Below are 230,686 nucleotides of genomic sequence, written 5' to 3'. Positions count from 1 at the left end.
GGCTCTGAAGGAGGCTCTTTCGCTTAACCCTTCTATGAAAATCATGGCTACTCCGTGGAGCCCGCCAGGTTGGATGAAGACTTCCGATTCTATGATAGGAGGTACTCTTAAGGATGGGTACTATGATGAGCTCGCCAACTATTTTGTAAAGTACGTACAAGCTTACGAGAATACCGGTGTGCCAGTATCCTATGTTACGCCGCAAAATGAACCCATGGGCACTCCCACCTATCCCGGCATGTTTCTGTCCGCGTACCAGGAATCCGCGTTGATTAAGGAGATGGGCGAGGCGTTTGCGGCTAACCGTATTTCGACGAAGATTTTAGCTTGGGATCACAACTGGGATGTGCCTTCGTATCCCGAGAAGATATTTAGCGACTCTGAGGCCTCCAAGTACGCCGCCGGAACGGGATGGCACATCTATAGCGGCAACCCCATTTCACAAACTCTAGTCCACAACGACTATCCAGGAAAAGAAGTTTTTATCACGGAAGCAACGGGTGGTATTTGGCAAGCAAATGACCAGGAAGCGTTTTATGACTCGCTTCATACTTGGATTATCAATGGTATGCGTAATTGGGCGGACGGTGTGATTCTATGGAACATTGCACTTGACCCCGACAGGGGTCCGCTCAACAGCGATACGGATGGTGAAGCTTGGGTTCGCGGATTGCTTACCATTAATCCGGTTAACGGAGAAGTAACTAAGAATGTGGACTATTACGCACTCGCTCATGCCAGCAAGTTTGTAAAGACCGGAGCCTATCGCATTTACTCGAATACCTTCGGGGATGGAAGCGTAGAGAATGTTGCGTTCCAGAACCCGGATGGATCGAAGGTCCTGATTGCGTATAACTCGGGGATCGAGTCGAAGACCATCAGCGTTGCAGACGGAAAGCGATCATTCGAATACACCTTGAACGCCGGCGATGGCGTCACGTTTACGTGGTCGGGATCTAAGAAGAAAGGCAGTTCTCCTGCAGCGATTCATGTCTCGGATCCGACGCATGACTTTAGGTTTAAACCGAAGAAGAAATCCGCATCTGATTCGGCTATTATAACCTACGATCCGGCATTACTGGACTATCAGAATACCATCCCTGCCGAAAATAGCTTGATCACTTATTCCCTTCCGGTCGGAGCCTCTATCCAGACAGGAGGAAAATTGTTGGACCGAAGCGGGTGGACCGTCACGGCTTCGTCGAATTCGGTTGGGAATGGGTCCGGGGATGCGGCCGTGAACGCTATCGACGGCGATCTCGGCACAAGGTGGACCACCGGGCATGGGTTGAAGAACGGCGACTGGTATCAGGTCAATTTGGGAAGCCCTGCGAGCTTCGATCAAATCGTCCTTGAAAACGGCGTAAACAGTTCCTTCGACTACATGACTAAATATCAGGTTTATGTTTCAAATGACGGCGTCAATTGGAGCAGCGCGATTGCACAAGGCAGCGGGGTTATAGGAAAGATAACCATCACGGTGCCAACCCAGACGGCACAGTATATTCGCATCGTCAGTACCGGACAATCCGGTTTCTGGTGGTCCATCGGCGAGATCAATGTGTATGGGTCTTCGAGTGAAACCGGTTCGATCGCAGCTCCGACAAAGGTATCAAAAGGCCTCCAGCTGCAGAACTGGACCAGCACGGAAGGGGCGCAGGTTACCGTCGTATACAATGAGACCGGCAGCAGCCGGAATTTCCCGATAGGCTCATTTACCTATACGCTCCCTGACGGAACCTCGGCGATGTTCACAACGAAGGATTCGTCAAGCTTCCCGACACCGGCCTTCGGCAGTTTGACGCCGATCGAAGGCCTGGCGGGCTATAAGGTTACGATCGACGGCTCTAACTTCGGTAACGTACAGGGGCTGGGCACGGTGAATTTCGGATCGATCCCGGCTAATATTAGCAGCTGGTCAGATTCGAGCATCGTCGCTTACGTTCCGGACGGTCTTCAATCGGGAACGGTTGCGGTTTCTGTGTATGGAAGCAACGGATCGTACTCAGGCGGGTCTTCGTTCAATGTCAAAGGTCTACCCGCTGCGCTGTCGAAGACGGGTTGGACCGCAACGGCAACGGATATAAGTCCGTGGGGCGACGGTAATCCCGAAAACATGCTTGATGACAATGTAAACACTCGGTATAGCTCGGGAACTGGGCAGTACAATGGTCTTTCGTTTACAGTGGACATGGGGCAAACGCAGACTTTCAACAAGATTATGTTGGATTCCGGCAGCAGTATCGGTGACTATTCGCGAAGCGCAGACGTGTATGTATCTACGGATGGAACCGACTGGAACAAGGTTTCTTCCATAGTATCAGACGGCCAACAAGTCCAACTGGCAACCTTCAACACGCAGACGGCTCGTTACATCAAGGTCGTCAATACCGGCAGTGCGGGTACCTGGTGGTCAATCACAGAGTTTAACGTATACAACGCAGCTGCGGAAGATCCGACGGATGGGTAGTACCAGCTTCCGGTACAGGTCTGCGCTGCATCGAGACTGACAATATGTTTTGATTTCAGTGTAATAAAACCATCGTCCAACCCGGGCGATGGTTTTTTAGAACTTTATTTATCCTCAGATGAGTAGTGAGGTAAACCTCACTCGCTATGGGGCTGCCTTCTCGGGGAATGAGGTTTGCCTCATTAAATCCGCGCAGTTACTCGAATTATTCTAAATTAGTGAACTAAATCCCGACTTGTTCAATATTGGATTATCTATTCAAAAATAACTTGCAGGGCATGCTCGTTAATATCCAGCGACGGGTGCGAGGCATCCAAAACCGCTTCTCCGTTTACCCGCAGATTGCGGATCGTGACGCCGGCGACCGGCCGCTCGCCGCTGTAGCCGTATATACGCGACGGATTCGCGCCTTGGCCGTTGTATTCGATATTCCGGAGGACGATATTCTCGATCCGGTTGCCGGGTACGGGGTTGTAATCCTTGTTCCACACGACTCTGATATCGAAGAGGCGCCCAAGCTCGAAATGCTCCACGCGAATGTTGTCGTAGGTGACGTTGCGGACGGTGTTCAGGTCCCCCGCGTTGATCGCCATCGCTCCCTGATAATTTTCCTGCGGCTCGTGATGCTCGAGAATGTCGAGATTCTCGAAACGGATGTTCTCGATCGTATCGCCGCCGCGGCGATGGTCCCCATGCGTGCCGATCATAAGCGGATGCGCGACATCGGCCCAGAAGGTGGAATTGCGCACCGTGACGCCGCGCGTGTCGCCGTAGTAGTCCCACCGGCTGCCATAGATGGCGATACAGTCGTCCGAGGTGCGAAGGAACACGTCGTCGATATCGATGCCGCAGCTTGACATCATATCAATGCCGTCGCTCCAGCCCCGGCAGCTGAACGACTTGAAGTTGCGGATCCGGATATGCTCGGACTTGCCGATATAGATGCTGTAGTGCGGCGGGTTAAGCGTCGTGATGCCTTCAACCTCGATGTTGCTCGAGAATAAAATGCGAACGCCGCGGAATGCCGAGAAACGATGGAAGCCGGCAAGATACAGGATGCCGCGTCCGCGGATGGCAACGTTCTCTACATGGTCGCAGACCATCGAGCCGGCAACGGCCGCGCCTCCCGCAATATAGACTGTCTTGCCGGACGGAATGCGCAGAAGCGTCTCTTCGATATAATGCATCCCCGGCAGGAAGTACAAAATGCGCGGCTCCGAGCCTCCTTCAACCGGTGTCGTCAGCGGCCTCAGCAAATGCTCGGTGCGATGAATGCCGGGCTTAACGAGGAGGACATCCGGGTCATCGGGGCGGGGCGCGTCTTGTTCGATCGGATTGGCGAACAGGTGGAGATTGCCGAAGCGGTCGCCATTGACTTCAATCGACAGCTTGCAAGGCTTGTCCAGCAGGAAACGGAGCGTATTGTCCTTGTGCTCGAAGGATATGCCGCAGGATAACGGCCGAATAACAGCGGAATCGATGCTCCCTCCGTTCCAGGCAATTTCGATCTCGGCCGTGCCGTCCATATCGAACGCGGCCATCGAGGCTTTCCGGACTTGATGCATATCTACGAGAGCCTCGAACGTTTGTAAAGTATGCCACTGTCCGCCAAGTGTTCGGACGCGTACCGAATAATCGCTAAGCAGCGGAACTCCCTGCAGCTCCGGATAAGAGATAATTGTCATATGCAGCCTCCGAGAATGATAGATTTGGAATCGTATAGATCTACTTTAATACATTCCCAGGCATGCTGCGATACCGAAAGGCCATCTCGTTAAAAAACTGCTATAACTTCTTAAATTAACCCCCAGACGGAAAAAGCGCCTGCCTTCAAGTTAGTTTTATGCACGTATTCCTTAGTTTCATCCATCGCTATGCGATGAATACGCTTTTATAATCGGAGTAGCGGATACGCGCGGTCAGGTAAGGGAGGCAGCGCGGTATTCGGTTGGCGAGAAATTGGTTTCCTTGCGAAAAAATTTGGTGAAATGGTTCGTATCCTTAAAGCCGGTCCGGTCCGCGATCTCCTTAATGCTTAGTCCGGTCGTGGTCAGGAGCTGCCTCGCCCGGTCGGCCCGTTTGCGATTGACGTATTTTAACGGCGGCATGCCAAAGTGCTTTTTGAAATACGCGATGAAGTAATTGGGATGAAGATGAACGGCGTCCGCCATTTGGTCGATGCTAATGCTAGTATGGAGACGGCTGTCGATATATTGCTGGATCACGTTCAGGCGGTTCATCTCCTCCGTCCGGTGCTGAAGGACGCGGATCGGCACGCTGCTCAGGAAGTGGCATACGATTTCCAGAAGCAGCGACTTCTCCCGGAGCCGGGCGACGATGGAGCTCTGCCGATGCCATTCAATCAGCTCCTGGAACATGCTTAGCATGCGTGTCTTGTCAGCCGCTTCGATGCACAGAGGAACGCCGATCCACCGGAACAGGTCGAAGGGGCCGGCCGTTATGGTGAAATGGCACCAATATTTCAGATAAGGGCGGTTGTTCAGCGCAGAGAAGGAGACTTTCGCATGAGAAGGCGTAAGAAACAGCTGGCCGGGCTGCGGATAATAATCGTCGCCGCCGATCCGAATCCAGCCTTCCCCCTCGCATATGAAATACAGCTTATTGTATTCGGGGACGGAATCCGTCTCGCCCCAGCCGTTCGATACCTGCGTCTTTGAGGCGACGAGCAGCTCGATTTGCAGCGCTTGCAGCAAATCGGATAACGCATTTTGTTCGTATTCATTGATCACTTGCGCCACCTGCATCCGACAGAATTTAAACCCATAGTTTAATAGTAATGCTTTGCTCTATCAAATCCTAGCCTATCGATGAAATGGGGAGAAGAAAATGGCGGTTCAGCTTGAAAATCGCATTTGGTATAAACAGCCTGCCGAAGCTTGGGAAGAGGCGCTTCCGGTAGGAAACGGCAAGCTTGGCGGCATGGTATTCGGCAATCCGGTGAAGGAACGTATGGCGCTGAACGAGGACAGCGTCTGGTACGGAAGTCCGCGCGACCGGAATAATCCGGATGCCCTTCCGAACTTGGAGCGGATCCGCGGTCTGCTGAAAGAGGGCCGGCTGCAGGAAGCGCAGGAGCTGTCGGTGACGGCCCTGTCCGGCGTGCCGGAGACGCAGCGGCATTACATGCCGCTCGGTGATTTGCAGCTCTCCTTCCGCTACAAGGCAGCGGATGAGGTGCTCGGCTATTCGCGGGAGCTTGATCTCGCAAGCGGCATTGCAAGCGTAAGCTATTCGAAGGGTCCGGTGAATTACCGCAGGGAGACGTTCGCCAGCTTCCCGGACGAGGCGATCGTAACCCGGCTGACGGCGGACCAGGGCGGAAGCATCAGCTTTACGGCCCGTCTGCTTCGCGGACGTAACCGTTATTACGATGAGCTCGTGAAAGCGGATGACTGCACGATCGTCATGCGAGGCAATTGCGGCGGTGCCGGAGGCTCGGACTTTCGCGCCGCCTTGCGCGCGGTAGCCGAAGGCGGCACGGTGACGATCGTCGGCGAGCATCTTATCGTGGAGGGTGCGGACAGCGTCACGCTGCTGCTCACGGCGGCGACAACGTTCCGCCACTCGGAGCCCGAGTCGTATGTCATTCGAACGGGCACAGACGCGGCCAAATGGGACTATGAAACGCTCAAGCTCCGCCATACGCAGGATTTCACCGCGCTCTCGTCCCGTTCCGCGCTTCGCTTGGCGACTGGGGACGAGGCGAGTAAATTGCCGACGGATGAGCGGTTGAAACTTGTCCAAAGCGGCGCGCAGGATATCGGGCTAACGGCGCTTTATTATCATTACGGCCGTTACTTGCTGATCTCGAGCAGCCGGCCGGGCTCGCTGCCGGCCAATCTGCAGGGGATCTGGAATGAGCTGATGCTGCCGCCATGGGACAGCAAATATACGATCAATATCAATACGCAAATGAACTACTGGCCGGCAGAGCCGGGCAATCTGGCCGAATGCCATGAGCCCTTGTTCGAATTGATCGAGCGGATGCGGGAGCCGGGCAGGTTGACGGCCCGAACGATGTACGGCTGCGGCGGCTTCGTTGCCCATCACAATACCGATATTTGGGGCGATACAGCGCCGCAGGATCTTTATTTGCCGGCTACCTATTGGCCGATGGGAGCTGCTTGGCTCTGCCTTCACTTGTGGGAGCATTACGAGTTCGGGCTGGACCTTGGCTTCCTTGAACGGGCTTATCCCGCATTGAAGGAATCGGCGCAATTTTTCGCGGATTTCTTGACGGAGACGGCAGACGGCCAGCTGGTGACGAACCCGTCCGCGTCGCCGGAGAATACGTACATTTTGCCAAACGGCGAGTCAGGGACGTTATGCATCGGGCCGTCCATGGACAGCCAGATTTTGTTCGAGCTGTTCACGGCATGCATCGAGGCGGCATCGCAGCTCGGGATTGACGAACAGGAGCAGATGCTTTGGAAGCGGCTGAGAGAACAGCTGCCGCAGCCTGCCGTCGGCAAGCACGGCCAAATGCTGGAATGGATGGAGGATTACGAGGAGGCGGAGCCGGGCCATCGTCATATCTCTCATTTGTTTGCTCTTCATCCGGGCAAGCGCTTCTCGGTAAGAGGCACGCCGGAATGGGCGGCTGCTTCCCGGGTCACGCTTGAGCGGCGCCTGGCGAACGGAGGCGGCCATACCGGCTGGAGCCGTGCCTGGATTATTAACTTCTGGGCAAGGCTGGAGGACGGCGAGAAGGCCTTCGAGAATATGCAAGCGCTGCTTAGTCACTCCACGCTGCCGAACATGCTGGATAATCATCCGCCGTTCCAAATCGACGGCAACTTCGGCGGGGCGGCCGGCATCTCGGAGATGCTGCTGCAAAGCCATACCGGCGAAATTCATTTGCTGCCTGCCCTGCCTGCCGCATGGGCGGAAGGCGAAATCAAGGGCTTGCGGGCCAGAGGCGGCTTTGAGCTGGATATCCGCTGGTCGAAGGGGATGCTTGCGGAAGCGCGCGTTCGTGCCGGCGTGGATCGCAGCTGTACGATCCGAACGGGTATCCGCGTGTCCGTAATGGAGAACGGAATGGAGGTCGCTGCGGCCGGCGCCACGGATGAAACGGTATCGTGGGCAGCCCGCTCAGGCTGCGAGTATGTCCTTACCCCGCGTTAGGGATTAGTGAAATAGAGCGCTGACCGGCGAATGCCGGCGCGCTCTATTTGGTCTTGTTTATGTGGTTTACTTAAGCGGCGGCTTTACCGATGAACCCGGACAGGCAGACAAGTCAACGTTTGTCCGGCCGCGGACGGAGTCAGGTTCTCCTCCGGTTTAAAGCCGTGAACCGGTTCGATTCGGGAAAAATAATCCATAAACATGCCTATGCCCATGTTTGCCTCCAATCGGGCCAGCGGAGCGCCTAAACAGAAGTGGGGACCGTTACCAAACGTCAAATGTTTTTTATTGTTGGGACGATGGATATTCAAGGTAAAAGGGTCTTCAAATACCTCTTCGTCCATATTGGCCGCACTCATCCACGCGACCACGACATCGCCCTCTTTTATTTCAACGCCCAGCAGATTATTGTCTTTTTTCACGGTCCGATCCATTTTGGCTATGTTAAACCGATAACGAAGCATTTCTTCTACCGTATTCGGAAGAAGCTCCCGGTTAGCCTGAACCTCCGCGTAAATCTCGTTGTTATCGTATAAGAAGGAGTAGAACGTACTGGACAGCAGATGACTCGTCGTTTCAATGCCTGCTCCAAGAATAAACATGGTCGTTCTGACAATCTCGTCATCTGATAGTTTGTCCCCGTCAACCTCAACCCGAATCAGGTCTGAGATGATGTCGTCGGTCAAATTCGACCGTTTCTGAACGATATGAGGATACAGGTAGTTGTAATATTCCTTCGCGGCGTGCCGTTTCCGATCATTGACGTCCTCCGCATTATTTTTGGGCAGCGGAAGAAATAAATCGTCTACCCAACCTTTAAACAACAGCCGGTCCTGAGAAGGAACGCCTAGCAGGTCAGCTATGACAATCGTGGGCAGTGCGCCGGCAAAGTCCTTGACGACGTCGATGACTGAAGCATCCCCCATATCCTTTAGCAGCTGGTTTATAATTTCCTGAATGCGAGGTTCCCAAAGTTTTAAGCTGCGCGGAGTAAAAGCTGCGGAGATCAGGGTACGGCTTTTCAGGTGTTCCGGCGGATCGGATTCAAGATTGATTTTGCTCATATGTTGGCCTTCTTCGTTATCGGCGCCAACGCTGATAGTTGTACGCTTCCTTACGTTGGAGAAATGTTCATAATCGCTCAGCACTCTTTTGACATCATGATAACGAAATACATTCCAAGTATCGGTCGCTTTGTTGTAACTGACAGGCTCATTCCGCAATTTGTGCTTATACCAGTCATACGGGTTGAATTCTTCCATTGGCGATTGAAATTGAGTGATTTCCTCTAAAGAAATGATTTCATCTTTCATACTTTCCCCTCCAATTTGAATATGTTAAATTAACTTATGTTAATGTAACATATAATGAGGGGTTGGGGATACTTTCCAATGACCTATGACCAAAGATATAACCGCGGCATCATTCTTATCGAATTTTGGTTGAAGAGATAATCCGGAGTTGTTATGCTGGGATTCAGGAAAGAGCTAAAATAGACGACGAGAGGGCAGAGCGTTAATGTATATTGAACTACTTATTCTCCTTCAGATCGAAAAGGCCCCTAAACATGGCTATGAGATAAAAAAAGAAATACAAAAGGATCTCGGTTATATGATGGATGTCAATCACAACCTGTTATATCCCACGTTGCGCCGTTTTGCGGAAGAAGGGATTATAACTAAAAAATTGAATCAGCAGGAAGGTAAACTTAATCAGTACGTGTATGAAATTACAGAAGAAGGGAAACGGAAAATTGCTAATCTTATTAATGAGTTCACCGAGAAAGACGCAAAGCATCAAATCGATTTCATGATTCGAGTATTTCTATTTGATCATATCTCTCAAGATAACCGGCTTCGTATATTGAATATGAGAAAAATAGACCTTGAAGGCCTGTTAGCCGATATTGAGAAAAGGCAGGAAAACGACGCAAACGATTTATACCGGCAAGAAGTTATCCAATACTCGATAACCCAGGTGAGGGGAGAACTGATATGGATCGATGAGCTGATTCGCAAAACAGAAGGGTGGGTTTGATTTACAACCCGGCCTCTTCATGAGACCGGGTTGCTGATTGCGTGGACTTACTCCTTCTTCGCTCTTGGCGCGCTTTCGAATCCAATCGACTTGTGCGTGCCGTCGCAGAACGGCTTGTTGCCTGATCCTCCGCACCGGCACAGCGAGAACGATTCTTTGTGCTCGAACGGGTTGCCTTCTGCGTCTATCAGTTCGACCGGTCCCGTCACCCGAAGCGATCCGTTGTCATTCACTTTGATCGTCACTTTGTTTTCATCTGCCATGAGTTTGCCTCCTATGTATGATCGTTATTACAAGTATAACCAGCAATCGCGTGAAAATGCCGAGTTTGTTTACTTTTGGCAGATTAACGCAACAAAGCGTCCACAATTAGCTGTTTGTACTGAATTAACGTTCGCCATCAGCGTAACATAGCAATCCATAGGTAACGTAACTGGGCCGGATGGCCAGTGATTCCCGCCACTTGCTTATTAATTGGTATTTTCTAAAATATTTCGTATTTTGTCCGTATAAATTTCATCCAGACGCTCTGTACTGTATTTAAAATTCTCCATACTGGATACTTTGGGGATCTTCCTATTTACAAGCTGACTGTCAAGCTCTTCAATGATTAAATACTCATCGTCTGCTTCTTTTTTCATTCCGCCGAGATCCGTTAAATCAATTTTTGAACCGTCTTTTAATTCTATGATGTAATAAAAGTCGTCCTTTGAACGACTAAACGGTAAATATTGTTCCTTACCATACACGCCTGTGTTAATCATTACAACATCATTGTAGTTATACTGTCTTCCCCATGGTAAAAGGAATGAATAATCAATAATCTTATTATTGGTTACAACAGTCACCGCAGTGACAATGATGTAAAACAGGGCAATGTTGAGGATGATAAATAGAGGGAAAATTTGTTTTCTGTGTTTTTTAATAAAACTATCTTTAGAACTCCTGAATTCCTTATGAAATAGATAGAAGAATCCTGCGAATAGATATATCTCATAAATAAACACTAGCCTTGAAGCAGGATATTTGAAAATCCACATTAAATACTCTTCAGGCACAAATAATTTTTCTTGGACTTGTACAATCAATATATAAATCCCGATTGTTAATGCAACAATGGAGATTAGTGATAGTATATAAAGAAAAATCTTTTTTGTTTTTTTCAAAATAATAATCCGCCTCGCTTAATTCTTGACTTGAGAGTTAAAATTCCCACCTTACACCTGCACTTCCAGGCTTATCAGTTAACTTCCCTTAAGTTTGGAAAAATATTCATTTGCACCAGAGCGGAGGCGGATGCTGCCCTTTACCGCGTTGAAAGCGGATAATCGAGGCGGTGTTCCATTGTTTCGACCCCTTCATTTATGGGATAATGATGAGCGTAACGTCATTATGAATGGAGATCGTCAATGAATAGTAGCATTAAGAAAAAAGCGGATCTTGCGCTGATTTGCTCGGGGATCGGGATTTTGGCGGCATTTCCCTTTCATGACCATTTTATCGGCGGGCTGCTGTTCTCGCTGTTCAGCGCGGCTGCGATCGGCGGTTTAGCGGACTCGTTCGCGGTAAGCGCATTGTTCGGCAACCCGCTTCGCATCAAATGGCCGATATGGATGGGAACGAATATCATATCCCGCAACCGGGAGAGACTGATCGGCGAGCTCGTCGCCATGGTGCAGAACGAGCTGTTGACCATTCCTAATATTAAGGAGAGGCTCGACGAATACAATATTGCGGACGTCTTCGTGACCTATTTAAAGGAGCACGGAGGGGAGCAGGGAATTAATGAAATTTTGCAGCAGCTGGCCGACGACGTCATTACGACGATCGATCTGAAGGAGCTGGCGGGGACGGTTCAAACGTTTATTCTCGAGCATGCCGATACGATCGGGGTGTCTGATCTTGCGGCCGACATTGGCGAGTGGACGATCCGTAACCGGTACGATGACAGAATCATTGCGTTTATCATTCCGGAGCTCATCAAGATCGTCAAATCCGCCCCGTTCCGTACGGTCATCGGGCAAATCGTCGATTCCGCGATCCGCTCCTATGAAGGGGATCAATTCAGAAGAAAGCTGATTGATTATACGGCCGGGCTGGATACGGCGACTATCAGCGTGAAAATTCAGGATTGGCTTGTGCGGTTCTTTACCCAATTGGCATCCGAGGAGCATCCGCATCGGCAGCAGATGAAGCAGTATTTCGAACGGTTTGTCACTCGGCTGAGAACGGACGAGCCGCTTCGCTACCGGATCGAGGAAGGCAAGACGAAACTGCTTCAATCGGTGAAGCAGGAAATGAAATTGGACGACTATATTCAGTCGGGTCTCGAGAAGCTTCGGGCAGCCGCCGCGGCAAATGCGGAGTCCGAGCAGGAAAGATACCCATGGATTAAAGTCAGGGTTCGGCAGGGCGTCGCTTATTTGGCGGAGAATGAGCCGCTGCAGGCTCGTCTTGACCGTTATGTGAAGGCAACGCTTCTCAAATGGTTGGAAAATAAGCATTCGTATATCGGCAAGGCGGTTACGGATAAGCTGAACAGCTTCTCCGAGGAGCAGCTTATTCTGCTGGCGAAGGAAAAGGCGGGGCGCGATTTGCAATATATCCGGATTAACGGAATCGGAGTCGGTGCGCTGGTCGGCGCTATTCTGCACCTGGCGACCTTCTGGATAGGGGGCTAGCAAGACAATGGCAATGAGAAAAAAAGCAAACCTGAGCCTTCTTCTGCTTGCCCTGCTGTTCGTCTGCGCCGCATGCAGCGTATATGTTTTCCCGGATCAATGGTGGGCGCGCATGCTTCTCTATACGACGGAAGCCGGGCTTGTCGGCGCACTGGCCGATTTATTCGCCGTTACCGTCTTATTCCGGCATCCGTTCGGATGGAAATGGATTCCGCATACGGCGATTATTCCGAGAAACCGCGATAAACTGATCGAGGGCGTTGCCCAAATGGTGGAGCAGCAGCTGCTCAGCCAGGATTTGTTGAAGGAAAAGGTCAAGCAGATCTCCCTTGTCGAGGCGGCGATTGCCTGGATCGACCGGCGGCCGGCAGCGGCGGTAGCGGAACAGGGCTGGACGCTGCTGTCCAATCTGCTGGCGAAGCTGGATTTGAAGGGTTTATCGGTCCTTCTGGATGAGCAAGCCCGCAGAGGAATTAGCAATATCAATCTGTCTCCCTATGCCGGCAAAGCGCTCAAGTGGGTGATGGATAACGGCGATTTTCAAAGCTGGATGAGCCAGCTTGTGGAATACGCGTCGTCGCGCGTCTCCGGCGAAGAGACGAAGGCCGTTATCCGGGAAATGCTTGCGAGAGAGAAAGAGAAATACGTAAATCAAGGCGGCGTTTTCTCCAAATGGCTGAAGAAGATGGCCGTAGAAATTGCGGAATCGGCGAATGCGCTTAATTTGGACGATGCGGCGAACGCGCTGTATGACGATCTGCAGAAGCTGCTGCAAGATTTGCGCAACCCGCAGCATGAGCTTCGGGTGCTGGTGGAGAAGATGATGTACCAGCTGGCCGAGCATTTGCAAACTCGCGAGGACGTTGTTGAAGCGGTTAACGCCTGGCGCGACGAAGTGATCGGTCAAATCTCGCTGCTGCCGTCCATCGAGGCTATTCTCGGCAATTTCAGGCGGCTGTTGACGGAGGATACGGGCATGCAGCTTGCTGCAGCGGATCGGCATTCGGTAAACCAATCCGACCTGAAGCAATTAATTAACCGGTTCATTGCTTCCTATTGGGAATGGTTCAAATCGGATGAAGAGACGAAGGGCTGGCTGGAGCAGTATGCCCAGACCTTCGTTCGCAAAATCATAGAAACGGAGCATGCGATGATCGGGGTTATCGTCCGGACGACGCTGGACCGGTTCACCGAGCAGCGGCTCGTTCATTTCATCGAAAGCAAGGTGGAGACCGATCTGCAGCGGATCCGACTGAACGGAGCGTACATCGGTGCCGCTCTCGGCGCTGCATTCTATATTGTGCTGTACGGTATTTACGAGCCGCTGCTTCAATTGCTGTAGCGGACTGTCCTTTTAAAACGCCTTTCCAGGGGCGTTTTTTTGCTGTTCTCTTTTGTTCAAAAGTATATATCGCACCAGGTAGGAGAGAATTCGTAACAGAGATCTTTTCATAGGGGGAGAGGGAGCGATGAATGCTTTTCTGCAAGAGGTAAAAGACGCACTTGGTAGAAATGACGATTTCTTCGTGCAGCGGCAAACGCTCCTGGAGCAGCAGGTTACGATATTCGGTTTCGCGACGCTTGTCGACGTAACATCAACCTTATCGATATTCATAGAGCAGGAATTAAGCGCCCGTGCCTCCCTTATGGAGGCGGACGCCTTTTGGCATACGCTCGGGACTGTAGAGGAGACCAACGTCCGGACGGCAGTCAGCGCCATTCAGCAAGGGTGTGTCATCTTATATCTCGTTGACAGAAATCGGATGATCGTCGTCGACGCCGCACAGAAGGAGCTTACCCGGTCGATCGATCTTCCGTCGAATGAAAATATTCTTCAAGGACCGTCAAGCTCATTCATTGAAGATATCGATACGAACATCGGACTTATACGCAAGCAGCGAAGCGCAGCCAGCATGCGCGTAAGAACCTTCGCAACGGGCAGGGAGCAGCGGAAGAAGCTGACGCTCATTTATGATGAAGTCTATGCTGAACCGGCAATGATTCGCGAAATGATCGGTCAGATCGAGGACCATTCGGACATGGAGATTAACCATATCCAACATGTCTCGAAATTAATGGGCTTTCCGAAATGGCAGGCGATTCCCAAATGGAATACAACGGAGCTGCCGCAGGAGGCCGTCAGCGCATTGCTGAAGGGGAAGGTCGTCCTGTTCGTTGACAGGATTCCGTTTGCGCTGGTTCTTCCCAATCTGCTGTGGGATATGTTCGCGCTGGATAATGACCGGAATTATTCGCTTCCTATCATGGTCATTATTCGGTCGATTCGACTAGTCGGCGTATTATTGACCTTGCTCGCCCCTGGCTTCTACGTCGCTCTCGTGGCCGTCAATCCCGAAGTGCTGCGTATTGAAATGGCCTTAAGCGTAGCGCAAAGCAGGGAGGGGGTCCCGTATCCGGCCATCGTGGAAATGTTGATCATGCTTGTGATTTTGGAACTCATCATTGAAGCAAGCGCGAGATTGCCGAAGAGCATCGGACCAACCCTTACGATGGTGGGAGGCATTATTATCGGACAGGCGGTCGTGACGGCAAGACTCGTAAGCAATCTGCTCATCATAATCCTTGCGGCGACGACAATTGCCAATTCGACGGTGGTCGGGTTTCAGAATTCGCTGTCCATCCGGATGTTTAAGTATGTCATCGTCATTCTCGCGGCCCTTTATGGCGTTCTTGGCATTATGGCGGGCATGGTGCTGCTTAGCGCGTACATGGCCAGTCTTCGTACCTTCGGCGTTCCCTATCTCAACCTCAGCTGTAAAAAGGGTGAAATGAAGCATGGATAAAAGCCTGCATGTGGGATTAACGTTTTTTCTGACACAGCTGGGCATCATTTTTTTTATTTATCCCGAGCATATTATCGCAAGCTCGAGCGAAGGGCACTGGCTTCCCATTCTTGCGGGCGCGGCCGCGAATCTGATCGTCATGGCGGTCTATATGAAAGGCTTGGGTTATTTTTCAAATCAGGATATTATCAGCATTTATACGAACGTCGGCAAGAGCGCGGCCGTCTTGTTTCTGGTACCGGTTATTTTCTATTTGTACATGGTGAATGTCATTGCGGTTCGCGCTTTTGCGGAAATCATTACCATCGTTTTTCTGTCCAATACGCCGATATGGGCGGTTACGGGACTGCTGCTGTTCATTTCAACCTATATTGCAGCGAACGGCATTGCTTCAATTTTTCGAACGGGCGTGCTGCTGGCTATCCTGTTTCTGCCTTCGATCGGCTTTATTTTGACGATTTCGTTTCAAAACGTGGATTGGCACTATATCCTGCCGCTTATAGAAAAGCGATTCGAATTTCTGACCAGTATCTCTTATATGAAGAGCTTCTACGTGTTTGCAACCAGCTTTCTGTTCTTAGGTTTTGTACAGCCGGAGATCACGTATTCCAGCAAAAAGCTGCTCCTTGCCGCCTTGTCGCTTATTCCTTTTTTGTTGCTTGCCGTCTATATTCCGGTACTTACCTTCGGCCGATCGACCGCATCAACGTTCAAGTTTCCATTTGTGATGTTAGTCGGCACGATACATGTCAATTGGCTCATGTTTGACCGGGTCACTTTGTTTCTGTTGCTTAGCCTCATTACGTTCACGATGCTGTTTATCGCTTTGCTCATATGGCAGATGAGCCGCATGATCAGCCGCCCGCTTCCTAAGGTGAAACCGGTTTATTTGCTGCTGTTTATATCAGCCGTTACTTACATCGGCTGTATCATGATCCCGAATTGGCAGGATGTCGAGGAACTCTTTATATGCAATATGGTTTTGCGGATCTATGTGTGGCTGATCATTCCTTTCTCCATCTATTTCTTGGGGCTTCGGGAAAAGAGGAAAAGAAGCTATGAACCTACGTAAGCGGATCATCAAAGGACTGATCGTTCTCACCCTTGCCCTGCCGTTAAGCGGCTGCTGGGACAACATCGACATTAATCACCGCGTGCTTCCGGTTGTCTTGGGCATCTCGAAGTCGGAAGGCATCTTTCACGTGTTCCTGCAAATATCAGAACCCGTTACTGACAGGATTCGGATTAAAATCGTGTCGGGAAGCGGGAGAACCATTACGCATGCCATTGATAGGCTCAGCATGAACATGGAAGAGCATGTCGATCTGCTTCATGTGAAAATCGTTCTGCTGGACAAGCAGTTCGCCATGGAAGGGATGAGCGAAAGCATCGTCGATTTCATGCGGGCGAGGGATATTTCCCCTAAAGCTCTTGTCGCCATATGCGACGAGGATTTGCCCTCTTTTTTTGACAAGGTAAAAAAAGGGCTGGAGTCGCAAGGAACCATCCTATTCGATTTCTTTGAGAAAAACGCGGGCTGGAATCCGCAAATCTCCTTGACAAGGGTATGGCAGGTATATCGCAGCATTCATTCATTCACGCGGGATGTCGCCATTCCGATTGTCCGTTCCGGGAAGACAACGGCTATTGAGCATATCGGGTCGGCTGTTATCAAGAACGGGCGAATGGTCGCGCGGATTAGTCCGAGCGAGACGTTATTGTTCAATGCTTTCAACGGGGAGAGCACGCAGGGAAGCATCGAAGTGATGAACCATGCCAGCGTGCTGATCACCGCCAATACGATGCGTAACACAAGCAGCATGATTGGCGACACGCCTTATATGAAGAGTACGATTCGGTTAAAGGTCGTATTGCTCGAGACGAGGGGCCAACCGACGAACGAAATGATCAGGGAAGAACTGGACAAACTGCTTACGGAACGGTTTAACGCCATGTTCGGGAAAATCCAAGCCGTTAAAGCCGATATTCTCGGTCTCGGACAATTTTACAGGCATATCATTCCGCGGGAAAGCTTGGCCGATTGGCGGGAGGAATATTACCCCCGTCTGCAGCTAGAGATGCACATCGAGACGAATATTCAAAATACAGGGTTTTTAAATACGCCCTAGATTGTTCTTTATAAAGAATGGGTGGCATGCTATAGTAGAGGGGTTACTTGATGCAGAAACGGGAGGTTCAAGGAGATCATGTTGAAATTATGTTTGTCTGTGCTGCTTGTCTTGCAGCTCGCCGCGTTAGGCACAGCGAATCCGTCTAATTCAGCCGTCTCAAGCGGGGAAGCTTCAGCTGCGCAGGCGCGTTACGGGATCGAGCTGTCCCGCTGGGGAATACATAATAACGGTACGCATCCCGTTGAAACGACCAAGGGGATAAACAATGCCCTGAAGTGGGCGGCCAAAAACGGCAAGAAAGTAACCTTGCTTCCGTCCGGCACGTATCTGATCGACAAAAACAGCCGAATCAACATGGTAAGTGATATGACGTTCGAACTCCCGGAAGACGCTGTTCTGCAGAAGGAGACGAACGGAAAAGAAAGATACGAACTGATGTATATCGGCTACGGCGTCAATAACGTCACCCTTAAGGGGGGGACCTACAAAGGCGACCGGAACTCTCACGATTATACGAAAAAGGATAATCGGCATACGGCCGGCACGCATGAAAGCGGGTTCGGCATTCTGACGGAGGGCGCGTCGAACGTCACGATCGACGGCGTTAAATCGACCGATTTCACGGGCGACGGGCTGATGCTCGGCGGTCACGGCACGATGGTGAAGGATCTGTACGAGGACCATTTCGTCCAAGGCGATCTGAACGACAAAGGGATTAATTATTCCAACCCCAAAAAAATCCGCACGAGGGCGCCGCTTACCTTCGATAACGCCATCTTCAAGAACGAGCGGGTTTTCGAGCTGTCCAATGCCATTAAGCTTCCGGGTACATTCGATATTTATTTCTATAAAGCGAACGGAAGGTTTCTGCAGAAGCTGGCAGGCAAAAAAGTAAGGGACATCATTCCCATTCCGGTGGGCGCGGCGCAGTTCCACCTCGTTTTTAATCAATCCGGCAAGAAAGGCGCCTACATCGAATATTGGAACCGGGTTGTAACGAAAAACGCAGTCGTGAAAAACTCGGAATTCGCCTTTAACCGAAGGCAGGGCATTACGGTCGGCGGGGCCGATAACGTGCTTATCACGAACAATTCGCTCCATGATACGAAAGGAACCGCACCGCAGTCCGGCATCGACCTGGAGGGCGGCTTTGGAGAGAACGGATACCGGAACAGCAATGTCGTGATTAAAGGAAATAAATTTTATAATAACGCCGCTTACGATGTCATTCTCTATGACGGCCGGAATGCCGTTGTCGAAGACAATCATCTGGCATCGAAAGGCGTGATCGGTCTAGCCGTTTCCGAGCCGTTTACGGGAGCGACGGTCAGAAACAACCATTTTGACGGGACAAGAATCGTTGCAGCGCATGACGTTACCTTCCTAGGCAATAAAATGAATGATTCCTATACGACATTAGACGGTCCTAATATTAAAATCGACGGGATGACGTTCACGGACTCCATGTTCTCGATTAGCGCCAAGGTTCCATTCGGAGTCAGCGCATCGAACGTGACTATCCATAATACGAAGAAGAGCGACTCGGGATTGTCGATCTGGGGCAAGCCGGTCCATCTCAAAAACGTGACGATAACAGGCGAACCGACGCTGCGCGCCGTCTCCGGCGGCGCTGCGGAAGGCAGTATATTCGACAATCTGAAGGTGATCGGCTTTAACACGAACTACGGTCTGGCGCTGCCTCCCGGCACCTATAACAAATGCGTATTCGAGGGCGCCGAGGGCGGAGATTACGGGGCGATCAGCGCCGCGCAGGCCGGAAAATACGTATTCGACGGCTGCAGCTTCAAATCGGCGTCGACGTCGGCCATTAATCTGCTCGGCGACCATCCGAAGCTCGACCTCACCGTCAAAAATTCAACGTTCGAGCTGCTGGGCGATTCGCCGGCGATCAGCGTTCAAGCCGCCGGAAGCGTCGTGCTGGAGAACAATACGATCACGGCGAATAAGCTGACCAATACAGGCATTGAGCTGATTAAGCTCAATGACTATTGGAAGCGGAAGGAGAAGCATGACATCCTGAAGGCGGTCATTCGCGGCAATACGATCACCTCCAATCTGGCAGCGATCGGGATCTCTACCGTTAACGCCGGCACGGGGGCTCCGGCCTATACCGTCGAGAACAATACGCTCACGAAAGCCAAGCTGGCGTTGAAAGCGAATGACGCCGTTACGAATAACACGGTCAAATAAGCGAGCGCGAGGCTCAGAAACGTTCCATCAGACGCCGGTCTTCTTCTATTTGAAGAGGCCGGCGATTTTATTGGCCTTCAAGAGGATTAGAGATGAAGCAGGCTGATGGGTTATAATGACACTAGTAGGAAGAGCCGAGCAGGCAGCTTCCGCCTGAGTATTCAAATCGAAGAATAGGATGAGTCGTTATGCTTCAGTTGTTTGGAAGGAGTATCCGGGATTTTCGCCTGACCTATAAGAAACATCTGTTGTTCGAATATTTGTTTATGCTGCTGACCAGCTTTGCTATTATCCCGATTATGACGTTTATTTTCAACCGGATTATCCGGGTTGTGGGCTCCGGCTCGTTACTGAACGGCGAGGTGTACCGGATCGGTCTGACTTATACGGGCGTGCTCGGGCTGATCGCGATTTGCCTGGTGGCCGTGCTTGTCCTGTTTATCGAGTTCGGCGTCATCATCACGATCGCGCAGCAAAATTATTTCGGCAAAGAGGTGTTGATTGCAGACGCCTTCGTAACGACGCTGCGGCAGACGCCGAAGCTGTTCGGCTTCGGAACCATTCAACTGCTGTTCTTCCTGCTTTTTCTCCTGCCGTTTATCGATTCGCCGATGTCATCGTCCTTATTCGGATTTTTTAACTTATCGATTTTTGTCAACAGCCGCCTTCCGGATACGCCCGGCTTCGTTCTCGCCGTCTATGGGCTGATCTTTGCCGCATCGGTATATACGATTTTGCGCTGGATCTTCGTGCTGCATTTTATTATGATCGAGGGCAAGTCGGTCCGGTCGGCCATCCGAAGCAGCCTTCAGCTTACGAAGGGCAGGCGGTTAACGATATTCATCAGTCTCTTCCTGCTAAATGCCGTTATTTTCGCGCTGGGCTTCTTCCTGATCTCCTCCATATCTTATTTGCCTTCATGGCTGGATATCAACGTGCTTAAGGCGTTTACCGATCACTATTCGCTTACGTTATCGACCGTCTTCACGTATATGTTCACCCTGCTGCTTGTCCCGGTAAATATGATTTTTCTAACCCGGCTGTTCTACAATTACAGCAGACGGAGGGGGATTATGCCCAAGGATCAGCTTCGCTTGCATCGAAGCAGACTGCTCGGGCTTATGGAGCGCCGCATTCTCGCTTACTTAAAAAGCCGAACCCGCAAGCGGATTCTCTATTTATCCATTGCCGCGGTATATCTGTCCCTCGCGCTGCTAGTCAGCTATGCCGCGAACGATAATTTGGTCTATGCCAAATGGAGCGTGCTGTTATCCGCCCATCGAGGCGACACGCTCGAGGCGCCGGAAAATTCGCTGCTCGCCGTTCAAAGCGCCATCGACAAAGGCATACCCGCCGTTGAAATCGACGTTCAGCTGACGAAGGACGGCGTCGTCGTGCTCCATCACGACTATAATCTCATGAGGATGACGGGAACAGCGCAGCGGGTAAACGAGCTGACCTATGACGAGGTGTCAAAGCTTACTCTCGGCCATCCCTATGGAGAGCAGGCAGAACCGCAGCGAATTCCGATGCTGGCCGAGGTGCTCGCCGCCGCGGAAGGGAAAGCGAAGCTGATTATCGACCTGAAGCCATACGGTCCCGGCGAGGCGCTGTCGCGCGAGGTTGTGTCGCTCATTGAGCAGTTTGATCTGGTTCAGGACTGTTATATTCAATCCTTTGACCAGCTGTCATTGCAGCAGATCAGGCAATTGAATCCGGATATCAAAATCGGGCAAATCCTTTTTTTTGCCGTCGGCGACCTGTCGCTGCTCGATGTCGACTTCTATACGATCGAGATGGCGATGCTGACCGAGCAGTTCGTGGAGCGCGCGCACCAGAACGGACGCGAGGTGTGGGTATGGACGGTCAACAGCGAACGCATTCTGAAGGAGGTGCTGCAATTTGAAATCGACGGCATCATTACCGATTATCCCGCCCGGGCGCAAAGCATGGTTGAAATCGATCTGTAGCCCATCTATACGACAAGGAGCCGGGTAGAAGTGACGAGCATCGGTAAATATAAATCGTTTATTCAATCGCTGCCGCCGGGCAGGTTGACCAAAGAACAGCTGCACGTGAAGGAATTGCTGCTTGAATCGGACGGTGTGTTGTCCGTCTATTACGTACCCTATGAATACGTGAACGAACAGGCGAAGGTCATGATTATCGGCATCACGCCCGGATTTACCCAGATGGAGATCGCGATCCGCAGCGCGAGGGACGATCTGCGCAGCGGCGTGCCGGATTCGCAGATTGACGAGAACGCCAAGCGGCTCGCCAGCTTTGCAGGCCCGATGCGCGCCAATCTGATCGAGATGCTGGATCAAATCGATTTGCCCGGCGCGATCGGGATCGGCAGCAGCGCTTTGTTATTCGCAGACGAGGACGAGAAAGCGCTATTGCATACCACGTCCGTTATCCGTTATCCGGTCTTTAAGAACGGCAGGAACTATACCGGCCATAGTCCGGCGATTCTGAGGTCGGCGATGCTGTATAAGTATGCGGCAACGATACTTCTTCCGGAAGTGCTTGCGGTGAAGGAGGCCTTGATCATCCCGCTCGGCAAATCCGTCTCCGAGGTTATGCGGGCGTTCGTAGAGCAAGGCTTCATGGACGCGGACAGATGTCTGTTCGATATGCCGCATCCTTCGGGCGCAAACGGACATCGGGCAAAGCAGTTCGAGAACGGCAGGATCAGGATGAAGGAGCAGGTGCGGAGCTGGTTCGGCCGCTAGACGATTCAGTGAAAGGAGTGTTGTCGTTGCATAGTTTGAAGGTTCGTTTTATTGCCGTTTTTGCCGCCGTTGCCTGCCTGCTCTGGCTGCTTGGCTTAGGCTGGGCGGTGAAGGATTATTTGATCGGGGCAGACAGCGTGCCGGGACTGCCGGTCGCTGGGGACGAGCCTCAGCCTGTCCTGAAAGCCTATAAAATCGTCGCTTTGGGTGATTCGTTGACGAGAGGTACGGGCGACAGCGAGGGCAAAGGCTACGCCGGTTACGTGGGCGATCTGTTGAAGCAGGACGGAATGGACGTTTCGTTAGTCAATTTAGGAATTAAAGGGCTAACGAGCGCTCAAATGACGGAGCAGTTGAAGCAGAAGGAGGTACACCGTCAAATCGGACAAGCCGATATCGTTCTGATGACCATCGGCGGCAATGACTTATTTGACGGCGGCCAGACCCTGTCGAATTTGACGCCGGAGAACCTGGCATCGCTGGGTGACGGCTTCCTGGCCAATTTGAAATCGGTTCTCACAGCGGTCCGCGCGGCCAATGGCAGGGCTGTCGTATATGTACTAGGCTTATACGATCCTTTCCGCGACCTGGAGAGCGGGGATAGGACTTCCAGCGCCGTAAGGAGCTGGAATTACAAAATGACGGAAGTTTTATCCGGATATTCGAATACGGTTTTCGTTCCAACCTATGATTTGTTTCAACAAAACACGGCCGATTATTTGTTCACGGACCATTTTCACCCGAATGAAAAAGGGTACAGGCTTATGGCCGGGCGGCTGGCCGCATTGATTACCGGAGGGGGCGGACGGCCATGAGCGATATCACTTTATCCGTCAACGGACTGCGCAAGGTCATCGGGAAACGGGTCATTATAAAGGATTTAAGCTTCGAGCTGAAGCGCGGAGAGGTGTTCGGCTTTCTCGGGCCGAACGGCGCCGGCAAAACGACGACGATCCGGATGCTGGTCGGGCTCATTAAACCGACGGCAGGCTCGATCCGTATATGCGGCTTGGATATTTCAAAGCAGTTCACGAAGGCGATGAGCCACTTGGGCTGCATCGTCGAAAATCCGGAGCTGTATCCTTTCTTAAGCGGACTACACAATCTGCGGCATTTCGCCGTTATGCTAAGCGGCATTTCGCATGAACGAATCGATGAGGTCGTTCGGCTCGTCGGCATGCAGGACCGGATACAGGATAAAGTGAGCACTTATTCCCTCGGGATGCGGCAGCGGCTTGGCATTGCGCAAGCGCTGCTCGGCAAGCCTGACGTGCTCATTCTCGACGAGCCCACCAACGGGCTGGACCCGTCGGGCATTCGCGAAATGCGCGCGTTTATCCGTTTCCTGGCGGAGGAGGAAGGGTTGACCGTACTGGTCTCCAGCCATTTGCTGCATGAAATCCAATTGATGTGCGACCGGGTCGCGATTATTTCCAAAGGGGAAATCATTCGAATCGATACGGTCCACGAGCTGCTGTCCAGCGAGGAAAGGCTGGTCTGGCGCTTGCAGCCCGAAGCGTTAGGCAAGTCGGTATTAGGCGGACTGACGGAAATATTGAGCGAGGACGAGGGATCGGTAACGACGCCATATTCGGAGCGGCTTGCCGGAGAATGGAACCGGTTATTGGTCGAAGCGGGCGTTCGCGTGCTGGAGATGAACCGGAAGCTTCCGGCGCTTGAAGACTTATTCCTCGAGCTGACGGGAGGGGAAGCGATTGATTAGCCTGGTTCAGAACGAGCTGATGAAGCTGCTTGGCAAACGGCGGTTTATGATTATCGCGGCTATTATCGTCGTCCTTCTCTCTTTGTTCACTTATGCGCAGTCGCGCCAGTCCGAGGCGGTCAAAGAGCGGCTGGGCGATGTCGATTGGCGGACGGAACTGCAGCAGCGGATCGTCGATTGGCAGAACCGGTTGAGCAGCGCGGGACAGTGGAAGGATCAGCTTCAAATCCAAATTCAGCAATACCAATATTACTTGGATCATGACGTGAATCCGTCGGAGCCAGGAGCGCCGACCTTCATAAGAGGCTTCGTGGAAAATTCGGCGGAGCTGTTCCTGCCGCTGCTGGTCATGATCGTCGCCGTCGATCTGGTATCCTCGGAGAGGAGCATGGGCACGATCAAGCTGCTGCTGACGAGACCGGTAAGCCGATTTAAAGTTTTGCTAAGCAAATATATCGCACTGATCCTCTCGGTATCGCTTATTATTTTCCTGTTCGGGTTGCTGTCGTTTCTCATCTCCGCCGTGATGTTCGGCAATCAGGGCTGGTCGGCTCCGGTATTGACCGGATTCTCGGTTCAGGGCGGCGAGTTGAACATAGCCGGTGTCCGGCTTGTGTCGCAAAGCCGGTATATCCTGCAGCAGTTCGGACTCGCCTGGTTCATATCGCTGGTCGTCGGCACCTTGTCCTTCATGCTGTCCATTCTGATGAGAAGCAGCGCCGCCGGCATGGGCACGATGCTGGCCTGCCTGATCTCGGGAGCGATTCTAAGCAGCATGGTGTCCTCATGGGAGTCGGCCAAATACTTATTTATGGTCAATCTCGGCCTCATGGACTACATGAGCGGCTCGGCGCCGCCGGTGGAAGGCATGACGCTCGGCTTCTCGCTCGCCGTGCTTGCCGTCTGGATGCTTGGCGCGTTAGCGGTTTCGTTCACGGTGTTCATGCGCAAGGATATCTATTAAGTCCGGCTCGGCGTAACGGGTTTGTCTCGTCCTAAAACAGCATGCCTCGCATATGTATGAAAGAGAAGAGGAGGGTGATGTCTATGGACAAGACGATCCGAAGATATTATAAGCAGAAACAGAAGCAGAAGGAACTGGAGCGGGAGCTGGCGGAACTGCGCGATCAAATCGTGGGTTATTGCTCGGAGCAGGGCGTAAATGAGCTGGAAATAGGCGGTCATAAGGTGAAGATTGTCATCCAGGAGCGGAAGGAATACGATGACAACAAGCTGTATGAAGCGCTGCCCGATCCGGAGATCTGGCGGCTGCTGTCGCGGCCCGACTCCTCCAAAATTACGAGCTTGATCAAGCTGAACGTCATCTCGGAGGAGAATATAAAGGACACCTATGCGCTTAAGACGGTAAAGCTGCTTCAGGTGGAGAAGAAATGACGGCGCTTGTGGTTTGGAACTGAACTGCGCTTCATTTCGTATTGATTATCCTTATTTACGAAATCAAACAAACAAGCCGGCTTCTGTATGGCAGCCGGCTTGTTTGTGTTATTATATAGAATTTACTAAAAAACCATCGCGAAAGTCGCTTTTGCGGCAACGGTTCACGAAGGAGACCGGCGTTATGCGCCTTCGGGCGCGATCAATGTAATATCCGGCTTAAAAATAACCGCGTCCGCTCTTCCTTCGGATTCGACAACAAATCATCAGGCGTTCCAGTCTCAATGATTTGTCCCTTATCCATGAATATAATTCGATCCGCAACTTCACGCGCAAACCCCATTTCATGCGTAACGAGCGCCATCGACATCCCCTCTGCAGCCAACTGCTTAATAACCTGCAGCACTTCTCCCACAAGCTCGGGGTCCAGTGCCGACGTCGGTTCATCGAACAGCATAAGCTTCGGATGCATGGCCAGCGAGCGCGCTATCGCGACACGCTGCTGCTGTCCGCCCGACAGCTGGCTCGGATAGGAATTCAGCTTATCCCCCATTCCCACCTTCTCCAGCAAGCTGACGGCCAGCTCCCGGGCTTGCTCCTTCTTCATTTTCTTCACCCATAAAGGCGCTTCCATTACATTCTGGATGACCGTCAAATGGGGAAACAAATGGAACCTTTGAAAGACCATTCCGATTTCGGTACTCAGTTGACTCTGCTTCTGCTTCAGAATAGACTGCCCGTTAAACAGGATGTCGCCGGACTCTATCTTCTCCAACCGGTTAATGCAGCGCAATACCGTACTTTTACCCGATCCGCTCGGCCCGATAATAACGACCTTTTCGTTGTTCTTAATCGACAAATGAACGCCTTTCAAAATATGGTTACGCCCGAAAAACTTATCTACGCCTTTAAACTCGATCATGCGCGCTCAGCCCCTTCTCCAATCGGTGGGCTACGGCCATCAGCAGAGAATTAATGACTAAATAAATAACCCCGATAATCGTATATACCTCGAAGCTGCGGAAAGTCGTCGTAATGATGGTCTCTCCCGTGCGAAACAATTCCGCGATCGTAATCAAAGAAACCATCGAGGAATTTTTTATCGTCGTAATAAATTGGTTGACTAACGGCGGAATCATGATTTTGCTTGCTTGAGGACCAATAATTCGAATCATGCCGATAGACTTGCTCATCCCCAGAGAACGCGCGGCTTCCATCTGACCCTTGTCGATTGCTTGTATGCCGGAGCGAACAAGTTCCGTACAATAAGCTCCCGTATTTAAGGCTAATCCGAGTATACCCGCTTCGAACGGCTCTAACCGAATTCCCAGCTGTGGAAGGCCAAAGTATAAAATAAACAGCTGCACTAGCAACGGAGTACCCCTGAATATCCACGTATATACAAAGGCTATATTTCGCATCAGCTTCGACTCTGATACTTTACATAGTCCCCCCGCAATACCAAGCAGCAATCCGATGGCGAGAGACAAGATCGAGAGCTTTACCGTCATCCAGGCGCCGTCTATAAAAGCCGGCATAAAGGGCATGATGGTTGAATAATCCAGATTCATAACTGATCCTCCCGCAATTCTGTTAAGTTATTACTTCAGCCATTTATTAAACGTTTCTTCCGCAGCTCCGCTTTCCTTGAACTCTTGAATGACTTCATTGGCAACCGCCAGCAGACCGCTGTCTCCCTTTTGCACCCCGATACCCAAATCAGCGTGGACAAAAGGCTCTCCTACCAACACAAGCTTATTGTCCGGGTTTTGCTTATTATAGCCGAGCTGATTCAGATAATCGTTGAAACCGATGTCCAGGCGGCCAAGCGACAAGTCCAATAAATATTCAGGATTGTCCTTGTATGCCTTAACGGTCAATTTCGTGCCTTCCGCGACCAGATCATTCGCCACTTTCTCGCTCGTCCCGCCCGCTTTGACGCCGACCGTTTTCCCTTCAATGTCGTCCATACTATTGACTGTATCGTCATCCGCCCGCTTTACAAGGGATACGCCGGTCGCCAAATACGAATCGGACATATCAATGACCTTTTTCCGTTCATCGGTAATATACATGCCGGCGATGACCATGTCCGCCTGTTTGTTCTGCAAGGTCGGGATTAAAGCGGTAAACTGCATATCGACCCACTCGACAGGAACGCCCAGCTTCTCGCCGATTTTGTTGCCGAGGTCGATATCGTAGCCGATAAGCTTGTTATCCTGATCGCGAAATTCGAACGGATAGTAATTGCCCGTAGCGATAATAAGCTTTCCTCTCTTCTTAATATCGGCGATGCTGCCCGATTCCTCGGCACCCGCATCGACACTCTCCGTTTTATTATCTGCGCCGCATCCGGACAGCACCATCGTCAATAACAGAATAGCCGCCATGATGAAATGACTCCTCATTTTTGTTCTCATCAATATCCCACCCTTAAATTTAATTTAACTTAACTTTTGACCGGTTGATTCAAACTAGTAGTCGAGCCCTCTACTACATCTACTACCACCACTATAAATGTTATGTTTTATAACATTAACTGAAGGCGTATTCACATATTACAGCCTGATCCCTATTAAATCAACGTGTACTATAGCCAAATATTCGTTATATCTTTGTTTAGTGTAAACTAATATAACATATACATTTCATTTAAATATACCCTTTTCCACGCCATTAGCTGTCCAATTAAGAGAATTCGCTAAATAGAAGAGAAATTAGCTATAATAATAGGCAGACGTTACAAAGGACGAAAAGGAGAATAACCGATAGGATGAATATTGGAGTTACGGTTTCACAGAAGGAATTAACGGGGGTTCTGCTGAATGTCGCCGTCGTTAGGCCGGTGTTTATTTGGGGGCCTCCCGGAATCGGCAAATCATCGCTTGTTGAGCACTTTGCGGCAGAGTTAGGCCTTCCTTGCGTGTCGCTGCTCGGCAGTCAATTGGCGCCCGAGGATATTATCGGGGTTCCTCAGATCAGGGACGGCGTCAGCGTCTTTTGTCCGCCCAAAATGATTGCGAGAGAAGAGCCTTACTGTTTGTTTCTTGATGAGTTGAACGCTTGCTCGCAAGAGGTGCAAAAGGCGTTTTACAGTTTAATTCACGAGCGGCGAATCGGAGAGTACCATCTGCCGAAGGGTTCTATTGTTATCGGCGCCGGTAACCGCGCCCAAGACAGCGCGATCGTTAAACCGATGTCTTCGGCTCTCATTAACCGGATGTTTCATGTCCAGCTTAAAGTATCGCCGAAAGAGTGGTTTGAATGGGCGTATCAAGTCGGCATTCATCCCCATGTTATAGAATACCTTCAGGCGAGACCCGATCATTTATGGACGCAGCCCCCGAAGACGGAGGAGCCGTTCTCCACGCCCCGTTCCTGGCATATGCTTAGCGATGCGATGAAAGAATTTAATAAAGATCTTCCTATTGAAACCATCGAGGTGCTTGCAAGGGGCTGTTTGTCGCCCGATCATGCCCTGCAGTTCAAAGCGTTCCATAAAAACCTGAACGGAAAGTTCCAGCTCAACCGGATTATGAATGGCGACGCCAGATTTCCTGCGGAGGCAGCCGATCGCGATCTGCTCTATTTTCTTGCTCTATCCTTCCGCGCACAAATCATCAAGACGCTTCCTGATAATAAGGATTCATTGAAGGAAGATCATAAATCGTTTGCGCATCGGGCGAAAGCTCTCATTAAAGAGCTAAGCGAGATCAGCCTGGAAATGGCTCAGCTCGTCGTTGCCGACCATGGGGAAGGCCAATTGCTGCCCGGCTGGTTTACCGTTGAGGTTATCCGTGATTTACCCCGGTTAGCCGGCAAGGACAAGTAATGGGGAAAAAACAAAACCATAAACTGGATGTCGCGACGCAATGCTATATGGACGCTCTTCAGTTCATTCAGACCCATCCGATGTTCGCTCCGCTTGCAAGCCATGCTCATTTTCGCAGGAAAGAGGACGATTACGCCAGATGCCCGGAGGACGGTTGGGCAGTCGTCACGATGGATGGGGTCATCCATGCGCATCCAAAACGGCGGGGAGAGACATTGGAATGGATTTATGTGCTTGCGCACTGCTTGCTCCATCTTGGTTTCGGCCATTTTCAGAAAAAAGAAAATCAGGCAGCGTGGAATATCGCCTGCGACGTGTATATTTCTAAATTTTTGTCAGATATGAAGCTGGGCAAAAGTCCTGACGGTTTCGGCTTTCGATTGGATACTCCGGTTAGCAGCGAAGAGAGGCTTTACGAGCTCTTGCTTGAGAGAGGCATCCCGGAAGAACTGAAATATCATGGAACGGCAGGCGGGAAATCGGCGGATATGCTTTTTCAGGAAGACTTGCAATCCTATTATCGCGGCCGCAAGATCGATTGGGAAGGCTCCTTTGCCGCAGGCTTAAACATGGCGGTCTCGAAGGCGGTAAAGGTAGCGGCGGGCTATGATACGACCATTTTCGACCAAGAGGAGAGGCTTACGCCCGCCGCAAAGGCTAGAAGATGGTTCATTGACCATTATCCTCTGCTGGGAGCGCTGGCTTCCGGATTTAAATTGATTGAAGACGCAGCCGTCTGCCAGCGGCTCGATATTTCCGTTGCGGCGATCGACATGATCGATCAAGAAATCTATTTAAATCCTGCTGCCGGCTTAAATGAAGAGGAATGCAAATTCGTCATGGCGCACGAGCTGCTTCATGCAGGACTTCACCATCACGAACGCTGCCAAGGCCGCGATCATCACTTGTGGAACGTGGCCTGCGATTATGTCATTAATCATTGGCTGGTGGAGATGCGGATCGGGGAATTTCCGCAGGTTGGCATATTGCTCGATGATACGATGAAGGGCTTGTCCGCCGAGTCTATTTACGACCGCATCGTCACGGATATCCGGATGTACCGTAAGCTTTCGACGCTGCGCGGTATCGGGGGCGCGGATATGCTGGATAAAGGCAGATCGGGCTTCTGGGATCCAAGGGATGGAACAAGCATAGACGACTTTTGCAGGAACGCCTTGCAGCAGGGGCTTATTTACCATGAAGAGACGGGTCGGGGCGTCATTCCGGCGGGGCTTATCGAAGAGATAAAGGCGTTAGGCCAGCCTGCAATCAAATGGGATATCGAGTTGGCAAAATGGTTTGACGGGTATTTCTCTCCGATGGAAAAGTCCCGGACTTATGCCAGAGTTAGCCGCAGGCAATCTTCAACGCCCGATATACCCAGACCCCAATGGGTAGGTCAAAGCACGGATGATGACGGCAGAACCTTCGGCGTCGTTCTCGACACATCGGGCTCCATGGATAAAAAGCTGCTGGCAAAGTCTTTGGGCGCGATTGCAAGCTACAGTATGTCGCGTGACGTGTATGCGGCAAGAGTCGTTTTCTGCGACGCGGCTGCATATGATGCCGGATATATGAAACCGGAGGATATTGCGGAATCTGTGAAAATAAAAGGACGCGGCGGAACGGTTCTGCAACCGGGCATTGATTTGCTGCAGCGCGCGGAGGATTTTCCAAAGAACGGACCTATCCTTATAATTACCGACGGCATGTGCGATAAAGTAACTTTGAAACGGGACCACGCTTATATTTTGCCGAAAGGAAGGCATTTGCCGTTCATGCCGAGAGGGCCCGTATTTCGAATGGATTAATGGTCTCCGATTTAAAACCGTACATGCACTTCTAGGCTGCTACCCACATACACTAAAGAACAGACTTCAATGTTCGCCTGGACTAAGAGCACGCGACTCCTGTCCAAGGTAATACAACGTGGGGGTGTACGGTTCAATGCCTGGATTATTCTCTGCGATAGCACTGTTCATCAAGCAGCTGACTCTGCTCGTCTCGTATGTCAAAAACAACGCGTTTCCCCAGCCGCTTCAAGAGGAAGAGGAAACAAAGCATCTGCAGTTGATGGCCGAAGGTAATCAGCGTTCCCGTAACCTGTTGATTGAACATAACCTTCGTTTGGTTGCTCATATTGTCAAAAAGTTCGACAATACGGGGGAGGATCTGGAGGATTTAATTAGCATCGGAACAATCGGACTGATCAAAGCGATCGAAAGCTTCCAGACCGGCAAGGGCACGAAGCTCGCGACGTTCGCGGCTCGCTGCATCGAGAATGAGATACTTATGCACCTTAGGTCTTTGAAGAAGACTCGGAAGGACGTTTCGCTGCATGATCCGATCGGAACGGACAAGGAAGGCAATGAAATTACGCTGATCGATATCCTCGGCACGGAGGCCGACGATATTGTCGATAAGGTGCAGCTGAAGATTGAGAAGTCGAAGATCTACAAGAACCTCGATATCCTGGATGATCGCGAGAAAGAGGTCGTGATCGGCCGCTTCGGGCTGGAGCACGGCGGGGATGAAAGGACGCAGCGGGAGATTGCGAAGGAGCTTGGGATTTCGCGGAGTTATGTGTCGCGGATTGAGAAAAGGGCGTTGATGAAGCTTTATCATGAGTTTTATAAGGCGAAACGTTAGAAAGTGTGCAGTTAGATTTGTATAAGCACCTTACTGAGCAAGCGGATGGTAAGGTGCTACTTTGCATTTGAAATCGACGGGTACAACATGTATGATTTGAACTCTATCTGTCTATAACTATACTAGCAAAACTAGTAAAGTTAGGGAGGGAGTTTTTTTCATGAAAAGGAATGTCGAATCCATTGAGCTGAGACTTGCACGGTTTACCCAAGATGGGCTAATGTTAAATGATAAAATTTATACAAATGCTAGAATGTTGGAATGTAATTGGTTTGAATCGGCTAGGCTGCATGGGGAGCGGGAAGTACCGGTATTATATAATCCACTAAATCCAAACAAACTTGTGTTCTTTGACTTTAATGAATTGGAAATAGCATCAACTGTTGAAAATCAACAACAAGATAACATGAACGATCTTGAAGCGTATTATTTTGCTCTTAACGAATTGAAACAAAAATTCTTGCCAAAGAAAGATAAATAACATAGCTCAATTTGAGCAAACTAGGGCCTCAGGAATATAGAGAGTGTTCGAATGTGATATTTAAGAAGCAGGACTTCAATCTTTTGCAAATAACTTAACTTGAAATAAGTGATGATGTATGACTTCATCAAATTAGAGAAGTAGTAAATTATCAATAACTGAAAACGATCTTTATTCTCGCTCAATGTCTTTATCCTAGTTGCAGATATAGAACCAAATTAGAAGGTCGAACAGAAATATTAAGATCATACTAATTGTCGAATAATTAAACGTTTGTAACTTCCGTGTAGTGATGCTAGCCTTATGTTATGGTTCTCTTATAGATGACAGTTGGTTAAATTTAATCCATCCAACATGAGTAAAAATTGTGTTATCCTTTAGGTAGAATCATGTACTTTCTGGTTACAGTTGATAAGTTGGAGGGATTCGAGATGAATAGACGTCGGAGCTTGAAACATCCGCCAAATCTAAAAATCGCTGGAAATATCGTAATGGAAAGCTCCCTGTACAGCGTGTCCAGTTAAAGAATAAACTCGTCAATGGAAAACAAGCTCGTGTTAGAATTAATGCGGATGAAAATACGTTGGTATATGTTGGTCCAACTGTTGAAGGCCCGGATGCAGAATACATTAAAGTTGTCAGCGGCAAAGTTGACAATAGGAAACCATCCTTCGTTTAATACATTTTAGGAAATCTGTTTCTGCTTGCGCTTAAGCGGGTTTACTTTGTGTAACGGTCTAGCTACAAGAGCAGTCTCTTCCGTCATCGCCTTGTATGTAGGCTTCAGATCTGCCGTTACTTTCTTTAGATCCTTGTACGAAACGTATCGCGTTGAATTGCGGATTTGGTGGATGATACACTTCTGAATTTCGGTCTGCGGATAGCAGGCGGAGATGGCCTAAAAGAAGCCAACCAGGTTGTCTACACACGTGATAAGGATGTCTTGAACGACATGGTTCTTGAGATCGTTACTATTTAGCCCCTATTTAGACTTGGACAGTACACCCCTTACTTAGATACAATAAAATCAAGCGGAGGGGAACGAGAGATGAAGAAAAAACAATACGACTTAAACTTCAAGAAAATGGTTGTAGCCAAGGGGAAAGAGATTGGTAATATGACGGCGGTAGCGCGTCAACATGAGCTCGATCCTAAGATGGTTCTCAGATGGGCCAGAGAGTTGAACCGTAAGGATCTGGATCAGTTGGACGGGAACAGCATGAAGCAAAAGAAATTCATTCCTACTGCTGAAGATTATGCACAGCTGGAAAAAGAAAATGAAAAACTGAAGAAGCTCTTTGCAGAACAAGCCTTAGAGAGGGATATTCTCAAAGACCTACTAAAAAAAACGAACCCGCACTTGCGGATAAAATAGAGATTGCCCAGAAATACATTGGACAAAGGCATAACACCAGCTTTGTGCTGCGTGTATAGAGGTCGAACGATCTACGTATTATGCACATGTGAGTAGATTCCAGCAAGAAGCCAAATCGGTTCTCAGGGTCGGTCGTCCTGCGCCTGGTTACTCGTATACACAAGACGGCAAGCCCGTTAGCGATGAACAGATCTGTGAATGGATTACGGAGTTCTTGGCAGGAGAAGGCGCAGCGTACGGTTATCGTAAGCTTACGGTGCTTCTTCGAAGACGCTACAAGCTAAAGATCAACAAGAAGAAAGTATACCGCCTATGCAAACTCATGGATGTGCTTCGTCCACAGCGCAAAATCATCATCAAATATCCCAAGCGACTTGCGAACAATCGCGTGATAACCGCCTCCAATCAGTTGTGGGAAGTCGATATTAAGTATGGATGGATTCATGGTGAGCAACGATTTTTCTTCCTTATGAGCATCATAGACGTGTTTGATCGTGCCATTGTCGCCTATCATATCGGACTGACCTGTGAGGCCAAACATCTCGTTCAGATCACGCAAGAAGCGCTTATGAAGCGCCAGCTCTTTGATCAAGCGGATAAGCCTGTCATACGTTCCGATAATGGCCCGCAGTTTATCAGCCACCGATTTGCAGAAGCCTGTACGGAGTTTGTCGTGGTCCATGAGCGTATTCCGCCTAAAACGCCGAATAAAAACGCTCATATTGAATCCTATCATGCCATCATCGAACTAGAATGCTATCGTCGCAATGAATTCAATACCTATCCACAGGCCTACGAAATTGTTAGTCAGTTTATTTAAGATTACAACCGCATTCGCCTACTAAGGGTGTTTAACCGATATGTTCATTTACATGAGTGAAAATATGATGTATGTTGCCCGGAAGTCTGTTTGGATGGCAGAACCTTGGCATGTTAATCGATTAACCTAACGGGTACGATAGTGAAGAAGCGCTTCGCAGCAGCTCCTTTTTAGTTTTATTGAAGTAACGGGCAGGATAATGCAATGGTTGTTCCGAAATTATCGTTACTGATGGGAGGGGCAGGTTAGTTGGAAGATGGATTATTCGTGAAAATAGTTATTCCAGAGGAGGTTGTTACCCTCCAAAACATAAAACAATGGATTGATGAATTAGTTTTGTTTAACCCTGATAAGATGAGGACTAAGCAAACGGAACGTAAGTTCAAATTAATACAACTACATAGAGAGCTAGAGAAAATATTTTCAAATGACGATGTTTATTTTCAATTAGATTTAAAGAATGATACAAGCTACTTTACCTTAACCAAAGGCGTTCTTCAGCTTCCATCTATTCTTTGTATGTATAGTAAGTCTGTTTATGAAAAAATCTCGGTTAATGAAATTGCGGATAAATTTACTGTTTTTTTTCAAATGTACAACGGAATAGTCGGTTATGCGGTTTCTTGTGAAGATCAACAATGGCAAAATAAGACCGATATTGAGGCTTTTATAAAGTCTAATAAATCATTAGAACATGTTACATTTAAGCCGCATTTCATTCTAAAAGACAGAGAAATGATCGATATCGAATCCTTCCCAGGACATAATCACTTTTCACGGGAAGGGATATGGTTTGGATCTACATGGAGCATGTGGTTTGGTGAGAGATATTATTCATTTATTCCAAAAGATAAATTGCTATCCTTTTCTGATGGTTATAAAAACTCTGAGTTGAGCGATGGATCAATCAGTATTGTTTTGTATGAAAACGTATGGGAATATGACAAGCCATCAAACAGGGCCATTCAGTGGCAATTTCGTAAAGTAGTTGGTATTGACGAAGTTGCACATAAAGTAACAAAAAAAATTGATCGCAGGTAAAGATGTGCGATTAAGCTAAACATTCCTGTAAGGACTAAGATTTGGAATTTGTCAAAGAAGGAGTGCCTCGGTTGGTATACTCGGAGTATTTCTTGGCATAATTGCATATTACATTGCCAAAGTGTTGAAATCTAGAAGGTTAAGCAGTAAATAGAGGGGGATCTCATTTTGAACCGTTTACCGCGATATAAGCTCTGCTCAGTCCGTTACATGCATGCACTGGAGGACCGTATGAGATGAATCAAAGCATAATATTCAAAAGAATAAGATGTAACATGCCGCAGGATCGCGTAAGTACTTTTGAAAGAAAAGAAGACTGCCCCAAGTCCTTATGACCCTTGGGACAGCCCCGCCGACACGACTTACAATTTCAGACCCCAGCAATCCACCGATTTGACGGTCGTGTTCCCTCCGTGAGAGAAGAACACAATATTCTCGTTGCCGGGATCGGGGAAAAGCCAACCCGACATAACATATTCGCCTTTATTAATGAACATCTCCATCATGCTAGTATCCAAGAAGATGTGCAACTCCAATTCATCCGACAGCCGCTGCATCTCCAATACGCGCGTCCCCGAAACATAGTCCCCAGACTGATTACGATCCAGCGTGATCGTGTTATGTTCTTTGGAATAAGTGATCACCGTTTTCTGATCCCCGTTAAGAGAGCTTCGAATTTCAAGACCGAATTCGGCCGCGTCCGTGTTTGTCAGGTCGAACTTACACAATAACTCGATGCAAATTCCTTTTATACTTGGGAGCGTTGTTTTTACATCTTGTCTTAACCGAACGTCTGAAACCGTAGCTTGCTGCTGCCGTAGCAATGTTAATTCCTCTACCGGATGAATCGTCAGGCGGTCGCCGGTTACCCGCAGTTCCCTTGGCAAGGTCATAGAGCCGGCCCATTGCTTGTCCGCATTACGAGGCATTCTCATCCAGCCGAACAAGATTCTTCTTCCCTTCCCGTCCGTGAACGATTGAGGAGCGTAAAAATCAAACCCGTGATCCAATTTGTGAAATTCCCCGTGCGAGAAATCAAGCGTCTCGTTATTCAACCGTCCAAGATAATATCCCGAGATGTTCGGCTGATCTGGCCATCCGATGCCCTGGGGCGAAAAAGCAAGCATGTCTTTGCCGTTCATCGAGAAGAAATCGGGACATTCCCACATATACCCCATGTCGCCGCTGCTTTCGCCGAACACTTTCACATATTCCCACTGTAGAAGATCACGGGAGCGGTATAACAATATTTTCCCGTTGTCCCCCAGACGATTCCCGACCAGCATATACCAGGTTCCTTCGTGAAAAAAAACGTTCGGGTCACGGAAATGGTTGTCTTGCCCGATGCCGGCCGGGGGATGCTTGATTACCGGGTTCAATTCCGACTTGTCGAAATGTACCCCGTCAACGCTAACGGCGACGCACTGCTGCTGCAATAAATCGTCCGGAAGGCCCGGCGGTACGGTAAAGATGTTGGACGTATAGAACAAATACAGTTTTCCATCATGGATAACGGCACCGCCGGAGAAACAGCCGTCGCGGTCATAATCTTCGCTGGGTGCCAAAGCGATGGGGAGGTGTTCCCAATGCACCAAATCTTTGCTTTTCATATGGCCCCAATGGATCGTTCCCCTCTCCCACTGCTTTGGAACGAACGGATTGTGCTGGTAAAACAAGTGGTATTCGTCGTTATAGTAAACCAGCCCATTCGGGTCGTTCATCCAGTTCGCCGGCGCATGAGCATGGAATGCCGGCTTGTGCGGATCGAAGTGAAGCTGTGCTACCGCTTGTCTCAAGGCTTGGTTGGCTTCTTCCAACTTCTTCTGATGAGTGTTCATATGGATGCCTCCAGTGAAAAGTTAATACAATCACACATGTACTTCTTGTCCCGCACGGGGCCAAAAAACTTCTTTCGAAAAAAGCTGCCGCGCACGCTTAAGCGAATCATCAATATAAGCGGTTCTGGCGTGAACGAGACACAATTTATCGACTCCCGCTGCTTCAGCCACCCTTACAGCGTCCATGGCGCTGGAATGAGCATACGGATTATCCGGCGCCACTTCTTGCGTTCCCATACTGGCTTCATGGATAAGCAGCGAACTGCCCTTCACATGCTCGACGATTGGAGGATGCCACGCCGTATCGCCGGTAAACGAAATCTGCTTTCCGGACGGTTTGTGAGTATATTTGTAGCACAAAGCGGGGACGGTATGCTTGGACGCGCACGTGGAAAGTTTTACATCCCCATATTCATAAGTATCCCCGGCTTCGATCGGAATGACGATGGGCTCAGAAAGATGGGGAAAAAATCTTTCAAGCTGCAAAAAGTCCACCGTACGCTTCACAACTTGATGCACTTCTGCGGCAGGACCTAGAATTCGAAGGCCCTCGAGGTTTTTGCCATTCATCACCCAATAAAAGAGCAGCGAAGGCAGCGACAAGTAATGATCTTGATGAAAATGAGTGAACAGCAAATGGTCGATCTCCAGCGGATCGATGCCGTTTCTCCTTAAGTTATGAACCGCGCACCAGCCCGTATCGACGAGAGTACGGTCATTGATAACAAAACTGACGGTGTCGTTGTCGACATCAGGTACGGCATCGTTGGAACCTAGAAATTTTACTGTGATGTCCATTTCAAATACCTCTTTTCTTCGTTAATAAAGCACAAGATACATAAAACGTTTAACTAAACTTTGTGCTTTTGGCTCGATAGTATCACGATCGCAGTGAACACACAAGTAAATTTAATATAAACCAAATGTAAAATCGGAGAGAGTCGTGAAACAGGGATAAAATAAATAAAATGTTGGTACACAAGCGTTTTCCTCATTTATTTTTGCTCAAAAAGGTTTTTTTACAAACAGTTAACAAGATTCATGATTGACAAGGGAAATGGGTGTGGCGTACGATTTAAACGAGTTAAACGATTTATGTAAATTTGGAGGTGAACCTATAAGGAGGGGCGACGGCGGAAATACGTTATGGCATGAAGTGTTGAAAACAAGCTTGGTACAAAACAATTGAAAGGCGGGAGCTGTTTTGAAAAAAATATCTTTATTGTGTTGTGTACTTATCTTGACTTTGATAGCAGTTGCTTGCGCGTCGAAACAGGACAATCCAAACGTAGACAATACGAGCAATGCAAGCGAAACAACGAAGGAACCTGCTGCAGCAGGGGGTGAAAGCGCTGACAAGATTGTTTTGGAGCTGTGGAAGCATGCGGGAACCGAAGCGGAAAGCATATTTTACGACAAAATGATTGATAACTTCAACAAATCGCAAGACAAGATCGAGATCAAAGCGACAACGCTTCCGAATGAATCGTATCACGATCAAATGCGGGCTGCCGCGCTCACGGGCGGACTGCCTCACATTCTGGACATCGATTTTACGGAAATGCCTTACATGGCTTACCAAGGCTTCCTAAATCCGCTCGAAAATTACCTGACGCCAGAATTGAAGGATGATATGTTGCCGTCCGTTCTTGAAGAGGGCACCTATGACGGCAAACAGTACTTCATTGGCCAATTTGAAAGCGGAATGAGCTTCTGGGCCAATAAATCGTATTTGGAGAAAGCGGGCGTCCGCATTCCAACCAGTGTGAACGATGCGTGGAGCAAAGAGGAATTTGAAGACGCGCTGGCTAAGCTGCAAGAGCTGCCTGAAGTCGAATACGCGCTGGATGTTTCCGTTGCAAGGGGCGAAGGCTGGTGGATTTATTCCTATCTGCCTTGGGTCAAAGGCTTTGGCGGGGATTTTGAAAACAAGGAAACTCACCTGGCTGATGGAGTATTAAACAGTGAAGCAACCGTCAATGCGTTTAAGTACTTGCAGGATTTGATCAATCAAGGGTATGTGAACAAAGTACAAACCACCAAGGACGATTTCCACGGTTCGAAAATTTCTGCCTTAATGCTAGTCGGACACTGGATGGGACCTGCCCATGAAGAAAGCTTGGGTGACGATGCGATTCTCATTCCATTCCCGGATTTCGGCAATGGGGTATATACGACCGGCGGAAGCTGGGGCTGGACCATGACCTCCCGAGCGGAGGAAGAAGACGTGACGGAAGCGGCTTGGGAAGCGCTTGAATATTTTATGTCCGCAGAGAACGTCAAAGGCATCTCCGAGGCGAACGGGGCGATTCCTTCGCGGATTTCGGTTCTGGACAGTATGGACCAATATAAGCCGGGCGGGAAATATTACTTGTACCGCGAGCAGCTGGAGCTTGGACACGCATGGCCAAGACCGCTTACGCCGGCCTTCTCCACCTTCCAAAAAAGCATCGGTGCGGCAACGATGAATATGATCCTGGGAGCGGACGTCCAGAAAGAATTGGATGAAGCCGCGAAAAACATTGATCAAACCATTAAAGATGCAGGCTATTTCGAGTAATAGACAGGAGTACGATGAGGTGAAGCGAATTCTAATGGAATGGAATCCGCTTCACTTACTCCAGATTCGTAAAGGAGAAACCATGGATGAATGCGATCAAAACCAAAAAACGATGGAGGTACGCCTTTTCCGGAACGAATGAAGTATGGGTCGGCTGGCTGCTCAGCGCTCCCGCCTTGATCGTGCTTCTTGTTTTTTTGATCTTGCCCTTTCTGATGAGCGTGTTTTACTCGATGACCAATCGAATGCTGATCATGCCGCCGAACCGCGAGTTGTCTTTCGTCGGGTTGGATAACTATATTCGAATCTTTCAAAGTCAGGATTTTTTCATTGCGCTCATGAATACTGTGAAGTTTGTTCTGATCGCTGCTCCCGTGCAATCGGCCTTAGCGCTCGCGTTAGCCATGCTGATTAATAGCAAGAAGCCGTTCATTACATTATTCAGGACCGTTTACTTTAGTCCGGTCGTCATTAGCATGGTGGTCGTATCGATCGTCTGGTCGCTGCTGCTGCGCCCGGATCAGCACGGGTTTATCAATGCGCTGCTGCATTTTGTCACGTTCGGCGCCTTTGAGCCGAAGCAATGGTTGTTCGATCCGAACACCTCTTTAATTGCCATCATTATGTTGTCGGTATGGCAAGGGGCCGGATTTCAAATGGTCATCTTTCTGGCAGGCTTGCAGAATATCCCCGAAGAATTGTATGAAGCCGGCAAGATTGACGGGGCCGGCCAAGCGACAAGATTCCTTCATATTACATTGCCGCTGCTAAGAAATCAGTTGATTTTCATTATGATTTCAACAACGATCCTTAGCTTTAGACTGTTTACCCAGATTGTGTCGCTGACGGGAGGAGGACCTCACAAATCCACCTTGACGCTGGTATATCTGATCTACTCCGAAGGCTTTATCAATATGAAAGTCGGCTACGCTTCGGCGATGAGCGTGATTTTCCTAATCATTGTGCTTATCATTTCGCTGATCCAGATGAAACTGTCTAAGTCCAGTCAGGGGGACTCGTAAATGACCTCTAAGAAATATAAGGTGGCATCAAACATTTTACATTATAGTCTGTTGTCGCTTTTCTTGTTTATTTTTTTATTTCCGACCGTATTTATGATCGTGTCGTCCTTGAAGCTTAGTGAAATGCAGATTTTGAGTGACATGAGCAATATCAAAGCGTTCGTTCCTTACGGTCAGATCGGGCTCGATAACTACTTTAAAGTGCTGGAACGGATGAATTTTTCCCGATTTTTTCTCAATTCAGTCATCATTACCGGGTTAACCATCATTTTTGGTACAATCATTAACAGTATGTTCGCTTATGCCTTGGCGAAGCTGAACTTCGGCGGACAAAAGGTGTTCATTCCCATGATCGTGGCGCTCATAATCATTCCTGTGGAATCCGTTGCAATTCCGATGCTTCTGCTCGTGAATGAGATTCGTATTGTCGATACGTATATTGTCCAAATTGTGCCCTTTTTGGCGGAATCGTTATTCATCTTTTTGTTTTACCAGTTTTTCCGTCAGCTCCCGAACGAACTGCAGGAGGCGGCCATTATGGACGGAGCGGGCTATCTGACGATCTACCGCCGCATCATTTTGCCGTTATCCAGACCGGTGATTGCTACTGTCGTCATCTTTTACGCGCTGGGCCGATGGGGGGATTTGCTATGGCCGATCTTGGTCACCCGGGGTGAAGAGGTTCGGCCGTTGCCGCTGGCGATGCAAACCTTATTTATCACCCAATCGGATACGCAGTGGGGACAAATCTTTGCATTTGCCACCATGATGTCGCTGCCGCTTCTGATTTTGTTTGTCGCAGCTCAGAAACAATTCATACGTTCCGTTGCCTCTTCCGGGATTAAAGGATGAATCGTTTCATAATTTGAATGGATAGAAGGAGAACACGATGAAGGTTTCTATCAAAGAAGTGGCGAAGATGGCCGGATGCTCGACGGCAACGGTTTCCAACGTCATTAACAACCGAAACAAATTTGTTTCCGAGAGCGTACGGAAGAAAGTTCTGGAGGCTATGGAAACGCTGAACTATAAACCGAACAACTTCGCCCAGACGTTGCGGAAGGGCAAATCGAATATTGTGGGATTTGTCGTCCCCGATTTGACCAACTATTTCTTTACCGAGCTGGCCAGCGCAATCCAAAGCGTGCTCAGCGAGAACGGCCATCAATTAATCGTCATGAATTCGGAGTACAGCTTGGAGAAAGAGAAGCAGTATATTCGTCAATCCGTTGATCAATATGCATGCGGCATGATCATTGCTTCTCTGGCCGAGAAATATTCCCATCTGGAAGATTGCTTCCCGGACGATTTTCCTGCCGTATTCATTGACAGAAATCCGCTCGGCTGCAAGAAAGATTGCATCGCGATTAACAACTTTCAAGCGGCGTACGAAGCGACGCAAACGCTGATTAGCAAGGGCCATCAAAGAATCGGGCTCATTAACGGAACATACAATATCAGCACAAGCAAAGAACGGTTATCGGGTTACGTGGCCGCATTGGAGGAAGCGGAAATTGCTGTAGACGACCGGTTGATCAAGCACAGGTCAAAGGACAGGACAGGGCATGAAGGGCAGCGTTTGATCGAAGAACTGCTCGAAGCGGGAATTACCGCCGTATTTATCGTCAACAATCAAATGACGATCCGGGTGATGCAATATTTGATCGATCACCAAATTGAAATTCCCGGTCAAATAGCTGTCATCGGTTTTGACGACTACGAATGGTCTTCGATTACGAAACCGAGCTTATCAGTCATCAGGCAGCCAACTTATGAAATGGGCGTAAAAGCGGCAGAAATTTTGCTGAAGCGGATCAACTCGCCGTCTGCCGATTTTCAAGAGCATTATATGCTTCCTTCGAAGCTCATCCAGCGATCATCGATTTAAGGCGGCAGGGGGGAAGCAGGATGGAGGATATCTTCTCGGTTTCCGTTACGTATTTGATAAATCACGCGGTTATTTTCTTTCAGATATTATTAAGCGCTGTGTTAGGATTTCTGATCGGCTGGGACCGGGAAGCCAAGAGCAAGCCGGCGGGAATCAAAACTTATATGTACGTCTGCACAGCCTGCTGCTTGATCACATTAATTTCGATCCACAGCGTGGAGAAATATAACGAACTCGGAACGAATACGATGATGGACCCTATGCGGCTCGCGGCTCAGATTGTGTCCGGGCTCGGTTTCTTGGGCGCAGGGGTCATTTTGAAGAACGGTCTGCAAGTCAAGGGTTTGACATCTGCCGCTATGATCCTATACGTCGGGGGGATTGGCATCGGGATCGGAGCGGGTTTCTACGAACTGGTACTTTTTACGTATATCGTATCAATGGCGATGGCGAAATTAGGTAACCATCTGGAAAGCAAGCGAATGTCAGCTTCCAAAAGAGTAGAACAGGAGGCTGGCATCCAGTTGGAATAAGCAGTTGTTCATGGAGAGGATGGAAAGTCGTATGGAGCTTGAATTCAGCGCAACAAGTGACAGAGAAGTGTTCGAGTTGCAAGTATTTGAACAAGCGATTGATTGGGTAATGGATGCGGGAAATTTGATCAAGGGAATAATAAACACGGACCAACTCGCATTTCAAGCTAAAACCAGCCATTCGGATTTGGTAACCGAAGTGGATCGGAAAGTGGAAGGCTGGTTGGTGGAAAAGATAACGAAGAGTTTTCCCGATCACTCCATTATGGGTGAGGAAAACATAAATAACCGAACTTCTTCGAGCGAGTATTTGTGGATCATCGATCCCATCGACGGAACCTCGAATATGATCAACCGAAATCAGGAATTTGCAGTTTCCGTTGCGCTATGTACAGCGAATCGGGCTGTATTCGGGATTGTTTATGATGTGATGGGCGACAAATTGTTTCGTGCCTTTAAGGGCAAAGGCGCCTTTGTTAACAACCGCAGGCTGAGCCGGCTTCCAGACCGGCTTAAGCTGGAAAATGAACTGATCGCCATTACGCTGCCATGGCATAGAACGGAAGAATGGTCCGAGTTTAAAGCGCTCATTTCCAAGGCAAGGGGGATCCGGTTTTACGGAGCGACTACGATGGAATTATGCGACATTGCGTTGCGGAAGCTGGGCGCATATGTCCAGTACAATGTGAAGGCTTGGGATTACGCGGCTTCGCGAGTCATATTAGAGGAGCTTGGATGCAAGTTTTCCGATCTACAAGGCAGGGAAATCGGTTGGGTGTATCATGGGGGCGTTGTGGCTGCGCCGCCGGAGGTGCATGAGGAAATTATAGGTACTTTGGGTCTTGGATAACGTTCTTTTGGACGGGTTCAAAGGACAAGCATCATCATTAACAGCATTAATTCCGCTTTAAAATTAATGAATCAACAGTTATTACGCTAATGGGAACAAAACAATACTTAATTTGAACGGATCGCTGTACGGCGATCTGTTTGTCTTTATTGAAGTAACTGGCAGGATACCGGAGAAGTTCTTTGCTTAATCGAAAATTTTGTTAATATTAAATGGTATGCCACTTTACTAGAAAGGGATTATTTATGATTAGGACATTTGTGTTTGGGGAAGAAGAATATATCATTCAATCCCACTATTCTTACTACAATAAGGAACATAACTTTGACCTTAGCTTTAAAAAATTTATTAGAGAAGGTGTAGAACAATTTATTGAAAATTTCAATAAAGAAAAGGACAATTTATGGTTTGTTGAAGTGAATCAACGATTGAAAGGTTCAATTGCTATTAGCCATATGAATGACTCAGAAGCTCAATTAAGATGGTACTTAGTAGAACCCGAATTAACTGGTCAGGGTTATGGTAAAAAACTGCTGGAGAAAGCAATTAATTTTTGCATTGAAAAAAAATATGAAACTATTACTCTATGGACTAATAATAAACTTACTCGTGCAAGAGAACTATACTCAAAGTATGGATTCAATATCATTGATAATAAAGAGCAGTTTCTTTCGAATCAATTATTAGTAACTGAATGTTGGCATAAGGACTTGAAAACTTCATAATGGGATTGTAAGAAGTTCTTCTTTTAAACTAATAGTTGGTTTAAACGATAACGAACGTTACAAATTGACCAATTTGTTAGAAAGAAAAACACTGTTGTATAACTGATTTACACAACACCGACTATACAGGAATTGAATTGATTTTATCGAGAGCAACTGTACCACATAGAAAATATACGACGGATTTAATATAAGGTTTTCGTTTACGCTAAACCATTCCTGTTAAGGCTAAGAAATGGCCTTTGTCAAAAAAGGAGCGCCTCGGTATGATGGGTTTGTCCAAGGGTTAATTACCCAACACCATCAAGGAGGCGCTCTTATCATGAAGTTTAAACAATCAGAAGTACAAAATCAACGGATCGAACGAATGACGACCTCACATCTTGTTGTAGGGATCGACATGGCCAAGGAAACACATGTAGCACAGGTAACGAATTATCGTGGAATCATGCTGACGAATCGGCATCTATCGTTTAGCAACAACATTGAGGGCTTTGAAAAGTTTCAACGTTGGATGGCAGCCATCAAGCAAAAGCACCGTTTAACCAATATAATCATTGGCATGGAGCCGACAGGGCATTATTGGTGGAACTTGGCCAACTGGCTTACACATAAAGGATTGCAAGTCGTCTTAGTCAATCCAGCAACGACTAAGCGCAATAAAGAAAACCGTGACAATTGCCAATCGAAGAGTGACCCAAAAGATGCACTTGTCATTGCAGATGTAGTAAGCCGAGGCTACTACTATGAACATACGAAACAGCCCCACGTGTTTCAGCGGTTGCGAACCCTGATGAGTGATCGAGAATTTTGGGTTGCAAATAGTGTTCGGTTACAAAATCGCATCATTCGGTGGCTGGATATCCGCTTTCCGGAGTACAGTTCGGTTTTTAAGGATTGGACCTGCAAACGTTCGATGGCCACACTGAAGGAGTTACCTACGCCTCAGGATCTTGTAGGACGGTCAATACCGGAGATCATTGCGGTATGGAGAAAACATATGCAGCGGGCAGGCGGTTCTACAGGCACACAAAAGGCTGCTGAGCTCATTGCAAATGCTAAGCGGAGTATAGGAGACGTTACAGCTTTAACCGAAGCAAAGCAAGATTTTGTACGTCTAATCGCTGAGTTCGAACGAATTACGGATATGTTAGCAGACATCGAAAAGCAACTCCACGTAATGCTAGAGGAGATTCCGATGGCCGTTCAGCTACGTTCCATTAAGGGCCTTGGTCCGATCTTCGTCGCGGCCATCTTAGCAGGTGCAGGTGACCTTAGACAGTATGAACATGGGCGTCAGTTACTGCGCAAAGCCGGTCTGAATCTCGCAGAAAGTACATCGGGGAAAAGGAAAGGACAGATCATCATCTCCAAACGAGGAGATTCCAGTCTAAGGAAATATCTGTACTTAGCGACCATTCAACTCATCGGAATTAATCCGATCTTTCAAGAATTACATCAGCACAATGTTCAAGTAAAGCACATGAAAAAGCAACAATCTGTCTTCAAACTTGTATATCTCGTTTCACAAGCAGCTTAAGGTAATGCCTCATCACGTATATTGACTCATTCGCAGGATTTCGAACAAAGAAAGCACCGGAGGACCGAGTTCGTACCCGAAAAGGGCATAGACCCATCCGCTAAACGCTATCGGTCTCCACACCTTGGATAAGTATGACGATGGAATGTAAGGGCATAGACCCGTCGAGCCATGGGATGGTAAACACCAGGGCAAATGTGGAGTTTGCGTGCAGTAGAGTGAAACAAAAGGGAATGACTAACGCGATTCCTCTGTTCCCGCATGCCTTAATACTGGACTGACAGCGCTCGGCCCATGCTTCCCCCATTATCATTACTATTCCATGGTGATGAAATCCTGCGAATGAGTGAGTATATGTGAGATAAACCCTAAAACCGAGGGACGGGTACGATAGTTGAACAACGAAAGGGCTGCCGCGTGGCAGCCCTTCGTTACGCTAACTGGCAGGATAATTGAAACGTTAATTGACCAGAACTCAACTGAGTGAATGGTGGAGCTAAGCTAGTACGAGTACATATATGTAGAGACCTCATTAGGTGGATTCTTCTCATCCGCACACATCGAAACACAATAGATGAACATGCGAAAGACGGTTGGAGAATAGTGCAGGTTTTACCGACACATTGTATTGGTCATGGAAAACCTACAGATTATGAAATTATTTTTGAAAGTAAAAGGCAGCGCGATGGGGGGGGGACTATCCTGTTCGTTCATATTATGAAGTCACCAGAACTTACCGGTCGACCGTTTTTTTCGTAGTCGTAAGAAAAATAAGCAGCATTAGTCCGTTTAATTACTGAAAGCATCGTTAATTGTATTCGGCGTTAAGAAAAGAGTGAGTTGTACCCATACGCAGCGAAGTGCTAGGGTACAACTCTTTTGCGATTGTTTAGATCATTAATAATTCGTTAACAGCCAGTTTTCCTTAGACATGCTAAGCTTTCCGGCTCCCGATCCGTTAGAAGCTGTAAGTCTCGCTTTTAATGTGGAAGGATCGTCTGCTGTATAATTGTAAGGCAATGAGGAAAATCCATTCCATGAGAATGCTTTAACCGGAGCGGGAACAGGTGCCAGCGGACTATTTGCAGTATCGCTGTTTCCTCTAAACGTGCTGCCATTCAAGGAGTAGATCGTATCCAAAGCTTTAATTTTTCCTGTATAGCTTGCATCCGCAGGATCGGCTTGATTGTTGCGCATCGGGTACTGTACGCCGATGATCTGCGATTTCTCAACGAGTACGGCGCCGTCCTCCGTGGAAATGGCTCCATTGCTCGTTACTCCGAACTTATAACCCTTTGAAGACATTGCGTTTTCCATTTCTGATGTAATTTTCTTCTTAGCTGCCCATCCTCCAGCACTATCCATTACGATGTTATAGGCATGCACATTCCCTCCTCGGAGGCGAGGCATACGGTCTTGTATATCTTGATAGTAGTTGTGGTGCAGCGTGACTTCAAGATTGGGATTGTCGGAAGCGAACTCCGTTGACCCAACAAGATGTCCTTTCTTCTGTCCTGCGGCGATCGCGATGATATCGGATTTACTTAATCCGACGGCACTGCTTCTTAAATAGGCGTACATCGGATAAGCGGACAGGTTAGATTCCATGGCATTAACTTGCTGGGTTACCCAACTATTCGAGCTTTGGTCATCTGCTCTAAAAGCAGACCAGGAAACCGTGACACCGTTGCTTCCTTTTTTCACGTCGAGAACACCATCATAGGCTTTGTTAAAGGTACAGTGGTCGATCCAAACTTTGTTGCTGGCACCTTCAATGGTAATGAAATCCCAATCATTCTTGTCGTAATTGCCTTTAGTCGCTTCGTCCCACTCCCATAGTTCATCAAATTCCAAATTTCGGATGATCAAGTTGGAGCTATATTTGATGACAAATGCTGCGTGCTTAATCTTTGAGCCGTTGGCCGAGAAGATCGTCAAACCATTGAAGCTATCGATGTAAATTTTACTGACCCCCGTCGTCTTAAGTACAGGATGGGTAAGGGGGCTGTTGTGTGCAACGATGGACGTGATCTTAGCTGACTCCGGAATTTCATTCCAACCCAAATCGAGATCGTTCATAATCTCGATTACTTTTATCCCAGAGCCTTTCTTTACCGCTAGTGCAAGATCGGTTGCATTGTATACCTTTTTGTAGCGGGAATCCGTCTCCGCAATGCTGCCGCCACCCGTGTTCCCTTCGGCAAAACCCGTTAGCCTGTATTCGCTTAATGCGCCAGGAATGGGTGTTGGCGTCAGTGTCGGTTCTGGCGATGATGTTGGCGACGGATCTGGTGTTGGTGTCGGTTCTGGTGATGGAGTTGGCGTCGGATCTGGAGATAGTGTCGGACTTGGTGATGGTTCGCTGTCGGATACGACAACGTTATCAAATTTGGCGACGGTTTTGTAAGCAATCAGTCCGACTGCTCCCGAGGTTAAGCTGCTGTCAGCAGCTGTTAGCTCAAGGTTCCCGTTGACGTACATTTTAATAGTGGAACCGCTCATTTCCAATTTGACTGTGTACCAAGTTCCGGCTGCAAGGCCATAATTCGATTTGCTGGCCAGGGTCGTCGTAGAACCTCCTACTTTTTTGCGAAGCTCCAATGTTCCTCCGCTGCTGTTATACAGAGATGCCGCATAGAAATTGTTCCCGTCCTCGTATCTTCCAGTTATATATGTGCGGTTAGAGCCGTTGAAGTTCTCCACCTTTACGTCTGCTTCGACGCTATAGTCGGTCCATGATTGATTACCCGCGGATGTGCGGCCTTCGCTAGTACCCGATTGATAATACACATAATTGCCGTTGTCCTGTACGACAGACCAATTGCCGCTTGTAGGTGTCCACCCGGTGAACTGGCCGTTGTTAAAATTGCTGCTCATTAGAGTTGCAGCACTGGCTGGATACATCATGAATAGTGAAATGATGAGGGTTAAGCACAAGCTAACCGCCGTGTAGAGCTTAAACTTTTTTCCTAATTGGATAGTATTCATGAATTGCCTCCTAGTTAATGGTCTGTCGGAACGGAGTCGGTGCTGCTAGGCGAAAACATTAATGAAGAACCGCTTACTTTTATCGTGTTTTGAGTTCCTCCCTTCTCAATGGGAATATTGTACATTCTAAACAGCGTTATCTGTGACTTTGCCACACCTCCTTTTTTCCTCAGCGTGCAAGTTCCGTTATATCGTAATTTTGTGAGTACAGCAATAATCATTTTGTTATTCTTTAACTTTAGGATATAGGAGGCTATGTTTACAAGGTTTAATCACATCAGTAATCTTTTTTTATTACAATAATCATTAGAGGAGATTTTCATAGCACGAATGAAGAGGGTTCTGAGCAACAGGCAAATGAACAAATTAATGAAGAAACAAATGCTGAAACTGTTCCAAGCTCTGGGGTCAAAGAAACCGATGTTTATATTGATCAAACGAAATTTAGGGGTAATGAGTTGGAATTGTTAAATTTAGTGAATTTAACCACAGTCTTTGGTATGCATACCGCAAGATGCGGGAAGATCAGGAAGTGGCCTGCGACGCATTGGCCTTAACCCAGTTGGCGAGATCGACTACACTTAGCAGATAAACGCATGCACCCAAAAGCTCGTTATTTTCAAAGTAAACGGGAGGTATTTATATGAAAAAAATTTTTAATGATTTTTTTTGCGTTTTTATGTTTATTAATACCACTTACAAGTATTTCAGTAAGCTGAGTCCATATAATTGTGTAAAATGATAAACTTCATAAAAAGTAAGCCATGAAGTAAATACTCATCTAGAAGAGTTGCCTAGACCATTCCAGAGGAGAGTATTTATTCATGGCTCAATATCAGGTTACACTAGATCATCAATTTTTAAACCAACTTTTTATCGGAGAAAATCGTGATGCCGGTGTTGCCGCTCTGCTTGAGACGGTTTTGAATCAAGTGTTGAAGGCGCAGGCGTCTGAGCAATTAGCAGCTTCGGAATACGAGCGTACGCCAGAAAGACAAGGGTTACGGAATGGAAGCTATTCCCGAAACCTAACAACACGAGTGGGTAGCATTACCTTGCAAATTCCAAGGTTCAGGGACGGTAAGTTTTCGACGGAGCTCTTCAAACGTTACCAACGGAGCGAACAAGCGCTTGTACTTACCTTGATGGAACTAGTCATTAACGGGGTTTCTACACGCAAAGTAGCCCGTGTTACAGAAGAACTCTGCGGTAGAGAATTTTCAAAATCCACCGTAAACGATCTGTGCAAGCAACTTGATCCGATCGTTGAGAAGTGGAACACCCGCCCATTGCACGAAATGGCTTATCCTTTTATGACAGTAGATGCGATGTATGTGAAAGTGCGTGAAGACGGCCGAATACGCTCCCGAGGTGTCTTTATTGGCTACGGCATAAACAAGGACGGCAACCGTGAGATCCTTGGGCTTATGGTAGGCGATACGGAGTCCGAAGCAAGCTGGGGCTCTTTTTTCACCCAGTTGAAACAACGCGGCCTGCACGGCGTCGATTGTATCACGAGTGACACGCATGGTGGTCTGGTCAATGCGATTCGTCAACACTTTCAAGGTGTTACGTGGCAATGGTGCCAAACGCATTTCATGAAAAACATAATGGATGCTGCCCCTAAGTCCCTTCAGACAAGCATCAAGGGGATGGTTCGCTCCATCTTTGAAGCACCGAACGTAGACGTCGCCAGGAAATGCTTGCAGGAGACATTAGCTGCTTTTCAGGAAAAAGCACCGAAGGCGATGGATACACTCGAGAATGGCTTCGATGACGGCACAGCGGTCCTCGTTTACCCCGAAGAGTACCGGGTACGTTTACGGACATCTAACGGTATTGAGCGCTTAAACAGCGAGATTCGTCGACGTGAACGCGTCATTCGCATTTTTCCTAACCGTGATTCTGTTGTACGTTTGATCGGCTCCGTCCTGATCGAGATTGAAGAACATTGGGAGGCGAACCGCCGATACATGGATATGAGCACGTACCATGAGTGGTGTAAGACCCGTTAAGTTATTTAAGAAAACTGGATGAGATGATTTTACACACAAATATGGACTTGACCTTTCAGTAGAATCACTGCAAAATAATACCCTAAAATTAAAACTCAATGGTGCATTTCTTATCTATTCAAAAGGAACAATGCCTTATATTGATACTAATAATAGAACATTAGTTCCATTGCGAGTTTTCTCAGATGTTCTCGATGGAGAAATTAAATGGAATAACACTACAAAAATAGTTACTTTGAAATCACCAGAATTAACTGTCATAGCTACTCTACTCTTAACAAGAAGGAGGCTATTATTAACGGGAAAAATGTAAAATTAGATACGTCTATTACAAACAAAAGTGGAACTATAATGATACCGGCAAAATGGGTAGCAGATGGTTTAGGAATCTCTATAAATTGGGATAAAGAAAATAAAGTAGTATCAATGAATTATGAGAAATTTTTTCAAAAGGGACCATTAGCGAAAACGAATAATGAGCAACATGTAGATTCTCAATTTAATACAAATATTATCCCTTTGAATATTTCGTATGGTATAAAAGATGGGAATGAATTATTAAAAATAAAAATCTATAATAGTTCTGAATACGTGTATCAACAAGCAGAGCTTCAAGACCATTTATTAGTACTGGTCAATAACTCGAATGTAATTGAAGAGGGTACAAAAGGAGAAACGAATAGTGATAGATCTGACCTTAGGTTAATTACCAAAATTGATTCTAATAAAACTTACGAGTATTATCTTCCCGTGGGTAGATTGGATCAAAAACATAAGCTTTTCTGAGCCCATATTCTCCAATACTTCTGCCTCTGCGTTCGATGGCGAGGTAAAAACGTTTATTGATGTATCGGGAATGACAGTTGGAGATCCACGGTATGATGAAACTTTAGCAATTGGGATGCCTTTGGAATGGTTGATCCGAACCATGATATCGGCGTGCACGTGCTGCAGTTGTTCTCTTTTCCCCGGGAGATTCAGACCTCGTTGAAAAATGGCGTATGAAGTCGGCGAGACTTAAGTGCCGCCTCGGGAGATTTGGGGACATTTTGAAAAGGCAGGTCATCCATTCGCGTAAGATGGATCCATCATACAAGAAGCCTCCACAGCTTATTGACTCTACGCTTCATCTTTGTTCAAACGAACCAAGCTCTCGGTACTTACCGGGAGTTATTTTTGTATAGTTTCGAAATGCGCGGATAAAGCTGTTCTCATTCTGATAACCGACCATCAGGGCAATTTCAAACACTTTATAATCCGTAGTCTCAAGGAGGCACTTCGCTTTCTCCAAGCGCATTTTCGTGAGGTAGTCAAATACCGTTTGACTGCTTTCCTGTTTGAACCATTGATTGGCGGAGTATATGCTGGCTCCAACGGAATCGGCAATTTCTTTGACTCCAATATTGTCTTTATAGTGCCGCTCCATATAATCAACCATTTTGCTTACCATAACGGACGGTTTACTCGTTAATTTTTGTTCAATTCCCCGGTTAATATTATCCAGAAGGCAAAGGAAGTGTTGGCGAATATCATCCGCATGCATCGTTGACAGACCAGGATACATCGCATACCCGTCATCCCCATTTCTAATAGCAAGCTGCTCAAGTTTCAATTGGACATGTTCCAAGACGCCGAGTGATTCGGAAGGCGAATATTTGCGCGAAGAGATCATATTAAATAGCTCAGAAATCTCCGATTGTGCAGCATTGAGCTTACCGGCCCCAAGTTGAGCAAGGATTTCGTCGGACCAACGGTCATTCAAGCTGCCTGGTTCTTCATAAACATAGTCTGCAAAGAGATGAACTTGGCCGTAACCTGCAAAAAAACGGCATTGAACCGCGCTGAGCGATTGGCGGTATCCAACATGTAGCTTCGCATAATCGGAAATCGGATGACTTATGCCAATGGTTACGGATAGCTTCAATAACCGTTGAATCTCCGACCGTAATTTATTTAAATGTTCGATCGTTGTCTCCAAAGTCTCATGCTCTTCGTGCATTGGTTGCAGCAGTATTATAAATCCTTCTTCAACGTTTTCCATAATAACTAGATGATAAGTCTTGGACAGCATCTCCTCGGACATGTTTTGCATGGCAAATTTAAATAACCGGACATCGCTATCCCCAAGGTGCTTCGACCACTCACCATACTGGTCAATATTCATATTTGCCGCAATAAAAAAGTCTTTATTCCAATCCGGAAAATGGAGCTCCCATCGATGACGCATTTCAGAAAGGCTGATTTTCCTAAAGAAGATACTTTCAATTAACCGCTTTCTGGATTCAGGCACGCTTTCCCGAATTTGTCTGGTCATCAGGGAGTGATCCTCAATCATTTTGGAAGCAAACTTCTCAATGTCCAATAAATCGGCTTTCATATAATCTTTTTTATATTTACCAAGAAGCTGCTGCATACGTTTCAAAGGTTTAAATGCTTTATGGTTATAATAAACAATGGAAATGATACCGATTGCAACAAATAACAAAGATAACGTCCATACAATGGTACGGATGATGCCCATATTTTCGAGCAATTGATCGGAAGGAATATACGAAACATATTTCCATCCGGTATATGGAGATGTTAAGTGAAAAAACATCATCTTTTGGCCATCAATGTTTTTTTCGGCATACCCCTGTTGCCCGATTTGAGAAAGAATGGAATGAATAGAACCCGAATTTGTATGCGGAGCCGAAAACGCATAAACCAAATTTTGCTTATCATCCGTGATCACCAAGCTCTTCTGAACGGAATCGGACAACTGCGGGCGCAAGCCGGCAAACAAAACGTCGGGCTTCAGATCGATGATGACCATGCCTGCTTTTTTCCCATTGATGACAATGGACCTATATAAGGTTACGCGACTGGAACCGGAATCCGTTTGTCCGTTCACGATGGCCATATTATCGACTGTTTCCGTATCATGAAGCCAACTGGTATCGCTAAGATACGCAGGATCAGAGACGAACCCCCCATTGCTGCTTACAATTTTTTGGTTTGGAATATCGTAAACATAGATGGATTTATAATTTTCTGAAACCTTAAACGAACTCAAATATGCGATCAGGTTTGTCGTGTTGGAATAAGATACGTTCTCGCTTTTTAGAAAGTCATTTGTGAATTGGTTAAATAGAATTTCAATGGCAATGCGATCGGCTTTTTTAATCAAATTCTCGATTTGGTCTTGATTGATCATCAATGATTGCATCTCGGGCTGATTGATTTCGCTTTTCAAAACATTTTTGGAAACATTGTATGAGATCAGACCTGTGGCAGTGACCGTTACGAATATAGTAAGCGTTAAAAGAATGGCCAGCCGCGTGTGGGTATTGGCCAGGCTGTATTTTGTCCAAAACCGGATTCGGTTCATTCAATGGTTCACATCCATTTGTAAAGGTGTGTTTAGTATAGCAACCCCATCGCGAGCTATGCAATGAATAATCGGAAGGAGATTAAAAGCGGCTATATACTTAAAATGAAATGATCAACAAATTTGCAAAAACACGAGATTTACCGCTGTTTTTTTGATATATGCATGGAAATTGATAAATGGAAGATTGCTTGCGGGACAGATCCATCTTAGCATGAAGGAGCAGCAAACATTCAAACTTGTTCTGAAAGGGGTATGCACTTGAAAAGAATAGTTAGAAACGTTCAAAGTGTCGGTATGGCTATTGTTTTATTAACAGGATTGCTTATCGGTTGCGGCAAGACCAGCGAACCGCCAGTGAATGAGCCCGGAAATCAAACCGGGGAAGCGGCTGCGAACAAACAAGGGGAAAAGGTTGAATCGTTCCGGTTTTTGAAAGCGCCGATCTCGATTGAGCTCCCCAAGCAAGATCCCTACTATGATTATGTAATAAGTAAAACGGGAATTGACGCGAAGCTTGAGACATTCCCTTGGAATGATTATACGCAGCGTTTGCAAACCATTATTGCATCCGGCGATATTCCCGAATTGTTCAGACCAGCCGGAACGATCGATCAAACGCTAATCACGCAGGGTGGAGCTTTGGCGCTGGACGAGCTGCTTCAGGAATATGCCCCGAATCTGTGGAAGAAGTTTCCTGAAGAGGTATGGAACAAAGTTAGAGCCGCGTCAGATGACGGCAAAATTTATTACATTCCGAAGTATGACAGCGATATGCCGGGACGATCCATCATTATGAGAAAAGACTGGCTGGAAAACGTCGGAATGGAAGTACCAACGACATTGGAGGAGTATGTCGAGGTGCTAAAGGCTTTCCGGGATAAAGACCCGAATCAGAACGGCCAGAAAGACGAACTGCCGACAAGCGGACGGGAAGGCGCGCGTTGGATGGATTCGATGTTCGGCATGTATGGGATTGCCATGTTTGAAGGTTATCCGGAATGGCAGGTCGTGGACGGTCAAATGATGTATGCCGGAATTACGCCTAATATGAAAGAGGCACTGGCCTTCTTAAACATGCTCTATAAAGAGAAGCTGCTCGATAATGAAACTTTTCTGAACAAAAGCGATACCTGGAACGCAAAGATCCAGAGCGACAAGGTCGGCGTATGGTTCCACATTCCTTACCAGGCCAACACGGTAATAGATAATCTTAAAAAGGTGAATCCGAACGCCGAGCTCGTCGGAGCGCCGCTACCGAAGGTTGACGGCTATGATGGTTTCATTTCCCAGAAGCCGCTTGCTTTCATTGACTATATGATTCCGAAATCGGCTGCCGAACAAGCGCCAACGATCTTGAAATATTTGGATTGGTGGTATAGCGAAGAGGCGGAAACGTTTATGATCTACGGGCTGGAGAACGACACTTGGGTGAAGGAAGACGGCAAAATAAAATATTTGCCTGAGAAGGACACTCAGGAGAAGATGACGTTGCGCGGCAATGGCACGATGAGCGCATTGTCGTATTATGACACGGAGTTTTTCGTGAAAACGTCCGAGTTGCTTCATGGCGAGTTCACCCATGTCATTCAACAGATGTGGGATACGGCAAGACCGTTCTCCCAGTTTATTGCAAGCGACGGGATGCCAAATTCCGTTTACAATGGCTTCGGAGATATTGGTTCTCATAAGATTTACCAGGAATATGCCGCCAAATTCATAACCGGAGAGCTTCCGATCGAGAAGTTCGACGAGTATGTGGAAACATGGAAAAAATCCGGTGGCGATGAAGTTTCGAAAAAAGTAAACGAATGGTATCAAAAGTCTAATAAATAATGTTATAGGCATGACAATGAAAATCATTTATAAGCGGCTATATTAAACCAATTGGATAGCCGCTTTCTTTATTAAGGAGGTTGCGCATTGTCAACAAGTATAACTACTGTAACTGCGCGAGCCGAATCCGGGTTAAGTTGGACAATCAGACTGGGAAAAAATATGAGAAAGCATTGGATCCTCTATGCTATGGCTTTTCCAGGCCTGCTATGGTTTCTCCTGTTTCGTTATGTACCGGTTCTCGGCTCGGTTATTGCTTTTCAGGATTTTCAAATTTTCAACGGAATATGGGACAGTCCTTGGGTAGGATTCAAGCATTTCGAATATATCTTTACGTATTCCAATTTGGTCAATGTGCTTCGGAATACGCTGCTAATCAGTTTGTATCAGCTTATCTTTGGTTTTCCGGCTCCGGTCATATTGGCATTGATGTTAAATGAAGTACGAAAGAAATGGTTTAAACGATCACTGCAGACTTTGTTTTATTTGCCTCATTTTATCTCATGGGTCATCATTGGCGGAATTATTTTTGAATTGCTTTCTTTGGATGGAATAGTCAATGTTTTGTTACAACAATTTGGCGGCGAACCGATTTTATATATGCAGAAGCCGGAATATTTCAGATCGATCGTGGTGTTATCTTCCATCTGGAAGGAAGTAGGCTGGAGCGCGATTATATATCTTGCCGCGTTGACCGGCATTAATCCGAGCTTATATGAAGCAGCAACCGTTGACGGAGCCGGGAAATGGCGGCAATTAACTAGCATTACGCTGCCATCTTTGCTTCCTACGATTATGATTTTGTTATTGCTCAGGATCGGTAACTTCCTCGAGCTCGGATTCGAGCAAATCTACGTGTTTCTAACCCCGCTGACATTCTCTGTCGGCGATATTTTGGACACCTATGTGTTCCGGGCAGGCGTGTTAGAAGGAAATTACAGCGTAACGACTGCTGTCGGTTTGTTTAAATCGTTGGTCGGATTTGCGATGTTATGGGTTGGCAACTATATTTCCAGAAAATCGACGGGTGAGAGCCTGTTCTAACCCAATGCCACATGGGGTTCGATATAAGCTTGTCGCATGAAGGGAGTTCTAGATTTGACATGAAGAACCGATCAATTGGGGAAATCGCTGCCAGCTACTCAAACCATATTCTATTAACGTTGGCCGCATTTACGATGATTTTGCCTTTTATTAATGTAATAGCCATATCATTTAGCATGCCTTGGGCGGTCAGTGCCAATAAAGTAACGTTCTGGCCTGTAGATTTTACGATGGAGTCCTACAAATATTTGTTAAGCAAGTCTGACTTGTGGAGATCGATGGGTGTAAACGTCTTCGTTACGGTTGCCGGAACGGCATTCAGCATGTTGACAACAGTGATGCTCGCTTATTCTTTATCGAGGCCGGAGTTTATGATCCGCAAACCGGTTGTTCTAGGTATTATTTTCACGATGATTTTTCAACCGCCAATGATCCCTTATTTCTTGACGATCAAAAACTTGGGGCTGCTCGACACCGTGTGGGCAATGATCATTCCGTCCGGTATCAGTGCGTTTAATTTAATTATTTTGCGTACTTTCTTCATCCAATTGTCCAATGAAATTCAGGAGGCGGCAAAAATAGACGGCTGCAGCGATTTCAGGGCGATGTGGAATATCGTGCTGCCTTTGTCCAAGCCGGCGCTTGCAACCGTAGGGTTATTCTACGCGGTAACCTATTGGAACGTATTCTATCATGCCGTTCTCTTTATTCGCAGCAGTGATTTATATCCGCTGCAAGTCAAAATGAGAGAATATATTTCCGATACGGAAAACATAATTAGCGGGATTAACAAGACAGGACTGCCTTATAATCCGGATACGCTAAAAATGGCAGTCTTGGTATTTGCCACCATTCCGATTATTGCAGTGTATCCGTTCCTTCAAAAATATTTTGTTCACGGCATGACGCTAGGATCGGTAAAAGAGTAAAACGAAATATCGGAATAATCCAAAAATAACCGGAGTGTGAAGACATGTTGGATGCCGTAGCAATCGCCGCCAAACATCCGATAGAAAGGCGGAAGCCGTCACCGGATTTTTTCCAGGGCGCGCTATTAGGCAATGGAGGTTTAGGGGCCGTCGTTACCACAAGGCCTGATGCCGTTCTGATTCATTTCGGCCATAACAATGTATGGGATATCCGCTTGGCGGAGAACAACAGGGAATGTATGGGTACGTTTCAAGAGATATTCGAGAAAGTGAAAGCTATTCCGCATCATTACGAATCGTTGCAGGAAGACCCCTGGTTCCAAGATTACCTATTCAAGATGAGAGAAAATTACGGCAAGCCTTATCCAAGTCCGATGCCATGCGGTACGGTTTTACTCGGATTTGACCGGCGCCATGTTGAGGTTCTCGGTCATCGGGTGGATATTTCAACCGGCTGGTGTGAGGTGGATTTACTAGTAAATAGTGAAATAATGAAATTGCAAATCGTACTGGAGCAAGAGATTGACCGGTTATGGCTAAGAACGACTGATATCAACGGTGCATGGGTGCAATCTCCCTTTGATCGGATGAAACTGATTCCGGATCCGGAGAGCACCAGAGACATACCGATGCCCGAATTATTGCCGGCCGCTACTCATTCGTTATCCTATCGGCAGGTGCTGCCATATGGGGAGAATTGGGCGGAGAAGCGCAAGAAGGCGAAGGATAAAGCTTTTCGATTGACTGTCCGTTTGGCTAAGTCCGTACCGCTTGGGGAAATCATTTTTACAACCGCCGGCAATCTAAAAGGCATTAAAGATCCGATCAAGCTGGCGCATTCGCAGGAAACTTCGATCGAAGCCCGTATTCGGGAGCATGACAAATTTATGGCTTGCATTCAACTGGATGAAGGATTTGCCGATCGTTTGTTTCCAATCGTTCCTGAATTGCCGTTACCAATTGAAGCGGCGTATGAGGAAGCGGCCAACAAAACCGCTCAGCTGCTTGCCGACTATTGGAGCAAGTCGGGGGTATCGCTGGAAAATCCGCTGCTGGAGCGAACCTGGTACTGGAACTTGTATTTTCTGAATTGCTCTGTTAAGGCTGGCGCCTTATGTCCGGGCTTGTTCGCCAATTGGAGCTACAAATCGATCGGTACGGCATGGCACGGCGATTACCACATGAATTACAACACGCAGCAGCCGTTTTGGGTGACCTTTTCCAGCAATCATATCGATAAACATTTGCCTTACGTGGACATGATCGATCATCTTCTGCCTGTCAGCAAGCAATGGGCACAGGAGTATTACAAGCTTCGTGGCGCTTGTTTTCCCCATTCCGCTTATCCGGTCGAGATGTCGATGATGCCTTATCCGCTGCCGACATGGGGATGGGAAATTTGTGAGACTCCTTGGGCGGTGCAGAGCTTGTGGTGGCATTTTCTTTATACGATGGATGAACTGTTTTTGCGAAATCGGGCATTCCGTCCTATGAGAGAAGCCGTACTATTTTTGATTGACTATATGAATCGGCCGGAAGCGTCGGGAGACCGCTGGGGGGATGGAAAGCTCCACATCTTTCCGACGGTATCACCAGAGCTGTACGGTCTTCGGCCGGGCTTTGACAAGAACGAGGATTGCATCGTGGATCTTGCCTTGACCAAGTTTGTATTTCAGGCTTTTACGCGGGCATGTGAAATATTGCAATGTAAGGCGGAAAATGAACAATTGTTATCCGATATTCGGGATGTGCTTCTACGGTTTCCGGATTACCCCGTGACTGAATCGGGGCAAGGGAAGGTGTTCGTCTCAGTTCCGGGCGAGGATCCCGAAATTGTCTATAACACGCCTAACAGCTTGGCGACTGTCTTTCCCGGAGAAGAGCACGGACTGCATTCCAATGAAGAGATCTATGGTATAGCATGCGCGACGTTCCGTAATCTTCGGACAGAGGGCGGCAATGAATTGGTATTCCATAATTTGCAGGCAGCCAGGCTCGGTATTCTGGATCTTGAGCGGTTTAAGCGCCAAATCGAATATTGTTTGCTGCCTAATGGAACGTGTACCGACATGCTGCTCCAGACGGGAGGCCGTTATTATGATACGGGCCCTTTTGATTTTATGGCGCCGATGGGCATATGGTTTGAGAATTTCGCGCTTCCGGCAGTCATAAACGAGTGCTTGTTGCAAAGCTATAATGGCGTGATGAGACTGTTCTGCAATTGGCCTCAAGGAAAGCGGGCTTCTTTCCATACGCTGAGAGCAGTAGGCGGCTTCCTGGTAAGCGCAGCCTTTGACGGAGAGAGGGTAGAATGGATGGAAGTTATAAGCGAGGCGGGTTCGCGTCTGCAAATCTATAATCCGTGGGACGATAGCCTGTTGTGTATTAGAGAAAATAATGAGCTGCAGCGATTCAGCGGACCGCTCATTGATTTGGAGACTGGCAAAGGCGAGACGTTACGATTGGTTAGGGAGGAGACATATCATGACACTACATGTTGAAACAGGGACTCAAACGTGCTGGATGCTAGAATCACTGGATTCCCGGATTCGTTTCGAGGTTACTTTAAATAGAGAAGGTAAGCTTTTCTATGAAGTCAAAAGAAATGAAAAATCGTTTCTTAAACGGTCTCCTTTAGGGATAGAGACCGATTATGAAAGCTTTGTTGACGGCTTATCTTTCCGGAGTGCCATGACCGGCAAAGTGGATGAAACGTATACATTGCCGCATGGCAAACAATCATTGTACTTCAACCAAGCGAATGAATTGACGCTTGTTTTCGACAAAAACGGGCATGAGCTGCAGCTTGTTTGCCGCGTATATAATGAGGGAGTTGCGTTTCGCTACCGGTTACCCGCTGCGAGAGAGCACAAGGTGAACGCTGAACCGACAGGCTTTGTTCTTCCGCAAGACAAATTAGTGAATATATGGGCTTCGAAGTTTATGGAATGTTATGAGCGTACCTATGAACTATGCATGCCGGAAATGATGAATGAAGCGGCCTATGCGATGCCGATGCTCTTTCAGGTTGGAACAGACGGTTGGATGCTGTTAACGGAGGGAGCCGTTTACGGCGATTATTGCGCATCGCATTTAATAGTAAATAGAGCGCGCAAGCGTACGTTTGATTTGGCTTTCGCCTCCGACCAAGAAGGACCGAATTCGGCAAACGGCCCATTCGCAACACCTTGGAGAGCAGCCATCATCGGTGGAGAGCTTGCGTCGATTGTCGAGTCGACGATGATTTTTCATCTGAATCCTCCTACGGAAGTGGAGGACTTATCTTGGGTTAAGCCGGGCCGTTCTTGTTGGTCTTGGCATCCGGACAGCGATTCCCCGAAAGACCATGAGAAGCAGGTTGAATTTGTTGATTTCGCGTCGGATATGGGCTGGGAATATTCCATTGTGGACGGCGGTTGGGATTCGGAGGCTAGCACGGTCAACGCGCAGGAGCTCATTCGATACGCGGAAACGAAAGGAGTCGGGATCTGGTTATGGTCCCACTACAAAGCGCTGGCAGAAGAGGAAGAAGCCAGAAGGAAGATGGCTTTGTGGGCAGAGTGGGGTGCCCGCGGAATTAAGGTGGACTTCTTCGACAGCGATTCCCAGGAGAGAATCAAAGCCTATGACCGCATCGCCCGGATCGCCATGGAGTATAAACTGATGATTAATTATCACGGCGCCACCAAGCCGTCGGGCGAACAGCGGCGCTGGCCCCATGTGCTTACCCGTGAAGGTATTTTCGGAGCGGAATATTGGAAAAACCCGTTAGCCGAGGGACCGAATGCGGCCCATAACTGCACTGTACCGTTCACGCGAAACGTCGTTGGTTCAATGGACTATACGCCTGTTACGTTCTCTAGGCTGACTCGTACCGGACATGGCCATCAGTTGGCGTTGTCGGTAATATTCGAGTCAGGTATGCAGTGCTTTGCAGACTCAATCGAAGCCTATGAAGAAAGCGCTGGAAATCGGTTTTTGCGGCAAGTGCCGGCCGCCTGGGATCAGACAATCCTGCTGGAAGGCTATCCGGGGCGCTTCGTGACGATGGCCAGACGCAGCGGACAGGATTGGTATGTAGGTTCGATATGCGCAGCGGGGGGAAGGACAGCGCATGTCCCGCTGCATTTTCTAGATTCTGACGCCGTCTATGAGGCGGAAATTTACGAAGAGGTCATTACCGCTAACGATCATTACAGGTTCATGCATTCGACCGATATGAACATGCGTACGGAAAGCGTAACGAACCGTGATCGGCTTGACTTCCTTTTAAAAATTAATGGCGGATGCGTCATCCGACTTACGAAGAAAACAATTTAAATCCAAAAGACGGACTGCACATCATATCGATTTTCCACAAATCAAAATCGTATTTTGACATGTACATTCCAGCTCGACAAGCATATGATTAATCCATTGATGGGTAACGGGAGGAGAAGCATGAGCGGCAGAAATCTTATAGTAGGCGTTGTCGGGTTGACTGTAGGCGCAAGCCATACCAAAGACTACGCCAATAGCGATTCGGTTAAAGAAATTGTTTTGTGCGACGTGAACGAATCGAGATTGAGCGAAGTAAGCGATCAATATAAAATCTCCAAAACCTATACGGATTTCAACAAAATGCTGAAAGAGGAAGAGCTGGATGCAATCAGCCTTGCCGTTCCCAATCATATGCATATGCCGCTAGCCATTCGTGCTATCGAAACGGGGGTGCATGTGCTGTGCGAGAAGCCTATGGCTAGAAATACCGCAGAGGCGAGAGAAATGCTTGATGCTGCCCGGACGCATAACAAGAAATTGATGATCAACTTCAATCAGCGGTTTCAACCTGAATGCCAAGCGTTAAAATCGGTAATCGACGAAGGCATGCTCGGGGAAATCTATTATGTACGGACAATATGGCAACCAGACGAGGTGTGCCGTGGTGGTATCCGCTTTCAACCGGAAAAGAAACATGCGGTGGCGGAGCAATGATCGATTTAGGCGTTCATGTGCTGGACCGTGCGATGTGGTTTTGTGGATTTCCGGAGCCGGATTGGGTTTTGGGAACACGTTCTGCAAGTTTTCCAAGGACGAGGCCATGCGCAGAGGCATTCAGAATTTCGAGCTTGAAGACATGGGCGTAGCCATGTTTCTTATGAAAAACGGGCTTATGCTTGAATTGGAAGCCTCCTGGGCGGGCAACCGTGAGAACGAAGTCATTACAACGCGGATTATGGATCCAAAGGGTGGGCTGTCCTGCATAAAGTAATCGGCGTCGATAACGCTGCATCCCATAAAGTGTTTTTGGAAACCGACGGAGAGCTTCGCGAGATGCCTGTAGAGAAAATTGTAGATGTAAAGCAGCCGAACATTCGACAAGCCTTTCTGGATGCGATTCTTCGGGATGAGGAAGTACCTTGTACGCCGTAGCAAGGACTGAAGATTACTCAAATGCTGGAATTGGTTTACTTGAGCGCCGAAAAGGGCACTCCGATAAAAGTCTGATTCAATTGCGGAATTTTCTGGGAGAACATCCTGTTTTGGATTGGAAAAAACGAGAAAAGTTGTAAATATCAGAAAAGCCGCAATGGCTCGCGATATCCGTGATACTGAGGGTGGACATCCGCAAAAGTGTTTTGGCAGTCTCCAGTCTGCAGCGCTGCAGATAGGCGTAGGGCGTAACGCCGCGTTCCTGTTTAAAGATTCGGATAAAGTGATCCGGCGTAAGAGAGAAACTGTGGGCAAGTTCGCTGATGTCATATTGCTTTTGGGGATGTTGTTGAAACATGCGGCACAGCTCTTCAATTTTTGTCGAGTAAGCACTTGCGGGTGTTGGCGGTTTATTCTGATATTCCGCAATAAGGGCCTGCAGCCATATTTCCATTTGTGCCGAATGATTGCTTTCTTTCGCTAGTCGAAAGCGATTGAAGAGCTCAAGTACAAAATGATATTGGTCAAAATGCCGATGCTCAGGCAAGTCACGCAAAATTTCCGGATTTCGCAATGTAAAATCAATATAGCGAACATCAAGAATGGCAAGATCTTTTTGATAGGCATTGACCTCTTTCTTGTAATTAATAAGGAATACATCGCCTACACTTAATTTGTAACCGTTCTTGCCAAGCATGATATGACCGGTTCCGCCCCATACGCTCCATAAGGTAAACCCGGGATGACCCCCGGCGGGTACATTCCATCTCCATTCCGGAACGCGGTGCTGACCGAAATGCAAGGATGCGATATCCATAAGCTTCACCTCGTTACTTATTTGTCGATTTTTCATAAGTTGAATGATTGCATTTCTTTCGCGGTTTGTCAAGAATTTAAGCAATAACATGGGAGGGGTTTCTAATGAGAACTTATCGTTTCAATCAGATGGCAGATGTTACGGAAGGACATATTCTGAAAAATATTATGCCGGGGGAGTACCTCACCTACGGCGGACTTGCCTTCGAGAAGCCTGGCGCACGCGCTCATACGAACGACGGTCCGGGTGGCATCGACTATCACGTGCACGAAGATTGCGAAGCTTTCCTTATCCTTCAAGGCAAAGGCGAGGTTGAAATCAACAAGGTGCACAATTACCCCGTAAAGACGGGTGACGTCGTTATTATCGAGCCGGGAGAGGATCATCACCTAAAATCCAGCATGGATGATCCTATTGTTGTCGTCTGGTGCCATGCCGGGCCGTCCCGAAACAAAAATCAAATCTAACGGTTAGACAAAGAGGAGGTCCAACATGAAGGCGGTATTGGTCGGTTTAGGAAATTTCGGTTCAGGGTGGTACAAGAGACTGAGTGCTCATGCAGGCGTGAAGAGCGTATGCGTAGTTGAAGCGAACGTTCAGCTGCGGGAAACGATTGATCCGGAAACCCCGTTTTATACTTCTCTGGAAGATGCCATTAATCGTGAGAGTCCTAATTTCGTCATTAACGTTACGCCTCCTCACGTTCACACGGCGATTAACGAGATTGCGTTTAAGCACGGCCTCCCTGTGCTTTGCGAGAAGCCGATTTCGAACGATATTACGGATGCGCAATATATTGTTGAACAGGCTGAAAGGAGAAACATCCCGTTCATGATCTCTGAGAATTACCGTTTTTTCGCCCCAGTGCTGAAGGCGAAGGAGTTATTGGACAACGGCGCTATCGGATCATTGTCATCGGTGCATATCGAATTCGACCGCTATCATGTCGTACCCGTTCCTTATTTCGGACGAATGGCAAACGGACTGCTGGAAGATGTCACGATACATCATTTCGATATGATCCGTTATTTTACCGGTCAGGAAGCGGTGAAAGTGATCGCCATGAATAGCAACCCGCCCGGAAGCTGGTCGGAGACGACAACGATTCACCTATGCGCTTGGATGGAGCTTGAATGCGGAACCGTCGTAGATTATCACGGCAACATGATGGCCAAGGGGAAACAGACCGAATGGTATGGAGATTGGCGTTTCGAAGGTTCGGAAGGTGCGATTACGATAACAAGCAACCGCGTTACGCTTATGCGGGATGGGATATCCGATAAAGTGTATACTTTCGACGGAGTAGGAGACATGTTGTCGCTCGATGAATTTCTGGCTGCGTTGAAGGAACGGCGTGAGCCAAGACCAAGCGGAAGGGATTATCTGAAGTCGCAAAGCTTGGTGCATGCCGCAGCCGTTTCGTCGAGAAAAGGCATAATGCTTACCGTCGAAGAAGCGTTGAGAGTGACGTAACAACAACTTGAGTTCTAGCTTTGTCCATCTCTGAAATCAAGAATGAGAACAAAGCGAAAAATGAAGCGGGTACCAGGGAGGTCAACATGTTGACATTAGACGAACTAAAGAAACTCGGTTCATGTGTTAGACTTTCAGACTATACGACAGCTTCAGAAAATGAATTGGTTGTTGAAAAATCGTGGACGGATCATCTGCTACAAGCAAGAGTGGTGAACCGCTCCGACCGGCCGAAGCAATTGAAAGAGGTGGTGCTGTTCGCCGGTAATACACCATACAGTCCCGACACTCCCTTCTACGGAGAAGGCTATCAGATGCTAACCCAATATGGGGGAACGCTCACGTCTCCCTTTCCTATTGGGGCTTATGGAACCGATTGGGATTTCTTCCGTTTGCCAAGGACGCCGTTTCATAAGAACTTATGGACCGTATACAATTTGTTGCTTCTGTCACCCGAGCAGCTGGGGCATCAGCTTCTGGCTTTCATGTCTTGTCACCGGTTCTCCGGTGAGTTTCGGTTCAGAGGCTCTTACATGGAAGTGATTATGGACATGGAAGACTTGACGTTGGAAGCAGGCGGTTCGTGGGATTTGGAGGAATTCGTATTTTCCTCCGGTCCCGATCATAACCTTCTGCTGGAGGATTTGGCCGGGCATCTGAACCGGAATCATCCACGCCTTCATTATCCGGAAATTCCGACCGGCTGGTGCTCCTACTATTGTCTGCGTCCGATGACAGCGGAAGGGTTCTACGACAATGCGCGGGCGATGAAGCAGCGTATCCCTGAGCTGCGACGGATTCAAATTGACGGTGGATATGCTGCAGCCGACGGCGATTTCTTAATTCCAAATCCAACGCTCGGAACCGATGTCAAAACGATCAGCGACGGCATCCGCGCAAACGGGATGGAAGCCGCCGGTTATATTTCACCGTTCATCGTTGAACCCGGTTCTGTATTGCTTCAGGAGCACCCGGATTGGCTGGTCCAAGACGAAGAGGGAAAACCGAATAACGGAATCGGACAAAAAAAGAAATCGCCAGACAAACAATGGTATATGCTGGATACGACACATCCTGAAGCGCTGAACTATTTGCGTTCCTCCGTCAAGACGATGCACGACGATTGGGGCTGGCGTTATTTCAAAATGGATTTCTTGCAGTACGGCGGGCTGCCGGGGAAGCGTTATGATAAAAACGCAACCCGCATCGAGGCATTCCGTCGCGGTATAAAGGCCATTGTCGACGAAGTCGGGCATGACAGCTTTATTCTCGGCTGTAACGCGCCATTCTGGCCGCTGCTTGGTCTTGTTCACGGCAACCGGATTACTAATGATATAGCACGGGACTGGAAACATGTGAGCGGCAATGCGAAGGAGCAGTTCCGTCGCAACTGGCAAAACGACACCCTGTGGTACAACGACCCGGACGTCATCGTACTCGAGAGAGTGACCTTCAAATCCCGGACGATAAGCGGGGAAATTGCAGGTGCAACCTCGGTCATCTCTGACCAGGAGCTTGAATTCCATAAAGCGGTTATTTTAGCGTCCGGCGGTATGATTGTTAGCGGCGACTTGATCCCTTCCATGTCGGAGAACAATATTAATGTGTTAAGAAAGCTCCTTCCTCCGACGGGCAAAGCGGCCTGTTTCGACGATAATAACTACATCATCGGGCGAATCGATTTGGGGAACCGGCAGGCGATCTGTGTGTTTAACTTTGATAATGAACCGAAGGACTTCGAATTCGTGTTGGAGGGGAGTCATCTCCTTTATGATTTTTGGACGGATGAGGAAATCGGGGTATACACGGATAAGGTTCAACTGAGATGCCTGGATGCGCATTGCGCCAAAGTGCTTTACTTCAAAACCGAAGCGAATAAGTAAGATCGTAAGATCGTTATGTCAGTGAGAGAGTTAATTCATATGAGATCCTGCAAGCTATTGGAGGAATAAAAAACCGCTTAAAATAGCGGTTTTTTATGCTTTTCAGCCGGCCATTTTTCTTAGTTTTATTTCGAATGGAGGGATGATTATGAGAAGGAAAAGTTACTTCGTAAAACTGCTCTCCTTCAACACTGTTCTGGTCATCATTGCCGTTTCGTTTCTCGGTTATATTGCCTATTATAAGACCTCCCGCTTATTGGACGAGAAGATCGATAAAATAAACGCACAGCTGTTACAACAGACACAGCTGCAGCTGGAAAATTCATTGCAAACCGTTGAAAGCGCCATCATCCAATTCACTCGGCTGCCGAGCTTTACAGGCGTATTGGACGAAGACCTCACGATGATCAGCTATGACAATTACGTAAAAGTTAACAACATCGTGTCGGAGATCAGCTCATTATATTCGCATTCCTCGATCATTAACAGTCTGGAAATTGTTAATTTGGAAAAAGGATGGGTTTTACAAAACGGAGGAGCACTCTCGATAACCGAGGCATACACGGATGAAGAGATGGTTCAGCTTAGGCGAATCGCTTCAGGCTCTACATGGAGTAAAACAGCGGATTCCGAGTTTTTCCAATATACATTGAAGGTACCTTCATCAGCCTTTGACCGGTACCAGAGAATCGTGAGAATAAAAATTTCAAGCAGTGATATTTTTCGCGAGCTGATACCGAGTAAAGACTTGGGCCAAACGACGCTAATTGACGACCAGGGCAAAGCGATTCGGAACATCACGCAGTATGCCCTTCGCAATCAAGACGTGAACCGTATTGTCCGAACGTTACAATCGCAAGTGAAGCAATATCCGCAAGGCAATTTCTTAGCCAGAATCAATGGTTCCGAGTATTCGTTCATTTATCGGCATTCTGAGAAATACGAATGGACTTATTTGTCGATGGTATCGACCCTTGAAACCGCGCAAAGCTCCCGATTTATCGGTCTGTTTATTTTTTTTACAGGTTTAGTCGTGAGCGGCGTATTTTTCGTGCTTTCCTTATACGGGACCCGAAGACTGTACTCTCCTATCAAACAGTTGTACCATATGGTCTCAATGAATTCAGCAGACAAATGGAATGTCCGATCGCAAAGCAACGAAATGGATTATATTAATAACCGGATGCAGGTTTTTTTTCAGGACAGCCAGAAACTTAGGGGCCAATTGTATATTCAAACGAATCAGCTGAATGATTTTTTTGCTTATAAATTGTTTCAAGGTGAAGTGAAGCCTCAGGAAATCGTAAATAAATTCGGGCATGATGCGGGCTGGAACCAATTTTGCGTGCTCGCCTTGCAGATCGACACTTTAAAGGATAGCGGGTATATGGATAAGGACCGCGATCTTTTATTATTTGCCTTAAAAAATATGCTGGGCGAGACCGCCGCGGAATTGTTAGTGCTGAATCCCGTCATTATCAATCATATGCAGGTCGTCCTGCTCGGCACAGCGCATCAAAATGTTGACGCGTTTAAAGAGGAGCTATATTTACTTTCGCGTACGATCCAGGAGGATGTAAAGCAGTATCTGCGTCTTCATATAAGCATAGGGATCAGCTATCCGTTCAACCAGCCGGCAGAAGCTTCTACGGCTTATGGCGAGGCGACGGATGCGTTAAAATCAAGGTTTATTCACGGCAGGGAAGCCATCCTGTATGCTTCGGATTTTGATGCGAACGAATCGGGCAATACGGTGAAATACCCTGGATTTATGGTGAAAGCATTAATCGATGCGATCAAATTCGGTGATGTGGAGCAATCGAAGTGTATGCTTCATAACATCATTGCGGAAATGTGTTCGGGACACTATAGCTATCGGTATTGTTCCATGTTTGTTTTTCTGTTACTGATGGATTTGATCAAGATTTCCCATCAATCGGATGAAAGGTATACATCCTTGATCAAAGAAATACCGATTTTTCAGAAGCTGGATCAATTGCTGCAGACGTCCGTTCAAGAATTGGAGGCTTGGATTTACGAGCATGTCGTTGAACCGCTCTTGGAGGAAATGTTGGCTCGCAGTGAATCCCAGCGGAGGAGTATCATCAAAACACTAATTCAAATCATCCATGATGAATTCGATTCAGAGCTGACGCTGGAAGTCTGCGCTTCCCGTCTTCATTATAACCCGAACTACTTGGGGCAAATTTTCCGAAAAGAAAAGGGGATCAGCTTCAGCGATTATATATCACAAAATAGGCTGAATATGGCGAGAAAACTGCTGGCTGAGACCGAAGATCAAATTCAGGAGATCGCCGAAAAGTTGCGGTTCAGCAATTCTCAAAATTTCATTCGCTATTTTAAGAAGATGGAAGGGATCACGCCCAAGCAGTATCGAGATAATCTGATAAAGCATAACGATTGATGTACCTATGATAGCGCAGATTGCCGGCTCACGACAGAGTGTGCGCAGTCTGCGCATTCTTTTTACTAATCCGGATAATCATTTTGTTACTATGCTGGGGATTACCCGCTAAAACAGGGGAGACGGAATGATCAGAAGAGAACTGCTGGGCGGATTATTTACAGAAGTCACCCCACTCCAGTACCGTAACGTTAACAAATATGTGATGGGAGGTATCTTCTTGAAAGCATTGCCAGACCTAGCGCAAAATAATCACCATCTTAGCATCGCCCGGAAGTCTGAAGGGGTATGGGCCAAGCTCTTGAAGGAAGTTAAAAGGGACTACTGGTTATATCTGATGCTGGTGCCGGGTGTGCTATATTTTCTGATTTTCCGTTATGCTCCGATGTGGGGGCTGGTCATTGCGTTTCAGAATTATATGCCGTTTCTAGGAATCGCTAAAAGTGAGTGGGTAGGCTTCGCTCATTTTCATGCTTTGTTCACGAGTCCCGATTTCTGGATGCTGCTGCGAAATACCTTAATCCTGGCGGCTTACAACATTTTTCTTTTCTTTCCGTTGCCTATCATTATTGCGCTAATGCTGAATGAAGTCCGGCATGAAGTGTATAAGAAGGTCGTCGTTTCGTTGATTTACGTTCCGCATTTTCTTTCATGGGTTATCGTTGTGAGTTTTTTCTATTTTTTCTTTTCGATTCAGAATGGTATCGTCAATGAGATCTTGCAGTCGCTTGGTTTCCAGAAGGTGCATTTTCTGGACAGCGCACGCTGGTTTAGGCCGATGGTCACCTTGGAAATCATCTGGAAAGAAACGGGATGGGGAACGATTATCTTTATGGCGGCGCTGGCCGGCGTCAATCCCCAGCTTTATGAAGCGGCCCGAATGGACGGAGCGAACCGCTGGCGGCAGCTCTACCACATTACGCTGCCTTCGATACGAAGCACTATAATCATCCTGCTGATTCTGCGGCTGGGATCGTTTCTGGATTCCGGTTTCGAACAAATCTATCTGATGCTTAATACGCTGAACCGCGAAGTCGGGGAGGTGTTCGACACCTATGTGTACACGGTGGGGATCCTGGGCGGCCAATTCGGCTTCAGCACGGCGGTCGACATGTTTAAGTCGGTAGTCGGACTCGTTTTGGTTCTGATCACGAATCGGCTGGCCAAAAAATTCGGGGAAGAAGGCATTTACTAAAGAATGACGAGAAAAGAGGTGAAGACATGGATATGAACAGATCTTGGGGCAGCAAGGTATTCGACAGCGCCAATTATTTTCTATTATTTCTGATGGCCTTGATTACGATCGTTCCCTTTCTGCTCAACGTAACCGGCTCGTTCGAAGCTCCGGTGGAAGCTCTTCGGAAAAGCTTTGTAATCTTCCCGAAGACGTTTTCGCTCGCGGCTTACCGGTACATTTTCAGCACGAATACGATTCCGCACTCGTTATTGGTCACAATATTCATCACGGTTGCGGGAACGGCCATTAACATCGCGCTTACCTCACTGATGGCTTTTCCTTTGGCCAACAAACGGCTGCGGGTACGAAAGCCGGTCATGCTATTGGTCATTTTCTCCATGCTGTTCAGCGGAGGAATGATTCCGACCTATCTGGTCGTGAAAAATCTGGGGCTGCTCGACACATACGGCGCCCTGCTGCTTCCCGGGGCCATCAGCGCATTCTTTCTGATTATATTGAAAAACTTTTTCATCCAGCTGCCGGATGAATTGGAGGATTCGGCTCGGATCGACGGCTGCAACGATCTACAGATCTTGTTTCGGATCGTGATTCCGCTGTCGATGCCGGCGATTGCAACATTAACGCTGTTTTATGCGGTTGGGCACTGGAATCAATTTCTAAACGCCCTTCTCTATATCAATGATGCAAGCAAGTTTCCGATCCAGGTATGGTTGCGTCAAATCGTCCTTCTGTCGCAAACCGGCATAGGCGATTCCGCAAACAACTTCGAGGGGGTGATTCCGCCGGGAAAAACGATCCAAATGGGCGTGACGGTCGTATCCACTGTTCCCATCTTGCTCGTCTATCCTTTCTTGCAACGGCATTTTGCGAAAGGCGTGCTGCTCGGGTCCGTGAAAGAATAGGAAAAGCCCGAGACCGGAAAATCAATACAATAAAAATATGGAGGTCATGGGTTCATGGGAAAAGAGTTTAAGCGAATTGTACCAGTGGTATCGATGCTGCTTATCGCGGCATTGACCGGATGCTCCGGAGGCAGCAATAAACCGTCCGCAACGGTTAGTACGGATTCGGCAGCGCCGCTTCGAATCCAAATGATGAGCCAATTTGAATCTGCGGAACCCCCGACAGCGGACAACCCCATTGTGAAATACATCGAACAGCAGACGAATACGAAGCTCGATATCACATGGGTGCTTAACTCCAATTATACGGATAAATTGAACGTGACGATGGCATCCGGGGACCTGCCGCAAGTGATGCTAGTCGTTAATCCGCAGGATACGGTCATCGTGAGCGCCGCGCAGAGCGGGTTCTTCTGGGATGTCGAGCCCTATTTGAAGGATTATCCGAACCTGAGCAAATTAGATATAGATACGCTGAACAATACCCGGATCAACGGTAAAATATATGGTCTTTACCGGGGTCGTTATCCGGAAAGGGTCGTCATGTATTATCGGAAGGATTGGCTGGATAATGCCGGGATCAAAGAACCACCTAAAACCGTGGACGATTATTATAACGCGATAAAAGCGTTTACATTGAACGACCCGGATAAAAACGGGAAGCAGGATACATGGGGCATCACCGAAAATAAAGATTTAGGTACCTATACGTTTCCGCTCCTGTTTGGAGCGCCGAACGGATGGGGTTATATCAATAACCAGGTTATCCCCGATTTCATGACCAACGAATATATGGACTATTTGAAATTCATGAAAAAGCTGTACGACGAAAAGATTATCAATCAGGACTTTGCTACTGTGCCGGGCGCTAAAGTATCGGAGGATTGGACCAGTGGGAAAATCGGCATCAGAGGAAACATCGTTGAAGCGTACCGCGGCGAAACGTTCGTCGGCCTTGGGAAAACGCTGCCGGGCGCAGACGTTCACATCATTCCGGCGCTCGTATCGACGACCGGCCAGAAGCGGGTTGCCAAGGGCAGCGGGTTCCTGGGCATGTATATGTTCCCGAAGTCGAGCGTCAAGACAGAAGAGGATTTGAAGAAGATTCTAAGCTTCTTTGACAAGATGGCCGACGACAAGATGGTGAAAACGGTCATGCTTGGCATTGACGGGGTTCATTACAAGGAAGAGAACGGCGTTCAAAAGATATTGGACGAAACCAATTACAACAAGGAAGTCGTGCCGGTCCAACACCTTGCAATGCGCATGGACCTTGTCAACAACGGAACGCCGCTAGCGAAAGAGGCTGCGGATACGCTTGAGGAGATCAAGCAGTACGGCGTTGCGGACGTATCGCACGGACTCATCCTCAGCGTCGAAAGCAAGAAGAAGCTGTCAACGAACAAGAAAATCATCGACGACGCGAAAATCAAGTTCATCATGGGCGTAATCGACGAAGCGGGCTGGGGCAAAGAGATTGAGAATTGGAAGCAGTCGGGCGGCGCCGACGTTGTCAAGGAATATACCGAGCTGTACAACAAATACAAGAAATAACGGAGATTAAAAAAAGGGAGTTCTGGAGTGTGATTTCATTTATGAATTATCGAGAGCTTGTGTCTCGCGGTGATTTGCATTACGAGCACACGGTCAAAAGAAGCGAAGGAGGACTTCCGATCGGTAACGGGAGGATGGGAAGCCTTCTTTGGACATCGCCGTCGGCCGTGAAATTGCAGGTCAATCGCGTCGATGTGTATGCTAATGACCGATCCACGAACAGCTTCAATCAAAGGCATTTGGATTACGCATACGCCTGCGGTTTCGTCGACATCGATTTTGTGGATAACGGAGAAGACGCGTTTCAGGACGGAACTGTACGCCAGCATTTAAGCTTATACGATGCGATGGCTACCATTCGCGGCAACGGAGTCGGTCTCGAGGCATTTGCTTATGACCACAGCGATGTTTTTGCCTTCAAGGTCGAGGATGGAAGGAAGAACCCGCAAGGCATCAACATCAAGCTGAAGATGCTTCGGCCGGCAGAAGTCGCAACTAAGAATCATACGGCTGTCTCCAAGCTCGTCATGCACAAGGACGTCATGATCTTGAAGCAGGAATTCAGAGAGGGCAGTTATTACTGTTCTTCGGCGGTCGCGGTCGGTATATCCGGGCGCGGCGGTGTCATCCGGATGAACGATGAGCTTGGCGGAAGGGCGCCGGTCGCCGATTTTAGAGTAAGTAAAGTTCTCGGTCAGCCGAATGAAACAGAAATGCGCCTATGCATCAGACCGGAAACGGGAAACTTCGAAATCTTCATTGCGAGCAGCGCCACCTTTGATGAAAACGAAGACGTTGCCGCTTCGGCAATAAAGCAATTGGAAGCGGCAAGAAATGCAGGATATGATCGCTTGCTGCAGGAGCATCAGCTTTGGTGGAACGAGTTTTGGCAAAAATCCTACATCTTCTTAAGCAGCGATGATGGCAGCGCCGAATTTGTGGAGAAGCATTATACGTATTATGTATATCTAATGGCGTCTAACTCCCGGAGCGGAAAGTATCCGCCTAACTTCGGCGGTATGCTGCTGAGCCCGCGCGGGGACTTCAGACACTGGGGAGCGATGCAGTGGTGGAGCAATCTCAGGTTGTATTACAATGCGGTTCAGGCAACGGGTCACTATGAATTGATGCAGCCTTATTTCGATATGTATTCGGGCATGTACGATTCGTGCGCTAAAGCGGCGGAACAGCAGTGGGGAAGCAAGGGGATCTATATCCCCGAAACCGTTTGGTTTAACGGCGTGGATGAACTGCCCGAAAATATTGCTGCCGAGATGAGAGAACTGTACTTACTGCGCAAGCCTTGGGAGGAACGATCTGAAATATTCAAGCAATATGCGCATAACAAGCATCCGCATGAGAGTCGTTGGAACTGGAAGGGACACGAAGAATGGATTGACGGAAGCCTGGTCTATTCCGATAAGAGCTGGGGTCCCTTCGGATCCACGACCCACATGTTTTGGAACATCGTCGGCATCGCCTATCATTATTGGAATTATTATGAATTCACTAAAGACCTGACATGGCTGAATAAACGGGCATACCCGATGATCAAAGGGGCCGCGGAATTCCTTCGCAATTATCCACACTTGCGTAAGGAGGATGACGGCAAATACCATTTGCACAACACAATTAGCGGTGAGAAGTACATTGGAGGAAAGGATACGATTCAAGTGATGTCTGCGCTTCACGGAATCTTTCCGGTGCTGCTGAAGGCCTCAAATGTATTGGATGCGGATCAGGACATGCGTCCGTTGTGGGAGGAGTTCTATCGCAACCTGGCTCCGCTTCCGCGAAGCGATCATCCGGAGGCGATCTATAAAACAAAAGAAAAAGAGGAGCCCGTGTGGGTAGGCGCGATCGGGCGGGTGCTTGATGATCGTCAGGACATCGCTACCGATCCGATGCGGGATTTTATTCTCTGCTCCCTAGAGACCGCGAGTGAAAATCCCGATTGGTTCAAGACAGGCAAAGCCACCCTTGCCTATCAGCGGGATAGGCTGGGAGGAGACTGGGGCAAGGCTGCAACCGAGATGTCATCCGTTACCGTAATGCTCGCAGGTATGGGCGAGGCCGAAGGTTTTAAACAAGCCGTGTTGGCGCAGCTGGAATGCGTAAATGCCGAGCGTGAATACTGCTACTATGCAGATACGGGGAAAATCAAATATTACGACAACCGGCTGACGGTACGGGAAGGCGTCAATGCCATCAGCGCGCAGAGGCTCGGAAATGTGGCGCACGGCCTGCAGCTTGCGCTCTGTCAAAGCCAACCTGGCGCACCCGGCAAAGAGCCAGTTATTAACGTCTTCCCGGCCGTCCCCGACGGGTGGGATGCGGAATTCTCGCTCTGGTGTCATGGAGGTTTTAATGTGACGTCCTCGATCCGCAATGGCGTTATCGTTTCGTTAAGCATTGAATCCACGCTCGGAGGTATTTGCAGACTGCGCAACCCTTGGGGGGAGCGGCAAGTGTCCGTGAAGAATGGAGATCGTGAATCGAAAATATTTAGCGGCTCATTGCTTGAATTTGAAACCTTGGCAGGCGAGGCGTTCAACTTTATCGAGATGGAAGTAAAGTAGAGGTATGAATAAAGCAAAAATCATTCAAATCGGTACAGGGCTGCACGGATTCATCCTATCAACGGAAGAAGTCGAATTGGCCGCGATAGTGGATATGAACGCGGACAATTTGGAGAAGGCTCAGCACTTGCTGGGGGACAAGCCTATTCCCGCTTATTCGGATTACAACAAAGCGCTTCAGGAAACGAAGGCTGACATCGCGGTGGTGGTCACTCCTCCCGGCACGCACAAAAAAATTATGAAGGATATGCTGAAAGCGGGACTTCATGTCATTTTAGAAAAACCGATTTCTATGGATTGGAACGAATCCGTAGAAATGGCGGACATTGCCGACAAAAGCGGCAAGTATGTCATGATCAGCCAAAATTACCGCTGGAATAACGTTATTCAAGCAGTCAAAGCCGCTGTGGATTCCAATGTCATCGGCCGCATTGAGGAAGTGGAATGGTTATTCGCACGCAATCATACCGCGACCAGCTCGTTCGTCGTATGGCGCAAGCAGATGGAAGAGATGTTTTTGAAAGAAATGTGCGTTCATCATTTCGATTTGATGCGGTATTTGCTAGGTGCCAATGCGGTATCCATCTATGCGGAAAGCTCAAATCCATCCTGGAATTTTCTCGATAGCAACGGAGCGGTTTCCGCCATTATCCGTTTTGAACAAGGCGTGATGGTACACTACTACGGGAGCTTTATCAATCGCGGAACCGAAACGCCATGGCACGGCTATTTCCGACTTATCGGCAGCGAAGGCGCGATCGAATCTTACGACGATACTCCCTGCATCGTCAAGCTGGATGGCTCCAAACAACTTATTCCGCTAGCGGATATGGCTCGCACGGGATTGAAGTTTTCGCTTTTTGATATGCTTCATTCGGTCCGGGAAGGCCGTAAGCCGATTACCCATATAGGCGATAATCTGCATAGCTGGGAAATTGTGTGCAGGGCGGTCGATTCAATTAAGGCGGAAAGAAGGATCAGCTTTTAATAAAAGGAACCTTCGGTTGGGAGATGATCATTACGGGAAGTAAGCGAGAAATGTCGTTGGATGACCGGTTTCAATTAAAAACTTTGAGGGGGAAGCAAGTATGTTGAAAAAAATGATGGCCATTTCTATGAGTGTAATCGTTTTGTTCTCTGCCACCGCTTGCAGTGGGTCGCAGCCGGCCGACTCTCCCGGCAAAATGGATGCATCCAACAATAGCCCTGCAACAGATGCCCCAAAAACCGACACCGAAGATGCGCCTATGACCATCCGATTCGCGACTTGGGATACGGCCAGTTCATTGGAAACGTATAAAGCTGTTGTGGACGGTTTCCAGGCTAAATATCCGAACATCAAGGTTCAGGTGGAGTCCGTACCGGATAGCTACGAGCAGAAAATATTTACGTCGCTTGCCGCCGGCAACGCTCCGGACGTCTTCTTATGGTGGAACTATCCGCAGCTTGTGGCCCGAGGGGCCGTCGAGCCCTTAGACTCCTATATTAATAGCGGCGAGATAGACCCCAATCAATATTACCCCGAGATTTTTAACGCCTCCAAGGTGAATGGCGTTCTCTATTCCATTCCAAATATCCCAACCAACCTCTAGTGAAGTAATCAGTAGAAAATAAAGTTTTATACTGAAAATTAGAGTGTTAGACTCTTGAAAATATTGTTGTAGACTAAGAAAATAAATTATAAAAATGAAGATGCTTCATTAAGCTAACGGGCGGCGTGAAAATTAGCATTTTAATATGTATCACTAAGGTCAAACCGAATGGCAAATGAACTTGGGACATGTCGGAGGAAAAGGAAACTATTTAGAGTGACACTGCATTGTCAAAGGACAAGAACATACATCCATGAAGCTCCGCGCATAGCGCGGCTTTTTTATATTTGGGATGCAAGTTCTTGTCCTTTCTCCAAGAAAAGAACTCGGCGCTCAGAGCGGCAAAGCTTTGGAAGTATATGGGGCTGGCAAAGACGACGGAGCGAATGTGGATATTTGGTCATATGGCGGCGGAGCACACCAAAAATGGAAGATAGTAAGCAATGGTGATGGGACATTGAAATTCGTCGCTTCTAATAGCAATAAGATTCTTAATGTAGATGGTAACGGAACTGCGAATGGGACAAACGTGAATATTTGGTTGAATAGTGGATCGACTGGTCAGAAGTGGAAGTTGATTCGGAGATAGATATCACCCTTCAAAAAACCAAGTAGCTTTATAACAAGATTACGATTAATATAAATATTCTTCCGGCGAAGCCGGGAGAATATTAAGAGAGATGTCTTTGAAACCTGTGAAGAAATGTTTATTGAAAGCAAAGGAACAAACCTTTCAATGGATTAAGTGCGTATAACCCTTTCAGATGAGGAAAGGGTTATTTACTCATTCATTTATTCCGGAATTCCTGGGGCGTGCTGCCATAATGCTTCTTGAAGATTTTAATGAAATGCGGCGGCGCCAGAAAGCCTAATTGACTGCTGATCTCGGTTATTTTCAAATCCGTGTGGCGCAGCAGATGCGTAGCGCGTTCCATCCGGATCCGATACAAATAATCACCGATCGTCTCGCTTGTCACAGTTTTGTAGACTTTGGACAGATACACGGGATGCAAACCGATGTAGTCGGCAACAGTCTGCAGGGAGATACCTTCCGCAAGATGCTCTTGAATAAACGTCCGGACTTTCGAAGCGATCAACTGATGGGAATCCTCCATCTGATTCGAAGCTTTGGCCCGGATGGCATAGACCATTTTCTCCGCCCAGTCGTAGATTCGTTGTCCCGAGAGTTGACTTTTCTTCCGCAGAAGAAGATCGAATTCATCGCCAAACTGATCTTCGATCGTACCGTCTTCGGCCGATAACGACAGGCTTAAGGAGGACGAGAGGTAGAGAAGGATCGTGAACAACTGGTCGCCTGAAAGGTTAGTATTCGGATCGCCGATAGATAGGATTCGTCTGATCTTGGCGAGCGCTTCGTCCCAATTCCCCGTTTCGAGCAGAGACGGGAGTAGAGGAGGTTCGTGCAGATTGATAATGCTGCGAGGTTGCGCGCTCACCGCCGTATCGTCCAACGTAATAAAATAACTCTTGTTCCGTCCAACGTTGCGGTTAATCGCGGAAACAGAGGCATGGTACAGATCCGAAAGGGTATCGGGAAAGTTCCGGACACTGCTCAGACAGATGGACAGCGAGCCCTTCAAGTATTTCTGGACATGATTTTGCAGCTTAACCGCACAGGAGTCGATCATTGGAAGTGCATGGTTGTCGGTTGACTTGATCAAAAAAACCAGATACCCCTGTTCCGTGATGCAGTGCCATAATTCGAACAGCTCCTGAAATACTTCTTCGCCGATATTGGTGACGGCGAATTCCAGGAGCGAGAGGGAGTGAAGGTCATATCCCGAGAAATCCTCCTCTAACCGGACGACCATCAAAACAAACGGATCGGCTGATCTGAACGAAATGTCGAGCATAGCCAGACGCTCTTGCAAGACTTCTGGCGGCATTGGTTTCTTCTGAAGCAGATCGTTCAACAGCTGATTTTGGAGAAGCGGCTTGTTAGCATGCAGCGCATGCTTAATGCGCTGGTAAGAGCTGATCTCGGCCCACTCGCGTTCGATGTCCTGAATGGCCGTCTCGACCGATCGAATCAGCTCGCCGACATCGACGGGTTTAAGCAAATAGTTCATCGTTTTGTGCAGGATCGCTTTCTGGGCGTACTCGAATTCATCATGCCCGGACAAAATGATGCACCGAATCTTTCGTGAGAAATGCCGGACACGTTCGATCAGCTCCAATCCATCCATCTCTGGCATCCGGATGTCGGTTATCATGATATCAACGGAATGCTTCGTCGCTATCTGCAGAGCTTCATGTGCCGAGTAGGCCCGGTGGACCTCCTCGATCCCATAATCCTCCCACGGGATCGTCAACGCGAGGCTGTCTACGACCGAGGTTTCGTCATCGACGATTAGTAATTGGTACATCGTTTATTCCCCCTCATCTATAATACCGTTCGGCCAATACAGAGTGACGTATAAACCGCCAAGGTCGCTTCGAGCGAACTCGATTCCGGCCGGAGCCGCGAAATGAACGTCCATACGCTGTCGGATATTCCAGAGCGCGCAGCCCATCGAGTCGTCAAGCGGCTGCTGCATCCGCCAAAGCAGCTCACGTATGTCTTCTTCCGCCATCCCCTTGCCGTCGTCTTCGATAACAAGCCGGTAACAGTCCCCGTCTTCGTAACCAGTAATCCGGACGAGTCCCGCGCTCATCTTCTTCTCGATGCCGTGAATGACGCTGTTTTCGACCAGCGGCTGGATCAGCAGCTTCGGAATACTCAGCCGCATCATGCCGTCCGGGATGTCGATTTCGTATCGGAGCCGCGCCATGCGCAGACATTGGATTCTAAGGTAGTTATTCACTACGCTCAATTCCTTCTCCAGCGTTGTCGTCGGCTCGTCCAGCCTCGTCGAGTACCGGAAATATTCAGCCAGATTTTGCGTCATCGCTGTCACGGCCTCGTCATTGCCCAGGCGCGTCATGTTATTAATGAAGAATAGACAGTTATACAAGAAGTGAGGGTTAATCTGGGCCTGTAATTGTTTGACCATGGCCTCCCTCGAAGCAATTTTCTCTTTATAGACCTTCTCGATCAAATCTTCGATCTGGGCTGCCATTTCGTTGAAGTTGTCATACAGAAAATCAAATTCGTTGCGGCTCGCGCCCTTGATCCGGAACGAGAAATTTCCGTGTTTAAGCAGTCGAACACCTTTGAGCAGCGTCAGAAGAGGTACCTGCACTTTCCTGTAAAGGAATAAAGCGATGACTGCACCAGCTAGAAACAACATGGCGCAGGTGATATAGAAGAAAATTTGGGTTCTTGTGATCGGTTTAAGCGCTTCATCCATGGGCAAATAATTGATCAAGTACCAGCCTAAGGCATCCGATCGCAAATATGTCACCAAATATTCCGTTCCATCAACAGAGATCGCTTCGGTACCTTCTTTCCCAACGGTCAAAAAGGGGATAAGCTTGGACATAATGTTCCGAATGACGCCGTCATTCGAACGATGGTTCGAAATGATGGGATTTCCAGCAAAATAGAAAAATGGGTTATTGTTCTCAACTCTAGACCGGTCAAGCATCTCCCGCAAATTGTTGACGGGAAACGTGACGCGGATCGTGTATCCTTCGTGGATGCGATATGACGAGAATCTCTCCTGCACTGGCTCAAGAATCCAATCATCCTCACTTACGTCGCCAGGAGGGGCTTCTTGGGTTGCAGTTGAACCGATCCACTTGCCAAGGATGTGGGAGTAGATCGACACTTGATTGTTCCATCCCTCCGAAAAGCTTTGAAGATTCATTTTGTCCGTTAAATCCATCATGAGTTTGACCTGATCATAGTTGTCCAACAAATGAATAGAAGGAAGCAGGCCGACTTTAGCGTCTGTCTCAAGCGCCATGGACAACATGGTCAATTGCTGAACATTATGATCAAGATTGTTAACAACGAAGCGCAGTCGGTTCAAGTTATTGGATTGAATATCTGTTCGTACCGTTTTCAGGCTAGTGTTGATGGTGTACGTATACAAGCTTAATACGATTACGGTCGTCAAGAAGATCAGTACGAGTATGCTATAGAATGTCCGGTATTGTTTGAACATGGCACCGATTCCTTTGCTATGGACTTGTCTGATCTCATTGTAGGCATGCGGAAGCCTATTGGCTACAGAAAATTAAGATTGCGTTATCTATCTTTGGATAGCGTTATATCGAATCGTGAAGCTCGGGCTTTACAATAAAGCCAAGAAATTGATTTCAACAGGAGGAACTTATGGAGACCGCGATCCGAAAAGAGACATCGATCAAGAAAACAAAAGAAAGGGTGGTTCGCAGGAAAGACAGCTGGCAGTTGTATTTGATGCTGCTGCCAGCGGTTGTACTTACAATTATTTTCGTTTACGTACCCATGGGCGGCATTGTTATGGCTTTTCAGGAATACAAGCCTTACCAGGGTATTTTGGGGTCCAACTGGGTTGGATTAGACCAGTTCAAATTTCTGTTCGAGTATCCGGACAGCGTCCAGGTTATCTGGAACACCCTGCGCATCGCTATACTCAAGCTGGTCTTCGGTTTCTTTTCCACGTTAACGTTTGCCTTGTTACTTAACGAGGTTCGCAAGAAATTCTTCCGCAGTACGATCCAGACATTCGTATTTCTGCCCCACTTTCTCTCGTGGGTCGTGCTCGGCGGCATCTTCATCGATCTGCTGAACCCGGACACCGGTCTGGTCAATCAACTGCTGAAGGCGCTGGGAGCGGAGCCGATCTTCTTCCTTGGCGACAACAATTGGTTTCTGGCTACCGTTGTGTCCACCGAAGTCTGGAAGGAATTCGGCTATGGCTCCATCATCTTTCTGGCCGCATTGGCGGGCATTAACCCGGCGTTGTATGAAGCTGCGCAGTTGGATGGCGCAGGAAGATGGAAGCAAACGCTGCATGTTACCATTCCATCGATCATTCCCACGATTACCGTCGTGCTGACGCTGTCTCTCGGCCAATTGCTGAACGCGGGCTTCGACCAGATTTTCAACCTTTATAACATGCTCGTATATGAGAAAGGCGACATCATTGACACATTCGTTTACCGGATCGGCTTGATCGATGGGAATTACAGCTTCGCGACTGCGGTCGGTTTGTTTAAATCGGTAGTCGCTACAATCTTGATCGTGACGGGATATCGCATTGCCTATATCGTGTCGGGACATAAAATTTTCTAAGGAGAAATCAGAATGCAGACGATGACGACAGCACAGCGTTGGTTTCAATTGGTCAATAACGTTTTTATGCTTATTTTTGCCTTAATTTGTGTCATTCCACTCATTCACGTTATATCGCTTTCCTTAAGCTCGAGCGCGGCCGTCATGGCGAACGAAGTCACGTTCTGGCCGGTCGGTTTGACCTTCAATTCCTATGAGAAAGCGCTCGAAAACCCTAACATCGTGCACTCGGTGTGGGTTTCCGTACAGAGGGTCGCTTTAAGCCTCGCGATGGGTGTCATCGTCAATTGTTTAGCAGCTTACGTCATGTCCAAGGGTGGAGGAAGGGACGGAATTGCCGGATACAAGGGATTCATCGGTTTCTTCGTCGTCGCCATGCTGTTTAACGGCGGGATGATTCCGACCTACCTGCTCGTGACCCAGATCGGCCTCAAAAATTCTATCTGGGCGCTCGTACTCCCATCGCTGATGAACGTATTCTACCTGATCCTGATCATGAACTTCTTTAAAGCGCTGCCGAAAGAGCTGGAAGAAGCCGCCTTTATGGATGGGGCGAACCATTGGCAGGTATTCTCCCGCATGTTCATGCCGTTGTCGCTTCCGGTTCTTGCGACCGTGGGCATGTTTATGGTGGTGAACGATTGGAATGAATGGTTATCGGGAACCATTTATATGCAATCGGATAACGTGCCGCTCAGCACGTTCCTGAAATCGATTATTGCCGTGCCTGTCATTAATGACAGCAACGCCGAAGATGTCGCCAAATTGAACAACCGTTCGATCGGAGCGGCGCAAATCATTATTGGAGCGTTGCCAATCCTGCTCATTTATCCCGTTCTGCAGAGGTTCTTTGCGCAGGGCATCGTGATTGGGGCCGTCAAGGAATAATATTCCTCAACTTAATAATCTGATGTTAAGATTGCGCTATCGAAAGTTAATTATGCGATATTTCAAGCATATGAAAACGCTTTTATAATGAAAGTGAAAGATCAAATATAATATGGGGGTTATGAGCATGATCAAAAAAGGAAGGATGCTGATTGCGGTGCTTGCTTCGGCGGTCCTGATCGGTTCTCTGGCCGCTTGCAGTGGGAATGCAGGCAATAAAACAGCTTCCAATGCGGGCAAGGAAAGCGGTGTGAAGCTGGACATCGTGAGCGGCAAGATCGAACCGGCGGTAACGATCACGACCGTAAGAGGCGAAGACCCGACGGCGAAATTCAAGAACGGCGAAACGTATGCGGATAACGTGCATACCCGCTGGGCAAACGACACGCTCGGCGTCAAGATCGAGACGCTGTGGACCTCGCCGCTGGGCGACGGCTCTTACGACACCAAGCTGAAGCTGATGCTGTCCGGAGGCGATAAACTACCCGATGTCTTCGTTTCCACGCAATCGAATACGACCAACATGTTCCTTGAATCCGGTAAAGTACTGGACGTCGGCGAAGCGTTCGAGAAGTACGCCTCCCCGACCTGGAAAGCCGCGATGGCGGATTCGCCGAAGGCTTGGGAGCCGTACATTCGCGACGGCAAGAAATTCGCGATTCCGATCCTCAGGCAAACGATGGGGACGCAGTCGCCGATATGGATCCGCCAGGATTGGCTGGATAAACTGGGGTTGAAGGCGCCGACGACGGTCGATGAGCTTGAGAAGGTCATGGATGCGTTCGCGAACCAGGATCCGGACGGCAATGGCAAGAAGGACACGATTGCGCTCGACTTTGGCATGAAGGATGCCTTCATCGGATACCCGATCGGCGATTCGTCCTGGATCTTTGGCTTGTTCGGCGCGATTCCGGAGCGCTGGTACCCGGGCCAAGACGGCAAGCTGCAATACGGATCCGTTCAACCGGGCATTAAGACCGCCCTGGCGAAGATCAAAGAATGGAAGGATAAGGGCTATATCGCGAACGACATCGCCCTTCATGATTTCAACAAGGTGGTCCAGGACGTCGCGTCAGGCAAAGTCGGCATCCTCGGCGGCGAGTCTTGGCTTATGGACTATCCCGGCTCCCTGATGCTGGCAAGCAACCCGACCGCGATGTATGCGCCGTATCCGCTTCCGGAAGGGGCGGACGACAAGAGCATGCGGACGATCGGATACCCGTCTGCAGGCGCGATTCTCATCAGTAAGGACATTTCGGAAGCATCGCTTCAAGCTTTCTTCCATTACATGAACTACCTGCACGAAGTTTTCAACCAGGAGGATCCGTTCTACTTTAAGGGGTTCCAAGAGGGTTACGACTACGTGGTTAGAGACGGCAAGGCCGTCCTGGACGAGAAACAAATACCAGGCGGCAAGATCCAGACCTTCAAGTACACGTTAACGGGCAATGCGGTTACGTATCCGTCGAAACAATTGGAGGGCACGCTCCGAAATGCCAAAGGAGAAGCGGAGACGAATAAGGACTTCGTACTGGGCGCGCCTGTCGGCGCCGTCGGCCCCGATGATTCGAACCCGCTGGCCGGAATTTCCGTTCAAGCGGTCGCCGTTATCTCCACCCAGACGGACGCCGATGTTCCGGAGTATTTCCAAGGGCCGCCGACATCGACGATGTCTTCGAGGAACGAGCTGCTCCGCAAAATGCAGATGGACACATTTATCCAAATTATTTACGGCAAGCAGCCAGCCGATACATTCGATGCGTTCGTCGAAAAGTGGAAGTCGACCGGCGGGGACGCTATCACGAAGGAAGTCAATGAATGGTACGACTCCGTGAAGTCGGTGAAATAAGATTGTACGTCCAACAAGACCTTGGCCCGCGCCAAGGTCTTGTTATTAGCGCCGGTCAATGCGCGGCTGCCGGGAAAATGGCGCGATCGCATATCGTTTTCCGGTGCGGCGGATGCTATTTTTAAAAGCGTGGATGGCGTGATCGTCGACGGCTGTCTGCCCGTTGATTCTAAATTGGAGCAAAGAGGTAAGTCATGTCAAGCGATGGTGCATAGAGTGCCCACACAAACAAAAATCGTCGCGTTTATGTTCGACGACGGACCGAATCCAGTTTATACGCCGCAATTGCTGGAGATCTTCAGGAAGGTAGGCGGCAAAGCGACCTTCTTCATGCTCGGCTCCCAGATCGATGTGCACCCGGATACCGCAGCTGCAGTCCATGCGGAAGGGCATGAGATCGCGAACCATAAGTATACGCACCCTTATTTGACCCGGCTGACGACGGAGGAGGCGCGCTGAGCTTGTCCGGACCGATGAACGGATCCACGCGATCACGGATCCACGCGATCACGGGTGCGCCCGTACGGAATTTCCGACCGCCGTTCCTGGATGTGAATGACGATATCCTGTCCTTGGCGGACGACCTCGGCTACAGAAGCATTGGCGCCGTCAATTTGGAGAGCCGGGACTGGTAACAGCCTGGTATCGAAACCATTTTGGAGAACACGCGCGGAAGTCTCGGCAACGGCTCCATGTTGCTGTTTCACGATGGTTACGGCGACCGTTCCCAGACCGTTGAAGCCGTCCGCATTCTTGTAGACGAACTGATTGGGGAAGGCTGGCAGCTTGCGACTGTAAGTGAGCTGCTGGCGATCGCGGACGCGGAAGTAGATCAGACATGACGGAGAGGATGGATTGGATATGAAACGAATTCAAGCAGCAGGCATGAAATTCAGGAATGAGGACGGCCATCAGATCATCCTGAACGGCATTAATCTCGTTTGCAAGAAGAAAAACATGGGTTATCTCGAGCCAAACACGATGGAGCTGCTTCGCCATTACGCCAGGCGGGGCTTCAACTTGGTTCGGCTTGGCATCTTCTGGGATGGCGTCGAGCCGGAGCCTGGCGTGTATGACGAAGTTTACCTGGATAAAGTAGCGGAAGTCATTCATGAGGCCGAAAAGTGCGGGATTTATATTCTGCTGGATATGCACCAAGACCTGTTCGCCACGAAATTCGCGGACGGCGCGCCGGATTGGGCGGCTCTGGACGAAGGCCTTCCGCATCCCGAGGATTGTGCCGTTTGGTACGAAGCCTATTTGAAGAGTCCGGCCGTCATCAGAGCGGCGGACAATTTCTGGGCGAATAAACCGGCGTCCGACGGCGTCGGCTTACTGGACCATTACGAAGCGATGTGGGAGCATATTGCCGCCAAGTTCAAAGGTTATCCCAATTTGATCGGATTCGAGCCGATGAACGAGCCCTATATGGGCAGCATAGCGCCGCAAGCGTTCGGCACGGCGGTCGCTACCATAATGCAGACAAACCCCAGCTTCGATATGACGAACGTGAAAGCCGTTACGCCCGAAGAAAGCGAAACGATGAAGCGGATCCTGACTGATCAATTCATGAAATTCGACCGGGAAGTGCTCATGCCATTCTACAACCGGATGCTGCGCGCCATTCGCAAGTCGACCGACATTCCGCTGACAACCGGCGGCAACATCTACAGCAGCTCGTTCATCCAAACCGGAATCGGGAAGATCGGCAGCCCGGACGGACAGGTGGATATGCAGCAAGTCTATGCGCCTCACGGCTACGATGCCATCGTAGATTTGGAGCTTTCCGATTATGGCGAGGTTTACAATTATGAAAATGTTACGAACCTATTCGCGCAGAAGCGCGCTTCGCAGGAAGAGCTGCAGGTTCCCGTAATCGTCGGCGAGTGGGGGGCGTTCCCGAGCGGCACGTTCACGAACCGGCTCATCGAGCATATGACGAGGATTCTGGAAAAATATTTGTGGAGCAGCACCTATTGGGTGTATTACCAGGGGATGGAGAACGACCCGAACTATAGCGGATTGGAGCGGGGCTACCCCGTTACGATCGCCGGAAATCTGCTATCGTATCACTACGATTACGGGAAGAAGAAGCTTATTTCAACGTGGGAAGCGGAGAGAAACGGGAAGGTGGTTTTATACATTCCGGACTTGTCCGCAATACGTCCGAACAACATTCAGGTTTCCAAGCAGGCCGATATTGTCATTGAACCGATTCAGGGCGCACTTGGCGGCTACGTAACGATCGAAGCGAAAGAAGAAGGGCTCGTAGAGGCGATTGTCGGGTAAAGCCGGTCTTCGGAACAGAAGGAGCGTGCGTGAGCATGAAAGAACAAATGATAAAGCAATTCCAATCCCCGGTGAACCAGAACCGCCCGAAGATGCGTTGGTGGCTTCCCGGCGCTTTCATGAGCAACGCCGAGATCAAGCGGGAGATCGAATGGCTCGCGGATGCCGGTTACGGCGGCGCGGAAATCATTCATTTCTTCGCCGTCCCTTCGGACGGCGTGGGCCAGTCCGACTATGAAAAATATGGGTTCGGTTCCTCCGAATGGAATGACCGGATGAAGGCGACCCTGGAGGCGGCAATCCCGCTCGATTTCCGGCTGGACTTTACGGTCGGGCCCCTGTGGCCGATTGCGACGCCCGCCATCTTGGATCGGGACGATCCCCGCTGCACGCAAGGGCTTCACGTAGGGATGATATCCTTCGACGGAACATATAACGGCCCGATCCCCGAATCGGAAACGATCGAATCCGAGCGGCCGCGCAAGCTGGTCGCCGTTACCGCGGCCCGAAAGCTTGCCGGCCCTTCGACGGTCGGGAAGCTAGAGACGCTTGCCCTTGATACGGCAATCGACCTGACGGACAGGGAAGCCGTGGACGCACAGAACAACCGCGTACAATGGACGGCCCCTGATGACGGCGAGTGGTGCTTGTTCGGGTTCTGGAGCCAGACGAACGGCCAGATGAACGATTCCGCGGCCGCTCCGGTTATCGACCACTTCTCGAAGGAAGCCGCCGAGGCGGTCACGGACTATTGGGACAGCCATTTGCTTGGCGACACGCAGCTTCGGGAATTGTACGAGCGGAACGCAGGCAGCTTGTTCTGCGATTCCATCGAGCTGAATGCGACGATGCTGGGCGGCATGTACGGGGGAACGCCGATGGCGGTCACCATCTGGACGCCGGATCTGCTGCAGGAGTTCCGCGAACGGCGGGGGTACGACTTGACTCCTTACCTGCCATCTTTGTTCTTGAAGGGGTTGTACCAGCTGGGCGCAGGCGGCATGACAGACGGCGATTCCGAGTACGATTTTGACTATCGCGAGGTTAATCGCCGCATCCGGAACGATTTCTTCGCGACGCTGACAGATCTGTTCCGCGAGAATCACCTGCGGATTCTGAGGCAGTGGGCGAACAGCCATCGCATGACGCTCCGCTATCAGACGTACGGGATGCCTACGGAGCTGACCGCAGGATTGCTGGAGGTCGACATTCCCGAGACGGAATCGCTCGGTTTCGGGGATTCGACGGACGGTTATCGGTTCCAATCCGGCGCCGCGCATCTTTCGGACAAGGAGATCTACTCGATCGAAGTCGGCGCGGTCATGGGCTACGGCTATAAGCAAACTTGGACCGGTAAAGATTTCGGCCTGCTCTGGCAGCTGCACCGCGGGATGGCAGCCGGCGTCAACCAAGCCGTTCTGCACGGCATGTCGTACGAGACAGCGTCCGTCGGCGATCCGTTCGGCGCCATGTTCCAGTGGCCGGGTCTTTCCTTGATGGGTACCCGTTTTTCGAACGAGTGGGGCGGGCGGCAGCCGCACTCCCGGCATGCGAGGGACATCGCGGATTATATCGCCCGGAATCAATTCGTGCTGCGAACCGGCAAGCCGAAGGTCGATCTGGCGGTCTACCGGTACCATATCGATGGTATCCATCACGGAATGGGAACGGAGCCGACCGTATTCGAGCAAGCGGGATATTCGTACGATTTCGTCAGTCCCGCGCTGCTCGATTTGGAGCAGGCGTCCGTCGGTACGTTCGACGGGAAGCCGGCGCTTGCGGCCGACGGACCGGCCTATAAGGCGATCGTCGTCGACATGCGCAAGAATACGGATAGAGGAGAGTGGATGCCTTCGGATATGTCCGTCCGGACGGCAGAGAAGCTGATTGCACTCGCGGAGCAAGGGCTGCCGGTCGTGATCGTCGGGGAAGCGCCGAATCAGACGATTTCCTATCAAGGCAGTTGGGGACGAATGGAAGCCGAGGACACCGAGCTGCAGGATCGGTTGAAGCGGTTGATGGAGCTGCCGACAGTCAACATTGCTTCAACCCAACGGGACGCGGTCGTTTCGCTGGCGCAGCTGTCGGTGGAACCCGCGGCGCGGACTAGCGGCGGTTCGCACCTGTTGACCGTCCGCCGTTATGCGGACGGAGCGAACTATTATTTTCTGTATAATCCGAGTCTAGAGGAGACGTTCATAGGGGAAGTGGTGTTGGTCGGCGAAGGGCAGCCATTCATGCTGAATGCATGGGACGGTGCGATCCGTCCGTTGGCCGGAGCGCGCACGGGTTCCGGACGGATCGCAGCCAAGCTCCGTCTGGCGCCGAATGCGGCAGCATTGATTGCCACTGCCGAAGGCGGCGCGGCCGGTCCAGAGGTAGTGGCTGCACCGGAGCCCGCTGCAGACTGCTGCGAAATCCAGTTGAACAGCTGGTCGTTAACCGTGGAAAGCTGGACGGCGGGCAGTCATCCGACGGAAACGAAGCTCACGGCCATCGAGATAGAATTGGACGAACTGAAGTCCTGGACGGACATCCCGGTGCTGAAGATCATATCCGGCATCGGCCGATACCGAACCGAGTTCGAGCTTGATGCGAATTCGGACCTATTCATGCATGCGGTGCTGGACCTTGGAGAATTGAGCGATACGTTCCGGCTGACTGTTAATGGGACGCGGCTGCATGCCGACCAAATCGACCGGCGCGTCAGCATCGGTGGCTTCATGCGGAGCGGCGTAAATACGGTCGAGGTCGAAGTGGCTACGACGCTGAACAATGCGCTCAGCGCATCCGACCCGGCCAGGCAGCTGCAGGATTGCGGCTTAATGGGGCCGGTTCTCATTCGTTACTAATCTGTATAAACCCTCTTAGCGGACATGACTACTAACCGCGGAAGAGGGTTTTTTTATGAGGACGATAACGATCCGCTAAGTTAAGAATCGATTATGCCATCTTTAGATTGCGTTATATATCGTAGTTTCGCGATCCAATACACTTAAGTTATGCAGCTAGAACGACGTATAACTTGGAGGGACTAAAGATGAGCAGAGAGTTATCGAACAAAGCTTTGGCGGGAGATGCCATGGGGCAATTTTCCCTGAATATCGCAACCGGCCTGCTTGGGATGATCACGTACTACTATACGGATATCGTCGGGGTATCCGCGGGGCTGGTGGGCACGATCATGCTGTTGACCAAAGCGCTTGACGCCATGGCTGATATCGGCATGGGCGTTCTCGTCGACCGGACAAAATCCAGGCATGGGCAGGCACGACCGTGGCTTCTCTGGATGATCGTTCCACTATTCGTTTCGATCCTGCTGCTGTTCTCGGTGCCGGATATGAGCCCGAATGCGAAGGTCGCGTATGCGGTAGCGACCAACATTCTGTTCTTCGTGGGGGTCTACACGCCGATTTCTATACCGTACGGAAGCCTGATGGTGTTAACGACAAGAAGCCCGGCGGACCGCTCGTTTATGGGCATTTACCGTTCGGGGTTCGGCTATTTGGCGGGCATGGTCGTGGCGGTCGGGTTCATTCCGATCGTGAACACGATGGGCGGCGGAAGACGGGAATGGATGCTGCTTGCGGCCATATTCGGCGCGGTCGCTTCCCTCGGCGTCTATATCGCTTTCCGTTCCGTGAAGGAGAAGTATAACACAGAGCAGCTCAAGCAGCTGGGCGAGGTCAAGAAATCGTTGTCCTTATGGGTGGGCATGAAGCTGCTGTTCACGAACAAATACTGGCTCTTCATCGCATGTGCGGGCCTGTTTGCCAACATTTTGTTCGCGATGTCTGGGACTTCGGGCATGTATTACGCCAAATATATCTGGAACGACGTCAATCTGGTCAGCATCATGGGCGGGATCGGCCTTATTCCCGTCATTGCCGTCTTCCTGCTTTCCGGGCCGGCGATTAAACGAATCGGAAGACGGAATACGGCGATTCTCGGTCTCGCGATCGGAGCGGTCGGCCTTCTGCTGCGCCTGATCGATCCGGCCGGCGTCATGCTCGGCCTCGTCGGTTCGCTGATTCAAGCGTTCGGTATGATCCCGCTGATGATCGTGCTCTCGCCGCTTATGGCCGATACGATCGAATACGGGGAATGGAAGCACGGGCAGCGTATCGTCGGACTGACGAACAGCTTAAGCGGCTTCTTCGGCAAAATCGGCACCGCGATCGGAACGGCCTTGATCGGATGGATGCTGGCTTGGGGGCATTACAAAGAAGGGGCTGCCGTGCAGCCGGAGTCGGCCAAATCGATGATAATCTCGTTTAATATTACTATTCCATTGATCATTTATGTATGCATTGCCATTCTGCTGTTCTTCTACTCACTGGAGAAGCAGTACACGCGCATCCTGGACGATCTGGAACGCAGAAGAGAAACGATCGTCTAAAGCGACGCACGAACGAAAGGAGATGGAAATGATGATCGAATACCCGTTGTATCCCGGAAGCGTCTTCTTCAAGGACGAAATGCCGATCCGAGTGGAGCGGGCGCTGGAATTTCCTTATCTGACGCGGCATCGGCACGATTTCGTCGAAGTGGCCTATATCGAAGATGGTGACGGTCTGCATTATGTCGGCGACAAGATTTTGCGTGTGTCCCGGGGCGATTTATTCCTCATCCCGGCGTACGAAACGCATGTCTTCCAGCCGGAGGAACTGACGGGCGAGCGGCCGCTGCGGATTATCAATTGCTTATGCCAGGCAAATAAGCTTGGCGGCGCAGCATCGCAGATCCCGCGGAGTTGGCGGGCCTATCGCGAGCATGGCGGCGAATTCAAGCGGCTTCTCGGCCGCATGTTCCTTGAACAGCGGGAGTCTTCGGAAGCTTCAGGGAGGAATCTTCTCGAATTATGGAAGCAGTTGACCGAGCTGCTCCAGTCCAAATCGGTCAAGGAAGATATTCAGTATGTCGCGAGCGGTGAAGTACCTGTGCATCAAGTGCTTCAACATATGAGCTCTAGGGTGATGAGCCGGCTTACCCTATCGGAGATGAGCCGCTTTGTCTCGATGAGCAGCCGGCATTTCCAACGTGTGTTCAAATCGGTGACCGGACGCTCCTTCATGCAGATGCTGCAGGAGATGCGGATCCGCTACAGCTGCGGAATGCTTCAATATACCTCATGGAGCATCCAGTCGATCGCGGAGAAGGTCGGCATCTACGACATGAACTATTTCTACCGGCTGTTCCGCGAAAATTGCGGCATGACGCCGGCCGCGTTCCGGCTGCTTCACAACCGCGGCGGCAAGCCGTGAAGATGGCGCGATTCCACATAGTTTCGCGGCTGGTGCTCTGATATTTTTATAGTAAGAATGGAGGAGGTCGACATGAAACGCATACAAGTAAGCGGCATGCAATTTGTGGACGAAGATGGAAATCAGGTATTGATGAACGGTTTATGTTTCATATGCAGAGACAGAGAAATGGATTATCTGGAACCGAATATAGAGAATAAGCTGACGCTATACGCTAAGCGAGGGTTCAATCTGATTCGGCTGGGCATATTCTGGGACGGCGTCGAGCCGAAGCCGGGGGTGTACGATGACTCGTATCTGGACAAGGTGGCCAAGGTCGTGCAAATCGCCGAGAAGTGCGGCATTTACGTATTTCTTGACATGCACCAAGATCTGTTCTCGGTCAAATTCATTGACGGAGCGCCGGAATGGGCTGCGTTGGACGAAGGGCTGGACCATCCGGCTGATCTCACCATCTGGTACGAAGCTTACCTCAAGAGTCCGGCCGTTATCAAAGCAGCAGATAACTTCTGGGCGAATCGGGAAGCTGCCGACGGCGTCGGCTTATTGGACCACTATGAGGCCATGTGGGAACATATCGCCGGCAAGTTCAAGACGTATTCCAATATCATCGGATTCGAGCCCATGAATGAGCCCTATATGGGAAGCCTTGCTCCGCAAGCCTTCGGCATGGCCATGGAAACAATCAAACAATCCAACCCCGCATTCGATATGACTAATGCACAGGCCGTTACTCCCACGGAGCACGGCATCATGATGGCGATTCTGACGGAGCAATTCGACAAGTTCGACAAGGAGATCTTAATGCCGTTCTACAACCGAATCTTGAGAGCCGTTCGGAAGGTATGCGAGGTCCCGTTAGTTATCGGCGCCAATGTATACGGCACGGTCGTGAAAACCGGCCTTCAAAAGCTGACCGACTCGAATGGAAATGTCGATGCTCAGCAGATTTATGCGCCGCATGGCTATGATTCCGTGGTAGATAGTGATCGATACGATGCCTACAGCAAGGAGAACGTAACGAATATTTTCGCCCAGAAGCGCGCCTCGCAGCTGGAATTGCAAATGCCGGTGATCGTCGGGGAATGGGGGAACTTTCCAAGCGGAGATTTCACAAACGATCTCATTGAATATATGACGGGAATTTTAGAGGCGTATTTGTGGAGCAGTACCTACCATCAATATGTCTCAGGTATGGAAAACGACGAAAATTATCGGAGTTTAGAAAGAGGTTATCCCGTTAAGGTTGCAGGCAATCTACAATCGTATCATTACGATTACGAAATGAAGACGCTGACGGCGAAGTGGGAAGCTAGGAAAAATGGGAAGACGACATTATATATGCCGGATTTATCGGTAGTCCGTCATCATAACGTATCCGTTTCAGGCCAATCAGAAGTAACCATTGAACCATTCGAAGATGCTTCCGGAGGTTTCGTCACGATTATCGCGATGGAAGACGGGATACTCGAGGCTGCTATCGGCTGATGCCGATAGCCCATGCATAAGGTGGGTTGGCATGATGCACGAACATCATCGAAGGGCATTGAACCGCTTGGCGGAAGTGATGCGGCAGGATCTGGTGATCGTAGCGCTTATCACGTCAGGCTCCATTGCGCAAGGGCGCGCGAAAGAATCTTCGGATATCGATGTCTTTATCGTTCTAACAGACAAGGCCTTTCAACAGCGGAAACAGGCAGACCAACTGTCGTACTTCAATCGGGAAGTCTGCGATTACGATGGCGGATATATAGACGGCAAGATGGTGAACGTACGGTTCCTGGAACTGGCCGCCGAACGGGGGAGCGAGCCGACTAGAGCTACCTTTATCGGATCCGCGGTCGTCTTCTCCCGCCTGCCGAACATAGTAAAACTGATTGCCACGATTCCGGTCTATCCGGAGCTGAACCGTGAACGGAATATGAGAGATTTCTATGGACAAATCTATCTGTATGGTTTTTATTTCGCAAGCGAAGCTTCCAAGAAAAACAACACGTATCTTATGTATCATGCCGCAAATTGACTCGTCCTGTTCGGGGGGCGTATCATCCTCGGGCACAATCGGATTCAGTTTCCTTGTCACAAGTCGATGATGGATGAGATCGAAAAGGCACCTGAGAAGCCATAGAACTTTATCCGGAAAGCCAACGATTTATTGGAGAATCCGTCAGCGGACAAATGTATGGCTTTTGCCGTAATGATGCTCGAATTCCGGGATCCGGGGCTGTCGTTCGAGCAAGCTGTGAGTTTGTTCGTCGACAACAACGAGTGGAACTGGATCGAGCAGGCACCGTCATTATCCGATCGTTAACGGCATCTTAAAGCGAATGAGAAAGGAAGAATGATATGAAAATCACTCGTTTGAAAACAAACCGAATTATCAACCCGCTCGGCTTCTCGCTGGGTAAGCCGCGGCTGTCGTACGTCGTTACGGAGACGGACGCCAAGAAACAGATTTCGGCGCAATATGAAGTCGCATTGGACGAGAACTTCTTCAACATCGTCTTCGACAGCGGCGTGCGGGACGATATAGACAGCCTCGCCTTCGAGCTGCCGATCGATCTACTCCCTAGAACCCGCTATTATTGGCGAGTGCAAGTGTGGGCGGACAACGGCGACCGTGCGGTCAGCGACATTGCTTGGTTCGAGACGGCGAAGCTGGATGAGCCATGGAGCGCGAAGTGGATCGTACCCGAGCTGGACAAGGACGTTCATCCTGTCCTCAGTCGCTCATTTGAGCTGACCGGACCAGTCGCGTCGGCGCGCGCGTACGTTTGCGGGCTGGGGCTGTACGAAATGGAGATCAACGGCGCGAAAGCAGGCGACGAGTACTTCGCACCTCATTTCAACGCTTATCAGAAGTGGTTGCAGTACCAGACCTACGACGTGACGGAGCTGCTGCGGCAGGGTGAGAACCGGATGGCGGTCAGCCTCGGCAACGGGCTGTACAAAGGCCGGTTCGGCTTCGAAGGGCATACGGATGAGCTGTACGGTAATGAATTCGCGCTTATGTGCGAAATCGTGGTGACGTATACGGACGGCACGAAGACTGTGATCGCATCCGATACGGACTGGACGGCGGCAAAGAGCAAGGTCATGGGCGGGAACCTCTACGACGGCGAAATCTACGACGCGACGTTTGTGTCTTCAGAGTCGTTCGCGGTCCGCGAAGGCGACCTCGCTTATGACCGCCTGAAAGCGCGGTTGAGCCTACCTGTCGTCGTGAAAGAAGAACGCAAGCCGATCGAGGTCTTTCGGACGCCGTCTGGTGAAACCGTACTCGACATGGGGCAGAACATGGTCGGCTGGATCCGGTTCCGTACTAACGCGCCTAAGGGTACCGTCATTTCGCTGTATCACGGCGAAGTGCTGCAGGACGGCAATTTCTATCGCGAGAACCTGCGCACGGCGAAGGCGGAATATCACTATACGGCCGATGGTACGGAAGCGGTCGTTCGCCCGTACTTCACGTTCTACGGATTCCGGTACGTGAAGGTCGAAGGCTGGCCGGGCGAACTGAATCCGAATGACTTCACCGGTTGCGTACTTTACTCCGATCTGGAGGAGACAGGCAGCTTCGAGACCAGCAACCCACTCGTGAACCGGCTGTTCCAGAACGCGATGTGGGGGCAGAAGGGCAACTTCCTCGACGTTCCGACGGACTGCCCTCAGCGTGACGAACGGATGGGCTGGACTGGCGATGCGCAGGTATTCTCCGGCACGGCGTGCTTTAACATGGATGCGTACGCCTTCTTCAGCAAGTACGGTTATGACATGGGCCGGGAGCAAGAAGTGCGCGGCGGCATGGTGCCAATGGTGATACCCGCAGCCAACGTGCAGGGCGGCGGCTCCAGCGCCTGGGCGGATGCGGCGACCATCATTCCGTGGAACGTTTATCTCCATTATGGCGATAAAACCATTCTGGAGCAGCAGTTCGAGAGTATGAAGGGGTGGGTCGACTATATCATCAACGCGGATGAGGCATCGGGCCAACGGAGGTTGTGGACGACTGGATTCCACTTCGGCGATTGGCTGGCTCTCGACGGCAGCAACCCCGATTCCCCAATGGGCGGAACGGATACGGATTTTATCGCTTCGGCCTACTACCGCTATTCTTCGCAGCTGCTCGCGAAAGCGGCGAAAGTGCTTAGGAAGGACGATATGGCCGACTATTACGGACGGATTTCGGACGAGGTGAAGACGGCGATCGAAAACGAGTTTTTCTCGAAAACCGGCCGTTTGGCGCTCGATACGCAAACCGCTTATGCGGTCGCCCTGTTCATGGACCTGGTTCCGCATGTTTACAGAACGAAGGTCGTGGAGGCACTGCGCAAGCGGCTAAAGATCGACCGCAACCATTTGAAGACTGGTTTCGTTGGCACACCGTACTTGAACCCGGTATTATCGGGCAATGGCTGCAACGACCTAGCATATACGTTGCTGCTTAACGACGACTACCCTAGCTGGCTGTATGCCGTCAAGCTAGGTGCCACTACCATATGGGAGCGCTGGAATTCGATCATGCCGGACGGCAAAATCAGCAGCACCGGCATGAACTCGCTGAATCACTATGCATACGGTGCGATCGCCGAATGGATGTACCGCACGATCGCGGGGATCAATCCGGTCGAAGAAGCGCCAGGCTTCCGCCGCGCGGTATTGGCGCCGCAGCCGGATTTCCGGATCAAGTGGGCAAAGGCTCAAGTGGAATCTGCCTCGGGTACGTATAAGAGCGAGTGGGCGTTCAGCGAGGAAGGACATCTTACGTTCCATTTTGTAATTCCATTCAACGCCTCGGCGACAGTTCGACTACCATATGCGGATGTGAACGCGATTACCGTCAACGGCCAGAATCTGGCCGCGAGCGGCATCGCCAACGGACAGATGGGCGAAGAGACGCATCTGGAATTGGTCAGCGGCAGCTACATCATCCACTACTTGCCGACCAAGAGTTATATCAAGCAGTTCAGTACGAAGACATCTTTGATCGAGCTGCTCCGTCATGACGGCGCAAGAGCCGTGATCGAGAGCATTCTCCCTCCGGGCATGGAATCGTTGAACCCGGATACGCTTAGCGCTTCGGTCGGGGACGCATCGCTTCGGGATCTAGCAGCCTATTACCCGATGGAAGCAAGCCTGCTGGATCAGTTGGATGAGCAACTGATGGCTTTGCCGCTCGAATAGAGCGAGCAAGTTTTATGAGGAGGAGAAGAACAATTGAAAACTTTTACGCGGCAGCTCGGCAATGAAAACGTGACGTTAACAGTATACCTCTTGGACCAGTCGCATGAGATGCCGAACACCAGTATCCGTCCGGCCGTTCTTATTCTTCCCGGCGGCGCGTACCGTGGATGTTCGGACCGGGAAGCCGAGCCGGTCGCAATGGCTTTTCTGGCGGAAGGTTATCAGGCGTTTGTGCTGAGGTACTCAGTCGGTCAGAATGCCGCGTTTCCGAGACCTCTCCAGGATGCGGAAGAAGCGCTGACGATGATCCGGGAGCAGAGCGGGGAATGGGGGATCGATCCGGATAAAGTGGCAGTATGCGGTTTCTCCGCCGGCGGGCATTTGGCCGCTGCTTTGGGCACGATGGGAAAGGTCCGGCCGAACGCTTTGATCCTTGGCTACCCTTGCATACTAGCGTCGATGGACGCCATCTTCCCCGCACCGGTGCCGGGCGTGGATGAAGCCGTCGATGCGTTCACGCCGCCGACGTTTATTTTCCATACGTTCGCTGATACGCTCGTGCCTGTTAACAACGCGCTCATGTTCGCTTCCGCTATGGATCGCGCGAAGGTACCGTTCGAGCTTCATATTTTCCGGAATGGCGTGCACGGGCTGTCACTGGCGAAACCGGTCACATCAAGCGGTTTGCGGTCGATGGTCGATTATGACGCGGCACGGTGGTTCGAATTGTGCACCGCTTGGATAAAGAACGTATTCGGTGATTTTCCGGCGGAGGCTGAAGCGATACCTCTGAACGAGGATATCGAAGCATACGGCGTAGACGTCCAGTTGGGCGTCCTGTGGAAGAATCCGGCGTGCAAACAAGTCAAAACCGCGCTGCCGATACTGGCAGACAGCCCACAGCTGCAGGATGCAATGGGGATCCCCTGCGCGCCGTCATCGATTTCGGCGGAGAACTGCTGCCGGAAGAGGGAATTGAACGATTAAACCTGGATCTCAAAGCGATCCCGTTTTGGAAATTAGAAGCTGAGGAGAGAACCAAATGAATCGAAACATCAACGATTTGATCACTGCCATGACGCTGGAGGAGAAGGCCGGCTTATGCTCCGGCGCTTCCTTCTGGGAGACCAAGGCAATTGACCGCCTCGGTATTCCATCGATCATGATGACGGACGGACCGCACGGCCTGCGCAAGCAGGCCGGTGATGCGGATCACCTGGGGCTTAACGAAAGCGTGCCGTCGACCTGCTTCCCGTCTGCTGCAGGTCTTGCTAGCTCCTGGGACCAGGAGCTGATCCGCCGTGTAGGCGAAGCGCTGGGCAAGGAATGTCAGGCCGAAGGAGTCTCCATTCTGCTCGGGCCAGGGGCCAACATCAAGCGCTCGCCGCTCTGCGGAAGGAACTTTGAATATTTCTCGGAGGACCCTTATTTGACGGGCGTTCTGGCGGCTGCGCATATTGCCGGGGTGCAGAGCCAAGGCGTCGGTACATCACTGAAGCATTTTGCCGTGAACAATCAGGAACATCGGCGGATGACGACCGATGCGGTCGTCGATGAACGCACGCTACGCGAGATTTATTTAACCGGCTTCGAGATCGCTGTCAAGAAGGCGCAACCATGGACGGTCATGTCAGCGTACAATCGCCTGAACGGGACGTATTGTTCCGAAAATGAGAGTCTACTCACGCAAACTCTGAAGGAAGAGTGGGGGCATGAAGGATTTGTCGTTTCCGACTGGGGAGCGGTGAACGAAGCGGCCGACAGCGTAGCGGCTGGGATGGAGCTGGAGATGCCGGCAAGCAACGGTGTCGGGCAAGAGAAGATCGTGACCGCCGTGAAGAGCGGGCAATTGTCCGTGGAGGCACTAGACAGAGCGGTGGCGCGGCTGCTGACAGTAATTTTCAAGGCTGTCGATAATAAGCAGGCCGACGCGGTGTATGACAAGGAGGCACATCATCAGCTGGCGCGTGAAACTGCCCGAGAGACGATGGTGCTGATGAAGAATGAAGACAACCTGCTTCCTCTCCCTAAGGCTGGAAGGATCGCGGTTATCGGCTCTTTGGCAGAACAAGTACGTTATCAAGGCGGCGGCAGCTCCCATATTAACCCGACGAAGTTGGATAACATCCGTGAGGAAATCGAGAAGTCGGCGGGCAGCGGGGCATCGGTCTTCTATGCACAAGGCTACGATCTGGACCGTGACGATACGGTAGATGAGCTGCTGGAGGAGGCCACGAAGCTGGCTGCGGACTGCGATACAGCTGTTTTGTTCATCGGTCTGCCCGACCGTTATGAGTCGGAAGGCTACGACCGGACGCACCTCAATCTTCCGGCCAACCAAATCCACCTCATCGAACAAATCGCATCGGTTCAACCGAAACTTGCGGTCGTTCTCAGCAACGGCGCGCCGGTTGTCATGCCTTGGCTGGGCAAGGTCAAAGCCGTGCTGGAGGCGTATTTGGGCGGGCAGGCCGTAGGTGGAGCAGTGGCCGATCTGCTGTTCGGCGACGCCAATCCAAGCGGCAAGCTTGCGGAGACGTTCCCGATGAGCATGAAGCACAATCCGTCCCATCCGTACTTCCCGGGCGAAGGCGACCGGGTGGAATATCGCGAAGGGATTTTCGTAGGATACCGGTATTACGAGGCAAAGGACATCGAGCCGCTCTTCCCGTTCGGCTTTGGGCTTAGCTATACCACATTCGCTTATTCGGATCTGACAATGGACAAGCACGAGCTTACTGACCAGGAGACGGTCCAGGTGAGCGTGAATGTGAAGAACACGGGCAGCAGAGCCGGTAAAGAAATTGTGCAGCTGTATGTCCGCAGCGCCGCCTCTAGCGTTGTTCGTCCGGAGAAGGAGCTGAAGGGCTTCGCCAAGGTCGCGATAGCGCCGGGTGAACAGAAAACGGTGTCGTTCACGCTGGATAAACGAAGCTTTGCTTATTACAACACCGATCTGTGCAATTGGCACGCGGAATCGGGTGAATATGAAATCTTGATCGGCAGCTCATCCTGCGAAATCGCGCTGCGGTCGGCCGTGAACGTACAATCCACGACCGAGATCGTGCCGGTATTTCATCGCAATACAACGCTAGGCGATATTATGGAGAATCCGAAGACACGCCCTGTCCTAGAGTATTTGCAAGGGATGTTCAATCAGTCGATCTCACCTTCTGAAGCCGTTTCATCCGAAATGATGATGGCGATGATGCGCTACATGCCGCTGCGGGCACTACTGCCCTGGTCAAACGGAGCGATGACGGAAGAGACGCTTACTGCGTTGCTGGCGCAATTTAATCACGCGGTTAGAAACAGCTGACACGTCCAAGTACGGGCTTCAAATCGGTTAGAGGAGGGAACTCTGATGTCGAAAATCGACTTTCTGAACGAACATTTTATTCGCAATCCTTATCCGGCCTACAGTGAGATACGCGACCAAGATCCTGTATACCGTTTTCTTCTGCCAAATGGTCATTATGCATGGATGATCACCAGATACGACGACGCTGTAGACGTATTGAATGATACGCGGTTCGTGACGAACCCTCCCTTTGAGAATCATGCTCAGGCCGAAGAGCCGCACAAAGAGATCATCTCCCGCAATCTGCTCAGCGTCAACCCTGCCGACCATCGCCGTTTGCGGCGTCTGATTCAGAAGGCGTTTACGCCGCGCATGATCGAGCGGCTGCGAGGTCGTATCGAAGAGATCAGCAATGAGCTTCTCGATCAGGTGCAGGACAAAGGGGAGATGAATCTCATCGAGGATTACGCCTTTCCGCTGCCAATTATGGTCATCTGCGAGATGCTGGGCGTTCCGATCGAGGATCAGGATAAATTTCACGAATGGTCGAATGTGATCATGGAAGGGTTTAACAATCCGACGTTCGAGGAGCAAAGCGAAGCGGTCATGATCGCCTTCGTCGATTACCTGCAGGATTTGATTGCAAGAAGACGCAGCCAGCTGCAGGAGGATTTGATCAGCGATCTGCTCAGCGTCGAGGATGAAGGAGATATCTTATCCGAGCAGGAGCTGTATGCGCTCGTCTTCGTGCTCATTATCGCCGGGCATGAGACGACGGTCAACTTGATCGGCAACGGCGTGCTTGCGCTGCTGGAGCATCCGGAGCAGAAGGAGAAGCTGCAGCTTCAGCCTGAGCTTATCCTAGGCGCGATTGAAGAGATGCTGCGGTATAACGGACCTGCGGAAGTCAGTAACATCCGCTGGGTGACGGACGACGTGGAGATCAGAGGCAAGCGGATCCGAAAAGGCGAGATGCTGTTTATATCGTTCGCATCGGCCGATCGCGACCCGGAACAGTTTGCAGATCCGGATACTTTCGACATTACCCGTGCGGCCAATAACCATATTGCCTTCGGCAAGGGGGTCCATTACTGTCTCGGTGCTCCGCTCGCCCGACTGGAGGGCGAAATCGCGATCAGCGCGCTGCTCCGAAGAATGCCTGGTCTGCGGTTAAAGACGGCCAGTGATGATTTGGCATGGCGTCCAGGGATGATTATCCGGGGCGTGAAAGAGATACCGGTTTTGTTTTAGCGTTACCGAAACATTAATTCAATATTTAGCAGGAGGAGTAAAAGCTATGACTTACAACACGAATATTAAAATCGGGGAACTTCTGAGCCGTGAGGAAGCGGTAGCTGTATTGACCCGTCATTTGCCCGAGTTTGTTAAGGAGCCGACCTTCAAAATGGCCTCGTCCTTCACGCTCGATCAGCTGGCTGCATTGCCTCAGGTCAACATTCCGCAAGATGTGCTGCAAGCACTGAAAAACGATCTGTCAAAGCTCGACTTTAACCAATCGTCCTCTGAAGCTGCGTCACATCAGCAAGCGCCGTCCCGTACAGCGACACCGGGCCTTCAAGGAAAGGTGATCATTGTTACCGGAGCCGGGAGCGGGATCGGACGGGCGAGCTGCCTGAAGCTTGCTGCAGGCGGCGCCAAGCTGGTCGTCGTCGATTATAATGAGGGCACCGGGCTGGAGACGCTTAAGCTAGTCAAGCAAACGGGCGGAGCAGGCATCTTCGTGAAGGCCGATGTATCGATCAGCTCCGACGTTCAGAACTTTATCCAAGCGTCAGTAGACACGTACGGCAAAATCGACGTTTTGTTCAATAATGCCGGCATGCTGCAGAAATTCGGGCGATTCCAGGATATTACGGAAGAGGATTTCAGCCGGGTGCTGGATGTTAATCTGAAAGGGGTATTCCTTGGCATGAAGTATGCCCTTCAGGTTATGGATAAACAAGGGTTTGGCCATATTATTAACACGGCTTCGACGACCGCGATACGTGCGGAGCACAGCCTTGCTTCCTATACGGCAAGCAAGCACGGGGTAGCAGGATTAACCAAGGCTGCGGCTATCGAATATGTGCGGAAAGGAATTCGAGTTAATGCGATCTGTCCAGGCGGCGTCGCGACAACCTTGACAGATTCGGTGCCTAGACAGCTGCAAGAAAGCGGCTATGTACCGGAGGAGTTCCCGAATATGCGGATCGGACGCTATGCCCAACCGGAGGAGCTGGCTGAGGTTGTCGCATTCCTCTCTTCCGACAGCTCCAGCTATATGACCGGATCGATCGTCGTCGTGGACGGCGGATTAACGCTATAAATCGTAGACAGTAAGGGGTGTCCATGCGGGACACCTCTTATTGCTTTCAGACTTGCGTTCACGGCATGTTACCTGGCCGCATCTCAATTGTCAACCCTATTCAGCGGAAATAGCCACGGTTTGTTTAAAGGATCTGGCTCGTACATATTCGATCAGATCCTGATCATGAGCTTCCCTAGATTCTGCGTTCCCCTTAGTCAAGGCCGTTACCGTTGTATTCAGTCACAGCGGCACGGTTGTAACCACAACTGGTCTAATCATGATCGCCGTTTTCGCCGGTTTTGTTTTCGCACTGTTCGGATAGCGATCGTGCCCGCCGTTATGGCGCTAATCGGCAGGGCGGCGTGGTACTTGACGAAGTGTCTGAACAGGTTCATCTCGAATATTGATATTGAAGGTGAGTCTATCACGGAGGCGTTGGAAGCGGCCGATGGGGCCAGTAAGGATCATTCTTTAATCTGCACTCTATCGTAGTGATGGGATCGTTTTGATTCCCTTCGCGTTCATTTGAAAGCAGGAACCAGGAGCATGATCCTAATCATTTAATGCTAACCGGTATTCCAGGTGCCGGAAAGACACAACTGGTAACTCATTATAAAAGACGAAATCCTGTTTACACATATGTTGATAAGGATGAAACGAAAATTGATATTGCTCCTGTATTATATATAAAACTACCATATCCTTTTACCGCTCTGGATTTTTATAAAAAAATATTAACAGGATTAGGAACAAAGATTCTTCGCGCAGACATGAGAGTTGGATATGCTAAAGATCAGGCTCTATTTTTGCTTAGAAAACAAAAAACAGAATTGATCATCTTCGATGAATTGAATTTTCTAACCCGTACTATACGATTTGACGATCAAGATGGAATGGAAATGTTCAAGGATTTATCCAATGAAGGAGTTTCCCTGGTTTGTATGAGGACTCCCAAAGTTGAGTATCTTCTTGATATGGAAGATGAGTACTTCCGACGCTATAAGCTTGAAAGAATTAAGCCATTCGAAGAATGTGATGAACGTTTCTGCAAATTGCTGAAAGACATTGAAACTGCAATTCAGCCTCCCAGATCATTACAACTTGGAAAATTGGAATCAGGATTGCCTCAATTGTTACATGAATATTGTCAAGGAAGAATTGGCTACTTACACGCTATATTAATAGAAGCATACCGTTTACTAGGAGTCTTTGACGATGATTTTCGAGAAATTCACAATGCGCATTTGACCGTTACCAAACTTCGAGAAGCTAAAGAAAGCTTTTTTGGACAAACATTAAGAACTTGAATATCGATGACAGCAGGGGGGGGGCACAGTGGACAATCATCAATTGACGGTAAGGCCTACTCCTAAATCTGGAGAGAGCCTTACCTCTTTTTTATTTCGCGCGGGGATTTCAAATGGTTGCGATGAGATGGATATTTGGAGAGACATTCATGCTGGATCTGTTCACATGCTGAGATCAAACTTATTCTACCGGCTCACCGCAGCCTCACGGTGTCGCTCTGCCGCCTCCATATATAATTGTTCATGTAATGCATCCGGCCGCCACATGATCGCTGTCTCCTTCCCTATTCACGGCATCCAACTCTCCGCCTCTTCATGATGACATGGTGCGGCATCGCGATGTATGCAGTCTTCTTTAGAACTAACCGTAACTTTTTTTAGAAAGTCTAAAACCGCAGGAATTTTTCTCCGGTGGAACTTACTTCATTTAGTTATCTTGTATTTAATTTCCATAGAGGAGTCCAGTCGCATCTTCTAGTTGATGATTGCCTCGGGGTTTTCCGCTGCGATCCTTCGTTAGTGAAGAAGCCTTTGCATTTTTCTTCATTCGGATTGTTCAAGAGATCGATTGCCAATTCGATAAAGTTGTCAGGTTTTTCAGAGCGTTATCGACGGCCGTCATCAACGATTTGTGGCACGGAAACAGTATTCGATTATGAGCCAAAATAATTCGCCCTCCGAACAGGACGATATTGCAAGCGGCTTGCGCGAGTAAATAGGGGTTGTTTTTCTTAATGACCTCTTCGGTGAAATAAAAGCCATATAACGTAATTTGAGCAAAAAAGTCTCGAATATTTTGTTCCTGATTTACTTCCGGATAAACCGGGATCTTTGCGATTAAGCTATTAATTGTGGGAATGCGTGAAAACCATGCCTGGGACCCAACGAAGGAAGAGCGGGTAGGTTCGCTACCCCGCTCGGCTCTTGCCGTCGATGTATCCTCCCTCGTAATTGCAAATTTCCCGGTCGTGGTTAATGTACGACAAGGTTAACGACTTCTTCCGCACGTCATACGATTCATCCGAGACAACCAAGTATACATCAACGTCCGATGATTCTTTCGTTTTTCCTTGTGCTATGGATCCTGCTGTTATTACGGCAAGGATGGATGGTTCCTGTTCCAGCGTGTTGACAAGCTTGTTCAATGCTCTTTTGTGATGTTCATACAAATTATAACCTCCATTAATTTGAAGATGGTTTAAAAATAACATTCAATGAACAGTGGAACCATATGGAAATCCGCCAAGTTTGATCCGTTGCCCGTTTGTACATTGATGTATGCCCTTTCGTACGTTTGACCAAGAACGGCATAACGGTACAATAGGAAGTAACAGGATTACTGCCTAAATGGGACATGTACTCATACTGCAGAGGAACGAGGCTGAAAATGAAATTAAACGAATTACCGTCCGAGCGTCAGCACTTTCATCAAAGCGATGCGATAACTGATTCGAGAATCCCGCTTTTAATCTGGATTATTATCGATTACGCTGTATCTTTGTTTATGTTACTTAGTGAAGGTAACTTAAACTGGATCGGCATCTTCTTTTTTACGGGATTTATAATTCTTCATGCATCGTTATATTGGCACTCTCCGGCACTTGTCATGAAAAGGGCTTGGATATATTTTCTTATGCAAGCTCTTATTATTTATTCTGCCACTTTCTTGGCTCCAGAAGCCTCTCCTGCGGTGTTGATTGGCTTATATCCTGTTTTGATCGGCCAAAGCGTCGGCGTATATGAACAGAGAGGGAAATTGATTGCCGTTATGCTGGGGTCTTATGCTCTAGTATGGTTCTCGCTTCTTGCCACGGGATGGTTGGAAGCAGTCATATTGCTCATTCCAATATTCGTGCTCATGAATGTCATCGTCGTTTCCTACGGGGTGCTTTTTTTTCGACAGGTACGTGCAAGACTTCGGACGCAAAGCTTTCTTGCGGAATTGGAGAAGACGCACCGTAAGGTGGAAGAATTAACGCTGGCGAACGAGAGACAACGTATGGCTCGCGATTTGCATGATACGCTTGCTCAAGGGCTCGCCGGATTATTGATGCAATTGGAGGCGGCGGATGCCTATTTGGATAAATCCAATCCCGAGCGGGCGCAGGCGATTGTCAAAAAAGCAATGCAGCGAGCGAGATCTACGCTTAGTGAAGCTAGACTGGTTATTGACGACTTACGACTTAATGGAGGCGGAGATTCTGATTTTATCGACCTCGTTCGTGAAACAGTGGACAAGTTAATTGTCGGTAAGTCTATTTCTGTATCGGTTGACGCTCCTGTCAATATTTCCTTAACGGGCTTCGTTATGGAGCACTGTCTCCACATCATTGGCGAGAGCATCGTGAATACGATCAAGCATGCGGAGGCTACCAGTATGCGGATAACGATCGATTTAGAGGAATTATCCGGAAGCCTACTGCTACTCCGCATACAAGATGATGGGATAGGGTTCAAAACCGATACGATCGGCAAGTATGCCGGTCATTACGGACTTGTCGGCATTAGGGAACGTGTTCGACTGTTGGGCGGAATTGTTGACATTCGCAGCGAATTGGAAGCAGGAACGACAATTGAAATAATGATTCCCGTAAAAAAGGAGTAATTAGATGACAAAGCAAATACTGATTGTGGATGACCATCTGCTCGTTCGCGAAGGATTGAGACTTATTATAGAAACCAATGATGCTTATCAGATTGTGGGAGAGGCTGAAAACGGCGAGGAAGCGCTGAGGCTAGCGGAGCAATTGGAGCCGGATCTTATTCTGATGGATTTGAACATGCCTGTCATGAACGGTCTTGAAACGATAAAGCGGTTGCGAGATAAACCGATTGAGATTCCGGTCGTCATATTGACCACCTATAACGAAAATGACTACATGTTGCAGGGACTGGCACTGGGAGCGAAGGGCTATTTGCTGAAAGATGCGAGCCGGGAAACCCTTTTTCATACTATGGAATCAGCATTGCGGGGAGAAACATTACTGCAGCCTGAGGTCGTTGAGAAAGTATTTGCCTCTCGGCAAGCACTGGTTAACACACCGAAAAGGGGGCTGCCAGCCCTATCGGATAAAGAACAGCTTGTTTTGCAGGCTGCTGCGCGCGGATTCCGAAGTAAGGAGATCGCGTTCGATTTAGGTATATCCGAGCGCACCGTAAAAGCTCATTTAACAAGCATTTACAACAAATTCGGCGTTGATTCCCGTCCTCAAGCGGTTGCTATGGCAATTGAGCATGGAATGATCCATCTCTAGAGATTTCTACCGATCGTACATCAAGGTCTGCCCAATCGTACAATCAGGGCTGCCCTTTTGTACGATTTTTTTATGGGCAGAAGACGATAAAATGAGGGCATACTCGAAAAGAAAGCAGGGATGTCATCATGGCAAAATGGCTTTACCGTATCGGAGAGCGGATCTATCTCCATAAATTCAAGACGCTTGCTGCTAGCCTTGTCGTATTGGTTATTGCCGCAGGGCTGGTGCTAGGCATGGGGGCATCGTTTACAGGAGACATGTCCATTCCCGGAACGAAATCAGAGCTGGCCATGGAGGTACTGAACGAGGAATTCCCCACACCCGAGAGTTCGAACAACGGCAGTATCCAACTGGTGTTCAAAGCACCTGAAGGAGAGACACTGGAGAGCGAAAGCGTCCGACATTCGTTGCAACAACTATTAGACGAACTCGGCAAGGACACAGACATATCGTCAATCGCCGGACCCTATGACAACCAATCGCTGAGCGTGAATAAGGAGATCGGGTATGCGACGATAACCTACAAGCAAGAAGCTGGCGAAGTTATGGAAACATCACTGGAGAAAGTAGAAGCCACAGCGGATAAAGCCCGAACAGATGGGATTCAAGCGGAGTTCACCGGCAATATTGGTTCGCCAATTCCTGAGATTGGGGGGCTCTCCGAAGTCGTTGGCATCGTGGTCGCATTTTTGATTTTGGCGTATACGTTCAGGTCGTTTTTGGTAGCTGGACTGCCGATTCTAACCGCCGTTATCGGTTTAGGGATTGGGATCTTGCTAGTTCTTATCGGGACAAATTTGATGGAAATGACCTCGGTATCCATTACACTTGCGGTGATGCTGGGGCTAGCCGTCGGGATCGATTATGCCTTGTTTATCATCTCTAGGCATCGTCAGAGTTTGGCTGAAGGGAAAAGTGTCCAGCAGTCCATTGCGATTGCCAACGCGACAGCAGGTAGTTCGGTTCTGTTTGCAGGCCTGACGGTTATCATAGCGCTGCTGGGGCTGGCTGTCGTTCGTATCCCATTTCTGACAACGATGGGTATTGCGGCTGCGATTACGGTTGCTGTGGCCATTGCTATTGCAGTCGTGTTGGTGCCAGCTATGCTTGCCATTGTAGGAGAGAAAGCAAGACCGAAAATGAGCAATAGAGCTTCAAAAGGAAATAAATCCAAGTCAACGAACAGATGGGGCAAGACTATCGTTAAATACCCTTTACCGATTGCAGTTGCGGCTATCCTGCTGCTTATATTTGTCAGCTTGCCCGCTTTGAAGCTAGAAACTGGTCTACCAGATAACGGTTTGAAGTCGGAAGAAACGACAGAAAGACGAGCCTACGATTTGTATACCGAAGCGTATGGTCCCGGCTATCACGCACCGCTTGTCATTGTTGCTAAAGCGGATCCTGATACGGGTGGTGCTACGCCTTCAAGAATGTTTGATGACGCTGTTAAAGGGCTGAGCGGAATCAATAATGTGGCTAACGTTAGCGAGCCAATATTGAGCCAGTCCGGACATGCGGCCATTATCAATCTTATTCCTGGAACAGGTCCACACGACAGCAAAACAAAAGACCTCGTACAGGAAATAAGGGAGTACGCGGATATGATAGCGGAATCGAACTCCATTGAATTGATGGTAACCGGAACGACTGCTGTCAACATCGATATATCGGATAAACTGAACGAAGCACTACCGCAATTCGCACTTCTTATCGTCGGCCTTGCAATCATTCTTCTTGGCATCGTGTTCCGCTCCATTTGGATTCCGATCAAAGCGGTTCTCGGTTATCTATTGACGTTGACGGCAACGTTGGGTTTCATCGTCTTTGTCGTGCAAGAGGGGCATTTGGCAAGTTTATTCGGCATCCCTGAGCCGGGACCTATACTCAGCTTTCTGCCGGTGTTGACAGCTGGCATACTGTTCGGCCTCGCTATGGATTACGAAGTGTTCCTCGTCAGCCGGATGAAAGAAGAGTATTCGCGAACTGGCGATGGAAAGATGGCTGTGCTCGCAGGAATGGCCAATAGCGGCAGCGTCGTAACCGCGGCCGGCCTCATCATGGTCGTCGTTTTCGCCAGTTTCATATTTGTAGAGGATACAATGATTAAATCGATGGGACTTGCGTTGGCATTCGGCATTTTCGTAGACGCATTTATCGTACGCCTGATGATCGTACCTGCCGTAATGGCCCTCATGCCGCGATTAGCTTGGTATTTCCCTCGTTGGCTCGATCGCATTACGCCGAACATCGACGTTGAGGGCGAATCCATTCATAAGGAACTGCATAACGCGGACAGTGAGAAAGTAGCGTAAGGAAACATGCGTTAACATGGCGCATTTCCATATGGTATCCTTTCAGGGCCCATGTTAGTTTGAAGTTGGTCATGCTAGCGCTTGTTAATAACGATTGGAGGGAATGTTAATGTCTAACCGAATCGATTTTCAGAATGAAGATTTTATTCGTAATCCGTTTCCGGCCTACCATGAGGCTCGGGAAAGAGAACCAGTATATTCTTTCCTGCTTCCAAGTGGCCAATACGCCTGGATGGTCACGAGTTATGACGATGCCTTGAAGATTCTCGACGATCCGCGCTTTGTTACCAATCCACCATATCTGAATGAGCTGGAAAATAAAGACGCTCCGGCTCACCTGGCAATCGTATCGCGCAATTTGCTGAGCGTGAACCCGGCCGATCATCGCCGCCTGCGCCGTTTGGTACAGAAAGCTTTTACCCCGCGTATGGCGGAACGCTTACGGGGACGAATCGAAGAGATCAGCAATAGTTTGCTTGATCAGGTCGAGGGGATAGGGGAGATGAGGTTGATCGAAGATTTCGCTTTTCCATTGCCGATCATCGTCATCTGTGAAATGCTAGGAATCCCCGTTAAAGATCAGGACAAATTCCGTACCTGGTCGGATGCAATCATGGAAAGTGTTCATCATCCTCGTTTCGATAATGAAGGTGAAGAAGCCATGAAAGCATTCGTCGATTATTTGCATGATCTGATCGCGCTTCGACGAACCTCGATGCAGGAGGATTTGATCAGCGATTTGATATCAGCTGAAGATGAAGGAGATAAACTATCCGAGCACGAGCTGTATGCACTCGTTTTTGTACTTATAATCGCTGGACATGAGACGACAGTTAATTTGATTGGAAATGGAGTCCTTGCATTACTCCAGCATCCGGAACAGAACGAATTGCTTCAGCATCGTCCAGAACTCATCGGTTCTGCAATTGAAGAAATATTGAGGTATAACGGTCCCGCCGAAGTGAGCAATACGAGATGGACGACGGAAGATGTGGAGTTCGGAGGCAAATATCTCCGCAAAGGTGATATGGTATTCGTCTCCTTCTCATCAGCCAATCGCGATGACAGGAAGTTTGAGGATCCGGATGTCTTCGATATTACCAGAATGGCAAACAATCATATCGCTTTCGGCAAAGGCGTTCATTATTGCCTTGGCGCTCCGCTGGCGAGGCTCGAAGGAGAAATCGCGATAGGCGCATTGATGCGTCGCATGCCGAATTTGCGATTGAAATCGGGCCTTGATGACCTTGAATGGAGGCACGGGATGATTATACGTGGGGTAAAGGAAATTCTCGTTACGTTTTAGTGAGGATCTGTTGACTGTGTGCAATTAACCCTTAACGAAAATGATCCTAAGCCAAAGTGGTTTTAAAGATGATTGGCATTGCTATAAATTAACTTCCAAAAATGCAGTAGCCCAGAGCAAACGCGCTCTGGGCTTTTTCTCCTGAGAATATATGTGGATTTTAGAGGGGCTTCCGATGCTCTAAGCCGCTGTCTCCAACCCAGTTGCTGACAGTACATCTCCCCGACTTTGAAATTCACCACGTTGTCTTCGTTTTCCATTCGCTCATCAGGCTTGACCTCAACGAGTTCTCTCTGCTTTTGTCCGACATTATTAGCAGAAATTCCGGAGTATACTTCCTTCGTTTACCTGCGTAGTTATACTCGATACAGATCGGCTGGTAATCAATGCTTATGACATCCGGATCCACGTTGCACATCCGAATAAAATCTCGTTCCAACAGGCTTTCACTAAAAACTACCGGGGTTATTACTTATATCGAGGGAATATTAATTGATGGATTAGCTTTGTCCAAAATAAGTGCTAAAGTATGTCCGGCCTGCTTGTCAGAGAATGAATATTTCCGTCTTTTCTGGCATCATGTAAATGTTACAGCATGTCCATTCCACCTGACATTGCTTATTGATAGGTGTCAGAAATGTAACGAGGATATTACATGGCGGAGAGCCCGGCGTTGTCAAATTTCCTAAATGGAAAGTCGTCCCTTTCCCCAAAAATGGCGGTAAGGTTGGAGAAGGCATTTGGGGCTAATAGAAAGAGCAACTACTTGATATCCAGTCTACTTACGACCGGCAGGTGCGGTTCTCTGACGACATTAAAACATGGCCTTTTTCAGTGCCGTCCTTTGAGGGGACTGGTTTTTTCAATACATAAGATCCGTTATGTATTGAAAAAACTGGCGTGAAAGTAGAAGGAGATCGTGTCTCTTTTGAAAGTGGCGAATGATCTGCTCCTTTTTTCCAGAGTCCGGTACATGACTAAGGCGGCACTGCGGATCAGGAACCTGCTAGCTTTTGTCTTTCATTTATAATTGATCCATACTTTTACAAGGTATTTCCTCCACTTGTTCCAATCGAAGATCATTTGTAACAAAAACATCCGCTTGTGCAATGATGGCGGATGCAATCACAAGCGCATCCGGTGTTACTGGTGAATCTGAATTTGGATCAAGTCGAGCCCAGTGAACCTGCGCAGCTGCGTGCCGCTCGGAGTGCCAGGATTGTCCGGATACGCGGGAAAGGAAAAACGGAAGGAACTGAATACATGTCGGCCGATGCGCGAGCAGCCCTGGCTGATTATTTGGAATTCGAAAGGCATCTTGATCATGCAGAGGAATCGATTGCTTTGTTCCTGAGTGCGAAAGGGACTCCGGCTCGAAAAATGGATGGCCGGCTGTATCCTCGCTCCATTAACCGAATCTTAGAACAAATCGGTAAATGGCACGATGCAGAGCTGAAAGATTCGAAACGTCACATTTCGCCGCTGCGGCCGCATGATTTGCGTCATACCTTTGCAAATGAGTTGGCGAAACATCCGGATGTGACGGAGCAAGATTTGGAGCGGCTGTTGCGGCACCGGAATAAACGATACTTAACGATTTATACGAGACCGCCGGAAGCCACGTCCGCAGGTTTTGTGGAGAAGTTATAGTACCCGATCAGTGCGAATGGCGAATATTTCATAGTATATATTTAAAACCATTTATAATTAATCCCGTTAATAGAAGAACTGGAGGTTTTTTCATGTAATGAATTGCTTGGCGTACATTTTTTTCCGTTTCGTTAGGTGACCCCAAAAACGATACTAAAGATTCCTTAAACCCAATCAAAGAGTGAAGGAAAGTGAATGGTGATAGAAAATATAATCAGTAAGAAGATTTTGATATAATCATTGTACATACATAAATATTCGATGAACTAGGGAAGTCAATTGAGCAATCAAAGCAGGAAAGTGAAATGCTCATACTGACCCTGCCCCGAATAGATAGACACATAGAAAACCTCTATAATAAAAGTGGAGGGATTTACTATGGGGCAACGGAAGAAGTTTGATAAAGCATATAAAGAACAGGTTGTATTGCGAATTATAGCCGGGGAATCAACGGTTACGGATGCGGCTAAGGAACTGGATGTACATTTTACTACAGTCCGAGACTGGGTGAAGTTTTATAAACGTGACGGAGACAGTGCGTTTCCAGGCAGTGGCCATCTTAAGGCTGAGGATGATGAGATACGTAAGCTGCGAAAGCAGTTGGCGGACCTGAAAGAGGAGAATGATATCCTAAAAAAGGCGGCGGCCTACTTCGCGAAAAATCAGAAATAATGAGGTTCAAGTTTATCTTTGAACACCGCTTCGAGTTTCGGATTGCGAAGATGTGCCAGGCCCTAAGTGTCTCAAGAAGCGGCTATTATGCTCATATCAAGCGTCCAGAAAGCAAACGCAGCAAAGCGAACCGCGAGTTGCTTGATACGATAAAAGACATCCACATAAACAGTCGCAGAATCTATGGATCTCCGCAGATTACTAAGAATTTACCACCAGAGAAGAAAGCCAGTCGTGGCCGTGTGGCGCGGTTAATGCGGGCTAATGGAATCCGATCGAAAGTGGTAAGGAAATATAAAGCAACAACAAATTCAAGTCACAATCTGCCTGTCGCAGATAACATTTTGAACCAAAATATCACAACGAGTAATCCAATGAGAAATGGTTGAGCGACATTACCTACATTTGACCGGTCCTTTTATCATCGGATATCATCTTGATGATCCGTTAGCGGCATTACATATCATCCAGGAATCCTTCAGCGTTGAGGAAGTGACGGGTGACGTTCCCAAGGTTCCGTATAAAAAGGGTAGGATATATTAAAACAGGAATGAGCAGCCCCCACAGTGGATTACCGCTAGCGGTTTGAAGGAGGTTGCGTCGAATCAGGGAAAGCAGCAAGATATCAACAAAATAAGCAGTGATACTAGTGGAGATAAGCATGCGGAGATGATATTGAATGCTCAAATTGATAAAAAAGAATGTGTTAGAGGGCTCGTTTCGTAAAAAGCTTCTGATCTCATATTTGCTGATTCTTTTGACGTTAGTAGTGTCAGCTTTGCTGATCCTCGGACTTAATACTTACAACCAAGCAAAAAGTTACTACGAGGATTTCATGATTCAAGAAAGTGTACAGACGGATGTCATTATCCAAGATTACCTCTCCAATATTGCGCGGTATTCCTATTTCTATGCGACAGATAATAAATTAACGAATATTCTTGAAATGCGTCAAATGACTACCTTGGATTATTTAGCTGCTTCCCACGCGCTGGAAACGGCAATGGATCAATTTATATTACTTAATGGACATATAGCGGGTTTGGCGATTGTGGGTTCAAGCGGACATATTTATAATAGCTCAGGCGCTAATATGACTAACTTGAAATCGATTTTATCCGATATTCCGCAGGAAGAGTGGTTAAAAGGGAAGATTTGGGTTTCTGCCCCATATGACAGTGCTGTAAACTTTAATCGGGATAAGCTTGTTTCTATTGTCAGATATTTATCTGATATCGAACCAAACCGTGATTCATTTGCTTATGTTAAGATGGATATCCGATTTAAGCCTCTTAATAATATATTGGGCGGAATTTCGGAATCAGACTCGGAACTTGGCACCATAATAATCGCGGACGGAAGAGCCATCTACAATTCTTATGAACACACTTTTGGCCAAGCTGCGCTATCCTCGATTACTTCAACATTCGAGAGAGAAAACTCTGTTGAAAATAAACTAATAGAATTGAAGCTTCAAGACAAAAATTATTTATTTATCTCCAAAAAAAATGCTTTAACGAATTGGACGATTATTCAGTTCATGCCTACAAGCAGTATAACGGAGCGGTTTAAAAGGGGATTGGGAAGTTATTCATTAATCAGTTTGTTTTCTTTAGTAATTGCCTTCTTTATTGCGACGATGTTCGCTAAGTATTTTTTTAAGCCCATTCACAAGCTCACAAGCGCAATGAAATTAGTGGATACTGGAAATTTGGATTTTAGGCTTGAAGGCAGTGATCGGAATGATGAGATCGGACAATTGGTGCGCAGTTATAATGCGATGATTTTACGTTTAAAGGACAGCAGGAAAATGGAGAATTTATCATACAGGCTGCAAAAAAAAGCGGAGCTAAAAATGATGCAGGCACAAATAAATCCTCACTTTTTGTACAACACGTTAAATACCATTCATGCAATTGCCGGACTTCACCGGATCGATCCGATATCGGAAATGACGAAATCATTGTCGAGCATGTATCAATATAACATCAAAAGCTCGGATATTGTGATGCTTCATCAGGAATTGGAACAGATAAAAAATTATATCAATATTCAACAAATTCGCTTTTTGGATAAATTTCAGGTGATCTATGATATTCCAGATGAACTATCCGGATTTCCTATTCTAAAGTTTCTAATCCAGCCGATTGTAGAAAATGCCTTCTACCACGGTCTTGAACCTAAAGGTGATAAAGGAACGATAAAAATAACCGCAAAAAAGAACGGGAATATACTCATCATTCGGGTGAAGGATGATGGTGTAGGTATAAGTGAACAAAAACTGAAAGAGTTAAATGAATCTTTTCAGCAATTTAACAAAATTGAAGAGTCAGAGATGAAGGCTCATTTCGGTTTAATTAATGTATATGCAAGAATAAAGTATTATTATGGAGATCATTACTGGATGAGTATTGAGAGTGTAAGGAACGAGTACACATGCGTTGAAATGATCATACCTGTCGAATTGGAGGCTTAACCGTTGAATATATTGGTCGTAGATGACGAGTACTACGCCCGGAAAGCGCTAATTCAGGCGATTCAGGACTGGAATGAAGAAACTCTGATTATCGAGGCGGAGAATGGGCAGGAAGCGCTGGAGAAGGTGGAGAGTTCGAGTATTGATCTGATTCTTACGGATATCCGAATGCCAAAGATGGATGGCATCCAATTAGCGGCCGCTCTTTTGCAATATCATCCTTCTGTTATCAATGTAATCATAAGCGGTTATGATGATTTTAAGTTTGCGCAGCAAGCTATTGTCTACAAAGTGGAGAATTATTTGGTGAAGCCAGTTGAAAAAAAGGAACTATTTTCTCTGTTAGAAAATATTCAGGAGAAAATTAAAAAAGTGAAAACGCAGAAACGGACATCACCTACGAGTGCGGATCTCATTCGGATATCCAAAAATAAATGGATACGGTATACGATTCATGATCCTATCTGGGATGTTGGCAGGTGGTTGATTGAGGCCAAAGAGTGTGGACTGGAATTAGAAATGCTGTTCCATCTGCCGGTCATTTGCAGCATGAATAAAATTGAGAAAACGAAAAAACGATTTCAGCTGTCGGAGGACGCTCTTTCTTTCGCTTTCGAGAATGCCATGGAAGAGCTTTTTTCGGACGGGAAAATGGGAATTTTTTTCAAATATAGCCTGGATAAAGGTCTTCTTATTTTTTCTTTCAGAGACGGCATAAAAGTAAACAGAATCGATGAAATGAAATGCTTGCTTGTTTCTGCACAACAAAATTTAAAAAAATTTATGAAGTTGGATGTTTCCTTTATATTCGGAAACATATGCAAAACCCCCGTTCAATTAAAGGAAGAGTTAAGGCATCTTTTTCATTCGGACGAGCAATTTTTTTATATGGAGCATGAAGGGATTGCGAAAAAGGAGGAAATCCTATCCACAGAAAAAGATTTAAATGCAAACTATGCGGAAGCGTTAGATAATTTTTTCAAAGCTATGGTTGCATACGATTCTTCGCGTGTTTCACAATGTATGGATAAATGGATGAGTTTTATAGCAGCTGAAAGGTATAAATCCACGCTCGTAAAACAATGGATCGTTAAAATGATGATCGAGTTAGAGGTGAAAACAAAGCCGTTTATAAAATCTGAAAAGCTCGGAACGGCAGAAATGTTCCGAAGCTCTATTATTAAACTTCAAACGATGATGGAATTGAAAGAATCGTTCATCGACTATCTTGCCCAGATGTCAAGCCTGATGGGTGAAGAAAAGATGAATAGCAAACGTAGAATTACTGATGTCCAAAGATATGTAATCGCGAATATTGATAAATTCGTCTCGCTCGATGAGATTGCAGCCAAGCTGCATTTGAATGCCAGTTACTTAAGCAGATTGTTCAAGAAGGAGACCGGAGAGAATTTTATTGAATATATGACAAGAGTCAAGCTGGATAGAGCTAAAGAGCTCTTGCAGGATTCCCAAAAATCCCTTGAAGAAATTTCCGGTATGATAGGGTACGAAAAAAACTATTTCTATAAAGTGTTTAAGAAATCGAACGGAATGACTCCTTCCGAATTTCGAACTTCCATCTCCAATATTAAAGAAGAGTAAAACAGGCTGTCTTTTACAGCCTGTTTCTTTTGTTTTAAAACTCGTAAAAGAGTCAAAAATGTATAGTCGAATGTAAAAAAAGTCGATTAAATACGATAAATTCACTATGCTAATCTTATTAAGAACAAAGCGCTTGCATCATAAAAAGGGGGATAATAATCGATGAGCAGGCATAAAGAATAATACTCTAACAGGTGGTGTAGATGAAATGAAATTTACGAAGAAGATTTTATCGATCGCAATAACGGCCTGTCTGATTGTCGCTGCTGGTTGCTCGGCAGGAACCGAAAGCGTTAACAATGAGCAAGGCTCAACAAATGGCGCGAACAACGGACAATCTTCCAAAAACACGACTGAGAAGGTTAAGCTAGAATTTTTATCCAATAAGGCCGATGTGGCAGAGACAATGGATAAAATCATCAAAGGTTTTCAAGAGCAAAATCCGAATATTGTGATCGAACAAAATACTCCTCCAAATATGCTAAAAGTACTTACAATGCGATTTTCAACAAATGATGCTCCTCCTGTATTCACCGTTTATCCGTCCGCACCAAGTTTCGCTCAGCTGTTGAAAGATGATAATGTTGCCGAGTTGACTGGGGATCCGGTGCTGGAGAATGTCGAGCCTTCTTTTGTTGAATTCAGCCAAAACAATGGGAAAAATTATGCGGTGCCTTACGCTCTTGAAGGATATGGCGTTGTATATAATGCAGATTTGTTCAAGGAACTCAATTTAGGAATACCACAAACCTACAACGAATTGATTCAGGTCGCTGAAAAAATAAAGGCAGCCGGCAAAACACCTTTTGTATTTGCGGATAAAGAACACAGTGATTTGAGGCGGATATCTGCAGCCTTACTTGGATTAGATATGACTGATGCAGTGCCATTCTTCCAAGATGTTATCAACGGTAAAAAACATATTGCAGACAGGGAAACAGAGATCCGAAGGTTTGCCGAGAAAACACTCGAACTTCGAAAATATGCCCAAAAAGATTTACTTGGCATGTCGGGTGATAATGCTGTAGTAGAAGTTGCAAACGGAAAAGCTGCGATGTATTTCATGGGTATGTGGAAAGCCCTTGCAGTTAAAAAGGCAAATCCGTCTATGAATGTTGCTATGTTTGCTTTCCCGGCTGAAAAGGCGGAGGATACGAAAGTTGCCATGCAAGTAGGTACAGCACTTGCAATGCCGAAAGATATCAAGACGCCTGATGAAGTCAAGAAGTTTATGGCTTATTTCGCTACTACTGAAAATGCTCAGTTATATTCAGATGAAACCGGCCAAATATCTGTTATTAAAGGCGTAACGCACAAAGTGAAAGAAAACATAGGTTTAGCGGAAATGGCATTAGCAGGTAAAATGTACCGGGCAGCCGATGCCACGTGGACCCCGGCTATGCAAGAGGATTTCGGTAAGGCAACACAAGAACTATTAGGCGGAGCAAGTTTGGAAGCTTACCTAAAGAAGCTCGAAGAAATTTTTTATAACAAAGCAAGCTAATAGGTTTTAGCCTGCAACATTCAACAGTGGCCAGGAAAATCGGTGTCTGCTAAATCAATTCGGTTTTTCCGGCCATTTTTCTACTTGTTAATACTGTACGATTTGGAGGAAGGTCATGGAAGTGGAGCATACACTGCGGAGAAAGTGGGTTGGCATAGTTAGCCGGTCCCATGCCAATCGTAGATCATTTAACTATTTTTTGTTTACACTACCGGCATTACTTTTGTATCTAGGCTTTTTCATCTATCCCTCCATTTTAGGTGTTTTATACAGCCTTACTGACTGGGATGGACTTTCTAAATCTTATCATTTTATTGGTTTAGATAATTATTTTGCGGTTTTCAAGGATGTTCGATTTGGACAAGCGCTGATCTTTACATTCAAATATACAATCATTGCTGTTATCTTAAAGATTGCGCTTGCACTTGGTTTGGCTCTGCTTTTAAACGGCAATATCAAGTTTCGCGGTTTTATGCGGTCCGTTTATTTCTTTCCGGCCGTCTTGAGTTTAATTACAGTAGGTTTAATTTTTAACCAAATATTTTATACGATTCTTCCCAAAATCGGAGAACAATTAGGAATTGAAGTTTTATCCAAAAATATTTTGGGAGACCCCGATACGGCTATCTTTGGACTGATCATCGTCAATGTTTGGAGCGGTATTGCCGTTCCGATGGTTATCTTCCTGGCGGGACTCTCCAGCGTGCCTAATGATTTGCATGAAGCAGCAACAATTGATGGAGCGAATAGCTTGCAACGCTTTTTCTCGATTACGCTTCCCTTTCTCATCCCAATGCTTAATGTCAATTTAGTTCTATCTATTAAGGGCGGATTGACGGTTTTCGATTCGATCGTCGCCATGACACAAGGCGGACCGGGTACGGCGACGGAATCCATTGCCTATTTAATTTACGCGCACGGTATGAATGAATTCAAATTCGGATATGCAACTGCTGAATCTATCTTTATCTTTATTATGATCGCGTTCATCTCTTTCTTGCAATTAAAGTGGCTTAACAAGAAGGAGGTCGGTCAGCTATGAAAGCAAAACCTGCCGCTCAAGCTTTTCGGTACTCGATTTTGGCGCTGGGCATGATTATTATCATGATTCCTATGTATCTGACTATCACGTTGGCCTTCAAAACAACAGAGGAATCGACAAAGAGCTTCTTTTCGCTTCCATCCAGTCTTTATATGGGAAATATAATGACTGTTATTAAAAAAGCAGGTTTCTGGACCTATTTTCAAAATTCCGTCGTTATTACGATCATTTCACTGCTTCTTATTATGATTCTTGTTCCAATGGTATCATTTGCGATATCCAGAAATTTTCAGAAGCCGTATTACAAATTCATTTATTACTTGATGCTCGCTGGTATATTCGTGCCGTTTCAAGTTATTATGCTGCCAATTCTGCAGTACACGTCTGATCTGAATCTGATGAATCATGCTGGAATGATTATTATGTACGTTACGTTGTCATTAACGGAAGGTATTTTCTTATGTGTCGGGTTTCTTAAAAATATTCAATTTGAATTGGATGAGGCCTCCACGATTGACGGGTGCAACATCTGGCAGACCTTTACCAAAATTATTTTTCCTCTCATGACGCCGATTACGCTAACGATTGTCACTTTGAACAGCTTATGGATTTGGAATGACTTTGTATTGCCTTTAATTCTGCTCAATAGAAGTGCTGATGTTTGGACACTGCCGCTGTTTATTTATAACTTTCAATCGGAATACTCTTTTGATTATAACTTGGCGTTTGCGGGCTTCTTTCTGACGATGCTTCCGATCATCCTGTTATATGGTTATATGCAGCGCTTTCTGATCAGCGGCTTGACAGAAGGAGCTTTAAAATAATTATTTTCCAATCCGTTGATAGGAGAGTCGGTCACAACATGTCTCTTAAATATTCATTGCCTCGAAGTACTCCTGAAAAACAAGGCATATCTTCTTCAGGGATACTTAAGTTTCTGGAGGCGGTTGAACAAAGCAATTTGGAGCTCCATAGTTTCATGCTGGTGCGTAACGGCCATGTTACTGCGGAGGGCTGGTGGGCACCGTACAAGCCGAAAATTCCGCATATGTTATTTTCATTGACCAAAAGCTTTACTTCTACTGGAGTCGGCTTTGCCGTATCGGAAGGTCTTCTTACCTTAGAGGATAAAGTAATCTCTTTTTTTCCGGAATACGCTTCTCAAAACACAGAAAAGAACTTAGGAGCAATGAAGGTTCGCGATCTGTTAACGATGAGCGCAGGCCACTTGAAGCCTACTATGGGTAGTGAATGGCGGCAAATGGAAGGCGGCTGGATAAAGCATTTTCTTGAAATACCGATTGATCATGAGCCAGGTACAAGGTTTGTATATAACAGTGGAGCAACTTACATGCTTGCCGCTATCGTTCAAAAAGTGACGGGACAAATGTTGCTGGACTATTTAGAGCCTCGCTTATTCGAACCTCTTGGTATTGATGTTTCGGAGTGGGATACTTGTCCTGCAGGTATTAATACCGGGGGATGGGGTCTGAGTCTTAAAACAGAGGATCTGGCTAGGTTTGGTCAATTGTATCTGCAGGAAGGGCTTTGGAATGGGACACAATTGCTGCCTAAAGAATGGATAAGGGAAGCAACCTCTTGCCAAATCAACAATGAAGACGGACAGACCAAGGATTGGCAGCAGGGTTACGGATACCAATTCTGGCGAAGCGTGCACAATGCCTACCGAGCCGATGGGGCGTTCGGTCAATTGTGTCTGGTTTTACCGGATCAGAACGCGGTCATTGCCACCACCGGCGGACATGACAAAATGCAGGAGCTGTTAGATTTAATTTGGAATTATCTTCTCCAAGCGATGGACAAACATATGCTTCCGGAAAACGAGGTCGTTCAAACGCCGCTTGCAGAGAAGTTGGGATCATTATCCTTATTTCCATCCCCAGGACATTCCGAATCCGTGATAGCTGCAAGTATAACTGGTAAATTATTTGAAATTGAAGAAAACGCAGATCGGGTGCAGTTGGTTGCCTTTTATTTCGAAAAGGATTTCTGTACATTCTTCCTTTGGGATCATAGGGGCGTGCATCATATTAAATGCGGAATAGGTGAATGGATTGAAGGGATAACAACAATGACCGGAAATGCTCTGCATCATCAGTATCAACCGGCGGAAATGCGCGTCATCAGCAACGGAACTTGGAAGGATGAAAACACCTTTATCATGACTTGGTTTTTTGTTGAAATGCCGTTTAGTGATACGGTTGTTTGTCATTTTCAAGGTGATCGGCTGCGTTTGGAACGAACCGTCAATGTACCAGCATCTCAGAAGGATGTCCGCCTATATTGGGGAAAATAGTAAAGAGCAGGTCTGAGGAGGTCTCCTATGGAAAGCATAGCGTTGAGTGGAAAAAGTATAATCTTGCGGATCGAAATTCAAATCGAAAAAGTCAGTTTTGGGGATGTGGCACAGCCTATTTCCAGACTGGGAGGCGACATTATCGCTATTGATGTCATTCAAACGGGCAGGGATTTTACTGTCCGGGACATAACCGTCACGGTCAAAGAAAGCAACCAAATTGAGAGGATCATAGATGCTGTCAAGTGTATATCCGGCGTCAGACTGATCAATGTATCCGATCGGACCTTTCTTATGCACCTTGGCGGAAAGATCGAGATGAAGCCTAAAACGCCCATCCAGAACCGTGATGATTTATCCAGAGTGTATACACCCGATGTTGCTCGTGTATGTATGGCGATCCGGGAGGATCAGAATAAAGCTTTCACGTTAACCATAAAACGAAATACGGTAGCTGTCATATCGGATGGAACGGCTGTGCTGGGACTCGGGAATATAGGACCGTACGCGGCAATGCCTGTAATGGAAGGAAAAGCGATGCTGTTTAAACAGTTAGCAGATGTAGACGCCTTCCCGATCTGCCTTGAAACTCAGGATACTGAAGCTATCATTCAGACGATTAAAAACATTGCCCCAGCTTTTGGGGGTATTAACTTGGAGGATATATCATCTCCTCGTTGCTTTGAAATCGAAAGCAGGCTTAGGCAGGAATTGGATGTTCCCGTGTTTCATGATGATCAGCATGGTACCGCGGTCGTACTATATGCCGGGTTAATAAATGCGTTGAGGGTAGTTGGTAAACAGATTAGCGAAATTAAAGTAGTCGTCTGTGGGATTGGAGCGGCAGGTATCGCTTGCAGCAAAATATTAATGTCTGCAGGAGTCGGAAACTTAATCGGTGTCGACCGGGAAGGAGCGCTTATAGCTGGAAAAGAATATGCAAATCCGCACTGGAAATGGTTCGCGAATCACACTAACCCTTATAGAGAGAGCGGTTCACTAAGGGAGGTATTGAAGGATGCCGATGTATTTATCGGGCTTTCCACAGGTGGCATCCTTAAACGGGAAGATATTTTCTTCATGGCAGCCGATCCGATCATATTCGCCATGGCTAATCCGGTACCCGAAATCAATCCGGAAGTGGTGGAGGATCTGGTCGCTGTTATCGCTACGGGACGATCTGATTATCCCAATCAGATTAATAACGTACTTTGTTTTCCAGGCATATTCCGCGGTGCATTAAATTGCAGGGCGACTACGATTAATGAAGAGATGAAGCTAGCGGCAGCGGAAGCCATCGCATCCGTAATAACCGAAGAAGAGTTAAACAAGATGTATATTATTCCGAGCGTGTTCAATAACAAAGTAGTAAGTGTCGTCAGCGATCAGGTCGTGCAGGCCGCAATCCGTACCGGGGTGGCTCGTCGAATACCGCGGGAGTTTAGATAGGTAGGCGAAGAATGGAGATTGAAGAGAATCCAATGAATAAAATGTAGTTTGTCAAAGACCTCAGATTTTTCTGAGGTTCATTAGAATCTATTCCACGGCTAACGATAAAGCCCTCCATTTAAAAGGCAATAAGCCGAGGGCTAGTTAAAGGTCATCGATGTATGAATTTAGATAAACTACCAAATAGATAGGGCTACCTTTAAGGGATGTTCGACCTTTTTGATTTCAAGTTGAAAAATAGTTTTCTGAATTTTGACTATATAAGATGAGAAGTTTATGCAACGTTAGTGAGATTATGGATAACAAATGTAGCGCGTCTCAATTTGTGGAGTCGGCGCTGCATTTTTTTTGTTGAACAGTTCCTCCCTTTAGTCGTAGCGTAATGGTTGATAAACATGCATTTACTTTTGACAACAGTGATTTTCATATTCTTTTACATGTCTGTAAAAGGTTCTATGCTTCATGTCTAAACGCTTCATAGCCGCTACGGCTGTCATTAGGCCTGACTTCCACTCTTCCGGTTACAAAATCGTATCATTCGGTGGCTGGATATCCGTTTCCCGGAGTATAGTTCAGTTTTTAAGGATTGGACTTGTAAGCGTTCGATGGCTACACTGAAGGAGTTTCGCGAAAACATATGCAGCGGCTAGAGGAGATTCCCATGGCCGTTCAGCTCCGTTCCATCAAGGGCCTTGGTCTCTTCGTCGCGGCCATCTTAGCAGGTGCAGGTGACCTTAGATAGTATGAACATGGGCGTCAGTTACTGCGCAAATCCGATCTGAATCTCGCAGAAAGTACATCGGGGAAAAGGAAAGGACAGATCATCATCTCCAAACGAGGAGATTCCAGCCTAAGGAAATATCTATACTTAGCGACCATTCAACTCATCGGAATTAATCCGATCTTTCAAGAATTACATCAGCACAATGTTCAAGTAAAGCATATGAAAAAGCAACAGTCTGTCTTCAAGCTTGTAGGTAAAGTGCACGAATTCTAATCGGTATGGTCCATCGAGCAGAAACATTCTCTCCCGAAAAAGCCAGCTATCTCGTTTCACAAGCAGCTTAAGGTAATGCCCCATCACGTATATTGACTCATTCGCAGGATTTCGAACAAAGCTAAACGCTATCGGTCTCCACACCTTGGATAAGTATGACGATGGAATGTAAGGGCATAGACCCGTCGAGCCATGGGATGGTAAACACCAGGGCAAATGTGGAGTTTGCGTGCAGTAGAGTGAAGCGAAAGGGAATGGCTAAAGCGATCCCTCTGTTCCCGCATGCCCAAATACTGGACTAACGGCTCTCGCTCCCTGCGTTCCCCACCTTCCTTACTAATCCATGGTGATGAAATCCTGCGAATGAGTGAGTGTATGTGAGATAAACCCTTAAAATCGAGGGACGGGTACTATAGCTCAATAACCCATGAATAGGCTGCAGCGAAAAAACACGTCACAAAACTGTTATTCAAGCGGTTTTGTGTCGCGTTTTTAATTTTAGCAAAGTTGTGTCGTGTATTAAAGCAGATTTTTGTGGTGCACAACTGAGTGCTCTTAACCATAATGGATTACTTCTTTTTCAAGAAATATAAAACGCCAGTATTAACAAAACAATTTACAATAAATCCGATTCCATAGTACATTATACCGAAAATTTGAGATAACCCATCTTTAGCAAAATGTAACCACCACAAGCAAGCAGTACCATATAACAGTATCGCTAAACCAATGGATTGAAACAATGATTGACGAAAAAAATGTGTTTTTTTAAATCTAATTACTGCAAATAGGATGACCAAAAGAAACGCTATCCCAGCACACCAAAATATAATAAAGCTTCTAACTCGACTCTTCTCATGGAGTTCTCCTATCTAAAGTTATTCTTCAGCTCCATTGTAATTTAAAAAATGTAAGGAAGAGGAGTACCAACTTCAGCTAGTACCGCTCTAAAGATTTACATATTACGCTGACAAACAAGTCATATCACCCTGATTCGAAGTAAACCCATTTAAACCATAGATACTCGTTTTGATCTTTAAACCAAATGATGGAAATGATAGAATGAGGGTAGGAATGAAGAATGATGGATAGAGATAGCAAGCATTGGATTTGTTAGGACAAATCCGAAAACGCTTGTTAGGGGTGCCCCCTAATACCCCTGCAATGGGCGTCGCCCAAACCCAAAAGGCGGTGAAAAGTTATGAATAAATCTTCAAAAATCGAAATAAGAGTAACCGAAAAAGAGCTCGAACTTATCGATAAAAAAGCAGAGATAGTAGAGCTAAACCGAAGTCAAAACATACGAAAAATGGCGATTGAAGGATATATCATCAAACGAGACTTCTCGCAAGTAATTTTGGCTTCACAATAAGTGTGAAAGGTAAAATTATCAGGTAGAGAAAGAAATACATAGGTTGTTTATCTTTAATAATAGAGTAGGCAAACACTGTTAGAAGAATAAGGTTAAATGAAAGTAATAAGTGTTTGTGAAAGATAAAATACTCGATTTTTGAAGGGAATCGAAGCACCCTTATTAATAGGTCAGACATTAAGTACTCCTTTGAATCATTCATTAATTCACATATATTTTGCATCGGCAAAAGTTGTGGTGTATTATATACTTTTTTCAATATTTCCGTTTCTAGGAAGCGCAAAGTCCACTTTTTTAAAATAATGATGATAAGAGGAGGTCAGGAATTGTCTTCGTTTTTTCATGTACACTGTCCAGAAGGAGTCAACAGTATGTATGACACCAAATGAAAATGTAGTAACCTTGAGGGATTAAACCGATTTCTAGACAGTGTGGATAAATTCATACGGGTCATAGACTCGGATGGAACCATTAAAGATTACTTGGTTAGGTAGTGTAGTTGATGACAGCCGATTGCATGGGAGTCGGGAAGTCTCCCCCTTGCTGCATTACTAACACAATATTGCCAAACCGAATAGGAACAAAGTGGTCATTTCATATGTCATAACGGACCACTTCCATCATTCGGGAATTGGTAGCGCAATACACGGCTAACAATCGCATGTATCGTTCAATTACGAAGAGCTTGACCGTAACTTTCCCAAATGTGGTAACCATATCGCTTCTAGCGACGCGGCACGAGATGAGCAGGTGTACAACAGGTACATCTCTCATTTTGTGCCGCTCTTTTTGTTTTAGATTATATCTTTATTGCCAATACTATTGCTAATTGATAGTTTAGGAGGTTCCTTTGATAGTCAGAAAAAGACAGCCAAATTGTGAAATTGAGCAAAGACAGGAATTGAAAATACCTGTTGTAGCGGTAGCCGGTAATCATGATAGTCCTAGTCGTCTTGATTTCGGCAGCAGCATTATGAAAGCGTCAGGTCTACATATCGCGGGGGAACTTACATATCCATTTGAACCGGTAGTGCTAGATGATGAGGCTGGCGAGGTTCATTTCCATCTCATACCGTATGCCGAGCCTGGAAAAGTACGCTATTTACTTGGTGATGAAACTATTAAAACACATGATGATGCCATGAGGAAGATTATCGAAACCCTCAAAGTAACCTTAGACTCGCGCGCACGTCATGTGTTCGTCGGGCATGCGTTTGTAACGCCTGGTGGCGAAGCTCAGGAAAATACTAGCGATTCGGAACGGCCGCTTTCCATAGGTGGGGCAGAGCACGTAAGCGCCCGACACTTGGAAGGATTCAATTACTCGGCCCTTGGTCATCTGCATCAGGACCATCATTTAGGGGACGAAACGATCCGGTATGCCGGCTCGCCTTTGAAGTATTCCATTTCGGAAGAACACCATAACAAGGGATATCTTGTTGTCGAATTGGATCAGCACGGAAATGCAACAGTTAAGAAAAAAGAGCTGGAGCCACGGCATGATATGCGGACGATTGAAGGTCTGATGGCGGATATTGAGCGTCACCCGATTAATGATGACTACGTATTTGTCCGATTGCTTGATGAAAATTTGGTGATATCCCCAATGGAACGGGTTCGTTCTGTTTATCCGAATGCTATGCATGTAGAACGGAAGATGGCCATTACTGGGCTGATTGGAGAAGCTTTAGCGGTAGATGGACGAGCGAAGATGGATGAACTATCCCTGTTCCAAGTCTTTTATAAAGAGGTAAGAGGAAACGAGCTATCGTCGGAAACAGAGAGATTGTTTATCGAAACTCTGCAGGAAATCTACAAGAAGGAAGGTGAGCGCCATGAGACCATTGAAGCTTACGATGACGGCGTTCGGGCCGTATAAGGATCAGGAGATTATTGATTTCTCAGAGCTCATGGGGCACAGGTTGTTTGTCGTATCTGGAAATACGGGGGCGGGGAAAACATCCATTTTTGATGCCATCAGTTTTGCTTTATATGGAGATGCAAGCGGAGAGGATAGGAACGACAGTCGAATGCTTCGCAGTCATTTTGCCGATGACAATATGTATACTTCAGTAGATTTCATTTTCGAGTTGAAAGGTAGGAAGTACCGAGTATTCCGCCAACTGGCTCATGTAAAGGAAGGCAATAAAGGCCCGACGGAGGATAGATATGAGCTGTATGAAGTCGTCCATGGTGGAGTGCTCCCTCTCACGGACAGATTAATTGTATCCCAGGTTGATGAGAAGCTTCGGGAAATCATTGGTCTCACGAAAGAGCAGTTCAGTCAAATCGTTATGCTGCCACAAGGCGAATTCCGCAAGCTGCTCACTTCAGAAACGGAAAATAAAGAGGAGATCCTACGTCGGATTTTTAAGACAGGGTTGTACAAATACGTCGCCGATCAGCTCAATGAGAAGCGGAAGCAAATGCAACAAATCTGCACGGAATTGGCAAATATTAAAGAGTATCATATCGGCAATTTGAAGGGCTCTCTAGCCGGGCGGGAAGGCTCGGCCCTGTATAACGTATTTCAGCAACAGCATTACAATACATTTCAAGTACTGGAAGCTTTAGAGCTAGAGACTGATTATTATGCCAAGCAAATGGATGTAAGGAAGCAGCAGCTGCAAGCAGAATTAACCAAGCAACATGAACAAACAGCTGTAAATCATCAAGCCAAGAATGTGAAAGAGCAATTCATCCTCCTGGATCAGAAAGTCACGACTAAACAACAATTGCTAGAGCAGGAGCAGGATATACTGCAAAAGACGGCGCGGCTCGAACGTGCTAGGGAAGTCGTTCACCTCGATGTCTACGAGCAGCTTCATGGGGAGATGTCCGTTGAATTGATCCGCAAGTGTAAGCTCCTTGAAGATGCTCTCATTGGACGCGAGCAAGCGGAGGCAACACTTCAAGTAGCCATAGTGCATTATAAGCAGGAAGAGGTTAATGAAGAGCTGAGAAAGCAGACTCTGCTTGACCTAAACCGACTACAAGGCTATCTGCCAACCGTCAAGGAAATCTCTCAGATAGAGCAATTTGTTTTGACTCTTGCGTCAGAATCTGATGTATTGTCGAATCAATACAAGAATATCCAGGATGAGCTGGAGGCGCTGCAATCCGATCGATTTGTCACTGCTGCCGGGGTGAAGGAATTGGAAGCGATGGCAGTCCTTTTGCCGGAAAAGACCGAAAAGCTTACCCTACTACAGCAGCAGACGACAGTTATACTGGAGTACCTCAACCTAGTGAAAAAGTCATTGAAAGAACAAGAAGAGGAAAGAGAGTACGGCGAGGCATTTGAGCAAGCAGAACGAGCTTATACTGAAGTAGAGAATCGCTGGATAGTGTGCGCACCCGTTTTTTGATAATCTTTCGGATTATTTCAAGTTTGCATTGACAAACGATTTAAAATCAATCGACATTGCGTATAATCAAGGACAAACGCAACTAAACTTGCAAAAGGCCCAAAACAGTCATGAATTATTTAATATAAAGCAAAGATATAATAAGAAGCTGGGCAGATTCAAAAGTAATTTAAGAGAATTAAGAGACCGGATAAAGATAAGATTAAAGGAGTACAGAAATAGCGAAACAGACATTGTCGAAGTTAGAAGAGTGTTTCTAGATGAATATAACAATTATATCGAGAAGCAAAAAAACTTACAGGGACAGCATAGATGGACCAAGATAAGGATGGACTTGGTTCTTCAAATACTTCAAGAAAGATTAGATGCCGAAATTGAGTAATTATCTGGCGAGTTGAATATTTCAATTAAGGATTATTCGGCAACAGGTTGAGAACTTTTCCTAGCCGTTGTTCGTTATATTGTATTAATTCGCTTAAAGTAAAATGCTAACGTAAAATAATGAAGGATCCAGTCGGGTAAGAAGACGAGGAGCTCGAGTAGCATATGGCCCAGTTAGTATGGTTGAGGGTTTTTAACTTAAAGGAAAGCCACCGAACATAAAGGTGTTTTTTAACGTTAAGTTCGTGTCAACTAATTAAAGATGTGCTGCACTATCAGTTTGATGAGTAAAGTTTGAGATGCAAGGGCTGATTGTAAAAGTATGGATAATTTATTTGGAAAACCAAACACATTAGTTCTAAACACATAGCCTCTGCGTTGATTTCGGAGTCGGGGACGGTATTAAAGTGGAACGCTTAGGTCAATGCACATGAATTAGCTGAGTAGAGACAACACAGTCAAAATCACAAACGGCAGTTACATCGGGTTGTGTTCATAATGTCAAAAAATTCGACAATACAAACGAATGCTTGTGTTGTTCACGAGCTTGAACCAATGAACCAGGTCGCCAAGAAATTCCAACAGCATTGGCTTAATCGAATGAGTACCGGAACATGGAAGGGGAAAAGAAGGTTACTATTATTCAAAACAGTAAAAACAATAAAAAATAATGAGTTTTTTTACTTTCGTTTTCATTGTATTCTCCTTGTCCATTGGGAGAATAATTTCTCATGATGATATACTCCGAGGCTCAAGAAGAGACATACCTCCCGGTTGTAATATTTAGGAATACCTTTCGGGAATACTTGAATTTTAAAGAATAGCATCTTATAATTCAAATATTCAGTTGAATAAGGAAGGATGGTGGATCCTATGGAAGACGCTAAATTAGCCGAATTATATAAAGAAAAATTATTTTTACAGTACGCGCGAATCGGGAAATGCTTGTCCAGTGAGAGAAGACTAGAGATTTTGAGTTTGCTATCAAACGGTCCTAAAGCCGTAGAAAATCTAGCTCATCAGACGGGGATGAGTGTTGCCAATGTGTCGCGTCATCTTCAAATTTTATTAGATGCCAATCTAGTGAGATTCACAAAAAAGGGAACCTATGTCATTTACTCATTGACTAATCCAGCGGTCGAAGAATTTTTGATGTCCTTATGGAAAGTTTCTGAACATCAGCTTTCTGATGTATCGCGTCTCAAGCAAGATATATTTCAACACTACAATAATGTTCGTACCATATCCAAGAAGGAATTACTGGGTCGGATGAAAGAGGGAACGATTCTTGTTTTGGATATTCGCCCTAGAGACGAATACGAGACGGAGCACATTGATGGAGCGTTATCTGTTCCAATGGAAGAGCTTGATGGCTATCTTCAAGATTTACCGCAAGATACCGAAATTGCAGCCTATTGCCGAGGACCGTATTGCGTATTCACCACACAAGCCGTTGAACAAATGCAGAAAAAGTGGTTCAAAGCTTATCGTATCGAAGAAGGTGTACAGGAATGGCGGACCAGTTAAGGCAGTCCTTCTTAACCCAAAAAACGCAGCCCAGATGCTGCGTTTTTGTATGCTCCAAAACTACAATCAGGGTTAAGGACGGGTGTCATTATTCATACTGGAATATACATCCTAACATAATGCATACAGGCCAGCGCTTGCACGATCATTAATTTGAATAATACGGTTGCTGCTTTATTTCTGTCTTGGGAAATAGCGGCTTTTTTTAGTTGTTAATCTTTATATCGCTATTAGCAGAAATCGTCTAAAGCAGCGGCGGATCTGTTCGCAGGCAAAGGGAATGTACTTGACGAAATAAGGTTTACTTATTTTTATTCAAATATTTGACTGAATACAAAAGTGAACAAGGAAATTAAAACTGAAATGGAAACATACTTTAAACCTCGAAAAGCGTGGATCGCTGCAAATCATCTTCGAAAGGACAAAATACTTGTCCGCCTCACAAGTGTCAACCACAAACTATAATATTCATGTGGGCGGGAGGAAATAATTTAATAAGATAACCTATGGTCTAATTATTTTATTATTCAAGTATACAATTATACAATTGAATATATTTTATTTCTGTCATATACTAAATGAGTTCCACAACCGAACTGTAGGAGGTAAGATGTAATGAAAATGATGAAAGCTATACAAATACCGTACAAGGGCGAAAAAATGAAGCTGGTCGAGATCCCAGTGCCTCAACCTGGAGAAGGGCAAGTGCTTCTTCGTGTAGAAGCATGCGGGGTATGTAATGGGGACTCGATGGCCATTGGAGGAGCCACCCCCTGAGTATCCGCGGATTCCGGGTCATGAAGTAATCGGTATCGTGGAGGAGCTTGGGACAGGTTCGACGAAATGGAAAATTGGGCAACGTGTAGGTATTGGATGGCATGGGGGTCACAATCATGTGACGGGTCTAACCATGGACGGCGGCTATGCAGAATACATGGTTGCCTTTGAAGATGGTCTGACTAGCATTCCAAATGAAGTATCCTCCAAAGATGCAGCTCCGCTGATGTGCGCTGGCGAAACTACGTTTAGTGCCCTGCGAAACAGCAAGGCTCGGCCTGGCGATCTTGTAGCCATTTCCGGTATTGGTGAACTCGGGCACCTTGCGGTACAGTACGCAAAGAAAGCAGGCTTTCAAACCGTTGCCATCTCACGTGGTGGGGATAAAGAGAAGCTGGTACGAGAGCTTGGAGCACATTACTACATTGATTCCGAAAAAGAAGATCCGGCCCAAGCACTAAAAGTCTTAGGCGGTGCCAAAGTCATTCTCGCTACTGCGCCAAATGCTAAAGTTATTTCTTCCTTGATAAATGGGCTGGGTACAGATGGTGAGCTCATTATAGTAGCTGGTTCTGGTGAACCTTTGGAATTGTCCGCAATGGACTTTTTAAAAGGCCCTAATACAGTGCGGGGTACGTTTACTGGACAATCTAAAGAAATTGAAGCGGCGGTTCGCTTCAGTGTGCTGACCGATGTACGGCCTATGATTGAAGTATTCCCCTTGGAACGTGCTAGTGAAGCGTATGATAAAATGATGTCGGCAAAGACACGATTTCGTGCCGTGCTCAGCATTTCTGAATGAATCGAAACAAAGAGCGGTTTATAGGTCGCTCTTTGTTCTCGTTTCGAACGATCTGATTCGCGAAACGCGGGAGTTACTGGATATATCGGGTGCTATCGACCTGACGTACAACTTCGTGGAGAAACGAGTCTACTATCCGCGCAGCTGTTCATCGCTACGTAATGATTTGCAATGATCTGATTACAGCTCACTATGAGAGGTTACCGCGTTCTTGAGATCGAGACCAATAATCTACAGCCGGTATGCGAGTGAGCACTGACGAAAGAGACATTTCAAAGCCATATCCAGTCTGGCGTAACCTTGGTTGATTCCTGGGCACCTTGGCGCGGGCCATGCAAAGTTCAACTTCCGATTGTAGAGGAATTAGCTGATGAGCTGAAGGGGCAAGCAACACTTGCCAAAGTCAATGTCGACAACGAGACAGAATTGGCTTCGCAATTTGGCATTAGAAGTATTCCCACTTTGCTGCTGTTTAAAGACGGCAAGCTGGTGGATAAAATGTTTGATTTAAACCAAGAGCACATACTCAAGAAAAAAATCATAAAGTTGGCTGGCAATTAATCCGGATTGAATAGAATAAAGTCGGCAATGCTTTGGATAAGCAATTTCCGATTTTCAATGAGAATGGAAAGGGGGGATTTTATGAATCACACACATTCAGAACCATCCATTAAAGAAAGACTATATCAGCAATATGCCCGCATCGGAAAATGTTTGTCCAGCGACAAGCGGCTTGAACTCTTGGATTTACTTTCGAACGGTCCTAAATCTGTTGAACTTTTAGCTCAACAGACCGGTATGAATGTTGCCAACGTATCGCGGCATCTTCAAATCTTGTTGGATTCACGACTGGTGAAATTCAGAAAAGAGGGAACTTATGCGATATATAGCCTAGAAGAACCTATAGTGACCGAGTTTTTAATTGTTTTATGGAAGCTCTGCGAGAACCGGCTTTCCGATATACCTCGTATTAAAGAAGACCTGCTTCATCAATATGAAGGTATTCAGACGATTTCTAAAGAAGAGTTGCTTAAGAGAATGGCTGCTAACACGATTATTGTGTTGGATCTTCGCCCTAAAGACGAGTATGAGGCGGGGCATATTGAAGGAGCGATATCGGTACCAATGGAAGAACTCGATGAATACCTTCAAACGCTGCCAAAGCATGTAGAACTTGCAGCTTATTGTAGAGGTCCCTATTGCGTGAATACAACAGAGGCCGTGGAACATATGCAGAATAAGGGATTTACCGCCTTTCGAATCGATGAAGGGGTGCAGGAGTGGAAATTGAAATGTTTGTGAATGATCCAGTGATCATTGTTGGCGCAGGTTTAAGCGGCCTACGTACGGCATCATTGCTTACAGCACAAGGCATCAAGTGCAGCGTACTAGAAGCACGAGGACGTATTGGTGGAAGAGTTTTAAGTAAAGAGGTTGCGGAGAGGCCTGACCTCGGCAGATTCGATCTAGGTCCAACATGGTTCTGGCCACGTTATGAGCGAACCATTACCAAGCTCGTTAAAGAACTCGGTTTAGAGACATTTGATCAGTACAATAAAGGACTCATGCTATTTGAGCGATCTCGAAATGAACCCGCACAGCAATATGTGATGCCAGAAGGAAATGTTGAAAGATCGGTTCGGTTTATTGGAGGTGTTCAGTCCCTCATCGATGCCGTAGCCGCTACACTTCCAACAGGGACGATCCAACTTAACACGCAAGTGACTTCGATCCGTCAGGAAGGAAATGGTAACATCACACTTGAAGCAGATGGCATAAGGGACAGTATCCGTGCAAGTGCAGTCATTATAACCTTACCGCCCCGGGTCGTAGCGCGAAACATTACCTTCCGGCCTGAGCTCTCTCCCGATCTAAAGACTAGCTTGGTCAACAAACCCACTTGGATGGCAGCACAGGCTAAAGCAGTTGCAGTTTACGATCGTCCATTTTGGCGCGAAATAGGGCTTTCTGGCCTCGTGTCAAGCTGGGTAGGACCTTTACAGGAAATCCAGGATGCATCGCCTGATGCAGGCGCAGGTGCACTTTTTGGTTTCTTTGGGATGCCAGCGAAGACGCGCCAAGAGCTGGGAAAGGAAAAGGTTCTCAAACTTGTCGTGGAACAGTTGACTCGGCTTTTCGGACCATCCGCCGCAAACATGAAAGCCCTTCTTTATAAGGATTGGTCCAGTGATCCAGATACGGCGGTTGCTGAAGATGCCGAACCACTTCGCGACTACCCAAGTTATGGCCCCCCTGTAGGCTTGGAGAGTTGGGGAAAAAAGATCATTTTTGCAGGCACAGAAACTGCTTATGAACAGGGCGGACACCTTGAAGGTGCGCTTCGATCAGCCGAGCGAGCGGTATCTGAACTCGTTGAGTTATAAAAACAATTGTTGACATGCTCAATCCAATACGATAGCGTCCCGTAAAAAGCATAGTTCCAATATAAATGTGTTTGTTTGGTTTGAAGCGAAGACATAAAGTCAGGGTAGAAAGTCACCGCTTGACGAAAGGAACGTTTGGTACTATAATTCAATTATTCAATTGAATAATATAAATAAACGCTTGGCAACGAATGGAGGAATGAAACATGTATAAATCGGTTATCGTAGGGACAGGTCCTGCAGGACTGACCGCAGCCATTTACCTGGCTCGTGCCAATATGAACCCACTTGTCATTGAAGGACCAGAACCTGGAGGCCAATTAACCACAACCACGGAAATTGAAAATTACCCTGGATTTCCAGAGGGGATTCTGGGTCCTGAATTGATGGACAACATGCGAAAACAGGCCGAACGCTTTGGGGCTGAATTTTATACAGGTTGGGTTAATAAAACGGATCTATCCGAACGCCCGTTTAAATTGCAAGTGGAAGGGAAAGGTGAGATTGTAACCGAAACGCTCATTATTTCAACCGGTGCGAGTGCCAAGTACCTTGGAATTCCATTTGAACAAGAAAATGTCGGTCGTGGTGTCAGCACATGTGCCACATGTGACGGTTTCTTTTTTCGAAACAAAGAATTGATTGTTGTCGGTGGTGGTGACACCGCACTGGAAGAAGCGAACTACTTGACACGCTTCGCATCCAAAGTCATTTTAGTACACCGCCGCGACGAGCTGAGAGCTTCTAAGATCATGCAAGACCGTGCGCGTGCCAACGAAAAAATCGAATGGTCACTAAACAAGACACCAGTTGAAGTCATCGCTGGAGACAGTGGGGTAACCGGATTGAAAGTCCGAAATAATGCAACGGGTGAAGAAGAAGTCATTCATGCCAATGGGGTGTTTGTGGCTATTGGGCATCATCCGAATACCAACTTTCTGGATGGGCAGATAACAACGGATGCGAATGGTTATATTGTCACTGCTCCAGGTACGACGGAGACCAATATTCCCGGTGTATTCGCTTGTGGCGACGTACAGGACAGCCACTACCGTCAAGCCATCACTGCGGCAGGGAGTGGCGCTATGGCAGCCATCGATAGTGAAAAATTCGTTGAATCTCACGGACACAAAGAGTAGTGAATAATATGTACACTCTATTTATCCTGCTCATGGTTGTTCTCATATGGATTATTCGTCAAGTTGGACCCGTTCATTACCTATCATGTTTAAAAATGAACTTAAGGGATAGCATAAACAAGTTGCCTTCCTCAATTAAGCTACTTGATGTAAGGGATGTCACGGATTTCGATAAGGCGCACATTCCGGATTCGATCAATATTTCGTTAGGCCGACTACCCTTTTTATGGAATAAGGAACTATCCCCTGAGGATGAGGTTATGATCCTGGCTGATGATTGTTTCAAAAGCAAGAAGGCCGCCCGAATTCTTCAACGGAATGGGTTCCGCAAATTATATACGGTGCATGGGCCGGTTTTAAATCAGATCAAGTTGTTCCAACACAAGGATGAAACGCTGGATGAAATGAAAAAAATGTAGCATCAATCTCCCTAGCGATTATTACAGCTGTTCTTAACAGTTCGAATGAACCTACTCAGCCGTATCAACTACTGCCTAGCATGCATACGGTGATGGACATTGTTGCAGTCTTGGCATTGCTTGGTCTGCTGGCAACGTTCATTCACTTGATGAGCTCGTCGAGTACGAAACAACAGGCGCAACATGTGGAGAATTGAACAAAGCTTTTATCTGGGGGTGGTAATATGAAAGAGCTTCATGAATTAACTTCGCTGGATATGGTAGAAGCGTTTCTTGAGAATTATAAGTTGAGTTTCTTATACGTATCCAGACCTGAGTGTAATGTGTGTCACGCCATATTACCTAAGCTAAGGGAATTACTCGTTCATTATCCGCAGATACACCTAGGTCATATTGATGCCAATCAGGTCGAAGCTGTGGCGGCAAGATTTTTGATTTTTACAGTCCCAACGATACTTTTGATGATCGAAAAGAAAGAATATCTAAGAGCAGATCGATTTGTTCGTTTTGATCATTTAAATGAACAAATTGAACAGATTTATGAAATAGTTACTCAAGATGATGAAGTGAAGTAAATTTCAATGACCGTACAAAACTCGCCCCAAAAGATATTTGACTTCAAACCATATCAGTTATATAATTCAATTAATTAATTGAATGTTTGAATTACAAGAAGATAACTACTGGTAGCGACATTGTTAACAAAGCGACTGTTACAAAAGTAGATGTGGATCAAACCAAGCAAAGAAATAAATAATCTGAAAAGGAGTGGAAACATGAAAATTGAAATCTGGTCTGACATTGCATGCCCATTCTGCTATATTGCGAAGCAGAATCTGGAGCAGGCATTGGATAAATTGCCGTATAAAGATCAAGTAAGTATTGAATACAAAAGTTTTGAACTTGATCCAAAAGCTTCTTTGTACGATGGGAAAAGTTTTATGGAAAAATTAGCGCCTAAGTTTGTCGGGATGGAACAAGCAAGACAGTTCCTTAGCCAATTAACGCAACAAGCCAAAAACGTAGGACTATTCTTTCAATTAGATAGTCTGAAGCCAACAAATACTTTGGATGCCCATCGTTTATTAAAATGGGCGAAAACTCAAGGTAAAGAAGCAACGCTAAATGAAAAATTGCTCATTGCCCATTTTACAGAATCCAAAGATGTAGGAGATATCCATATTTTGGCGGATATTGCCGAAGCATCGGGTTTGAACCGAGAAGAGGCACTTGACGTATTGAGCGATAAAGGTGTCTTTACGGATCAAGTAAGAGAAGATCAGCATCAAGCACGTCAATTTGGCATAGATGGAGTACCATTCTTTATCTTCAATGAAAAATATGCCCTTTCAGGCGCGCAGCCTACAGAAACCTTTTCTGAAGTGCTGGAAAAAGTATGGGAAGAGGAACGTCCGGCAGCCAAATTTGAAATCCTCTCCAATGAAACGGCTGGTGTAGGGCTATGTACGGATGAGGGTTGTGCAATTCCACCTAGAAATCATAAGATGTGATAACTGATGAGGACAAAGCCTTATTTAAATAAACGTGACACGAACATCGACTGACAGGGTTGACTAAACTATATCTTTATTAAATTCAATTAATATATTGAATGATTGATTATCAATTGAGGAGGATTCTATTTATGGGAGCAGTATCTTTAACAAAACAGAATTTTGAATCTAATATTAAAACTGGAGTGACGTTAGTCGATTTTTGGGCACCTTGGTGTCCACCTTGTCAAGTGCAACTTCCCATCATAAATGAGCTAGCTGACGAGTTAGCTGGACAAGCAACAATTGCTAAAGTTAACGTTGATGAAGAAATCGAATTGGCGTCACAGTATGGAGTTAGAAGCATTCCTACACTACTCTTATTTAAAGATGGTAAATTGTCTGAGACAATGGTGGGGATCACTCCAAAACAAGCGCTTAGAGAAAAAATCTTAGGGTTGGTTAATTAATCAATATTCAACAACCTGTTCTTGTAACCTGTGAATATAGGGAACAAAACGACGGTTTTGGTTGATTAGAACCGTCGTTTCTTTCACATAATTATCAGTTAAATTCTTGAGCTGCAACAAACCAAAAATGCCATCGAAAGGAGCTACTAACATGAGAAAAGTATCATCCAAGTCAGAATTTGATATAGCTATTCAGTCCCCAAAGCTCACGGTTGCTGTTTTTAAAGCAGACTGGTGTGGTGATTGCAAATTTATTGATCCGTTCATGCCTGAAGTCGAGGAAAAATTCGCGAACGATCTGAATCTTATCGAGGTGGATGTAGAACAAGTAGGCACTGTGAGTGAAGAACAGAACATTATGGGTATTCCAAGCTTTGTTGCCTACGCAGAGGGTGGAGAACTTATCCGCTTTGTCAACAAAATGCGTAAATCGCGGGAAGAGATCGAACAATTTCTGCAACGTGCAGTTGAAGTATATAACACACGTCCATAAGGAATTTTGCGTCATAAAATGGTTCCCAGTTCATTTTATAAGCATTAAATAAAGACGAGGGTTCTTTTTCAATATGTACTGTTGGGAATTAGTTAGGTTGATTTAATTGCAGCTAATGTAATTCCATGGTACGTCTACATTATCTAATAACACATTAAGTGATAAAACTTGGAGGTCTTTATGAACACTTTTCAATCAGTCGAAGCTCTTTTTAAACCATTCGAAATGGGAAACCTTAAACTATCTAATCGTATTCTGATGGCACCAATGACTCGAAACTTTTCTCCAAATGGAGTGCCAGGGGAAGATGTCGCTGCGTATTATCGTCGTAGAGCTGAAAATGGTGTTGGACTTATTCTGACAGAGGGTACATTTATCAACCATCCTGATGTTGCATCCGAGGTGCCAGCATGGCAGGAGGACGTACCACACTTATACGGAGAAGATGCGCTAAACGGTTGGTCAAAAGTAGTTGAAGGAGTACACGAGGCCGGTGGGAAAATTTTCTCTCAAATTTGGCACATGGGTGCACGAGGCAACGTCAATGATTATTCAAAACAAGAAATTTCGGAACTTATTGAAGCCTTCGAACAGGCAGCAACCAATGCTAAAAAAGTTGGTTTTGATGGCATCGAGATTATGGCAGCGCATGGATTTTTAATCGATCAGTTCTTCTGGAAAAAAACAAACACGCGTAACGATGAATATGGTGGAGACATGGTCAATCGCACGCGCTTTGCTAGTGAGGTCATCGCAGCTTGCCGACGTGCTGTTGGACCAGAATTCCCAATCGTGTTGCGAATCTCACAGTGGAAATATGATTTCTATACAGCAAAATTAGTAGAAACTCCAGAACAACTAAAACATTTCTTAACGCCATTAGTTGATGCAGGTGTTGACATCTTTCATGCCTCAATTCGTCGCTTTTGGGAACCTGCATTTGAAGGATCTGAACTGAATCTCTCAGGATGGATAAAAAAACTAACAGGAAAACCAACAATTACAGTTGGATCTGTCGGTCTTGACGCTGATTTCTTGGATTTCTTTGCTAACGGGGAACAAGCTAATGGCAAAGCCAACAAGATTGGCGCATTAGTTAAGAGATTAGAACGTGAAGAATTCGATTTGATAGCGGTTGGACGCGCGTTATTGGCTGACCCCGACTGGGTAAACAAGATCCGAGATGGACGAATAGAAGAATTACTTCCGTTTACGCGTGAGGCGCTCGACACATTACATTAAACCTCGAAAACGAAGGGTTCCGATGCAGAAACTTCAAGATAATTGCTATAAATCTCTAAACATTGGAAATAATATTGCGAAAATTAGCATCTATTAAAACATTCCAGAAGTGTATACCAAAAAAGTAGCTTAGCCCGCCTTCCTCAGTATTTTAGTAGATGATAGTTGAAGAAAGAAATATTGTGAAGGACGCCAATCTAGCGATCTTATTACCAGCATTCTGTATTAATCACAAACGATGGTGAAGAAAAAAAATGGAGGTTATCAAATTGATGAACGATAGTTTATATAAAAAATCTTATATAGGTAGATTGTCAGAACTAGGGAAACTTGCACCAGATACATTTAAAGCATTTATCGCATTTGATAAATTGGCTTTAGCTTCAGGTGTCATTCCTAAGAAAACTAAGGAGTTAATTGCTGTAGCAGTCGCTCATGTTACTGGCTGTCCATATTGTATTGAGATACATGTTTCAAATGTTAAAAAGTTAGACGCTTCGAAAGAAGAAGTAACTGAAGCGATTATGGTGGCTACTGCATTAAAAGCTGGTTCTGCCATTGCTCATGGTTTAAATGGATTAAATGCTTTCGATGGAAATGCTGATGATGAACTTTATAAAAGATCGAATATGATGAGATTCAAAGAATTTAAAGAATTAAATCCAGAAACTTTCAGCGCATTCAATAAATTTGATATGGAAGCGATGAAGCCCGGATTAATAAGCAGAAAAGATAAAGAATTAATGGCGATTACAGTTGCCCATGTAACCGGCTGTGCATACTGTATTGATTCGCACACAAAAAAAGCGAAACAATTAGGCATTACATTGGAAGAAATTGCCGAGGCTATTTTTATAGCTACAGCATTAAAGGCAGGTTCGGCACTTGCACATAGTGTGAATGCATTAAATGCCTATGATAATTAATATAATTCGAATTTAATTAAATTTTTGAAGAGTGGAATAGATTCCAAAAGTGTATATCAAAAAAATATGAATTTCTAATCAGATGAAAACGAAAGTAGTACGGATCCGCGTCAGTTGTATGGGCCTGCTGCCAAACCGATGGGGGAACGGCAATTGACCGAAGGGGTAGGAGGACATAAAGCATGAACGATCGTGGTCGAATAAAATTGGCACCATTCCTTATTCCTCAACATAAAAAGATTTACCCAATTATTCAATGCTGAGGACGATGATGGGTAAACTCGTTGTAGTTCTCGGGGATCCAAGTCCCACGGAGAGAAACGTTCGATCCCCGGGAACGAACTCGTATTAACGTTGCTCATATATTATTGGCAAGAAGGGCAAGTTGTTTCGTTTGAGCGGCTTTCATTTATTCAAGGCCATTCTTTCTTCGATACTCCCTCGGCGTCTTGCCTGTCAGCTTGCCGAATATTTTGCTGAAATACCTGCCATCCTGGTAGCCGACCATTTCCGCGATTGTCGCGATCGAATACTTCTCGTTCGATAACAAAATTTTGGCATTATCGATTCTAACCTTCTCCATATACTCGGAGATATTCATGCCGAATTCTTGTTTAAATCTGCGCGAGACATACTCGCGGCTAATGAAAAATCGACTTGAAAAGTCTTGCAGCGACAAATTTTTCTTGTAATTGGTATCGATAAACTGCTTCACTAGATAGATGACATTGTGTTCCTTGTTCTGCGAATTCTTCAAAATACCCGCAATACGTCCAAATTCTTCTGTCCATTCATTCTGCCATTCCTCCAGGGAAAGTCTTCCGTTTTGGTCAATCGGAAACAGTCCATGGGGCGTTTGGCCGACGCGATCGTGGACAGGGAAATCCTTGTATTTCAGCAGGTGGTTCCGCAGCAGTTCGAATTCATACCGCCAATATTTCAGATGATCCCAAGTTACGACTTGCAGCTGGCTGACAGCCTGCATCCACTTGGCGATGGAGGCTTCGATCTGGCGAAGGTCGCCGCTGTGGACGGCTATCGAAATCCGATCGCTGTAATCAGCAAGTTCAACCCGCTTCTCCTCTGAGCGATTGACATCGGAATAGCGGTATACCCAGGCGTTTCCTTGCAAGAATGAAATCGAACGAGCCGTATGCAAAGCCTTCTCGAATCCGATGTGGATTTTGTCTGGGAAAGCTTCGTTCGTGCTGCATGCAAAATAAAACCGCGCGCCGAGAATGCGAAGAAACGCGTCATTCATCTCGTTCAGCTTTCTGGAAAGCCCGGAGTTGTCGCCCATAATAAGCAGGATGATGCCGTAGTTCGGATCCGTATGCTTAAAGGCGTAACCGTTCCTTCGGGTGCCGATAATTTCGTTGCAAATATTGGTTATCAAAAAATAGAGCAAGTCGAGGTTCTTACCGAATTTCTGCAAAATGATCCGCGGCAAGGGATCGGTTAGCAGCATCACAAGTTGACACTCGCGAATGGTTGACCAGCCGAAATCTTCGCCCAGTTCGCCTTCGACGGTACGATAGTAACCCGGCTGGGAAACGACTTTTGACAGAACCTTATCCCAATATATATTCTTCGTTTGGTTGATCTCCACGTTTTTCTTAATATCGAGCCGGCGCTCCTTCTCCTCTTGATGCCAGGAATTCACGGCATTTCGAAGCGATTCGAGCAGCTCGCCGCGGTTGATCGGCTTCAGCAAATAATCGAGACCACCGTGCTTCATCGTTTTGCGAATGTACGTATAATCGTCATAACCGCTGATGACGATCGTTTTGGTTGTAGGGGCTTCGGTCTCTATCCACTGCAAAAGCTCCATACCGTCGACATTCGGCATTTTCATGTCGGTAAATATAATTTCCGGCTTTTCGCTCTGGATCAAGGCCATTGCCGATGAACCCTCCGAAGCTTCCAATATGGTCGTGATTTGAAACTCGTCCCAGTCTACGAGCAGCCGAATCGAATCTCTCACATCTTCTTCATCATCCACGATTAACACTTTCATATGAGATTTACGCCTCCTTTCGAACAGGGATGTCGATCATGACCGAGAAGCCTGAAGGCTCAAGATTCGTTATAGAAACGCGCACTTCGGCATCGAAATACAAACGAAGACGGGATACGACATTGATGAGACCGATGGAGCCTTCTGTGGCGGTGTCGGATGCTTCCCGTTCGATCTGTCGCTTCAACAGTTGGAGGCGCTCCTCGGTAGCGCCCGTGCCGTTATCCACAATGCGGATTCGGAGCATGTCATCCGCAGTCTGGACAGCGATTGTGATTTCGAACGCTTTCATGTTCGATGTGAATCCGTGCTTAAAGCAATTTTCCACGATGGGCTGTAAAATCATCTTCGGTACCTGAATGTCAAGTATGGATTCGTCGGTTTCAATCCGGAAGTGAAGACGTTCTTTGAATCGCTGCTTCTGCAGCTCCAAATAAGCATTCATGTGTGCGAGTTCTTTGGAAAGCGGAACGATCGTCTCTTCGGTTTTCATGTTGTAACGCATCATCAGTCCAAGCGAAGCAATCATTTCATAAATCTTAGGAACTTTATTATGCAAGGCGATGGAACCGATCGATTGAAGCGTATTGTAAATGAAATGCGGGTTGATTTGCGCCTGCAGCGCTTTCAATTGATTGTCCTTATTCGCAAGCTCGAGTCGAAGCTCCTTCATGACAAGATTGTTAATCATGTCGACCATATTTTTGATGGCGTTTCCAAGCAAACCAACTTCATCGCTGCGGTCTGAATCGACCTCTAGCTGAATTCTTCCTAATTTGGTCTTTTTGATCGATTCCGTCAGCTTCTTAATGGGCGCCGTGAGCTTTACGGACACATATAGGGTTGCAGCAATCGCGATAGAGAGAAACGTAACCAGAACAAGCATATTAAACTGAAGTACGAGAGAGGCATTCTCATAAATGTATTCGTTTGGGATTTGCTTCACGATGATCCAATTCCGGCCCATCAGTTTGAATTTTTCATAGAGTACGATCCCATTTACCCCCGTCTCTTTCCACTCGAAGTGGCCGGACGGGGCAGATTGTAGGAAAGCTCGCTCCAGCCATGCGTACTTCGGCGATTGACCGACAAGGTTCTCCTCGGAGGCATAGATGGCTGTTCCATTATCGTCGAGCAGATAAATGTTTTCATTCCCTTTATCGTACAGCATATTGCTGATGCTGCGAAATCCATCCAGCTTAAAGTCGATCGAGAGGATCCCGATTCGCTCTTTGAGCGGAGCCCGGTACACGGGGCGATGAATCGTGAGTACCGTATTGGAGGGGCTATAAGGAAACTCTTCCATCCCGTAATTGTGGGAGGGATGGGGAGGCTCGAAATAAGGGTTGATCTTGCCGCTAGGCTGGATGTAGTGGCCCTCGAGCCCGACGCGCCCCAGTTCGCGTTTCAAATAGCCGTCTATCAGCAAATACGATTTATTGGCCCATTCGGAATACAAATAAACCTGCTGGATATCCTTCGCGGATTGTTCGATCGAATGAAGCCCCGAATACAGTTGATTTTCGACAATGAAATCGCTTCGCCCCCTGAGCAAAATACCGTATAAGCTGTTGGCCTCTTGGATATTGTTGTAGACGTACAGGGAAATGTTGTTGATCTGATTTAGTTGATTGATCATGCTCACTGTTCCTTGATGCAGTGTGTTCGAGTTTTCGCGAATAGCTTCTACTTTAAGAGAATGCTTAGTATAGAAATAAGAAATAAAAATGGAAGCGGAAATGGGCAGGATAATGGCGATCAGCAGGAATACAATTAGCTTGTTTCGTATGCTGTTGCGGACATTCATTTCGGTTCCTATCCCCCTCGTTCCATAATTGGTTTCAAGTTTACCACCGCCACCGCGTAATTCCAAGTTCAATATCTTCCACATTTTTGTTCAATTGCGGTTGTCTTTTAAACGTTAGGCTGCAAGTATACTAACCCTATCAAACAAAGGAGGGTTAACATGAAAAAGACAAAGACTTCAATTTTCGCAGTAGTCACAGCGCTTACCGTATTGCTTTCAGGATGCTCAGGCGCAAATTCGGGTTCGAACAATGCGGCTCCCGATTCCAGCTCTACGAATTCCGCTTCCGGCGGGAAAGACGAGATTACACTCTATACCATTCAGTCCACGAATCCGAATTTTGAAGCATGGTTGAATGAGGCGCAGGAAAAGAGCGGCGTCAAAATTAAATGGGTAGCAGCCCCTACCGACTCGGATACCCGCCAGCAAAAAATTTCGACGATCCTCTCCTCTAGGGACAGCTCCGTCGATATTCTGGAAGTTAACGATGAAATGGCAACTTCCTTTAAAAACGCCGGTTGGCTAGATCCGTTACAAGATACGGTATTAACTGGCGATATAATAGAACAGTTTCCGCAGGGTTATATGGAGGATATGTTGACCTCGGACAAAGGCGACATTATCGGCGTGCCGAGCTACTCGGGTTATCTTGGACTTTGGGTGGATCAGAAGAAGTTGGATGCAGCCGGTATGAAGTCGATCGAGACCGAAGAAGATTTCGTCAACTTTATGAAAGCATCTACAAAGGACGGTCAGTTCGGCTATGGCGGTTCTTGGGAAAAGACATATGTGTTTAACGAAATTGCGACCTTTGTAAACCTTTTTGGAGGAAATTATTTTGACTGGACCAATGAAGGCAGCCGCAAGGCAATAAAGTTCATGTACGATATGGCCAATACCTGGAAGGTAACACCTGTCGACCAGATTGCTGATAAATACGAGCAAATGAACCAAAAATTTATCGACGGCAAATACGCGATGGTCTTTATGTGGGGAACCGGCAACGATTATAAGGAAGCAAACCGTTACGGCATGGACCAAATCCATATGATCAATATGCCGAGGTTTGCAAAAAGAAGCATTTTCACGGACTCCTGGAGTTATGTCCTGAATTCGTCTTCGAAAAATAAGGAAGCCGCAATCAAGTTCCTGAAGTACGCGGCGGGCGAAGAAGGCGAGCTCAGTGGATGGAAAAACTTCGGAAGATACCCTGCGAGGGCTGACGTTGCAAGTAATGAAGCGGTTAGCGGCGATGTTAAAGATATTTATACGGAAATTCAAGCGACTAACGAAATTCATGGTCGTCCAATGCTTCCGCAAACCATGGAGTTTATTTCTGAAATGGGAACCCTCTTCCAAAATTATATTCAGGATCAAATCACGCTGGACGAGTTCTGTACAAAGGCCCAGGAGGCAGTCGAGAAGTATAAATAAGGGGAAATCATTTGTAATCAACGCAATGTAATGAAGTTATAAACAGTATAAGCAAAGCAGGCCTTTGCTCTTGCTTGCTTATACTGTTTAGGCTCTAAGCGAAACGATTTTATCTTAACGACAAGAAAGGCGCGTTAACATGTATGAAAACAAAAAATATCTCACCATCGCGTGGATCCTTGTTCTGCCTGCGTTATTAATCCGAGTTTTTACAACGATCTATCCGATTATCGAAACATTTCGTATTAGTTTATACGATGTGAAATTGCTGCGGGGAATTAACGAGTTTGTCGGGTTTCAAAACTATCTGAATATATTCCAAGATTCGAAAATGATCACATCCATTAACTTTACGGCCATTTTCGTTGTCGGATCCATGATCGGGCACATCGTGCTTGGCATCGCGCTGGCACTCATCTTAAATATGAAATTTGCCGGTCAAAAAGTGCTTCGAACGATCGTGTTGCTCCCTTGGGCGATGCCGATGGTGGTCATTGCAATGGCTTCGAAGTGGGCTTTCAATAACGAATACGGCTTGGTAAACGATTTTATCCGTTGGTTTAACCCGTCTTTCAAATTAGATTGGCTCATCCATGCGACAACGGCCAGCAATGCGGTTATCGCGGTAGATTTATGGAAAGACCTGCCCTTTTTTGCGATCCTTATTCTTGCCGGCCTTCAGTTTGTCTCCTCCGATATGTATGAAGCGGCCAAAATCGATGGCGCAGGGGCGATCCGATCGTTTTTCACGATAACGTTACCTCTAATTTCGAAAAATATTTTGGTGCTAAGCATATTTTTTACGATGTGGAGAATCACCTCGTTTGACGTTGTCTACGCGATGACAAGCGGGGGACCCGGCGAAAGCACCGCATTAATTGCCTATCGCATTACGACGGAAGCCTTTACGAATCTGAATACCGGGTATGCCTCCTCCATCGCTGTCGTACTCTTCTTGGTCATGGCGCTATTAAGCGCACTCAGTATGCGCGCGGCAAAACGTGTAGATTATTAAGGAGCGATCACGTATGTTTTCGAACGGATCTAAGCGCATCCTACTGCGATGCTTGATGTGGACCTTAGCGATCGTTGTCGCTTTCCTCATCCTTTTCCCGTTGTGGTGGATCTTCGTTTCTTCCATCACGCCATCGGGGGAATTGTTTTCGAAACCGATTAAATATTGGCCGGTTAATCCCACGCTGGAAAGCTATTCTTACCTGATCGAAAATGTCGGTTTGCTGGAAAAATCGAGGGACACCATTATTATTGTTGGCTTATCGATTACCATCGGCATGATCCTGTCCGTTATGGCGGCATTTAGTTTTGCCCGGTTCAAAAATAAAGGTTTATCGCTGGCGGTTGCCTTTCTGCTAGGCTCCATGTTGATTCCCGACGTGGTGACGGCGCGCCCGTTGTACGATTTTTTGCGGCAAGTTCATTTATTCGATACGTACACGGGTTTAATTATCCTGTACATCAGCGGCATTATTCCGTTCACCATCCTTATTCTTCAAAACTTTCTTAGCGATATACCGGTTTCAATCGAAGAATCGGCTTCGATTGATGGCTGCGGATTTCTCCAGTCGATGTTTTATGTGACATTGCCTCTTCTGAGGCCTGCGATCGCTACAGTCTGTATAGTGAACTTCATCACTTGTTTAAACAACTTCTTTACGCCTTTATTTTATTCGAACGGAATTTCGGTTCTATCTACCGCCATCACACAGCTGCCCTTAAGGGATAATATGTATGCCGTACCGTGGGATTTAGTCAGCTCAATGGGTTGGATTATTATCTTGCCGATTATTATTTTCGTCGGGATATTCCAAAGACAGATCATGGAAGGCATTATGGCAGGCGGCGTAAAAGGATAATAATGAGAGGAGAATAATAACATGTTTGATAACCCATTTATCGGAGGGCTCTCGTCTCTCCCCTTGATTAAAAGCGGCAGGAGCCGTGCCATCAACGCAGAAAATCCGAATGGCGAGAAAGGCGCGGGAGGGAAAGTGGCAAGCCATTTGGGGCCTTCCCGCAAAGGCTCACCGTGCATCCGGGATGTACAGCCTGGAACGATCGTCACGCTGGCCGAAATGGCCGGCCCGGGAATCATCGAACATATTTGGATTACGGTTACGGACCAAACCGACAAGGATACTAATGTTCTTCGAGATCTTGTTCTTCGCATGTATTGGGACGACGAAACGGTTCCTTCCGTGGAAAGCCCGCTCGGCGACTTCTTTTGCAACGGATTCTCGAGAGGCTGCACCGTAAACTCGATGCCGATCGTCGTAAATCCGACGAGAGGCTTCAACAGCTATTTCCCGATGCCTTTCCGGAAGAAAGCGAAAATTACGATCGAGAACCAGCATGAGGCGCCGATTCCGGCACTCTTCTATCAGGTCGATTATTGTTTGCATGACGAGCTGCCGGACAACACGGCCTATTTCCACGCACAATGGAAGCGGCAACGGATTACGAGCAAACAAGAGGACTACGTGATATTGGATAATGTCCAGGGAAAAGGGCAATACGTAGGCACCTACATGGCGCTGACCACGTTGGAGAGATATTGGTGGGGTGAAGGCGAAATCAAGATGTACATTGACGGCGATAAAGACTATCCTACCATCTGCGGCACCGGCACCGAAGACTATTTCGGCGGCGCTTGGAGCTTTGCGACGCAGAAGGACGGGAAAACGGTAGAGAATACCTATTGTACGCCGTTTATGGGCTATCCGTATTATTCCAATCATGACGAGGTCGTCCATAATTTATATCACAATGACGATGTCCCGCCGATGAGAGGCTTTTATCGTTGGCATATTCTCGATCCGATCCGGTTTAACGATGATATCAAGGTTACGATTCAACAAATCGGAGTTTACAAGAAGGGGCTATTCGAACGACAGGACGATGTCGCTTCGGTCGCGTATTGGTACCAATCCGAACCGCATAATCCATTCGAGCCCTTGATGGGCAAAGAAGAAAGATGGCCAAGATAATATCACATATAGAATTTATTTCGGGGGTAGGCTGCATATCATGCGGCATGCCCTTCATTTTGGTATCATGGATGTACATTTTAATGGACGAAGGAGAAAAACGCGACATATGATAAAACGCAAGTTGCGGAACATCGTGGCCATTCTGCTCATGATCGCTCTGATAGCAGCAGGATGCGTAAATAACGAGGAAAGTACGGCGAATGAAAATGAAGATGGAAATTCGACTGCCGGCATGACAGGGAAAACCGTGAAGCTTTACAATTTTAAAGTGGAAATGGCCGAACAACTGAACACGCTTATCGGGGAGTTCGAGAAGGAAACCGGCGTGAAAATCGAAGTCGATACGTGCGGCGGCGGCTGCGACTACAGCGCGGGGCTAAAGACGAGATTTAATTCCGGCGACAAACCAGATATTTTCTTTGTTGCTGGGTACAGCGATTTGGATCTCTGGGAGGAACACCTTGAAGATCTGTCCGATCAGCCATGGGTCGACGATATTGTCGAGTTTGCGAAACCAGCGATTACTAAAGACAAAAAAATCTACGGTATGCCGCTTGCGATGGAAGGCTGGGGCTTTATCTACAATAAGGCTCTGTTCAGCCAAGCCGGCATAACCGGTCCCCCGAAAACGTTGACGCAGCTGCGGGAAGCGGCCGAGAAGCTCCAAGCGGCAGGCATCCAGCCCTTCGAGAATGGCTACGGGGAATGGTGGGTCGTAGGTAATCATTTGTTGAACGTCGCCTTTTCCCATCAGTTTGATCCGGTTGCCTTTGTCGAAAGTGTGAAGAAAGGCAAGCTAAAGCTAATCGGTAACGAGACGTTTGAGCAATGGCTGAAGCTGGTCGATTTGACAGTCGAATATGGGCAGCAAAATTCGCTTCAAACGGACTACAACACGCAGGTAACGAACTTCGCGCAAGGGAAGGCGGCTATGATGCAACAGGGTATATGGACGCAGCTGCAAATCGAACGAATCAATCCGAAAATGCCGATCGGCTTCTTGCCGATGCCGATAAACGATGATGCCTCCTCGATGGATAAACTTCAGGTTGGCGTAGCGAACTACTGGGTTGTAAGCAAGAACTCCCAAGTGAAGGAAGAAGCCGAAGCATTTCTAAATTGGTTGGTGACCTCGGATGCCGGCACAAAGTTTATCGTCGAAGAAGCAAAATTGATTCCCGCTTTCAAGAACATTCCGGCCAGCGAAGAGCAACTCGGCCCTTTGGCGGCGGATATTATCAAGTATACAAAGGAAGGGAAAATCCTCCCTTGGATGTGGCAGCGGTTCCCCGGCTATGAAGCGAACACTTCACAGATGGCGATTCAAGTTCAGGCTTACATCGGCAAGCAAATCGGTAAAGAGAAGCTGTTCGAGGAATTTCAGAATATTTGGGACGATTTTTTGTTGCGGTAAAAATCCAGTACCACCTTTCCATGGTCGCCGGATAATGCATACTTGTATGTAGAAGCTGCAATGGAAGCCAAGGATACAATACAAGCGTTTAGAAAAGAGAACTAGCCTTTTAAGAAGTGGTTCTCTTTTTCCATTAGGCTATGTTAAATCTCAATGTTGATTTTCAGCCGAAAATATAACCGCCCCGTAAAGAGCGGTTTATTAATCTATCGTACCGTTAGCGTAACCAGTCTTTTATACAATTTTCATTTCAACTTTACGAATGCCTACTGCTTTTTTGGGTTCATCTCCATAATAGAGCCATTCTCCTTTATTAATCTGAACAACTTTGAGCTCAGCATGTTCTTTTCGAAATAATGTCGCATTGTAGAAATCCTTCATCGGCAGTATATTATGTTCTCTACCTTTTTCAAATTGCCCCCATAACGCGAATGTCCCATCTTCCAATTCAACAACATATCTTTCAACATACTCCATAAATAGCGACCCACCTTATACTATCCTTTTTCGTGTATATTCGATAACTCCACAATTTGGAATTATCCTCCCGTTAGCTCAAAAGTAAGCCATCCGTCGAAGTCTGGCGTTCGTATCCTTCACAGAAAACAGGCATGAGGAGACCAACATGTTTTTCTTATTCGACGCTGTGTTCTCATATTCCTTGCAGTCGAGATAGCGGAACCACGTCAGGTAATGCTCCAAATACTTGGTTGCTACTCCGTTGAAGCGGTCCATCCATTTCTTCAGACGGCTATGGTAGCTATTGACGTTCTGGATATGATAAACACCTTTGACGCGCTGTTTCCCATCGGACTTGAAACGGTAATGTGCCAAACCCTTTTGATTGGCATAGGAACTGAACGCACGCCAGGAATCCGTGCAAAGCACGTTGGAGTTCGAAAGGTGAAAGCCGATTGCTTCATCCAGTTTTGCAGTACGGATGCGCCCACGCCCAAGAACTCCTGAGAAGGTCATCTTCTGACGGTCTCAGGCGATCAGTACGCAGATTTGGACATTGCTGATGCCTCGGTGCTTCGCTTTTCCGCCGCGCTTACGCTGCTTGCGTTCGGTAATATTCCGCCTACCCTTTTCCGAGTATAGGAAATAGGTCTCGTCCATTTCGACTATACCTTGAAATGCTTCGGTCGGAACCAGTTTAAGCGCAGCGAGAATCTTATGGCGCCAGTAAAAGAGGGTCACGAATGAAACCTCTTCATACATCAGTTCGGCGCATTTTCGCAGCGAAAATCCTTCAATCATCAGTTCTATAAAGCGAACCCACAGATGAGGTCGCCGTGTCCGCTGGAGAGGCGTATTCGTCAGGTCATTGAACGTTTGGAGGCAAGACTTGCAGCGATAACGTTGGCGTTTGACCACACCTGCGCGTGTTGTAATTGTGTACTTTCCGAAACGAACAACGGTATGGCTATGGTAATTGGTGAGAGAAAATAAAGTTCTTTAATTGAAGTTGTTTAACTGAAAATAAAGTTCTTTAATCTGGACCGAAAAATAGGGGCTCTGTGAAAATAAAGTTCTTTAATGGCGAAACCACCTCGTGTGTATACCCGATTGAGTGGTGGTCGTAAGCTGACTGTTTTCGATTAGAATAGTGGGAAGACTCGGTCTACGGCGGTGGTCCTATAAATATAACTCGGAATTCTCCGTTACGTTCGATTTACTGCAGCCATAAAACTCTCAGGCTGCCGGCGAATTGGTCAATCGCTGCAGGCATAGTTTTACTTATATTCTTGTCCTTGTTTTATTTTGACCGCTTCTTCTATTATGCGAAGAATTATCTGTTTCTCGCACCATTTGAAAAGGGTGAGGGGACCGCAGCTCGCCATCTATCCGGATGAAAGCGGATATGATGAAGTAGGCTTTCTGATTTCCTCGTACAATAAAAAAACTGCTTCCCTAAACACTTAAGTGGAGGCAGTTTTTTTGTTTATTCAACCCAAACGCACAATGTTCAAATAACACATATTCAAGTAGATCGCTAAGGCTTCATGCGTGTACAGTGATCATAAGCAGATCATTTTACTTATCTTTGAATGTGGAAGCAATAAAACTAACGCTTTAATGTGCTTTATTAACCCCACCTGTAGAAACGTGAGGATTATAAAATCCTAGATGAGTCGGCAAGGGCAATATTAATCCAAACCGGTGTTACGGTTGAATTCGTTCAACGTGAGACATTAATTTCTTAATGGCATGATTCAACTGCATAACTTCCTCTGCAGTCATCCCGCTGGAGGCCAGCATGGCTTCCGGAATACAGACCGCCTTCTCCTCAAGCGCCATCCCCGATTCGGTGATTTGTATATTTACAACTCTCTCATCGCTACCGGAACGCTTACGGACAATAAGGTTTGCAGATTCCATCCTTTTGAGCATAGGAGTAAGGGTACCCGAATCCAAACTCAGGGTCTCGCTGAGCTCCTTAATCGAACATTCCCGACGATCCCATAGAACCAAAAGTACAAGATATTGCGGGTACGTTATCTCCAATTCGTCGAGTAATGGCCGATACATCCGAAATATCGCCCTCGAACAAGCATATAAGGAAAAACAGATATGCTCCTCCAGCTTTAAGAGATTTTTTGGGTCCATATGATAATCCTCTCCTTATTCCAATCATTAAATTTTGCACAATCTTATTTCAAAAAATACTCCTGTTATCAAGAGTTGTCAAACAAAAAGAAATATTACTTTGTGCAAAATTAAATTGTTGACAAATTAATTCCCGGGATGTTATGATCCAGACATAAAGTTTGTGCAAAATTAAATTTTTGACAAATTAATGATTTGAAAGAGGAGAGGGGTGTTCATCATGCATTATCAAACGATTATTATCGGCACGGGGCCGGCCGGATTGACGGCAGCCATCTATTTGGCAAGGGCTAACCTGTTTCCGCTCATCATCGAGGGTGAGCAGCCGGGCGGTCAGCTAACGACGACAACGGAAGTAGAGAATTTTCCAGGATTTCCGGATGGAATCACGGGATCGGAGCTAATGGACAACATGCGGAAGCAGGCCGAACGATTCGGCGCCCGGATACAATCCGGTTATGTAGCCCGCGTTGACTTGTCGAAGCGACCGTTCACGCTATTTATGGAAGGGGGAGCTGAACTCACGGCAGACTCGCTTATTATTTCGACCGGGGCTTCCGCGAAAAAAATCGGAATTCCCGGCGAGTCGGAGAATATCGGTAAAGGGGTCAGCACCTGCGCGACTTGCGACGGATTCTTCTTCCGAAACAAGAAAATCATCGTGGTCGGCGGCGGCGATACCGCGATGGAGGAAGCGCAATTTTTGACAAGGTTCGCGTCCGAGGTTCGCATCGTTCATCGCAGACAAGAGCTTAGGGCTTCGCAAATCATGCAAGACCGGGCCCGAGGCAATGCAAAGATTGGGTGGAGCCTCGGTTACACGCCGCTCGAAGTGCTGTCGAATGAGGATAAAGTCACCGGTCTGAAAGTCCGCTGCAACGCAAGCGGCGAGGTGGAAGTTCTGGAGACAGACGGGATCTTTCTGGCAATCGGCCATGAACCGAACACTGGATTCCTGGAGGGACAGCTCAAAACCGATTCACTGGGTTATATCGAAGTTGTTCCCGGCACTTCCAAAACCAACATTCAAGGAGTGTTCGCTTGCGGAGACGTGCAGGACCATACGTACCGTCAGGCCATCACATCGGCGGGCAGCGGTTGCATGGCGGCTCTGGATTGCGAGCATTTTTTATTGGAATATCAGCTGTAACTTACAATATTTAAACTAACCAAAATGGAGGTATTCATGGTACAAGAGCGCATAGGAGCAGCAACGTTGGCAGGACAGGCGATAACCTTAGTGGGTCCGGAATTAAAGGTAGGAGATAAGGCACCAGAGTTTCGGATTAATAGGGATTTGATGACGGAAGTAAGTCTTGCCGATTATAAGGGCAAAATCAAATTAGTATCTGTCGTTCCTTCCCTCGATACCGGGGTTTGCGACGCGCAAACACGCCGGTTTAACGAAGTGGCAGCGAATCTGGGTGAAAATGTTGTCATCTTGACGATCTCTGTAGACTTGCCCTTTGCTCAAAGCCGTTTTTGCACGACTGCGGGAATCGATAAAGTCATAGCCTTATCGGATTATAAGCATCGTTCCTTCGGTCAAGCGTATGGCGTGTTGATTAAAGAATTGCAGCTAAACCAGCGCGCCATCTTTATTCTTGATGCTGACAATACCGTCCGGTACGTGGAATATTTGAAGGAAATGACGGAACATCCGGATTATGAAACCGCGCTGAAAGCGTTGGTGGACTTGGTGGGTTAAAGCAAAGGACTACTTTTTCTCATCTCATGTAAACAGGGGAAGTGCTTTCGCAACGAGTATTTTATACATTAATATATAAAGGAGTATGAACATGAAAAAGAAACTTGCACTCGTTTTAGGGACTTCACTTGCAACGGTTACTCTTGCAACAGTCGGGGCATACGCTGCAGCGGATATAAAGCTATTTGTGAACGGGAAGCAATCAATGGCGGATATTCAGATCAATAATGGAAGCTCCTACGCATCAGTTCGGGCCCTAGCTGAAATGCTGGGTGCTGATGTGAAATGGGATGGAGGTGCGAAAACAATCTATATCACGGGCAAGGAACATGTATCACAACAACAAAAAGTAGTTTTGGAGCCGGAAGCCAAGAAATTTGCTGATGCTACAGCTAAGCCTCCCTATCTGTTTGACTTGGGTCCGGAAAAGGGCCGTCAAGTAGTAGACGAAGTTCAGTCTGGTTCAGTGGAAAAACCTGACGTTGATATCGAGGATCTGACAATTAACGGCGGGCCTTCCGGAAAAGTATCGATTCGAATTCTAAAACCCAAAAACGCTCCTCAAGATCTCCCAGTTATTCTTTATACACATGGAGCAGGCTGGGTATTTGGTAATGCGCATACTCATGACCGTTTGATACGCGAGCTTGCAGTTGGTTCCCAATCGGCTGTCGTATTTACGAATTACAGTCTTTCTCCTGAAGCGAGGTACCCTGTGGCGATTGAAGAAGTATACGCAGCGTTGGAATGGGTAGCTGAGAATGGAAAGCAGTACGGCATGAATCCGGAAAAGCTTTCTGTAGCAGGGGACAGCGTTGGCGGGAATATGTCTGCGGCCATCACACTGATGGCAAAAGAGCGAAAAGGGCCGGAAATCAGTAAACAATTGCTTTTCTATCCAGTAACGGATGCTTCATTTGATACTCCTTCTTACAAGCAGTTTTCTGAGAATTATTTCCTTCGCCGTGACGCTATGGAATGGTTCTGGGATCAATATACAACCGATCCAAAGCAAAGAGCGGAAATTACAGCTTCTCCCCTTCGCGCAACTACTGAACAGTTGAAAGGGCTTCCCGAGGCGTTAATCATCACAGCTGAAGCAGATGTATTACGTGACGAAGGGGAAGCCTATGCAAACAAGCTTCGTGAGGCTGGTGTAACCGTAACAGCTGTACGTTTTCAGGGAATGATCCATGACTTTGTTATGCTGAATGCATTGAAAGATACGAATGCCGCACGCGGGGCCATGCTACTGGCCAACTCTTGGCTGGCGCAATAAACGGATCCACTTAATCGGTGTTGTAGATTAGAGTAAAGTGTTGGATCACCGGAAAAGGAAGGTTAGGTAGGGCCTAATCTAATAAAAAGCTTAGCTTGAATTCGATATAGAAATAAGTGCTTACCTTTGCAGCGTCAAGGATAAGCACTTTTTTATTTTGTTTCTTTGTTCAGAGAAAATACTTTTATTTTCCCATGATATTCTTTACTAATTCGGCAATGATCCTGTATCAAATTCATTAAACAAGTTTATTTTCACAATTTCTGATCTATAGCTGGGACTATTCGATCCCATTAAACAACTTTAATTTTATTGCCGTCGATCATTATCACTCAAGAAATCCTTGATTTTACTGGCCCCTCATTAAAGAACTTTATTTTTGCTCACCAGCAATGCGGGCAAACCAGCCCGTCTTTATGCTTTTGCTCTTGATTTTCATCAATCACTCGGGTAGGAGCTGCCGCACCTTTGGTTTCCGACTGTAAGAAGCGAATAAGCTGCTGCTTGTCCCGATTGTCCAAGCTCTTAGCGAGTCTGATTAGTTCTTTCAAATCCATAGGGTATCAGCTCCGAGCAAATGATTACCCTTATTATAGAACAAATGTTCGTTAACTTCAAATATCAACAATGAAGGTTAACATAGCCTTCCATTAAGCGACGATATATAATTCAACAGAATAGGTGAATTTAATATGTTAAAAAAACGATGAGGGTATATTGATGTTAACCTCTCACTCCCTTGGGGTCATGGAACTGATTCGACGTGATGAAAACTAAACACCGTGATTAAAAATGACTCCCTTTTCGTTTTACAGGAATTCTAAACATTCCTGTTGAGCCTAAGAAATGGGCTTATCTCCGACACCGGGCGCTTCCATGCGATCCACAAGACGTGATGTCGCGCTGGCCTCGATTATCGGGCTTGAATTGAAATCAGCCGTTGATGGATCGGACATATGTCTGTTTTTGCCCGGTGCGGATAATCATGAATCGGGCACGTGTCGAATGGGCGTCGTACGTCCGTAACTGATTTCCACGGACAAGTACATGGCGTAAATGGTTTGTTTGTCGCGGACAACAGCGTCCTACCTTCGATGGGGGCGGTTAACTCCACGCTTTCGACCGTTGCTCTGGCCATTCGTATGTCCGATTATATTACCGGCCGAACGAATACCGATATGACCATCGGCAAACATAAAATATAACCGGAATGAAAAACGTAAGCCCGTATCGCAACCGATAGCGGGCTTTTTGCGATTTGACCTAAGGTTATAAACCTCTTTGTTTCAAATCGTTGATTATGTATTACATTTAATTGTTTGCCTTCATTATCTCGCTCTCGTGTTCTTTATATAATGAGTACATACAAAGAAAAGAGTTACGGGAGGAGAGTACAAATGAACCGACACGGATTTTGGGGGAACGTACGTAAAAACAAAACGCTACTGCTCATGCTGACACCAGCAGTCCTGTTTTTTATATTGTTCGCCTACGTGCCAATGGCCGGTATCGTGCTTGCTTTTAAACAGTTTAATTACGGCGGCGGCATATTGGGAAGCCCTTGGAACGGGCTGGACAATTTCCGGTTTTTTTTCGAATCGGGCAATGCATGGATTGTAACGAGAAATACCGCTCTTTACAATATTGCGTTTATTATCGTGAATAACGTGCTGCAAATCGCCGCGGCGATTCTTTTATTCGAAGCGGTGGGCAAATGGTTCCGCAAGTTATCTCAAACCGTTATGTTTCTGCCATACTTCATTTCATGGGTGGTCGTAGGTGCTATCGCCTATAACCTGTTCAACTACGATGTAGGAACGTTGAACTCCATCCTCGCAGCGATTGGCCTTGAGCGGATTGACATCTACAATACGCCTTCCTACTGGCCTTTCATTCTCGTATTGGTATCTGCCTGGAAGGCGCTCGGCTACGGCTCGGTTATGTACCTAGCGGCGATCACGGGCATTGATACGGAAATGTACGAGGCGGCCGAGATCGACGGTGCGAACGTTTTCCAAAGGATTTTCCATATTACGATTCCAAACCTGTATCCAACGATTATTATTCTGGTACTGCTTGCTGTCGGCAACATCTTTAGAGGCGACTTCGGCATGTTCTACAACATGGTTGGCAATAACGGACTGCTGTTCTCGTCGACTGACGTCATTGACACCTTCGTATTCCGGTCATTGACGACGTCGAATGAAATCGGACTATCGGCCGCCGCGGGCTTTTTTCAATCCGTTCTTGGTTTTGCGACGATCTTGTTGGCAAACTACGCGGTACGTAAATATGACAAAGATCGTGCTTTGTTCTAAAACGGAGGGATGACCATGAGTGCAGTTATGACAACTGAAAAATCAGACAATGCGCCGAAAGGCGCGGATAAAAAGCAAATGGACCGCCTACTGCTTACGTTACTCGGCTATGTGTTTATCTCACTCCTTGCGATTATGTGCATCGTACCTTTTCTATTAATTATTTCCTCCTCGCTTACAGAGGAATCCACAATCGTGGAAAAAGGCTTTCAGCTGTTTCCAACCGCTTTCTCGGTAGAGGCTTACGTGATTTTGTTTAAATATCCTGCGCAGATGCTGAAGGCGTACGGAGTAACGGTCGCGGTAACGGCGCTCGGAACGCTCGCCGGACTATTCTTAACGGCGATGACGGCCTACGTGCTACAGCGCAAGGATTTTATATGGCGCAACAAGTTTTCGTTTTTCTTCTTCTTTACGACGCTGTTCAGCGGGGGGCTCGTGCCTTGGTATTTGATGATTGTTAACTATCTTGATCTAAAGGACAAGCTGATCGTGCTCATTATCCCGATGCTGCTGAACGTGTTCTATATTATCGTCATGAAATCATTCATGAGCAGTATTCCTGAAGCCATTACGGAATCAGCAAAGATCGATGGTGCGGGCGATTTCCGGATTTTTATCCAGCTAATGCTGCCTTTGTCCAAGCCAGCATTAGCTACGATCGGCTTGTTCATCGCCCTAGGTTACTGGAACGATTGGTATCACGCGCTGTTGTTTATCAGCAGCGAAAACTTGATGCCGCTTCAATACTATTTGTACAAAATGCTTGGCAATATGGATGGCATGCGCAAGGCGATGGTAAGTTCCGGAGCGGTCGTTTCGATGAATATCCCGACCGAAAGCTTGAAGATGGCGATGACGATTGTCGCTACCGGTCCGATTCTGCTCGCATACCCGTTCATACAACGGTATTTCGTGCAAGGCTTAACGATTGGCGCTGTGAAAGGATGACCTCAGGGCAACCTGGTTATCATAAAAAATTATATTAAGGGGGAATTACCGGACATGCAGAACAAAAAAATATTCATGCTATTATTCGCCTTGGTGTTCGTATTGGCAACGGTATTAAGCGCTTGCGGCGGCAACAACAACGCGGGCAATAATACCAAAGCAAGCAACGCACCAACTGAAGGAACAACGGAACCGACAACTAATGGCGGAACATCAGAGGAGCTTGTCATTAAGATGCTTCTCCTTGGCGGAAAGCCGATTGACTCTGATACGGTATTTGGAGAGCTGAACAAAAAGTTGAAAACGAAAATCAATGCAACAGTTCAACCAGAATTTTTAGATTGGTCTGATTGGATTCAAAAATACCCATTAAAATTCGCTGCCAACGAGGACTTCGATATCGCTTATACGGCAAACTGGGCGTTCTATAACGACCAAGCGCTTAAAGGCGGCTTCCTTGAGCTGACCGACGAGTTGCTTCAGAAAAATATGCCGCTTACGTGGAAAACGATGCCGTCAGTTGCTTGGGAGCAATCGAAGGTGAACGGCAAGCAGTACATGGTTCCGAATAATAAGCCTGAGGTGATAGACAAAGCGGTTATAATCCGCGAAGACCTACGCAAGAAATACAATCTTGACCCTGTCAACAGCCCTGAATCGTTTGCAAAGTACGTAATAACGATCGCTGCTAACGAAAAAAGCATTAACGCTTACAACGCTAAACCCGGTGACGGATGGAAATGGCATGAGTTGGATCAAATTCTACTTGAACAGAATAATGAGTGGAATCTTGTTGACGCAAACTTCCCGTTTGCATATAAACTGGATGATGTAACAGGCAAAGTATTCAACGTATACGATACGCCGGAGTTTAAAGAGCTTCTGAAATACTACAAAGATCTGGCTGATAACAATGTTTGGTCGAAAAATATAGTTAACAATAAGAATGACATATGGCAGGATATGAAAGCCGGCAAAACGGCATCCTACGCTCACAACCTGGGTACGCTATCCTCGAACCTGGCCGAGATGCGCAGAGAGAAGCCTGAGGTAGAGCTTGCGATTGCGGATCTTACGCCTGACAAAAAGAAAATTGCCGCGATCTCAACGCAAAACGGCTTTGCGATTCACGCAACGTCAAAAAAAGCGGAACGCGCACTGATGGTTATCGATTTGCTGCAAAACGATAAAGAAATTCATGATCTGTTCATGTACGGCATTGCAGGTACACACTATGAAGCGGTAGGCGACGACAAATTCAACGCGACTACAGGTACGGCTAACTTTATGGGCTTCTCTAACTGGGGCGCTAACTCACCTCTGAACCGAAAGGATGCTTCTTACCCTGCTGAAGGGGATGCTATCGAAGCTGCATGGCAGCAGAAGGTTTACAACTTCGATCTGGAAACATTCGTATTCGACGATACGAAAGTGAAAAACGAAGTTGCCAACGTCGGCAATGTCATGATTCGTTATGCCATTCCTCTCGAATACGGTTTAATTAAGGATCTTGATAAAGGTCAAGCGGATCTGATCAAGCAGCTGAAAGCGGCTGGCATCGATAAGCTTCAAACTGAGCTTCAGTCGCAAATCGAAGCTTTTCTTGCGAGCAAGTAAATAAGGGGAAGAGGAGGTGGCTGAAGACTCCTCCTTTTTTTAAGGAGCCCATGGGAAGTGACCAGGAAATTTATTAAAGGGCATAGATGTGTCGTTTTTGGATGAAATCGAGATGATCGGGACAGTAAGGGAAATGTGCAATCGGCTAATACGCTGAAAAAGATGAAGAATCAACGCGATCCGGTTGCGTAACTGCACGATCCTGATGGGAGCGGACAATGCTAATGGCGAAGCGAATCAAAGCGCTGAATATGCATTTTTTGCTTGATTTCCATTACTCGGACATGTGGACGGATCCCGCGGATCAGTGGAGGTCGAAGGCAAGGGAGCTGCATGATCTAGTAATGATAAGGTTTTTAACTATACGTACTTTGTATTGACGAATTTGAAGGAGCAGGACACGCTTCCAGTCATGGTGCAGATCGGCAGCGAAATTAATCTGGGCATGCTTTGGAACGATGGAAAGGTGACCGGAGAATTCGATACGGAGGAGCAGTGGGAGAAGTTTACGACAACGGTAATATCAGGTGACGCGGCCACTAAATTGGTGGATTCGTCCATTCAGATTATCGTCCATATCGACAGAGATTTGAATTAGACGGTAAGCCGCAGCCAGATACACTGCGAGCTTTGACCGACCGCCGTCATGCAGCGAAACACCTCGCGCTGGGAGCTGCGCGGGCGTGCGGCCCCCTATTAAAATGGTATACATAATCTTCTAAGGAGGAATTAATGTGATGAGAGCATGGGTTCAAAAAGGATTAAGCGCTTTACTGGCAATTTTGTTAACGCTTACAACACTTGTGGTTTCTGAGCCGAGAGAGCAGGCTTACGCGGCGGCGCCGTCCGATCCGGACACCTTCATCAAAGGGGTAGACATTTCGACGCTTCAGGCGATTGAAGCGAAGGGAATTAAATATTATGACCTGGTAAATGGCCAAAGGCAAGAGAAGGAGCTGCTAGCCATTCTCAAAGAACACGGCGTCAACTACGTCCGTTTACGCGTGTGGAATAATCCGATGCATTCGGATGGTTTTAACGACGCTGATCATTTGATAACGATGGCTCAGCGGGTGAAGGCGGCCGACATGAAGCTGCTTGTCGATTTTCATTACTCCGATTTCTGGGCCGATCCCGGCCAACAGGCGAAGCCGGAAGCCTGGAAAAACTTAACGTTTCCTGAATTGAAGCAGGCCGTATACGATTATACAGCTGAAGTCATGAACGGTTTGAAAGCGGTTAATGCTTATCCGGACATGGTACAGATCGGTAATGAAATCAATAACGGCATGATGCTTCCTGACGGCTCGACCAGCCAATTTGCGAAATTGGCTGAGCTGTTGAAAGAAGGTGTGAGCGCGGTCCGTGAGACGACTCCGGACGGCCAAACAACGAAAATTATGATTCACTTGGCGGAGGGAGGCGACAACCATAAATTCCGCAATTTCTTCGATCAAGTTGAAGTGCATGAAGTGGACTATGATGTCATTGGCATGTCCTATTATCCTTATTGGCACGGTACGTTCCAGCAGTTGAAGACGAATATGGATGATATGGCTGCCCGTTACGGCAAACAGGTCGTTGTTGCCGAAACGGCTTACCCGCACACACTAGAGGATGTAGACGGACCCGGAAATATTGCCGGTGCGGATCAGGTGAGGATTGCGGGATTTGAAGCTACGCCTGAAAATCAACAGCTGGTTACGGAGCTCGTCATGAATACGGTTGCCCATGTGCAAGACAACAAAGGCCTTGGCATCTTCTATTGGGAGCCTGCATGGCTGGCGGGGGTAGGCTGGAAAACCGGCGAAGGAAACGGCTGGGAAAATCAAGCGATGTTCGATTTTGACGGCAATGCACTAAGTTCTCTTAACGCGTTCAAGTTTACGCCAGACTCCAATGCAGCAAAGCTTCCGGTTATGGTTTATGCTTCACCGGCCATAACCATTGCGAAGGGCGCGATGCCTTCGCTGCCAGCTACAGCAGGCGTGCTGTACAACGAGGGCTCCATTTCGAATACAGCTGTAACTTGGGATGCCATTGCCGAAGGCAAGCTTAATAAACCGGGCAAATTCACGTTGGAAGGTACAGTTACCGGATTAAATCAGAAAGCATCGATTGAAATAACGGTGTTGGCTAATCCTAACCTAGTTCAGAACGAAGGCTTCGAAAGCGGCAACCTGACCCACTGGTCCTTAACGGGAACGGAGAACTCCGGGAAAATTGCGGAAAACGCGGGCAATGCCCATTCCGGCACGTATGCCTTCAATTATTGGAATGGTTCGAATTACACTTATCAATTAACACAAACCGTGACCGGCTTAGAGAACGGAACCTACACGCTTAAAGCCTGGTCTTCGGGCGGCGGCGGCGAAACGAAGCTGAAGCTGTTCGGGGGAACGGCGGGCGGGACGACGCTAAGCACCGATGTCGTCAATACAGGCTACAATGTGTGGAAGCAGTATACCGTGCCGAATATTGTCGTTACGAACGGCCAAGCCAAAATCGGCTTTGACGTCGAGGCGCCTGCGGGAACTTGGGGCTACTTTGATGATATTGAGCTCGTAAAGGAAGAACCTTCATCTGTTCCTGGCTCATTTGCCAAAGGCGCGGATATTAGCTGGCTTCCACAATTGGAGGCTTTAGGGTATAAATTTTATAATGATAATTTGGAAGAGCAAGATCTTCTCCAGATTTTAAAGGATCACGGAATTGATTGCATAAGAATACGGGCTTGGGTTGATCCTTCTGATGATCCTTCCAATGGCCATAGCAGTACAGAAGAAGTAGTTGCTTTATCATCTCGTGTAAGCGCTCTCGGGTTTAGGGTTATGATTGATCTACACTACAGTGATTCTTGGGCTGACCCGGGAAAACAGATAACACCTGCAGCATGGGCCAATGATAATTTAGATCAGTTAAAAGTACATGTATCGGAATATACTTCTGAGGTGATGAATGCTCTAAAAGAAGCAGGCGTAACACCAGAATGGGTACAAATCGGTAATGAAATTAATAATGGAATGATGCATCCGTTGGGGGCATATAGCAATACGTCTAACCTCGTTCAACTGATTCAAGCCGGATCGAGCGCAGCCAAAGCGGTTTTTCCAGACATCAAGGTTATCATCCATAGATCAAGTGGAGCTGAGGCTGGCGTTGATTCGTTTTATGCTGGTCTCGTAGCTGCCGGTCTCCAAGATAGCGATTATGATATCATTGGCTTATCTTATTATCCGGATTCAGTCTTTACATCCTCAATTAATGAATTAAGCGAAAACATGAATAAACTGGCAGAAAAATATAGGAAGGAAGTAATGATAGTTGAAGTCGGGGGGGACGTTGCCAAGGATGCTGATAGCGTTCACAACATGCTTGTAGCTGTGCAAAATAAATTACATGCAGTACCGAACGATTTGGGAACGGGTGTATTTTATTGGGCACCTGAGGGGATTTATTTTGGGTACCCTAATTCGGCATGGGACCCGGACGGTACACCCTCATTAGCATTAGATGCATTTATTGACGGTGCTGTCGAAATAAACCGGCATCCTGTGCAATCTATAGCACTCGATAAGCATACAAATACAATTGAAGTAGGTGCTGCTGGTAAGTTAACGGCTAACATCAATCCTACTAATGCAACCTATAAAGGAGTTACATTTACAAGTTCTAATCCGGAAGTTGTAAAAGTAGATCCTTATAGTGGCATTATTTCTGGACTTTCAGTTGGAACTGCAACCATATCAGTAGTGACATATGATGGCGGCTATACAGACTCTTCTGAAGTTATCGTAGTGCCTAGTTCCAGTTTGATTCAGAACTCTGGTTTTGAGAAAGGTTTGGATTCGTGGACCATTACAGGGGATACAAGCGCGGTTAGTACAGATATTGACGTGCACTCCGGCACATTGGCATTACACTATTGGAGTGCGAATCCTGCGGAATTCACTGCTTCTCAAACCATCACGGGGCTGGAGAATGGAAAATATACATTATCGGCTTGGGTCTCCGGTGGAGGCGGCGAAGAAGTTTCGGAGATTTTTGCCGGCAGTACAACTCAAAGCTTTACCAATACAGGCTGGAGAGAATGGAGCAAGCCAACACTAGATAATATTGAAGTTACGGATGGAACGCTAACCGTAGGTGCCCATTATAAACTTTCCGGTGGGCAATGGGGAAACATTGACGATTTTGTTCTGGTTAAAACCAGTGACGCCCCAGGGACGCAAGATCCCCCAGCTAGCGGAGATAACGGCAATAATGCTTCTGGTAGCGGTACCGGGGAAATTAATACTCTTATCACTGGCAACACTACGTTCTATAGCGTTATGATCAAGACAACAACGGATATGGCAACAGATGTAACCACTGCCAAGCTTGAATCAAGCGTGATCACCGACCTGGTCCAAAAGGCCAAAGAATCTGAAGCCGCCGGACAAAAAGTAGTGATCGATATCAAGATTGATACTGCAGCAGATGAAAAGTCGGTTAATATAGTAATTCCGAAGGAAGGTCTCAAACCGTTAGTAGACACGACTAAAGCTGATCTAAGAGTGGATGCAGGCATTGCTGCGATCACCTTTGATCCAAAAGCAGTAGCTGCCATTGGGAGTGCAGCAGCGGATAACATGATAAGCATCAAGAAGCTTGCTAAATCCGACTTGCCAGAAAATGTTCAGAACAAAATAGGAGACAGATCGGTGTTTGATTTCTCTGTAAAGGCAGGTAATGCTGAAATTACAGAATTCAACGGAGGAACGGTAAAGATTAGCGTGCCTTATACTCCAATGACGAGTGAAAAGAAGAATGCCATTGTTGTATACTACATTGACAAATCAGGAAACCTCAAACCGGTTAGGGGAGGTTATGATGCAGCAACAGGAAAGGTTAACTTTCAGACAACCCATTTCTCAAATTATGCCGTGGGATATAACGAAGTGAAATTCAATGATGTTACCTCGAAAAACTGGTATAGCGATGCCGTTGGCTATTTGGCGGCAAGAGAAATTGCGAATGGCGTTGGCGGCAGTACATTTGCACCTGAGAAAAATGTGACGCGGGCTGACTTTCTGATGATGGTCATGGATGCTTATGGGATCGAGACAGATGCTGCAATAAACGATAATTTCTCGGATGCAGGGAATAAGTACTATACCGAGTACCTGGGCACTGCGCGAAAATTAGGGTTGGTTTCTGGTGTGGGCGGCAATAAATTTATGCCGGAAGCAACCATAAGCCGACAAGATATGTCTGTTATTCTTTTCAACATTCTGAAGCAGCTGGATGAGCTTCCATCCGGTAAAAATGGTAAGAGCTATGAAAGATTTGTTGACACAGCTGCTGTAGCAGGCTATGCAAAAGATGCGATGAAGTTATTAGTGGAAGCGGGAATGATCGATGGAAATGGAAATGAACTGGATCCCAAGGCCACTGCTACCCGAGCACAAGTTGCACAGATAGTATACAATTGTATTAAATAACGATATGTAAAATTCATCCAGCACACCAGGCTGGGTATAGCCCACTGTCAACAAACCGTTCAATAGATAAATTGCGAATAACCCTTTCCGGTAAGGAAAGGGTTATTCATTCATTTATTACGGAATTCCTTGGACGTGCAGCCATAATGCTTCTTGAAGATTTTAATGAAATGCGGCGGAGTCAGAATGCCTAACTGACTGCTGATCTCGATTATCTTAAAGTCCGTAATTGCAGTGGCGCGTTCCAACCGGATCCAAAACAAATAATCATCGAACGTCTCGCTTGTCACAATTTTATAAACTTTGGACAGATTCACGGGGTGCAAACCGATGTAGTCGGTAACAGTCTTCATGGAGATACCTTCCGTAAGATGCTCCTGAATAATCGTCCGGACTTTCGAAGTGATCAACTGATGGGTCTGTACTGGCAGGCTTCAATGATGTTAGTCACTTCGTCGCCACCTACCGTAAGAAAGAGGGGATTACACCGGCTAAGTACAGAGAGCTGCATATTTCCTCTCAAGCCGGTGATTAAATAGCACAGATAGAGGAAGGAAAGCCTTATTTTTGTAATTGTTATTACGTTTTGCATGAGCAACTGTTTATAACGGCATCACTTTTAATCGGATAAACACGTACTAGGATAACCGAGTTCAAGGACAGGTCAAATGAGATGCTGAGACTATGGCAAAGCAGGTTTATTTTCATGTGACTAAAGCATAAAATGACCGCGAGAAGGAAGTTGTAATCGGTCGCTTCGGGCTGGAGCACGGCGGAGATGAGCGGACTCCAAGGGAAATTGCGAAGGAGCTCGGGATTTCGCGGAGTTATGTTTCAAGGATAGAGAAAAGGGCGCTCATGAAGCTGTATCATGAGTTTTATAAGGCGAAGCGTTGATTCTATGTGATTATTATCGCAGGTAGGCTCCCTTAATCAGGAGTCCTGCCCACCAAAAATACTGCAGACGTAGAACTGCTCGTTTTTTCGAGCAATTACATCGCTTTATGGAATGCCGAAGAATCCTCTAGCGTCTTGACCCATGCTGAAAATACGGCAGGAGGTTTCAATTTTAAGCTGCCATGCATTTTTCGGTTATTGTAGAAATCCATGTACTGTTCGAGCGATTCATAGGCTTCCTCAAACGTCTTAAAGTCCCTCTTCCTGAACAGATCGCGCTCCAACAGACTGTGGAAGGACTCAATATAAGCATTCTTATTAAGTGTTCTTGGAGGTATGCGTTCGTGGGTAATATCTAGGCTCTCGCACATGTCTCCAAATAGTTTGCTGACGAATTGAGGGCCGTTATCCGTGCGAATAGTGGGCATCTCATCACCTGGTCTTATCCGGTGTGTACGGTAAGATAAAAGTACCCAAAAATTTCGCGTGACCGAAAATGATGTTCTGTTCAAAAATTGTTTGTAGATCTGCTCTGAAGACAGATAGAAATAGACGCCGAGCGGAAGCACGATTAGCATGAGGAAGGAAAGGATCAGTTTATGTCTAAGCTTGAGATCGGAGAAAAATCGGAAATTCTAGGCCGTCTTAAACCTCATCCTCCGAGTCCCTCCCTGTATTCGGATGGATTGCTTCCGGTAATCTTGCGGAAGCACTTCGCGAAGTAATCTCCGTTGTTATATCCTACGCTCAGCGATACATCGGCCACTTTGCGCGAGGGATCGCACAGAAGCTCCTTGGTTTTATCAATCCGGTAAGCCGTAATATAATGGTTGATCGTTTGACCCGTTTCCTGCTTGAAGCGGTTGCAAAGATATGAAGTCGTAAGCAGCATGTGGGCGCTGATTTGACCGATGGACAGATGTACGTCCGCGTAATGATCATGCACGAATTGAAGGATGCCGTTAACAATGCCGCTATAAGGGGATTGTTCCGTAAGCAGCGACGCGTAGCGTTCCACCTTCATGACGAGGAAATCTCTCAGCTCGCTCAAGGTGTCGAATTCGTTCACCATGTTCCATAAGAAGCCCGAACTATCGGCATTGTCGAACAAACGGATGCCCCGATCCCCCGACGCCCGAACCAGTGCAATCAGGAGTTGGAAATAGATTTCTTTCACACTGTTGACCATAGTGTTCTTATGCTGCTTGATATCGAAGGTGAGGCTGGAGATGAGCCGAAGCGATTGCCCGATTTCTTGCTTGGACAGATGCTCCCCGAACATGGTCGCTATGGGTATTGAAGGAGTACGCGGGTGTCTGGTTTTCGTTATACCCGTATACGGAATAACCGTTAAAGAACATATGCTGCAAGGCAATGACGGCAGTGCGGTAGGACTCCTCCGCACCGGCCAACCCTGTGACGAGCTTGCCTGACGCGACGAATACCGCGTTCTTGTCGGGCAGGATGTCCAATAAATTCGAGGCGAATCGATCAGAGGCATCCCGCAAGTCGTCCAGATTGCCGGATGTGACGTACAGGTGGACGATGATATGAGTCTCGTCCTTCACGGCGGCAAAGCCTGACGTATTGGACTCCGTCAGCAAACCGGCCGTCAAACCATAGATGTAATCCGCTGTCAATTCCATTCGTTCTGGCCGAATGCCGAGTGCTCCAAAGTACACGAGTTATTAAGCTCCCTCGAAATAACTCAATTTCCTCACGCAGACTCATGAATTCTCAGGATTTCATCCTGAAGTATTCCTGATGAATGGCTAAAAACAGTGCGACATACGATCTAGTCAAAGTATTTCAACAAGTAGCTTAGATAAAGGAAATGACGTAACCATGACCTGCCTCGCTTGCTTAATACGTTTAATTAACGGTGCTATAAAAGAACCGACCTGAAAGTTTATTAATAATTTGCCAAAAGTTCTTTAAAAAGAGCACTCTCTTCTAAAGAAACCTACATTTCAATCAACTATATAGTGAAATATAATAGACATGAATTTTAGAGATATCTAATAGAAAGCAGGTTCGGAATTGATAAACCAATCAAAACGAAACGTGGATAAATGATGTAATTGAAAAGATTAGAAAGAAAATGCGGATGGAATAAACTGGTGGATAAATAGTTTCTGGGACGGCATGTTGTGGCTGATGTATCACGAGACAAAACAAAGCTTTTCGATGACTACATGTAGAAGCTTTTGCTAAGTTGAATGGTCGGCAACTTCGAATTTTTTAGAACAAACTTAACGACAGAAAAAAGATTTTTATGCCCTAAAAAGAACATATTGATATAGGAGGAATAGAAATGGACAGAACGATGACCATTAAAAATCCAGTACTTCCTGGATGTAATCCTGATCCGTACATGGTGAGGGTTGGAGACGATTACTATATTGCGACCTCCACATTTGAGTGGTTTCCAGGAGTGGCCATTTACCATTCCCGCGATATGGTACAGTGGAGACTGTTAACCTATCCGCTTTCTAGTACTAAACAGCTGAATCTAGTGGGCGTTCCGAGCTCTGGAGGTATATGGGCGCCGAATCTTACTTATCACGAAGGTACATTCTATTTGCTATATACGAACGTGGTTGGTCGTAAAGGTGTTTTCAAGGACTTGCACAACTATCTAATCACGGCTAAGGACATTTGTGGACCATGGTCTGATCCGGTGTATTTGAACGCCAAGGGCTTCGATCCGGCCTTGTTCCATGACGATGACGGCCGCAAATGGCTGATGCAGATGCGTTGGAATTTCAGAATGGGACACCAGCGTTTCGACGGTATTATTATTCAGGAATACGATAATAAAGAGGGAAAACTTATCGGGCATGAGCATGTAATTTATAAAGGTACAGAAATTGGCGTCACCGAAGGACCCTGTATGTTTAAAAAGGACGGATGGTATTACTTAATTACAGCAGAAGGTGGCACTGGTCGCAATCACGCCGTGAGTGTTGCGCGTGCTCGAAGCCTTGAGGGGCCGTTCGAAACGATGCCTGGAAATCCGCTAATGACGACGGCGCATAACTCCGAACATGCTATTCAAAATGCGGGTCATGCCGCATTCGTTCAAACACAAAATGGAGAATGGTACATTTCCCATTTAGCAGTACGAGAACTTCCTGACGGAAGACGCCTTAACCCACTAGGACGTGAAACATTCATCCAGAAGATTATCTGGACAGAAGACGGTTGGCCAAGACTTGCAAGTGGCGGCAAGCTGCCTTCGATAGAAGTGGAGACACCGCGTCTTAAACTACATCCGTTTCCGAAATCGGCTGAGCAGAGTGATTTCGAAACTGATACGCTTGATATTCACTACAGTACACTGCGAACGCCTGCAGAGGAAAGTTGGCTATCTTTAAGGGAGCGACCAAGTTATCTTCGCATGCGGGGACGGGAATCACTACATTCTTGGCATAAACAGAGTATGGTGGCACGGCGCGTACAGCATTTTTATTGCAAAGCGGAAACTTGTGTTGAATTTGAGCCAGTGTCCTTCATGCAAATGGCTGGGCTAGTCTTATACTACGACGAACAAGATTACTATTATCTGCGAATCAGCCATGATGAGAACTTGGGCAAGCACATTGGGGTAATAAGAAGCATTTCAGGGAAGTACGAAGAGCTCGTTAACAGCTTTGTTATCGTAGAAGGCTGGGATCGTTGCTACCTTCGGGCGGAGATTAACTGTGCTGAGTTACAATTTTCCATTTCTAACGACGGGTCCAACTGGTCGAATCTTGGCCCTGTTCTCGACTTTGGCACTTTGTCCGACGAATACGGAGGAAAACTCGGATTTACTGGCGCTTTCGTCGGCATGTGTGTACAGGATGTCAGTGGTGGAGAGCAGTACGCTGATTTTGATTATTTTATTTATAGGGAGAACAAATGATGGTTAGGCTGTCAGTCCTGTCGGGTTTTGTCAATGTTGATGAAGAAACAAAGCTTTATTATGAAACAGCAGGGGCAGGGCAGTCCGTCGTATTGGTGCACGCACATTCCGTTGATCGCAGAATGTGGGACGCTCAATTTGCCCATCTGGCATCCAGTTATCATGTCGTCCGATACGATATGAGAGGGTACGGTCTTTCAAGTATGCCACGAGCTGACAGGAATTATTTACATGCCGAGGATCTGTACAAGCTAATAGTCCATTTGGGTATTACTCAGGCACATATCGTGGGACTGTCGTTAGGATCTTTTGTGGCACTTGATTTTATGCATCTGTATTCGGAAAATACGCTCTCAGTCGCTGTTGCAGCAGGAGCAATATATGCAGATGAAAGTGTAGAGGAAGATCAGGAAACGATGCAAGATCATAATATTATCGATATTACTTCGACTCAATCGGCTCCAGAGCGGCAGCACCCCGATATTCTTAAAAGGGTTGACGAGTGGTTCGAAAGCCTAATGGACTCCTCGGGTGCTTTCAAAGATGCTATCCATGAACCACTCTGGTGCATGATTAACGATTGGTCAGCATGGACGTTTAGATATAAAGAGCCTAAGTGTCTGCTTGGACATGCTCTGACTCATGGTTTACGTAAACAGTACCCTTGTCTTCCGATACTCGTCATCATTGGAAGTAACGATGCGGAAGGTAGCATCAGTTCCTCGGAGAAGCTATTATCCTTAGTTCCTTCTGCCCGAAGAGCGGAAATTCCAAATGTCGGCCATTTTTCAAACATGGAACGACCAAACGAGTTTAATTATGAATTGGAGAAATTTTATATGGACGTAACAGGACTTAAACGTAGATAAAACATTTATGCTTATAAATAATTATTGGAAAAAAGAAGGTGGCGTAATTGAACAATCCTGAGAACAAAATTGATATCCTGCAATGGGAAATAAAGCACGATAACTCAGATTTATTTAGAGATGGTATTCTTCTTAATCCTCGTGACAATATAACATTACAATTTCCAGGAGTAGTTAAACCGAATAATTGGTATATCCGTGGATTTGAGGAAAAGAATGACTTCAGCGTCGATCTAAGGGATTGGCGTTGTTTGGAGATGGAAGTGGATTTGCCGGCGGAGGGATTGTTTGAACTTAGGGCCGAGGTTGGTTTATTGCTGAATAAAAGCCCAATGCCAGAGGAAGTGGAGTATACTTCGGCAACCTGTCTCGTTTCCGGATGTGGGAGAAAATCTATCACTTTTTTGTTAGAACAATTTGATGATAATAAATCGTTGTCGGGCAAATGGAAATTTGTTCGGAGTATTCGTCTTTCAGGACAATGGAAGAACGGATCAAAAGAATCCATTCCCTTGCTGCGATTACAATTCAAGCGGAGGAAAACTGTTCATATCAGCGCTCCTGTTCTTTCTAAAGCTGTCCATGCCGGTGAGTTGGCATGTTATGAAGTTGCGGTAAGTAACTGTACCAATGACAGTCAGCCTGTAAATTTGATCTGCAGGAAGTATGGGTGGGAGACAATGTCTATCGACTTGGATCCACCTGTATTTGATTTAGAGGCTGGAGAAACCAAATTTGTTCAAGTTAATGTTCAGGTTCCGGAGAAAATTGCCCCCGGTGGACAAGAGCGACAGATGATTATAGCGATTGCAGGGGGGCAGGGGGATGCCTCTGATGAACTGGAGTTGGTTACACTATGCGCATTGCGTCATCCTTATGTGAAGCTGACGGAATCCGGTTGGGAGGAGGTTCGAAGTAAGGTCTGCGACTACGATTGGGCCAACGAACTGCTCAAGATGTACGAACGTCGTGCAGACAACTGGTCAGTTCCGGAACTGCATGAAGGTACCTATTTATTTTTGACTCATCACTCTCATGAAGCGGAGAATGCTGCCATCGTTTGGAAGGTGACTGGTAGACGAGATGTGGCAGAGAAGGCGTCACTCTTCCTCAAGCGGCTTTGTGATCCAGAGCATGGATATCCGGCAACAAGAAGAGCGAGCCATCAGGAGCTTGTTCATGAAGGCGAATTATTCAAGCACGCAGCTGTCGTTTATGATCTCCTCTACGATTCAGATCTTCTATCGGAACAGGATCACGTCGCTGTGCAGCATACCTTCCGATTATTTATTGAACTTATAGATTGGGCTCTGTGTATCGGAAATCTGTCAAATTGGTCGCTTGCTGAAATGATCGGCGCGTTATATTGTAGTCAAACTTTACAAGACTATGAGCGTATGACTCGCTTTCTTTACGGAACAGGAGGTTTCACAGATCACCTGTCCAAGGGAACCCTTGACGACGGGTGGTGGTACGAATGTTCGGTGGGCTATAACCTTATGGCTGCGGGACTATTTTCTGAGATTACGCAAAGCTGCAGACCTTGGGGCATCAATCTGGCTGACATCTGGGTGCCAGCTCACTATTACGAACAGGTCACTCCAGGCGGTAAACCCCAGACGGACGGGTTATGTCTCGATATTTGGGGTCCAAGCCGAAACAACTATCGTTCAATCACGCAGCTATGGGACAACCTGCTCCCGTTTGCCGATTATCGCGGCGTTCTGTTTGGGATTAATGATTCCGCTGAGTCTAAAATGCCTGGTATATCTCCCAGAGGATATATGGACGCGCGGTACGATTTAGCTTACTACCTGTTTCGTAAGCCAGAGTATGCCGATATTCTCTTGACCTGTGATCTTACAGATCGTGATTTGCTGTATGCAGTTCCAGATCTAATTCCGAGCGAATCAAAACCGTATTTATCCTCTGCTTATGCGGATAATGCAGGCGTAGCCGTTCTACGTTCACAAACAGAAGGAAGAACTCCACGTGAACAAATTCAAGCAGTTGTAAAATACGGCTCGCATGGAGGGGCACATGGCCACTACGACCGGGCTAGTTTGCTGTCTATCATGCGTTATGGAAAAAGCTTTTATAACCCAGAAAGTATCTGGTACAACTACCATACGTTTATGTACAAGTTTTATGTACAAAATTCTATCACTCATAATATGGTGATTGTAGATCAGAAGCTTCAGGAACCGGCACCTGGGAGTAGAATTTTGTTTCATAGCGGATCTTTATTCCAAGCCTGTGCGGTGGAAAATAAAGCACGTTGGTCCCACCCTCCGTATGGTGGCTGGAGAGTAAACGGAGACAAAACCTTTGCTGAGCGAAGCTGGAATGAAGGCAGATATGTACCAATTCCGAAGCAGAGACCAGAGTACTCGCAGCGTACAGATTTTACAGAGCCGATTTTGCAACGCCGCATGATAGTTGTTACAGACGATTATGTGGTCATGTTCGATTATATTTGTGGGGGAGAGGCTCATGTTTACGACTGTTTGTTCCACTGCAAGGGACTGCTTCAGTTGGAAGCACAAGAAAAGAACCATAAGGGGCATACTGAACAGTTTAACCCGGACCCTCTCGGTAGCGCCCAATTTATTACCGATTGTGAGTGGTACGGCATGTCCGGCACGGTTAAAGCACATTTCGAAATGGGCTTCGGAGATAGGTATGATAATAAAGCGAATCGTACGGAATTCAATGAGGATGGTCCGCTTAATATTGATCACTATACAGTCTGGCCGCCGCAGGTAGAAATGATCGTTGGATCCGACCCGGAATATTTTGTCGTGGAGAAGAAACTTTATTATTCTGTTATAGCCGATAGTAGGACCCTCGCCAACGGAAAGTTTGGATCTTGGATACTGGGAAGAGACGATCTAGATCTATCGGTGAAAGGTGTTCAAACATTGGAGCTGAGGGTAAGGACCGAAGCGGTGGAAGGCGAGCATGGTTTTCCGATAAAGTCGGAGAAGACGATTTTTTGGGGAGACCCTTATTTCGTCATGGAGAACGGAGAGATTTGTTATTTAGCTGATTTGCCTTTTGAATATAAGAACGTAGATCCTGGCTATGGCATCGGGCTCGATTATTTCGGCGGTCCTGTAAAGCTTGCGGGCAAGCAGTTAAACCGATCAATACCGTCCGAGCCTTTGAGAATGGATCAGGAAGGCATCATTACCATAGATTTGAGAGATTTAAAAGCTACCCGTTTTGTCGCATCCATCGGGGGCGACTACCCTTTAGGTGACGAAACGTATCGCAGAAAAATGTTAAGCGCCCGAGTTGTAGGGAAAAGCGCACGATTTATCTCTGTCATTGAACCCTACGAACATGCTGCAAAAATTAAATGGGTAGGGGCTTCTTCTGGTGATGTATTGAAGGTCGAATTAGTAGACGGAAGAGTACAAATCATTAAACTCACTGGCTTCGAAGGAGATAGCGAAGGCATGTCCATTCAGGTCCAAGAACTCGATGCCAAAGGGGAAATACTTCAGCAAGACACAGCATGCGGAGGTCTGAAATAGACTTCATTCTATTTGAATGACGGAGGGGATACTATATCCTTTCTGTTTTTTTATTTTTTTGCAAAGAATTTTTCAAGACCTATTAAGATGCTTAAGAAAGCGCGCTTGGCTCTTTAAAACGCCTCATTTAACAGATATTATTCCCGTGATAGAGTTTAGATACATCAAATGAGAACAAGTAGAAGGAGGCTAGCGTAGCTGCCGTAGTGCTTACCAAGCAGCGGAAGCTGAAGGTCGTATTGCGGATAATTTGCTACAGCGTGATTTTAAGGCGGACAAACCTAATAAGAAATTGGTAATTGACGTGACACAGTACCGTGTAGGTGATGAGAAACTATTCCTTTCTATTAAGGACCTGTGCAGCAAGGACATTATCGCTTACCACATTAGCAAGCGAAATGACAATGAATTGGTTCTAGAAACGTTTAAAGCCGCGTTTGAAGCGCAAAAAGACGTGACTGGTAAGATGCCGGTTTGATCGTTCACAGCGATCAAGGCTTCCAGTACACGTCCCATGCCTACCATGACATGCTGCCTACGGTTGGCGCCCAAATCAGCATATCCAGACGCGGCAATTGTTTAGACAACGCCGCAATGGAGAGCTTTTTCTCGTTAAAGCGGAAGCGCTCTATCCTTATGATGTCCGTTCTTTGGATGAGGCACAACGGAGAATAGAGGAATTTATTCATTTTTATAACCATGAGAGAATCCAGAGAAAATTAAACAAGCTGACTCCGGTGGAATACCGTCGCCAGCTTGCAGCCTAGAGGCTTTTTGGAATGTCTAAAAAAATGGGGCTTGACCACGATAGGATTGAGGGCTAATATGTTTTGCTGGCTTGGCCCTACTCTGAGTTGTTTGTACAATTCCTATCTTAATTGTTTGTAAAGCCCCCCACCAGATTAATTCAGGAGACAGGAGTCCGGAAGCTGCAGCGACCATGGCATATACGGCTCTAACGCCTGCGTATCCTGCAAATCAGCAAGCTGCGGCAACTGCTCCAACAAATACGTCAGATAACGGAATGGATTCAGGCCGTTTTCCTTTGCCACTCGATCAGGCTGTAGATCGCAGCACTTGTTTTCGCACCGCGCGGTATATTGGTAAAGAGCCAATTTTTGCGTCCGATCACAAACGGTTTGATCGCCCGTTTCCCGCGATTATTGTCCAACTCTAGCCTTCCGTCCTGCATGAACACTGCAGCTTCTCCTACTGGTTCAAGCTGTAAGTGGTCGCTTGTCACAGCATACTCTTGGGCATCGTCCGGGATCTTTGCTGGCGCAGCAGGCATAGTAGCCATCCAGCACGTAGCGGCTCTTCTCCTTCCGAGCGGCCACTCTCTCCTAGGGTGTAGCTTCTGTCAGTTCCCGTTCGATCGCAAACAGTTGGCTGCACCACGCCAGCACCTGCGACGCCACGCAGTGTGGATTACATTTGGCCTCCGGCGCGGCTTTCAGCACTTCATCGTATTTGCGACGCGCATGTGCCCAGCATCCGACCAGCAACACACCCTTGCAAATAGCCAGCCTTTGAATCCCGCAAGAAAATCTCGCGGATGCTCCCCGCCAGGAATACGCTGATAGTCGCTGTAACGGCAAACGATGGGAAACTGGATGATCTATGGCCCGGAGAAGTGGCTTGTACCCATTGTCGTGGAGATGCAACGGATCCGGAGCTCCAATGTTTCGATCCCATCCACTGAAACGTCCAGATCGTCTCTGTCCAAAAAATGATTTGGCGAATTAACCCTTTACGACGCGTCAATACCCTCGGCACTGTTTCAATGTAGAAGAAAACAACCACCGCAGCCAAAATGGGAGCAATCCTTGTTAGGACCTGCTCCTTAATACACGCTCGATCCGCCGATCAGGGTCCACGCCGACGATCATCTAATGAGGCCATCATCGGATCAAACGGTCAAGAGGTGGCCTTTTTCGATTCTAAAAAAAACGCACTCTTGCCATAAATTACTTCATTTCCTGCCAGGAGCCTTATCGGTTATGATAAGCTGGAACACCTTTATGTACACCAAAGTGTCCGGGGGACGATTTCATGATCAAATTGACGACGATAAGGCATAGTATCTTTTTTAAATTATCCTTGGCTTTTCTTGTCGTTGGGATGATTCCTCTCCTTGTGCTTAGTGCGCTTTCGCTCAATCAATTTACCGACCAGGTGGAGCGGAATACGGAGAACAATTTTAAACAAATGCTGCTTTACCTGAGTAAAAATGCGGATGACATTTTTCGTAATTACAATGAAATATCCAAAAACATGTATTATAATTCGCAGAATATTGCCGATCGGCATGGCATTATGCTGGAAGAGGAAATCAACAGTCTCGGCAGGATAAACTTGATGACAATCAATGATTTCTTGAAAACAATATTATATAGTGATACGCATATTGAGAACGCATTATTCGTCCGCACGTCCGATCAATCTGTCTTTAACCAGTCGCGTGTCAACAAGGTGCTCGACCCGAATGAGCCTTTCCCGCCGGTTAGCTGGGCATATACGCTAACCGGAAAACAGAAGCTCCTTGCTGTTTTCCCGCCACATCCGGAGACGTATTTTGGTTCGACAAGACCGGTGATTACATTTGCGCGTAACTTAAATGATACTTCCGGCAAGCTAGGTCCTGAAGTAAAGGTGCTTGGCACGCTTTATTTCGACGTCGATCTTGATATATTCGATAAGCTGTTCCAGCAGGTTGTGCTTGATCGGAGGGATGAAGTATATGTCATTGACAGCAATGGTTATATTCTCTATTCCAATCAAGGAGACAAGCTCGGGAAACGATTCGACGAGCTGGCAGCCAAAAGAAGCGGAACCAGGATGCTATACTCGGAGCCGATACCGTTCATCGGCGGACAAGTCATCGGGCTGGTAGCCAAGGCCGATTTCTTCGCTTCTCTCACTCAGATCCGATCGAACGTAATTATTGCTTCCGCGATATGTCTGCTCGCGCTGCTCGCGCTTGGCGCTTTGTTTTCACGGACGTTCAGCCGACCGGTTCTCGATATTATGCGGCTTATGGTTCGCGTCGAATCGGGACATTTTGAAACCGGAATCACGACAACGCGCAAGGATGAGATGGGGCGGCTTGCGCATGGCTTCAACCGGATGATCGAAAGGCTTCAGTTGTTTATCAATGACGCTTATGTAGCCGAGATCAAACGTAAGCAGGCGGAATTGAATGCGCTGAAGACGCAGATACAGCCTCATTATCTATACAACACATTGGAAGTGATTCGTATGAGCGCCGTAGCCGACGATGCCGTGGAGGTAGCGGACATGATCCATGCCTTGGCGGGCCAGCTCGAATACGTAATCGACTTCGGCGAAGAGTGGGTAACCGTTCAGCGGGAATTAGAGCACTTGAAAAGTTATTTTCATCTGATCGAAGTACGGTTCGACCGCAGGATCGACCTGCAAATAGAATTGGAGGACAGCTTTGCTGAAGCGCTTATTTTGAAGCTGTCCATTCAACCGCTAGTCGAGAATGCGGTTCAGCATGGCATCCGTCCAAAAGGAGGGAAAGGTACCGTGCTTGTTAAGATCGAGAAATTGGACGCGGACAGCTTGGCAGTTACGGTATACGATAATGGCGTCGGAATGGATGAGGAAACGCTTGCATGGCTTCAGTCTCAGTTGGCAGAGGGAGAGAGCGTAACAGGAAAAAGCATCGGCCTCAAAAATGTGCATGCGCGGATGATTCAGGCATGCGGAGAGCCGTATGGAATTACGATCGAGAGCAAACCGCAAATTGGTACTTCGATTCAAATGCTGTATCCGCTGCGAAGGGAGGAGCTTCGATATGAAAAAAATTAAAGTGCTGCTTGCGGATGACGAGCCTGTCATTCTGAGGGGGCTGCGCAAGCTGCTGCATTGGAATGAGCTTGGTCTGGAAATCGTCGGCGAGGCATACGACGGGAAAGAACTGCGGCAAATGATGGATGCGGCTCAGCCTGATTTGATTATTAGCGATATCAGCATGCCCGGGTACACAGGTATTGATATCATCCGCGAAATTCATGAGACGAACCGGAATATAAAAGTTGTGTTTATTAGCGCTTTTCGCGACTTCTCCTATGCCCAGGATGCGCTGCGGTACGGGGCGGTCGAATACTTGGTTAAGCCTGTTGATAAAAATCAGTTGGAGCAGGCCGTTCAGAAAGTGATCCGGCTTATCGGCGACCAGTCGCAAAGAGTCCGCGAGAAAGAAATGGCAGTTCGATTCGAGCTGAAGAAGCGAAACGATTCCATTGAAGAACTGCTTGTGCGAATAACGGACGGCGATAAAAGCGCATCCGTCCAATTAATAAAAATGGGACTCGTTTCGCGAAGTAAATATATTACCGTGTGCTTCGGCGAATTGGACGGCGTTATAAGTGAAGGGAACAACCCGATGGAACTGGGGCGCAATTTGCTCGATTTTGCCATCACGAATGTCCTTGTCGAATCCATTGCGCAGACCGACTCAGGCATCTATTTTCGGAAAGGCGAGCTGCATGGCATTCTTCTCCAGCATGACCGACTGGAAGAGGCGTTATCTTTATCGCAGGATTTCCATGATAAGCTGAATCGGTATGTGAAGGTCAGCTTTACGATTGGCGTCGGAAAAGCGGTTGAAACGTTGGACGAGGCAAACATTTCCGCACAATTTGCGATGAATTCCTTGCAAGGCAAATTTTTTTCAGGTTGGAACTGTGTCATTGAGGGACAGCAGCCCAAAGCGGATTCGGATGTAAAAAGCCGAATAAACGATTTGCTGAAGAAGCTTGTGACCGCTTTGATCAATCCCGCCCAAGGAGATACGGATGAAAAGGTAAGCGAACTGATGGAATCATTTCGAATGCTTGCTCCCGGCGGCAAACATGTCGCAGTATCCGCTGTTTATGGGGCAATCACCAGTATACGGCAGGAACTGAAGGATTACGGCATTTTTGCGGGAACGGCCGATCTTGACGATCACGAACTGCTTGCGAGGCTGGACCGCTTCCAAACGTTCGAGCAAATGGCCATACACGCAAGCGAAGTAATTGAAGAGATTCGCCGTGAGGCTGCCGCCAAAATAGGCAATAAGGAAATTATGCAGCTCGTGCAGGTTAAATCCTATATTGAAGAGCATTATGCGGAGAACATTACGCTTGAATCGATGGCTGCGCTTGTTTATATGAATCCTTATTATTTCAGCAGTTTCTTCAAAAAGCATACCGGCGAAAACTTCAAGCAATACCTCACCGAGGTGCGGATGAAGAATGGGATGCGCTTATTAATGCAGAGCGATTTGATGGTGTATGAAATCGCTGACCGGATCGGGTACAATAATCCGCGGCAGTTCAGCGATACCTTCAAAAAACGTTACGGCAAACTGCCTCTTGAATACAAACAGTCGATACATCCATAAGGAGGCCACGACTATGCAGAGATTACGGATTTCAGCCTTACTGGTTATACTGGGAAGTCTGGCCGTACTTACATCATGCGGAATATTTAAAGGAAGCGGTACAGCTGTTGAAGACAATAGCTTAGCGAAGCCGCTCTCTTTTACGATGGTCTATGCAAAAGACGATTTATTGCACAAGCAGGGCATTTCTTCGGTAATCGGCGCTTTCGAGAAATCACATCCGAATATCGTAATCGATGAAGCGAATGAAACATGGACCGGCTCCTACGGGGAGTACTTGAAAATGAAGGAGGCAGTCGGGGAATTTCCGGATTTGGTGGAAATGAGCGAAACGCAGCTGTTCGCTGACGCCGGTTTGCTCCATGAAATTCCTGGTGATTTAGTTAATTTGCTTCGAGTCGTTCCGAAAGTAAACGGCCGTTTTTATAATTTGCCGCTAGACCTGCCCGCACCGCAAGGCATAATCTACAGCAAATCCATATTTCGTAATGCCGGGATAGATGCGCCGCCCAGAACATTCGGCGAATTTATGGAGGCTTGCGAAAAAATTAAACGTCTGGGCATTGATCCCATCGTAGTCGGTGCCAAAGACATTGGACATATGGGGTACTGGATCAACAAGTTTCTAATTGACGAGGTTTATATTCACAATCCGGACTGGAATGCACAGCGGAGCGAAGGCAAGGTAAGCTGGACCGATCCCGGGCCCATGAAGGCAATGAACAAACTTGCTTCCCTTTGGGAGTACGGTTATGTGGCCCTGGGTTTTCTTGCGACGACTGATAACCAAACGGCCTCCATCCTCGTTTCAGGTCAAGCAGCTATGCTATTATCCGGTCCTTTGATGTTCAATCAAATCAAGGCAGCCGATCCTTCCTTCGAATACGGATTTTTTGCGCTGCCGGATGATAATGGAAAAATAAACGTGGCTGGGGCTCAGGCGCCGGTCGGATGGTCGATATCTGCCAAAGCGGCGAAGGATCCGGACAAGCTTAAAGCCATCACACAGTTTCTCCATTACTTCTACAACGAGGATCAGTATTCCCGCTACTTGCAGGCGGTTAACGGAATTCCATCCACGAACGTAGAAATCGATTACCCTCTGCCAGAAGCGATGTCAGGCATGTTTCGCGTTTTAGACGATCCAAAAACCGGGAAATCTATGTTTATGGACCGCTTTTCAGGGCGAAATATACCTCCCCCTCAATTCAGCGATTGGTTCTATCAGACCGCTCAAGATTGGTTGACCGGCAAGACGAGCGTGGAAGCGGCCATGAAGGAAGCGGATCGGATGTGGGATGCTTTGAAGCAATGAGTAATGCTTTTGAAGAGGAAGCGGACGATTTCCTAAAAAAAAGCAGTTTTTTCTTAAATAACCGCAGTTTTTTATCACAAACCTATATATGCCCTGTGCAGTTTTTTGGTGTAAACTAAGCGTATGAAGCGCTTCCATCTTAGAAAGGGCGAGAGTATGTTGTTGAAGAAAAAACGAACTGCAGTGTTGCTTACATTCGTTATGATCTTTTTTTCAGCTTGCAGTATGATACAATCGCAGCCCGAAAAAATGCGAGACGATCCCTATAGTCCGGAGCCGCAGGAGTTAAAATTTATGTTTTTCGGAGACAAACCTACGGATATGGATCTCGTGCTTCAAGAGTTCGAGCGGAGAACGAATGATTCTCTTGGTTTGAAACTCAATATGGAATGGAATGCCATGGAAGATTACCGACAAAAATTGAAGCTGAGGCTTGCAGCAGGCGAGGAAGTCGATGCCGTATTCGATGCTTCATGGATGAGTCTGGAACAAAATGTGGCCCAAGGCTATTATCAAATGTTAGACAAGTACTTTAATAACGACGAATATCCCGGTTTGAAAAAGGCATTTCCTCCGCAATATTTAGAAGCTAATTCATTTAACGGACATTTGTATGCCATACCGCTGACCCAATTATTTTATGATATCGAAATCGTATACATCCGCAAGGACCTGCGGGAGCGGCTTGGACTTGAGCCGATTGAAAGCTACGCAGATCTGGAAGCCTATTTGCAAGCCGTTGCCAGAGCGTATCCCGATATGATCCCGTTAGCGTTGAAGGGCGATCGGGGATTTTTTAAGCTGTTCGCCAATGAGGACAAGCAGACGCATTACCGGATGGCTCCTCACATGATTTCAGGAGTAGGAGTCGGCTTTCAGGTTGTTTTGTCCAAGGACGCAAAGCATGTGCTCGGGGCCGTGACCTACGGCGATCCATTAAGCGCTTATGAGGATTTTCCGTCCCCATTAAACGATCCCGATTACTTTTACGGTTCGTTCGACCGATTTGTGGCGTGGAATAAGTATATTCAAAAGGACGTTTTGACCGAGCGAAATCCGCAGGTGCTGTTCGCGGCTGGAAAATCTGCCGCTTCCGAAGCTGTGTTGTCGAACTGGTCGGAAATTCGCCAGAAATTGATCACGTCCATACCGGGTGCGGAACTGGAAGGGTTCGTATATTCTACTTGTCAACGAAAGATGGAGAAGAGCTGTATCGGAACCGATTATCGCGCTTGGAATAATCTTGCTATCCCTGTGACCTCAAAGCATGCCGACGAAATGATGAAGTTTCTGGACTGGCTGTTTCAAAGTCAGGAAAACCACGATCTGTTCGAGCTCGGTATGGAGGACGAACATTGGATGGGAGCAGGGAATGAGATGTATAAGCCGATGCCTGCCGCTACGAACTATCTGTTTCCGCGTTATGAATTGACATGGAATCCCGCCATGTCGCGGATTAGTGCCGGTAACGATCCAGAGGCGGTCGAGCTGCTTCGCTATTCGGCCGACCCGGAGACCTATTACCGGCTACCCCTTTCCGGTTTTCGCTTTGACCCTTCGCCGGTTAAATCAGAAATCGCGAAGGTGCAGCCGGTCTCGGATCAAATGGCGCAAGTGTTCCGCAACGGACTCGAGCCAGATTGGCGTTCCGCCGCCGCCAAAACGAATCTGAAGCTTCGAAGCCTGGGTCTTGATAAGATTCGAAGCGAGCTGATCAAACAAATTCAAGCCTACCTGGACGCGGGAGGTACGTAGAAATCCGCAAAGAATAATCATAACGAAGACGCATGCCGAGGCATGCGTCTTTTCTATTTCGTAAGTGTCGGTATTTGAAACTTAAAAAAACGCATTTTGATCTTAAAAAGACTCATTCAAGCTTCGAAACATTTTTGTTAAAGTTAGTGCCAACGAACAATCTACATCGATTTACAAGAGAGAAAGAGGAGGAATCCAAATGAAAGATTCGGTTGCCCTAAGGACACGGACTCCCGATACAGATGTAAGGAAGAAAGGGGGAGCATTCTTAACGGAAATACGCAAGCACGGCTTATTATATCTACTTACCCTACCGGGTATTTTGCTAGTATTTGTATTCTCGTATCTTCCGATGGGCGGTATCGTCATCGCGTTTCAAAATTTCAACGCAATCAAAGGCATTACCGGCAGCGAGTTTGTCGGCTTCAAAAATTTCGAATTTTTCATTCAGTCGAATGAAGTGCTTCACGTCATTTTCAACACGCTCTTCCTGAATGCGCTTTTCATTTTATTCGGGACTTGTGCTTCCGTCGCCATCGCGGTTATGTTCTCGGAGCTCGGAGGCAAATGGTTCAAACGGATCGTCCAGTCGCTCGTGACGCTTCCGAACTTCCTGTCCTGGACGGTTATCGCCATGTTCGTGACGGCGCTGCTCTCCAGCGATACCGGAATGCTCAACAAATGGCTCATATCGTTAGGCTTTGAACCGATATCCTTCTTTAACGAGCCGGCTATCTGGCCCATCATTCTGGTATTGATCAAAATTTGGCAAGGGGCAGGCTTCGGAGCGATTGTCTATCTTGCGACCATTACGGGCATTAACCCGGACATTTATGAGTCGGCATCGATAGACGGTGCCAGCCGTTGGAAGAAAATCCGCTACATTACGCTTCCTTTGTTGAAGCCGACTGTCATTCTGATGATGCTTCTCGCCATGGGCGGTATTTTCTACGGAGACTTCGGCATGATCTACGCGATTGTAGGCCGCAATGTCTTGCTCTATCCGACGACGGACGTTATCGACACGTACGTATTCCGGGCGCTCATGGAGCTTAACGATATGGGTATGGCGGCAGCGGTAGGCGTGTTCCAGTCACTGGTTGGCTTCATCCTTGTTATAACCGTTAATCAATTGGCCCGTAAATTCAGCCCGGACTCGGCGCTATTTTAAATGACTAGGAAAGCAGGTGCATCCATGATAAAGGAAAGCAGCAGCGATCGGCTGTTAAAAGCAATCATTTATATTGTTCTATCCCTCTTTGCTATCTATTGCGTTATTCCGTTCGTGACCGTAATAAGCAGCTCGCTTTCATCCGAATCATCGATCCTTAGGGATGGTTATTCGATAGTGCCGCGTGAATTCACGCTCGCCGCTTATAATCTGATATTCAAGGACGATACGATTTACAGGGCTTATGGGGTGACGATCTTCGTCACCGTTGTCGGCACGGCAATCGCCATGCTGGTAACGTGCGCCCTAGCGTATCCGCTATCCATTCGCGCCTTGAAATACAAAAACGGGATCAACTTCTATGTTTACTTCACAATGCTTTTCCATGGCGGACTTGTTGCGAACTACTTGCTTATCTCCAAATACCTGGGGATGAGGGATTCGATCTGGGTGCTGATTATTCCTGCGCTTGTCAGTCCATGGAACATGTTTTTGATGAGAAACTTTTTTAATTCGGTAGACGAGTCGCTTGCGGAATCCGCCAAAATCGACGGGGCAAACGACATCTATATTTTCTATAAAATCGTGCTCCCCATCTCGTTGCCGGCGCTGGCCACGGTAGGACTCTTTTACGCCATGGCCTTCTGGAACAAATGGTTCGAAGCGATGCTTTACATTTCCGACGAGAACAAATTCCCGCTTCAATATCTGGTCATGCGGATCATGAACAACGCGGATTTCGCGAACCAGCTTTCGGCCAAAATCTCGCTGCCGAACTATGTCGTCCCGACGTTGTCGACAAGGCTGGCTACAACCGTTGTAACGATCGGACCGATCATCTTCCTGTATCCGTTCTTGCAGAAATATTTCGTAAAAGGCCTGATGGTCGGAGCCGTTAAAGGCTGATTCAAAAGCGGCTGAGCTCGCCTTAACGGGCGGTTTAGTATAGATTAAACAACTAAAGGGAGGAAACAGACAATGAAAGGCACACGCAAAGGTTTATCCGTACTGCTGCTCGTGACCATGCTGGTCACGCTGCTGGCAGCATGCAGCGGCAACAAAACAAGCGATGGGAATGACAATGCTCAAGGAGCTAATTCGACCCCATCTAACGAAACAGGTGCTCCGGATCCGGTTACATTAAAACTTATGTTGTTCGGCGATAAGCCAATCGAAATGGATCAGGTACTGGCCGAATTCGAAAAACGGACCAAAGATACGCTGAATACAAAGTTTGACATCGAGTTTAACCCGTTCGCGGATCACAAGCAAAAGCTGAATCTCAAGATGACGGCCGGCGAAGAGGTCGATGCCGCGTTTGACGCGCCGTGGGGCTCTCTTAACCAAAACGTGTCGCTCGGCTACTATCAGGAGCTCGACAAATACTTCAATAACGATGAATATCCGGGATTGAAGAAAGCGTTTTCGGAAGAATTCTTGAACGCCAACAAGATTAACGGCCATATTTATTCTATTCCGCTGACCAATGCGTTCTACGATATCGAGGTCGTATACATCCGCAAGGATCTGCGTGAAAAATACGGTATGCAGCCGATTCAAAGCTACGATGATCTGAAAGCTTACCTGGAGAAAGTACAGGAATCGGAAAAAGGAATGATTCCATTCGCCCTTAAGAATGACCGTGGATTCTTTAAGATGTTCGCTAATGAAGAAAAGTTGACGAACGCAAAAATGATTTCCGGCGTTTCGCCTGCCTTCAACGTAATCTTGTCCGATGACGGCAAAAAAGTGCTCGGCGCAACGACGCTTGGGGATTCGGCAGATAAATATGTAAGCCTGCCTGCTCCATACAACGATCCTTACTACTTCTATCCGCAATATGACAAGGCTGTAGAGTGGAACAAGTTCGTGCAGAAAGACGTTCTTTCCGAGAAGGATCCTGGGGCGCTGTTTGTTGCCGGCAAATCGGCTGCGAATGAAGCGACAATTAATGCCACCGCTCAAGTCCGTCAAAAGCTTCAAGCGGCTGTGCCAGGTGCTGATATTGAGTTGTTTGTTTATAACTCCAAAATGCGCAACATGGAAGCTGGAGCAATCGGAACCGACTACAAAGCATGGAACGATATCGTTATTCCGGTTACGAGCAAAAATGCAGACCGCACTATGAAGTTCTTTGACTGGTTGTTTAGCAGCCAAGAAAATCACGATTTGTTCGAGAACGGCATTGAAGGCGTGCATTGGACGAAAGACGGCGACCGCAACTATAAGATGACAGACAAGACAACTAATTATCTGTTCCCGGGCTATGAGTTCACATGGTCGCCGACGATGTCCAGAATCAATTCGGACAACGATGCGGAGACGCTTAAGCTGCTTGATTATCAATCTAAGCCAGAAACTTATTACCAGCAGCCGCTTGCCGGTTTCGTCTTCAATGCAGAGCCGGTGAAGACGGAGATCGCAAAGATCAGCCCGCTTACCTCACAGAACGACCCGGTCTTCAAAAACGGTATGGTCAAAGACTGGAAGGCAAAAGCAGAAGAAATGAATAAACAAATGGGGGCTTATGGATTGGAGAAAGTCCGTCAGGAAGTGATCAATCAGGTTCAAGCTTTCCTCGATAACGGCGGCAAGTAACCCCTGTAGAAAAGAGTACCGGATGCCGGCATCAGCTTGATGCCGGCATTCCCTATAAAACTATCTATGATCTTTCATACGAGGAGGATTCAAATGAAGAGTAAAACGGCATTTCATTTCAGAGATCAATGGAGACGTCTGATGGCAGTAGTCGTAACAGTGACCATGTTTGCAACGCTTGCGCCGGCAGGAGCGGTTTCAGCTGTGGAATCGGGTGACGGAGGCGCTATAAGCACAGGTTACACGGTTGAGATCAATGAAACCGTTACCAACGGCTTTACCCATCCTGGTGTCGGAGTAACTAAAGCGATACTTGAAAACATGAGAACGCAGGTGCTGGCACAAAAAGAACCTTGGTATTCCTATTATAAGGCCATGACCGTATCTGCAACCGCTTCAAAAACGGTTACGTCCAGCAACCAGAGTTCCACGGATCCGACGAAGCCAGCCGTTTATGCTTTTGACAGTCAAGGCTTTAATTCGAGATATATTGCCGATGGACTGAAAGCGTATACACAATCGCTGATGTACTATATAACCGGCGATGAGGTTTATCGGGCAAATGCGATGCATATTATCCGTATTTGGTCCCAGATGGATCCTGCGCAATACAAATATTTTAATGATGCGCATATTCATACGGGCATTCCGCTCAACCGTATGGTAACTGCTGCAGAAATTTTAAGGTATTCCAGTTATCAGACCGAAGAACTGAAGTGGACGGACAAAGATACCGCCGATTTTACGAATAACCTGATTACTCCGGCAATCGAAACCTTTATGCATGAAAACAGTCATTTTATGAACCAGCATAACTATCCGCTGCTGGGAGCTATGGCGGGTTATATCTTCACCGATAATAGAGAGAGATATAACGAAGCTGTCGAATGGGCAACCGTGAATAAGACGGCAACTAATCAGGGTTTCAATGGATCGATTAAGCAGCTGTTCCGTTTGGTTGATACCAATGCAGAGACAGGCGAGGTATTAGACACGCCGGTCGTTCAGCATGTGGAGATGGGCCGGGACCAAGCGCATGGCGCGGGTGACTTAACGAACTCTGCCATTCTGTCGCGTATGTTTCTTGCCCAAGGAACCAAAGTCGACCCGGTAGAGGGCACCGTGTCCACTCAGGACAATGCGGTAGGCTATTATGAGTTTTTGGATGATCGTTTTTTAGCGGCCACCGACTTTTTCTGGAAGTACATGCTTGGTTATGACGCCTCATGGGTGCCGACTCCATTCTCGATTACTCAAGATGGCACTGTAAAAGGCATCTACTATAAGTTCTCGGACTCCTACAGAGGAAGAACGAATACCGCCCAATTCTGGGATATGTATTATTATTATACCTATGTGAAAGGGATTAATGTAGCGGAGAAAGCTCCATACTTCTATGAAGCGTTTACGAAGAGAATCCCGTCCAATTATTACTATCAAGGATCGTTAAGACAAGCTTGGGAAAGTCCGGACGGAGGCGCAGACTTCTGGATCTATATTCCGGAGGAGGCTGAATCTGAGGGGGCAAAATATCTTCCCAAAGAGCAATCAAGCGCTGCGCTGGTAGAAATTGAAGACCGCTACACGGCTTTCGATCACAACACGGCAACCATGCAAGAAGGCGCCGACTCGTATGTAGAGTTTAATGCTACGGCTGAGGGAAGTAATATTGTCATTCAGAATCTGTCGTATGCCAATCGTACGAATTCCCGCCTAATTGGATTGAAGTTTAGAACGGACGGCCCGGCTACAGTAGAGCTGAGCAAAGAAATCGCTTCAACGCCATACCATAAGTTGACGCTGCCTGATACGAACGGCGAGTGGAAATATATCACCTATGACATGGGGATAAGCCATGTTACCTATGGTCAGCTTGACGCCGATTACAGCCTCCTTTACATGAGTGTGAAAGGCGAAGGAACGACGGTTGACGTCGATCACCTCAATGTTAAAGCAGGCGAACAACTGACTCCTCCAGTATTTAATGCCGGAGCTGCGGATCTGAATATCTACGCCTACGTCGGTGCGCCTATAACCCTTGACCTTTCCGCTGCGGATTCCGGTTCAACGGATACAGTTTCCTATGGAAGCTCGAATTTGCCGGATGGTGCTGATCTCAATGCGAATACAGGCGCATTTTCGTGGCGATCGACGCAATCCGGAACGTTTTCCTTTATTGCGGAAGCATCCGACGGTACGACACTTGCCGCCAAGAATGTCCATATCGTTGTAAGCGATGATCGGACTTCTGCAGTAGAAGCGGCGACTGCTGTTTACGATTCGAACAAAAGCTACGTGGCAGCATCACTGAATAAATTCAATGCCGTGTATGATGAAACGATGAGTCAAATTGCGACTGCGTCCGATGAAGCTTTTTATCAGCAGCTGTTACGCCTAAGAAGCGCGGCCTTAAGTCTTCAATTATTGACGCCTTCGTTATCTGATGGAAGTATGGATTATACCGGTATTGTAAAATCCACCTTCGGCGATTCGATTTCTCTTCTTGTGGATGGCAATGATAATACTTTCCCGGTTTTCACGTTGGCGCAGTATCCGAGTTTGTTCCATATACTCGATTTCGGGGCTGATTATAAGGTTACAGCCGATGCCTTTTCTTTTGAAGGCAGAATGAACTTTGTCGATCGTATGGCAGGTACGACGGTTTTCGGTTCCAATGACGGGGAAACCTGGACGCGGATAACACCGGAACAAACGGCGTATACCGATGGCGTGTCGCCCATTGAAGTAGACGATGCGTACAAAAATATGCCATTTCGATTTATCAAAATGGAAATGATTGATCCGCAGCCTGACGCTCTTCGTAGTGCCGTTCAGAATTTGTTTGAGCTGGCCGAATTTAGAATCTATGGCGAACGCCATGAGATTGACAACAAGCTGGAGTCGGTTTCGATCGGTTCCGATCAGAGCATCAACGGCAAAATTGAGATAGGCCATACGGCAACATTAACGATTAAAGCAAAAGAAGCGATTCAGAACGTACAGGTCAAAATCCAGGGCAAGAATGCGACGGTCAGCACGGAAGACAATATCAACTGGACGGCAGTGGCAACCTTGGATGGAGATGTACAGACAGGTCCGGTTAAATTTGCGATCGACTACAAAAAGAACGACGGTACGAATGGAGAAACAACGTATTTGACAACCGACAGCTCCAAGCTGTACCTTGTGGATCCGGCAAATTACCTTGATGTTCCGATGCTGGCTAAAGTTACTGCCTCCGATGTGCAGTATCCCGGTTCCGGTTTGTCGAAGGAGCAGGTAGGATATTTGCTGTTCGACGGCAATTCGGCGACTTATGGCGACTTGAATACCGGCTCAGGTTCCTATTACACGGTAAACTTTGGAGCAGATGCGTCTATTAAGCCGAGCGAAATTTTGCTCATGCCAAGAGCAGATCAAGCCGGAAGGATGAATGGACTCATTGTTCAAGGCTCCAACGACAATGTACATTGGACAAGCCTTACTACAGCTGTAAAAGGATCAAAAGCGAGCGCATGGACCGTTTTAAAAACGGATGAAGACTCGGATTATTATCGTTACGTGAGATTGTATAATGGCTCTTCCTGGTTCGGCAACGTAGCAGAAGTTGAATTTTATGGTGAATATCGTTCATCGGCTGTAAACCTTGCATCCAAAATAACAAGTGTAGAGGCACCTGAAGAAGATGCAGCAAGCTTATCGCTGCCAGCCGTACCAAAAGGTTATACAATCGCGATAAAATCAGCAGCGCCCGCAGGAATTATTGGGACGAATGGAGCAATCGCAAAACCTGCTGTTAACACATTTGTATCCGTTGTATTTACCGTAACTAAGACGGCAGACGGCACAACAGCGGATACGGGAAGTATCCTCACTTTGGTACCGGGAGAGACAACAGCTGGAAAAATTGACGTCTCCTATCTGGCTGCAGTCAAAGCTTCCGCTAAGCAGTTTCCTGGCACTGGCTTATCGGAGGAACAAGTTGGGTATTTGTTGTTTGACGGCAATACGGCTACTTATGGGGACTTGAATACCGGCTCCGGCTCCTATTATACGATAGACTTCGGAGCAAACGCGTCTGTCAGGCTGAGCGGAATTAATCTCATGCCAAGAACAGGGCAAAGCGGAAGGTTGAACGGACTCATCGTTCAAGGCTCCAACGATAATAGCAATTGGACCAACCTAACCCAAGCGGTAATAGGAGCTCAGGATAATAAGTGGATCGAATTAAGAAGTAATAAAATTTTAAATCAGCAAGCATTCCGTTATTTGAGACTGTATAATAGCTCCACCTGGTTTGGAAATGTAGCGGAAGTTGAATTTTATGGTAATTATGATTTCACTGCCGTTCCCAAAGTGATTGCACCGGACAGCTATACCAAGGCCAGCTACTACTTATATCTGAATGAGATCGAACGGATTAACGTAGCAGTGAGCCAGCCGGGAGCCGACAAGGCAGCGCTTCTCGAAGATCTGCATCAGGCTGAACAGCTGCTGGTATCTGTAAACACCATTTATCCGAAAATCGCCGTTACCTCTTCGATGGCTTTGGCTTCCTCTATTTCAATTGATAGCAAATACGATGCTATGATAACCGGATGGCGCGCTTTTGACGGCGACACGAATACTTTTCCGGACACCAAAACCGCAGCTGGTTGGGCACGCATCGATTTGGGCGAAGGTAACGTAAAAGTGATCAGCGGTATCCGGTTTATGCCGAGAACCGGTTATGCTTCCCGTATGAATGGAGCGCTTATTCAAGGTTCGAACGACGGCACTAACTTTGATACCTTTTTTACGATAAGCGGCATCAGCGATGTCAAATGGCATACGAAATCGATTGACAGCAGTAAGGCATACCGTTATTTGCGGTACTACTCGCCTAACGGCTTTACCAATGTAGGTGAGCTGGAGTTCTATGAGAAGTCTGTGGATCGTACGCTGCTCGCGCTCTTGCTGGACAAAGCGAGTGCAGTTGCGGCGGATCATTACACCGATGGCAGTTATGCGGCGCTCCAAACGGCGGTAACGAATGCGAATTCGCTAGCCGCTGATGCGAACGCCACTCAGACCGCAGTCGATGCAGCTGCAGGCAGCTTGCTGACGTCGCTGAACGGCTTGATCTATTCGATCGAGGCATCCGTGGATCCCGCAACGTCAAATGGAACGAACGGTTGGTACACGGTACCGGTTACCGTCACATTATCGACTTACGGCAGTGCGGTATACAAACTGAACGACGAGGATTCTTGGCATTCTTATACAACGCCAATTACTTTGGATGAGGAGGGGGCCTATACGGTCAGCTACCGGTCCAAGAACAGCGCAGGTATTGCAGGAGCCGTTCAAACGGTGGCGGTCAACATCGACAAGGCTGCACCTATTAGTACCGCATTCATTAGTCCTGTCGTACCTGATGTCAGCAACGGATGGCACACAACAGATATAACGGTAAGTTTAGCTGTATCTGACAATTTATCCGGCGTGGCAAAGACCGAATATCAGGTCAATGACGGACCTTGGCTTACTTATAGCGATTCTATTCCTGCCTTCGGCGATGGAATTTATACCATCAATTACCGCAGTACGGATCTGGCAGGCAATTTAGAACAGTTCAAAACCGTCGAATTCAAAGTCGACAAGACGGCACCGGAGCTATCCGTCCAGTTGGATCAGACGATGATTTGGCCGGCGAATCATAAAATGGGCACCGTGAATGCGACGCTCTATGCAGACGATGCCGGATCAGTCGTTGAATCGGTCATTCTTACATCCATCACCTGCAATCAACCGGACACCGGTCTAGGCGACATTGAGGCTGCAATCGGTACGGAGGCCACATCGTTTAACTTGCGCGCCGAGAAGGACCGCATCTATACCATCACATATACGGCGACCGATAAAGCGGGCAACAAGAAGATTGTGTCAGTAACTGTTACCGTGCCTCATGATCTTTCCTGAAACCATTACGAGTTGACTTTTATCGCAAGACATATATGAATTAAATGAGCATTACCGATCGAATAAGGGACATGATGAACCCCCCAAACCTTCAAGTTAGAGGTTTGGGGGATTCATGAATAACCTTTTTTGTAGGAGGTGATGTACCCGAAACCATTTAACGTTCTCCAAATTTGACAATGCCGGTTGTAGGAGTGGTACAAGCCCGTTTTACATTCTCTTGCCAAGGAGGCCATTATGAAACGGGACGAATGTCCAGATCTGTAGCGATAACGTCGGGATCGCACAGAAGTGGCAGCTTATCCGCGGAGGAGTCGAATCCGGGGCCAAAAGGAAACGGATCTGTTTCATCGCTATAATGGAGTTAAGGTTTATTATGCCGAAAATAAAGTGGTATATATTGAGTAGCAATCACTAGGAATCGGTTCAACGTTTGAATCCGTCAATGGTACTTTAGGTAACCCGACTCATACATTGAACTCTTGGATAAGTTATGTATTTGAAATTACATGGGAAACTAAATATCCTTAAGACTAAGTCTGACATGAAAGATTCTAATTCAAATACTTATACTATGACTTTTTTGTTAGAAGATAATAAAGTAAAGCTGATCAACTTGGCTTTTTATCCATTTGGGTATGAGTATAAATAACTTGTCGTTAAAGATGAAGTCATTTTTTTTGTCATTCTCTAATGTTGTTAAGAATATAGGCTACATCTCACTGAAGACTCATGAGACATTCTACATGAGTAGTTGTCTTCTGACAAATTAAAGGATATTGGTTGGTATGTACCAAACAGGGTCCTTTTCCATTATAAAAGTGAGCGTCAGAAAGCACCTTGTCTCAGGATGTGGATTGTTTTATAAGTGTGTATGCAAGCAGTGCCCGAATAATCCCTTTTCTGCAGCAAATTCGTCCTCATCAATCTCTCAATGGAGCAAAGCCAGATAAATACTATGCTCACACGATTGACCAAATCGCATTCTAAAATGCTAAATTACATGAGAAGGAGGACATAACTTATCCCTCAAAGAATTCGTGTCTTAACAATGGGGGCATTACATTGCTTCGTGTCCACATCGTCAAAAGTTCGATTACACGGGCGAGGATCTCGAGGATCTGATCTCGATCGGCACGATTGGTTTGATCAAAGCGATCGAAAGCTTTCAGACCGGCAAGGGCACGAAGCTCGCGACGTTCGCGGCTCGCTGCATCGAGAATGAAATACTTATGCATCTGCGGTCTTTGAAGAAGACTCGGAAGGACGTTTCGCTGCATGATCCGATCGGAACGGACAAGGAAGGCAATGAAATTACGCTGATCGATATCCTCGGCACGGAGGCCGACGATATTGTCGATAAGGTGCAGCTGAAGATTGAGAAGTCGAAGATCTACAAGAACCTCGATATCCTGGATGATCGCGAGAAAGAGGTCGTGATCGGCCGCTTCGGGCTGGAGCACGGCGGGGATGAAAGGACGCAGCGGGAGATTGCGAAGGAGCTTGGGATTTCGCGGAGTTATGTGTCGCGGATTGAGAAAAGGGCGTTGATGAAGCTTTATCATGAGTTTTATAAGGCGAAGAAGTGAATGTGTAACGTCACCTGTTGAAGGTGGCGTTTTTGCGTGGATATGTTTTTGTTTGATTGATTAAATCTCCCATCGACTAAGGAATATCGAAAGTAGATCCGCGTTTAAGTGTGTGCGAAATAATAGGGATAGTGTCGAAATTACAAATATAGTACACTATTTCCATATCAATCTAAAGATCAAACGGTTGTTTCCTATTATCGAGTATGTTTGGCTGTCTGCTCAGGAGCAGGATCTGCCATGGGACTAGCTGCCGAAGGTGCGGGTACAAGGGGAAGTGCAGGATACGTTTTCATGCTTGAAATACTTAGCGGCGTGTTATGCCGGGACCGGGCGAATTAGTGTACCACTTGAGGCGATTCGGCTTAAAGATTATTTCCATGCCGAGGACATGGCGCAGTGGTCGATGGAATTGCTTTCTCTGTGGCATGAAGCCAATTCGGATTCGAAGATGAAATGGGTTCTGCCTCTGTGCGCTTACCGTGGCGATTCCAGAATCGTCACCCTAATTAATGATATGGTCGCCAATTGGCCGATCATGGGCCGGGCTGCAATTGCTTGTGAAGCTGTGCGCGTGCTCGCGGTTAGCGATAAGGATGAAGCGCTGAGGCTGGTTGACGGCATGTCCAGAAATTATAAATCGCGTCCAGTCAAGCTTGCAGCGGAGCAGGCTTTCGCCTATGCGGCAAACGAGCAGGGGATCGATTCGGAGGAGCTGGCAGATCGAATCATACCGGATTTAGGATTCTCGCAGTGTGGAGAGCTAGTCTTAAGCCTGGGCGAACGTACCTTCATCCTGCGCCTGAATGAGCGCTTTGAGCGAATCCGGAATGCGCTGCTGTATATCCAGCACCACTTCCGTGAACCGTTGTCTCTTGCAAACGCCGCGGATTATGCGGGGTTATCCGCCAATTATTTCAGCGAATGCTTCCGCAGGCAAGTCGGAATCTCCTTCCAGGATTACTTGAATGAGAGTCGCTTGCAATTCGCTTCCGCTCTTCTCCGAAGCAGCGAGCTGCCTGTTACGGAAGTGTGCTTCGCGGCGGGCTTTAATACGATTTCGCACTTCGATCGGATATTCAAACGGAAATTCGGCTGTTCGCCGAGAGAATATAGGAAACATCTTTAACGAACATAACAAAGCTTAAGAGATTACTCTGTGGATGCATACTTGAAGCCTTTATACTGAAATAGGAAGAAGTAGAATGTGATTCGAAGCGCAACTAGGGAGTGAATGACATGCTGTATCCTATTGATAACGGAATTAGAGAGGTAAAGGACTTATCCGGTATTTGGAATTTTCGCGTCGATGAGCGCGACGAGGGCAAGAAGCAGCAGTGGTATAGTCAAAAGCTGGAGCAAACGATGCCGATGGCCGTTCCGGCCAGCTATAACGATATAACAACAGAAGCGTCAATTCGGGATCATATTGGTGATGTATGGTATGAACGATCGTTTTATATCCCAGCGTCCTGGTCTGACCGGCGTATTATACTCAGAGTTGGCAGCGCAACCCATCACGCGGTTATGTGGGTAAATGGCCAGGAAGCGGCAAGACATAAAGGCGGTTTTCTTCCGTTTGAGGCGGATATTACCGATCAGATTGTACGAGGCGCCGAGAACCGCGTGACGATAGCCGTGAATAATGAGCTGGACTGGACCTGCTTGCCATCAGGCGAAATAAAGACGTATGAGGATGCTGAAGGCCGCTATCCGGAAGGGTATAAAACGCAGGAGACGTTTTTCGACTTCTACAATTATTCCGGTCTTCACAGACCAGTGAAACTATACACAACACCGAAAAATTACATTCGAGATATTACGGTAACGACTGCGATACAAGGCACCAGCGGGATCGTGCAATATCAGTGCGAGATTAGCGGCAAGCATTCGAAGGTCGTTGTTCGGTTAATGGATGCGGAAGGCAATCAGGTAGGTGAGACCGAAGGGATACACGGTCAACTGACCGTTGAACAGGCGAAGCTGTGGGAGCCTGGAAGGGGCTATCTTTACTCGTTAGCTGTCGAGACCTTCAATGAACAAGGCCAGATAGAGGACTGCTATCAGCAACCGGTCGGCATTCGTACGGTACGGGTGGAAGGCAAGCAATTTTTCATTAATAATAAACCCTTTTATTTCAAAGGATTCGGCAAACACGAGGATTCTGATGCCCGCGGCAGGGGACTTGACGAAGCCATTAATCTAAAGGACTTCAATCTGCTCAAATGGATTGGCGCTAATTCCTTCCGGACCGCACATTATCCATATTCAGAAGAGCTCATGCGGCTGGCAGATCGAGAAGGTCTGGTTGTCATCGATGAGGTTCCAGCCGTGGGTATGTGTTTTTGGAGCGAGACGAATACCGTATTCAGAGAAGACCGGGTCAATGAGAAAACTCTCTCGCATCATCTGCAGGCTATTCAGGATATGATAGCGCGCGACAAGAATCATCCATGCGTCGTCATGTGGAGTATAGCGAATGAAGCGGCGACGAATGAGGAAGCAGCTGTTCCGTATTTCACTAAGGTTGTGGAAGTTACGCGAAAGCAGGATCCTTCCCGCCCGATTACGATCGTTCAGACGATGTGGCCTTCCGTTGACAGGATCGGCGGATTGGTGGACGTTATTTGCATCAACAAATATTTTGGCTGGTATTCCGATCATGGCAAGCTTTCATTGATTGAACGGCATATGGATCGGGAACTGCTCGGCTGGTATGAGAGGTATGGCAAGCCGGTCATCATCTCGGAGTATGGTGCGGATACGATTGCAGGCTTCCATCAAATTCCTCCCGTCGCCTTCTCCGAGGAATTTCAAAGCGAGTATTTGAATGAATTTCATAAATCGTTCGACAAGCATGATTTTGTCATCGGCGAGCATGTGTGGGCATTTGCGGATTTTGCCACGAAACAGGGCTTAACTAGAGTGATTGGAAATCGTAAAGGCATCTTTACGAGACAAAGACAGCCAAAGGCTGCGGCATTCAAGCTGCAGCAAAGATGGAAGAGCGAGCATCCGAAATGGTAGCTGCCTAAACGGCCTTAGTCCATTGGAATACAGGACTAAGGCCGTCTTTTAGTAAGATATTCTGCTGTTACTCCTCAAAAGAAGGAATCAGTACTTCCTTTCCGCCTTTCATGGCGGATTCGTGCGCGCAAATGCCGGCAGCTGTCCAGTTGGCGGCAGTCACGGCGTCGATGCGAGGCTTTCGATCCTCGACGATACTACGTATAAATTCATGCACCAAATGTGGATGAGAGCCGTGATGGCCATTTCCCTGGAGCACGGATTGATGCGGGTTGTTCGGATCCAGCTCATCTTGATTCGTAATGTAATAAGCCAGCTCGGGAGGCAGCAAATCGGGACGAGCGGGCGGAGCAATACGTTCCGTATGAATATTACGGCCCCTGCCTTCCTGTAGATCGCCCATCTTGAATAGGATAGGTGCTTCATCTTCCATATGCCATTCCAGCGAGGCTTTCTCGCCGTAAATATTGAAGCTCTCCATATACGCCCTTGCCGTGTGGAACAAAGTACGTGTGACCTCTGCACTGATAGGCTCCTTGTCCAGTTGGAAAATGGCCGTCTCCACCGGATAGGGGTTGCCATATCGCTGTACAAGCTCCTCACGCATCGAACCGGAGCCAAAGCAGTGCACCTTGGTCGCACGCGCACCGGTTATGGCCAGAAGAGGAGAAACGGCGTGTGTTGCATAGTGCATTGGGGGAAGACCCATCCAATAGGCAGGCCAATTCTCCATGTCCTGATAATGGGCGCCGCGCAGAAATTGTATCGGACCAAACTCGCCGCGCTCCACCATTTCCTGTGCATACAAAAATTGATAAGAATAAACCGCAGTTTCCATCATCATATAATTTCGGTTGTTGAGTTTCTGAGCCGCCACGATAGCCTTCAGTTCATCAACGGTTGTGGCCATAGGTACAGTGCAAGCACAATGCTTGCCTGCATTCAATACATCAATGGATTGCTGTGCGTGCATGGGAATCGGAGTAACTAAATGGACGGCGTCATATTCATCGGAACGAAGTATTTCTTGCAGATCCGTGTAACGGCGCTCGAAACCAAACTTATCCCCGTACTGCTGCAGCAGCGTCTCGTCCGGATCGCATATGGCTACGTACTCTACATCGGGATGTGCATGATAGATCGGGGCGAATGCGCCTCCAAACCTAAGGCCTGCTAGTGCGACACGTATTTTCCTGCCTTGTTGGTTGTTCATTCAGGTGATCTCTCCTTAAGGAATTTATGAATAAACCTATTATTACGAAATGTTTAGCCTTTGAGAATGAACCGAACCGTAGAATAAATATACTTTGTTCAGGTTTATTGATAAAATTCGCAAGTAAGTATAATCACCTTGCTCATGGATTGGAGTTGGAGTCGTGCATGAAGTTGTCCTCCTAGGAAGTGAGTACCCTCTTGTTCGTGACATAGGTACGACGTACACCCAAGGCCGCTGGATACATCCGGATCGTGTAACGGACTACAATGTATGTATTCATTGCATACAGGGCCAAATGCAGGTCGTTGAGGAGGGTAAGGAGTATTTTCTGCGAGACGGAGATATTATGTTTTTGAAGAAAGGCGTTCATCATTGGGGAGGTGAAGGGACGCTTCCTGGAACTTCAACCGTATGGATCCACTTCTACGATTCGCCAAATAACCAGCTTGAATTACCAGCGATGGAGCAAACCGCTCTCCATCAAATGCTGTTCGCGCCCAAGCAGTACGAGTGTACAGTTGTATTGCCGAAGCTGATTAGTGTCAAGGGATTCCCGCACATTACCAGAAAAGCCCGAGAGCTTTATGAGCTATATACGTCATCACGGCCGTTTCGTCATCTCTATTTATCCCTGGAGACGATGTCTCTGTTCCTGGAGATCTATCGCATTTCGCTCACTCGTCATCTTCCCGGCAAGTCCGATGCTCTCGTTCAGAAATTGGCTATGTATTTAGAGGAGCACTGTGAGGAAGAGCTGGATACAGAGAGAATAAAATCAACATTTCAACGTAACTACAATTACCTCAGCACATTGTTCAAGGCCAAGCTGGGGACGAGCATCTTCTGCTTCCATGAACGGCAGCGTATCATGAGGGCTGCCGAATTGTTGAAGAACACATCAATGAATATTACGGAGGTAAGCTATGCTCTTCAATTCAAGAGCCCTTATTATTTCAGTCGTGTGTTCAAGAAGGTGATGGGCGAATCGCCGTCAGATTATATCAAGAATATATACCGGATGAAGTAGGATTCAGATTGCCAGGTTCGACTATTCATAGGCTTCCCTTCAAGCAGTCAGGCTAGGAACCACTGCTAGGAGGGGAGCTTTCGTTTTATGTCATCATCGAAGTGGTCGTGTCTGGAGTCGAGAAGACAAATGACCATGTTTTATAGAGTTTTCTCCATTGAGGCCATACCACAAGTGAGTATAATCAAAGGTGAACGAAAGTAAATCATCCATATGTGTATGTGTAGAAGGGAGTGACAAGGTTGCATCAGGTTGAACATGTAACAACGGTGATCATAGGCGCTTCATTCCTAGGTTTGGGGCTTGCCTCTCGTCTTGGCCCGGATGCTTTGGTTATCGAGCCCTCCAATGGGGTGGGAAACGAATTCATTCGCAGCTTCAAGCTGTCGGACCGCAAGTATGCGCCTTTGACTGCAAGCGGTATTGAACTGCTAAGAGAGCTTATCCGCAGGAATGTAACGGATGGGGAGGGGAGGCTTCATTTGCCAGGGATGATGCCGGTGCTGATCAAGCATATCACCGGGCAGAAGCTGGATGTGAGAATGCAGACGCAAGTTGTGGAGATGCACCCTCGTGACGGTAAGTTTGAAGTCATGTGCTATGATGCATCGGGATTTCGTCGCATCGTCGCTGACCGTCTGGTGGATACGACTTCGCGGTGTGTCACTAAGAATGACCGGGGCCGTGTAAGAGCGAAAAGTCTGAACATGATGCTCCTCGGCTCTCCCGGCACTCATCACTCGGAGGGACTTTCAGAGTACCCGATCTACCAAGGGCACTTCCCGAATGAAACGGTGTTGAAATTCGCTGTAGATCCGATGGATGATTGGATTACGGCAAGGAGAAAACTGTTCGACTTTTGGCTTAATCGTCCGGAGCCGTTGCGTCCCTGCGCATTCGTGACGCATGCAGACGAGTTCGATATGGAGCTTGATACGATGCAAGCACCGATCCAACCTGGGTGGGACTGGCTGCCTTCCGCCTATTACGCGAATCCGCTGGAAGCTTATGATCAGGGATATAACTTCGAGGTTGGGGGTGGACGATGATGCGTTTAATGGAGAAACATGCTGGGGTAATTACGCCATCGGCTAGCACGGCCGCGTTCGAGGATCACTATGACGTAATCGTAGTAGGGCTCGGTACGGCGGGTTCCATGGCCGCCATCCGTGCAGCTCAAAAAGGCTTGAAGGTGCTAGGGATAGAGAAGCTCTCTTGCATGGGCGGGACAGGGACGACCGGTGGTGTTGTAGGCTATTACTATGGCAACCGGGGCGGGATTTTTGAGCCCATAGACAGTCAAGTGGCTGCGTATCAGAGGCAAGATGATTTCGTACCCTTCCTAGGTGTGCATTCCGAGATTAAAAACTGGGTGATTGATTCCGAAGCGGTTAAGGCAGGCGTCGATGTTGAATATGAATCTTATGTTATAGGAGTGTACCTGGAGGGCCAGGCGGTGAAGGGCTTACGCTGGGTATCGCCGACTGGCGTTCATCATACTTCAGCGAAGTTCGTTATCGACAGTACCGGAAATGCGGAGGTTTGCGAGCTAGCTGGCTGCTCCTTCGATATGGGCAGAGAAATGGATGGAACTTGCCAGCCTTTCTCCAATGTGCAGATGAGATTGTACCCTAATCTTAAAGTAGGCAACTTCTATACGGATTCAGGCTACATGGATATCAGTAATGCGGAGGATGTGACCCGTGCGATCTTCGAATCTAATCTGTTAGGTACCCACTTGCAGGAGCGTTATGAGGCAGAGTCTATGCTGCTGAAGATCTGCCAGCTGCTAGGTATACGTGAAAGTCGCAATATAGTGGGGGAAGAGAGAGTTACCTTCGCGGATTTCCTTGAAGGCCGGGTAACAAGAGAGCCTGTATTTCAAGGCTTCTCCAACTTGGATAACCATGGGAAGGATATGGCATTCGAAAGCAATACCCAACAGGATTGGCTTGTCGCAGCCAGCTTGTTTGGTCCCTGCTTCAACGTTCCGATACCAAGAGGGAGCTTAATCCCTAGAGGATTTGACGGTTTGCTGGCCGCTGGCCGCTGTATTTCGCTGGATCATGACATCGCCTCTGCCATAAGGCAGAAGCGGGATATGGAGAAATGCGGTGAGACCGCTGCGAATATGGCGTATTTGTCCATTACGGAGGAAGTTCCAATCAGAGAGATTTCCTATGAACAACTGGTCGAGCTGCAGCTCGAGACCAGGTGCATGAGAGCAGGAGACCGACCTGAATTTAAGGAGATCACGCCGCAAGAATCGAATGATGAGCTGACTGTCCCTGCTATGAAGTGGCTGAACGATCCGCAAGAGATAAAGGAAGCCCTAAGCTTTGATAAATCGGGCTTTGCTATCTGGTCGACCAAGCGGTTGGGCGATCAGATGAGGGGAACCTTACAGGATTGGATGGGTGAGCAGGATTACGGCTTGCTTCGTAAAAACTGTGCACTGGCGCTTGGGTTGATCGGTGATCCTGCTTGTTTGCCTGTACTGCGGGAGATGGTCTATCGCCGAGATCTCTATGTGCCAAAGTCTAGCCGTAAGTTCAATCAACCTCATGTATTTGCAGCCATTTATTTGCTGGGCCGGCTAAAGGATCAAGACATCATGCCAGAGCTGCTCTCTTTCATACAAAGCGATGCTTTCATCGACAAAATGGATGTGGATCGAAGCAATGATGAATTCATTTTTGATCTCAAGGAGCTATATTTCCAGTTCTTCTCTTTCTCCATGATCGCTGCCATTCGAATCGCCGATGCTATCCCTGAATGGAGAAGTCAGGTGACCGAGCTGTTAACGAAGCGGCTTGCCGACCCTAAACTAGAATTAGTCATTACTCTTAAAACTCATCTTAAAGAAGCGAATGGATTCTTGAAGAAAAATATGAATGACCGGGTTAAGTACATTTGTGAAAAACGAGTCCAGCATTGGATGGAATAGGAATCAAACGGCTTATCTCTTATAATAGAGAAAGGCCGTTTTTCCTATTAAATCAGGGTTGGAGGTGCGGGGATGGATCAGGATTTCATGAATCGGTTTATGCCCAGAGTTGTCGATGTTTTGTTTCGGGATAAGCAGCACTGGAGCAATCACCAATATGAGGTGGTCATCCCTTCCACCCAAATGTGTAATATGGGGTATGTCGTCAGCGGCGAAGGGAAACTGGAGATTAATGATGAGAGCTATATGCTGCGCAAAGGGTGTTTTTATCACGTCTCGCCGCCTGGTGTCCGGTTGAGGTTTACCACGGAGTCTACTAATCCGCTATTATATATTGCTGTGCATTTCGATTATCGATTAATAGAATGGGAAGGACGGGAGTTAACCTCGAAGAGTTCCCGTACTTCCTTGCGTCTTCCGCATGTGCTTGAGCTTGACAGTGTCACGCGGGCAGAAGAGCAGTTCCGGCAGTTGCTTCTGCTGTGGAATGATAAGGGTCCGGGGTATGAGTGGCGCTCCCGCAATTTTCTTATTCATTTATTGGATCAACTGGAAGGGATGCAGGCGTCCAAGCCATTATCCGAATTAAGGGCAGAGCAGTCGATTCACCGTGCTATGGAGCATGTGCATGAACTCTTCAGAGAACCGTTAAACAGAGAGCAAATGGCACAATATTGCTCCTTGTCGGTCAGCTATTTCTCGTTACTATTTAAAAAATATACAGGATACAGTTATGTTCAATACTTACATAAAGTGCGGCTGGAGAAGGCCAAGATGCTGCTGCGCAACGGGTTCGCTCCTGTTTCGGAGATAGCTCGTGATATTGGCTATGAGGATCCGCTATATTTTTCCAAGCTGTTTACACGGGAAGTGGGCTTATCGCCAAGGGATTATCGTAAAGGATAAGGGAGTTGATGAAATGAAGCCAAAAATCTTTATTACAAGAAAGATTCCATCCAGTGCGCTGAACAAGCTTACATCGGTGTGTGAAGTGGACATGTGGGACGAGGAAGAGATCCCCGTTCCTAGAGATGTGCTAGAGCAAAAGGTTAGGGATGCCAAAGGCTTACTGTGCTTGCTTACCGAGGCGATCGATCAACCCCTGCTAGAGCAAGCGTCCCATTTGAAGGTGGTTAGTAACATGGCCGTCGGCTACAACAACATTGATGTGGCTGAAGCTAGCAGCAGAGCCATTATGGTGACGAATACCCCGGGTGTGCTTACGGAGACTACGGCGGACTTAACCTTTGCTTTATTAATGGCGACCTCTCGAAGGGTTGTGGAGGCTTCCCAATATTTGCGGAATGGCGAATGGAAAACCTGGTCTCCCATGCAGCTGACGGGACAGGATATCTACCAATCGACCATGGGGATTATCGGATTGGGCCGAATTGGACAGGCGTTGGCCAAGCGGGCGAAGGGCTTCGATATGCGTGTGCTCTACTTTAACCGGAGCCGCAAGCTTGATGCAGAGCAGGAGAGCGGCATCGAATACGCGGAATTGGATGATCTTCTAGCCCAATCCGATTTCGTATGCTTGATGACCACGCTGAGCGACGAGACGTATCATCTCATTGGGAAGCGGGAGCTAGAGCTGATGAAGTCCACAGCTGTCTTGATCAACACCGCGCGTGGAGGCATCGTGGACGAGGAAGCCCTTTATGATGCGTTGACGCAGGGCAAGATATGGGCCGCTGGGTTGGATGTTTTCGAGCAAGAGCCCATCCGGATGGATCATCCGCTGCTCAAGCTGCCGAATGTAGTCACACTGCCCCATATTGGCAGTGCTTCCATCCGCACCAGGACGTTAATGGCTGAGTTAGCTGCGGATAACTTAATTCGCGGATTACAAGGACAACGGCCGGAGCACTTGGTGAATAAGGGTTGTTTTCTATGACAGAAACGGCCCTAACGAGTCTGCCGCGCATTCATTGCGTAGGCGATCTATGGGTGCAATCCGGCTATATGCTAGGTCCCCGCACCATTAATGATTTCGAATTGGTGTATTTCCCCGAGGGGACGAATACGAAATATACCGCTGGCAACGTATCGTTTGTTCTGAAAGAGCCATGCATCCTGCTTACTAGACCTGAAGAGGTGCATAGCTACCACTTCGATCCAGGCAAAAACGTCCGCCACTTGTTCGTTCATTTCGAATTTGCAGAGATGAGAAACGAAGAGCCGTGGTATCGCGGCTTGCTGGAGGGAGGGCCTGTGTTCCCGATCAATCAGGCTCCGCTTGTTTCCGGATTTATGAAGAAGCTGTTCTGGACGGCGAATCATCAGCCGCTCCATTGGCATCGAAGATTGTCCGTCCTGACGCTGACGATTCTGGAAGAGCTGGCTTCTTCGGGCGTTTATTCGCCGAATGCGGCGGAGAGTCTGCCGGTCCCTGTGCAGCAAGCCATCGACTATATGGCCGGGCGGCTTGCCGAGACCATCAGCATCGAGGAGGTTGCGGCCCGTTCAGGCTGGTCGCATGAACACTTTACGCGATTATTCACTTCTTCCGTCGGCATGACCCCCAAGCGGTTCCTGCTAGAACTCCGACTTCGGAGAGCGGAAGACTGGATGCTGAGAGGAGAAGGAACGATTAAGCAAATTGCTTATCAGGTCGGATTCAAGGATGAGCATCATTTCTCAAAAATGTACAAGAAAATACGTGGCATCACCGCTTCGGAATATATTAAAAGATGCAGCACACCCTTGTACCGCCATGCGGTGGAGCCCCTTGGTACTGCTCCGGATGCCCACTACTCGGCCAACCGATTAGTTCTTGTACAAGATTCCCATATCAAATAAATCCATCATTTGCAGGTATCGTGCCATGGAGGCGACGGCCTCGCTTCTTTTACAATGAAAGTGCAATCATTCGATACGAAGCCCGATCCGAACAGTCGCGATCCGCTTAAGGAAGAATTCGCCAAGGCGACAAGAATTCATATGCTGTCCCGTATCGCAGCCGCGGAACGGGGGATGCTGAACCCGCGAATTCTCGACGTGACGGAAGCGCTGATCGGTCCCGACGTGTATGCGCTTCAATCGATGATGTTCCTCAATCCGCCGGGGAAGGGCGGTCAAGGCTGGCATCAGGATTCCTGCTACATCAAGACGCATCCGGATACGCTGATGGGTGCGTGGATTGCACTGGAGGAGGTCGATGAAGAGAATGGCTGTTTGTGGGTCGTGTCGGGCTCGAACCATGAGCCGGTGTATCCTCCTGACGGAATCGGGGGAGGCAACGTTCATGCGCTTGACGCCTTCGGCGACTTGCATGCCGTTCAGAACGTCAGCAACATTGACGATGAAGTGAATACGCTGTCCAAGGTTGTAGCCAAGTATCCTCCTGCCATTCCGGTAAAGATGAGTGCGGGAGATGTCTTGTTCTTCCATTCGCATCTGTTCCACCGTTCGTACCCGAACCGTACGACGGACAGATATCGCCGGTCATACGTATGTCATTACTGCAACGCGCGCTCTTGGGTGCCTTGGGATCACGATGGCTATGAAGGGGACTCGGGTAACTACCGCCAGATTCTGGCTAGAGGGAGCACTTCACAGCCGTATGCGGAGCCGGCTTTCGGTACGGAGGTCTATCTCACGGACACGGATGAGGCCGGCGAAAGCGTCACGATGATGGGGATGGATAACGGCATGATGATGCCGATGGGCATGAAGAAGGAGTGAATGAATTGAAGTTAAACGTATTCAAAGCATTATGGGGATTGGAAGGAACCTACGAAGAGCTGCTAAAGCGCGCCGCGGAAGCGGGTTATGCGGGTATCGAAGCTCCAATGCCAAGCCTCGAGGACGAAGCGGGATTCAAGCAGGCGCTTAAGCGTTACGGATTGCGCTACATCGTTCAGACGTTTACGTCCGGCGATCATGTCCGCAGCTTTGAGGAGCAGGTTGAGCGGGCCGCAACCTTCGAGCCTGTCTTGATTGTCTGTCATAGCGCGAAAGACAGCATGAGCGAGTCCGATCAAGACCGGTTCTACGAGAAAGCGCTGCAAATTGAGCAGAAAGCGGGAATTCAGGTCGGTCACGAAACGCATCGTGGCCGCGCAATGTTCACCCCATGGACGACAGCAAGGCTCTTGAACAAATTTCCCGAGCTTCGAATTACGGCGGACTTCAGCCACTGGATGAACGTTTGCGAGTCTCATCTGGAGGATCAGGAGGAAGCGATCGGGCTTGCAATCGCAAGGGCGGTGCATGTTCACGGCCGCATCGGCTTTCCGGAAGGGCCGCAGGTGCCGCATCCGGCGTCGCCTTATTTCGAGAAGGAACTGGGCTTGTTCCTTGGCTGGTGGGAGCGGATTTTTACGCGTCAGAGCAAGTCGGGCCAGCGGGAGACGACCTTTACGGCCGAGTTCGGCCCGCCGGGGTATATGCCGACCGATCCGTTTACGAACAAGCCGGTGTCAGACTTGTGGGAAGTGAACGAGTGGATGACGGAGCGCTTGAAGAAGCAATACGAGCAATGGGTGGGATAGAAAAAAGGGGGTGTCCTTAGTCATTTGATGACTTTTAGGACATCCCCAATCTTTTTGTCATTTTTTCTTAAACGAACAATTCAAATCTTAAAACTATGCTCTGTGTTTTCATGCGAACTGTAGGTATGTTGAAAGAGAAGGAAAATCAATCCATGGAGGTGAAAAATCGAATCGTCTAAGGAAGATGGGAATCAACTGTAGCTGTATTTTACGGGGTAACTAAATGTTTCAGGGAGGGTGAAATGATTGAAGAAGCTCTTTTTATTGGTACTCATGGTAACACTTACACTGGGGCAATTTACTTCATTAGGATTTTCGACAGATAAGGCTTATGCTGCGGATTCTAGCATTTACGAGGCGGAGGCAGCAGAGAATATTAGGGTTAGTTCTGATGTAGAAACGCTTGGAGGCGGAGCAGCTTATTCCGGGACAGGCTTCGTTAAGCTTGGAGCGAAATCGGATTCCGCTAGTATGACGTGGCCGAGTGTGACCGCGCCGGCCGATGGAAATTATGTTCTTACTTTTCATTACAGTAATAATAATCAGACTCCAAGACCTTTCGCATTGAAGGTGAACGATCAGTATATTACGACTTTCCAAGGTGAACAGACTGGAGCGAATACAGCGCCGACTTGGGCACCGATAACGGCTGTCGTAATGCTGAATCAAGGGACAAACAAAGTTACAGTCACTTCAGAAAGCGAGAATGGTCCAGAAATAGACTATCTGGGAATGAAGCCATACGACATCATTTTTGAAGCGGAAACGGGTGCAGGCGCTGCCCATGTCAATAATAGTTTTGGCAATAATGCGGTAAACGCGCCTGGATTTACTGGTACCGGTTATGTGGGAATAGCTGCTAGCAGCAATGGTTATTTGCAATGGAATAATGTGGTGGTGCCCGAAGACGGCACTTATACCATCAGGTTCCGGTACAACCTGGGCAATACAGCAAGGCCTGGTCAAGTAACCGTGAACGGGGAACAGACCTTTCTATTACAAGGTCTTTCCACAGGCGGATGGAATATATGGAAATTCGAAGAGATCTCTGGTGTGGAATTAACGGCGGGGACTAATACGCTTAAGCTGCAGCCTAATCCTGCTTCTGGTCCATTAGGGAACTATGATCGAATTGAGATTTATAACGAGTCTCCTATCCAAATCGGCAACCAAGTTTTTCGGACAACCACCTTTGAAACGTCTGATCCTGATCCAATGATAGCTGCTGCAGAAACCGGAAGCGTCATACAGACGCCGCTGCTAAACGGCACAACAATTGACAGCGCTTCCGATACCACTGCCCGGATCGTTGAAGAGGATGGCGACAGATGGGCAGAAGTGACAACCGCGGCTGCCAAAAAAGGCATCATTGCGATCCCTTTCCATGCGAACGGATTAACGGCTGTTAAGATGAATAGCTATACGCTAGAGAAGACAGTGAAGCTCATAGATTTAAACGCTGATTATATCTTTCATTTGACGAATGCATCAGGCTCCATTAAAAGCCCAATCTATGTTATTTCGAGAGACGGGAAAATTTATGCTCGTTCCAATAATACAGCTGCAGGAGCATTGACGGAGAGGGCGGTGTGGAACGAGAATGAAGCTGTCAAGATAAAGCTGGTCTTTCACGTCGACACACAAAGCTATGACATGTTCATCAATGACTCTCAGGTCGTTAGCAGTGAACCGATACAGAGCGATCCTTACATTGGAGGTTTGCAAACCTTTTACTTAGCAGTGAAGGACGGACCTCATCTGGCAAGTACGATTCTGCTTGACGATATTGAATTATCAGGATCCATTGCGGCGGGAACTGCACCGGTAACGAATCCTAATCCAGGGGCGCCTTATGTGGAATCCCCTTATATCGGCGATCCCGTGAACTATTACGTTAGCCCGAATGGATCGGATTTGAGTAACGGCTTAACGCCGGAGAACTCTTTCTTAACGATTCAAAAAGCGGCATCCCTGACGCAACCGGGGGATACGGTGTACGTCATGTCGGGTACTTACCGCGCGACTGCTCATAGTGACCGGTGGCTGAATATTACAAGGTCTGGCGCATACGACCAAGTCAACCAGGAAGCCAAATATATTACTTATACGGCCTATGATCCGAATAATAAGCCGAAGCTGCTTCTTCCTGATAATGTACCTGGGGTTTGGAATATGGTTGCTATTGCCGCTAACTATATTATCTTCGATGGATTTGAAGTCGAGGGTAACAATCTTAACCTTACGCTCGAGCAGGGTGAAGCCGTGTATGAAGATAAAATCGCCGGCGGAACGAATTGGGCTGAATACGCTCGGACGAATACGAATGGAATAGATTTTAATGGTCATCACATCATCGCAAGGAACAATCATGTTCACCATATGGCCGGTGGCGGCATTGGAGGCAAGGGAGACTATATTACGATTGAGAACAATGAGATACACAGCAACAGCTGGTATACGATGTATGCGACAAGCGGTGTCAGTTTCCTAGGCAACTATGATGTAGATAGTAACACGACCGATTACAAAATCATTATTCGCAACAATCGCGTGTATGACAATGAGACGAAGGTGAAATGGGATCGTACCATGAACTATTCCGACGGGAATGGCATCATCTACGATGTCAACCAGGAATATAAAGGACGGACCCTCATAACCAATAACATTGTGTATGAGAACGGCGGATCAGGTATTCACACCTACAGATCTATGAACGTTGACATTATTAACAATACCGTATACAACAACAGCCGCAGCCCTCATATGAACTATGCGAATTTGTTTGCAAATGCTAGCGAGAACATTAACATTCTCAATAATATCGTTTACGGTCGTGCAGGCAAACCGATCAATGACGATATTAGCGGATATAATAACGTGTTTGCCAATAATGTGTATTTCAACGGTGTAGTTAAGGTCATGGGCACGAACGATCGTGTGTTAGATCCAAAATTCGTATCTCTCGAAGCTGGAAATTATGATTTCCACTTGCAATCGGATTCGCCTGCTATTGATTATGGCACCCAAACGAGAGCGCCGCAAACCGATTATGCGGGCGATGCGCGTCCGCAAGGCGCAAAATACGATATCGGCGCGTACGAAACTCCGTACACAAGTGAAAACCCAATTGAAAACGATGTTATTGTTATTGTCGAGCCGCAACCGGATGTAACGCAACAAATGGAGGCCGCATATGGTACGCCTGAAATGGACGGGGATATCGATGCGATCTGGGCAACGACGCCAAGCGTTGAGACGAGCAAGCTCTTCGATGCGAACAAACCGGCGGCAATAGCGACGGTACGAGCGCTATGGGATGAGAATAATCTTTATGTGCTTGCAGAGGTTGCGGACCCGCATCTAAGCAGCGCAAGCAGCAATGTTTGGGAGCAAGATTCGGTGGAGCTCTTCTTGGATGAGAACAATGCGAAGTCAGATACCTTTGGATCCGACGACGGCCATTATCGCGTGAATTTTGAGAACTTACGCAGCGGATCGACAAAAGGCAAAAATACATCTTCCCCTGATAGTTTCGAGACCGCAACAAGTATTGATGACGGAGGATATATCGTAGAAGCGAGACTGCCATTAACGACAATTGACGGAGTAATCGGTAAGATTCTCGGCTTTGAAGCACAAGTAAACGATGACGGTAATGGTGATGGAGTAAGAGATAATGTGGCCAAATGGAACAATCAGAAGAATGATTCGCATCTCACGACTGTTCGATGGGGTGAAGTGAAGCTGGTTGCCGGCGGAGATACTGGCGCTGCGCAAGTAACCGATACGCTCAGCGGCCCAGCTGTGGTGAGAAGCGGCGATGAATTCAAACTGACCTACGGCATAGTGAATGATGATGGAGCGGAAGTTTTCGTAGAGGATTTGACCATTACGTATGACGCGAATGCTATGGAGATTCTGGATGTCGTTTCCTTGAAAACGGGCTTCGAGGTTGCGGGATGGAGCACGAGTGAGCCAGGCAAGCTGCGTATACTTGGCGCGAGCGCCGGCCCGAGCGGAGCGGTGACGACAAGCGGTGATTTATTCGAAATTACCGTGAGAGCCAGTGCGGTATCTGCGCCAACGAACGTTGTTCTTAGAACAGATTCGACATTATTGAATCCTGCCAATGAGATCATAGTTTCGGATGCAGCGGTATTGGAATTACTTGTAACGAATCAAATTCCTGGAGATGTGAATGGACCAGGCAACACAGCCGACGGTAAGGTTGACATTCATGATCTGTTGTTTGTTTCCCTTCATTACGGGAAAAATTCGGGCAGTGCCGATTGGGAGCAGGTGAAGCATGCGGATCTAAGCGGTGATTCTGCCATTGGCATTGAAGATTTGAGTGCGGTTGCGCAGCTAATTCTACAATAAACGTAATGGGAGATGCGGACATACAAGTTAGGTCCGCATCTTCCGCATTCCCCCTATACAGAGAGGATGTCCGTTCATGAGGCATTATCGGATCGGGCTGCTTATGCTCGCCGCAATTATGTTGTTTTATACGATTCCGCCGCTCCATTCGCACGCGGCAGCTCAGCAAGATTTTGTCCTAAGCATGGACAAGAGAACGGTTGGCCATCAAGGAAAGATCATTGTGACGGCATCGGGCAAGGTAACCGACCTATACGGGTTCGAAGCCGCATTCACTTATGATTCAACGAGACTAAGGCTGATCAGCGAAGAGTCTGAGGCGATGTTCTCCGGATTCAGTGTTCCCCCTATCGTAGAGGGAAATCACATCATAGTGGCTCATACGAAGATTGGGGAGAAGCCTCTGGAAAATGGTCAAACGGCACTGTATCAGCTTGTGTTTGAAGCGATCGGACATACAGGGGATGCCGTGGTGGAATGGACCTCATTAAAGTCCGTAGATGGCGGATTGCGTACGACGGAACAAAGCCCGAATGTATCCGCTACAGTAAAGGTGACTCCTGCGAATGATCCGCAATTAGGCCTGGGCTCAGTGACGATTCCACCTCCTGCACTTGTTAATGGAAACAGGGCGGTACCCCACATCGTGCTGGATGGCCGGGCAGCAATAGCAAGCGTAGCCCAAGACATTCTGGAGCAGCTTTTTTCTGCTTCGGCGCCAAGCGCTTCCGGTAAACGAAAAGCGATCATCGAGATGACGGCGCAAGAGGGAGCGAATGAGTACGAGCTTAGCATTCCGGCAGATTTCTTCAAAGGGCGGAGCGGGGCAAGAAGCTTGGAGGTTCAGTCTGCAATCGCCGCCGTGACCCTGCCGGATACGGTCTTTGAAGCGAATGAAATGCAAGACGCGTCACAGATCGAGCTTCGCATCGCCGCGGCGGATACCTCGCGCTTAAGTCAATCGCTCAAGAACAAGCTGAAGGACAAACCGGTCGTAGATCTGGAGCTTTCGATCGACGGAAAGCCTGTCCATTGGAATAATCATCAGGCCCCGATCACGATTTCGATGAACTATGAGCCTACGGCTGAGGAATTGATGAGGCCGGAGCATATTGTCATTTGGTATATCGATAATGAGGGTGAAGTCATCAGAATACCGTCAGGTCGATATAACCCGGATACAGGACGGGTAACCTTTACGGTTACTCACTTCAGCCAATATGCGGTGGTTTTCGATATTAAGAGCTTCAGAGACCTGGCAGGCTATGCTTGGGCACAGTGGGAAATTGAAGTGTTGGCCTCCAAGGGTATCATTCAAGGGGTTTCTGATTCGAATTATGCGCCGGATCAGCAGCTGACAAGAGCCGAACTCGTTACCTTGCTGGTCAGAGCCTTAGGATTACATGCGGAGACAAAGGCGGATGCCAGCTTCGCGGATGTGAAGAGCTCGGATTATTACGGCGAGCCGGTAGCCATTGCGAAGAAACTGGGTATTGCCTTGGGTAAGGGGAACAATCAATTCCATCCCATGCAGCCTGTCACCAGGCAGGAAATGATGGTCCTGTCTATGAGGGCGATGGAAGCTGCGGGTATCGTGCTGTCCGCTGCAAATGACGCGGAGCTGAATCGGTTCCAGGATCAAGCTCTGATCTCCTCTTATGCCCGGGACGCTGTAATCACGCTAGTCAGCGAGGGAATCATTCAAGGGAAAGGAAGCGCGATCCAGCCGCAATCGACTGCGACAAGAGCAGAGATGGCTATCGTTCTTTACAAGATCTATAACAAACTGATGGAGGTGTAATAATGAGCACTTTCAACAATAAACGGTACGGAGCGGGGTTTAAAGCCTTGCTCTATGCACTCATCGTCACACTTGCCGCGATAGGTTCCTTAGCCGGCACTGGATCTGCTGCGGGATATGCCGCCCCTAAGTCCGGCGAGGAGAAGTATCCTTTTCCTCATAATACGACGTATCCGCACGGCATCATGCCGAGCCTCGACCGGGATACGCTGAATCGGGATATGCAGAATTTGTATACAAAATGGAGATATCTCTATCTGACCTCCGAGGGTACCAAAAATCCAGGAGAGCTTCGGGTGAGAAGTGATGGCAGCTACAAGCATGGAACGGCTTCAGAAGGGATGGGCTATGGCATGCTTATCTCCGTCTAAATGGCTAATTCCAGCAATAGCGGCCACAGCGATTTTGATGCGCTGTATCGCTACTATAAGAGCCACATTACACCGGGTTACTATTTAATGGCATGGAAGATCGATAAGGATGGCAACACCGTGGATCCATATGTAGCACCGGATGGGGATATTGATGTGGCGCTTGCCTTGCTGATGGCCCATAAGCAATGGGGCAGCAAAGGTGAAATTAATTATATGGAAGAAGCCCAGAAGATTATCGCGAATATCATGGAGCATCTTATCTATAAGCCTTCTTACATCGTGAAGAAAGGGATCAACACCACTTCATCCGTCATCAGCTCATACGAAATTCCTGCCTGGTTCAAGCTGTTTGGTGAAGTGACAGGCGATGAGCGCTGGGATAAAGCCGTGGAAGCAGCGTACGATATGTTCAGTCATTACTATCATTTGAATCCCAATACGGGTTTGGTGCCTTATCAGTGGACATTAACGAACGGGGAGGCTACTTATTCGGGGGGAGATACGAATTATGGCTTCGATGCGAGTCGAATCCCGTGGAGAGTCGGACAGGACTTCCTATGGAACGGAACTGCTAGCGCTTTGGCCCATGACTTCCCAGACCGTAATGTGAAATGGTTTATCGAGAAAATCGAGGGTAAACCGGAAAACACTTACGCCAGCTATAATATCGATGGTTCGAACAGAGCGACATACTATAGCCCGCGGAACATGGTAGGCCCGATGGCCGTAGCTGCTATGGTGGATTCATCGAATCAGGCTTCGCTCGATCTGATGTACAATTATTTGAGAACCCTGGAGCCGACGACCGATTGGCCGGGCGGGTATTTTCAGGATACTGTAATGGTTATGAGCATGCTGGTGCTTACCGGCAACATGCCTAATTTCTATGACGAAAAGCCATATCCGAAAGATACGCTGCCAGAAATAACGCCGACGGATGCAACACCGCCTTCCAAGCCGTTGAATGTTACGGTGACCGGACAGACTTTGGGCACCATTGATCTTGCTTGGGATGCTGCTGCCGACGATCAAAGCGAGGTTACTTATGAGATCACAAGAGGTTCATCCCTCATCCATGTGACGAAGAATACGAGTGCCAAGATCGATTACCTGGACCCAGGAATCGAATATAGCTTTACAGTAATAGCGAGGGATAGAGCTGGCAACAAAACTTACAGCGACACCGTTAAAGCTTCTACTGTTGCAGATACAACCCCACCGGCTCAACCGACAGGGCTTCGTGTGAGAGCCGCTTCGTTGAACAGCCTAATATTAGGCTGGAGTCAAGCTGCCGACAACGATATGAATGGAAGCTTGGCATACGATGTGTATGTCGACGATAAGAAAGTCAATACGGAAGACATCTATTTTACAAGCGGATACAGAATTAATGATCTTAAACAGGCAACAGCATATTCCATCAAAATCGTAGCCAAGGACAAATCCGGGAATACCTCGACCAGCAATGTATTCCTTGCATCTACAACCGCGACGGACGTCACTCCTCCGTCCAAACCTTTTTTTTTGAAGCCAACCAAGATCAAAAAGGATCGTGTGACGCTGGAATGGGAACCATCAACGGACGATGATACGAAGGGAACCATTACCTATGATGTGTACAAAGGTACGGAAAAAGTAAATCCGGTTCCGCTTACGAATACCTCCTTTACGGTAACCGATTTGACGCCACAGACGGAATACGTCTTCAAAATAGTGGCCAAGGACGCTGCCGGGAATACTAGCGAGGGCTATATTTATGAGGTTATGACAGAGAAATAGGGGGAAATAAACGAAGTTGTAGTAAGCGCTTTCTATTCACATTTGGAGGCAGGCTAGAGTAGTTGCTTTGGCCTGTTTTCAGATGATTATATAAATACTCTGTCCATAAGGAGGGGAAAAGGCGTCAAGGTATTTTTATTCTAAAAAATTAAATATTGGAGGTTATCATGATGACTGCTAATCGATCAAAAAGGACGTTTCTCCCGTTAGTTATCCTGGTCTTTATCCTGATGAGTGTGAATCTGTCGACTCTCTCACTACAAGAAGCGCATGCTGCGGGGACTACGTATTATGTCAGTCCTTCCGGGCAAAATGCAAGCGGATATGGGACAGATCCATCGACACCCTATCGAACGATTCAATATGCCGCGGACAGAACGAACCCCGGTGACACAGTCTACGTGATGAACGGCACCTATAACGAGACAAGCAATCAAGGCGTGTTTATCGTGACGCGGTCTGGGGCTCCCGGCGAGTATATTACTTACAAAGCTTATCCGGGCCACAAGCCTAAGCTCCATACGAGCACAGCATGGAATCATATCCTCATTCGAAGCGCTTCCTATATTCGGATCGAAGGGTTCGAGATCGAAGGCAACAATGCGAATCTTTCACTTAGTGCGGGAGAAGCCAGATACAATCACTATATGCAGAATAAAGACGCCGGAACGGTGAATTGGGACTATATGGCGCAAACCAATACAAACGGCATTTATATTAGACCAACCGATGCCAATAGCCCGAATCCGAAGCATATTGCAATTGCGAATAATATGGTTCATGATGTTCCGGGCGGGGGGATCGTATCGGAGGAATCAGACCATATCTATATCGACAACAACACGGTTTACAATACCTCATGGTTTACGATCTACGCAACAAGCGGCATTAGTGTATTCCACTCCTATAATTCCGACAACAACACATCCGCTTATAAGAATATCGTTAGAAACAATCGCGTCTATAACAACAAAACCCTTGTGAAATGGGCTAAGCATGAGGCCTATTCAGACGGTAACGGGATCATTATCGATGACAATAAGAATACGCAGCTTAATGGAAGATTAGCCCCCTATACCGGTAAAACCCTCGTAACCAATAATCTTGTTTATCTAAATGGCGGCTCAGGGATTCACTCCTACTCCAGCGCGAATGTTGACATCATTAACAACAGCTCTTATCAAAATTCCTCGCAGCTCAATTATGGCGAAATCTATGCGCAAGGCAGCACGAATGTGAAGCTGTACAATAATGTGATGTATGCTCGCTCAGGCAGGGCTGTAAACCCAAATGGGAGTAACAGCAATGTCACTTACAATTATAATCTCTACTACAATGGAACGCCTGCTGTAACCGGACCTAACGATATCGTCGGGAATCCGCTCTATGTCAACCCAGCAGGAGGGGACTTCCACTTGCAGTCAGGGTCGCCGGCTATCAATTCAGGTACGAGTAACTTAGCCCCATCCAATGACTTCGCCTATAATCCGCGGCCAGTAGGAGGTGCTGTGGATCGCGGAGCATATGAATTACAGGGAGGCGGAGAAATCTCCCGGACCAATTGGACGGTGGCTTCCTCAGGCAGTACAGGCATGTATCCAACCAACGCAATCGATAATGACATGAATACCGCGTATTACTCAGGCGCAAGCATGAGTCAGGGGCAATGGTTCCGTATCGATATGGGATCCCCGCAGCAAGTAAGCCGAATCAAATTCCTCTCATCCGATTCGAATAACTACCCAAGAGGAGTCAATGTTTACGTGTCGAACGACTTTACTTGGGGAACGGTTGTGGCGACATTAACGAATAATTCGAACCCTGTTATTGATTTAACGTTCCCTGCAACGACAGGACGGTATATTGTAGTAGCTATCAATACGAACAATAACGCATGGTGGCAAATTAACGATTTTAGAGCTTATCAATAAGATGTAAGCAGAGCCGTCTTAACATGTGCTGACATGTTAGACGGCTCTTTTGCATTCTAGCGCAATGTTCTTAAACGAACATTTCGAATCTTAAAACTGCGTTCTATACTTTCAAGCATGCAATCGGTATGTTGGTATAAAAGGAGTGGTTCTATGCTAGATTATCATTATACGTTTGAGGATTGTTATGTTTTGTTAGAAGGTCATACACTTAAAATCGGGAACAAGACCTTCGAAAGGACTTGGAGTGTCAAAGAAGATATTCCGACTGTTATATCGTTATTAAATAAAGTAACCAATAAAGAATGGTTTACGGTGGAAGATACTCATGATTGGTTAACAAATGTCAATCAAAAGTACGCTTTCTATCATTCTTCCTTTATTTATGGTGAGCGTTCAAGTCTTACGGTCGAAGCCAAACTGGATGATGATTGCGGCATTGCCAAAGAACACTTACGTGTGGAAGTTTGTCTGGCATATAAGGATTGTGCAGTGAGATGGATCCATATCGTTTACCCGGCATCTCCTTTAATAAGATCCTTTGTTAATGTCAGTCTGAAGGATGGAGTCAACCTTCCTGTTCCTGCAGAGAAAGCCGAGGTTACTCCAGCGAAGAGAGCGCATTTCAAGGAGCTTACGGATGATTACCAGGACAGCTTTCCTTTGGAGCCCGTTCATATGGGATGGAAGAGTGTGGAGTTTATCGATGTGACCGATGACTTTGACAATCTTGTTTTTACTCGAAAAGGACTTTTCTCCAGGCGTGAACGCAGGTTTATGAATGGAAATCTACTGGTTGTAAATGATCATTTGTCCAAGGATGGATTAACGTTCATCAAGGAAGGGCCTACACCTCTTGATTATCTTGGTGATGTCGACAGCGATTTTTTTATTCGAGGAATGAATGTATTTGCAGTTGGCTGGGGCTTTGACCGTCATGACTTGAATCGTCATCGAACGCTAACGACTTATGGAAGCACAATCTTGCTATGGAGCGGAGACGAAGAGGCTGCTCTATCGGCACTCCATCAATACCATAATACGATTCATGTGTTCAACCCTGATAAAGATGCCTTCATCATGTCCAATACATGGGGAGATCAATCCTCTGACGGGAGACTAAGCGAGCAATTCCTGCTGGAGGAGCTTGGGGCAGCGAAAAGAACGGGAGTTACCTTCTATCAAATCGACGACGGCTGGCAGAATGGAACAACCGCTAACTCCGTTCTTCCTGGCGGCGCATGGGGAAAGGGCTATTATAAACATAACCCTGATTTCTGGAAGGTTAACGATAAACGGTTCCCTAACGGGCTTGAGCCGATTATCGCGTCCGCCGAAGAGAAGGGGATAAAAATGGGGCTATGGTTCTCTCCTGACTCGATCAATGACTTCGAAAATTGGGAGAAGGACAGTCAGGTATTAATTAAGCTTCATCAAAAATACGGGATCACAGCCTTTAAGATGGATGGCATTGAATTTACATCCAAGGCGGGAGAGGAGAATCTTAACCGTCTATTAAGAAGAGTGCTCGAAAATACCGATCGTAAAGTGTTTTTCAATATGGATGTGACTGCTGGCACAAGAAGCGGCTATTATGGGCAGTTGCAGTATGGTTCTTTATTTCTCGAAAATAGGTTTACAGGAAAATTTGGCGCTTGGCCGAATTATTTTCAGCACTGTACGTTAAGAAATGTCTGGATGTTATCGCGTTACTATCCGACTTATCGCATACAAGCGGAATTTCTGAATGTCAAACGAAATGCTCATCTGTATGAAGGGGATGTATTGTCGCCTTCAGCTTGCGGGTTGGAATATGCTTTCGCGATCACGATGTTCGCGAATCCGCTGGCCTGGATGGAACAGACGGGTCTGGATGAAGAGTCTGTTCGGATTCTTGAGCGTATTGTGCCTAAATATAGAGAGGTTCAAAGCGATATTCTTGCGGGGCATGTCCTGCCTATTGGCGAAGAGCCCAATGGTACCGTTTGGACAGGCTTTCAATCCATCACGTCAGAGAAGAGCGGTTATCTGTTAGTGATAAAGGAACGAAATAGCGGCAACGCGCATGACTATCGCCTATGGAGCTTGAAAAATAAACAATTGCAGTTGGATTGTATACTGGGGACAAGCAAACAAATAAAGGCATCGACAGATGATAAAGGGTATGCAGCGTTCGAATTGGACGGTCAGTTTACCTATGCTTTATTCCGATACACCGTAATTTGATGAAGAGCCGCCCTGGAACATGATGTTCTAGGGCGGCTCTTGTTAATTCGAGCGGCTGCTCCTGTAATCCTGAGGAGTCTGGCCAAAATGTTTTTTGAACAGCTTGATGAAATAAGGCGGGTTCTGATAACCGATTTGAGAGCAGATCTGATAAATTTTGTCGTTTGTATGCCTCAGCAGCCAGGCTGCCTTCTCCATTTTCTGATTGATGATGTAATCTCTTATATTTTCGCCGGTTTCCGATTTGAAGATCGTAGATAGATAGACAGGATGCAAATAAATTTGGTCGGCGAGCGCTTGCAAGGTGACATCTTCAGACAGGTGGTCATGGATATATTGCTTCACTTTCTGAATGACATTCGTTTTATTGTCTACAATGCCATACTCCATATCATCAAATAGCTTCTCGATAAATTCTAGCGCCCAGGTTTCCAGCTGCTTAATGCTAGCGAATGAACGTCGGGACAGAAAAGCATCATAGTCGCTCTGCAGCAGCTGCCCCATTGTTTTTCCGTTCTTGTGTGCTGCATAAGCAAAGGCGGAAGAAATATGAAAGTAAACCTCCATAAGATGATCTTGCGTAAAATTAGGCAAATCCCTCAATTCTTGAGCGATCGAGTGTATTTTTTGAATGGTAGCTTCCCGATTGCCAACATCGAGCAGATGCTGGAAGGTAGGAGGCTCGTACAAGGCTTGCATGGAATGGATATGATCCGGTTGATGCTCATGTGATAAGGTCATATAAATTCCGGTGTTTTGACCGACGTTTCTGCGCATGGCGGTGACGCACTCCTGATACATGGCGGGCACTTTCATAGGAAAATGATCCCATTTGCTAACGACGACCGATATGCTGCGTTTAAGAAAATTTTTGACATTCTCATGCAGACGCATGGCGGATTGCTCAATAAGCCGCTGCGCTGCCTCAGCTGAATCTGTACCGGGACTTTGGAGCTGAGCGGCCTTCTGATCGCTTAACTTGGCTATAATGACCAAATAATCATAGGCGTCCTTGGCGTGCAGCAGCTTGAAATGCTCGTTCATCGTTTCTTCCGCGATATTGGCAATCGCAAATTCGAACAAGGCTACGCTTTCCAGATCATAATTAGTAAAGGATTCTTCCAGGCGAATAAGGATGATCGCGAATTGGTCCTCGTTATGAAAAGGGAATTGTAGAAGATCTAGCTTATGCGCAAGTTCTTTGGCTGCTATTTTCCTCCCGCGAATCAAGTCGTTAACCAGGGCAGTACGAAGCAAGGGAAGATTTTGTTTCAGAGCAGCCGAAGCATTCTGCAAAGATACGACTTGCTCCCATTCTTCATCTAACCGCTGCGTCATGCGCATAGCGGCTGCAAGAATGTCTTCGTCCCTCGCGGGCTTGAGCAAATATTCGACGACTTGAGAGGACATCGCTTGTCTGGCATATTCGAAGTCGGAATAACCGGTATAGATGATGCACTTCGTTCTCTTATTGAGCTCTCTTATTTTTTCGATGAGCTCCAGCCCGGTCACTTTCGGCATTCGTATATCGGTAATGACGATATCGACGTTATGGGTGTTCATCAACTGCAATGCTTGGGCCGCCGAGTATGCTTTGAGTACATACTCGATCTGAATCGTCGACCAAGGAATCGTCTTCGCAAGCGTGTCCACAACCAAACGTTCATCATCCACGATTAATAAAGTGTACAAGCGATAACCCCCTCGTTAGTCGTTCTTCTTGGGTTCCTCGGACGCCACACGCCATCTTAATACGACCTTCAATCCGCCTAACTCGGAATCCGTCAAAGTTACGCTGGATTCTTTGCCGAATTGGAGGATTAGCCGCTGGGAGACATTCCAAAGGCCGCATAATTGCTCTTGGTTGCTGGAATCCATTAATTTATGTTGCATGGCAGTCCGCTCTTCAGCTGTCATGCCCTCGCCATTGTCTTCAACGGAAAGCGTGACCTCCCCTTGATGGATCGTTCCGCTTATCCGAATCAATCCGGCTTCCTCCACGGATGAAATGCCATGTTCAATGGCGTTCTCCACGACCGGCTGCAGCAGCAACCGAGGCAGCGCTAGATGCATCATCGTTTCCGGAATATGGATCTGATAATCAAGCTTATGATGCCTTAGCTTGTGAATCTCCAGATAGTTCACAATAAGCTCGATCTCTTGTTCCAGCGAGTTTAAAGAGGTCTCAAGTCTTGTCACGTACCGATAGTATTCTCCCAAATGAATGCTCATTGAGACGACCGATTCTTCGTCCTTCATACGGGCGCTGTTTTTGATGAAATTTAAGCAGTTATACAGGAAATGCGGATCAATCTGTGACTGCAGCTGTTTCAAGGTCGCTTCCTGCATGCGGATTCTAGATTCATAGACTTTCTCGATCAATTCTTGAATCTGCTGCGCCATCAGGTTGAATTGCTCGATCAGGTACATAAATTCATAGTGCCCTTTGTAGGTCATTCGTTTGGAGTAGTCGCCTCGCATTAATGCGCGAACGGAACCAATGAGCAATAAGACGGGCCTCTGGACATTCCTGTATATCATGAACGATAAGAACGCTCCAATCACAACGAGTACCCCGACCGTCACATAAAATATGGCACTCATTTGATCGATCGGAGCCAATATATCGTCAATCGGCACATAGTCTATCAAATACCAACCGAGCGTCTCGGACGGTTGAATGGTGGCCATATACTCATGTCCCGCTAAGTCAACCCTAATACTTTTCTGATGAATGAAAGCGTCATCGCCTATCTCGGATAAGAGCTCGTAAGCGATTTCAATTTGCGACGTTGAATTATGAATAGGCGGCAATCCCGGCTTATACAATAACGGATCGTTCACATTGTTATTGGCTTTGAACATATCCAGCAGCATGACCAGATTTTTCTGAGAGAAAGAAACCTCGGTAATAACGTTATACTGATCGGCACGTCTATTCGCGTTGTAGGTCGGTTCTACAAAATATCGCATAAAAAAGTTGTCGGACCCGTAGTGGAAGTCTGCCGTATGGTAGGTCCAAGCTTGTGACATGTTTTCATCGATGTATGCGCCATCGAACTCCGGGACGCTAGCCATGCTTGAAACATTCTTCTGGATCTGCGGGGCGTGTACGGTAATGATGTTCTGCCAGCTAATAGAAGAGCTTGTCAGGCCTAGCTTTTCCGATAGATTAGACAAGAGAAAATAACGATCATAAGGCTCAGGCGGATAGACAGCCGAAGCGAAGGCTCGTACAGACGGATCGCGATTCAAGGATAGGGCGAGAGTACTCAACTGATCTGCAGTGGAATCGATCTGATGCGACAGCAGCGCTAAGTAGGTCTCGCTGGACTTCTCTATTTCCTCTCGTACGACATTATTGCTAATTCGGTTTGAATACAACGATAACAAAATGATAGGCGTAAGAAGGCAAATCAGAATGATGTTCATTTTTTGATACAAGCTTATTCTACCATGCATGCAAAGCGCCCCCCAAGCGAATTTCCAAACTCCTTAAACAAACATAGGCTTTCTTAAAACCATACTATAGTTGCTCTTATCTCTCCATGATAAATTAACATATAACAACTGGAGTAAGAGTACAAGAGAGGAGCGGTTGATATGAATAAAGGCCATAGTGTTCTATATTTCATGTTAATACCCGGGATTGTTTTGGTCCTTATTTTCAATTATTTACCAATGGGCGGTCTTGTGTTGGCTTTTCAGAATTACAAGCCGTGGCTGGGCATTTTCGGTTCTGATTGGGTAGGCATGGAGCATTTCCGGGCGTTGTTCTCGAGAGAGGACAGCTTGCAGGTTATATGGAATACCTTTGTCATTGCCGGTATGAAGATTATCGTGGGGTTGGTCGTGCCGGTCCTATTCGCTATTCTGCTAAATGAAATTAGGCAGATGGGTCTTAAGAGAGCCGTTCAAACCTTGGTTTATTTGCCGCATTTTATGTCCTGGGTCATTCTTGGCGGTATTCTTCTCGATTTGCTCTCGTCACGCGGGCTTTTTAACGACGTGATCCTTCCGATGTTTGGCATCGGTCCGATACCGTTCCTTACGGATGGCGATTGGTTCCGATTCGTCGTGATAGCGAGTGATACCTGGAAAGAGTTCGGATTCTCGACCATTGTGTTTCTAGCATCACTCGCCGGAATCAATCCTGCTTTATATGAGGCGGCGGAAGTAGACGGAGCAACGCGGTTCAAGCAGACCCTGCATATTACGCTGCCGTCGATGGTACCGATCATTGTCGTGGTGGGAACCTTGTCCCTCGGCAGTATATTAAATGCGGGCTTCGACCAAATCTTTAATTTGTACAATGCGCTTGTATACGATAAAGGCGATATTATCGATACCTACGTCTATCGGGTAGGGATACTAAGCAGTCAGTTCAGTTTTGCCAGCGCCGTTGGGTTATTCAAATCGGTCATCGGATTCATCTTGATTGTGATTGCTTACCGGCTTGCGTATAAGTTTGCCAACTATCGTATTTTCTAGGAAGGAGCTTGAAGGATGTATCATAAGAGCAAAGGTTACCGAGTGTTTTATGGCTTAAATATAGTGTTCCTCATATTGATCTCGTTGATGTGCATATTTCCGTTAATCCATGTATTGGCTGTTTCTTTCAGCTCCGCGTCAGCAGCTGCGGCGAATCTGGTTACATTGTGGCCGGTTGATTTTACGCTCAAATCCTACGAAGAGACCTTGTCGAATAGCAAATTTCTAGATGCGCTGTTAATATCGGTAGTACGGGTTGCTTTAGTCTTGTCATTAGGAATGATTGTGACCGTGTTGACCGCTTATCCTTTATCCAAGTTTAATCTCAAAGGCGGGAAGTGGCTTGCTTGGTTCTTCGTCGTTACGATGCTTTTCAATGGCGGGTTAATTCCGGGATATATTCTTATTCTTGAGCTGGGGATCATGAACACGCTTTGGGCGCTGATCCTGCCTAACATTGTTAATGTGTATAATATTATTCTCATGCTTAACTTCTTCCGCAATATTCCGCGGGAGCTGGAGGAAGCGGCTTTGATCGACGGCGCGGGGCAGCTCGTGACATTATTTCGCGTGTATTTGCCCGTATCCTTGCCTTCGATTGCGACGATTGCATTATTTATAGCCGTTCAACAATGGAACTCTTGGTTTGACGGACTGATCTACTTGTCCGATACAAGCATATGGCCTCTTAGCACGCTGTTACAAAACCTCTTGATTGCGCCTGATTTAACGAATAATGCGATTGATTCGGAGACTTTGGCGCAAATGTCTGAGAAGACGATACGCGCATCGCAAATCTTTATCGGGGCGCTGCCGATTCTAATCGTATATCCATTCTTGCAACGGTTTTTCGTCAAGGGCATCGTTCTTGGAGCTGTTAAAGAATGAAAAAAAGAAATTAATTTAACATATCAAATCTTAAAAGCTTATTCTATTGATTCTCGCAAACACCAATTATGCTGAAAGTGTAGAAAACAAAACTTAACGAAGGGGTAGATCAAATGGTTCAAAAGAAAACTCGCAAGATGATCGCAACGCTGTTAACGATTGTACTAGCGCTCAGCATGTTGGCGGCTTGCTCGTCCAACAACAACAACGGCAATGCAAATGGAAACGGTAACAATCCAGCGAATAACGGCGGCGAGCAAGTTCAAGAAACGGAGAATCCGCAAAGCGATGGATTCGTGAACGGGAAGTTTGAGCCTGCGGTAGAAATCAGCACATTTAAGTGTAATAACAATCTTCAATACCGGGAAGGCGAATCCATTCAAGACAATGTGCATACGAGATGGGCGAAAGACGAGCTCGGCATTCAAATCAAATATGATTGGGTGACAAGCGGAGACCAGTGCGCGAACAAAATCCGGTTGGCTTTAGCCGGTAATCAGGATCTGCCGGATGTTATGGTAATCGGCGATTACCAAATGCTTGGCGAGCTTATCGAGGCTGGCAAAATCATGGACGTGACGGAAGCATTCGATAAATATGCTTCCGACCAAGTGAAAGCGATCTACGGTCAAGATCCGAGCTATTGGTTCAGCGTTTCGAAAGACGGCGCGAAATATGGCATTCCTACTTTGAATGAATCCATGAATAACGATTCCGTCCTTTACATTCGTCAAGATTGGTTGGATAAGATCGGCATGCCGGCTCCGACCAACTTCGAGGAGCTCGAGAAGGTCATGGAAGCTATGATAGCAGCGGATTTCAACGGCGACGGGAAAAAGGATGCGCCGCTTGCTCTAGGTCTTAAAAATGATCTCAATCCATTAGCCACGTATATGACCGATGTCAGCTGGGTGTTCGGCGGCTTTGGCGCAATCCCTGGTTATTGGAATACATGGAATGACGAGAATACGCTGGAGTATGGTTCTATTCAACCAGAAGTGAAAGAGGCGCTTGCGAAGCTGCAGGAATGGTTCAAGAAAGGCTATATTTCCCAGGACATTGGATTGCTTGATGAGCGTAAAGGCTCCGAACAGTTCACTTCGGAGCAGTCCGGTATCATTGCGGGTCCGATCTGGATGTACAACTGGCCAATCCAAGCTTCATTAATGAAGAATAATCCGAACGCGGTTGTTACCCCTGCACTAATTCCTGCGGGACCATCAGGGAAAGTGGGCAGACATGGAACGACAATCCCTGGACAAGTGATCGTATTTAGGAAAGACTTCGAGCATATGGACGCGTTCATGCTGTATCTGAACAAGCTTTATGAATACAATAACCCTGTAGCTGGAAGCCCTTATGAGAACGGTTGGCATGAAGGCTATGATTATGTGATCAAGGACGGCAAGGTCAGCAGAGCGAGAGCGGATTTCCCGGATGAAACGCCAATCGATGTATCCAAATATTTCATCATGGAAGGCGTTAAGCTGGTTGATCCACACTTATCGCTGGAGATTAGACGGAAGCTATATAATGGAGAAAAACCAGTTACACCGCAAGAGCTGCAATGGTTCAACACGGCAACGGAAGAAGAAAAGGCTAATCCGAAAGCCAATAAAACTTGGCAGGCTGTTGATGTAGTCTTGCAGCAGAAGGACACCTCGATCCTTGATATGTATCTGGGAGCGCCTACCGAAACGATGGTCAATAAAGGCGAGGCACTGCGGACCTTGGAGCATGAGACCTTCTTGAGCATTATTTACAATAAAGCGCCAGTAGACGATTTCGACAAGTTCGTTGAGAAATGGAAAGCATCTGGCGGAGATGAGATTACGGCCGAAGTCAACGAATGGTACCAATCGGCAAAAAATAAATAGTCTGAAAGTAGAACCGGCCATGGAGAATCTCTCCATGGCCGGATTCATGCAGGGGGAGATCGAATGAATCAGTGGACGTTATCGAACGAATATCTCGAGGT

At 47.2% G+C, this 230,686-nt stretch carries 179 protein-coding genes and 11 pseudogenes (2 of these 190 cut by a window edge); 156 read left to right on the top strand and 34 right to left on the bottom strand.

The window, feature by feature from the left end:
* On the top strand, positions 1–2,470 hold the 3' portion of the coding sequence (locus H581_RS36620; RefSeq protein WP_051251162.1) for a discoidin domain-containing protein. It extends 494 nt beyond the left edge of the window; only the last 2,470 of its 2,964 coding nucleotides appear in the window; its start codon lies off the left edge, out of view; its stop codon occupies positions 2,468–2,470.
* 254 nt (positions 2,471–2,724) lie between these two features.
* Here the strand turns inward: H581_RS36620 and H581_RS0121005 are convergent, their stop codons facing one another.
* Both H581_RS0121005 and H581_RS0121000 read right to left on the bottom strand, forming a co-directional pair.
* On the bottom strand, positions 2,725–4,155 hold the full coding sequence (locus H581_RS0121005) for a glycosyl hydrolase family 28 protein (protein WP_028611723.1): 1,431 nt from the start codon (positions 4,153–4,155) through the stop codon (positions 2,725–2,727).
* 234 nt (positions 4,156–4,389) lie between these two features.
* Positions 4,390–5,220: an AraC family transcriptional regulator gene (locus H581_RS0121000; RefSeq protein ID WP_028611722.1), complete on the bottom strand. Its 831-nt coding sequence runs from the start codon at positions 5,218–5,220 to the stop codon at positions 4,390–4,392.
* Between the two features lie 97 nt (positions 5,221–5,317).
* Here H581_RS0121000 and H581_RS0120995 point away from each other — a divergent pair, with 97 nt between their 5' ends.
* Entirely contained in the window at positions 5,318–7,618 is a 2,301-nt protein-coding gene (locus H581_RS0120995; RefSeq protein ID WP_028611721.1) for a glycoside hydrolase family 95 protein, read from the top strand.
* An 83-nt stretch (positions 7,619–7,701) separates the two neighbouring features.
* Here the strand turns inward: H581_RS0120995 and H581_RS0120990 are convergent, their stop codons facing one another.
* A complete protein-coding gene (locus H581_RS0120990) occupies positions 7,702–8,931 on the bottom strand; it encodes a cytochrome P450 (RefSeq protein WP_028611720.1) in 1,230 nt (409 codons plus the stop codon).
* 205 nt (positions 8,932–9,136) lie between these two features.
* Here H581_RS0120990 and H581_RS0120985 point away from each other — a divergent pair, with 205 nt between their 5' ends.
* Entirely contained in the window at positions 9,137–9,655 is a 519-nt protein-coding gene (locus tag H581_RS0120985) for a PadR family transcriptional regulator (protein WP_028611719.1), read from the top strand.
* Between the two features lie 47 nt (positions 9,656–9,702).
* On the opposite strand, the gene H581_RS0120980 is transcribed toward H581_RS0120985, so the two are convergent.
* Both H581_RS0120980 and H581_RS0120975 read right to left on the bottom strand, forming a co-directional pair.
* On the bottom strand, positions 9,703–9,918 hold the full coding sequence (locus H581_RS0120980; RefSeq protein WP_028611718.1) for a CDGSH iron-sulfur domain-containing protein: 216 nt from the start codon (positions 9,916–9,918) through the stop codon (positions 9,703–9,705).
* A 207-nt stretch (positions 9,919–10,125) separates the two neighbouring features.
* Positions 10,126–10,821, bottom strand: coding sequence for a hypothetical protein (locus H581_RS0120975; protein WP_036719532.1), 696 nt, complete (start codon positions 10,819–10,821; stop codon positions 10,126–10,128).
* Positions 10,822–11,064: 243 nt separating this feature from the next.
* Between H581_RS0120975 and H581_RS0120970 the strand changes: the two genes are divergently transcribed.
* The 12 genes from H581_RS0120970 to H581_RS0120915 all read left to right on the top strand — a co-directional run bounded on the left by H581_RS0120970 (position 11,065) and on the right by H581_RS0120915 (position 25,336).
* A complete protein-coding gene (locus tag H581_RS0120970; RefSeq protein ID WP_028611716.1) occupies positions 11,065–12,336 on the top strand; it encodes a DUF445 domain-containing protein in 1,272 nt (423 codons plus the stop codon).
* A 7-nt stretch (positions 12,337–12,343) separates the two neighbouring features.
* A complete protein-coding gene (locus tag H581_RS0120965) occupies positions 12,344–13,678 on the top strand; it encodes a DUF445 domain-containing protein (protein WP_028611715.1) in 1,335 nt (444 codons plus the stop codon).
* Between the two features lie 127 nt (positions 13,679–13,805).
* Entirely contained in the window at positions 13,806–15,140 is a 1,335-nt protein-coding gene (locus H581_RS0120960; protein WP_028611714.1) for a spore germination protein, read from the top strand.
* Positions 15,133–16,212, top strand: coding sequence for a GerAB/ArcD/ProY family transporter (locus tag H581_RS0120955; protein ID WP_036719529.1), 1,080 nt, complete (start codon positions 15,133–15,135; stop codon positions 16,210–16,212). The genes H581_RS0120960 and H581_RS0120955 overlap by 8 nt, the downstream gene beginning before the upstream one ends.
* A complete protein-coding gene (locus H581_RS0120950) occupies positions 16,199–17,269 on the top strand; it encodes a Ger(x)C family spore germination protein (RefSeq protein WP_028611712.1) in 1,071 nt (356 codons plus the stop codon). The genes H581_RS0120955 and H581_RS0120950 overlap by 14 nt, the downstream gene beginning before the upstream one ends.
* A gap of 78 nt (positions 17,270–17,347) precedes the next feature.
* Positions 17,348–19,483, top strand: coding sequence for a right-handed parallel beta-helix repeat-containing protein (locus H581_RS0120945; protein ID WP_028611711.1), 2,136 nt, complete (start codon positions 17,348–17,350; stop codon positions 19,481–19,483).
* Between the two features lie 188 nt (positions 19,484–19,671).
* Entirely contained in the window at positions 19,672–21,453 is a 1,782-nt protein-coding gene (locus tag H581_RS0120940) for a glycerophosphodiester phosphodiesterase (RefSeq protein WP_028611710.1), read from the top strand.
* 30 nt (positions 21,454–21,483) lie between these two features.
* Entirely contained in the window at positions 21,484–22,218 is a 735-nt protein-coding gene (locus H581_RS0120935; protein ID WP_028611709.1) for a uracil-DNA glycosylase family protein, read from the top strand.
* 26 nt (positions 22,219–22,244) lie between these two features.
* Positions 22,245–23,033, top strand: coding sequence for a GDSL-type esterase/lipase family protein (locus H581_RS0120930; RefSeq protein ID WP_036719526.1), 789 nt, complete (start codon positions 22,245–22,247; stop codon positions 23,031–23,033).
* On the top strand, positions 23,030–23,941 hold the full coding sequence (locus H581_RS0120925) for an ABC transporter ATP-binding protein (RefSeq protein ID WP_028611707.1): 912 nt from the start codon (positions 23,030–23,032) through the stop codon (positions 23,939–23,941). The genes H581_RS0120930 and H581_RS0120925 overlap by 4 nt, the downstream gene beginning before the upstream one ends.
* Positions 23,934–24,905, top strand: a complete 972-nt coding sequence (locus tag H581_RS0120920; protein ID WP_028611706.1) for an ABC transporter permease — start codon at positions 23,934–23,936, stop codon at positions 24,903–24,905. The genes H581_RS0120925 and H581_RS0120920 overlap by 8 nt, the downstream gene beginning before the upstream one ends.
* Positions 24,906–24,988: 83 nt before the next feature.
* A complete protein-coding gene (locus H581_RS0120915; protein WP_425414627.1) occupies positions 24,989–25,336 on the top strand; it encodes a hypothetical protein in 348 nt (115 codons plus the stop codon).
* Positions 25,337–25,538: 202 nt separating this feature from the next.
* Here H581_RS0120915 and H581_RS0120910 read toward each other — a convergent pair whose 3' ends face one another.
* From H581_RS0120910 to H581_RS0120900, 3 genes are read right to left on the bottom strand one after another with little or no spacing between them, the layout of a single operon-like run.
* Entirely contained in the window at positions 25,539–26,258 is a 720-nt protein-coding gene (locus H581_RS0120910) for an amino acid ABC transporter ATP-binding protein (protein WP_028611704.1), read from the bottom strand.
* Entirely contained in the window at positions 26,245–26,907 is a 663-nt protein-coding gene (locus tag H581_RS0120905) for an amino acid ABC transporter permease (protein WP_028611703.1), read from the bottom strand. Before H581_RS0120905 ends, H581_RS0120910 begins: the two co-directional genes overlap by 14 nt.
* A gap of 30 nt (positions 26,908–26,937) precedes the next feature.
* Entirely contained in the window at positions 26,938–27,726 is a 789-nt protein-coding gene (locus H581_RS0120900; RefSeq protein WP_028611702.1) for a substrate-binding periplasmic protein, read from the bottom strand.
* 383 nt (positions 27,727–28,109) lie between these two features.
* On the opposite strand from H581_RS0120900, the gene H581_RS0120895 reads away from it, so the two are divergent.
* From H581_RS0120895 to H581_RS0120880, 4 genes are all read left to right on the top strand, one after another.
* Entirely contained in the window at positions 28,110–29,168 is a 1,059-nt protein-coding gene (locus H581_RS0120895) for an AAA family ATPase (protein WP_028611701.1), read from the top strand.
* Positions 29,168–30,979 (top strand): DUF2201 family putative metallopeptidase, encoded by a 1,812-nt coding sequence (locus tag H581_RS0120890; RefSeq protein WP_028611700.1) that lies wholly within the window; start codon positions 29,168–29,170, stop codon positions 30,977–30,979. The genes H581_RS0120895 and H581_RS0120890 overlap by 1 nt, the downstream gene beginning before the upstream one ends.
* Before the next feature lie 136 nt (positions 30,980–31,115).
* Positions 31,116–31,817, top strand: a complete 702-nt coding sequence (gene sigK, locus H581_RS0120885; RefSeq protein ID WP_028611699.1) for an RNA polymerase sporulation sigma factor SigK — start codon at positions 31,116–31,118, stop codon at positions 31,815–31,817.
* A gap of 160 nt (positions 31,818–31,977) precedes the next feature.
* Positions 31,978–32,298: a hypothetical protein gene (locus tag H581_RS0120880; RefSeq protein WP_028611698.1), complete on the top strand. Its 321-nt coding sequence runs from the start codon at positions 31,978–31,980 to the stop codon at positions 32,296–32,298.
* Between the two features lie 754 nt (positions 32,299–33,052).
* Here the strand turns inward: H581_RS0120880 and H581_RS37355 are convergent.
* Positions 33,053–33,268 (bottom strand): annotated as a pseudogene (locus H581_RS37355) (transposase); the annotation flags it as partial.
* 78 nt (positions 33,269–33,346) lie between these two features.
* On the opposite strand from H581_RS37355, the gene H581_RS0120875 reads away from it, so the two are divergent.
* The 3 genes from H581_RS0120875 (at position 33,347) to H581_RS0120865 (ending at position 35,534) form a co-directional block, all read left to right on the top strand.
* Positions 33,347–33,673, top strand: coding sequence for a transposase (locus H581_RS0120875; protein WP_028611697.1), 327 nt, complete (start codon positions 33,347–33,349; stop codon positions 33,671–33,673).
* Between the two features lie 88 nt (positions 33,674–33,761).
* Entirely contained in the window at positions 33,762–34,493 is a 732-nt protein-coding gene (locus tag H581_RS34880) for a DDE-type integrase/transposase/recombinase (protein ID WP_051251158.1), read from the top strand.
* Positions 34,494–34,742: 249 nt separating this feature from the next.
* Positions 34,743–35,534, top strand: coding sequence for a hypothetical protein (locus tag H581_RS0120865; protein ID WP_028611696.1), 792 nt, complete (start codon positions 34,743–34,745; stop codon positions 35,532–35,534).
* Between the two features lie 362 nt (positions 35,535–35,896).
* On the opposite strand, the gene H581_RS0120860 is transcribed toward H581_RS0120865, so the two are convergent.
* Together H581_RS0120860 and H581_RS0120855 are read right to left on the bottom strand one after the other, a co-directional pair.
* A complete protein-coding gene (locus H581_RS0120860) occupies positions 35,897–37,372 on the bottom strand; it encodes a glycoside hydrolase family 32 protein (protein ID WP_028611695.1) in 1,476 nt (491 codons plus the stop codon).
* A 30-nt stretch (positions 37,373–37,402) separates the two neighbouring features.
* A complete protein-coding gene (locus H581_RS0120855; protein ID WP_028611694.1) occupies positions 37,403–38,170 on the bottom strand; it encodes an MBL fold metallo-hydrolase in 768 nt (255 codons plus the stop codon).
* 442 nt (positions 38,171–38,612) lie between these two features.
* Here H581_RS0120855 and H581_RS0120850 point away from each other — a divergent pair, with 442 nt between their 5' ends.
* The 9 genes from H581_RS0120850 (at position 38,613) to H581_RS39505 (ending at position 47,249) form a co-directional block, all read left to right on the top strand.
* Entirely contained in the window at positions 38,613–39,932 is a 1,320-nt protein-coding gene (locus tag H581_RS0120850; protein ID WP_156889655.1) for an ABC transporter substrate-binding protein, read from the top strand.
* Between the two features lie 86 nt (positions 39,933–40,018).
* Complete coding sequence (locus H581_RS34875) at positions 40,019–40,954, top strand: carbohydrate ABC transporter permease (RefSeq protein ID WP_084134705.1); 936 nt, start codon at positions 40,019–40,021, stop codon at positions 40,952–40,954.
* A complete protein-coding gene (locus H581_RS0120840; protein ID WP_028611692.1) occupies positions 40,955–41,806 on the top strand; it encodes a carbohydrate ABC transporter permease in 852 nt (283 codons plus the stop codon).
* Between the two features lie 37 nt (positions 41,807–41,843).
* Complete coding sequence (locus H581_RS0120835; protein ID WP_036719521.1) at positions 41,844–42,842, top strand: LacI family DNA-binding transcriptional regulator; 999 nt, start codon at positions 41,844–41,846, stop codon at positions 42,840–42,842.
* A gap of 20 nt (positions 42,843–42,862) precedes the next feature.
* Positions 42,863–43,375, top strand: a complete 513-nt coding sequence (locus tag H581_RS34870; protein ID WP_051251156.1) for an MgtC/SapB family protein — start codon at positions 42,863–42,865, stop codon at positions 43,373–43,375.
* A 31-nt stretch (positions 43,376–43,406) separates the two neighbouring features.
* Positions 43,407–44,225 (top strand): inositol monophosphatase family protein, encoded by an 819-nt coding sequence (locus H581_RS0120825; protein WP_028611690.1) that lies wholly within the window; start codon positions 43,407–43,409, stop codon positions 44,223–44,225.
* 245 nt (positions 44,226–44,470) lie between these two features.
* Positions 44,471–44,950 (top strand): GNAT family N-acetyltransferase, encoded by a 480-nt coding sequence (locus tag H581_RS34865; protein WP_051251154.1) that lies wholly within the window; start codon positions 44,471–44,473, stop codon positions 44,948–44,950.
* A 322-nt stretch (positions 44,951–45,272) separates the two neighbouring features.
* Positions 45,273–46,490 (top strand): IS110 family RNA-guided transposase, encoded by a 1,218-nt coding sequence (locus tag H581_RS34860; protein WP_245600108.1) that lies wholly within the window; start codon positions 45,273–45,275, stop codon positions 46,488–46,490.
* Between the two features lie 483 nt (positions 46,491–46,973).
* Complete coding sequence (locus tag H581_RS39505; RefSeq protein ID WP_342663432.1) at positions 46,974–47,249, top strand: DUF4177 domain-containing protein; 276 nt, start codon at positions 46,974–46,976, stop codon at positions 47,247–47,249.
* A 138-nt stretch (positions 47,250–47,387) separates the two neighbouring features.
* Here the strand turns inward: H581_RS39505 and H581_RS0120810 are convergent, their stop codons facing one another.
* On the bottom strand, positions 47,388–49,478 hold the full coding sequence (locus H581_RS0120810; RefSeq protein WP_028611689.1) for a pectate lyase family protein: 2,091 nt from the start codon (positions 49,476–49,478) through the stop codon (positions 47,388–47,390).
* Between the two features lie 824 nt (positions 49,479–50,302).
* Between H581_RS0120810 and H581_RS0120800 the strand changes: the two genes are divergently transcribed.
* From H581_RS0120800 to H581_RS0120795, 3 genes are all read left to right on the top strand, one after another.
* Positions 50,303–51,493: an IS256 family transposase gene (locus H581_RS0120800; protein WP_028611688.1), complete on the top strand. Its 1,191-nt coding sequence runs from the start codon at positions 50,303–50,305 to the stop codon at positions 51,491–51,493.
* A gap of 130 nt (positions 51,494–51,623) precedes the next feature.
* Positions 51,624–51,806 (top strand): stalk domain-containing protein, encoded by a 183-nt coding sequence (locus tag H581_RS39735; protein WP_084134702.1) that lies wholly within the window; start codon positions 51,624–51,626, stop codon positions 51,804–51,806.
* Positions 51,734–52,279: a stalk domain-containing protein gene (locus H581_RS0120795; RefSeq protein ID WP_084134701.1), complete on the top strand. Its 546-nt coding sequence runs from the start codon at positions 51,734–51,736 to the stop codon at positions 52,277–52,279. The genes H581_RS39735 and H581_RS0120795 overlap by 73 nt, the downstream gene beginning before the upstream one ends.
* Positions 52,280–52,619: 340 nt before the next feature.
* Here H581_RS0120795 and H581_RS0120785 read toward each other — a convergent pair whose 3' ends face one another.
* Positions 52,620–54,863, bottom strand: a complete 2,244-nt coding sequence (locus H581_RS0120785; protein ID WP_028611686.1) for a helix-turn-helix domain-containing protein — start codon at positions 54,861–54,863, stop codon at positions 52,620–52,622.
* A gap of 261 nt (positions 54,864–55,124) precedes the next feature.
* On the opposite strand from H581_RS0120785, the gene H581_RS34855 reads away from it, so the two are divergent.
* The 7 genes from H581_RS34855 (at position 55,125) to H581_RS0120750 (ending at position 63,923) form a co-directional block, all read left to right on the top strand.
* Positions 55,125–56,699, top strand: coding sequence for an extracellular solute-binding protein (locus H581_RS34855; RefSeq protein WP_169507534.1), 1,575 nt, complete (start codon positions 55,125–55,127; stop codon positions 56,697–56,699).
* A gap of 162 nt (positions 56,700–56,861) precedes the next feature.
* On the top strand, positions 56,862–57,743 hold the full coding sequence (locus H581_RS0120775; RefSeq protein ID WP_028611685.1) for an ABC transporter permease: 882 nt from the start codon (positions 56,862–56,864) through the stop codon (positions 57,741–57,743).
* Between the two features lie 59 nt (positions 57,744–57,802).
* Positions 57,803–58,672: a carbohydrate ABC transporter permease gene (locus tag H581_RS0120770; protein WP_036719517.1), complete on the top strand. Its 870-nt coding sequence runs from the start codon at positions 57,803–57,805 to the stop codon at positions 58,670–58,672.
* 44 nt (positions 58,673–58,716) lie between these two features.
* A complete protein-coding gene (locus H581_RS34850) occupies positions 58,717–61,173 on the top strand; it encodes a glycosyl hydrolase family 95 catalytic domain-containing protein (protein WP_051251150.1) in 2,457 nt (818 codons plus the stop codon).
* Positions 61,157–62,992: a glycoside hydrolase family 97 protein gene (locus tag H581_RS34845; protein ID WP_051251148.1), complete on the top strand. Its 1,836-nt coding sequence runs from the start codon at positions 61,157–61,159 to the stop codon at positions 62,990–62,992. Before H581_RS34850 ends, H581_RS34845 begins: the two co-directional genes overlap by 17 nt.
* A 120-nt stretch (positions 62,993–63,112) precedes the next feature.
* A complete protein-coding gene (locus tag H581_RS34840; RefSeq protein WP_051251146.1) occupies positions 63,113–63,646 on the top strand; it encodes a Gfo/Idh/MocA family protein in 534 nt (177 codons plus the stop codon).
* Between the two features lie 61 nt (positions 63,647–63,707).
* A complete protein-coding gene (locus tag H581_RS0120750; protein WP_156889654.1) occupies positions 63,708–63,923 on the top strand; it encodes a hypothetical protein in 216 nt (71 codons plus the stop codon).
* A 237-nt stretch (positions 63,924–64,160) separates the two neighbouring features.
* Here H581_RS0120750 and H581_RS0120740 read toward each other — a convergent pair whose 3' ends face one another.
* On the bottom strand, positions 64,161–64,901 hold the full coding sequence (locus H581_RS0120740) for a helix-turn-helix transcriptional regulator (protein ID WP_169507533.1): 741 nt from the start codon (positions 64,899–64,901) through the stop codon (positions 64,161–64,163).
* A gap of 104 nt (positions 64,902–65,005) precedes the next feature.
* On the opposite strand from H581_RS0120740, the gene H581_RS0120735 reads away from it, so the two are divergent.
* The 11 genes from H581_RS0120735 (at position 65,006) to H581_RS39730 (ending at position 79,096) form a co-directional block, all read left to right on the top strand.
* Positions 65,006–65,368 (top strand): cupin domain-containing protein, encoded by a 363-nt coding sequence (locus tag H581_RS0120735; RefSeq protein ID WP_028611681.1) that lies wholly within the window; start codon positions 65,006–65,008, stop codon positions 65,366–65,368.
* Positions 65,369–65,393: 25 nt separating this feature from the next.
* A complete protein-coding gene (locus tag H581_RS0120730; RefSeq protein WP_028611680.1) occupies positions 65,394–66,374 on the top strand; it encodes a Gfo/Idh/MocA family protein in 981 nt (326 codons plus the stop codon).
* An 86-nt stretch (positions 66,375–66,460) separates the two neighbouring features.
* Complete coding sequence (locus H581_RS0120725) at positions 66,461–68,257, top strand: glycoside hydrolase family 36 protein (RefSeq protein WP_028611679.1); 1,797 nt, start codon at positions 66,461–66,463, stop codon at positions 68,255–68,257.
* A 148-nt stretch (positions 68,258–68,405) separates the two neighbouring features.
* Positions 68,406–70,682, top strand: coding sequence for a helix-turn-helix domain-containing protein (locus tag H581_RS0120720; protein ID WP_028611678.1), 2,277 nt, complete (start codon positions 68,406–68,408; stop codon positions 70,680–70,682).
* Positions 70,683–71,019: 337 nt separating this feature from the next.
* On the top strand, positions 71,020–71,877 hold the full coding sequence (locus H581_RS0120715; RefSeq protein WP_425414640.1) for an ABC transporter permease: 858 nt from the start codon (positions 71,020–71,022) through the stop codon (positions 71,875–71,877).
* Positions 71,878–71,903: 26 nt separating this feature from the next.
* Positions 71,904–72,782, top strand: a complete 879-nt coding sequence (locus tag H581_RS0120710) for a carbohydrate ABC transporter permease (protein ID WP_028611676.1) — start codon at positions 71,904–71,906, stop codon at positions 72,780–72,782.
* Positions 72,783–72,836: 54 nt separating this feature from the next.
* Positions 72,837–74,336 (top strand): extracellular solute-binding protein, encoded by a 1,500-nt coding sequence (locus H581_RS34835; RefSeq protein ID WP_051251144.1) that lies wholly within the window; start codon positions 72,837–72,839, stop codon positions 74,334–74,336.
* Between the two features lie 41 nt (positions 74,337–74,377).
* Entirely contained in the window at positions 74,378–76,915 is a 2,538-nt protein-coding gene (locus H581_RS34830) for a glycosyl hydrolase family 95 catalytic domain-containing protein (RefSeq protein ID WP_156889653.1), read from the top strand.
* 4 nt (positions 76,916–76,919) lie between these two features.
* Complete coding sequence (locus H581_RS0120695; protein WP_028611675.1) at positions 76,920–77,903, top strand: Gfo/Idh/MocA family protein; 984 nt, start codon at positions 76,920–76,922, stop codon at positions 77,901–77,903.
* A gap of 100 nt (positions 77,904–78,003) precedes the next feature.
* Positions 78,004–78,507, top strand: coding sequence for an ABC transporter substrate-binding protein (locus tag H581_RS0120690; RefSeq protein ID WP_028611674.1), 504 nt, complete (start codon positions 78,004–78,006; stop codon positions 78,505–78,507).
* Positions 78,508–78,799: 292 nt separating this feature from the next.
* The gene (locus tag H581_RS39730) at positions 78,800–79,096 is read left to right on the top strand and encodes an RICIN domain-containing protein (protein WP_028611673.1); all 297 of its coding nucleotides are present in this window, start codon (positions 78,800–78,802) and stop codon (positions 79,094–79,096) included.
* 199 nt (positions 79,097–79,295) lie between these two features.
* Here the strand turns inward: H581_RS39730 and H581_RS0120680 are convergent, their stop codons facing one another.
* Entirely contained in the window at positions 79,296–80,894 is a 1,599-nt protein-coding gene (locus H581_RS0120680) for a response regulator transcription factor (RefSeq protein WP_028611672.1), read from the bottom strand.
* Positions 80,895–80,897: 3 nt separating this feature from the next.
* Positions 80,898–82,577 carry a sensor histidine kinase gene (locus H581_RS34825; protein WP_028611671.1) on the bottom strand — a complete coding sequence of 560 codons (1,680 nt, stop codon included), beginning with the start codon at positions 82,575–82,577 and terminating at the stop codon, positions 80,898–80,900.
* A 170-nt stretch (positions 82,578–82,747) separates the two neighbouring features.
* On the opposite strand from H581_RS34825, the gene H581_RS0120670 reads away from it, so the two are divergent.
* The 19 genes and pseudogenes from H581_RS0120670 to H581_RS0120590 form a co-directional block, all read left to right on the top strand.
* Positions 82,748–83,692 carry an ABC transporter permease gene (locus tag H581_RS0120670; RefSeq protein WP_036719512.1) on the top strand — a complete coding sequence of 315 codons (945 nt, stop codon included), beginning with the start codon at positions 82,748–82,750 and terminating at the stop codon, positions 83,690–83,692.
* Positions 83,693–83,704: 12 nt separating this feature from the next.
* The gene (locus H581_RS0120665; protein WP_028611669.1) at positions 83,705–84,580 is read left to right on the top strand and encodes a carbohydrate ABC transporter permease; all 876 of its coding nucleotides are present in this window, start codon (positions 83,705–83,707) and stop codon (positions 84,578–84,580) included.
* Positions 84,581–84,707: 127 nt separating this feature from the next.
* Complete coding sequence (locus H581_RS0120660; RefSeq protein ID WP_028611668.1) at positions 84,708–86,429, top strand: extracellular solute-binding protein; 1,722 nt, start codon at positions 84,708–84,710, stop codon at positions 86,427–86,429.
* Between the two features lie 39 nt (positions 86,430–86,468).
* The gene (locus tag H581_RS39500; protein ID WP_342663431.1) at positions 86,469–86,888 is read left to right on the top strand and encodes a polysaccharide deacetylase family protein; all 420 of its coding nucleotides are present in this window, start codon (positions 86,469–86,471) and stop codon (positions 86,886–86,888) included.
* Between the two features lie 2 nt (positions 86,889–86,890).
* On the top strand, positions 86,891–87,064 hold the full coding sequence (locus H581_RS39495; RefSeq protein ID WP_342663430.1) for a polysaccharide deacetylase family protein: 174 nt from the start codon (positions 86,891–86,893) through the stop codon (positions 87,062–87,064).
* A gap of 21 nt (positions 87,065–87,085) precedes the next feature.
* Positions 87,086–87,271, top strand: a complete 186-nt coding sequence (locus H581_RS39490; protein WP_342663429.1) for a polysaccharide deacetylase family protein — start codon at positions 87,086–87,088, stop codon at positions 87,269–87,271.
* Positions 87,272–87,290: 19 nt separating this feature from the next.
* Positions 87,291–88,718, top strand: coding sequence for a glycoside hydrolase family 5 protein (locus H581_RS34815; protein ID WP_051251140.1), 1,428 nt, complete (start codon positions 87,291–87,293; stop codon positions 88,716–88,718).
* A 35-nt stretch (positions 88,719–88,753) separates the two neighbouring features.
* The gene (locus H581_RS0120645; RefSeq protein WP_028611667.1) at positions 88,754–91,570 is read left to right on the top strand and encodes a glycosyl hydrolase; all 2,817 of its coding nucleotides are present in this window, start codon (positions 88,754–88,756) and stop codon (positions 91,568–91,570) included.
* Positions 91,571–91,758: 188 nt separating this feature from the next.
* Positions 91,759–93,117 carry an MFS transporter gene (locus H581_RS34810; protein WP_051251138.1) on the top strand — a complete coding sequence of 453 codons (1,359 nt, stop codon included), beginning with the start codon at positions 91,759–91,761 and terminating at the stop codon, positions 93,115–93,117.
* A 28-nt stretch (positions 93,118–93,145) separates the two neighbouring features.
* Entirely contained in the window at positions 93,146–93,982 is an 837-nt protein-coding gene (locus H581_RS0120635) for a helix-turn-helix domain-containing protein (RefSeq protein WP_169507532.1), read from the top strand.
* Positions 93,983–94,054: 72 nt separating this feature from the next.
* Positions 94,055–95,470: a cellulase family glycosylhydrolase gene (locus H581_RS36615; protein WP_028611665.1), complete on the top strand. Its 1,416-nt coding sequence runs from the start codon at positions 94,055–94,057 to the stop codon at positions 95,468–95,470.
* A 31-nt stretch (positions 95,471–95,501) separates the two neighbouring features.
* Complete coding sequence (locus H581_RS0120625) at positions 95,502–96,005, top strand: nucleotidyltransferase domain-containing protein (protein ID WP_028611664.1); 504 nt, start codon at positions 95,502–95,504, stop codon at positions 96,003–96,005.
* Positions 96,006–96,164: 159 nt separating this feature from the next.
* Positions 96,165–96,293, top strand: coding sequence for a hypothetical protein (locus H581_RS39355; RefSeq protein WP_281169560.1), 129 nt, complete (start codon positions 96,165–96,167; stop codon positions 96,291–96,293).
* Between the two features lie 35 nt (positions 96,294–96,328).
* Positions 96,329–99,166, top strand: coding sequence for an alpha-L-rhamnosidase (locus H581_RS34800; RefSeq protein ID WP_084134693.1), 2,838 nt, complete (start codon positions 96,329–96,331; stop codon positions 99,164–99,166).
* Between the two features lie 33 nt (positions 99,167–99,199).
* Positions 99,200–100,153, top strand: a complete 954-nt coding sequence (locus tag H581_RS34795; RefSeq protein WP_084134692.1) for an alpha/beta hydrolase — start codon at positions 99,200–99,202, stop codon at positions 100,151–100,153.
* Positions 100,154–100,208: 55 nt separating this feature from the next.
* Positions 100,209–102,485: a beta-glucosidase gene (locus H581_RS0120605; RefSeq protein WP_028611663.1), complete on the top strand. Its 2,277-nt coding sequence runs from the start codon at positions 100,209–100,211 to the stop codon at positions 102,483–102,485.
* A gap of 45 nt (positions 102,486–102,530) precedes the next feature.
* Positions 102,531–103,718: a cytochrome P450 family protein gene (locus H581_RS0120600; RefSeq protein WP_028611662.1), complete on the top strand. Its 1,188-nt coding sequence runs from the start codon at positions 102,531–102,533 to the stop codon at positions 103,716–103,718.
* 334 nt (positions 103,719–104,052) lie between these two features.
* Positions 104,053–104,793, top strand: a complete 741-nt coding sequence (locus H581_RS0120595; protein ID WP_028611661.1) for an SDR family NAD(P)-dependent oxidoreductase — start codon at positions 104,053–104,055, stop codon at positions 104,791–104,793.
* Between the two features lie 527 nt (positions 104,794–105,320).
* Positions 105,321–106,082: pseudogene (locus H581_RS0120590) on the top strand (TniB family NTP-binding protein); the annotation flags it as partial.
* Positions 106,083–106,990: 908 nt separating this feature from the next.
* Here the strand turns inward: H581_RS0120590 and H581_RS0120580 are convergent.
* Complete coding sequence (locus H581_RS0120580; RefSeq protein WP_028611659.1) at positions 106,991–107,251, bottom strand: nucleotidyltransferase domain-containing protein; 261 nt, start codon at positions 107,249–107,251, stop codon at positions 106,991–106,993.
* 521 nt (positions 107,252–107,772) lie between these two features.
* Between H581_RS0120580 and H581_RS0120575 the strand changes: the two genes are divergently transcribed.
* From H581_RS0120575 to H581_RS0120560, 4 genes are all read left to right on the top strand, one after another.
* The gene (locus H581_RS0120575) at positions 107,773–108,687 is read left to right on the top strand and encodes a sensor histidine kinase (protein ID WP_169507531.1); all 915 of its coding nucleotides are present in this window, start codon (positions 107,773–107,775) and stop codon (positions 108,685–108,687) included.
* A gap of 4 nt (positions 108,688–108,691) precedes the next feature.
* Positions 108,692–109,336, top strand: a complete 645-nt coding sequence (locus H581_RS0120570) for a response regulator (protein WP_028611657.1) — start codon at positions 108,692–108,694, stop codon at positions 109,334–109,336.
* A 128-nt stretch (positions 109,337–109,464) separates the two neighbouring features.
* Positions 109,465–111,654, top strand: a complete 2,190-nt coding sequence (locus tag H581_RS0120565) for an MMPL family transporter (protein ID WP_028611656.1) — start codon at positions 109,465–109,467, stop codon at positions 111,652–111,654.
* A 109-nt stretch (positions 111,655–111,763) separates the two neighbouring features.
* Positions 111,764–112,960: a cytochrome P450 family protein gene (locus tag H581_RS0120560; RefSeq protein ID WP_028611655.1), complete on the top strand. Its 1,197-nt coding sequence runs from the start codon at positions 111,764–111,766 to the stop codon at positions 112,958–112,960.
* 235 nt (positions 112,961–113,195) lie between these two features.
* On the opposite strand, the gene H581_RS39725 is transcribed toward H581_RS0120560, so the two are convergent.
* On the bottom strand, positions 113,196–113,378 hold the full coding sequence (locus tag H581_RS39725; protein WP_028611654.1) for a TnsA endonuclease N-terminal domain-containing protein: 183 nt from the start codon (positions 113,376–113,378) through the stop codon (positions 113,196–113,198).
* On the opposite strand from H581_RS39725, the gene H581_RS39720 reads away from it, so the two are divergent.
* From H581_RS39720 to H581_RS0120400, 30 genes and pseudogenes are all read left to right on the top strand, one after another.
* The gene (locus H581_RS39720; protein WP_084134690.1) at positions 113,347–113,649 is read left to right on the top strand and encodes a TniQ family protein; all 303 of its coding nucleotides are present in this window, start codon (positions 113,347–113,349) and stop codon (positions 113,647–113,649) included. The two genes, H581_RS39725 and H581_RS39720, sit on opposite strands and share 32 nt — an antisense overlap.
* Positions 113,650–114,079: 430 nt before the next feature.
* Positions 114,080–114,610 carry a tyrosine-type recombinase/integrase gene (locus H581_RS0120550; protein ID WP_028611653.1) on the top strand — a complete coding sequence of 177 codons (531 nt, stop codon included), beginning with the start codon at positions 114,080–114,082 and terminating at the stop codon, positions 114,608–114,610.
* Positions 114,611–114,988: 378 nt separating this feature from the next.
* Positions 114,989–115,282 (top strand): transposase, encoded by a 294-nt coding sequence (locus tag H581_RS0120545; RefSeq protein ID WP_028611652.1) that lies wholly within the window; start codon positions 114,989–114,991, stop codon positions 115,280–115,282.
* Positions 115,282–115,671: an IS3 family transposase gene (locus tag H581_RS39715; protein ID WP_051251133.1), complete on the top strand. Its 390-nt coding sequence runs from the start codon at positions 115,282–115,284 to the stop codon at positions 115,669–115,671. The genes H581_RS0120545 and H581_RS39715 overlap by 1 nt, the downstream gene beginning before the upstream one ends.
* Positions 115,672–115,961: 290 nt before the next feature.
* Positions 115,962–117,758 carry a sensor histidine kinase gene (locus H581_RS0120535; RefSeq protein WP_028611651.1) on the top strand — a complete coding sequence of 599 codons (1,797 nt, stop codon included), beginning with the start codon at positions 115,962–115,964 and terminating at the stop codon, positions 117,756–117,758.
* A 3-nt stretch (positions 117,759–117,761) separates the two neighbouring features.
* A complete protein-coding gene (locus H581_RS0120530) occupies positions 117,762–119,360 on the top strand; it encodes a response regulator transcription factor (protein WP_028611650.1) in 1,599 nt (532 codons plus the stop codon).
* Positions 119,361–119,568: 208 nt separating this feature from the next.
* Positions 119,569–120,864, top strand: coding sequence for an ABC transporter substrate-binding protein (locus tag H581_RS0120525; protein WP_028611649.1), 1,296 nt, complete (start codon positions 119,569–119,571; stop codon positions 120,862–120,864).
* Between the two features lie 115 nt (positions 120,865–120,979).
* A complete protein-coding gene (locus H581_RS0120520; protein WP_084134689.1) occupies positions 120,980–121,906 on the top strand; it encodes a carbohydrate ABC transporter permease in 927 nt (308 codons plus the stop codon).
* The gene (locus H581_RS0120515) at positions 121,903–122,730 is read left to right on the top strand and encodes a carbohydrate ABC transporter permease (RefSeq protein ID WP_028611647.1); all 828 of its coding nucleotides are present in this window, start codon (positions 121,903–121,905) and stop codon (positions 122,728–122,730) included. The genes H581_RS0120520 and H581_RS0120515 overlap by 4 nt, the downstream gene beginning before the upstream one ends.
* 38 nt (positions 122,731–122,768) lie before the next feature.
* Positions 122,769–124,223 carry a serine hydrolase domain-containing protein gene (locus H581_RS34785; protein WP_051251131.1) on the top strand — a complete coding sequence of 485 codons (1,455 nt, stop codon included), beginning with the start codon at positions 122,769–122,771 and terminating at the stop codon, positions 124,221–124,223.
* A 27-nt stretch (positions 124,224–124,250) separates the two neighbouring features.
* Positions 124,251–125,672 (top strand): NAD-dependent malic enzyme, encoded by a 1,422-nt coding sequence (locus tag H581_RS0120505; protein WP_028611645.1) that lies wholly within the window; start codon positions 124,251–124,253, stop codon positions 125,670–125,672.
* A 763-nt stretch (positions 125,673–126,435) separates the two neighbouring features.
* Positions 126,436–126,669 (top strand): transposase, encoded by a 234-nt coding sequence (locus H581_RS39030; RefSeq protein ID WP_342663445.1) that lies wholly within the window; start codon positions 126,436–126,438, stop codon positions 126,667–126,669.
* 1,201 nt (positions 126,670–127,870) lie between these two features.
* Positions 127,871–128,041, top strand: coding sequence for a plasmid mobilization protein (locus H581_RS38025; RefSeq protein ID WP_156889650.1), 171 nt, complete (start codon positions 127,871–127,873; stop codon positions 128,039–128,041).
* Positions 128,042–128,891: 850 nt separating this feature from the next.
* On the top strand, positions 128,892–129,920 hold the full coding sequence (locus H581_RS34775; RefSeq protein WP_084134688.1) for an exonuclease SbcCD subunit D: 1,029 nt from the start codon (positions 128,892–128,894) through the stop codon (positions 129,918–129,920).
* Complete coding sequence (locus H581_RS34770) at positions 129,877–131,409, top strand: AAA family ATPase (protein ID WP_051251129.1); 1,533 nt, start codon at positions 129,877–129,879, stop codon at positions 131,407–131,409. Before H581_RS34775 ends, H581_RS34770 begins: the two co-directional genes overlap by 44 nt.
* A 1,254-nt stretch (positions 131,410–132,663) precedes the next feature.
* Complete coding sequence (locus H581_RS0120465) at positions 132,664–133,317, top strand: ArsR/SmtB family transcription factor (protein WP_028611643.1); 654 nt, start codon at positions 132,664–132,666, stop codon at positions 133,315–133,317.
* A gap of 615 nt (positions 133,318–133,932) precedes the next feature.
* Positions 133,933–134,094, top strand: coding sequence for a hypothetical protein (locus H581_RS39025; protein WP_245600105.1), 162 nt, complete (start codon positions 133,933–133,935; stop codon positions 134,092–134,094).
* Between the two features lie 37 nt (positions 134,095–134,131).
* Positions 134,132–134,896 carry a zinc-binding dehydrogenase gene (locus tag H581_RS34765; protein ID WP_245600104.1) on the top strand — a complete coding sequence of 255 codons (765 nt, stop codon included), beginning with the start codon at positions 134,132–134,134 and terminating at the stop codon, positions 134,894–134,896.
* A 40-nt stretch (positions 134,897–134,936) separates the two neighbouring features.
* A pseudogene (locus H581_RS39020) lies at positions 134,937–135,062 on the top strand (N-acetyl-alpha-D-glucosaminyl L-malate synthase BshA); the annotation flags it as partial.
* 89 nt (positions 135,063–135,151) lie between these two features.
* Complete coding sequence (trxA, locus tag H581_RS0120455; RefSeq protein WP_028611642.1) at positions 135,152–135,457, top strand: thioredoxin; 306 nt, start codon at positions 135,152–135,154, stop codon at positions 135,455–135,457.
* 81 nt (positions 135,458–135,538) lie between these two features.
* On the top strand, positions 135,539–136,198 hold the full coding sequence (locus H581_RS0120450; protein WP_028611641.1) for an ArsR/SmtB family transcription factor: 660 nt from the start codon (positions 135,539–135,541) through the stop codon (positions 136,196–136,198).
* Positions 136,195–137,280, top strand: a complete 1,086-nt coding sequence (locus H581_RS0120445; RefSeq protein ID WP_028611640.1) for a flavin monoamine oxidase family protein — start codon at positions 136,195–136,197, stop codon at positions 137,278–137,280. The genes H581_RS0120450 and H581_RS0120445 overlap by 4 nt, the downstream gene beginning before the upstream one ends.
* A gap of 206 nt (positions 137,281–137,486) precedes the next feature.
* Positions 137,487–138,419: a thioredoxin-disulfide reductase gene (gene trxB / locus H581_RS0120440; protein ID WP_028611639.1), complete on the top strand. Its 933-nt coding sequence runs from the start codon at positions 137,487–137,489 to the stop codon at positions 138,417–138,419.
* 8 nt (positions 138,420–138,427) lie between these two features.
* Positions 138,428–138,838: a rhodanese-like domain-containing protein gene (locus H581_RS39710; protein ID WP_051251127.1), complete on the top strand. Its 411-nt coding sequence runs from the start codon at positions 138,428–138,430 to the stop codon at positions 138,836–138,838.
* 224 nt (positions 138,839–139,062) lie between these two features.
* Positions 139,063–139,413, top strand: a complete 351-nt coding sequence (locus tag H581_RS0120430) for a thioredoxin family protein (protein ID WP_028611638.1) — start codon at positions 139,063–139,065, stop codon at positions 139,411–139,413.
* Between the two features lie 201 nt (positions 139,414–139,614).
* A complete protein-coding gene (locus H581_RS0120425) occupies positions 139,615–140,349 on the top strand; it encodes a DsbA family oxidoreductase (protein ID WP_028611637.1) in 735 nt (244 codons plus the stop codon).
* A gap of 134 nt (positions 140,350–140,483) precedes the next feature.
* A complete protein-coding gene (gene trxA, locus H581_RS0120420; protein ID WP_028611636.1) occupies positions 140,484–140,801 on the top strand; it encodes a thioredoxin in 318 nt (105 codons plus the stop codon).
* A 151-nt stretch (positions 140,802–140,952) separates the two neighbouring features.
* Positions 140,953–141,294, top strand: coding sequence for a thioredoxin family protein (locus H581_RS0120410; RefSeq protein WP_028611635.1), 342 nt, complete (start codon positions 140,953–140,955; stop codon positions 141,292–141,294).
* Between the two features lie 180 nt (positions 141,295–141,474).
* Complete coding sequence (locus tag H581_RS0120405) at positions 141,475–142,536, top strand: NADH:flavin oxidoreductase (protein WP_028611634.1); 1,062 nt, start codon at positions 141,475–141,477, stop codon at positions 142,534–142,536.
* A gap of 272 nt (positions 142,537–142,808) precedes the next feature.
* Complete coding sequence (locus H581_RS0120400) at positions 142,809–143,462, top strand: carboxymuconolactone decarboxylase family protein (protein ID WP_036719499.1); 654 nt, start codon at positions 142,809–142,811, stop codon at positions 143,460–143,462.
* 409 nt (positions 143,463–143,871) lie between these two features.
* Here H581_RS0120400 and H581_RS0120395 read toward each other — a convergent pair whose 3' ends face one another.
* Both H581_RS0120395 and H581_RS0120390 read right to left on the bottom strand, forming a co-directional pair.
* A complete protein-coding gene (locus H581_RS0120395) occupies positions 143,872–145,479 on the bottom strand; it encodes a response regulator transcription factor (RefSeq protein WP_028611632.1) in 1,608 nt (535 codons plus the stop codon).
* Positions 145,480–145,486: 7 nt separating this feature from the next.
* The gene (locus H581_RS0120390; RefSeq protein ID WP_028611631.1) at positions 145,487–147,286 is read right to left on the bottom strand and encodes a cache domain-containing sensor histidine kinase; all 1,800 of its coding nucleotides are present in this window, start codon (positions 147,284–147,286) and stop codon (positions 145,487–145,489) included.
* A 159-nt stretch (positions 147,287–147,445) separates the two neighbouring features.
* On the opposite strand from H581_RS0120390, the gene H581_RS0120385 reads away from it, so the two are divergent.
* From H581_RS0120385 to H581_RS0120365, 5 genes are all read left to right on the top strand, one after another.
* Positions 147,446–148,720, top strand: coding sequence for a sugar ABC transporter substrate-binding protein (locus H581_RS0120385; protein ID WP_028611630.1), 1,275 nt, complete (start codon positions 147,446–147,448; stop codon positions 148,718–148,720).
* A gap of 139 nt (positions 148,721–148,859) precedes the next feature.
* Entirely contained in the window at positions 148,860–149,735 is an 876-nt protein-coding gene (locus H581_RS0120380; RefSeq protein WP_028611629.1) for a carbohydrate ABC transporter permease, read from the top strand.
* A gap of 13 nt (positions 149,736–149,748) precedes the next feature.
* Entirely contained in the window at positions 149,749–150,594 is an 846-nt protein-coding gene (locus H581_RS0120375; RefSeq protein ID WP_028611628.1) for a carbohydrate ABC transporter permease, read from the top strand.
* A gap of 21 nt (positions 150,595–150,615) precedes the next feature.
* Positions 150,616–151,725, top strand: a complete 1,110-nt coding sequence (locus H581_RS0120370) for a glycoside hydrolase family 172 protein (protein ID WP_028611627.1) — start codon at positions 150,616–150,618, stop codon at positions 151,723–151,725.
* Positions 151,726–151,834: 109 nt separating this feature from the next.
* Positions 151,835–153,142, top strand: coding sequence for an ABC transporter substrate-binding protein (locus H581_RS0120365; RefSeq protein ID WP_084134685.1), 1,308 nt, complete (start codon positions 151,835–151,837; stop codon positions 153,140–153,142).
* A gap of 234 nt (positions 153,143–153,376) precedes the next feature.
* Here the strand turns inward: H581_RS0120365 and H581_RS0120360 are convergent, their stop codons facing one another.
* From H581_RS0120360 to H581_RS0120350, 3 genes and pseudogenes are all read right to left on the bottom strand, one after another.
* Entirely contained in the window at positions 153,377–153,619 is a 243-nt protein-coding gene (locus H581_RS0120360) for a hypothetical protein (protein WP_028611625.1), read from the bottom strand.
* A gap of 78 nt (positions 153,620–153,697) precedes the next feature.
* Positions 153,698–154,570: pseudogene (locus tag H581_RS37325) on the bottom strand (IS1595 family transposase); the annotation flags it as partial.
* Positions 154,571–155,308: 738 nt separating this feature from the next.
* Complete coding sequence (locus H581_RS0120350) at positions 155,309–155,674, bottom strand: MarR family winged helix-turn-helix transcriptional regulator (protein ID WP_342663428.1); 366 nt, start codon at positions 155,672–155,674, stop codon at positions 155,309–155,311.
* 298 nt (positions 155,675–155,972) lie between these two features.
* Between H581_RS0120350 and trxB (H581_RS0120345) the strand changes: the two genes are divergently transcribed.
* The 4 genes and pseudogenes from trxB (H581_RS0120345) (at position 155,973) to H581_RS0120335 (ending at position 158,739) form a co-directional block, all read left to right on the top strand.
* The gene (trxB, locus tag H581_RS0120345; RefSeq protein ID WP_028611623.1) at positions 155,973–156,902 is read left to right on the top strand and encodes a thioredoxin-disulfide reductase; all 930 of its coding nucleotides are present in this window, start codon (positions 155,973–155,975) and stop codon (positions 156,900–156,902) included.
* 36 nt (positions 156,903–156,938) lie between these two features.
* Positions 156,939–157,460 carry a thiol peroxidase gene (gene tpx, locus H581_RS0120340; RefSeq protein WP_028611622.1) on the top strand — a complete coding sequence of 174 codons (522 nt, stop codon included), beginning with the start codon at positions 156,939–156,941 and terminating at the stop codon, positions 157,458–157,460.
* An 85-nt stretch (positions 157,461–157,545) separates the two neighbouring features.
* Positions 157,546–157,767 (top strand): annotated as a pseudogene (locus H581_RS39350) (stalk domain-containing protein); the annotation flags it as partial.
* Positions 157,768–157,773: 6 nt separating this feature from the next.
* Entirely contained in the window at positions 157,774–158,739 is a 966-nt protein-coding gene (locus tag H581_RS0120335) for an alpha/beta hydrolase (protein WP_028611621.1), read from the top strand.
* A 389-nt stretch (positions 158,740–159,128) separates the two neighbouring features.
* On the opposite strand, the pseudogene H581_RS38015 reads toward H581_RS0120335, so the two are convergent.
* A pseudogene (locus H581_RS38015) lies at positions 159,129–159,296 on the bottom strand (IS1595 family transposase); the annotation flags it as partial.
* Between the two features lie 441 nt (positions 159,297–159,737).
* Here H581_RS38015 and H581_RS37320 point away from each other — a divergent pair.
* From H581_RS37320 to H581_RS36605, 7 genes and pseudogenes are all read left to right on the top strand, one after another.
* Entirely contained in the window at positions 159,738–159,944 is a 207-nt protein-coding gene (locus H581_RS37320) for a GMC oxidoreductase (RefSeq protein ID WP_425414626.1), read from the top strand.
* A 192-nt stretch (positions 159,945–160,136) separates the two neighbouring features.
* Positions 160,137–161,057, top strand: a complete 921-nt coding sequence (locus H581_RS0120320) for an ABC transporter permease (RefSeq protein WP_028611620.1) — start codon at positions 160,137–160,139, stop codon at positions 161,055–161,057.
* A 15-nt stretch (positions 161,058–161,072) separates the two neighbouring features.
* Positions 161,073–162,008 carry a carbohydrate ABC transporter permease gene (locus H581_RS0120315; protein ID WP_425414625.1) on the top strand — a complete coding sequence of 312 codons (936 nt, stop codon included), beginning with the start codon at positions 161,073–161,075 and terminating at the stop codon, positions 162,006–162,008.
* A gap of 54 nt (positions 162,009–162,062) precedes the next feature.
* Positions 162,063–163,625, top strand: a complete 1,563-nt coding sequence (locus H581_RS0120310; protein WP_028611618.1) for an ABC transporter substrate-binding protein — start codon at positions 162,063–162,065, stop codon at positions 163,623–163,625.
* Positions 163,626–163,843: 218 nt separating this feature from the next.
* Positions 163,844–164,005 carry a glycosyl hydrolase 53 family protein gene (locus H581_RS39705; protein ID WP_084134684.1) on the top strand — a complete coding sequence of 54 codons (162 nt, stop codon included), beginning with the start codon at positions 163,844–163,846 and terminating at the stop codon, positions 164,003–164,005.
* Positions 163,981–164,223, top strand: a pseudogene (locus H581_RS39010) (glycosyl hydrolase 53 family protein); the annotation flags it as partial. The gene H581_RS39705 and the pseudogene H581_RS39010, both read left to right, overlap by 25 nt.
* A 139-nt stretch (positions 164,224–164,362) precedes the next feature.
* Complete coding sequence (locus H581_RS36605; protein WP_051251125.1) at positions 164,363–169,108, top strand: glycosyl hydrolase 53 family protein; 4,746 nt, start codon at positions 164,363–164,365, stop codon at positions 169,106–169,108.
* A 110-nt stretch (positions 169,109–169,218) separates the two neighbouring features.
* On the opposite strand, the gene H581_RS0120290 is transcribed toward H581_RS36605, so the two are convergent.
* Positions 169,219–169,461: a helix-turn-helix transcriptional regulator gene (locus H581_RS0120290; protein WP_036719495.1), complete on the bottom strand. Its 243-nt coding sequence runs from the start codon at positions 169,459–169,461 to the stop codon at positions 169,219–169,221.
* 370 nt (positions 169,462–169,831) lie between these two features.
* Here H581_RS0120290 and H581_RS37310 point away from each other — a divergent pair.
* Positions 169,832–170,005: pseudogene (locus H581_RS37310) on the top strand (sigma factor-like helix-turn-helix DNA-binding protein); the annotation flags it as partial.
* A gap of 95 nt (positions 170,006–170,100) precedes the next feature.
* On the opposite strand, the gene H581_RS34740 reads toward H581_RS37310, so the two are convergent.
* The 3 genes from H581_RS34740 to H581_RS38465 form a co-directional block, all read right to left on the bottom strand.
* On the bottom strand, positions 170,101–170,376 hold the full coding sequence (locus H581_RS34740; protein WP_425414639.1) for an integrase core domain-containing protein: 276 nt from the start codon (positions 170,374–170,376) through the stop codon (positions 170,101–170,103).
* 281 nt (positions 170,377–170,657) lie between these two features.
* Positions 170,658–171,194 (bottom strand): helix-turn-helix domain-containing protein, encoded by a 537-nt coding sequence (locus tag H581_RS38470; RefSeq protein WP_028611615.1) that lies wholly within the window; start codon positions 171,192–171,194, stop codon positions 170,658–170,660.
* A 7-nt stretch (positions 171,195–171,201) separates the two neighbouring features.
* Positions 171,202–171,687 carry a hypothetical protein gene (locus tag H581_RS38465; RefSeq protein WP_169507529.1) on the bottom strand — a complete coding sequence of 162 codons (486 nt, stop codon included), beginning with the start codon at positions 171,685–171,687 and terminating at the stop codon, positions 171,202–171,204.
* Positions 171,688–172,319: 632 nt separating this feature from the next.
* On the opposite strand from H581_RS38465, the gene H581_RS0120270 reads away from it, so the two are divergent.
* From H581_RS0120270 to H581_RS39695, 5 genes are all read left to right on the top strand, one after another.
* Entirely contained in the window at positions 172,320–173,912 is a 1,593-nt protein-coding gene (locus tag H581_RS0120270; protein ID WP_245600102.1) for a glycoside hydrolase family 43 protein, read from the top strand.
* A complete protein-coding gene (locus tag H581_RS34735; RefSeq protein WP_084134680.1) occupies positions 173,909–174,781 on the top strand; it encodes an alpha/beta fold hydrolase in 873 nt (290 codons plus the stop codon). The genes H581_RS0120270 and H581_RS34735 overlap by 4 nt, the downstream gene beginning before the upstream one ends.
* Before the next feature lie 47 nt (positions 174,782–174,828).
* On the top strand, positions 174,829–178,320 hold the full coding sequence (locus H581_RS0120260; protein WP_028611612.1) for a hypothetical protein: 3,492 nt from the start codon (positions 174,829–174,831) through the stop codon (positions 178,318–178,320).
* A gap of 304 nt (positions 178,321–178,624) precedes the next feature.
* Positions 178,625–178,798 (top strand): hypothetical protein, encoded by a 174-nt coding sequence (locus tag H581_RS39700; protein WP_425414638.1) that lies wholly within the window; start codon positions 178,625–178,627, stop codon positions 178,796–178,798.
* A 97-nt stretch (positions 178,799–178,895) separates the two neighbouring features.
* Positions 178,896–179,087 carry an IS3 family transposase gene (locus H581_RS39695; protein ID WP_425414624.1) on the top strand — a complete coding sequence of 64 codons (192 nt, stop codon included), beginning with the start codon at positions 178,896–178,898 and terminating at the stop codon, positions 179,085–179,087.
* Positions 179,088–179,222: 135 nt separating this feature from the next.
* On the opposite strand, the gene H581_RS36595 is transcribed toward H581_RS39695, so the two are convergent.
* From H581_RS36595 to H581_RS38455, 3 genes and pseudogenes are all read right to left on the bottom strand, one after another.
* A complete protein-coding gene (locus tag H581_RS36595) occupies positions 179,223–179,324 on the bottom strand; it encodes a hypothetical protein (RefSeq protein ID WP_425414637.1) in 102 nt (33 codons plus the stop codon).
* A gap of 20 nt (positions 179,325–179,344) precedes the next feature.
* Positions 179,345–179,506, bottom strand: a pseudogene (locus H581_RS39005) (IS66 family transposase); the annotation flags it as partial.
* Positions 179,507–179,663: 157 nt separating this feature from the next.
* Positions 179,664–179,780: a hypothetical protein gene (locus H581_RS38455; protein ID WP_245600127.1), complete on the bottom strand. Its 117-nt coding sequence runs from the start codon at positions 179,778–179,780 to the stop codon at positions 179,664–179,666.
* Positions 179,781–180,372: 592 nt separating this feature from the next.
* Between H581_RS38455 and H581_RS0120245 the strand changes: the two genes are divergently transcribed.
* From H581_RS0120245 to uidA, 11 genes and pseudogenes are all read left to right on the top strand, one after another.
* Positions 180,373–182,154, top strand: coding sequence for a cache domain-containing sensor histidine kinase (locus H581_RS0120245; protein ID WP_028611610.1), 1,782 nt, complete (start codon positions 180,373–180,375; stop codon positions 182,152–182,154).
* On the top strand, positions 182,141–183,733 hold the full coding sequence (locus H581_RS0120240) for a response regulator (protein WP_028611609.1): 1,593 nt from the start codon (positions 182,141–182,143) through the stop codon (positions 183,731–183,733). The genes H581_RS0120245 and H581_RS0120240 overlap by 14 nt, the downstream gene beginning before the upstream one ends.
* Positions 183,734–183,746: 13 nt before the next feature.
* Positions 183,747–185,048, top strand: coding sequence for an ABC transporter substrate-binding protein (locus H581_RS0120235; protein WP_028611608.1), 1,302 nt, complete (start codon positions 183,747–183,749; stop codon positions 185,046–185,048).
* Positions 185,049–185,342: 294 nt separating this feature from the next.
* Positions 185,343–186,803, top strand: a complete 1,461-nt coding sequence (locus H581_RS34720; RefSeq protein ID WP_245600101.1) for an ABC transporter substrate-binding protein — start codon at positions 185,343–185,345, stop codon at positions 186,801–186,803.
* Between the two features lie 199 nt (positions 186,804–187,002).
* Positions 187,003–187,974: an ABC transporter permease gene (locus H581_RS0120225; protein WP_028611607.1), complete on the top strand. Its 972-nt coding sequence runs from the start codon at positions 187,003–187,005 to the stop codon at positions 187,972–187,974.
* A 24-nt stretch (positions 187,975–187,998) separates the two neighbouring features.
* Positions 187,999–188,880, top strand: coding sequence for a carbohydrate ABC transporter permease (locus tag H581_RS0120220; protein WP_028611606.1), 882 nt, complete (start codon positions 187,999–188,001; stop codon positions 188,878–188,880).
* 72 nt (positions 188,881–188,952) lie between these two features.
* A complete protein-coding gene (locus tag H581_RS0120215; protein ID WP_028611605.1) occupies positions 188,953–190,572 on the top strand; it encodes an ABC transporter substrate-binding protein in 1,620 nt (539 codons plus the stop codon).
* Between the two features lie 93 nt (positions 190,573–190,665).
* Positions 190,666–196,533 (top strand): discoidin domain-containing protein, encoded by a 5,868-nt coding sequence (locus H581_RS36590; RefSeq protein WP_051251118.1) that lies wholly within the window; start codon positions 190,666–190,668, stop codon positions 196,531–196,533.
* 1,085 nt (positions 196,534–197,618) lie between these two features.
* Positions 197,619–198,122: pseudogene (gene sigK / locus H581_RS34710) on the top strand (RNA polymerase sporulation sigma factor SigK); the annotation flags it as partial.
* A gap of 298 nt (positions 198,123–198,420) precedes the next feature.
* Entirely contained in the window at positions 198,421–199,251 is an 831-nt protein-coding gene (locus H581_RS0120200; RefSeq protein ID WP_028611604.1) for a helix-turn-helix transcriptional regulator, read from the top strand.
* A 110-nt stretch (positions 199,252–199,361) separates the two neighbouring features.
* Complete coding sequence (uidA, locus tag H581_RS0120195; RefSeq protein ID WP_028611603.1) at positions 199,362–201,149, top strand: beta-glucuronidase; 1,788 nt, start codon at positions 199,362–199,364, stop codon at positions 201,147–201,149.
* Between the two features lie 67 nt (positions 201,150–201,216).
* Here the strand turns inward: uidA and H581_RS0120190 are convergent, their stop codons facing one another.
* Complete coding sequence (locus tag H581_RS0120190) at positions 201,217–202,362, bottom strand: Gfo/Idh/MocA family protein (protein ID WP_028611602.1); 1,146 nt, start codon at positions 202,360–202,362, stop codon at positions 201,217–201,219.
* Between the two features lie 349 nt (positions 202,363–202,711).
* Between H581_RS0120190 and H581_RS0120185 the strand changes: the two genes are divergently transcribed.
* The 14 genes and pseudogenes from H581_RS0120185 (at position 202,712) to H581_RS0120120 (ending at position 223,329) form a co-directional block, all read left to right on the top strand.
* Complete coding sequence (locus H581_RS0120185) at positions 202,712–203,392, top strand: helix-turn-helix domain-containing protein (RefSeq protein WP_245600100.1); 681 nt, start codon at positions 202,712–202,714, stop codon at positions 203,390–203,392.
* Positions 203,393–203,634: 242 nt separating this feature from the next.
* Entirely contained in the window at positions 203,635–204,441 is an 807-nt protein-coding gene (locus tag H581_RS0120180; protein WP_028611600.1) for a hypothetical protein, read from the top strand.
* Positions 204,438–206,339, top strand: a complete 1,902-nt coding sequence (locus tag H581_RS39345) for an FAD-dependent oxidoreductase (RefSeq protein ID WP_281169557.1) — start codon at positions 204,438–204,440, stop codon at positions 206,337–206,339. The genes H581_RS0120180 and H581_RS39345 overlap by 4 nt, the downstream gene beginning before the upstream one ends.
* A gap of 72 nt (positions 206,340–206,411) precedes the next feature.
* The gene (locus tag H581_RS0120170) at positions 206,412–207,245 is read left to right on the top strand and encodes an AraC family transcriptional regulator (RefSeq protein ID WP_028611598.1); all 834 of its coding nucleotides are present in this window, start codon (positions 206,412–206,414) and stop codon (positions 207,243–207,245) included.
* Between the two features lie 13 nt (positions 207,246–207,258).
* A complete protein-coding gene (locus H581_RS0120165) occupies positions 207,259–208,236 on the top strand; it encodes a 2-hydroxyacid dehydrogenase (RefSeq protein ID WP_028611597.1) in 978 nt (325 codons plus the stop codon).
* Positions 208,233–209,141, top strand: a complete 909-nt coding sequence (locus tag H581_RS0120160; RefSeq protein WP_036719488.1) for a helix-turn-helix domain-containing protein — start codon at positions 208,233–208,235, stop codon at positions 209,139–209,141. The genes H581_RS0120165 and H581_RS0120160 overlap by 4 nt, the downstream gene beginning before the upstream one ends.
* A 54-nt stretch (positions 209,142–209,195) precedes the next feature.
* Complete coding sequence (locus H581_RS34705; RefSeq protein ID WP_084134675.1) at positions 209,196–210,026, top strand: phytanoyl-CoA dioxygenase family protein; 831 nt, start codon at positions 209,196–209,198, stop codon at positions 210,024–210,026.
* Between the two features lie 5 nt (positions 210,027–210,031).
* Positions 210,032–210,835 carry a sugar phosphate isomerase/epimerase family protein gene (locus tag H581_RS34700; RefSeq protein WP_036719485.1) on the top strand — a complete coding sequence of 268 codons (804 nt, stop codon included), beginning with the start codon at positions 210,032–210,034 and terminating at the stop codon, positions 210,833–210,835.
* A gap of 246 nt (positions 210,836–211,081) precedes the next feature.
* Entirely contained in the window at positions 211,082–215,218 is a 4,137-nt protein-coding gene (locus H581_RS34695) for a sugar-binding protein (protein WP_051251116.1), read from the top strand.
* Between the two features lie 76 nt (positions 215,219–215,294).
* On the top strand, positions 215,295–217,019 hold the full coding sequence (locus tag H581_RS36585; protein ID WP_051251115.1) for an S-layer homology domain-containing protein: 1,725 nt from the start codon (positions 215,295–215,297) through the stop codon (positions 217,017–217,019).
* Positions 217,020–217,021: 2 nt separating this feature from the next.
* Positions 217,022–218,239, top strand: a pseudogene (locus H581_RS38990) (glycosyl hydrolase family 8); the annotation flags it as partial.
* A complete protein-coding gene (locus tag H581_RS39485) occupies positions 218,234–219,172 on the top strand; it encodes a fibronectin type III domain-containing protein (protein WP_342663444.1) in 939 nt (312 codons plus the stop codon). The pseudogene H581_RS38990 and the gene H581_RS39485, both read left to right, overlap by 6 nt.
* A 167-nt stretch (positions 219,173–219,339) precedes the next feature.
* Positions 219,340–221,103 (top strand): discoidin domain-containing protein, encoded by a 1,764-nt coding sequence (locus tag H581_RS0120125; RefSeq protein WP_156889647.1) that lies wholly within the window; start codon positions 219,340–219,342, stop codon positions 221,101–221,103.
* Positions 221,104–221,256: 153 nt separating this feature from the next.
* Positions 221,257–223,329, top strand: coding sequence for an alpha-galactosidase (locus H581_RS0120120; RefSeq protein WP_028611593.1), 2,073 nt, complete (start codon positions 221,257–221,259; stop codon positions 223,327–223,329).
* Positions 223,330–223,371: 42 nt separating this feature from the next.
* Here H581_RS0120120 and H581_RS0120115 read toward each other — a convergent pair whose 3' ends face one another.
* Together H581_RS0120115 and H581_RS0120110 are read right to left on the bottom strand one after the other, a co-directional pair.
* A complete protein-coding gene (locus H581_RS0120115; protein WP_028611592.1) occupies positions 223,372–225,021 on the bottom strand; it encodes a response regulator in 1,650 nt (549 codons plus the stop codon).
* A gap of 15 nt (positions 225,022–225,036) precedes the next feature.
* On the bottom strand, positions 225,037–226,791 hold the full coding sequence (locus tag H581_RS0120110) for a sensor histidine kinase (protein WP_028611591.1): 1,755 nt from the start codon (positions 226,789–226,791) through the stop codon (positions 225,037–225,039).
* 141 nt (positions 226,792–226,932) lie between these two features.
* On the opposite strand from H581_RS0120110, the gene H581_RS0120105 reads away from it, so the two are divergent.
* The 4 genes from H581_RS0120105 to H581_RS0120090 form a co-directional block, all read left to right on the top strand.
* A complete protein-coding gene (locus H581_RS0120105; protein WP_028611590.1) occupies positions 226,933–227,820 on the top strand; it encodes an ABC transporter permease in 888 nt (295 codons plus the stop codon).
* A 15-nt stretch (positions 227,821–227,835) separates the two neighbouring features.
* Positions 227,836–228,708, top strand: a complete 873-nt coding sequence (locus H581_RS0120100; protein WP_028611589.1) for a carbohydrate ABC transporter permease — start codon at positions 227,836–227,838, stop codon at positions 228,706–228,708.
* Positions 228,709–228,821: 113 nt separating this feature from the next.
* On the top strand, positions 228,822–230,585 hold the full coding sequence (locus H581_RS0120095) for a type 2 periplasmic-binding domain-containing protein (RefSeq protein ID WP_051251109.1): 1,764 nt from the start codon (positions 228,822–228,824) through the stop codon (positions 230,583–230,585).
* A 63-nt stretch (positions 230,586–230,648) separates the two neighbouring features.
* On the top strand, positions 230,649–230,686 hold the beginning of the coding sequence (locus H581_RS0120090; protein ID WP_036719481.1) for a glycoside hydrolase. The gene runs 1,834 nt beyond the window's last position; 38 of the gene's 1,872 nt are visible here — the first part of the coding sequence; its start codon is at positions 230,649–230,651; its stop codon lies off the right edge, out of view.

Origin of the sequence: Paenibacillus harenae DSM 16969, assembly GCF_000422465.1 — a bacterium.
GTDB classification, from domain to species: domain Bacteria; phylum Bacillota; class Bacilli; order Paenibacillales; family Paenibacillaceae; genus Pristimantibacillus; species Pristimantibacillus harenae.
This window is presented reverse-complemented; position numbering and strand designations above follow the sequence as displayed.

Excerpts from the sequence above, each read along its gene's own strand:
- H581_RS0120430 (WP_028611638.1), top strand. The coding sequence starts at position 139,063 with ATGAAAGAGCTTCATGAATTAACTTCGCTGGATATGGTAGAAGCGTTT.
- H581_RS0120895 (WP_028611701.1), top strand. The coding sequence starts at position 28,110 with ATGAATATTGGAGTTACGGTTTCACAGAAGGAATTAACGGGGGTTCTG.
- H581_RS0120925 (WP_028611707.1), top strand. The coding sequence starts at position 23,030 with ATGAGCGATATCACTTTATCCGTCAACGGACTGCGCAAGGTCATCGGG.
- H581_RS34705 (WP_084134675.1), top strand. The coding sequence starts at position 209,196 with ATGAAAGTGCAATCATTCGATACGAAGCCCGATCCGAACAGTCGCGAT.
- H581_RS0120970 (WP_028611716.1), top strand. The coding sequence starts at position 11,065 with ATGAATAGTAGCATTAAGAAAAAAGCGGATCTTGCGCTGATTTGCTCG.
- H581_RS0120860 (WP_028611695.1), bottom strand. The coding sequence starts at position 37,372 with ATGAACACTCATCAGAAGAAGTTGGAAGAAGCCAACCAAGCCTTGAGA.
- H581_RS0120950 (WP_028611712.1), top strand. The coding sequence starts at position 16,199 with ATGAACCTACGTAAGCGGATCATCAAAGGACTGATCGTTCTCACCCTT.
- H581_RS0120680 (WP_028611672.1), bottom strand. The coding sequence starts at position 80,894 with ATGTACCAATTACTAATCGTCGATGACGAAACCTCGGTCGTAGACAGC.
- tpx (WP_028611622.1), top strand. The coding sequence starts at position 156,939 with ATGGTACAAGAGCGCATAGGAGCAGCAACGTTGGCAGGACAGGCGATA.
- H581_RS34815 (WP_051251140.1), top strand. The coding sequence starts at position 87,291 with ATGAAACGAATTCAAGCAGCAGGCATGAAATTCAGGAATGAGGACGGC.
- H581_RS0120695 (WP_028611675.1), top strand. The coding sequence starts at position 76,920 with ATGAATAAAGCAAAAATCATTCAAATCGGTACAGGGCTGCACGGATTC.
- H581_RS0120660 (WP_028611668.1), top strand. The coding sequence starts at position 84,708 with ATGATCAAAAAAGGAAGGATGCTGATTGCGGTGCTTGCTTCGGCGGTC.
- H581_RS0120625 (WP_028611664.1), top strand. The coding sequence starts at position 95,502 with ATGATGCACGAACATCATCGAAGGGCATTGAACCGCTTGGCGGAAGTG.
- trxB (WP_028611623.1), top strand. The coding sequence starts at position 155,973 with ATGCATTATCAAACGATTATTATCGGCACGGGGCCGGCCGGATTGACG.
- H581_RS39735 (WP_084134702.1), top strand. The coding sequence starts at position 51,624 with ATGCCTTATATTGATACTAATAATAGAACATTAGTTCCATTGCGAGTT.
- H581_RS0120410 (WP_028611635.1), top strand. The coding sequence starts at position 140,953 with ATGAGAAAAGTATCATCCAAGTCAGAATTTGATATAGCTATTCAGTCC.
- H581_RS0120120 (WP_028611593.1), top strand. The coding sequence starts at position 221,257 with ATGCTAGATTATCATTATACGTTTGAGGATTGTTATGTTTTGTTAGAA.
- H581_RS0120690 (WP_028611674.1), top strand. The coding sequence starts at position 78,004 with ATGTTGAAAAAAATGATGGCCATTTCTATGAGTGTAATCGTTTTGTTC.
- H581_RS0120835 (WP_036719521.1), top strand. The coding sequence starts at position 41,844 with ATGAAGGTTTCTATCAAAGAAGTGGCGAAGATGGCCGGATGCTCGACG.
- H581_RS0120800 (WP_028611688.1), top strand. The coding sequence starts at position 50,303 with ATGGCTCAATATCAGGTTACACTAGATCATCAATTTTTAAACCAACTT.
- H581_RS0120110 (WP_028611591.1), bottom strand. The coding sequence starts at position 226,791 with ATGCATGGTAGAATAAGCTTGTATCAAAAAATGAACATCATTCTGATT.
- trxB (WP_028611639.1), top strand. The coding sequence starts at position 137,487 with ATGTATAAATCGGTTATCGTAGGGACAGGTCCTGCAGGACTGACCGCA.
- H581_RS0120840 (WP_028611692.1), top strand. The coding sequence starts at position 40,955 with ATGACCTCTAAGAAATATAAGGTGGCATCAAACATTTTACATTATAGT.
- H581_RS0120665 (WP_028611669.1), top strand. The coding sequence starts at position 83,705 with ATGCAGACGATGACGACAGCACAGCGTTGGTTTCAATTGGTCAATAAC.
- H581_RS0120990 (WP_028611720.1), bottom strand. The coding sequence starts at position 8,931 with ATGAAAGATGAAATCATTTCTTTAGAGGAAATCACTCAATTTCAATCG.
- H581_RS0120560 (WP_028611655.1), top strand. The coding sequence starts at position 111,764 with ATGTCTAACCGAATCGATTTTCAGAATGAAGATTTTATTCGTAATCCG.
- H581_RS39720 (WP_084134690.1), top strand. The coding sequence starts at position 113,347 with ATGCTTATGACATCCGGATCCACGTTGCACATCCGAATAAAATCTCGT.
- H581_RS0120310 (WP_028611618.1), top strand. The coding sequence starts at position 162,063 with ATGCAGAACAAAAAAATATTCATGCTATTATTCGCCTTGGTGTTCGTA.
- H581_RS0120405 (WP_028611634.1), top strand. The coding sequence starts at position 141,475 with ATGAACACTTTTCAATCAGTCGAAGCTCTTTTTAAACCATTCGAAATG.
- H581_RS0120875 (WP_028611697.1), top strand. The coding sequence starts at position 33,347 with ATGAAGAAAAAACAATACGACTTAAACTTCAAGAAAATGGTTGTAGCC.
- H581_RS0120505 (WP_028611645.1), top strand. The coding sequence starts at position 124,251 with ATGGAAAGCATAGCGTTGAGTGGAAAAAGTATAATCTTGCGGATCGAA.
- H581_RS0120915 (WP_425414627.1), top strand. The coding sequence starts at position 24,989 with ATGGACAAGACGATCCGAAGATATTATAAGCAGAAACAGAAGCAGAAG.
- H581_RS34720 (WP_245600101.1), top strand. The coding sequence starts at position 185,343 with ATGTTTTTCGGAGACAAACCTACGGATATGGATCTCGTGCTTCAAGAG.
- H581_RS38470 (WP_028611615.1), bottom strand. The coding sequence starts at position 171,194 with ATGGTCAACAGTGTGAAAGAAATCTATTTCCAACTCCTGATTGCACTG.
- H581_RS0120380 (WP_028611629.1), top strand. The coding sequence starts at position 148,860 with ATGTATGAAAACAAAAAATATCTCACCATCGCGTGGATCCTTGTTCTG.
- H581_RS34870 (WP_051251156.1), top strand. The coding sequence starts at position 42,863 with ATGGAGGATATCTTCTCGGTTTCCGTTACGTATTTGATAAATCACGCG.
- H581_RS34840 (WP_051251146.1), top strand. The coding sequence starts at position 63,113 with ATGAGCGGCAGAAATCTTATAGTAGGCGTTGTCGGGTTGACTGTAGGC.
- H581_RS39730 (WP_028611673.1), top strand. The coding sequence starts at position 78,800 with ATGCAAGTTCTTGTCCTTTCTCCAAGAAAAGAACTCGGCGCTCAGAGC.
- H581_RS0120315 (WP_425414625.1), top strand. The coding sequence starts at position 161,073 with ATGAGTGCAGTTATGACAACTGAAAAATCAGACAATGCGCCGAAAGGC.
- trxA (WP_028611636.1), top strand. The coding sequence starts at position 140,484 with ATGGGAGCAGTATCTTTAACAAAACAGAATTTTGAATCTAATATTAAA.
- H581_RS0120290 (WP_036719495.1), bottom strand. The coding sequence starts at position 169,461 with ATGAAGACTGTTACCGACTACATCGGTTTGCACCCCGTGAATCTGTCC.
- H581_RS0120775 (WP_028611685.1), top strand. The coding sequence starts at position 56,862 with ATGAGAAAGCATTGGATCCTCTATGCTATGGCTTTTCCAGGCCTGCTA.
- H581_RS0120450 (WP_028611641.1), top strand. The coding sequence starts at position 135,539 with ATGAATCACACACATTCAGAACCATCCATTAAAGAAAGACTATATCAG.
- H581_RS39725 (WP_028611654.1), bottom strand. The coding sequence starts at position 113,378 with ATGTGCAACGTGGATCCGGATGTCATAAGCATTGATTACCAGCCGATC.
- H581_RS0120525 (WP_028611649.1), top strand. The coding sequence starts at position 119,569 with ATGAAATTTACGAAGAAGATTTTATCGATCGCAATAACGGCCTGTCTG.
- H581_RS0120635 (WP_169507532.1), top strand. The coding sequence starts at position 93,146 with ATGATGATCGAATACCCGTTGTATCCCGGAAGCGTCTTCTTCAAGGAC.
- H581_RS0120100 (WP_028611589.1), top strand. The coding sequence starts at position 227,836 with ATGTATCATAAGAGCAAAGGTTACCGAGTGTTTTATGGCTTAAATATA.
- H581_RS0120245 (WP_028611610.1), top strand. The coding sequence starts at position 180,373 with ATGATCAAATTGACGACGATAAGGCATAGTATCTTTTTTAAATTATCC.
- H581_RS0120715 (WP_425414640.1), top strand. The coding sequence starts at position 71,020 with ATGCTGGTGCCGGGTGTGCTATATTTTCTGATTTTCCGTTATGCTCCG.
- H581_RS34865 (WP_051251154.1), top strand. The coding sequence starts at position 44,471 with ATGATTAGGACATTTGTGTTTGGGGAAGAAGAATATATCATTCAATCC.
- H581_RS0120910 (WP_028611704.1), bottom strand. The coding sequence starts at position 26,258 with ATGATCGAGTTTAAAGGCGTAGATAAGTTTTTCGGGCGTAACCATATT.
- H581_RS0120515 (WP_028611647.1), top strand. The coding sequence starts at position 121,903 with ATGAAAGCAAAACCTGCCGCTCAAGCTTTTCGGTACTCGATTTTGGCG.
- sigK (WP_028611699.1), top strand. The coding sequence starts at position 31,116 with ATGCCTGGATTATTCTCTGCGATAGCACTGTTCATCAAGCAGCTGACT.
- H581_RS0120215 (WP_028611605.1), top strand. The coding sequence starts at position 188,953 with ATGAAAGGCACACGCAAAGGTTTATCCGTACTGCTGCTCGTGACCATG.
- H581_RS0120645 (WP_028611667.1), top strand. The coding sequence starts at position 88,754 with ATGAAAGAACAAATGATAAAGCAATTCCAATCCCCGGTGAACCAGAAC.
- H581_RS0120605 (WP_028611663.1), top strand. The coding sequence starts at position 100,209 with ATGAATCGAAACATCAACGATTTGATCACTGCCATGACGCTGGAGGAG.
- H581_RS0120125 (WP_156889647.1), top strand. The coding sequence starts at position 219,340 with ATGATGACTGCTAATCGATCAAAAAGGACGTTTCTCCCGTTAGTTATC.
- H581_RS0121005 (WP_028611723.1), bottom strand. The coding sequence starts at position 4,155 with ATGACAATTATCTCTTATCCGGAGCTGCAGGGAGTTCCGCTGCTTAGC.
- H581_RS0120810 (WP_028611689.1), bottom strand. The coding sequence starts at position 49,478 with ATGAATACTATCCAATTAGGAAAAAAGTTTAAGCTCTACACGGCGGTT.
- H581_RS0120535 (WP_028611651.1), top strand. The coding sequence starts at position 115,962 with ATGCTCAAATTGATAAAAAAGAATGTGTTAGAGGGCTCGTTTCGTAAA.
- H581_RS34825 (WP_028611671.1), bottom strand. The coding sequence starts at position 82,577 with ATGTTCAAACAATACCGGACATTCTATAGCATACTCGTACTGATCTTC.
- H581_RS0120980 (WP_028611718.1), bottom strand. The coding sequence starts at position 9,918 with ATGGCAGATGAAAACAAAGTGACGATCAAAGTGAATGACAACGGATCG.
- H581_RS0120185 (WP_245600100.1), top strand. The coding sequence starts at position 202,712 with ATGTTTTTGAAGAAAGGCGTTCATCATTGGGGAGGTGAAGGGACGCTT.
- H581_RS0120375 (WP_028611628.1), top strand. The coding sequence starts at position 149,749 with ATGTTTTCGAACGGATCTAAGCGCATCCTACTGCGATGCTTGATGTGG.
- H581_RS0120270 (WP_245600102.1), top strand. The coding sequence starts at position 172,320 with ATGGACAGAACGATGACCATTAAAAATCCAGTACTTCCTGGATGTAAT.
- H581_RS0120945 (WP_028611711.1), top strand. The coding sequence starts at position 17,348 with ATGTTGAAATTATGTTTGTCTGTGCTGCTTGTCTTGCAGCTCGCCGCG.
- H581_RS0120190 (WP_028611602.1), bottom strand. The coding sequence starts at position 202,362 with ATGAACAACCAACAAGGCAGGAAAATACGTGTCGCACTAGCAGGCCTT.
- H581_RS0120770 (WP_036719517.1), top strand. The coding sequence starts at position 57,803 with ATGAAGAACCGATCAATTGGGGAAATCGCTGCCAGCTACTCAAACCAT.
- H581_RS0120825 (WP_028611690.1), top strand. The coding sequence starts at position 43,407 with ATGGAGCTTGAATTCAGCGCAACAAGTGACAGAGAAGTGTTCGAGTTG.
- H581_RS0120320 (WP_028611620.1), top strand. The coding sequence starts at position 160,137 with ATGAACCGACACGGATTTTGGGGGAACGTACGTAAAAACAAAACGCTA.
- H581_RS34735 (WP_084134680.1), top strand. The coding sequence starts at position 173,909 with ATGATGGTTAGGCTGTCAGTCCTGTCGGGTTTTGTCAATGTTGATGAA.
- H581_RS0120225 (WP_028611607.1), top strand. The coding sequence starts at position 187,003 with ATGAAAGATTCGGTTGCCCTAAGGACACGGACTCCCGATACAGATGTA.
- H581_RS0120370 (WP_028611627.1), top strand. The coding sequence starts at position 150,616 with ATGTTTGATAACCCATTTATCGGAGGGCTCTCGTCTCTCCCCTTGATT.
- H581_RS34830 (WP_156889653.1), top strand. The coding sequence starts at position 74,378 with ATGAATTATCGAGAGCTTGTGTCTCGCGGTGATTTGCATTACGAGCAC.
- H581_RS0120740 (WP_169507533.1), bottom strand. The coding sequence starts at position 64,901 with ATGGATATCGCATCCTTGCATTTCGGTCAGCACCGCGTTCCGGAATGG.
- H581_RS0120730 (WP_028611680.1), top strand. The coding sequence starts at position 65,394 with ATGAAGGCGGTATTGGTCGGTTTAGGAAATTTCGGTTCAGGGTGGTAC.
- H581_RS36585 (WP_051251115.1), top strand. The coding sequence starts at position 215,295 with ATGAGGCATTATCGGATCGGGCTGCTTATGCTCGCCGCAATTATGTTG.
- uidA (WP_028611603.1), top strand. The coding sequence starts at position 199,362 with ATGCTGTATCCTATTGATAACGGAATTAGAGAGGTAAAGGACTTATCC.
- H581_RS0120600 (WP_028611662.1), top strand. The coding sequence starts at position 102,531 with ATGTCGAAAATCGACTTTCTGAACGAACATTTTATTCGCAATCCTTAT.
- H581_RS0120520 (WP_084134689.1), top strand. The coding sequence starts at position 120,980 with ATGGAAGTGGAGCATACACTGCGGAGAAAGTGGGTTGGCATAGTTAGC.
- H581_RS39710 (WP_051251127.1), top strand. The coding sequence starts at position 138,428 with ATGTACACTCTATTTATCCTGCTCATGGTTGTTCTCATATGGATTATT.
- H581_RS0120105 (WP_028611590.1), top strand. The coding sequence starts at position 226,933 with ATGAATAAAGGCCATAGTGTTCTATATTTCATGTTAATACCCGGGATT.
- H581_RS38025 (WP_156889650.1), top strand. The coding sequence starts at position 127,871 with ATGAATAAATCTTCAAAAATCGAAATAAGAGTAACCGAAAAAGAGCTC.
- H581_RS0120465 (WP_028611643.1), top strand. The coding sequence starts at position 132,664 with ATGGAAGACGCTAAATTAGCCGAATTATATAAAGAAAAATTATTTTTA.
- H581_RS0120425 (WP_028611637.1), top strand. The coding sequence starts at position 139,615 with ATGAAAATTGAAATCTGGTCTGACATTGCATGCCCATTCTGCTATATT.
- H581_RS0120545 (WP_028611652.1), top strand. The coding sequence starts at position 114,989 with ATGGGGCAACGGAAGAAGTTTGATAAAGCATATAAAGAACAGGTTGTA.
- H581_RS0120710 (WP_028611676.1), top strand. The coding sequence starts at position 71,904 with ATGGATATGAACAGATCTTGGGGCAGCAAGGTATTCGACAGCGCCAAT.
- H581_RS0120360 (WP_028611625.1), bottom strand. The coding sequence starts at position 153,619 with ATGGAGTATGTTGAAAGATATGTTGTTGAATTGGAAGATGGGACATTC.
- H581_RS0120350 (WP_342663428.1), bottom strand. The coding sequence starts at position 155,674 with ATGTATCGGCCATTACTCGACGAATTGGAGATAACGTACCCGCAATAT.
- H581_RS0120940 (WP_028611710.1), top strand. The coding sequence starts at position 19,672 with ATGCTTCAGTTGTTTGGAAGGAGTATCCGGGATTTTCGCCTGACCTAT.
- H581_RS0120365 (WP_084134685.1), top strand. The coding sequence starts at position 151,835 with ATGATAAAACGCAAGTTGCGGAACATCGTGGCCATTCTGCTCATGATC.
- H581_RS0120880 (WP_028611698.1), top strand. The coding sequence starts at position 31,978 with ATGAAAAGGAATGTCGAATCCATTGAGCTGAGACTTGCACGGTTTACC.
- H581_RS0120785 (WP_028611686.1), bottom strand. The coding sequence starts at position 54,863 with ATGAACCGAATCCGGTTTTGGACAAAATACAGCCTGGCCAATACCCAC.
- H581_RS0120550 (WP_028611653.1), top strand. The coding sequence starts at position 114,080 with ATGCAATCACAAGCGCATCCGGTGTTACTGGTGAATCTGAATTTGGAT.
- H581_RS34800 (WP_084134693.1), top strand. The coding sequence starts at position 96,329 with ATGAAAATCACTCGTTTGAAAACAAACCGAATTATCAACCCGCTCGGC.
- H581_RS0120400 (WP_036719499.1), top strand. The coding sequence starts at position 142,809 with ATGAACGATAGTTTATATAAAAAATCTTATATAGGTAGATTGTCAGAA.
- H581_RS39025 (WP_245600105.1), top strand. The coding sequence starts at position 133,933 with ATGAAAATGATGAAAGCTATACAAATACCGTACAAGGGCGAAAAAATG.
- H581_RS39705 (WP_084134684.1), top strand. The coding sequence starts at position 163,844 with ATGCTAATGGCGAAGCGAATCAAAGCGCTGAATATGCATTTTTTGCTT.
- H581_RS34740 (WP_425414639.1), bottom strand. The coding sequence starts at position 170,376 with ATGTGCGAGAGCCTAGATATTACCCACGAACGCATACCTCCAAGAACA.
- H581_RS34845 (WP_051251148.1), top strand. The coding sequence starts at position 61,157 with ATGACACTACATGTTGAAACAGGGACTCAAACGTGCTGGATGCTAGAA.
- H581_RS0120395 (WP_028611632.1), bottom strand. The coding sequence starts at position 145,479 with ATGAAAGTGTTAATCGTGGATGATGAAGAAGATGTGAGAGATTCGATT.
- H581_RS34770 (WP_051251129.1), top strand. The coding sequence starts at position 129,877 with ATGAGACCATTGAAGCTTACGATGACGGCGTTCGGGCCGTATAAGGAT.
- H581_RS34875 (WP_084134705.1), top strand. The coding sequence starts at position 40,019 with ATGAATGCGATCAAAACCAAAAAACGATGGAGGTACGCCTTTTCCGGA.
- H581_RS0120170 (WP_028611598.1), top strand. The coding sequence starts at position 206,412 with ATGGATCAGGATTTCATGAATCGGTTTATGCCCAGAGTTGTCGATGTT.
- H581_RS0120855 (WP_028611694.1), bottom strand. The coding sequence starts at position 38,170 with ATGGACATCACAGTAAAATTTCTAGGTTCCAACGATGCCGTACCTGAT.
- H581_RS34860 (WP_245600108.1), top strand. The coding sequence starts at position 45,273 with ATGAAGTTTAAACAATCAGAAGTACAAAATCAACGGATCGAACGAATG.
- H581_RS34850 (WP_051251150.1), top strand. The coding sequence starts at position 58,717 with ATGTTGGATGCCGTAGCAATCGCCGCCAAACATCCGATAGAAAGGCGG.
- H581_RS0120235 (WP_028611608.1), top strand. The coding sequence starts at position 183,747 with ATGCAGAGATTACGGATTTCAGCCTTACTGGTTATACTGGGAAGTCTG.
- H581_RS0120570 (WP_028611657.1), top strand. The coding sequence starts at position 108,692 with ATGACAAAGCAAATACTGATTGTGGATGACCATCTGCTCGTTCGCGAA.
- H581_RS0120670 (WP_036719512.1), top strand. The coding sequence starts at position 82,748 with ATGGAGACCGCGATCCGAAAAGAGACATCGATCAAGAAAACAAAAGAA.
- H581_RS0120160 (WP_036719488.1), top strand. The coding sequence starts at position 208,233 with ATGACAGAAACGGCCCTAACGAGTCTGCCGCGCATTCATTGCGTAGGC.
- H581_RS34785 (WP_051251131.1), top strand. The coding sequence starts at position 122,769 with ATGTCTCTTAAATATTCATTGCCTCGAAGTACTCCTGAAAAACAAGGC.
- H581_RS0120165 (WP_028611597.1), top strand. The coding sequence starts at position 207,259 with ATGAAGCCAAAAATCTTTATTACAAGAAAGATTCCATCCAGTGCGCTG.
- H581_RS0120900 (WP_028611702.1), bottom strand. The coding sequence starts at position 27,726 with ATGGCGGCTATTCTGTTATTGACGATGGTGCTGTCCGGATGCGGCGCA.
- H581_RS36615 (WP_028611665.1), top strand. The coding sequence starts at position 94,055 with ATGAAACGCATACAAGTAAGCGGCATGCAATTTGTGGACGAAGATGGA.
- H581_RS34835 (WP_051251144.1), top strand. The coding sequence starts at position 72,837 with ATGGGAAAAGAGTTTAAGCGAATTGTACCAGTGGTATCGATGCTGCTT.
- H581_RS0120955 (WP_036719529.1), top strand. The coding sequence starts at position 15,133 with ATGGATAAAAGCCTGCATGTGGGATTAACGTTTTTTCTGACACAGCTG.
- H581_RS0120725 (WP_028611679.1), top strand. The coding sequence starts at position 66,461 with ATGTTGACATTAGACGAACTAAAGAAACTCGGTTCATGTGTTAGACTT.
- H581_RS0120905 (WP_028611703.1), bottom strand. The coding sequence starts at position 26,907 with ATGAATCTGGATTATTCAACCATCATGCCCTTTATGCCGGCTTTTATA.
- H581_RS0120565 (WP_028611656.1), top strand. The coding sequence starts at position 109,465 with ATGGCAAAATGGCTTTACCGTATCGGAGAGCGGATCTATCTCCATAAA.
- H581_RS34810 (WP_051251138.1), top strand. The coding sequence starts at position 91,759 with ATGAGCAGAGAGTTATCGAACAAAGCTTTGGCGGGAGATGCCATGGGG.
- H581_RS0120995 (WP_028611721.1), top strand. The coding sequence starts at position 5,318 with ATGGCGGTTCAGCTTGAAAATCGCATTTGGTATAAACAGCCTGCCGAA.
- H581_RS0120385 (WP_028611630.1), top strand. The coding sequence starts at position 147,446 with ATGAAAAAGACAAAGACTTCAATTTTCGCAGTAGTCACAGCGCTTACC.
- H581_RS36605 (WP_051251125.1), top strand. The coding sequence starts at position 164,363 with ATGAGAGCATGGGTTCAAAAAGGATTAAGCGCTTTACTGGCAATTTTG.
- H581_RS0120735 (WP_028611681.1), top strand. The coding sequence starts at position 65,006 with ATGAGAACTTATCGTTTCAATCAGATGGCAGATGTTACGGAAGGACAT.
- H581_RS0120720 (WP_028611678.1), top strand. The coding sequence starts at position 68,406 with ATGAGAAGGAAAAGTTACTTCGTAAAACTGCTCTCCTTCAACACTGTT.
- H581_RS0120960 (WP_028611714.1), top strand. The coding sequence starts at position 13,806 with ATGAATGCTTTTCTGCAAGAGGTAAAAGACGCACTTGGTAGAAATGAC.
- H581_RS0120240 (WP_028611609.1), top strand. The coding sequence starts at position 182,141 with ATGAAAAAAATTAAAGTGCTGCTTGCGGATGACGAGCCTGTCATTCTG.
- H581_RS36590 (WP_051251118.1), top strand. The coding sequence starts at position 190,666 with ATGAAGAGTAAAACGGCATTTCATTTCAGAGATCAATGGAGACGTCTG.
- H581_RS39485 (WP_342663444.1), top strand. The coding sequence starts at position 218,234 with ATGGTTATGAGCATGCTGGTGCTTACCGGCAACATGCCTAATTTCTAT.
- H581_RS0120220 (WP_028611606.1), top strand. The coding sequence starts at position 187,999 with ATGATAAAGGAAAGCAGCAGCGATCGGCTGTTAAAAGCAATCATTTAT.
- H581_RS39355 (WP_281169560.1), top strand. The coding sequence starts at position 96,165 with ATGGCTTTTGCCGTAATGATGCTCGAATTCCGGGATCCGGGGCTGTCG.
- H581_RS0120985 (WP_028611719.1), top strand. The coding sequence starts at position 9,137 with ATGTATATTGAACTACTTATTCTCCTTCAGATCGAAAAGGCCCCTAAA.
- H581_RS39715 (WP_051251133.1), top strand. The coding sequence starts at position 115,282 with ATGAGGTTCAAGTTTATCTTTGAACACCGCTTCGAGTTTCGGATTGCG.
- H581_RS0120390 (WP_028611631.1), bottom strand. The coding sequence starts at position 147,286 with ATGAATGTCCGCAACAGCATACGAAACAAGCTAATTGTATTCCTGCTG.
- H581_RS39345 (WP_281169557.1), top strand. The coding sequence starts at position 204,438 with ATGATGCGTTTAATGGAGAAACATGCTGGGGTAATTACGCCATCGGCT.
- H581_RS0120095 (WP_051251109.1), top strand. The coding sequence starts at position 228,822 with ATGGTTCAAAAGAAAACTCGCAAGATGATCGCAACGCTGTTAACGATT.
- H581_RS0120965 (WP_028611715.1), top strand. The coding sequence starts at position 12,344 with ATGGCAATGAGAAAAAAAGCAAACCTGAGCCTTCTTCTGCTTGCCCTG.
- H581_RS0120890 (WP_028611700.1), top strand. The coding sequence starts at position 29,168 with ATGGGGAAAAAACAAAACCATAAACTGGATGTCGCGACGCAATGCTAT.